The following is a 230,686-nucleotide window of genomic DNA, read 5'->3' as shown; positions in this document are numbered from 1 at the left end:
CCTCAGCTCTATGCGTATATCAAGCAGGACTACCCGGAGATCTATCAGGAGATTAAGGAGCGTGTGGAAGAGGGCCGCTGGGAAGCCGGAGGGGCAATGTGGCTGGAAGCGGATTGTAATCTGACGAGCGGCGAGTCGCTGGTGCGGCAGATTTTGTACGGGACCAAGTTTTTCCGAGAAGAGTTCGGGGTGGATTGCAAATACTTATGGTTGCCGGATGTGTTCGGGTATAGCTGGGCGCTGCCGCAGATTCTGCGCAAGTCAGGGATTGATACCTTCATGACCACCAAGATCAGCTGGAGCCAGTACAACCGGATGCCGCATGATACCTTCCAGTGGAGAGGGATTGACGGCAGCGAGGTGCTGACCCACTTCATCACGACGCCGGAGGGTCCGAATTCGGGTGCTTGGTATTACACTTATAACGGTCTGATCGAGCCGTTCTCTGTGCAGGGAATTTGGGAACAGTACCGGGACAAGAACCTGAACCGTGAGCTGCTGTTGTCCTATGGTTACGGAGACGGGGGCGGCGGTGTCAACCGCGAGATGCTGGAGATGCGGCGGCGGCTGGATACGATGCCAGGTCTTCCGCAGGTGAAGACGGGCCGGGCAGCGGAATACTTCGAGCGGCTTCATGAGACGATAGATGCTACGGAGAAGTATGTGCATACCTGGGATGGGGAGCTATACCTGGAGTACCACCGGGGAACCTATACAAGCCAAGCTTATAATAAAAAAATGAACCGCAAACTAGAGCTTCTATACCGTGAAGCGGAATGGCTGCAGATGCTCTGGGCGGCGGAGAGCGGCGGATTCAGCCAGTATCCGGCGGGCTCGCTCCTCGAAGGCTGGCAGATCATTCTGCGTAATCAGTTCCACGATATTATTCCCGGCTCCTCGATTCATGAGGTGTATCAGGATTCCCGGGTGGAATATGCCGAAGCAGAGCAGCTTGGCCTGGCGGCGCGGGCGGCGGCTGTGGAGGGACTCGTCGGCTTAACTCCTGCGCCTGCTGAGGATTCATCTGCGGCGCAATCCGGTCTCGCATCTGTCCCTGCCGAGGATTCTTCTGCCGTGCATGTCGGCCTTCCTCCGGCGTCTGCCGAGGGTTCGCTTGCGGCACATGACGCTCTCCCGCCTGTGGCGCAAGCTGACCTCCCACCGGCGAAAACTCCGGTGCAGACAGAATATACGCTCTTTAACAGCGCATTCTTCACCGCTCCCCGGCTGGCAACCGTGCCACATGATGCCGAGAATGCTGTCTGGACAGATGCCGAAGGTAACCGGCTGACTGCCCAGCGCTCCGGCGGGCAGTGGCTGGTGGAGACGGCGGCGGTTCCGGCGATGGGCAGTGCAGTGATTGTTGCCGCTGAGCCTGGCGGTTCCGAAGCCGCTCAGCCAGAACCCACCGTTCCTTTCCGCTGGCAGGATTCCACACTAACCACTCCTTATTATATTCTGGAGTGGAATGCATCTGGACAGCTCAGCCGGATCTTCGACCGCAGCGCAGAACGTGAGGTGCTGGCAACGGGCGAATGCGGCAATGTGCTGCAGGTCTTCGAGGATAAGCCCAAGATGTTCGATGCCTGGGATATCGACCTGTTCTACCAGGAGAAGATGCGGATCATCAGCGATCTGCGCTCTGTCAAGCTGACCGAGTGTGGGCCACTTCAGGCGGTGCTGGAATTCGTCTGGAGCTACATGGATTCCACCATTGTCCAGAAGGTTAAGGTCTATGCCGGAAGCGCGCGGATTGATTTCGAGACCTATGTAGACTGGCATGAGCAGCAGCAGCTGCTGAAGGCGGCCTTCCCTGTGGCTGTGCGGGCTACGGAAGCGACCTATGATATCCAGTTCGGCAATGTGAAGCGGCCGACTCATTGGAATACAAGCTGGGATTATGCGCGATTCGAGAGCGTGGGTCATCAGTGGGCCGATCTGTCGGAGCGGGGCTACGGGGTCAGTCTGCTGAACGACTGCAAATACGGCTATGACATCAAGGATCATACGATGCGGCTGTCGCTGATCAAATCGGCAACCAGCCCGGACCGGCTGGCGGATCAGGGCGAGCACAGCTTTACGTATGCCCTGCTTCCGCATGAAGGGGATTGGGTGGCTGCGGGCACGGTACAGGAAGCGTGGGCGCTGAACCAGCCGCTTCTGGCCGTGGAAGGCGCCTACACCGCCGGAGCCGGCAAATCCCTGATCACCTGCGATGCTCCGAACATTGCGATCGATGCCGTGAAGCTGGCAGAAGACGGCAGCGGCTGTATTGTCCGGCTGCATGAGTTCACCGGAACACGCTGCACGGCGAATGTCAGCAGCGATTATGCGGTCTCCTCCTGGCAGCTGCGCGATCTGATGGAGCGGCCTCTGGAGGCTGAGACGGTGGATGGACCCGCTATAAGGCTTGATTTCAAGCCTTATGAGATCCATACGGTTCATGTAGCTTTTCCTAATGCTTAAGCCGGATCTGCCCGTCCAGGCAGGTTAATGCACATCTAAAAGACCGTCATTCCGGCAGGGGGAGTTTTCACACACCCTGCCGGAATTGGCGGCCTTTTTATTAATACTGTTCCTGTACACTTACATCAGCTTAATCAGTTCTTCCAGCTCAGCAACCAGACTTTTGGCAAGCTCAAAATTGTTATCCTTCAGCGCCAGTTCTACCCGGGTCTCGGCCGCTTTCTTCTTCTGCTCCAGCTCCAGATAATCTTTATCGAAGTGCCGGGCATAGATCATCTTCTTGAATTTCTTGATCGTCATCTTGCGGATTGTCTTATCGTCAATAATCAGGACATAATCCATCCCGTTGACCACGGAATAGAAGTCATGCGAGATCATAAGAATCGCGCCCTTGTACTCCTGGATGGCTTGGTCCAGAGCGATTTGCGTGTAGGTATCCAGATGGCTGGTCGGCTCATCGAGCAGCAGGACATTGGCGTTCAGGGCAGATACCTTGGCCAGCTGCAGCAGATTTTTTTCGCCGCCGGACAAGGCTGCTATTCGCTGGTTCACAATCTCGCCTTCAAAGCCATAGGATGTCAGGTGGGTGCGGATCTCATCATATGTGGCCATTCCGGCCTCGATGAATTCTTCGAGCAGGGTGTTCGAATCTGTCAGCACTTCGCCTTGAAGCTGAGACAGATAAGCTACCGTAGCCTCCGGGCTCAGGGTTATTGAGTCGTGCTGGCCCCGCGCGATATCGCGCAGCAGGGTTGTTTTGCCGGTACCGTTCGGACCGATCAGGGCGACTTTATCACCAACATTCATCTCGAAGCTAACCTTGTCCAGCAGCAGCTCATCGAAGGCCGCCCGGTACTCTTGAACTGTCACAACAGGAGCATCGGCGTCCTGCAGCTCATGCACCATCCCCAAATGAATCTGCGGCTGCTTAATGTCCACGAACGGCGCTTTGATTCTGCGGGCTTCCAGTCTTTCCTGGAACCTTACTCTCGCTTTCAGTGCTCTCCCTCTGGAGGCTTCTGAATTATACGTGGCGATCGCCCGGAGGTTGTCGATGATGTTCTCGTTGCGCTCAATCTCTTCCTGTTCGGCAAGGGCCAGCTCCTGCAGCTCTATTTTGGTCTGAAGCAGGGAGAGGTTGTATTCCAGATACCGGCCGTCAAACTCTTGAAGCTCCTTATTTTCCAGATGAATAATCTTATTAAAACAATGGTTAAGCAGATAACGGTTGTGCGTAACCACCAGCAGAATTCCCTTATGGGAGTTAATCAGCTGCCGGAGCGCATTGAGGTTCTCGAAGTCCAGGAATACATCCGGTTCATCCATAATCAGGAAGTCAGGACGGTTCAGCATTTCCTTCATGACCTGAACGAGCTTGAATTCCCCGCCGCTCAGCTCGGATACCTTAAGATCCCTGCGCTTCATGAGGTCTGCCAGATTCAGCTTTTTGTGAATGAGGCTCTCGTAATCATCTCCGCCCAAGGCCTCAAAAGCGTCCAGAGCCAGTTGATACTTCTCCAGCAGCGGCTCAATATCCGCCGAGGTCTCCATCTCTGTGCAGATGAGCTGTATTTCCTCCTGTAGCTTAAGGAAGGGTCCGGCTATATATTCAAACACGGTGGTGTCGGCAGACAGGTCCGGCTTGGCGAACTGGCTGACATACCCGATGCTGCAATCAGGCTCCATCTCAATGCTGCCGTCGAACAAATATCTGTCCCGGTCCATCAGGATGTCGATCAGGGTGCTTTTTCCGCTGCCGCTGGTTCCGATAAAAGCGCAATGCTGCGCCTCTTCGAGCGTAAACGAAATGTCAGTGTAGAGCTCTTTTTGCGGGAAGGAGAAGGACAGGTGTTGAACTTTAATCATAGGACTACCTTTCTGTGTAGCTGGAATGGAGTTTACCGTTGATAGCCTAACACTATTTCCTAATAACATCAATCATTCCGCGTTAAAGTTGTTCCTCCGGGTTCACCGCTTTCATCTGTTTCCTTCCCGGTGTTTGTCGGTAGATCCCCGGTGTTGTGCCGATGATCCGCTTGAAAACCAGATTGAACGTTGACGGATCGCGGTAGCCTACCTGCTCTGCAATGAGGTGAACGGGCGACTTGGGCTGCTGGACCAGCAGCAGACAGCTTTTCTGAATCCGGACGTTCTGCAGGTACCGGTAGAAGGTCTGCCCTGTATGCGCCTTGAACAGCCGCTGAAGATGCCGTTCACTCCAGTCGAAGCTGCGTGACAGATGCGTCAGGGTAATCTCCTGCACATAGTTCAGGTGGACGTAATTCAGAATCTGCAAAAATTGCGTCTGCTTGCCCAGCGGAAACTGAATCTCGTCATGCTCCAGCCTGTAGATACTGATCAGAAGTTGAATGAACAGGGTCAGCAAATAGCTGTCGGAGCCGCTCTGCGGCAGGTGAAACTCACGGTGAAGCGCCAGAAACAGGTTCTCTATGGAACCATTCAGATCCGTCAGGGAGAAGGAATGCAGACGGTGTTCTCTGATCTGCTCCAGGTAGGAGGCGATCGGCGGGTCTTGAATCACGGAGGCAAGCCGGTCCAGTAGCTCCGGTTTAAACAAACAATTGTACACGACGAGCGGCTCACGCAGAGAGCTGGGTGATGACGGACGGAAGACATGAGACACGCCGACAGGAATGAAGTGTAGCTGGCCCTTGCCGGTCGGGTGAGCCTTCTGGCCGATATAATGAAATCCTTTGCCCTCGGCTACGAAGGTCAGCTCTATGAAGTCATGGGAGTGAAGTGGAAGATCATAGGTCTCGTTAGCGCGGTTCACATATAACAGGAGATTGCCCCGGAAGAAATACTCCCCTTTTAGCGTATGGTTGGCCGAATCCATCAGTTCCCTCCTCCAGATGGCAGAAAGTCCTTTTTACCCCGGTGAAATGTCCATATTGCAGGTCATGCAAACCACGCGGAATCCTATAATTGTAATAGAAAGCGCATCATATATACAGGATTAATCCTATAAAGGTGAGGTGTATTCAATGATAGCTATCCAAAAACCGCGAGTGGAGTACCAGGAGAATCCGCTGGGGCTGGATATTCGTAATCCAAGAATCAGCTGGCAGGTGAGTGCGGATGAGCGGGATGTGAGGCAGCAGGCGTATCAATTACAGGTGGCAGGCGCGGCGGATTTCGGGAGCGTATGGTGGGATTCGGGCAGAGTGGAGTCCGGGGACTCCCTTCACATTGAGCTGAAGGAGCTGGAGCTGCAGTCCAGGACGCGTTATTATTACCGGGTGAAAATATGGGATCAGCACCATCGTCCCACGGAGTGGTCCGGGGCGGCCTGGTGGGAGATGGGGCTGCTCTCGCCGGAGGAGTGGACTGCAGAATGGATTACGGCTCCGCTGGCCTGCCTTGCGGAAGAAGCAGAGCAAAGCCCGCTGCTGCGCGGAAGCTTCCATGTGGACCGGCCGGTCGCCCGCGCCAGAATCTATGTGACCAGTCTCGGGTTGTATGAGCTGGAGCTGAACGGCGTGCGGGTAGGCGATACTTATCTCAATCCCGGGTGGACCAGTTACAGCCAGCGTCTGCAATACCAGACTTATGATGTGACCCCGCTGCTTAACCTTGGGGACAATGCGGCTGGTGCCTGGCTCGGGAACGGCTGGTACAAAGGAATTCTAGGCTGGGAGCACAGGAAGTATATCTATGGCAGCCGTACAGCGCTGCTGATGCAGCTTCATCTCACCTTTGAGGACGGCACGGAGCAGATCATAGGAACCGGCCCGCAGTGGAAGGTGTTGCCCGGCCCGCTGCAGATGTCGGAGCTGTATCACGGGGAGACCTATGACGCCCGGCTGGTGCAGCACGGCTTCAGCACGCCGGGGTATGACGACACGCTGTGGACACCGGCGGAGATTCTTCCGTATACCAAGATAATTCTGCTTGCGCAGGAGAATGATCCGGTCCGGGCAGTCCAGGAATTGGCTCCTGTGGCCCTCATCCGCACTCCGGCGGGGGAGATGGTGCTCGATATGGGCCAGAATATGGTCGGCTGGCTGCGGTTCACCGTAGAAGGCGCGGCGGGACAGGAATATCAGCTGCGGCATTTCGAGGTGCTGGACCAGGGGGGCAATGTGTATACAGAGAACCTGCGGGCAGCCCGGCAGACTGTTACTTATATCGCCGGCGGCGGGGGCCGGGAGAGCTTCCAGCCGCGTTTTACCTTCCAGGGCTTCCGGTATGTGCAACTGATCGGGTTCCCGGACCCGCTGGATCTGCAGGACTTCACAGGCGTGGTGCTGCATTCGGATATGGAGCCGACGGGCACCTTTACCTGTTCCAATGCACTGCTGAATCAGCTCCAGCACAACATCCTGTGGGGGCAAAAGGGCAATTTCGTCGATGTGCCGACCGACTGCCCCCAGCGCGATGAACGGCTCGGGTGGACCGGAGACGCGCAGATGTTCATCCGCACCTCGGCGTATCTGATGAATGTGGCACCTTTTTTCAGCAAATGGCTAAGGGATCTGTCTGCCGATCAGCGGGAGGATGGAGGAGTTCCTTACGTGATTCCGCATGTATTGGGGGAGGAGGCACATTCCTCTGCGGCGTGGGGAGATGCGGCGGTCATCTGTCCGTGGACGATCTACCAGTGTTATGGCGATAAGCGGATTCTGGAGCAGCAGTACAGCAGTATGCAGGGCTGGGTGGAGTATATCCGCCGCCAGGGGACTAATGAGTTCCTGTGGAATACCGGCGACCATTTCGGAGATTGGCTGGGTCTGGATGCCAAGGCAGACAGTCTTGTGGGTGCTACGGACCGGAATTATATCGCAACGGCCTTCTATGCCTATTCGGTTCAGCTGATGGAGAAGACGGCGAAGGTGCTGGGCCGGACCGAAGATGTGGAGAAATACTCGCAGCTTCATCACCGGGTCAAGGATGCGTTCAACCAAGCGTATATCCTACCAGCGGGGCAGGAAGCTACGGCTACCCAAACAGCCTGTGTGCTGGCGTTAATGTTCGGACTAGTGGAGGGGAATGCAAGGGACCGCACGCTAGCGAGACTTATCGGGCTGCTGGAAGCGAGCGGGTATCACCTTACGACAGGCTTCGTCGGAACGCCTTATCTGAATTTGGTGCTGGCGGATGGGGGCCGTTATGACGCTGCCTACAAGCTCTTACTACAGACGGATTACCCATCCTGGCTGTACCAGATTACCCGCGGGGCCACTACGATCTGGGAGCATTGGGACGGGATTAAGGAGGACGGCAGCTTTTGGAGCAAGGATATGAATTCCTTCAACCACTATGCTTACGGGGCGGTAGGGGACTTCCTGTACCGCTATGTGGCCGGGATCGGGCAGACAGAGGAAGGGCCGGGCTATAAGCAGTTTCTGATCCAGCCGCATCCGGGAGGCGGACTGACCTCGGCTGCTGCCGGACTGGAGTCGATGTACGGAATGATCCGCTCTGAATGGAAGATAGATTCCGGGAAAATGGGGCTGACCGCCGTGGTTCCGCCGAATACTTCGGCTACGGTGCTGTTGCCGGACGCCTTGCTGGCGGAAGTGTCGGAGACAGGCATGGCGGCTGGACAGCCGCTTGAGCAAGCCTCCGGTATTCATTCCGCTGAGCAGCTGGCACGGGCGGTGAAGGTTACGCTCGGCTCCGGGGAATACAGATTCCAGTACCCTTTGCGGAAGTAAGCGGATTGTAGCCGGGGCTATTTCAGCCACTGATAATACTGCGATGCAGGGCCCTCGGGAGTATAGGGCTCTGTTTTTTGTTGCAATCTCCCCACATAAGGGCTATCATAGATAAATAAAGTCTGTAATTTCAGACATAGTCCTTATGTAAGGTGGAATAAGACATGAAATACTCCAAAGCAACGAACTACGCCCTGCACACAATGCTGTTTCTGGTGGCGCACACTCCCGATAAGCCAATGGGCGTGCAGCAGCTTGCCGAGCGGCAGAATGTATCGCCAACGTATTTGTCCAAGATTCTAACCAAGCTGGTGAAGGCCGGGCTTATCGAATCCGCATCTGGGGCCAATGGCGGGTATCGTCTGCGGCGCAAGGGGGACGAAATCTCGTTCCTGGATATCATCCATGCCATTGAAGGCACGGCATCGCTGTTCGACTGCACCCTGGACCATCCCAGTGAGTGTCTGATTCAGCAGGAGATGGTTAAGGCTGAAGGGCAGATGGAGGATTATCTGCGTAACAAAATGATGTCCGAGCTTGCCGAGAAGATGCTGGCCAGCCATTAAGCTGTGGCATCATGCTGTCGCATACTGTGTGCTGCTATTTCCCGCTGCAACGGATACCGTCCCTTCAGGGGCGGTATAGCCGTTGCAACTTAGCGGGTATTATAGATATTCAAAATCTTTTAAGTCTTCGTAATTGTCGTGTGATGAATACATTCAGAGAGGATGAATTAGTAATGAATAACGGATTATTCGATGCAAGCGTATGGGAGAAGGCTTGGAAGGAAGATCCCAAGGCGATGGCTAACAAGTTCAAAGCGATGGGTATGAACCCGCACACGAGCTTCGATCATAAAGCGGATGTGTTCAATGAAGAGGTATTCAGCAGTGCCGGGCGGGACCGGAGCGAGCGGATTATCGGCTGGATGGAAGGCCAGGGCGTGGACTTTAAAGGGTTGACTGTTCTCGATGTAGGCGCGGCTTCGGGCGGGTTCACAGTTCCTTTTATCGAGCGGGGGGCCAAGGTTACAGCAGTAGAGCCTAATGTTCCGTTAGCGGAGCTGTTTCTGAAGAACACTGCCGGAGCGGCTCCGGGTCAGGTGGAGCTGGTGCATGAAGCGTTCGAGAATATCGATATTGCGTCACGCGGCTGGCTGGGTGCCTTCGATCTGGTCTTCGTGTCCATGTGTCCGGCGGTGTTCGACTGGGAGAGCACGGAGAAGGTGATCAGCTGTGCCCGGCAATACTGCTATATCAGCACCTCGGCAGGTGTGCAGGAGCATAGTCTGATGAATGAAGTGCTGCCGCTGCTGACGGGCCGGGAGGTTCATGCGGAGTCTTCGGATATGGCTTATCTGACTCAATTATTATATTTGAAGGGCTATTCCTATGAGACGATTATTACCCGCGAAGCGAAAAGCAAGGAGCTGACCTTGGAAGCAGCAGCCGCTGAGGTGATGGAAATGCTGCCGCTGCATCATCTGGACGGGGGAGAGGCTACCCGCAAGGTAGTTACAGACTATCTGCACACGGCCTACCCGCAGCAGCAAGTCGTTGTCCGCCAAGGCGGGCGGTTCGGCAAAGTGCTGATTAAGCTGCAAGACCTGAATATGTACAGCCGGGCCGCTGCCGGAACGTCCGGGAAATCTGCCGATTCTGTGAAGCGTTGAACCGGAGCGCGCCATCCCCTGCACATGAGATTGTCTTTCCCGGGAAAGATGCTATCATAGAGAATAGGTCCCTGCGCGGGATCTATTTTCTTATATAGGAGGACTGAGGGCTATGAGCAGGAACAAGCGTATTTTCGAGCATGACCTGATGAAGAAGGTAGGTGAAATCTACTATGAGCCATAGTCTCAGAACAGTTTCCTTGCGCGAGGAGCTGGTGCAGCAACTGGTCTATCTTGATGAGCATAAATTCTCCATTCTGGACAGGGGAACATGGGAGTCACCGGCTGAGCGGTCAGAGGTACAGGCGATGATCAAAAGCTATCAGGAGACGGTGGAGCGGATTCTGTCCGGTGACAACGATGCGCTAGAACGTTCTATGGTGCTGGTCGGTTCCCGGGTGTCGTTGCGTATCGGGCAGGAGACGCTGAAGGATATGTACCGGATTGTAATTCCTGGTGAAGCTGAGCTGGATGAATTCTGCATTTCCCTCTGGTCGCCTATGGGCAGAGGGCTGATTCTGGCGTGTCCGGGCGAGACGGTAACGATTCAGACCCCATTCGGCAGCGACGAAGTCCTGATTCTTGATAACAGGTACGAGTGAAGCCGATTGCTGACAAAAAAGAGGCGTCCCTGATCATCCTGCGATGATGGGGGACGCCTCTTTGTCTTCGGCCTTATTGCTGCGGCCGGGAGTTACAGTTCTTCGATTTCCTGCAGCCAGAGCGCGGCAGAAGCATCGCTTGGCATACGCCAGTCGCCGCGCGGCGAGAGGCTGACCGTACCGACCTTCGGTCCGTCCGGCAGGCAGGAGCGCTTGAACTGCTGGGTGAAGAAGCGGGTGACGAACACCTTCAGCCAGGCGGTCAGCTGCTCCTTGGGATAAGCACCGCCGAAGGCGTGCTGGGCGAGATAGAGCATTTTGCCGGGAGAAGCGCCAGTACGCAGCATGTAATAGAGGAAGAAGTCATGCACAATGTAAGGCCCCAGGATATTCTCGGTCAGCTGGACAATCTCTCCGGTTGCAGAAGGCGGAAGGAGTTCCGGGCTGATTCCGGTCTCGATTATGCTATAGAGGTACTTGTTCACCGTCTCGTCTGCTTCATGGTCCGCATACCAGGCGACAACATATTGGATCAGCGTCTTCGGAATGCCCGAATTCACGCTGTACATCGACATATGGTCGCCGTTATAGGTACACCAGCCCAGCGCAAGCTCGGACAGGTCGCCTGTACCGATGACAATCCCGCCGTTCTTGTTGGCGAGGTCCATCAGAATCTGGGTGCGCTCGCGGGCTTGTACGTTCTCGTAAGTCAGGTCATGCACCTCGGGGTCGTGGCCGATGTCAGCGAAGTGCTGGAGGCAGGCCGCCTTGATGTCAACGACCTTCATCGTGGCGCCGAGCGCTTTGATCAAGCCTACAGCATTGTCGTAGGTGCGGCTGGTCGTGCCGAAGCCCGGCATCGTGACCGCCAGCACATCGCTGGCCGGACGCCCGAGCAGCTCCATGGCCCGCACGGCAACCAGCAGCGCAAGCGTAGAGTCGAGGCCGCCGGAGATGCCGATCACAGCCTGCTTGGTGCCGATGTGACGGATACGCTTCATCAGGCCGGAGGTCTGGATCGAGAGAATCTCCTGGCACCGTTCGTCCCGCTGGAGCGGATTGCCCGGCACGAACGGGTTGACGCCTACGTTCCGTTTCAGCTCCCGCCGGGTGCCGCTGCTGAGCGGCGCGGCGTAGAGAATCTCGCGGTAATTGCGTCCGCCCTTGCCTGCACGGAACGTTCCCATCACGGTGCGGGAATACAGCAGCCGCGGCAAGTCAATGTCGGCGGTAATCATCCGGCTCTCATGAGTGAAGCGTTCCGATTCGGCCAGCAGCTGGCCGTTCTCCGCGATCAGGGAATGTCCGCCGAAGACAACGTCTGTTGTCGATTCGCCGGTATTGCAGCCGGCATAGACATAACCGGCCACACACGAGGCAGACTGGCCCCCGACCAGCTGGCGGCGGTAATCGGCCTTGCCGACCAGCTCGTTGCTGGCCGACGGGTTGAACAGCAGCGTCGCCCCGGCTTGGGCCAGCAGGCTGCTTGGCGGCACCGGCACCCAGAGATCCTCGCAGATCTCCACACCGAACGACAGATTTCCGTCACTCTCACAGGCAAAAATCAAATCATTGCCCACCGGCACCACCGATCCGCCGATCCGCAGCTCGGACACCTCCAGCTCCTCGGCTCCCGCGAACCAGCGCGGCTCGTAGAATTCACTGTATCCGGGAATGCAGGTCTTGACCACAATCCCGAGAATCCGGCCCTGCTGTAGGACAGCGGCACAGTTAAACAGCCTGCTCTTGATGGAGACCGGCAGACTGGCAATAATAATCATCCGGTGCTCTGCCGTCGCGGCCGTAATCCGCAGCAGCGCCTGCATCGCGGATTCCAGCAGCCTGGGCTGGAGGAACAGATCCGCACAGCTGTAGCCGGTGATGCACAGCTCCGGGAGTACCAGGTACTCCACCTCCTGGGTGCTGGCTGTATTGATGGCTTCAATAATCTGGTCTGCATTGAATACGCAGTCAGCCACCCGGAGTTCCGGGGAAGCGGCGGCGACTCTTGCGAATCCGTAATTCTGCATTCATTTCACCTGTCCTTTACTGTCCTGTAGTTGAAGTACCTACCCTAATAATTGTACCCATCAATCGGCACCGGTAACAAGGCCTGGCGGGGTCTCTTTCTCAAAGCCATAATCCCGTTCAACCTTGCACACCCTCGTTTTATAAGTCAGGTACCATTCCCCGATTCCTTTGCTTTGGGCGACCAGATGCCGCTCATTCTTTTTCCATTGCCGTATGGCTTCAGGAGAATCCCAATAGGATACAGTGATCCCGAGGCCCTCCCTGGCGCTCTCCATTCCGAGGAATCCAGGCTGGGCGGCGGCGAGCTGGGCCATTTCCTCTGCCATTTCCGCATAGTGGTGATCACCGTCCGTTCGTTCCGATGTAAAAATGACTGCATAATAAGGCGGTGCGGGGGTGTTCACAATCCTGCTCATCAGGGTTCCTCCAGTGTCTAGATATAAATTTCCTATCCATACTACCTCTATTATGAATCTGTTGTATAGGGGTATGGGGGCTGAATACAGCACCGCAGCGAATCCTCTTGGGCAGAGCGCTGTGATATAGGAGGCGCGCTGAAAGACTTCATTTGCGGACAAGACGGTAATACGTTAGAGTTTGGTAGAGAAGAGAGGAAGGGAGCAACCCATCATGCCATTAGCAGGCCAAGAACTGATCGAAGAAATCCGCAGCACTGAGGTGCCTTACGGCTGCCTGGCGGTCTGGTTCCTCGGACAAGCCAGCATTATTGTCAAGGGGGCGGGGGTGACCGTCTATATTGATCCATATGTATCCCCGAACCCGGACCGCACTTTCCCGCCGCCGGTAGGGCCTGGAGAGATTACGAATATGGAGGTCTGCCTGATTACCCACGACCATTCAGATCATCTGGATGAGGAGGCCCTCCCAGTGCTTGCCGGACTGAATCCGCAGGCGCAGTTCATGGCTCCGGCGGTCTGCCTGGAGCGTCTGCAGGAACTGGGCATCCGCAAGGAGCAGCTCACCGCTGCCTTGCCTGCCAGTGAAGCGGAGCCTGCAAGCGGGCTGAAGGTCATACCCGTTGCAGCGGCGCACGAACAGCTCGAACGCGATGAACAGGGACATCCTAAGTACGTGGGCTACATCCTGGAGCTGAACGGGGTGAGACTCTATCATGCAGGGGATACCGTGCTGTTCCCTGAGCTGATTGAGGAGGTTGGCAGCCGCAAGATCGATCTGGCGCTGCTGCCGATTAACGGGCGCGATTATTACCGGGGCAGCCGCAATATCGTGGGCAATATGAATTACCGGGAAGCGGCGGAGTTCGCGGCGACCTCAGGCTTTGAGACCGTGGTACCGCTGCATTATGACCTGTTCGCCGGCAACGCCGAGAATCCGGGCTATTTCGTAGATCACCTGTACCGCCACTTCCCGGAGCAGAAGTTCCATATGATGGCCAGAGCGGAACGGTTCGTGTACGTGTCGGCGCAGGCTTTTAAGCGTGAACGTTAAGACTTATTGTGAATCAGCAGGGTAGAGCAGGGAGACCTGATATTTGGCAAGGAACTCGATCCATTCCTCGGACGGCCGCTGATCGGTGACGATATAATCGACCTTGTCGAAGCTGAACAGCCGGATGAAGGCGATCCGGTCGAACTTGGAATGGTCAGCCAGCAGGACCACCTTGCTCGCTTGCTGCTGCATCAGCACCTTAAGTTCGGTCTCCGCTTCGTTGGAATCAGAGAGTCCGCCGGTCATGGAGAGTGCCTTGCAGCTGAAAATCGCCACATCCACATTATATTTCAGAATGGTCTGCGAGGCCGTAGGCCCTACGAAAGAGCTGGTCTCCGGTCCGAGCAGGCCCCCCGTGGAGATGAGTTTTTGCCCGGAATGCTGGAATTCTGACAATACCGCCAGGGAATTGGTGATGATTGTCAGATTTTTTTTGTCCTCCACGATTCTCCGTAATCCTTCAAAAGCTGTAGTGCTGGTGTCCGTCATCACACTGTCCCCGTCATTAATCAGCTCCAGCAGCCTTACCGCAATTATCCGCTTCGCTTCAATGTTGACCTGATGCCTGTGCGAGTAGGAAGGGTCCTCGTTGGTGTGAGCGTTCAGAATCGCCCCGCCGTAATTCTTCTTGGCAATACCCTCCTTGTCCAGCCGGTCAAGATCGCGCCGGATCGTCTCCTCCGATACACCAAATTTCTGTGCCAGATCCGCAACATGAACCTTCTTATGCCTGTAGAGCTCATTAATGACCAGATCCCGCCGTTCAAAAGCTTTCATATCATGCCCACCCTTACGTTATGTAGTTAAGTACAGTTTACTATAACCTGCTGCATAACATAAATCCCACAATCACAAACGATTCCACAGGTTATCGCAATTATATCACACAAAACCACACAATAACCAAATTTAAAGTGTGGAATAGTGTTGACTTTGAAGGTGGGTGATTCTATGATGTAGAAGAAATGGAAAGCCTGCGGCGAAAGACAAAAGTGTGCAGACTGCAGAGGCTGTATTTGGTAGCGCTTACTAATCGGAGCTAGCGCTCCAGTGTAATGTTCTCATACTATCAACTTACGATTCCGGGGAGGAACAGCAGTGACAGCAAATTATCCGAAGATTGGAATCCGGCCGACGATTGACGGCAGAAGACGCGGGGTGCGCGAATCGCTGGAGGTACAGACGATGGGCATGGCGCAGCGCGTGGCGGCATTTTTGCAGGAGAATGTAAGGTATCCGGATGGTTCACAGGTGGAGTGTATCATTGCCGATTCTACGATTGGCGGCGTGAAGGAGGCTGCTGCGGCGGCGCAGAAGTTCGCGGGTGCAGGTGTAGGCGTATCCATTACAGTCACCCCGTGCTGGTGCTATGGATCGGAAACGATGGATATGGATGCGACCATCCCGCATGCGGTATGGGGATTCAATGGAACGGAGCGCCCCGGCGCAGTGTATCTGGCGGCAGTTCTGTCTGCTTATGCGCAAAAAGGCATTCCGGCCTTCGGTATCTACGGAGAGGATGTCCAGGAATCCAGCAGCGAGGAAATCCCGGCGGATGTTCAGGTGAAGCTGCTGCAGTTCGCGAGGTCCGCGCTGGCGGCCGCTCTGATGAAGGGGAAGTCCTATCTGTCGATGGGTTCTGTGTCGATGGGAATCGCCGGCTCCATTGTGAACGAGCAGTTCTTCCAGGAATATCTCGGCATGCGCAATGAATATATCGATATGTCTGAATTTGTACGCAGATTGGAGGAAGGGATCTATGATCCCGAGGAGTTCGCGCGGGCGCTGGCCTGGGTGAAGGACAACTGCCGTGTGGGGGCGGATAATAATCCGCAGCATCTGCAGCTCAGTGAAGAGGTTAAGGAAGAGCAGTGGGAGACGGTTGTCTTAATGACGCTGATTGCCCGTGATCTCATGACCGGCAATCCGCAGCTTGCAAAGCTTGGCTTCGAAGAAGAAGCGAGTGGTCACAATGCCCTGCTGGGCGGCTTCCAGGGCCAGCGGCAATGGACCGACCATTTCCCGAACGGCGACTTCATGGAGACGATTCTGAACTCCTCGTTCGACTGGAACGGCAGACGGGCGCCTTACATCGTCGCCACTGAGAATGACAGCCTGAACGGGGTGACGATGCTGTTCAATTATCTGCTGACGAATACGGCGCAGATTTTTGCCGATGTGCGCACCTTCTGGAGTCCGGCGGCCGTGAAGCGCGTGACCGGGTATGAGCTGGAGGGAGCAGCGGCAGGCGGCCTGCTGCATCTGATCAATTCCGGCTCGGCAGCGCTGGACGGCACCGGCGAGCAGAGTATTGACGGCAAGCCGGCAATCAAACCGTTCTGGGACATCACGGATGAAGAGGCGGCTGCCTGTATCGCGCAGACTCAGTTCCGCCCGGCTTCCCAGGAATATTTCCGGGGGGGCGGCTTCTCCACGGACTATCTGACCCGGGGCGGCATGCCGGTCACCATGGCCCGGCTTAATCTGGTCAAGGGGCTGGGGCCTGTCCTCCAGCTGGTAGAGGGCTACACTGTAGAGCTTCCGGCAGAGGTCCATGACACGCTCGACCAGCGCACAGACCCTACCTGGCCGACAACTTGGTTTGCTCCGAACCTGACCGGTCATGGCTCCTTCCAGTCTGTGTACGATGTGATGAACAATTGGGGCGCCAATCACGGGGCGATCAGCTACGGGCATATCGGTGCGGATCTCATTACGCTGGCCTCGATCCTGCGGATACCGGTCAGTATGCATAACGTGGAGGAAGCGCGTATTTTCCGTCCGCGCGTCTGGTCGCTGTTCGGCACGGAGAATCTGGAGAGTGCCGATTACAGAGCCTGCCGCAATTTCGGTCCGCTCTACTAATCCTCCAGGTGAAGAGGTGGGAAGATGACAGAGGCGAAGACGCAAGCTATGGACATAACCGGTGACCCGGAAATCCGGCTGCTGGCTATCGATCTGGGAGCCAGCTCCGGCAGAGTGATGCTGGGAAGCTACAGGGACGGGAAGGTGACGGTGGAGGAGATTCACCGCTTCCCTAACGGGCCGGTAGAGGTGAACGGACATTTGCACTGGGATGTGCAGCGGCTGCTTCAGGAGATCAAGCAAGGGATTGCGGCGGCTGCGGCAAGCTATGGACCGCTGCACTCGCTGAGCGTCGATACCTGGGGAGTCGACTACGGCCTGCTGGATGAGCAGGGTGAACTGCTGGACGTTCCGCATCATTACAGGGATCAGCGGATGACGGACATCGCTTCAGTACTGGAGGCTGCGTTGCCTCCAGCAGAGCAATTCAAGCTGACGGGCAACCAGTCCAGCCCGATTAATACGGTGTATCAATTGTTTGCCGATCTTATGGCGAAGCTGGAGCTGCGGACAACCGCCAAACAGCTGCTGATGATGCCGGATCTGTTCAATTATATGCTCAGCGGCGTGGCCGTGGCCGAGCAGACCATCTGGAGCACCAGCGGCCTGCTGAATCCGCAGTCCACAGCGCCTTCAGCCGAAGTGCTGCGCAGGCTGGAGCTGCCGGCTGCGCTGCTGCCCCGGCTGGTTCCGGCAGGCACGGTGCTGGGGGAGCTCCGGACCACACTCCAGGAAGAGCTGGGCAGCGGCCCGCTCCAGATCATTGCCGGAGCTTCGCATGATACGGCTTCGGCCGTGGCCTCCATTCCTTATGGCGGCTTCAGCTCTAGCTACGCTGAGTCCAGCAATGCCGATTCTGGTTGCGTTGATCCTGGCTGTGGCGATCAAGACCGGATCGACGGATTCAGCGATCCGCTGCCATCCGCTGCATTCATCAGCTGCGGAACCTGGTCGCTGGTCGGCCTGGAGACGGCCGAGCCTGTATTAAGCGATGCCGCCCGGGCCAGCGGCTTCACTAACGAGAGCTGCTTCGGCGGCACCAACCGGCTGCTGAAGAATATCACTGGCCTCTGGCTGCTCCAGGAGACCCAGCGGAGCTGGGCTGAAGCGGGGGAACCGCTCAGCCATCAGGAAGCTGCCGAGCTTGCCGGGCAGCTGGACCGGCAGGGTGCGTGCATAGCGGAGCTGGACCCAAACGATCCGCTCTTCAGCACACCGGGCGATATGCCGCTGCGGATTGAATCCTACTGCATCCGCACCGGACAGCCGGTGCCGCAGACCCGGGCAGAGATCATCCGTTCAATACTGGAGAGCCTGGCCCGGTCTTACGCGGATACGATCCGCGAGCTGGAGGCGCTCACCGGCCGTCCGGTGCGCTGCATTCACATGGTCGGCGGCGGCATTCAGAACAAGCTGCTGTGCCAGCTGACGGCAGATGCTACCGGCAAATACGTTATTGCCGGACCGGTAGAAGCGAGCGCGATCGGCAACATTTTGGTGCAATTGACGGCGCTTGGAACTATAGATCCCGCAGAGGTCCGCAGGGTGGCAGCCCGGTCTTGCTCAACGCTCCGGTACCAGCCGTCTTTATCACATCAGAACTGACAAACTTCAAGCAGCAATCAAGCAGCAATCAAGGAGGCAATTATGAATAATCATGAAGAAGAATTACGGCGCCAGATCTGCGATATCGGCCGTAATCTGTTCAACAAGGACTTCATCGCGGCCAACGACGGTAATATCTCAGCCCGCTTGTCGGCCACCGAGGTCATTACTTCGCCCACAGGAGTCAGCAAAGGGTATCTGCAGCCGCATATGCTGGTCAAGGTCAATCTGCAGGGAGAGATCCTGGATGCAGCGGAGGGCTACCGCCCGTCCACGGAGGTGAAAATGCACCTGAAGATTTACAATGAGCTGCCGGAGATGGGCGGGGTGGTTCATGCGCATCCGCCGTATGCTACCGCTTTTGCCATCAAGGGGGAAGCTCTGGACAAAATGATGATGCCGGAATCTGTCATTGCCATGGGCGACATTCCACTGGCGGTATACGGGACGCCTTCGACCGAAGAGATCCCGGATTCGCTGACTCCCTTCCTGGGCAAGAAGACGGCTGTGCTGCTGGAGAGCCACGGAGCCCTGACCTGGGGCAAGGATGTAATGGCTGCTTATATGAATATGGAGCGGCTTGAATATACGGCGAAGCTGACCTTCCTGACCCGCATGATCGGGGGAGAGCGCGAGCTGCCGCCACACCGGATTGAGGAACTTGTGGCTCTGAGATCATTCTACGGAATGTAATGAAGCCGGAGAGGAGACGAAGGCTATGCTCAAAAAAATACCCAAACTGCTCTCCCCCGAGCTTGTCCGCACCCTGATGGAGATGGGCCACGGTGATGAGCTGGTGCTGGCGGATGCCAATTATCCGGGACATGCGCTGCATTCCCGGGTGCTGCGGGCTGACGGGATCGGTATCCCCCGGCTGCTTGACGCGATCCTGGAGCTGCTCCCGCTGGATCATTATGCTCCGGCTCAGGCGGCCTTCATGGCCGTAGTGGAGGGGGACCCCACCGTTCCGGTGATATGGGACACGTACAAGGAGATTCTCACCCGGCATGATCCTGCGGTGCAGGTGGAGTATGAAGAGCGTTTTGACTTCTATGACCGCTCCAAGCACAGCTACGCCATCCTAATTACAGGGGAAGAAGCGCTCTACGGGAATATTATTCTCAAAAAAGGTGTGATTTCCCCCGAGGCCGGGGAATAGCGGCACCAAGCAACGGACCGCCCGGTTAGGCTATGGGCGGTCTTATTGCCTTGCATATAGCGCCAGCTTAGTCGACCGCTCGTTTAGAGGACGCTCATTTAGAGCGAATACCCTCAGATGTTGCAAGTTATGCAACCTGGCTACCCCAAAACCGGAGCCAGCCTGAGGATTGTTGCAGGAAATGCAGGAATGTACAGGCTTGTCTGCTTTGGTAGAGGAGGAATCCTGCTTTTTGTACAACAATACTAGCAATGAGTGTATATGTTGGGGGAGAAGCTGCAGTTTGTGCAAGATTATTGGTGCTAGTTTGTAAGTTATGATGCTAAGGCTATATAGCTATAAGTCTATTACTCTATTACTCTGTTACTCATACGTATATTGTATCTGTCCCTCTGTACGTTGCTGCACGGAAATACAGCACAAGGATGCAGCACAAGTACCCCATGCATCGATACGGCGGGGTACTTTTTGTACTGTACAGTAATCGTAATATCTGTCTGTCGTAGATAAAGGGAGTGTGTCGCTGGGAAGTATGTGTTGGCGCGAAGGTGAGTGGAGCAAATGTGTGTGGAAAACCGAATACGTTGGGCAGCAGTGAGGCATGTAGAGCAAATGTGTGTGGAAAACCGAATACACTGGGCAGGCTCGAGGATGCGTAAATCAGATACACCCAAAGTGAGCAACTCAGGAGCACAAGTGCCCCTGAATTCAGCAAACGCAGGCCAATTGAGCAAATGAAGAGCACAAGTGCCCCTGAATGCCCCCGATGCCCCAAAAGTGGGCGGATGGGTAAGACATAGTTAGTGACACAAGCTGTATGGACCGCACAAGTCCGTACCGCATCCCTCATTAATTACATCTCATTCATCACAAATCATCTCTAATCCAACATCCATTATTGAGCATCTCTTACCCAGCCACCTAACCTCCATCCGCAGGGCACTTTTGTTAAACCTCGTTATACATGTTCCGCAGGAATTGCGCACTGGCCTGGAGATGTTCCTCAGGAGTGCTCTCCAGCAGGCCCTGGATATGCGGGCGTTTATATTTCATGTAGCGGAGCAGCGGGGCGAAGTTCAGCATGCCTTGTCCGGCAGGAACGATGTCGATGGCGCCGTTCTTAACTGTGAAATCCTTCAGATGCAGGACCGCGATCCGGTTGCCGAGCAACTCCAGCGCTTCTGCCACAATCTGCTCCTGCTGAAGATAATTGTCCGGGGTCATCAGATTCGCGGCATCCAGTATAATTTGCAGGTTATTAGACGGCACAGTATCCAGCAGACGCCGGGCTAACGGGGCCGTGTAGAGCGGGTGGTTGACGCCTGCCTCGATGCCTACAGTTACTCCGAAGCGTTCGGCCTCAGTAACCATGGCACTAACGGAGTCAACCACTTGTCCAAAAGCCTCCTCCGTGAAATTATCCGGCGTATATCCCTGACCTACGCTGCCGGTCTCCGTACCAACCAGACTCGCGCCGAAGTCACGGGCCAGCCGCAGATGAGTGTTGAAGTCGCTCAGCGCCTGAGTACGCTTGCCAGGGTCGGCATCAATAATGTTCACATAACAGCCGAGGACAGCAATCTTGATACCCGCTTGTCTGAAGGAATCGCCATAGTACGCAGCAACACCCGGACTAAGTGCGCCAAGCTCAGTCACACTCTCCGGAAAAGACTTATGCAGCGCCAACTGAATTGCCGGGAAGCCATGCTCCTTCAGCTTATCTATTAATTGCGGCAGCGGACACCGCTTGAAGTCATGGGCACGGACGCCCAGGTGAAATGGAACGGTCATAGGGTTAGACTCCTTTATATTCAGAGGTAAGAGTTCGTATGGAACGCCGCAGGGCTGGTTCCCGCAAATCAGGCCGCCTATGTCCAAAAGTGGTCACAGGCGGCCTGGTCATGCTGACTGAGGATTGAAGCAACATCTAAGCATGGCGAATAATGTGCGGTATGTTTGCGATGCCCTACAGGCGGATGCACAACCTAATCCGCACGACACACTCGTCTGCATCCCTCGCCTACACCCGCAGATCGGCTGCAGCAGCTTCAGCTCCATAGACTATGCGAGCGCTTCTGCTACCTTGTCTGCAACCCCCGCCTACACCCGCAGATACGGGTGCAGCAGCTTCAGCTCCGCACACTGTGCGAGCGCTTCGGCTACCAGCGATGCGATTTGCTGCGCCCCGGATCTGGAGAAATGCGTGTCATCCGTAATGCCGTCCGGATAGTTGGGGCGGGCACCCGGCGGCAGGTGCATGAACAGCCCGGCTGATGCTTCGGCTCCCAGTCTGCGGTAGAGCTGCTGGGAGGCGGCAAAAACATCAAGCAGAGGCGTTCCGGTCTCCCCGGCAACCTCTCGCATGACCTGCGGATAGAGTCCGACCGCCAGCGGATCAGGTTCACCATCCGGGGTGAACCTGCGGCGGCTGACCGAGGTCAGCAGCAGAGGCGTACAGTCCCGGTTGCGGGCGGAATCGATGAATACCTTCAGATTCTCGCGGTAATCGGTATGCGGCTCCGTGTAACGGAGAGGGTCCTCCAGCTTCTGGTCATTATGGCCGAACTGGATCAGCAGGAAGTCTTCGGGGAGGAAGTCCCGCTCCATGTCTGCCAGTCTGCCCTCAGCCAGGAAGGAGCGTGTGCTCCGTCCGTTGATGGCCCGGTTCTCAATCCGCACCTTCCTGCTGACATACTGCTGCAGGTATTCACCCCATCCGGCCATCGGCCATTCCCCGCCGCCCTTCTGGGCGGCGGTAGAGTCTCCGGCGATATAGATTGTCGGCATCTTCAGCATTCCTCCATCTAGACGGAGATCCCGGCTGCACTGCCTGCAGTCTGGAACCCGAAATATCCGGCTGCGTTATTGTAGGAAATATCCTCGACCATAGCCCCTAGGATGGCGAGGTCATCCGGCGCTTCACCGCGTTCGGAGAGTTCACCGAGCAGCCCGCACAGGACGCGGCGGAAATATTCATGCCGGGTATAGGAGAGGAAGCTGCGCGAATCGGTCAGCATGCCGACGAAGTTGCCGAGCAGGCTGCCTTCGGCCAGCAGGGTCAGCTGCTGGCGCATGCCGCTGCGCGTATCGTTGTACCACCAGCCGGAGCCAAGCTGGAGCTTGCCGGGGGTGTCCTTCTGGTAACAGCCCAGCAGAGCCAGCAGGGCAGGGTAGTCGCCGGGATTCAGCGAGTAGAGGATCGTCTTCGGCAGGCCGCTGCCGCTCTCGGCCCGGTCAAGCAGCTGCGACAGTGCTGTGGTCAGCGGCAGATCGTTGATGCCGTCATAGCCGGTATCCGGTCCAAGCCGCTGGAACATCGGCGTATTGTTGTTGCGGTAAGCATGCAGGTGAAGCTGCATAGTCCAGTCCTTGTCATGATAGAAGCCGATCAGCGCGGTCAGCAGCTCAGTGCGGTAGCGGGTGATTTCCTCCGGCGACAGCGCAGCTCCCTGCATTCTTTTGGCAAAAATAGCTTCAACCGCTTCAGGTTCACCCGCTTCATAACGCAGAACATCCAGCGCATGGTCCGACAGGCGGCAGCCCTGCTCGTGGAAGAAGGCAACACGGTTACGCAGGGCATCCAGCAGCCCGGCATAGCTCTTGACCGGCAGGCCGGAGGCCGACTCCAGCTTCCCGATCCAGGCGGCGAAGCCTTCGGCATCGATGTTCAGCGCCTTGTCAGGACGGAAGGTCGGGAACACCTGGAAGGCAGTCTCACTCTCACTCAGCAGCTTGTGATACTCCAGGGAATCTGCCGGATCATCGGTGGTGCAGATCACCTTGACACCGCTGCTGCGGATCAGTCCGCGCCGGGTGAAGCCCGGCTCAGCCAGCTTACGGTTGACCTTCTCCCAGATGGCCGGCGCCGTAGCTTCATTCAGCATCTCCTCTACACCGAAGAAACGGCGGAGCTCCAGATGTGTCCAGCTGTACAGAGGGTTGCCTACTGCCTTAGGCAGTGTACGGGCCCAGGCCAGAAATTTATCATAATCAGAGGCGTCACCGGTAATATGCGATTCAGGCACGCCGTTCGCGCGCATCAGCCGCCACTTGTAATGATCGCCGTACAGCCAGGCTGCGGTCAGATTCTCAAATGGCTGGTCCTCATAGATTTCACGCGGGTCCAGATGGCAGTGGTAATCGATAATGGGCATGGTTTTGGCGTAATTATGAAAGAGTAGCCGTGCTGTTTCGCCGGACAACATGAAGTCCTCGTTTAGGAACATGAATAGGATCTCCCTTTGAATGGATTGGAATAAGTTCTACTACAAAGTAACGCCTGTTTTGAAAATAGCCAGCTCACGCACTTCATTCTGCTCGTTCCGTGTTTTTTGGCCGCTGGCGACATCAATGATATACGTGATGAATTCCTCCAGTACATCGGCCATCGGTGTTTCCAGCAGGGGACCGGCGTTGAAGTCCATCCAGTGGCCTTTTTTGGCAAAAAGGTCGTTGTTCGTTGCTATCTTAACCGTAGGCACAAAGCTGCCGAAAGGCGTGCCGCGGCCCGTTGTGAACAGCACGAGCTGGCAATCCGAAGCGGCAAGCGCGGAGGCAGCGACCAGATCGTTGCCGGGAGCCTGCAAGAGGCTCAGTCCTTTTTTGCGCAGCTTCACGCCATACTGCAATACATCCACCACTGGTGACGATCCGGCCTTCTGGGTGCAGCCGAGCGATTTGTCCTCCAGCGTGCTGATGCCGCCGGCCTTGTTGCCCGGAGACGGATTCTCATAGACAGGCTCACCGTAAGAGAGGAAATACTGCTTGAAGTTATTGATCAGCGAGACGATATCATCATAGACCTCCTTACTCTCCGCGCGGGCCATCAGCACCTTCTCCGCACCGAACATTTCCGGTACCTCCGTCAGCACCGAGGTCCCGCCCTGGGAGATAATGAAGTCGGAGAATGCGCCTAGCAGCGGGTTGGCTGTAATACCGGAGAACCCGTCAGAGCCGCCGCATTTCAGCCCGATGTTCAGCTCACTGAGCGGAACCGGCTCACGAACGTCGTTCGCAGCGGCTTCATACAGCTCCTCCAGCAGCACAAGACCGGCCTCAAGCTCATTGCCTACCTCCTGAGCCACCAGGAATTTAACCCGGGATTCGTCATGATCGCCCAGCATGCTGCGGAACTCGGAGACGATATTATTCTCGCAGCCCAGGCCGAAGACGAGTACACCGCCTGCATTGGGATGATTGACGGCATCGAGCAGAATGCTGCGGGTCATGCGGTGGTCATCGCCCAGCTGGGAGCAGCCGTAAGGATGCTTCAGCACGGTCAGGTTATCGAATCCGCCAAGATCGGGATGCTCGGCCTTGAACTCCTGAAGCATCTGCTCGGCCACGCCGTTCACACAGCCCACAGTCGGAATAATGAACAGATCATTACGGATGCCCACCTTGCCGTTACTCCGCCGGTACCCCTGGAAGGTCAGATCACGGCGCGGATAGATTACCGGATGGACATCAGGCACATACTCGTATTCTTCCTCGCCGGACAGATTGGTTTTGATGTTATGCGTATGAATCCAGTCGCCTGCGGCAATTGGAACTGTGGCATGACCGATCGGAGCTCCGTATTTGGTAATCGTATCTCCGCTGCTGAAGCCGGTCAGGGCAATCTTATGACCCTGCGGAATCTCCTGGGCGGCCTGAACCGTCAGTCCGTCTATTGTCAGTTCTTCACCGGCAGCAATCGGCCTCAAGGCTACAGCTACCGTATCTCGCGGGTTCATTTTCATTAAGTTTTTCATGTTGACCCTCCTAAAAAGTTTGTAAGCTGCGCTTCCCTGAAATTCTTCGTACAAACTCGCTTCGGAAGCATATGCCAAGTTTGTAAGCTGCGCTTCCCTGAACTTCTTCATACAAACGAGCGGGTTCAGCCGACGAGTTCCTGTAATGCTGCACGGGAATCTTCACGCTCCAGCTGCTGTAAGTGGGCGGCAACCGCAGCAGCCAGTCCAGGCAGCTGGGTCAGATCCTGTCCCCACAGGCTGGTGTCGGCAAGAATAGTGTTCACGAAGCTGGCCGGCTGGCTCCAGGCCTGATCGAACACTGCCAGTACCTCTGCGCCGTCCTGCCGGGGAATGCGGTCTCCACGGTAGCTGAGCAGCAGGGCGGCGAAGGCGAGAGTCATCCGCTCCGGAAGCTTACCGCGTTCCTGTTGGTAGCGAAGCAGGACCGGGAGCAGGCGGGCCTTGAATTTGGAAATGCTGTTGAGCGAGATGGAGGTCAGCTCATGGCGGATGAACGGATTGCGGAAGCGCTCCTGTACGGCATCGGCGTAGGACAATAGCTGATCAGCAGGCAGATCCAGCATAGGAATCAGTTCCTCTTCGATCAACTGCTTCACGAACCGGGAGAAGGTACCGTCATTCATGACGTCTTCAACCGTCTCAAGCCCGGCGAGCAGGCCCAGAGGAACCATAGCAGTATGCGGTCCGTTCAGCAGATGAACCTTGCGTTCGCGGTAAGGCGTCATATCCGGTGTCACCACCACATTCAGTCCGGCCTTGGCCAGCGGCAGGCGCTCTGCCAGAGACTCCGGTCCTTCAATAACCCAAAAGAGGAAAGGTTCTGCGGTTACCATCACGTTATCGAGATAGCCCAGCTCAGCTTCCAGGGCAGCAGCCTGGTCACGCGGATAACCAGGAACAATCCGGTCGACCAGACTGCAGCAGAAGGTGTTCTCGGACTTCAGCCATTGCAGGAATTCTGCGCCAAGGTTCCAGTCAGCCGCATAACGTTCTACGATCTCCTGCAATTTCTCGCCGTTACGGTCAATCAGCTCGCAGGGGATAATGACGAAGCCTTTCTTGCCAAGCTCGAAGCGGCGGTGGAGCAGCGCAGTCAGCTTGCCCGGGAAGCTCTTAGGGGGAGCATCATCTGCGTGGTCGCCTGGAAGATAGGCAATACCAGCTTCGGTAGTATTGGAGGTAATGAACTCCAGATCATCATTCTCGGCGAGCGCGAGATAAGCTTCATAATCGGTATATGGGTTAATCACCCGGCTGACCGAGCTGATAATTTCGCGGGAATTGACGGTCTCGTTGTCCATGATGCCATTCAGCAGTACGGTGTAGAGGTTGTCTTGAGCGGCCATCAGTTCAGCTACTCCGCCTGGTCCCTGCGCAATAGGCTGAATGAGGACGGCGCTGCCGTTGAACAGACCCTGATTGTTCATTTGCTGCAGCTGCCAGTCCACGAACGCACGCATGAAGTTGCCTTCGCCGAACTGAATCATCCGTTCAGGATGGAGGGTTAGCTCCGGGTGAGTGCTTCTGGATAAACGGTTTGTCATAGTGGTCATGATCTCCTTTAGAATACAGTGATAAATTGCACACGTTAACATTTTATTTTAAGCAAGATACGGAATTCCTTCACTTCTCCAGGAAGGCTCCGTATCTGCAGAAAATAGCGTCTGGGGTTCTGGTAGAGTTATTCTGCGGCCACCGTATCCCGCACAACCAGCGAAGTCTTGACGAACAGCTGCTGCGGCGGGGTCTCCGGCTGCTGAAGCAGCTGGATCAGCATGGTGATGCCCAGTTCACTGATCTCAGCAATCGGCTTGCGGACGGTGGTCAGGGCAGGATTCGTATAGCGGGCGAACATCATATCGTCGAAGCCGATCAGTGAGATCTGCTCCGGTACCCGGACCTTGTGGGCATAGCAGGCATTCATAGCGCCAATCGCCATATCATCATTGGAGCAGAACACAGCCGTAGGCCGGTCCTCCAGGCTAAGCAGCTTGCTCATCGCGGCATATCCGCTCTCAATGCTATAATCTCCTGCGGCAAAATAATCGGGATTCAGCGGAAGCCGGCCTGCAATCAGACTGTCCAGGAAGCCCTGCTTACGTTCGCTTGAGGACTTGAAGCCGGGCTTTCCTTCAATAATAGCCAGCTTGCAGTGACCCTGCTGCACAGCATAATCAATCGCTTCCTTCACGCCTTCGCGGTCATTGGCCACCACGTTCATGATGCCCGGGTCCTCGAGCTGGCGGTTCAGCACCACTAGCGGAATGCCCATCTTCTTCACATGATAGATGAAGGCATTGTCTTCATCGCTCTGGCTCATGACCAGAATACCATCGAAGCGCTGCGGCTGAATATTGCTGAAATGCTGTACACCGTCGATCCCGTTTACCGTCAGATTATAGTTCTCATCGAGGCTATGCGTAATGCCTTTGATCGCATCCACCAGGAAGCTTGCGGAAGTCCCCTGCTCAATACTGGAGAAGAACAGGCCAATGATGAACGATCTCTTGGTGACCAGGCTCTTGGCGCTGTAATTGGGCACATAATTCATTTCGGAGGCGATCCGTTCAATCTTATCCCGGGTGGCTTTCTTGATCAGCGGGTTGCCGTTCAAAGCCCTCGATACGGTAGTATGGGACACACCGGCAACACGGGCAATATCTTTGATGGTAATCATAGGTTCTCCCCGGGTACATGGAATTGTTAACGATTTCAGTTTAATTCTCCAGCAGCGTCAAGTCAATAGTTTATTGGAATGCACACGTTAATATTTTGTGAAAAGTGAACGCAAAAACGGACCCGGATCAGGGTCCAGGGTCTGCGTTTGAAGAGGGGAGGGAGGATCAAGGGCGAGCGCTGTTTCTCCTCTGTTTCTCCTTTGATGAAGAGACCCCGAAGCCTTCTCAGGCATGGTTGTGCTGGAATTTCGTAATGTCGCGGGCGTAATGTGAGGTGGTGCCGTCGAATCTTTTCAGCCGGACGTACTCATCAGAGAATTTCTCAACGACTCCGCTGCCTACCTGGGAATACATTCCGTCAGGGTCAAGCTGGAGGGCAGATACGAAGGTCTGTGACAGTGCGGCTACGAAAAAATCAATATTTTTAACAAGTGTCTGTGGCAAAAAGTCCCAGTCCTTTCATCGGATAAATTCAACATCAGCGGGAAAAAACTTAAATCTTATTGTACGACAGGCTGCCGGTTTTGAACATAGGCTATACTTTGTGTATATATATCCAGCCGGAAGTTGACACAGGGATGTCCGGTTCGTATGTTATGCTCTCATTATAAGAGAATCCAATCACAGCAGGAGGAATTCAAGAATGGCCGAACCCCTGAAAGCAATGTACAACCAAGAATTCCTGCACAGTCTGGGAATGAAAATTAAAGCTGTCTACGGTTCGTTTGAGCTAGGCCGCTTCATTGCTGAGGCGATGAAGGAGCCGTGGGAGGAGCTGGAGCTGAAGGCAAGGATGCGGCGGATTACAGAGACGCTGGGCAGCTGCCTGCCCCCGGCCTATGAGGAAGCGCTGAAGATATTGTATGCGATAGATAAGGACTGTGTCGGCTTCCCGTATCTGATCTTCCCGGATTTCGTGGAGGTGTATGGCGGAAGCGGGGAGCACTGGGAGCTATCGATGGAGGCGCTGGAGCGGTTCACCCCGGGGTCCTCGGCGGAATTTGCCGTCAGGCCGTTCCTGCTGCGTGATCCGCAGCGGATGATGGACCAGATGCTGGTCTGGGCGGAGCATCCGGGGGAGCATGTACGGCGGCTCGCCAGCGAGGGCAGCCGTCCCCGACTGCCTTGGGGCCAGGCATTGCCGGTGTTCAAGCGCGACCCGTCTCCGCTATTGCCGCTATTGGAGAAGCTGAAGGCTGACCCGTCACTCTATGTGCGCAAAAGTGTAGCCAACAACCTGAACGATATCGCGAAGGATCACCCCGATATCGTCATAGCCACTGCCCGCAACTGGCTGGGCAGTGATGTGAATACAAACTGGATTGTGCGGCATGGCTGCCGCTCGCTGATCCGCAAAGCCGACCCTGAGATCATGGAGCTGTTCGGATATGCCCAGGAGGAGAGCGGCACCCCGCTGGTCAGCTCGGCTGCCTTGGCGGCTGACTCGGCCGTGCTGCGGATCGGAGAGCACTGTGAGCTGCAATACGCTCTGACGATCCGGGAGGGCGGTCCGGTGCGCATCCGTATTGAATACGGGATCAACTTCGTCAAGGCCGGCGGCAAGACCTCACGCAAGCTGTTTCTTTTATCCGACAAAACCGTGCCCGGCGGCACCAGACTCTCCGGTACGCGGACCCACCGCTGGGCCAACCTGACCACACGCAAGCACTATCCCGGTGAGCATACGATTGTGCTGCTTGTGAATGGACAGGATGTTGCCGATACCTCACTGCTGCTTGAGCCTGAGTGATAAGGCGGAGATCTTTGAAGCATCCATACCCAAACAAAGCGGATGTTCCGGCAGCCAGTTCATGGCTTTCAGGACATCCGCTTCTCTATGGGTGCTATTATTCGCTAGGCTTGGCTCTGGCTGCTAGTCATGAATATTCCCGGCCATTTTCAGCCGTTTGGCAATCTCCTTGAATTCCTCGGCGGAGATGCCCGGTGCGAATTCTTCCTTCAATTCCGGGGCTTCGGGGATAGGGAAGCCTTTCGGTACACCCTGAATGACCTCCAGTGGAAGCCCGTCTTCAGGATGGGTACCCTTCCAGATCTGGTCAATGGAGCTGAAATCCTTATCGCTCCACGTGTAGAGCTTCGTATGGACGCCTTTTTCTTCATACTTCCTGGCTTCATTGAACGCCTTGTTGTCCAGGGAAGGAATCGGCACGAGCTTGGTGACATTGACGCCTGTGGCAATCTCCAGCGCCTTGGCGTAAGCGACTACGTGAACGCCCCCACGGACAAGCAGGAAGCCGACTACCGCCCGGGCTGCAGGGTGGTCGGTCATTTCGTAGACCTTCATTTTATGGGTTCTGGCCCCGCACTCCAGGAAGAAGTTATGCAGCAGATCCTCTACCAGGTTGCCGCTGTTGAACACATTGGCTCCGGTCCATGGATTGCCCATAGAGTCGAATGGCATGGCTCCCTGTGCGCCCGCCAGGAAGTGATAAGACAGCCGTGCGTCTTTGACATCCCCCAGCGGCGTGGAATCCGGCTTCTTATAGGCTGTGGAACCTCTTAGACATTTATTCACGGCGTGGGAGACCAGCTCAACATGGCCCAGTTCCTCGGCGGTAATACTCATCACCAGGTCGTAGAAGGGCTTCAGCTTGTCCTTGGAGCGGAAGTTGAAGGACTGGTACAAATAGTTATTGAGTGTTGACATTTCACCGAATTTGCCACCGAGCAGCTCTTGAACGGCTGCTGCAGCATTAGGATCTGGTTTCTCGACGTCCGGGATTTCAATCATAATCTCATCCATACGTGTGAACATGGTGATCATCATCTCCTCAGCAATAGGTGTAAGCATACGTGTCTATCTTGCACCTATTTCCAGTTCTTCAAACATCACCGCTGAGGAAGCTGGACATGCAGTTCATGATTGCTTTTCGGCTGCTGCGAGGCCATCTTCAGAACATAGCTTCTCGTTCCGCCCGCTGGGGCGTCCTGCCAGAGCCGGTAGCCTGCTGTGGCGGTCAAGGCTGCATTGTCCGTACTTGCAGAGCCTGCAAAGTAATTCTCGTTCAGCCTTCCGACAACGTCAGCCATTTGCTTCAGCTCAGCCTCCGTATAGCTGGCGTAAGCGGGATCTTCAGCCAGATGGGAATAACTCCGGGTGGCAGACCGCTTGCGGAAGTTGGCTTCACTGTAGGCCCTGAAGCCCAGCAGATTCGGATCTGTATTGCCGGTGGCTGTTGCCCATTGCTCCATCCCTAATCTTGCAGTGCTGTAATCCAGAGTCTGACGGGCGGAGGAATAGGTTAAGAGTCCGTATTGATGGGGATAAACGGATAAAGCACTGCTGGCAATGTCATAGATGCGCTCCCCGTCATGACTGTATTCACTGATATCCTGAATGTGTATATGCCCGCTGAGAACCGTCTGCACGCCGCTCTTCATCAAGGCATCTGTAACCTTGGCATGGTCCTCTACAGTGAAGCCCTCCTGAATGAATTCACTGTGGTTCAGCAGGCTGTGATGCATGACCGTCACAAGCTGCGCGCCTGCGGCAGCGGCCTTCGCACCGCAGGCGGCGATCCATTCCAGGGTCCGGTCACTGACCCGGCCCTCCAGCTGGGGATGGCCCAGCGCTTTATTGTCTCCGTACTGTGCAGTATCCAGCATGAGCAGCCATAGCTCCTCCGACGGGGCAGCCAGGTAGCTGAGCGAATCTTCGTCTCTCAGCAGGGCCTCATCATAACCGAAGCTGCCATAGATTTTGCGGAACGCTGTGGCGCTCACGGAATCTGTGGCGTATTGGCGCTTATCGCGGAAGCTCCGGGCCCAGGGATTCCGGATATCATGATTGCCCGGGATCACATAGATCCGGGTTCCGGTGTCTTGCTCAATGCGCTTCAGATGTCCGGCCAGCTCCTTATGGCTGGCTTCTTCCCCGTTGTTGCTGAGATCCCCGCTGATAATCACCACATCCGGCTTGCGGATTCCGATATCATAGCCCAGAGCCTCCATCATCTCCTTGCTGTAGCCGAGCTGCTTGCCGTCACCGGCAGCCAGAAACTGCTGGAAGGCAGGCCCGAGATCTCTAAGCTCCTGCGCTAAATAATGGGTATCGCTCGTTGTCAGGATACTCAGATCATGACCGGACTGAATCCGGTATTGCGGCTCCGTCTCGGCCGCATCCTGTCCGTTACAGGAGGAGAGCATCAGGAGCAGAAGAGGAAGGATAGCATACTTACGGATGAATTTCATTAGGCCAGCACCTCTTTTCCAGGGTAACAATGCAAAAAAAGGGTGTTCTCCCCGGCTGATTGCCCGAAGAGAAACACCCCGCACCCTGCCGCATTATTTTTTCACTTCAGTGACGCCGGTTACCTTCCCTTGATCTGCTGCGGAATAGGTAGCCTGGTATTTGTCATCGGAGAAATAGACATTGCCTTCAATGGTGGCATTCACGACAGCGAAGCCGTCAGCCTCCACATAGACATCACCCACAAACGTCCCTCCCTGAATCCGGGCATTCTCACTGCGGATCGTCAATTTCGGAGCGGTGAGCTTGAAGGAGTTCGTGATGTTGTGATCAGCATCCTGGGTATAGAGCGCGATTTTGCGGGCAGGCTCTTCCTTATGGATGAACTGTCCGTCGAGCACAAGCTCCTCGGAGAAGCTCAGGTCCTTCAGTGTAGCTGCAATCCAGGTGCCGTCTTTGCTGATCGCCTTCTTGAAGGCTTCTCCGTTATCGACTACCGAAGCCGAAGTGACCGCATCCGGTGCAGCGGTAGCCGCCGTATTGCCCGCGTTCTCTGCTGTGCCGGTGTTCCCTGCATTTTTGTTTGCGTTGCCGCAGCCAATGAGCAGGGTCAGGGTGAATGCCGCAAGTATTACTGCGAACTTTCTCATGTGATAACCTCCTTGGGGTGTGAAATGCTGATGGTATTTTCCTTAAAATTAATATAGAATGATTGGTACGGAATCGATGTGATCTAGTTAACAAGGCTACAATAATATTTACCGATCGTTCTATAAATGGTAAAATAGACCGCGAAAGGAGCATGATCATGGCGCGTAGCAAAGAGTTTGACATTGATGATGTATTGCTCAAGGCAATGACGATTTTCTGGCAGCAGGGCTATGAGAAGACCTCCATGCAGGATCTTGTAACCGGTATGGGAATTCATAAGCGAAGCATGTATGACACCTTTGGAGACAAGCATACCTTATATATAAAAGCGCTGGAGCGCTTTGCATCCCTTCAAAGCTCCCGGATGGAGAGCCGGATCGAGGGTATCACCTCCGCCAAGGCAGCCATCCGTCTATTATTCGAAGCCATAATTCACAGAAGTGAAGAGGAGCCGAAGGGCTGCATGCTGGTGAATACGGCAGTGGAGCTGTCGGGTCATGATCCGGAAGCTGCTGGCCGGGCGAATGAGGCTTTTCTGAATACAGAGAGATTAATTGAGCGGCTGATCCTGCATGGTCAGGAGACCGGAGAGCTATCCTCCCGGCATGCGGCCCCGGCGCTTGCTGCTTATCTGCATAATGCCCTGGTAGGTCTGCGGGTTATGGTCAAGGCAACACAGGATACAAGCAAGCTCCAGACCATTGCTGATACTACGCTTGCTGTGCTGGACTAAGCTGCCGTATTAGTATGAACGCGCCTGCCGGTAATTATCCAACATATATTCGGCCGGCAGCAGGTGTACGAGTGTAATCAGGCTTCAATATGAACGCGGTATGCATTACAATATGAATCTGGATAAGGTTACACCGGCAGGAGGGAGCAATAGGAATGGCGAAACAGAAATACTACGTAGTATGGGAAGGTAAGAAGCCTGGAGTCTACAATACATGGGCGGAATGCCAAGCGCAGACGGATCATTATACTGGAGCGAAATATAAGTCCTATGAGAGCAAGGCGGCGGCTGACACAGCCTTCAAGGCAGGCTGGAAGGGCAACTGGGGAACAGGTGCGGCATCAGGAGCATCCGGCAAAAGCAAGTCAGGCAAGACTTGGAGCCGCAGTGCCAGCGTGGAGACGTCTGAGGAGATCGATTATGATAGCATCTCCGTGGATGTAGGCACCCGGGGCAATCCCGGACCGGTCGAATACAAAGGCGTGGATACCCAGACCGGGGATGTGATTTTCTCCTGCGGTCCGATCCGTAAAGGGACTAATAACCTCGGAGAGTTCCTGGCGATTGTGCATGCGCTGGCTCATCTTAAGCAGGAGGGCAGCAGCAAGACAGTCTATAGTGATTCTGTCAATGCAATGAAATGGGTCAAGCAGAAAAAGGTAGCCACGACCTTGCCCCGCGATGCCTCCACGGAGGAGATCTGGCAACTGATTGACCGGGCGGAGAGCTGGCTGCGGAACCATACCTATGATAACAAGGTGCTGAAATGGCAGACGAAGTCATGGGGCGAAATCAAAGCGGACTATGGCCGCAAATAAGTTCCTGTTATTCTGGTTAATAACAGGTAATGAAACAATACTAATAGCAGGGGAATTGGGAGGAGAACAGGATGTTTGGCAACGATTGGGATGAAGTGCTGCAGGAAGAGACGCAGAAGCCTTACTTTGAGGAATTGCGCTATGCCCTGGCACGCGAGTACAAGCAGTATACAGTCTATCCCCCGAAGGACAAGCTGTTCTCGGCGCTGAAGCTGACGCCTTACAGTAAGACCCGGGTAGTCATTCTTGGACAGGACCCGTATCACGGCGCAGGACAGGCCCATGGCCTTAGCTTCTCGGTCGAGCCGGGTGTAAGGATTCCGCCGTCTTTGCGGAACATCTACGCTGAGCTGCATAGTGATCTCGGTCTAGAGGTGCCGGGTCACGGATCGCTGCTGCACTGGGCGGAAGAGGGCGTGCTGATGCTCAATGCCGTACTGACAGTACGTGAGGGCCAGCCGAATTCGCATAAGGGGCTGGGCTGGGAGACCTTCACGGATGCCATTATGGCGAAGCTGAACGAACGGACTGAACCGATGGTATTCATCCTGTGGGGCAGTCATGCCCAGCTCAAGGGCGCGGTCGTGGACCGCAGCAGACATAAGGTGATCCAGTCTCCGCACCCGAGCCCGTTCTCTGCACACCGCGGATTTCTCGGCAGCCGCCCCTTCTCTCAGGCCAACCAGTATCTGGAGCAGCATGGGCTTAAGGGCATTGACTGGTCCATACCGAAGGTATAAGTAGTTCAGGCACAGGGAAGGGCGTGGAGCCATGAAGCATTGGGTTGGCAGACCGGTCATTATGTACTGCGGTGAGCAGCCATATACGATCATGAAAGGCGTTCTGCGCAGATGGGATCTTGCAGCTTCGGTAGCCGTCATCGGGCATCAGGAGATTGCTGTCCCTTTCCGCGATATTGTGTACATCAAAGCCCTGGCTCCCAAAGAGAGGGCTTTGCCCCCGTTTCTCCATTCGGTCGGCTATATCATGAGAGAACGTCTGCAGTTTGATAATGCCGTCTATTTCAAATCAGCGGTTACCGTCTGGAAAGGGGACCAGCTGGTGGCGTTCAATGCGACGATCATCGCACATACCAAAGGCTCCGTGACGCTGCATGGCGGGCAGAACCTGCCTAAGGGCAACCATACTTTTGTGGTCCGCTCGCTGCGGGGCTGAAGTCTGAATACATCCAGGCGTGTACATTGAAAAGCCCTCCGGCGCGGAGATCATCTGCGCCGGAGGGCTTTTTGTCCAACTATAGCTGATCGTCCTTGACAATCTCGATCTCAATCCCTGGCGGAGCACCGGACTCAGGGACGGGTTGATCCACCCGTTCGGCGACAATGATCTCGTAAATGCGCAGGAAGATGATTTTGATAATCATATAGACCGGAAGCGCAATGAGGACGCCGATCAGGCCGTAGAAGTCGCCCCCCACAAGTACAAGCAGCACCGTGGTCAGCGGATGCACGTCCAGCGACTTGCCGTAGATGACCGGAGACAGCACGTTATCCTGAATCTGCTGCGCGATCAGAATGACGACGGCTGACCAAATCGCGAGTGAAGGCGATTCGATGAACCCCACGATAATCACCGGAACCGCCGCCAGCAGCGAGCCCACATAAGGAATGAAATTTAGCGGGATGGAGATCAAGGCGAGCAGCAGGGAATAGGGCAGACCGATCAGCAAAAATCCGATATACAGCAAGATGCCGAGCACCACATTAAGCAGGACGCGCGTAACGATGAAGCCGCTGAGTGCAGAGTCGATATCCTTGAACATCTCCTGGCCTTCCTTGCGGTACTTTCTCGGGATCAGGCCCTGAAGAATCGGAGACAGCTTGTTGCCGTCCTTCAGCATATAGTAGAGAATGATCGGCAGGGTGGCGATTACCACGACAATACTGGAGATCACTGCGATCAGATTAGACATTGAATTCGTTACCCAGGTAATGACATTGTTCAGATACTCCGTCAGGCGTGTGGTCACATCTGTATCACCCTTGAAGAAGCGGGAGAGCGACGGATCATTCTGGAGCTTGTTGAACTGATTCTGTATACCCTCGACCAGATATGGCGTATTGTCGATGAAGTTCTGGATCTGCTCACGCAGTGTAGGCCAGACCAGTACCCAGAATAGGACGAACAGTCCGGCGAACACAAGATAGATCAGCAGCACGGACAGCCCGCGGTTTACATTTTTGGTACCCAGATAGTTGACGATCGGCCGCAGCAGATAATACATGAAGCCCGACAGCATCATCGGTACGAGTAATAGTTGAATAATAGATACCAGCGGTGTGAACAGAAAAATGACCTTAGAGCCCAGGTACAGGATCGTCAAAAAGGCGATAATGGCCAGGCAGGTCCGGAAATACTTGCTTTGAAGCATAGGCAGTCCCCCCAATCTCTTAAGTTATGTTTATATTTATGTATACGTATCTTTATAACCGAATTAGAAGAGATTGATTCACGGCCGGCAGTAGCCGTTGCTGTTAGCGGAGTTCAAGGCAGGTTCAACCCCCAGGCAGGGTGGTAATATCGCAGTAACAGGAGGGATGCCGCATGCCAACATTGGTATTGGGGATTTTTGGACACCGGAGTGATGCGGTGCTGGCGATCGGGGAATTGAAGGAGAACGGAATCAAGGCGAAGCATATCTCAGCCGTCACGAAGCAGAAGAACACGCTGGAGACCATCAGCCAGGATGCCGGAATCGGGGATGTGGAGACAGGGCAGGGGAATAAAGGCTTGTTCGGCACAGCCCGCGGACTGGGGGTAGGTCTGGATATGGTGTCCGATTCAGCGGTCGCAGCAGGTCCGGCAGCCCGCAAGCTGGCAGGAGCGGATCTGGAGACAGACGGGCTTGAGGTCAGCCTGATCGGGATGGGAATTCCGCAAGAAGATGCGCAGGCGTATGCGAAGCATGCCGATCTGGAGCATATTATTGTCATTATCCTTCTGCCCGAAGAGGAGCTGCAGGAGAAGGTGCAGGCCATATTTGCGAAGCATGAGGTCATATCTTTGAAGTAAATGACGGGTTTGGACAAAATAAACGTTCAACGCAGCCGGCGGGACTTTCGTCTGGCTGCTTTTTTTTTGCGGTTTTGCACGAACAACACCGGGTCGATGTCTGTAGCTACCTTCCCGCCTGTTTCCTTGGTGACCTGCTTGGCTTTTACCAGAGAGAAAAAAGCAAACAGTTCCCCGAGCACACCGAAGCCGGCAGCAATAATCGCATAATCCTCTGCACTAAGCTCCTCTGTTTCAACAGGGCCGTTACTGCCTCCCGCTCCGTGGCCGTTAATGCCGCTGCTACTGCCGTTCCCGCCGTTCCCGCCCGCGCTGCCATATCCGTTGTTATTGTAATAGGCCATCTCCTGTTCACCCGCTTTTCCCCATATGTAATATAAATATGTTGCTCGCTGCCATTGTGAAATGGGCAATCGGGAGGTAATTTGCCGAAACAGATGATATAGTGACAGGCTGAAATGAGCAGAAATGAGCAGGGAATGATCCGATTCTTAAAGCAGCGGTGAATTCGGTTGGAATAACTGGGTTAAACTCATGATTTTATGGCGAAAAATAAGCAGAGAAAGCCTCTTTACAGTTCATGAAAACGCTGTTACAATCATAAATGAGCACAAATGATCAACATCGATCACAAATGATTTAGGTCCAGTCATCTTTTCTTTCAATTCAGTAGTTACTGTATATATAGGAATCCGGCAGCGGGTAGCTGCACATCCTAAAGGAGTGAGCTGCATGTTTGAAGAAGAACGCAAACGGATGATTCTGCTGTTTGTCGAGAAGCATACAAGAGCCTCGGTTCAAGAGCTGGGCCAGGAGCTGTCCGTCTCGGAATCGACCATCCGCCGGGACCTCAAAGAGCTGGAGGAAGCGCGGCTGCTGAAGCGTACGCATGGCGGGGCAGTGTCCCTGCAGAGTGTGAATTTTGAAGCGGCGGTTTCAGACAAGGAAGACCGGTTTCTGGAGGAGAAGCTGCGGATTGCCGGGAAGGCTGTGGAGATGATTGAGGATGGCGATGCCATTCTCCTTGACGGCGGTACCACCACCCTGCAGATTGCCCGGGCGCTGAAATCGTTCCGTAATCTCAAGGTCATTACCAACTCGATCATGGCGCTGAACGAGCTGAAGGACTGCCGTCATATTGAGGTGTCCATTACAGGCGGGATGCTAAGGCCGGACACTATGGCTTTTGTCGGGCCGATGACTGAACGTTCGCTGGACATGGTACGGGTGGATAAGGCTTTCCTTGGCACCAACGGGCTGGATATCCGCGAAGGGATTACGACGCCGAATATGCTGGAAGCGGCCACGAAGCGCAAAATGATCGCAGTAGCGAAGCAGACGATCCTGCTGGCCGACCACAGCAAAATCGGGCAGATATCCTTCTGTAAGGTCGCAGATCTGCAGGAGATGGACCACTGCATTCTGGATACGGGGATACCGGATAGCTTCCGGAGACAGCTTGAGAAGCTGGATGTGGATTATACACTGGTGTGATGGGATGGGAAGACAAACATTATAAATGAGGGATGAATGATGATCTATACGGTGACACTCAATCCTTCCGTCGATTATATCGTGGAGGTAGAAGAGTTAACATTAGGCGGACTCAACCGGATGAAGCGGGATATGAAGCTGCCTGGCGGCAAGGGCATTAACGTATCCCGTGTACTGAAGCAGCTGGGCGTTGAGAATACGGCCACGGGATTTCTTGGCGGCTTCACCGGAGGCTACATTGACACCTGGCTGGGCCAGGAAGGGATATCCCGCGACTTCGTTCCTATTGCGGACGATACCCGGATCAATATCAAGCTTAAGGCAGGCCAGGAGACGGAGATTAACGGTGCTGGTCCTGTCATTACGGAGACCGAGACGGCTTCGCTGCTGCACAAGCTGGAAGCCCTGAAGCCGGGTGACATTGTGATTCTGTCAGGCAGCACGCCACCTTCGCTGGGCGGAGATTTCTACAGCAGGCTGATTGCAGTATGCAAGCAGAAGGGCGCGGAGTTTGTTATTGATACGACCGGGCAGGCCTTGCAGGACGCATTATCCCAGGGACCGCTGCTGGTCAAGCCGAATCACCATGAGCTGGCAGAGCTGTTCGGTGTTCAGATCAGTACCCGGGAGGAGATTATCACTTACGGACGCAAGTTGCTTACGGGCGGCGCCAAGCATGTGCTGGTCTCCATGGCTGGAAAGGGCGCATTGTTCATTACAGGGCAAGAGGTCTACCATGCCAGCGCTCCTAAGGGCCAGGTGAGGAATTCAGTAGGTGCGGGAGATTCGATGATTGCCGGATTCGTTGGCACCTTGTCGCTGACAGGGAATGTGCTGGAAGCCTTCCGTGCCGGTGTGGCATCAGGAAGTGCCACAGCATTCTCCGATGATCTGGCAGACCGGGCATTGATTGAAGAGCTTCGTCCGCTTATTGCCATATCTCAGCTATGAATAACAGAGGTAAGAGGTTCAAGTACATTCGGGGAGTTGAGATTAGATGAAAATTACAGATTTAATGATACAGGAAACGATGATTATGGAGCTGCAGGCTACCACGAAGGAAGGGGCCATTGACGAGCTGATTGCCAGTCTCGCGGCCAGCGGACGCATCACGGATGCGAAGCTGTTCAAAGAGAAGATTCTGGAGCGTGAAGCCCAGTCCAGCACAGGCATCGGCGGAGGCATTGCCATGCCGCATGCCAAGACCAAGGCCGTTAAGGAAGCCACGGTGGTATTTGCGAAGAGCAGCGCCGGAATTGATTTTGCCTCCTTGGATGAAGCCCCGGCCCATATATTCTTCATGATTGCCGCGCCGGACGGAGCTGGAAATATGCACCTGCGAACACTCGCTGCACTGTCCAGGTTGCTCATTGAAAGCGAATTCATCGAACAGCTCATGGGTGCCAAGACACCTGCCGAGGTGTCCGCCTTATTCGATGCCAAGCAAGCGGAGGCTGAGGCCCAGGCAGAAGCGGAAGCCAAGGCAGCGGAAGTGAAGGCTGCTCCGAAGGCAGCCGCACCGCAAGCTGAACCGGCACGGATCATTACCGGGAACCCGGATTCACAGAGCTTCGTAGTTGCTGTAACAGCCTGTCCCACTGGAATCGCCCATACTTACATGGCCGAGGATGCCCTCAAGAAAAAGGCCAAGGAGATGGGCATTAATATCCGCGTTGAAACCAACGGCTCGGAGGGTGCGCAGAATGTGCTGACTGCAGACGAAATCGCCCGGGCCAGCGGGGTCATTATTGCCGCTGATAAAAATGTAGAGATGGAGCGCTTCAGCGGCAAACCAGTGCTTCAGCGTCCGGTTAGCGACGGTATCCGCAAGTCAGAGGAACTGATCCGGATCGCAGTTGCAGGAGATGCGCCTATCTACCGCGGCTCTGGACGCAGTGACGAAGGGGCAGCGCCTGTAAAGTCCGGTTCTATTGGAAGCAAAATTTACAAAGACCTGATGAACGGCATCTCGCATATGCTGCCGTTCGTAGTCGGTGGAGGTATTCTGCTGGCGATCTCCTTCCTGATTGAACAGGTGGCCAGTCCCGACAATCCGCTGGTTAAGCTGCTGCAGAGCATTGGCGGCGGTGACGGAGCCTTCCACTTCCTGATTCCGATCCTGGCCGGATTTATCGCGATGAGCATCGGCGACCGGCCTGCGCTTATGCCAGGTATGGTCGGCGGTCTAATGGCACTCAACTCCAATTCAGGCTTCCTCGGCGGTCTGGCGGCAGGGTTCCTGGCTGGTTACGTTGTGGTTATGCTCCGCAGAGCCTTCTCGGGCCTGCCGCGCACACTGGACGGACTGAAGCCGATTCTGCTCTATCCCGTATTCAGTCTGCTGATTACCGGCGCGATTATGTTCTTCCTGTTCGATCCGTTATTCAGCTGGATCAATGGGGGACTGACCGATGTGCTTAATAATCTGGGCACAGGCAACAAGATTCTGCTGGGCTTGGTGCTTGGCGGAATGATGGCCATTGATATGGGCGGCCCGTTCAACAAAGCAGCTTATACCTTTGCCATCGGCGTGTTTACGTCCAGCGGCAATACGAACGGAATGATGATGGCCGCAGTCATGGCTGGAGGGATGGTACCTCCGCTGGCGATTGCCCTGGCCACCTCATTCTTCAAGAATAAATTCACGGAGACCGAACGTAAATCCGGTGTAACCAACTATGTGCTGGGCTTATCCTTCATCACCGAAGGAGCCATTCCATTCGCTGCGGCTGATCCGCTGCGGGTGCTTACCTCCTGTATCCTGGGCTCTGCCGTAGCCGGCGGACTTACCCAGCTGTGGAACCTCAACGTTCCCGCACCGCATGGCGGTGTGTTCGTAGCCTTCCTGTCCAGCAATGCCGCGCTGTTCCTGTTATCTGTGCTGATCGGCTCCGTGATTTCCGGGCTGATCCTTGGGCTCTGGAAGAAGCCGATTGAAGCGAAATAACCTATTTTACCTTTCCCTGAAACCGCCTGGGAGCAGAGACCATTCTCTGCCCCCGGGCGGTTTCTTTACCATTGAACTCGTGAATAATGGCTGTTTTACGCTTGCCCCTCCATTTTGGTGTCTTATTTCGGTATAATTAACAATAGATATACAGAGAAGGCAAAGGAGAATGCGAAATGATTTTGCACAGAGGTGAGGTCTTATTCCGCCAGGGAGACGGCGGCCAGAACCTGTTCAAGGTGAAGAGCGGACTCTTCAAGGTCACGAGACTGCATGAGAACGGGAACATGGTACTATTCAACCTGTTATATCCGGGAGAGACTGTTCCGCATCATTCCCTCATTTCGCCGAAGGAGGCGCATGGAACCGCAGTGGCAATGATGAAAAGTGAGGTAGAGCTGATTCCGGCTGCAGAATGGTACCGGGAGCTGAAGGAGAAGCCTGAGAAGGTGATGGAGATCGCCCTTTTGCTTCAGGAGAAGGTGCGGTTCATGCAGACGAGGCTTGATCATCTCACTGTTGGGACGCCGGGGGAGCGGATGGCTCTGCTGACCCGCTGGCTGACCGAATATTCTCATGGCGCACAGCTCACAGATCTGCTGACACAGGAAGAGATCGGACAATTGATCGGCGTCCGCCGCGAGACCGTCAACCGTCTGCTGAGAAATCAGGGCTGATTGCTTATTTTTGATGGAAACTGTTTAGAGTGGCCCTTCCGCGTGGTATAATCTATTCAGAACATATCAAACTAAAGAAAGGATCAGGATACCATGTGTCCCCGAAGGACGATTCCCCAAAGGACGATTTGGAAACGTTATGATCTGTCTTATACTTAGCTTCCCTGTAGAATGTGCGCGAACCGTTGTTCATTGACGAAGCCGCTTCTGCGAAGGGAAGGGAGTATTGTATGCGAAGGAGCAACATCTCCTCAGGTATAACCCATCGTAGAGGCTGGCACGAACGTCTAGCCGCCATATACGATAAGGGGAGACCGAGTAATGAGGAAACAAGACAGTGGCATGAGTTTGCCGCTCCGGTTAGCCATTATTTTGACCGGAACACTATTGCTTGCATTTACGTATTATCACATTAATTATCAGAACCACTTGACCGAAGGCGGATTCGTAGGATTGTCGCTGCTCGGCAAGTATGTACTGGGGATTTCACCATCACTAAGCATCCTGATTTTGGACATTCCGGTACTCATCATCGCAATCATTTTCAAAGGAAAATCATTCGTAGTGAACACCTTCATATCCGTAGTGGCTTTCACGGTATTCTACGGGCTGATGGAACGCTATTCCGGCTGGGTTATTGACCTGCAGGATAACTTGCCCGTTGCGGCATTGTTGTCCGGGGTATTGACAGGTCTGGGCGCAGGAATGGTCCTGCTGGGCGGCGGGGCGAGCGGCGGGGACGATATTTTGTCCGTGCTGATCAGTGAATGGAAAGGTATTAAGGTAGGAACCGTATTTATCCTGATGGATGTAATCGTTCTGGCTTTTTCCCTCTTCTATATGCCGTTAAGAGAAACGCTGTATACGGTGATGGCTGTAGTTGTAGCCGGTTATGTAATCACTTTTACAACCTCTCTAGGCAGACGGAAGCTGGTTCAGGCACCTAAGATTCCGTCCGCACTTGCCAAGACTCAGGAAGGCACAGTGAATGTGAATAATGCAATGTGAACTCCGTGAACCACGGGGATGATAAAAGGTCAGCGGACTACCGTCCGGCTGGTCTTTTTTTTGTGATTTTTTTAAAATATAAGAATATATATGTTTCACACGATAATTTATCCTTCTATTTCTCGCTGAAACGGTACCGTCTTTAAAAGGACGGCAAAGCCGTTTCTACTTGTGAAATAAGGTCCGGCTATTCCTGCTTCACCGCTGACAGCAACAGGAACATCGGACGCCGCGTCTCCTCCTGCCAGGCCGGATTCTTCTCCAGCATCTCAGGGGTCGGCTGCAGCTCAGATAGCTGTTTCAAGCCGAAGCCTGATTCGAGCAGTGTACCCAGATAGGTGGCGGTGGTCCGGTGGTATTTTGCAACCTTGTATTCGAGAAAATCAGCCAACCTTAGCCCTTCCAGATGATAGTTGTCTACGGGCCAATGCTGCTTCTCCCCGTCCGGACTGTAATGCCAATCCTGCGCGGCGAGCGCGGTGAAGATCGGATGCTCTACAGAGAAGACGAAGGCTCCCCCGGGCTTCAGGCAATGCCGGACCTGGCGGCAGAGGCTGCCGAAATCTTCAATATAGTGGATCGCCAGCGAGCTGATTACGGTATCAAATTGTTCTGCCCCGAATGCGGCATCCTCAATCGCGAGCTGGAGATACTCAATCTTCGGGTCGTCCGTCATCGCACGGGCACGTTCCAGCATATTGGCGGAGAGATCTATGCCTACGACGGAAGCCGCCCCTTGCTCCCGGGCATACCGGCAATGCCAGCCGAACCCGCAGCCCAGATCAAGCACCCGCTGGCCCGCCAGATCAGGCAGCAGGGTACGGAAGACCTCCCATTCTCCGGCAGCCTCCAGTCCGCCCGTAGAGCGGGGCATCTGGCTGTAATTCGCAAAAAAACCCGCGTCGTCATACTTATTTTGCTTCATTCACTGAACCTCCTACATCCATTTGTTACAGAAAGTATAACGCAGATTGGACAGAGGTGCAGCCTTAAGAGTACTTTGTTACCCTTCTGGACGGTAGCGGATAATCAGCAGGACAACCGTTGTTACAACGGCCAGTGACAAGGTATTGGTGATCAGAAAAGCAAGTCCGACCCCCTGCGCGGCCAGGTTAACCGCATAAGCCTCCATTAGAAGGATGCCCAGCAGCATCAGCAGATAAGCTTTCAGACTGAGATCTGCAACCGAACGGGTCCTGAAGATCTGCACAATCTGCGGAATCCAGCCTACCGCGAGAATGAGACCGCCAACCAGCTGCATAGCTGTGAATAACATACGTTGCACCCCGCTATTCTTATATTCTTAATAGTATGGTGTATGCTCAGGGGGAGAGGGAGGTTCAGACAAAAACCCGCCGCCCTTCGGGAGGGACGGCGGGTTCACCCGGCGGGCGTCTGCCCGGGTCTAGGATTGCTTCAGCTGGATAAGCTGCTCCAGCAGCTGCTGCGTGTCGTCTACAGGAAAGGCTTCCTGCAGCACTTCATTAACGGTCTGCTTCGCCCGGTCAACCTTGTCTTGACCAATAGCAGTCAGGGACGTATAGATGCTTCTGCGGTCTGCCTCGCAAGACTTGCGCTCCAGCGCTCCGCAGCCCTTGGCTTCGAAGCGGCTGACCAGCCGGGACACAGCACTCTGGCTAAGTCCGACCATCGATTCCAGCTGTTGGAGCTTCAGCTTTTGCTCAGGGGCTTCGGACAGAAACAGTAATACGTAGAATTCCTTAAGCGATAACTCATAGTTCTCGGTCAGCTTCGCTTCAAGGACTGCGGCCACCTTCATCTGTATCAGAGAGAGTGATAACCAGCTGTTAATCAGATCATTTGAAGGGGGGTTAGTCATGTCTTCCATCCTCCCGGTGTGTACCTGTAATGAAAAGTAGTTGTTATACAGTATACCATCACCATAGGCAAGCTGCTGACGAATTCTCCTTAACGCGGGAATCCAAAAGCATACTGCTTAGGGATATCTGCGTCTTTGCGCAGCGCCACACTGGCTTCCAGCGTCCAGTAAGGATTACGGAGCATTCCCCGGCCCACTGCCACCAGGTCAGCTTCTTCATTGCCGATGACGGCATTGGCAAGAACCGCTTCATCCAACCGGCCGACAGCAATCACCGGTACGTTCAGCTCCTGGCGGATGGTTCTTGCCAACGGTAACTGATAGGCTGCATGGTTGCCCGGTCCATTCTCTGCGTCAACTGCTCCCTCACCGCCTGAACTGATATGGAAAATATCGGCCCCTGCTTCCATATAAGCTCTGCTGATCTCCAGACCCTCTTGAAGACCGTAGCCGCCTTCCACATATTCTCTGGCGGAAATCCGCATGATTAGCGGCATATCCTCAGGCATCACGCTCTTGGCGGCAGCGATAACCTCCCGGCCGAACAAGGTCAGATCCAGTCCGTACTCATCAGTCCGCTGGTTGGTCAGCGGCGAGTGGAACTGGTGAATCAGATAGCCATGGGCGCCGTGCAGCTCAATAGTGTCGAACCCGGCCTGAACCGCACGCTCTACGCCCCGTTTGAATTTCTGGACCATGTCTTTAACCTCCTCTGTCGTCAAGGCATGGGGAGTCTTGGACTTGCCGTCAAAAGGAATAGCAGAAGAGGAGACGGGAACCTTGGCATCCTCCGCCTTGCGACCGGCATGGGCCACCTGAATTCCAATTTTGGCTCCATGGGCATGACTGGCTTCCACAATCCGCGCCAGCGCAGGAATCTGCTCATCAGACCAGAGACCCAGATCATAATCGGTAATCCGGCCGTCCGGGTCCACATCAGCCATCTCGACAATGATCAGTCCGGTGCCGCCGACAGCGCGGCTTACATAGTGGTTGTAATGCCAGTCGTTAGCGATTCCATCTTTATTGGTAACTGAATATTGGCACATGGGCGGCATAACAACCCTGTTCTTCAATTTTAAGCTTTTATACTCATAGGGGGTGAACAGATCTTTGGTCATCCTTCTCGCTCCTTCGGTTTGCTTGGGATAGTTAATTATAAATGCATGCGCATGCATATAAATATAAAACGTACCTTCCGTCCTGTCAAGTCAGCGTTATGAATTAAAATTTGCAATACTGCAAGGGACTTGTAAGTTTCAGAAATAGCTGTGTGAGTTTACAATTATTATATTGAAAACAATAAAGGGGGATCGCCATGGAGCTGCTGACCATTGTGAAAGCAATCATCCTGGGAATTGTGGAAGGGCTGACCGAATTTGCTCCGGTATCCTCGACAGGCCATATGATCATCGTTGATGATATGTGGCTTACATCGCAGGAGTTCCTGGGGAAGTATACGGCCAACTCCTTCAAGGTAGTGATTCAATTAGGCTCCATTCTTGCGGTCGTCATTATTTTCCGTAACCGGTTCATTGATCTGCTGGGCTTCGGGAAGCTCAGCCGCAAGGACTTGGCCGTAGTGCCGGAAGGGCAGCGGCAGGCTCCGGCGGAAGGACGGTTGAAGCTGACACATATCCTTGTCGGATTGCTACCGGCCGGAATCTTTGGATTTCTGCTGGAGGATTACATCGATGAGCATCTGTTCTCTACCTTTACTGTGCTGATTGGACTTGTGGTTGGAGCATTATTTATGATCTGTGCCGACCGTTTTGCGCCTGCGAATGCCCGGACTGAGAGTGTGGATCAAATTACATATAGGCAGGCGCTATCAGTCGGATTGATCCAATGTATCTCCCTGTGGCCGGGCTTCTCGCGGTCGGGTTCGACGATATCCGGCGGGGTTCTGCTGGGCATGAGCCATCGTGCGGCAGCCGACTTCACCTTCATCATGGCGGTGCCGATTATGGCTGGGGCGAGCCTGATTTCACTGCTGAAGAACTGGCAGTATTTTACGCTGGATGCCTTGCCGTTCTTCATTGCCGGGTTCATCAGTGCCTTCGTATTCGCACTGGTATCGATGCGTTTCTTCCTGAAGTTGATTAACCGGATTAAGCTGCTGCCCTTCGCGATCTACCGGATTGTACTTGCGGGTGTGGTCTATCTGATCTGGTTTTGATTTCGTCGTGACCCAATGTCTAAGCTGCTCCTTGATCATGGGGGGCGGCTTTTTTTGGCGTTCTGCTATAGGGAATCTGTATAGCCGGATTGCTTGGAATCTGTTGCGGGGCGCGGGAGGCGTGCAGTAAGATGGCATCAGATTAAGGCTTGGAGACAAAAGCGACAGACAATTATACAGAGGAGTGGACACCTATGAGTAAAGGAATCAAGACAAGCAGCCTCGGTTATCCGAGAATCGGGAAGAATCGTGAATGGAAGAAATTATTGGAGGCTTATTGGGCCGGGAAACTCGATGAGCAGAGCTTCCGCTCGCAGATGGAGGATATTCAGCTTCAGCATCTTCAGACCCAGCAGCAGGCCGGAATTGATCAGATTCCGGTGGGCGATTTCACCTTCTATGACCATGTGCTGGATACCGCCGCCATGTTCGGAATCGTACCGGCGCGTTATGGATATAAGGGCGGAGAGATTCCGCTGGATCTGTATTTTGCAATGGCGCGCGGCAATGCAGAGGCCCCGGCCTGCGAGATGACCAAATGGTTCAATACGAATTACCATTACATTGTGCCTGAGATCGGCAGCCTGTCCCCGGTATTGACAGCGAATAAACCGCTGGAGGCTTACCGCTTCGCCAAGGAGCGGGCAGGCATTGAGGGCAAGCCGGTTATAGTCGGACTGTATACCTTCCTGAAGCTGTCCAAGGGCTTCCCGGCAGCAGACATCGCCGCCGTTGCCGCACGCTTCCTCCCGCTGTATGTCCAGCTGCTGCAGGAGTTGCAGGCGGAAGGAGTAGCCTGGGTACAGATCGATGAACCGGCGATTGTTACCGGCTTAACGGCTGAGGATACCGCACTGCTCCAGAACATTTACAGTGAGATTGCTGCTGCCGTACCAGGACTGAACCTGATGCTGCAGACGTACTTCGAAGCTGCGGAGCCGCTTGAAGCACTTCTGGCGCTGCCTGTGCAGGGTCTAGGTCTTGACTTCGTGCATGACGGCGGCAAGAATCTGGAGTCGGTTGCACGCCTGGGCTGGCCGCAGGATAAGGTACTCGGCGCCGGTATCCTTGACGGACGCAACATCTGGCGCGCCGATACCGATGCCAAGCTGGAGCTGGTAGCGAAGCTGCTGACCTATGTGCCCCAGGAGCAGCTGATTCTCCAGCCTGCCTCAAGCCTGCTGCATGTGCCTGTAACGGTTGAGGGCGAGGTCAAGCTGAAGGCTGCGGTCAAGAATGCCTTGGCATTCGCCAATGAGAAGCTGGCCGAGCTGGTTCTGATTGCGGCAGCCGTGAACGAAGGAAGAGGGCGTTATGCCGCTGAGCTGGAGCGCAGCCGTGAGGTGCTGGCCGTATTCCGTGCCCTGCCGGAGCGCGGGCGTGAGGATGTAGCAGAGCAGGTGCGTGCCCTTGCCCAGCTGCCGGACCACCGCAGTCTTCCGTTCGCCGAACGTGTGAAGGTACAGCAGGAGAAGTGGCGTCTGCCGCTGCTGCCGACCACGACCATCGGCAGCTTCCCGCAGACGGCTGAAGTCCGCCAGGCCCGTCTGAAATGGCGCAAGGGAGTCTGGAACCAGGAGCGTTATGACTTGTTCATCAAGCGGCAGATCGCTGAGGCGATTACGCTTCAGGAGGAGCTTGGTCTGGATGTGCTGGTACACGGAGAGTTCGAGCGTACGGATATGGTGGAATTCTTCGGCGAGAAGCTGGCCGGCTATCTGTTCACCGCAGGCGGCTGGGTTCAGTCGTATGGCTCACGCTGCGTGAAGCCGCCGGTAATCTATGCCGATGTTGCCTTTATAGAGCCGATGACCGTCAAGGAGAGCGTGTATGCCCAGTCACTGACGAAGCTGCCTGTTAAAGGAATGCTGACCGGACCGGTCACGATCCTGAACTGGTCCTTTGTCCGCGATGATCTCAGCCGGGAAGCGGTGGCCGGACAAATCGCCCTCGCCCTGCGTCATGAGGTATCCGCGCTCGAGGAGGCTGGTATCGAGATGATTCAGGTCGATGAGCCGGCGATCCGCGAAGGTCTGCCGCTGAAGGCAAGAGATCATGAGTATTACCTGAACTGGGCGGTGAAATCCTTCCGTACCGCCACGAATCATGTCAAGGATACCACGCAGGTGCATACGCATATGTGCTACAGTGAATTTAATGATATGATCGGTTCGATCTCGGCGATGGATGCGGATGTCATCTCCATTGAGACCTCGCGCAGCCATGGTGAGCTGATCGTCAGCTTCGAGGAGCAGGAATACGACAAGGGGATTGGACTGGGTGTGTATGATATCCACAGTCCGCGTGTACCGGTGGTAGAGGAGATGACTTCGGCCATCGAACGTGCGCTGCGCGTGCTGGATGTCCAGCAGTTCTGGATTAATCCCGACTGCGGACTGAAGACACGGGGCTGGGAAGAGACCACAGGCGCACTGCGCAATATGGTGAAGGCGGCGGTACTGGTAAGAGAGCAGCACGGCGCAGTGACCCGTTAAATGGCGGAGCTGTTCCGCTTAAGATTCTTAGATTTGCACAGAAAAACCACTGCAAGCGGGAGAGTACAGTCTCCGGCCCGCAGTGGTTTTGTTTTAAAGGAAACACTTGATAATAATTCTCATTCTTGATAGAATGAGAAAAGAAAGAAGGAACCTGTGGAGGGCTCCTTCATATTCTGCAATGATTCATTATTTACTTTCGAAGGTTTTGCAATCTGTTTCCTCAGATTGTGTAGGCTGCTTGGAGCTGTGGTAAGCAACGAAGATGGAATCAGCGTTGCATTTGTTCTCTTCAGCCCAGTAGGTGCAAGAATTAACTGCGCACAATACGTCTTTTGCCATGAGGGTTCACCTCCTCTTGTAGTAGTAGGCAACATAAATCGGCAAGAAATCAATTGCAGCTGCCCGGGCAAGGTGGAGCTTGTCCGAATAGCGCCATAACCTTATTCTATGCGAATAGGGTTTTTGGTGTTTTTTTGCCGTTTTATCATCGTAATTGTAACAAATAAAGAGTTATTACGCAAACAGGACCACACAGGGCAATTCATCGCTGAATGGTCTTTTTTGTTATTTTCCGTAAATGACTGCAACCTTCCAGCTTTTGGAACGTCAAGAGGGATAGGCGCGGAACGGACCGATACAGATAACGGCCTTTCGCTACAGAAGCTGAAACACCGTAAGCAGTATACAATTACACTTTATGGAGGAATGAGCATGCGAAAATGGGGTCTGCATTACTTATTGTATCTAGTGGTTGTAGCCTTAGTTCTGGCGGGATGTGGCGCGTCGAGTAATAATTCAGATTCGGCAGCGAATACAGAAAGCGCGTTCAGAAATGAAGCAGCATCAGACGGATCAGCGGAGAGTGCGCCTGCTGCGGTAGAGGGTAAGAAGGATAGTCTAGCTAACACGGCGATGGCTGTCAATGATCAGGCTGCAGTGAAGGGCGGCGGCGGAAATTCGGCACTCCCTGGGACGGATGCTGGGCAAGGAGCAGATGCTTCTGCCGGATTCACCGGCACCGATGTGGTGGCAGGGCTGAACAAGAAGCTGATCTACAAGGCGAACCTCAATATGGAGGTAAGCGACTACGGGGCAGCCCAGACCGAAGTGCGGAATATGGTTACTCTGGCCGGCGGCTACATTATCGAATTCTCAGAGAATATGTCTGAATATGAACAGGGCGGAACCTTTATCCTGAAAGTGCCTGCGGCGGGCTTCTCACCGTTCCTGAACAATCTGGAGAAGATTAAGCATGAGAAGCTCCAGAGAAGCATACAGGGGCAGGATGTGTCGGAGGAATATGTGGACCTGGAGTCACGCCTTAAGGCGAAGCAGATGATGGAGGCACAGTATATTGATTTTATGAAAAAAGCGACCAAACCGGCTGATCTCGTCCAGTTCGCCAACCAGCTTGGGGAAATCCAGGAGCAAATCGAACAGATCAAGGGCAGAATGCGGTATATCGATCAGAACGTATCGTTCTCTACAGTGGAGCTTCGCCTCTACCAGACTGAGAAGAGTCTTGCCCTTACACAGACTAATTCCGAAGGGCCGCTGGGTGAACGGGCTTCGGAAGCGCTTAAGAGCAGCATGAAGGCGTTGTCTGTGATGTTCCAGTGGCTTGTTGTTGTATTGGCGGCCGCGCTCCCCGTCCTGCTGGTAGCTGGAGTCGTGGTGGCACTGGTGCTCTGGTTACGGAAAAGCTTCAAGCGGCGGCAACCTGCACATCCTGAACAGGCACGCCTGGGCAGCAACCGTCTGCCGGACCGGGAAGCGCAGCCTCATTCTGAAGCGGCACCTCTAGCACCGGCCGCACCGGAAGAGGAGAATACGGATAAGCAGAACAAATAGAATAAAGCCTCCATACCCGTGAATCCGGGCTGGAGGCTTTGTTCTTGGCCGAATGTATGCGGAAAACAACATACATTGTGCTGATGCGCAGGCGTGTGGCCCGAATGTATGCGGAAAACAGCATACATTCGGGCCACAGGTAAGTTATGCAATATATGAAGCTATAGCTTGAGGCAAGCCGGATCTCCAGCCTTAAGCATGCTGGAAGAGCACGCGATACTCGCCGTAGCCTTCCTTTTCCAGATCCTCTTTGGGAACAAAGCGCAGAGCTGCCGAGTTGATACAGTACCGCAGTCCATTCGCACCTGGGCCGTCATTGAACACATGGCCCAAGTGGGAATCTGCTGTCTTGCTGCGTACCTCGGTGCGGATCATGAGGTGGCTGAGATCGCTTTTCTCCTTGACCGCGTAGTCCCGGATCGGACGCGTGAAGCTCGGCCAGCCGCAGCCGGAATCATACTTGTCCTCTGAGCTGAACAGCGGCTCCCCGGAGACAATATCCACATAGATCCCGTCCCCATGGTGATCCCAGAATTCGTTGCGGAACGGAGATTCCGTTGCGCTGTTCTGTGTCACTTCATATTGAAGCGGAGTCAGGCGCTCCTTCAGGCTCTGCGGGTCCTCCTTGTGCGTCCAGTGGGCTTCGATGAACGCTTCCCGGCCCGAGCCCTTGCGGTAACGCTTGTAATGGCCGGGATTCTTGTGATGATAGCCCTGATGATATTCTTCAGCGGGATAGAAGGGCTTAGCCGGAAGAATAGGCGTCACAATGGGAGCGGAGAATCGTCCGCTGGCCTGAAGGGCCGCCTTGGAAGCCTCTGCCTGCTGGCGCTGCTCCTCCGAATGGGTGAAGATGGCCGTTCCGTACGAGGTGCCGCGGTCATGGAATTGCCCTCCGGCATCGGTGGGGTCAATCTGCTGCCAGAACAGCTCAAGCAGCTTGCTATATGGGAAAATATCCGGATTGAACGTAATTTGCACCGCCTCAACATGTCCGGTCGTTTCCGAGCATACTTCCTCGTAGGTCGGATTCACGGTATGTCCGCCTGTATAGCCGGATATAATCTTGACAATGCCGGGAAGCTCTTCAAAAGGGGATACCATACACCAGAAGCATCCACCGGCGAAGGTGGCTTGCTCGGTCTTGAAATTTATAGAATCAGCTTGAAATTCACTCATTGTTATCCCTCCATCTGTAGAATGCAATTAAATAGATCACAATTTAATTATAAATCAAATAGAGGCTTACTGCCAGCATACCAGAAATTCTTGAAGCGTTAGCGGCTCGCAGTAGGACGGCGGCGCATGGACAATCCGGCCACAGCCAGTACGGCAATATACACGATTATAGCTACAGCCGCACTTCGCGGGTGCTGGAACATCTGTCCTCCGAGGAAGGCGTAGAGGGCGATGCCGGGGATTTTGCCAAGTGCGGTGGCTCCAAGATAGCTCCAGAAAGGCAGTCCGGCGGCACCGGCGTAGATATTCACAGCCATCTGCGGGATAAACGGTGCCAGCCGGGCAATCACTACGGATGCAAAAGGACGCTGCTCCACAGCGGACACAAATCTGTCCAGCGCCGAAATTCTGCTTAGATAGGCCATAGATTTGCTCCGGAACATGGATGCAACGACTCCATAGACAAGGGCTGCCGCTATTGTAGTTGCACTCCAGCAGATTAACGCTCCTGCGAAGCTTCCATAAGCATATCCGAACAGACCGATAATCAGCTTATAGGGCAGGACCGGAAACAAGGCCAGCACTGTGGCGGCGAGCATGGACAAATACAAAGGATGATCCTCTCTAAGCCAGGCCAGAAGTTCATACCTGTAGATAAACGCGAGGATTATGCACGAAACATATAGAATAACCGTTAGCCATTTTCTCATTATACTATGCCCCTTCTTCACTCCATCCATTTCATCATACTGAAAAAAAAGCAATTAATGCAATTATTGAAGCAAAGATCATTGTTCCCGCAGCATGACACGGTATAATACATCTATAAGGGAATAGAAATTCCCCCGAGTATGTAAGGAGAGATGCTGTTAATGAAACTACCTGTCCGCAAAAGAGTGGCAATGATCGGCATTGGCGATATTGCCCGTAAAGTCTATTTGCCGCTGCTCTCCCGGCATGATCAGGCCGAGGTGGTGGGTGTGCTCAGCCATTCCTCTGCTACGGTCGAGCGGGCAGTTCAGGCTTATCGCCTTCAGCGGGGCACAACCGAGCTTACGGAGCTGCTGTCCTGGGATCTGGATGCTGTGTTCATACATAGTCCAACAACTACGCACTATGAGCTGGTTACCTCTTGCCTGAAGCATGGGGTGTCCGTGTATGTGGACAAGCCGCTCTCCTATGATCTTGAGGAATCCCGCCGGATGGCAGAGCTTGCTGAGAACAAGGGGCTGCTGCTGGGGGTGGGCTTCAACCGCCGCTATGCCCCAATGTATGTTGCCGCCAAATCCTGGCTGCATAAGGCCGGAGGCATCAGTCAATCCACAGCAGTCAAACACCGTACGAAGCTGCAGCAGGGCAGCAGCCATGAGACGATCCATGATGACCTGATCCATATGCTGGATCTGCTGCTCTGGCTGTCCGGCGGAGATTATGAGCTGCTGCACAGCAGCCTGAGGGCGGATGCGGAGGGACGGCTTCTGCAGGCTTCGGGAATGCTGGGTTGGGAGAACGGCACCACCGGCCATTACAGCATGGTCCGGGATGCCGGGGCTGATCTGGAGAAGCTGGAGCTGCACGGACATGGCAGATCGGTTGAGGTGACGGATATGGAACGGGTTATATTATATGAGCAGGGCTCGTTGCCGCGCACGCAGAACTTCGGCAGCTGGGATACCGTGCTGGAGCGCAGAGGCTTCAGCGGAACGGTCAGCCATTATCTCAGTAATATAGCGACACCGGAGCAGTGCGGGATTTCCGCTTCGGCTGTATTGCCGAGCCATGAATTAGCAGCAAGACTAAGCCGCTGAGCAGTCAGAATCGCAGCAGAGAGGAGAACAACATGGAGGATTACGACAACAAGTCGATGGAAGAGCGGATCATCGAGAGCTATAAGCGGGACGAGGAAATGATGATTCTCGTATTTGCCCAGTGGTGTGTGAATAATAAGCTGGACCCGCATGCCCTGTATCTGCAGGCTTATCCGCAGCAGGAGGGCAATCAGGCGCTGGCCAATGCGCTGGCCCTGACGGTATCCGCAGAGGAGGCGGGGTTCATCTCCGATGATACGGTGCTGGGTGTACTCTCTCTCTATAGCAACGATGATCTTGCCTATGTGGTTACAGAGGCCATCCAGCTTAGACGCAAGGCAGAAGACACCAAAGATTGAGAGTGGAAATATAATAATAGTGGTTAATGAACTTTTTTTTGGCAAACGATGTTCATTCCAGAATAAATGTGGTAAAATTATATATACTAACTAATTGTAAGCTTCATAAGTGAGAGGTGATAACCATGGAAGAACATCAATTGACGATGTGCCCGAGATTTGAGACGGCTTTTTCGTTTCTGGGCAAGCGTTGGAACGGACTCATTATTCAGACCTTGATGAGCGGCCCCAAGCGGTTCAAGGATATTTCCGGACTGATTCCGTCAATGAGCGATAAGATGCTGTCCGAGCGCATGAAGGATCTGGAATGCGAGGGCATTCTGGTACGACATGTGTACCCGGAAACACCGGTGCGCATTGAGTATGAATTAACAGTGAAGGGCCGTGCGCTTGAGCCGGTCATGCAGCAAATCCAGTCCTGGGCCGAGAGCTGGGTGGAGTAGCAGTACCGTAATATATATTTGATGACAGCCTCTTGCCGATTATCGGGTAAGGGGCTTTTCATATGCTGTTTTACTTGTTTATGCAGATTTTGCCCAAATAAACCTTGCACTTAGGCCCTACCTGTGTAATATAATAGAACATACTAAATATTACGGATGTGTGGAAGCGTTAACAAAAGTAGGAAAAGCTCAGGGTTATATGGCAGCGCGGATGCTTACGGGATGTGTTTTGGACGATGCTGATGGAAGGAAGCGGAGGGCTTACACAACTTTTAGGAGGCGAAGACCATGACCATTACCTTGTTTTCCCGGGAAATAACCTATGGAAAAAAGGATGTCGCCGAACTGGAGACTGCTTCGATTAAAGTACAGCTGATCTATGACAAGGTGCTGTTCATGCTTCATAACCATCTCCCGGATTCTCTGTGGGATGCGTGGATCGGCGTGCCGTATGAGATCATTTCTTCTCTATATAAAGGGGATAATGACAGCGGGAGTGTGTTTCAGAAATGGATTCAAGGCCCGTCCGGATGGAAATGCATCGGCTGTGAACGGCATTGTCTGGAGCCGGTAACGGCTAAGGAAGGGAGTGGCTCAAATGTACAGCGCCGTTTTACTTTTCATAATGGAATCAGCCAGAGCATGGTACTTCAAGCTGTGATCTGGTCCATGTATGAGAATACCCGGCTGCTCCAGCCTTACTTGGGGGAGGAGGCTTTTCTGAGCGAGGAGGATATGGAGCTAATCTCTGTATATTTCGTGCCAACCTATCTGACCCCGGTACCACTGAGCGAATTGAACAAACCAGCCAAAGAATATAAGGACAAGAACATCAGAGTGTATCAGGAATGGATCTCTGCCCCCGATCTGGTGCTGCAGTGGAACGGCGGCCTGACCGAAGGCAGATGGATGACGGGTGTATATGTGGATCATTCAAGGTTCGCCGGACTTGGCCCCTATCTGAAGGATGCGCAGGGCAAGCGGACTTATATGCAGGCGACGGTTCAATAAAAAAAGTGGAATTCGAAAAAAGAGTTGAACTTGAAGCCAGGTCGTCGCTGCGGCGAACATTTGGACTTCCGGCCGCTGCCCAGTTTGGATTTCTTGATATTAACCGCTCTACTCCGCCCGGTTATTCCTCCGTCGGATCAAGTACACAGTGCTTAAGATGACCAGTCCAGCTGTAACAGAAATGATTAGAATGACTGTCCCGTTCGCACCGCTGTCAGCTGCTGATTGGGCGGCGGTTGGATTCACGAAGGTAACGATAAGGATACAGGCCGCCACCACAATGGCCAGAATTGCACCCGCAATGCTTCTCCCGCCCACTCCGCTCTGCCTGCTGCCCGGTCCCACATACGCACCGCTCCAGATCAAGCGTACCAGATAGAAACCCACACCCAGCATGAAAATTGTGTAATTGCCCAGCGGATACTCCAGCCACTTCATTCCGTAGTTTTGCAGCCCCATATCTGCCAGCAATAAGAATGCCATCAAAAGAAATGCCTGATTCCCCGCCTTATGCCGCTTCTGCAGTTGTCTCTCATCCAGGTTCGTTCTGCTCATCCTTCGTTCCCTCCCAAAATAGTTGATCCAGTGTCTTCCCCAGTGTTACACAAATGTCAATGCACAACCTCAGGGTGGGGTTGTAATCACCGTTCTCAATCGCGATAATCGTCTGCCTTGTGACCCCCACGGCATCTGCGAGCTGTTTTTGCGACATGTCTTTTGCCGCTCGGGAAGCTTTGAGCCTCAGATTTTTCCCCATTCCCTCACCTCACTCATAGTGTAAAATATATAAAACAAAAAGTCTAGTATATTTTACATTTGGAGTACTGTATTTCTCGTTCAATAAAATTTTATATATTCAGTGCGTACAATCACAAGTTCCGCCTAATGCCAGTGATAAGGTGTAGAAGTGAAAAGAAGCACAAACCTACATCTTAACCTGAGGAGGGGCCAACATGGCGTCCAATCAATTAAACGATACAACAATTCATCCCGGGTTCACCCCGGAAGCAATGGTCAGAGATATTGTTCTGCAGTTCCCCAAAGCAGCAGATTATTTCAAAGCACAGCGGATCGATTTCTGCTGCGGAGGCGCAAAGCCGCTGGCTGAAGCCGCTGCTGAGAAGGGTCTTGACCCGGCAGCAATGGTACAGGAGCTGAACAAGCTGCAGGAACAGCATCCGGTGCTGGAAGAGGATACCGCCTGGAACGAGGCTTCGTCAGAGGAGCTGGTGGATTATATTGTGAACAAGCATCACCGTTATCTGCGTGAAGAGCTTCCGCTTATCAGTCAAAATGTAACCAAGGTGTTCCGCGTTCATGGTGAGGATTCACCGCATCTGGGAGAAATGCACCGTCTGTTCAATATGCTGCGTGAAGAGCTGTTGCAGCATACGGCGAAGGAAGAAGAGAGCGAATTCCCTAAGATGCTAGCCTACACCCAGAACCCGACTGAAGAAGGACTTACTGAGCTGCGCGGATTGCTGCATAATCTGGAAGCTGAGCATGACGGGGCGGGAGAGATTCTGCGTGAGCTGCGTAGAGTTACTAATGACTATACACCGCCCGCGCATGCCTGCACGACTTATCGCCTGACCTATGCCCGTCTTGAAGAACTGGAAGGCATGACCTTCGAGCATGTGCATCTGGAGAACAACATTCTGTTCCTGCGTTATCAATAGGACCGGCTGCAATGGATAAGTCCCTTCGGGGACTTTTTACTTTTTATACCGGCAGAAATGATTTGAGAACCCTTCCTCTATGCGTTATCCTTAAAGAGTCCGGGAAAATACATATGAAGGCGGTGCCGTGGGATGTCCACGAAATGGATGCGCTTAATGCTGTGCCTTCTCTTGCTGGCCGCGGCAAGCGGTTGTGGCTTGGGATCAGGGAATGGCGGCAGCAGTAACGGAGGCCAGGGACTAACCTTTTCAGTCAAGGTGGGTGACAGCGAAATGGCCGGAAGCTCAGCCAGATTGCTTAACGAAGCTTACGTGCCTGGGAATTCAATAATAGAGCTGTTTAGGAAGAGTGGCGTTGTTACATTTTCAGCGGATGGAACTAATATTCTTGAGGTGAATAAGGTTTCCCTGGGTCAGGATATGAGCTGGGAGATTCAGGTGAACGGCAAGAAGGTTCAAGAGCTGAATACGACCCTGGAACCGGGTTCGGCCATTACGATGTCAGCAGGGCCTGCCGGAGCCGGAAAGATGTTTCAGCCTGTCATCATCACTGTGAACGGGGGGAGCGAGCAGCCGGAGCTGACACATTCGAATGTGCTTTCTTTTATGCAGGATATGTCCGTCAAGGGATTGCTCCAGAACAGCGGTATGGTCCAGCTTGCCGAAGATAACCGGACGGTGCTTACTGTGATGGAATATACCCCGCTCAGCAGCGAGGAATGGAGACTGAAGGTCAACGATAAAGGACTGCTCGGCAATGGAGTGGACATGAAGCTCAGTCCGCAGGACAAGCTGGAGATCTCTCTGGTATTGAAATAAGTGAATGAAGTAGATGAGTGAGATTGTGTACCCGATGAACGGATATCTGTGCGAAACTGCATGGGTATCCGTTTTTTTGAATAATAAATCTCTATGCTTCACGCCAGAAATTGTCCTATATAAGAACGGCGAAGTCATTTTCAGTTGTGTGAAAAAATTCACATAAGATGTGACTGTGGTCACACTTGCCATGGAATGGGGGACAGTATAATTTCTCTATCAGGTAAGTTATTGAAGAAATCAGAGTTTCTGAAGGAGGGTCTACCAATGGCAGCGGAAAGAGAAAAGTTAGTGCTGATTGGAAATGGCATGGCGGGAGTAGGCACTATTGAGCAGATTCTGAAGCTGGGCGGCGCTTATGATATTTCGGTCTTCGGCAGTGAGCCGCATCCCAACTATAACCGGATTATGTTGTCCTATGTACTTGAAGGCAGCAAATCGATTGAAGACATCATTCTCAACGATCTCGGGTGGTATGAAGATAATCATATTACACTGCATACCGGTACGACGGTCACCAGGATCGATGATCAGAACAAACTAATAATGACCGATAATGGACTGGCGGTTCCTTACGATAAAGCAATTATTGCAACGGGTTCGAATTCTTTCATTCTCCCCGTACCCGGCAGCACCAAGGATGGAGTAGTCGGCTTCCGCGATATCGCGGATTGTGATGCAATGCTGGCAGCGGCGAAGCAGTACCGCACGGCGGCTGTGATCGGCGGAGGACTGCTGGGTCTGGAAGCTGCGAAGGGCCTGGTCAATCTGGGCATGGATGTTACCGTTGTGCATCTGCTGGAGGATCTGATGGAGCGCCAGCTGGACCGTACCGCTTCTTCAATGCTACAGGCAGAGCTTACGCGTCAAGGTGTGAGATTCGCCATGGGCAAGCAGACGGTTGAATTGACCGGAGAAGAACGGGTGACTGGTCTACGATTCAGTGATGGCAGTGTGCTGCCGGCAGAGTTTGTAGTGATGGCTGTTGGAATCAAGCCGAATGTCCAGCTTGCGAAGGACAGCGGAATCACTGTTAACCGCGGGATTGTAGTTGACGATTATATGCAGACTTCTATGGCAGATGTGTATTCTGTCGGTGAATGTACAGAGCACCGGGGAACCTGCTACGGACTCGTTGCACCGCTATTCGAGCAGGGTATGGTTCTCGCCAAGCATTTGTCAGGTGTACAGACTCCGGGCTATGAAGGATCAGTTGTAGCAACCAAGCTCAAAATTTCCGGGGTAGATGTATTCTCCGCCGGTGAATTCACCGAAACGCCGGAGCATACCGTCATTTCTGCCAAGGATGAATGGAAGCGAACCTACAAGAAGATTTTGCTTAAGAATAATGTGATTGTCGGTGCCGTTCTGTTCGGTGATGTAACGGAATCTGCCAACCTGCAGAAGCTTGTGAAAAACAGCACAGAGATGACCAATGAAATCTATGATGAGGTTATGGGCACAAGCTGCTGTGGCGGAGGCGGAGCCAAGAAAGGCATGTCTGTTGAAGCGATGGCAGATGAAGAAATCGTCTGCGGCTGCAACGGCGTAACCAAAAAAGCGATTGTTGATGCTGTTACGGAGAACGGCTTCACTACGGTAGATGAGATCAAAGCCTGCACGGGTGCAACCCGCTCCTGCGGCGGCTGTAAGCCAGTGGTGGAGCAGATTCTGCAATTCGTTCTCGGAGACAGCTTCCAGCAGAGCACCAAGCAGGGAATCTGCAGCTGCACCTCGCTTAGCCGGGATGAGATCGTTGCCGAGATTACGGCAAAAGGCCTCCGGACTACCAAGGAAGTCATGCATGTCCTGGACTGGAAGCAGGCAGAAGGCTGTTCCAAATGCCGCCCGGCTGTGAACTATTATCTGGGGATGATCTACCCTGACACTCATGAAGACGAGAAGGAATCCCGGTTCGTCAATGAACGGATGAGCGCCAATATTCAGAAGGACGGAACTTATACAGTTATCCCGCGGATGTATGGCGGGGTGACCACTCCTGAGGATTTGAAGCGGATTGCCGATGTGTCCCTGAAGTATGATGTGAAGGTTGTGAAGGTAACGGGCGGCCAACGTCTTGACCTGATCGGTGTCAAAAAAGAAGATGTACCTAAGGTGTGGGAGGAGCTGGATATGCCGTCCGGCTATGGGTATGCGAAGTCGCTGCGTACAGTAAAAACTTGCGTGGGTTCGCAGTTCTGCCGCTTCGGCACACAGGATTCCATGGGCATGGGCGCTATGCTTGAGCGTAAATATGAGCGGCTGGATATGCCGGCCAAGTTCAAGATGGCGGTTAACGGCTGTCCGCGTAACTGCGCAGAATCGTGCACGAAGGATATCGGAATTGTCGGCAACGACGGCGGCTGGGAAGTGTTCATCGGCGGTAACGGCGGGATTAAGCCGCGCATCGCAGATGCCTTCTGCAAGGTGAAGACCGACGAGGAACTGGTTGAGGTCTGCTCCGCTGTCATCCAGTACTACCGTGAGACCGGTAATTACCTGGAGAGAACCTCCGAATGGGTAGAGCGTATGGGTCTTGAGCATATCCAGACTGTGGTTATGGGCAATGACGACAACCGTAAAGAGCTTGCGGCACGTATTGACTTTGCCCTGGCCCAGGTGAGTGATCCTTGGCGGAAAATGCTGGATGACAAAAACACCCGCACCGCGCTGTTCGAAGAGACACAGGTATAGTCTAAAGGGAGAGGGAGAGAGCATAATGGAACGGAGTAATCGGGAATATACGATAGGCGCAGTGGAAGATTTCATGCTGCAGATCGGCCGGGTAGTTCATGCAGGAGAGGTCGAATTAGCGATATTCCGCACATCGGACGGCGCAATCTATGCGGTCCGTAACCACAGTCCCCATCCGAAGGGTGGTCCGCTCGCAGAAGGAATCGTATCGGGCTATTATTTATATGATCCGCTGCATGACTGGAAGATCGACCTTCGCACCGGAGAGGTTCAGGCACCGGACCGGGGGCAGGCAGAAGTCTATCCGGTTACAGTAGAGGGCGGAGTTGTTAAGGTCACTCTGCCTGCGGCAGTAACAACTCTAAATTAAAGGAAGAGCAGGTGCGGATATGTTTACGCAGAGCGTAGAGAATATCGTTGAGACAGCCGTAGGGAAACGCGACAAAATGAATGAGAGCCTGCCCAAATATTTTTTGGCGGCCCTCCTGGCAGGAGCATATGTGGGTATCGGTATTATTCTGATCTTCTCACTGGGGGCACCGCTGGCGGCGATCAAATCACCGTTCCAGCCGTTGATTATGGGAGCATCCTTCGGGATTGCCTTGACCTTGGTTGTCTTCGCAGGCTCAGAGCTGTTTACAGGTAATAATATGTTCTTCACGGTAAGCACGCTTGCCGGGAGAACAACAGTCTGGGATACGGTGAAGAACTGGGTCCTGGTATTCCTCGGCAATGTGGCCGGTGCTGTGGTGCTGGCGCTGCTGATTCAGGGATCGGGCCTCTTCAAGGCAGCGCCTGCCGAGCATCTGATCTTCGCGGCGGCTGCCAAAAAGATGAGCCTGCCGTTCTCAGAGCTGTTCTTCCGCGGTATTCTCTGTAACTGGCTGGTCTGCCTGGCACTGTGGATGTCCTCTCGCGCCAAGAGTGAAGCGGCGAAGCTGGTGCTGATCTGGTGGTGTCTGTTCGCCTTCATCGCGAGCGGCTATGAACACAGTGTAGCGAACATGACACTGCTCAGCGTAGCCGTACTGCTGCCGAATCATCCAGAGACAGTGAGCATCGCCGGCTGGTTCCACAACATGATTCCTGTTACGCTTGGCAACATCATCGGCGGCGGTGTCTTTGTCGGAATGGCCTACTGGCTAATTTCACCTGTGCGTACTCCGCGTAACGTATCTGTCCCTCCTCAGACTAAGAAAGCAAGCTAGATTCAATATCAAGCCCCGCAGCTGCTACATGGCTGCGGGGCTTTTTTGCCGCTCAATCCCTGCTATAATACACTTCAGGAGGTTATTCTCATATGAATATATTGATTCTTGGTGCCACCGGCCGGGTGGGGAGCCATATTGTTACCCATGCTCTTCAGGATGGACATCATGTGACCGTGCTGGCCCGCACGCCGGAGAAGGTTCAGCCTCTCCATGCCAACCTGACGATCATCGAAGGTAATGTTCTTAATCAAGATGATATCGCCCGGGCAGTGCAGGGAAATGATGTAGTGATTAGTGCGTTGAACACCGATGGGACAACCACACTTACAGACAGTATGCCTTTTATCATCGGAGCCATGTACGAGGAAGAGATAGAGCGCATTATTACCGTAGGAACTGCGGGCATTCTTCAAAGTGAGCTTTCTCCGGAACTCCTGCGTTACCAATCCAGCGAATCTAAACGCAGGTCCACCCGTGCTGCAGAAGAACATGAACAAGCCTATCGCTTGTTGGAGCGGTCGACTCTGAAATGGACCATTGTGTGCCCAACCGCTCTGCTGAACGGAGAACGCTTGGGGACCTATCGTGTGAGACAAGATATTCTGCCCGAAGGAGGCAGTGAAATATCTGTAGCAGATACAGCGGAATTCACGTATAGTCAAATTGATGCTAGCGATTTCATAAGAACCCGTGTAGGTATAGCTTACTGATACAGGTGATCTATTTAGAAGACGAACGGAGGAGAGGGCTGCGATGGCAAGCTTTAACCATTTTGGCGTATATGGAATTTGTCAGCGTGACGGCAGGCTGCTGGTGATCCATAAAGGAAGGGGCCCTTATAGCGGAAGATACGATCTGCCGGGGGGGAGACTGGAGACTGGTGAATCCCTGGTTGACGGCTTGATCAGAGAGTTTGTTGAAGAGACTGGTTATACAGTAAAGGTACAACAAAACCTGGGCACCTTCGATTTCTTTATCCCGCATAACGAAGATCACTTTACACAAATGCATCATATGGCAGCCTTGTATCAGGTTGAATTGGCCGGGGAAGAAGAGCCTGTTGCCATTTCAATGTTCGAAGAACAGGATTCCCGTGGGGCGGAATGGGTGGATATCACTAGAATAACACTCGACTCAGCTTCTCCGTTAGCCGTATATGCTGCTAAGTTCCTTAGGGGTGAGGAACTGCCTGTAACACCAGAATATTATGATGATTGGGAAGTAAAAGGTTCATAGGATGTGCCGCCAGTACGGTGAATACATCGCGTGACAAGAAAAAAAGACGCCGGACAGGGCGCCTTGACCACTCTATTAAATTTATCGGGTCAGATATGTTTCAATGAGGTAAATAGAGGGTATTATTGATAGGAAATTAAATTCGGCAAATTTCATTGGGACATAATTCGCAATGGCAGATTTCCTGAAGCATCGCCAGATCCTTGATGACAATCATACCATTCTCATACTCCACTGCATCTTTTTTGCGCAGATCACTCAGCATGCGGTTAACGCTCTCACGGGTAGCGCCGATCATGTTGGACAGATCTGTATGCGTGATTTTTTTGTTAATCAGAATGCTGTCGCCGGTCTTCTCACCATAGGTGTTGCCAAGACGGATCAGTGTGGAGCAGAGTGCGCCCGGTTTGCCGTACATCATCAGATCGCGGAATTTCGTCTGTGTGAGACGGTGATGAATCCCCATCCATTTCATGAAGTCAATAGCGAAATCGCAGTGCTGGCAGATCAGAATCTCCAGATCCTTCTGCTCGATCACGCCAACTTCACTCTCTTCAATCACTTCGGCCGTGAAGCTGTGCTTCGTGCTGAAGAACGGGTCAGCCTGACCCACCATATCACCAGCCTGATACATATACAGAATCAGTTCTTTGCCTTCGTCTGTAGATTTGGTTAATTTCACACGTCCACGCTTGATATAAAACAATTTATCCGAAAAGTCGCCTTCCCAGAAGAGGTGAGAACCCTCAGGGACCATGCGTTCCTTCATTGTGACCAACAGGCGGTTAAAGTTCTGTTCGGAGAAACAGTTTGTATTGCCGCGGGCTTCGATAACATTATAATGTTCCTTTATCATAATCGACATCCCCTTTATTCCCTCAGTTTTTCAGTAAATTTTAAATTAATTATACCTTGAAATTCCTCTTTATGGTTAAATATTTTCGTATAAAAGTGTCGAATTTTTAACATTGTGATAATTTTCACTTCATTTGTGTGAGATTGGTTACGTTTTTGCCCTGAAAAGGGTTCCTTTCCCTGTGTTATAGGATATTATAGCAGCTCCCCCCTGTTCTGGATAGTTCTAGGGAGGGAACGGCTTTTTTTGGTTTTCCCGCATGTTAATGATGTCCGTACAAATGCACATAACTCGCTTACGAGCTGACCTTGGTCCTGTGCGGGCTTAGAGATATTCTGAAACTGAGCGTCCGAACCTCCGCATAGGGCGGCGGGGCAGGCCGAGTATTCTCTTAGCGAAGGAGAGTTCCAAGATGGCAAAGGTAGCAGATCCCTATCTGAAGGTCGATCCATGGGCAATTATTGAGGAGGGCTTTGATCCGGAACGAAACCGGACTTCAGAATCGATTTTTTCACTGGGCAATGAGTACATGGGGGTGCGGGGGTATGCGGACGAGGGCTACAGCGGGGATTCCTTGCCGGGCAGCTATTTCAATGGACTAAATGAGCAAATGGGGGTCGGCAACCACTATAAGGGTATTATCCGGTCGCTGCGATATATGGTGAATGGGGTAGATTGGCTGCATACCCGGATCTCGGTAGATGGTGAACTGCTGGATCTGGCCCATTCCCGTATTGACAAGTACACCCGCAGAATGGATTTCCGAACCGGGACCTATACACGGGAGTTCATCTGGCTGCTGGCGGACGGGAAAAAGCTGAAGCTCTGCTTCACGCGGCTGGTTAGTATGACCACATCTCATCTGGGAATGCAGCAAATCACCTTCACGCCGCTTAATTTCACGGGTACGGTGGATGTTGGCACAGGGCTTGACTTCGGCATGATCCATGAGGAACACGGCCAGAGCATGTGGAGGGAGCTGCGCAGCGGAGAGGAGGGTGCGGTGACTGCCATTATGGCCCGTACGCTAACGACCGGGAATCAGCTGTTCTCAGGCTGTGTCCTGAAGTCTTCGCAGGAGCTGAATACGGAGCTTGTGGATGAGGACCGCTATATCGGGCAACAATTCTCGCTTATGCTGGCTGAAGGCGAGCCTGCTTCCTTCACGAAGCTGGTAGTCAATGTGACAGGCAGTAATACTTCACGAGCAGCAGACCATCTCTGGACAAAAGGCATGGAGCTTGCAGCAGCAGCGGACCGGCTGGTAGAGGAAGAGGTGCTTGCTGACCAGGCCGCCTATTGGAGCGGTATCTGGGCTGTCAGTGATATCCGGATTGAAGGAGACCCGGAGAATCAACAGGGCATCCGTTTTTGTATTTTTCAGCTGTATCAGACGTATCACGGGGACCATCCCGGGTACAACATCGGTGCCAAAGGGTTGACCGGTGAAGCCTACCGGGGCCTTGCCTTTTGGGATACGGAGTCTTATTGCCTGCCGTTCTATCTGTTCAATAATCCGAAGGCGGCCCGCAGCCTGCTGGAATTCCGCTACAAGACGTTGCCGGAGGCGCTGCAGCGCGGGCACGAGGTGGATTGCGAAGGGGCTTTTTACCCGATTGCCACAATAGACGGAACAGAGAGCTGTGACCTGTGGCAGCACTCCAACCTGCAGCTTCATGTCGGGACGGCCGTCTCCTACGGAATCTGGCATTATATGAATAATACAGGCGACCGGGAATTCCTTTACAGCAAAGGGGCCGAGATGCTGATTCAGATCAGCCGGTTCTATGCATCACGCGGCCAATGGGGGCAGCGCACCGGGGAATACGGATATTATGGTGTGATGGGACCTGACGAATTCCAGCTCATGGTAAACAATAACTGCTACATCAATCTGATGGCCCAGAAGTTATTCGAATATACGCTCGAAACGGTAGCCTTAATGAAGGCGGAGACGCCGGAGAAATATGCGGCGGTTATAGCGGCTACTACGCTCCGTGAGGAGGAACTGGCTGACTGGGATTACAAGCGTGCACATATGAAAATCCCGTTCGACCCCGGCAGCGGCCTATATGAGGAGCATGACGGATTCTTCGATATGCCGCATCTCGACATTCACTCCATTCCGGTGTCCGAGTTCCCGCTCTACGCTAACTGGTCTTATGATCGCCTGTACCGTTACGATATGATCAAGCAGCCGGATGTGCTGATGTTCATGTTCCTGTATAACGGGCAATTCTCCCGCGAGGCCAAGCTGGCGAATTACGAATATTATGAACCGAGATGTATTCATGAGTCCTCGCTCTCGCCGTCCATTCACTCGATTCTGGCCAATGAACTCGGCAAGCCGGAGGAAGCGTACCGGTTCTTCGAGTTCGCCACGCGTCTGGATCTGGACAATTATAATCGCAATACCCGGGAAGGGCTGCACACCACATCAATCGCCGCAGCGTGGATGAACATCGTCTATGGCTTCGGCGGGATGCGCTCGGATGGAGATTGCCTGTCCTTCTGGCCGGTGCTGCCGCAGCAGTGGACCGTCTACAGCTTCCAGGTGATCTGCAGGGGCGTACTGCTGGGCATTACGGTAAATGCGGAGGCGGTTTCCTTCAGAGCGGTAAATGGCGGAAGCGCAGAGGTGCTGATCTATGATCAGCGGGTGACCGTAGATGAAGCTGGGATTGAGCTTCCGCTTGCTGAAGGGATGGCTGTGTAATGGACTGGACGGTTAGCGAGCACAGCTTCGAGCCCTGGCGGATTACGGCGAACGGCAACAAATATATGACCGGCAATGGTTATATGGGCTTCCGGGGAGTGCTTGAAGAGTTCGGAAAGGAGCAGCTTGCGGCGGTTACGTTAGCCGGAGTATATGACCGGGCGGGCGAGAAATGGCGCGAGCCGGTGAACGCCCCGAATGGACTGTATACGTTAATCACCAGTGACGGCATAAAGCTAAGCGTATTGGAAATAGAACCCCTGGAGCATACACAACGTCTGGATCTCCGTTCCGCAGTTCATCGTAGGGAGACGGTGTTCGGTGTCCGCGAGGGCGGCAGACTGACCCTGACCGCAGAGCGGTTCGCCAGCATGGACCAGCTCCATCTGCTGGCCGCCAGATGGACTCTGCACTGCACTGCCGATTGCCGGATAGAGATTACGACGGGAATCGATGGCGCGGTGTGGGATATCAACGGCTCCCATCTGCTGGAGCAGCAGAGCCGCTCTGCCGGCGGGGGGCTGCTGTCAACAGCGGTTACCGGGGAGCTGGGGCTGCCGGTGGCGGTGGCGGAGCTTACAGAGTTCAGCTTAGCAGAACAAGGTACAGTGATGGACATAGACATAATCACAGACATGGGGAGGGCGCTCCGTCATATTTCTTTTGATGCCAAGGCCGGAGAGACTTATGAGTGGTACAAATATGCAGCAGTATTCACAGGTCTGGATGCCGAAGACGGTACTGGTGAGGGCTCCCCTGATGATTGGGCGGTGCAGACCGTCCAGGCAGCAGCCGCTACAGGATATGCTGGACTGCTGGAGGCGCACCGGTGCAAGTGGGCGGAGCGATGGTCACGCAGCGATTGTGTCATTGAAGGCGATGAAGAAGCGCAGTTCGCACTGCGCTACAGTATGTATCAGCTGCTGATTATTGCACCGACGAAGTCGGAGAAGGTCTCGATTCCGGCGCGCGGCTTGTCCGGGCAGGTCTATAAGGGTGCGGTATTCTGGGATACAGAAATGTTCATGCTTCCCTTTTTCCTGCACAGCGACCCGGGGATTGCGCGTAATCTGATGATGTACCGTATCCACACGCTGGACGGTGCGCGGCGGAAGGCGGCAGAGTACGGATATTTGGGCGCTTTTTATGCCTGGGAGAGTCAGGATACGGGGGATGATGCCTGCACTCTGTTCAATGTGAACGATGTATTTACCGGGCGGCCCATGCGGACCTATTTCCGCGATAAGCAGATTCATATCAGTGCAGATGTCGTGCATGGAATCTGGCAATACGTGACCTTCACGGGAGATGACAGCATCCTGGCGGACGGCGGGGCGGAGGTCATCTGGGAATGTGCGCGTTTCTTCTATTCCTATGCTCACTATAATCCTGTGAAGCGGCGTTATGAGCTGCTGGATGTTACCGGCCCGGATGAATACCATGAGCGGGTGAATAATAATGCATTTACGAGTGCCATGGTTCAGGAGACACTGAAGATTGCCTTGCGGACAGCAGAACGGTTGCAGGACAAATATCCGGCCGTGTATAACGGTCTTGCTGAACCTTATTCTGACGGGCCGTTCCTGGATGAATTCACTGCAATGCTGGCACAGCTCTACGTCCCGCAGCCGGACCCGGATACGCTGGTGATTGAACAATTCGACCGTTATTTGCAACTGGAGGATGTGTCTCTGGCTGAGCTGAAGGCACGGGTCATTCACCCGAATGAGTACTGGGGCGGAGGCAATGGGCTGGCTGCAACCACAAGAATCCTGAAGCAGGCCGATGTGGTGCTGATGTTACATCTGTTCAAGAGCCGGTTCAGCAGGGAAGTGAAGCAGGCCAATTGGGAATTCTATGAGCCGCGAACCGAGCATGGTTCCAGCCTCAGCGCCTGTATCTACGCGCTGGCTGCAACGGATATCGGCTTGCCGGACTGGGGATATCCGTATTTCATGCGCACTGCCACCGTAGATCTTACCGGTGAGTCGAAGCAGTATGTCGGCGATCTCTATATTGGCGGGACCCATCCCGCTGCAAATGGGGGCGCGTGGATGGCTGCGGTTCTTGGCTTCGCGGGTGTGCGCTTTGATGGACAGATCGTCACCCTTAAGCCGTCTCTGCCGGAGACCTGGAGTTCCATTGAGCTGCCGGTAATCCTGCGCGGAGGCAGCTTCCGGCTGCAGATTGGCCGCGAAGAGATCACGGTTACGGCGGCGCCGGGCAACAGCGAATCGATAAGCTTCGCCGGATTCGGCAGTGAGGCGGTGCCATGCCCGCCCGGTGCAATCCTGGAGTTAGCGTCACAGTCCAATCAGAGAGGAGTATGACAATGATGCTGGAGCATATGAAGGGCGCTATCTTCGATCTGGATGGCGTGATTGTAGACACGGCGAAGTATCACTATCTGGCCTGGCACTCACTCGCCGGGGAGCTGGGCTTCCCGTTCACGGAGACGGACAATGAGCGGCTGAAGGGCGTCAGCCGGATGCGGTCGCTGGATATTCTGCTTGAGATCGGCGGCCTGAGTTTCGGTGAAGCTGAGAAGCTGGCGATGGCGGAGAGGAAGAACCGCCTCTATGTTGAATACATTTCCGGACTGGACGAATCGGAGCTGCTGCCCGGTGTTAGAGTCTATCTAAGTGCGCTCAGAGCACGCGGCGTAGCTATTGCCCTCGGCTCTGCCAGCAAGAATGCAGCCTTCATCCTGGATAAGCTGAATATTGCTGGGCTGTTCGATACGGTGGTAGATGGCAACAAGGTCTCGCAGGCGAAGCCGGACCCTGAGGTGTTCCTGACCGCCTGCCGGGAGCTGGGGCTGGGGCCTCAGGACTGTGTGGTGTTCGAGGATGCAGAGGCCGGAGTAGCCGCCGGGAAGGCGGCCGGCATGAACGTTGTCGGGATTGGCCGGCCGGAGCTGCTGAAGACAGCGGATCTGGTGATATCCGGATTGCATGAACTGTAAGAGCTTGATAGAATGGCCCTTGAGGAACTTTTTTCCTCTATTATCTAATCTAATATAGAAGGAAAGCTTGAGGGATGATAATGGAAACGTTGTTGCTATGGCCTGAAGGTGCGCCTGGAGCGCTGGGAACCAGTGAAGAGGATCAGCCTGCGATTACACCTTATTTAGTTGAAGGCAAGGGGAATGCCGCTGTTCTGGTCTGTCCGGGAGGCGGGTATGCGATGCGTGCCGACCATGAAGGCGGTCCGGTTGCGGAGTGGCTGAATACCCTCGGAATTTCAGCATTCGTGCTGCGTTACCGTGTTGCGCCTTACCAATACCCGAGTGCGCTGCTGGATGCTCAGAGAGCGCTGCGCACGATCCGCTTCCGGGCGGATGAATATGGAATTGACCCGGGCCGTCTCGGCATTCTGGGCTTCTCGGCGGGCGGACATCTTGCTTCTACCGCCGGGGTATCTTATGATCTGGGCAATCCTGATCACCCTGAGCCATTGGAGCGGCTGTCCAGCCGTCCTGACCGCCTCATTCTATGCTACCCGGTCATCTCAATGACCGAAGGGGTGACCCATCAAGGCTCGAAGGAGAATCTGCTGGGAGCCGTTCCCGATGCAGAGCTGTCGCTTAAGCTCAGCAGTGAGTTCCAAGTGACCCCGGACACACCGGCAACGTTCCTCTGGCATACCTCTGATGATGATTATGTCCCGGTAGAGAACAGTCTGTTGTTCGCCGCAGCACTTAGCCGCCATCATGTTCCGTTCGATCTGCATATCTATGCACACGGCGTACACGGTTTGGGTTTAGCTCCTGAAGAACAGCACACTAAGACTTGGGCGGATGCCTGTGCCTCGTGGCTGCAGTTGAACGGGTATACGAGAGCGTGAACTTCTGTATCTAAGCCCGCGTCCAAGGGGACGGTGATAAATCAGCTGAGATGAAGAGCGTCCCACGCTGCCGGTCGGCAGCAGGACGTTCTTTTTTTGCAGGGGTAGAGGCTTTAGGCAGCCGGTTAAGCTGACTATGTTTCTATATTAATATATATTATTCTATAGATAAGGTGATACGAGAGATCCAGGAAGGCAGGTACATATTATGAGTCTTATGTTTTCACGCGTGCATACAGCGGAAGAAACCGCTGAGGTTGCCCAATTGGCGGCAGAGATATGGAGTGAATATTATATCACCATTATTACCGCAGGGCAGATCGAGTATATGCTTGGCAAGTACCAGTCGGTTCCAGCGATTACGCAGCAGATCCATGAGCAGGGTTACGAATATTACTTAATCCATAGCGGGGAAGGCTCCACGGTGGGGTATATGTCAGCCAGACAAGAGGAAGGGAAGCTCTTCCTGAGCAAGTTCTATATAGGCAAGGAGTACAGGGGGCGCAGCTATGCCAGCCAGGCGTTGGTCTTCCTGGAGAAGCTGTGCCAGGAGCGGAACCTGACTCATATTTGGCTAACGGTCAATCGTGATAATGAATCAAGTATTGCGGTCTATACAAGAAAGGGCTTTCGGACCCTTAGGGAACAAGTGGCGGATATCGGGAACGGATTCGTCATGGATGATTACATTATGGAAAAAGAAATCCCGGTCCCCTGAGAGAGGAACAGCTTATTCATGAACAAGGATTCATCCTATAATCAATCAGTGACCTATTGGAAGCAATATCAGAAGTTTTTCCCGGATGACATGCAGATCAATGAAGCCCATTTACCCGCAGAAGAATGGATGACCTGGAACCATGCTCATATTCACCTGGATCGTATGCCAGCTCCTGCCGCACCTTTAAAAATCATTTTCATTCATGGAGCCGGCGGCAATGGCAGGTTGCTCGCTCCATATGCACGAATGCTCCAATCCTACGGTTATGAAGTAGTGTCGCCGGATCTGCCGCCTTATGGTCTAAGCTATGCCGATTCAGCGGAATCAATAGATTATCAGTTCTGGATTGACATCCTTAATGAATTGATCGAACAGGAGCTTAGAAGGGACGGCAAGCCTATTATTCTGCTGGGCTCCAGCATTGGAGGCATGTTGGCTTATCATACTGCTGTACAAAGTAAGCGGGTCAAAGGGTTAATAGCAACGACATTTGTAGATACGAGTGATCCGAAGGTTCGTGATCAGTTAGCTCCTAACAAACTCATCAGCCGGTTAGGGGGATGGTGTATGAATCAATTCCCTGCCCTGCTAGACTCCTTGCAGATCTCTGTGAATAGAGTATCCCGGATGAAATGGATCACGAACAACGCCGAGCTGACCAGACTCATTATGAATGATCCCCATGCGGCAGGTACAAGAATCCCTTTACGCTTATTAAGAACCTTTCTAAATATGAAACCGGTCCTGGAACCTCAGCAGTTTGACTTGTGTCCGGTATTACTCGTTCATCCTCAATTAGACCCTATGACTCCTTACTGCTTCAGTAAACCGTTTTATGACCATCTTAAAAGCAGAAAAGAATCTGTGATTTTAGAGGGTGCAGGTCATTTTCCGATTGAACAACAGGGGCTGGAGCAGATGATTGCTGCTGTGCTTGCTTTTTTGAGAACAGTAGAGGAAGAATTACAGCTAACATAAACCGTCCGGCTCAATGTGCTCAGGATGAAACACTATAAATCACTATAAAACCAGTCCAACACGGGATGTTCGTGTGTGGGCTAGTTTTTGCTTGCTTAGCTGAAAAACTCCATACAAATGGACATAAAGAACTTTGAAATAAACCTGTGTAAGCGCTTGTAGGTTTGTTAAAATATAAGAAATTATAGGTTGCACACGATAACTTATCCTTCTATTTCTCGCTGAAACGGTACCGTCCTTTAAAAGGACGGCAACGCCGTTTCCCCTTGTATTATTGAAACTGGAGGTGAATCCAGGGTGTTGTCCACGCTTGTGAAACCCATTATCAGGCTCAGTGTTAAGCAGCAGTTGATTCTGCTGTTCCTGATCATGATTACGCCTATTCTGATTCTGAACAGCTACGGAAACTACAAGGCAGAGGAGATTCTGAAGCACCATGTGACCAATGCCTATGTGGAGCTGAACAAGCAGAATCTCGCCATTATTAACAGAGACATCGATACGGTGAACAAAATCACGACCACCGTCATCCAGAATCCGGTCCTGCAGCAGCTCAACATGAGCGGGAATGATACAGTGCTGGAGCGCGTGGAACGTTATGAGACCATCGAGAAGCTGCTCGGCAGCTATTCGCAGGGAGCGGAGCGGGGTGACGGCATCTACTACTCGCTATACGTATATGATCCCGATAACTACTACTTTTTCGCTCCCAATTTCCCGCAGGTGAAGAAGGCGGGGGTTTATTTTTTCTCCAAGGAGGAACGGCCATACTGGTTCGAACAGGTGGTACAGCAGAAGGGCCGCGGATACCTGATGTTCGCCGAGAAGCTGAGTCCGCAGGCCGAAAATCTGAAGACGCTCACTTATGTCAGGGCTGTCAATAATATCTACCGGGGGGAAGGGACGCTCGGCGTGCTGGTGGTGACCAAGATGGAATCGAAGATCGGCGAATCGCTAAGGTCCATCTCACTGCCGGACGGGGAAATCTATCTGACGGATATGAACAACCGTGTACTGGCCTCAACCACGAATTCAACCGGAGAGGTGATCGTTCTGCCGGACGGCTCGGAGGCGGGAGATCCGGAGGGAACCGAGGATATTATCACTGATGACTTCATCTACGTGGTGAACAACAATCATGCCTTTGAGCAAAAGCTGGTCTACAAGGTGCCCGTCAAATCCCTGCTCCAGCAGCAGAACGAAATGAAACGCGTCATTCAATACATAACAGTGGCTTACGCGCTGTTCGGACTGATCATCATTACCTACTTCTGGCGTTCGCTGATGACGCCTTTGCAGAAGCTGGCTTTTTTTGTACGCAAGTATGAGCCGGGCAACCGTGTGCCCGAGACTCCCCGCAGAGGAAGCAACGATGAGGTCAGTGTGCTGATTACCGCCACGTATGATATGGCCCGCAGGCTTAACAGCCTGATTATGTACAAATACCAGATGGAGCTGAAGCAGAAGGAATCGCAGCTGCAGCTGCTCTACCAGCAGATCAACCCGCATCTGCTGTACAACACCCTGGAGAGTATTTATTGGAAAAGCTCGCTCGAAGGCAACGTGGAATCCGCGGAAATGATCAAGGAATTATCCAAGCTGATGAAGATCAGCTTAAGCCGGGGCCGGGAGCTGATCTCGCTCGAAGAGGAGCTTGAACATGCCAGTGCCTACATCAAGCTCCAGCAGCACCGGCATGATTATGTGTTCGCCGTTATCTGGAATATCGCTCCCGGGACCACCAGGAATCTGATTCCCAAGATCACCCTGCAGCCCCTGATCGAGAATGCCATTATCCACGGGGTTAAGCATATGGAGGAGGACGGTGAAATCATCATCACCTCTGTGCTGGAGGATGGCCGGATTCGGATTACCATTGAGGATAACGGCTATAGGCAGGTCGATTATAAGGCTATCGAACAGATCCTCAATGATGACAGCCAGAACTCGGTTAACGGATACGGTATCCGCAATATCCATCAGCGTGTGCAGCTGCATTTCGGCGGGGATTACGGGATCAGCTACGGACCGCGTGAGTGCGGAGGCACGATAGTAAGTGTGATCCTTCCGAAGTCAGAGACTATAGAGTAGAGGAGAGAATACGGTGTTCAATATACTGGTTGTTGATGATGAGCCGCTCATTTGCAAAGGACTGAGCAGCCTGCTGGCTGCTTCCGGGTTGGATATTGACCATATCTATACGGCCGGCAGCGGGTATGAGGCACTGGATTGTATCCGTATGGAGGAGATCGATCTGCTTGTGACCGATATCCAGATGGGGGCGATGAGCGGGATTGAACTGATGCAGCATGCCAAAATGACCAAGCCCTGGGTGCAGACGATCGTCATCTCTGCGCATGAGACCTTTCAATACGCCCAGATGGCTGTCCGGCTGGGGGCGAGAGACTATCTGATCAAGCCGCTGAACAGCGAGCAGTTCCTGGATTCGGTGCGCAGTGTTGTCCTGAAGATGAATAGACCGTCGCCGGAGCTGGCTACATATATGGATGGTAATGGAGACCGCTTCCGGCTGGAGGAGCCGCTTCCCGAGTACAGCGAACTGCTGAACAGTCTGCTTACGGAGACTGCGGAGGTGCTGGAGGCAGAGGAGAAGCTGCGCAAGCTGGATGAGCTAAGGCTGCGGGGGCCGTTTTTTGCGGTGATCAAAATCAAGATCCCCCTGCCGCAAGACCGGCCTGAGCAGAGGTACACTACCCGTGATCACAGCCTGCTGCGTTACGCTGCCTTGAATATCGCCAAGGAGTTGCTGGATCAGGAGTGGAATTCCACTGCCTTCTATTCGCCGGACCAGGAAATCACCATAATCATCCAGTGGGATGAGGAGAGCTACGAGGAGCCGTCCACCGGCCAGTTGAGCAGGTTGGAGGTGCTGGGACGCAGCCTGCATTTTAATATTCACCGCTATCTGCAGCTGAGTGCCGTTATCGGCATCAGCCAGATTCTGAAGGGGCTGAGCTTCATGGATGTGCTGAACCGGCAAGCCTCGAAGGCGATCCTCTGGAACAACGAGCATGTAGATCATTATGTGTTCTATTATGGAGATTTCAACTGGAGTAACTATGCCGCTGATCCGTCGCCCGAGGAGCTACATACGCACAGTAATCTGATCGTGCAGAAGGCGAAGGAATACATTGACGGGAATTATGCCCAGAAGGGGCTAACGATCCATGAAGTAGCGAAGAAGAATCATGTCAGCCCTAATTACCTGAGCTATTTGTTCAAGAAGAATACAGGCTATAACCTGTGGGAATATGTGATTAAGCTGCGGATGGAGGACAGCCGGGAGATGATTCTGAACACCGATCTGCGCCGGTATGAGATAGCGGAGCGGGTGGGATACGAGTCGCCGGAGCATTTCAGCAAAATTTTCAAAAAATACTTTGGACTCAGTCCCAGCGAGCTGAAGAAGTAAGAACGCTTACGATTGCCATAGATATAGACATGTTAAGTCTCTCCCTCATTTCCTACAATGAAGACAGGATGCGCTTTCCCATAAAGTGCTGAAAGACGACAGGAATGAGGGAGCCGGAATGAATCAGTCTGCTGCGTTACACGATCACCTTCCAGCGGAGCTGGAGAGCAAGCCGTACAAGCAGAACCGTTGGAAAAAGAATTATTGGGGCGTGATGTTTCTTGTCCCCGCATTGATCATCTTCATTATGTTTATGTGGGTGCCTATCTTCAAAGGGTTCCTGTACAGCTTCTACACCGTTGATTTCGTCAAAGGGAATACCTTCGCCGGCCTGGACAATTATGCCAGGGCACTTACCGACACCGATGTGCTGATTGCTGTCCAAAACACCCTGTACTATATGCTGCTGTGCCTGGTGATCGGCTTCTGGGTTCCGATTGCCTTTGCCATTGCGATCTCCGAGCTGCGGAAATTCGGCGGATTCGTGCGCGTTGCCGCGTATTTGCCATATGTCATGCCTGCTGTAGTCCTATACGGGCTGTGGCGCTGGCTGTATGATCCGGTTGGACCGATTAATGCCTTAATCGGCAGCACCGGAGCGGAGCAGATCGCCTTCCTGACCGATACCCGTTGGTCGATGATCTCGCTGGTCTTCATGGAGACCTGGCAGCAGTTCGGCTCGGGGATGCTGATCTATCTTGCTGCGGTGCTTAGTATTCCCCGGGACTGGTATGAGGCCGCCGAGATTGACGGAGCGGGAGTATGGGCGCGTATCCGCCACATCACCTTGCCTTCGCTGCGCAATCTGATCCTGCTGATGCTGATTCTTCAAGTCATCGCCACCTCTCAGGGCTACCAGTCACAGATGGCCTTGCTGGACGGGGGGCCGAACAATGCTACGCTGACGTATGCTCTGCTTATTGTGAAGTATGCTTTTACCAGACTGGATTATGGTACGGCGACTGCGCTGGGGATGCTGATGTTTGTTGTTCTGGGCGGTTTGGGCATTCTTCAGTTCAAGCTTAACAAGGAGGACAACTAGGATGAAGAGCGCAGACAGAGGGATTCTCTCGGAGCATGATCTTAAGAAAACCAGCAACCGGGTGGTATATGGAATTATGGTTTTGTTCATCGTCCTGATGATCTTCAGCATGCTGTACCCCATCCTCATGACGATGTTCAATGGGTTGAAGTCGAATATCGAGGTCAATTCCTTTCCTCCGCATTTTTTCCCGCAGGAATGGCATTTCGGCAATTTGAAGGATGCACTGGATTATATCGATCTGGCCATGTTTCTGCGGAACACCCTGTATATTTTTGCAGGAAATATGGCCGCTACCTTAATTGTGCTGGGACTCGCGTCCTTTAGTATCTCCCGGATGCATGTGCCTTACCGCAAGGCCTTCTATTTCTTCTTCCTGATGACACTGTTCATTCCAGCCACGAGCTATATGATTCCGAACTTTGTCAATCTGAAGGAGCTGGGCCTGCTCAATCAATATGCGGCATTCTGGCTGCCGGCAGGCGCGAACACGTTCTTCTTCCTGCTGCTTAAGAATTTCTTCGACGGGATTCATCCCGAGATACTGGAAGCGGCGCGGATGGACGGGGCCTCGGAGCCGAGAAGCTTCTTCACCATCGCGGTGCCGCTGTCGATTCCGATTTTTGCAACACTGGCGATCTTCATCTTCTCCACAGCCTGGAATGACTGGTTCTGGCCGTCACTGGTCATGCACAGTGAAGAGAAGTATACGCTCGCTACCGCCATCTATAAGTACGTTATCAATGTAAAAGCGCTGAATACGAACATCAAATTTGCGATTCTGTTCATTGTCTCTCTGCCGCCGATCCTGGTGTTCCTGGTCTTCCAGAAGTTCATTATGCGCGGGGTTTCATTGTCAGCGGTCAAAGGGTGAGCAGAAGAATCCTTACAGAAGATACGGATCGTATACCTGCACATGAAAGCAATATAATCACACCTCGTTTGTAAGCGGTCTCTTCTTTTAAGATGAAAGGGTAAGCTCATTATGAATGGAAAAGGGGAGTTACAATGCGTAAAGTTTCCAGCGTATTCGCCTGTCTCCTGGTAACGGGGACCTTATTGTCCGCTTGCGGGGGCAATAACAACGGCAACAAGCCGGCGGCTGACGGGGGAGAAGCGACACCTGCACCAGCGGCGACCCAGGCGGCAGAAGAGTCGGCAACCCCGTCACAGTCACCGGCAGATGATATCAACCAGAAGAAGGTAACGATCAAAATCCACTATCCTACGCCTGACCTGACCGAGGTGAGAGCGCAGGAGGATGATAAAATCAAGCGGTTCCAGGAAGTCTATCCGAACGTGGAGATCGTCAAGGATGACTGGCAGTATAATGTAAGCGAGATCGGAGTGAAGATGGCTGCGAACGAAGCGCCTACCTTCTTCAACACATATGCTACCGAAGCCAAATTCCTGATTGAGAAGGGCTGGGTAGCCGACATCACCGATCTGTGGAACAACTATGAGTTCAAGGATCAGATCAATCCAGTGCTGCAGAATCAGTTCATTATCGGCGGCAAGGTGTATGGGGTAACGCAGAAGGGTTACGTCACTACAACGATGATCAATAAGAAAATGCTCGATGACAAAGGTGTAGCCGTACCTCCAATGGATTGGACCTGGGACGACATGCTGAACACAGCCAAAGGAGTGGCCGACCCCAAGAAAGGTATCTCCGGGATTGCACCGATGGGCAAAGGCAACGAAGCTGGCTGGAACTGGACCAACTTCCTATTTGAAGCGGGTGGAGAGATCCAGAAGATTGAGGGAGGCAAGGTGGTGGCAACCTTCAATTCTGAAGCCGGGATCAAAGCGCTGGATTTCTATAAGAAGCTGAGATGGGAAGCCAAAGCCGTTCCCCAAGACTGGGCCCTCGGCTGGGGCGATGCGGTAGGAGCGTTCCAGCAGGGCCGTACCGCGATGGTTATGGCCGGCTCAGACGGTGTCATTGAACAGGCCCTTAACCAGGGCGGGTTCAAGCCTGAGGATGTGCTGACCTATCCAATGCCTGCGGCTGAGAAGGGTGGCAAGCATACCGGTGTTCTCGGCGGCGACTATCTGGTCATCAACCCGAATGCCAGCAAGGATGAACAAGAGATGGCCTTCCGTTATATTACCTTCGACTATTTCTCAGATAAAGGCCTGGAAGCGCTCGATGCTATTATCAGCCAGCGTAAAACGGACGGCAAATACTATATCCCGCCGCTTCTAGATTACTATGCTGCCGATTCCGACTTCGGCAAGAAGACCAAGGCCGTCTATGACAAGTACGATATTGTATATCAGTACAGTCCTGAAATCATGGCGCTGCTGGATGGCAAGCCTGAAGCCCAGTACAACACTCAGGACTATTATGCCACGATGTCCAACGTGATCCAGGAGCTGTTCGCCAAGGAAGGCACAGACTCGAAGGTCCAGCTTGATGCGGCGGCCGCAACGGTCCAGCAGAAATTCTTCGATACGATTAAGGGGAGTAGATTTAGATGTCCTCCTAGTGGGGGAAGAGGTGGATAAAAGGAGACAGCAGAGATGCTGTCTCCTTTTTTTAAATATAAGGCGTGCCCAGAAAGCGCGTATCTTCTAACCGGTGAAAGTCCGGTCACGGGAGGGGCCAAGCCCCCGTGTAGCTAGGATGCCTGCGTACGGCGAAATCCGTGCGTAGAAGCGCATCGACAAAAGTCCGGTCAGAGACAGGGCGAGCAACCCGCCAGGCCGTAACATGAAGTGAATCCTGCCGCGTCGTCATAAAGGCCCCGCAAGGGGGAAGAGAGGAAGTCGAACCTCGCTTATATGGGTGAAGACCATGGAAGCTGCAGAGAACTTGGAACGGCAGTGAAGAATCCTCCGGCGTATGGGGATCGGCATGGAAGGAAAGAAGACATAGTGAACTGGGGAGACCCTCCCCCACACGGGAGGATTTTTTTTTTAGAAACCCGTAAAAAGACGCTCTATAAGTCCAAAAGATGAAATGAACCGTCTGTGGGAAGGGAGTCCGAGGGGCTCATAGTACCGAGGAACCTAAGGACAACATAACCTTAGGGAGAGAAGGAGCCCTGCTTTGTTTATGCTTTTGGAGGAGGTACGAGTGAGTGAATGCCAGTAGGCTAACGACACCTAAGGAAAAAGTTCAAGAACTCCAAGAAAAGCTAGGTCATGCGGCCAAGGAGAACAACAAGCGTAAATTCCATGCACTGTACGACAAAGTCTACCGCTGGGATGTGCTGAGTGAAGCCTGGAAACGGGTGAAAGCGAACAAGGGGGCTGCCGGAGTAGATACGGTGACGCTCGCGGATATTGAGAAACAAGGAGAAGTGCAATTTCTCAAAGACTGCGAGCGAGCATTAAAGGATGGTAACTACCACCCACAGCCCGTACGGCGGCACTATATCCCAAAGAAAGACGGGAAACCAAGACCGCTGGGCATACCCAGCGTGCGCGACCGAGTGGTGCAGATGGCAACCAAACTCGTCATTGAACCGATCTTCGAAGCGGATTTCGAAGAAGTATCCTTCGGATTTCGCCCGAAGCGAAGTGCGAAAGGAGCACTGGATCGAATCCGGAAAGCCTGCAACCGCAAAGGAAATTGGGTAGTCGACGTCGACATCCAAGGTTACTTCGACAATATTAACCAGGAGAAACTGATGAAATTGGTACAAATGCGTATCAATGACAGACGAATCCTGAAGTTAATCCGGAAGTGGCTTCAGGCGGGAGTCATGGAAGAAGGAAACGTAAGACGTTCCGATTTAGGCACACCACAAGGTGGAGTGATCTCACCACTTTTGGCGAACATCTATCTGAACTATTTTGACCGACTGTGGGAAAAACACGGGAAAGGAGTAGGTGAACTCACGAGGTATGCAGACGATCTTGTGGTGGTCTGTAAAACTAAAAAGGACGCCGGACATGCGTATGAACTCATACGCAGAATCATGGAACGTCTGGAGCTGACGCTACACCCAACCAAAACCCGTATTGTCGGCTTATGGACAGGAGACGAAGGATTCGACTTCTTAGGAATGCACCACCGGAAAAAGAAGGCAGAAACATCCCAAGGCAAGGTGTATTACACCACGCAGCAGTGGCTAACGAAGAAGGCGGAGGAACGAATTCGAGGCGTGGTTAAAGAAAGATTAGCACCGCCCAGCATGCGTTCGAAATCGTTTGCGGAACACGTGGAATGGCTCAATCCCAAGATTCAAGGATGGAGAAACTACTATTACACAAAGTACAGCCAAAAGAGGTTAGCAAAACTGGATTGGTATATTCTGCAACGATTTACCCGGTGGTATGCGAAGAAGAGACAACGAGGAAGATGGATGAGATCCCGGTCAGAAGTTAGATATTTGACCATCCAATATGGACTAAAAACGCTATTGTAATCTGCATGCCGATGAATGACAAACATCGGAAAGCCGTATGAGGGAAAACCTCACGTACGGTTTGATGAGGAGGGGCTGGGTTGCACCAGCCCTTTACTCTAGAATTTATATTTTGCACATGATAAATTATCCTTCTATTTCTCGCTGAAACGGAACCGTCCTTTAAAAGGACGGCAAAGCCGTTTCCACTTGTAAAGTTGAGATTTATATTTATATTCACACCGTCAGACTTATTCTATAGAAGAGCAGTGGATGAACTGAAGTGACGGCTTGGCATTCATGAGCAAATTACCGAAGCCCAACTGGCATTGCAAGGCAAGATGGGCCATTAACGCTGCAGACTACCGTATTGCGTTCGCAGAATAGACAAATATTAATTAAATAATGCATATAATATGGAAAAAATACCGGTAAATGATCGAATGAAAGCGCTTTGAAAACAACTCAAAAAAAACTTTAAACTTTGTGAAAGATTTCACTATACAAGGTGAAAAGGATGTGCTAAGATAAATGTATAGAAAGAAACAACCTAAAAATTGACAGGAGGACGAGGGAGATGGCAGTTAAAAACGAAGTCGCCGCCCAAGTGAAACAAACCACCGCTGAAGAGTATATTCAGGTTTTGGTGGATAAAGCAAAGAAAGCCCACGAAGCGTTCATGGGCCTGGATCAAGAGCAGACAAACACAATCGTTCATGCAATGGCGCTGGCCGGACTCGACAAGCATATGTACCTGGCAAAACTGGCAGTTGAAGAAACAGGACGCGGAGTATACGAAGACAAAATTACGAAGAACATCTTCTCCACTGAATATATCTGGCACGGAATTAAGTACGACAAGACTGTAGGCGTTATTGAGGATAACGCTTATGACAGCTTCCAGAAAATTGCTGAACCAGTCGGAATCATTATGGGTATCACACCGGTTACCAACCCAACATCCACCACAATGTTTAAAGCTTTGATTTCCGCGAAGACACGTAACCCTATTATATTCGGTTTCCACCCGTCAGCGCAAGAGTGTAGTGCGGCAGCAGCCAAAATTCTGCATGATGCAGGCGTAGCAGCCGGCGCACCAGAGAACTTCATCCAATGGATTGAGCTTCCTACAATGGACAAAACAAACGCATTGATGAACAATCCGGACGTTGCACTGATTCTGGCAACCGGCGGATCGGCAATGGTCAAAGCAGCTTACAGCTGCGGCAAACCGGCACTTGGCGTAGGTCCTGGTAACGTGCCTGCCTTCATTGAGAAGAGTGCTGACATTGATCAGGCTGTAACTGACCTTATCCTGTCGAAGACTTTCGATAATGGTATGATCTGTGCTTCCGAGCAGGCTGTCATCATTGAAGAAGCTATCTTCGATCAAGTGAAGAAGAAAATGATTGCAAACGGCTGTTACTTTGTGAACAAAGAAGAAGCGGCTAAGCTGACCAGCGGCGCAATGAACGTAGAGAAATGTGCGGTTAACCCGGCTATCGTTGGCCAATCCGCTGTGAAGATCGCTGAAATGTGCGGCATTCAGGTTCCTGCCGGAACGAAGATCCTTGTAGCTGAGCTTGAAGGTGTAGGTACTAAATATCCATTGTCCGCTGAGAAGTTGAGCCCGGTTCTGGCTTGCTACAAAGTGAAGAATGCTGACCAGGGTATCGAACGCGCAGCTCAAATCGTTGAATTTGGCGGCATGGGCCACAGCTCGGCTATCCATTCCAACAACGAAGAAGTTATCATGAAGTTCTCCAACCGTCTGCAGACCGGACGTATTCTCGTCAACTCGCCATCCACACACGGCGCAATCGGTGATATTTATAACACTAATATCCCTTCATTGACACTGGGCTGCGGATCTTACGGACGCAACTCGGTATCGCAGAACGTGACTGCCATCAATCTGATCAACGTGAAAAGGGTGAACCGTCGTACCGTGAATATGCAATGGTTTAAAGTACCTGACAAGATTTACTTCGAGAAGGGGTCCACTCAGTACCTGGCCAAAATGCCTGATATTACACGCGTAGCTATTATCACTGACCCTATGATGGTGAAGCTCGGATATGTTGAAAGAGTTGAGCATTATCTGCGTCAACGTCAGACTCCAGTAGCCATCGAAGTGTTCTCTGAAGTTGAACCAGATCCATCGACAACTACTGTAGAAAAAGGTGCGGCAATGATGAACAGATTCCAGCCGGACTGCATCATCGCACTCGGCGGCGGTTCCCCTATGGATGCTGCCAAAGGAATGTGGCTGTTCTATGAACATCCGGATGCAGACTTCAACGGCCTGAAGCAGAAGTTCATGGATATCCGCAAACGGGTATATAAATTCCCTAAGCTCGGCAACAAAGCGAAATTCGTTGCGATTCCTACAACTTCCGGTACAGGTTCCGAAGTAACCTCGTTCGCAGTTATCACAGATAAGACAACGGGTAATAATACTAAGTATCCGCTGGCTGACTATGAGCTGACTCCAGACGTAGCTATTATCGATCCTGAGTTTGTATACAGCTTGCCAAGAACAGCAGTTGCCGATACAGGTATGGACGTATTGACACATGCAATCGAAGCTTATGTATCTGTAATGGCCAGTGACTATTCCGATGGTCTGGCAATCAAAGCTATTCAGCTGGTATTCCAGTGGCTGGAGAAATCCGCACTGCAAGGCGACAAACTGGCCCGTGAGAAAATGCACAACGCATCGACACTTGCCGGTATGGCCTTTGCCAATGCATTCCTGGGGATTAACCACAGCTTGGCGCACAAATGGGGCGGACAGTACCACACCGCGCATGGCCGCACCAATGCAATCCTGATGCCGCATGTTATCCGTTACAATGCCAAGAAGCCTACGAAGTTCGCTTCGTTCCCTAAATATTCGCACTTTGTAGCTGACGAACGGTATGCTGAAATTGCCCGTATTCTGGGATTGCCAGCACGCACTACCGAAGAAGGCGTAACCAGCCTGATCAATGCGATCCGCGACATGAACAAAAAACTTGGCATCGAAGAATCCTTCTCGGCTCTTGGTTTCGATCCTAAGGACTTCGAATCCCGTGTAGACTATCTGGCTGACCGTGCATTTGAAGACCAATGTACAACTGCCAACCCTAAAATGCCGCTGGTATCCGAGCTTGCTGATGTTTACCGCAACGCATTCTACGGCAAATTCGATAATTAATTAACGGTTGCCTGACAAAGAATAAGGTTAAAGGTTAATATGGGACTGGATGGAAGTGACAAATATCACCGAAAGAGTGATATTTGTCACAGTCCTTTTTCAGAAAATAAACTAAAATGTTTATATAAACAACGGTCCCGGTTATGAAGATGCGATTGTGAATTTTATAACAACCATAGCTCATGGGATCACGAGACACGGGATTAACCTTCAAGCCCGCGATCTCTACAAATATACTAAATATAAATGGAGGGATTTAGCATGTCGGTGATTGAAAAAGAAGTACAAGAGGTTAAGTCTGGCTGGAGAAATTTCACAAAAGGCACATGGTCCAAGAAAGTTGACGTTAATAACTTTATTGCCAAGAACATCAAGCCTTATGAAGGAAATGAAGATTTCCTCGTAGGTCCTACCAGCAATACTACTGAACTGTGGAAGATTATCTCCCAGCTGAGTAAGGAAGAAAGAGAAAGAGGCGGCGTATGGGACGTTTCCCTCGATACTGTCTCCACTATCACTTCCCATGCTCCTGGTTACATTGACAAGGACAAGGAACAGATTGTCGGCGTTCAGACTGATGCGCCTTTCAGACGTTCCATCCAACCGTTCGGCGGTATCAAGATGATGATCGATGCTACTAAGGCTTACGGCTTCGAGCTTCCGCAGAATATCGTTGACATGTTCACGAACATCCGCAAAACGCATAACCAAGGCGTATTTGATGCATATACACCAGATATGAGAGCTGTGCGTAAATCCGGCGTAATCACAGGTCTTCCTGATGCTTATGGCCGCGGACGTATCATCGGCGACTATCGCCGTATTGCTCTGTATGGTATTGATTTCCTGATTAAAGACAAGAAGCAGCAACTGGCTGAACTCGAAGTAGACTCCATGACAGAAGATGTTATCCGTCTGCGTGAAGAGCTGTCCGAGCAAATGCGTGCTCTGGGCGAACTGAAACAAATGGCTGCAGCTCATGGTATGGACATCTCCAAACCGGCTGTCAACTTCAAAGAAGCTACACAATGGGTATACTTCGGTTATCTGGCAGCTGTTAAAGAACAGAATGGTGCGGCAATGTCCTTGGGACGCGTATCTTCCTTCCTTGATATCTATGTTCAACGCGACGTTGAAGAAGGTACTCTGACTGAAGAGCAAGCACAAGAAATCGTTGACCATTTCGTAATGAAGCTGCGTATTGTGAAATTCCTGCGTACGCCTGACTATAACGACCTGTTCTCCGGTGACCCTACTTGGGTGACAGAATCCATCGGTGGTATGGCCGAAGACGGTACAACTCGCGTAACCAAGAACAGCTTCCGCTTCCTGCATACCCTGTACAATCTGGGACCAGCACCAGAACCAAACCTGACTGTACTGTGGTCCGAGAAGCTGCCTGAAGGCTTCAAAAAATATTGTGCCAAGGTATCTATTGAAACCAGCGCCATCCAATATGAGAACGATGATGTAATGCGTCCATACTGGGGTGAAGATTATGCAATTGCCTGCTGCGTATCCCCAATGCGTATCGGTAAGCAAATGCAGTTCTTCGGTGCCCGTGCCAACCTGGCTAAGGCTCTGCTGTATGCAATCAATGGTGGTAAAGATGAGAAATCCGGTGCTCAGGTAGGTCCTGAATATCCTGCGATCACTTCTGAATATCTGGATTACAACGAAGTAATGAAACGCTTCAAACCAATGATGGAATGGCTCGCTAAGACTTATGTCAACACGCTGAACATCATTCACTATATGCATGACAAATATTCCTACGAACGTATCGAAATGGCGCTGCATGACCGCGACATTCTGCGTACGATGGCTTGCGGTATCGCCGGACTGTCCGTTGCTGCTGACTCCCTGAGTGCAATCAAATACGCTAAGGTTAAGCCAATCCGTAACGAAGAAGGCATTGCTATCGACTTTGAAACTGAGGGTGAATTCCCTTGCTACGGTAACAACGACGACGCTGTTGACGGCATCGCAGTTGAACTGGTTGAAACCTTCATGTCGATGATCCGCAAAAACAAAACGTATCGTGACGCTGTGCCGACTCAATCGGTACTGACTATCACTTCGAACGTTGTATATGGTAAAAAGACTGGTACTACTCCTGACGGACGTAAAAAAGGCGAACCATTCGCTCCTGGTGCTAACCCAATGCACGGACGCGACAAGAAGGGTGCCCTGGCATCCCTGAACTCTGTTGCCAAACTTCCTTACTCCGATGCACAGGATGGTATCTCGAATACCTTCTCTATCGTTCCTAAGGCACTGGGTAAAGACGAAGATTCCCGTAAGTCCAACCTGGTCTTCATGATGGACGGATACTTCCACAATAACGCTCAGCACTTGAACGTTAACGTATTTAACCGTGAGCAGCTGCTCGACGCTATGGATCACCCAGAGAACTATCCACAGTTGACCATTCGCGTATCCGGCTATGCTGTTAACTTCATCAAGCTGACCCGTGAACAACAGATGGATGTTATCAACCGTACATTCCACGATTCCATGTAAGATGCATTCTTGTTCTACAAGAACTGAAATGAATTAAGAGCTGCCGCCCTTGCAAGAGGGCGGTACACTCTTGTCTGAAAGTGGTTAAAATTTTAAGTTTTTTTGAAAGGATGACATCTCATGCTTAAAGGACATATCCACTCTTTGGAAACGTTTGGTACGGTGGATGGCCCGGGTATCCGCTTCGTGCTTTTTATGCAGGGCTGCCTGCTCAAGTGTCAGTATTGCCACAACCCGGATACATGGGAATTGAATGAAGGCAAGGAAATGACCGTCGAGGAAGTGCTGGCGGAAATTGAGCCTTACCTGAATTATTATAAATCGTCCGGCGGCGGGCTAACCGTATCCGGCGGTGAACCAACCCTCCAGGCGCAATTCGTGAAGCAACTGTTCACCGAGGTGAAGAAACGCTGGAATCTGCATACCACGCTTGATACTAACGGCTATAATGATGGATCGAAAATCAGCGATCTGCTGGATGTTACCGACTTGGTGCTCTTGGATCTGAAGCATATTGATGATGAAGCGCACATCAAACTAACCGGCAAGTCCAACGACCGTACTTTGAAGCTGGCCCGCTGGTTATCTGATAATAACCGTAAAATGTGGATTCGCCATGTTTATGTTCCCGGCATTCATAATAAAGAAGAGGATTTACAGAATCTCGGCCGGTTCATTGGCACCTTAAATGGAGTGGAGAAGTTTGAAATTCTGCCTTATCACGTAATGGGAATCTACAAATGGAAAGAGCTTGGCCGTCCCTATGAGCTTGAAGGGGTGGAGTCACCTTCCGATGAAGAAGTGCAGCGTGCGTACCGGCTGATTGAAGAGGGGCGTAAAGAGTCTGCATTGGTCTAAATAAATATAATAATTATCGAAAGCGGAGCTTCTATTCTGAGGAGTTTCGCTTTTTTGTATGTCAGAAAACCTGACTGAATTCGCTTTCATTAGAGGATTTTATCCCTATTGAAGATAAATCTTAACCTTACGATTACAAATATGTTTTTCTATAATTAGAATTGTAAGGGAAATCATTAAATAGGGAGGGTCACCCGTAATGAGAAAAAGTCTAACACTGCTGTTGTCCCTGATGTTCGTAAGCTCAGCGCTGCTGGCAGGCTGTGGAGGCAACAAGAACAATGCGGCTGCAACGACAGAGCCGGCGGCGACGAAAGAGGCGGCAGCCACCAACGCGGCAGCCACTGAAGAACCTGCCAGTGCGGAGCCTTTCGAGATGACGATTCGTCATACTCAGGTTGGGGCAGACAAGCAGAAACGACTGGCTATTCTGGAGGATGTGGTGGGTAAGGTACAGGCGGATGTGCCTGGACTGACCTTCAAGCTTGATGGTGTAGATTCGGATGTGAACCGTAAGGAGAAGCTGCGCGGTGAAATGGCAGCTGGTAACCCTCCCGAGATCTTTGACCTGTTCGGTAGTCCAGACTCCAAGATCTATGCCAAAGAAGGTAAGCTGCTGGACCTGACCCCGATCCTTGATGAATTAGGCATCAAAGACAAGTTCTCCAATCTGGACCCGTTCACCTATGAAGGCAAAATCTACGGTCTGCCGATCGGCGGCTCGGGAGAAGGCTTCTTCTATAATAAAGAATACTATACAAGTAAGGGCTGGAAGGCTCCGACGACCTTTGCCGAACTGGAGCAGCAGCTGGCCGATATTAAAGCGGATGGTAAAGTGCCAATGGCCGGTGCCTCCAAAGCAGGCTGGGTACCACTGATGCTGGCCAATCATCTCTGGTCCCGTTATGCCGGACCGGATGTGACTGCGAAGTTCGCTACCGGTGAAGCGAAGTGGAATGATCCGAATGTAATCAAGGGCTTGGCGAAATATAAGGAATGGGTGGATAAAGGCTACTTCAAGAAGGGCGAGCTGGGCTTCGAGTATGCTGAATATACTACCCAGTTCACCAGCGGAGAATCAATCCTGATGTATGACGGGACCTGGAAATCTTCCGTATTCAAGGCCGGACAATCCGGCGAAGGCCTAATCGGTAAGGTCGGGTTCTTCAATATTCCGGCAGTAGAAGGCGGAGTGGGGGATCAGACAGCGCTGATGCGCGATGTGAACAACGGTTATGGCTTCTCCGCTTCGGCGGGTGAAGACGAGCGGCAGCTTGCAGCAGTGAAATCCTTCATTAAAAATATGTTCAATGAAGAGATGCAGCTGCGTGGTCTGGTAGAGGACGGAGTCCTGCCTGCCATGAAGATCGATCCGGCTGTGCTGAATAAGAATATTACGGATGATCTGATGAGTGAGATTGTCGCGGTATTGAACAGCTCCCAGTCGTCCTTCCCGGCCTTTGACTCGCTGGTGCAGGCGGATGTCACCACTGAGATCAGTAATATCCAGATTCAAAGCCTGATCGGCGGGCAGACGACTCCTGAGAAGATGGGTGAAGCGCTTCAGAAGATACAGGAAGAGGCCAATGCGACAGTGGAATAAGAAGCGGTGAACTACATGTACCCTGGTGCTTGCTCCAGGGTGCATTTTTCAAAAGAAAAGCAATATGGAGGTAGCTATGAATAAGGCACTGAGAAATCCTCTGGTGTTCATTCTGTTCGTTATTCCGGCACTGGTTCTGTTCATTATGTTCTTCGTCTATCCCATCTTCAGCTCGATCTATTATAGCTTCACCAGCTGGAACGGTGTATCCGATACGGTCAAATATGCCGGAGTGGACAACTTCAAGAAAGCTCTTGGAGATGAACGCTTCTGGATTTCTGTGAAAAATAACGGTTGGTTTATTCTGTTCTCCGTAGGCATACAGGTGCCGCTGATTGTGTTCTTCTCCTTACTGATCGCCAATGTGAAGAAGCTGAAGGGGCTGTACAAGACGGCGGTCTTCATGCCATCCATTATGTCTACCGCAGTAATAGGCATTCTCTGGGGCTTCATCTACGAGCCGAACATTGGATTGTTCAACAAAGTGCTGGGTCTGGTCGGAATTGAACCGGTCTACTGGCTGTCGGACGAACGGTTCGCCATGCTGTCGATTCTGATTACAAATGCCTGGCAGTGGACCGGATTCTACATTGTGATGGTGCTGGCGGCGATTCTCTCCATTCCCGGGGAGCTGGATGAAGCAGCGGCCATTGATGGCGCTACGGGGTTCCAGCGGGCTACACGCATCACTCTGCCGCTGATCGTACCGATCATCTCGGTAGTGATTATGCTCTCGATTGCCGGAGCGATGAAGGCTGCCGATATCGTTATCGTAATGACCAAGGGAGGCCCGGCGGGTTCAACTGAGGTAATGGCCACCTATATGATTAAGTATGCGATTACCAATTTCAAATACGGGTACGGCAATACGATCGCTGTTCTGATTTTCTTGTTCACGCTTGTGGTAACCGCCCTCTACCAGCTGGTGTTTGCCCGCCGTACGGAAAGGATTGAATACTGATGCCGCGCCTGCTGAAGAAAAGTCTGCCGCACATCGCTTTGCTGGGTTATCTGTTAATTGTGCTGTTCCCGTTTCTCTTCGTCCTCTTCTCCTCGGTGAAGAAGGATAACAATGCGATTGCCCTCCATCCCTTCGGTATTCCGAAGAGCTTCGAATGGTCCAACTATGTGGAAGCCTGGGTGAATGCCAAGATCAGTACTTATTTTTTCAATAGCTTATATATTTCGATTCTTGCTTCTGTGGTGTCTATTCTGCTGGCGTCTATGTTCGCCTTCGCGGTCACACGGATGCGCCAGGGGAAGTGGAATAAGATTCTGTTCTCGCTGGTTCTGATCGGGATGCTGATTCCGAACAACGCGCTGATGCTGCCTATCTATACGATTGTCCGTAAGCTGCATATTCTCAATACTCACTGGGCGCTAATTATTCCTTACATTGCCAATGCAATCCCGTTCACGATTATTATTCTGGCGGCATTTATGCGTTCGCTGCCCAGTGAAATTGAAGAAGCTGCAGTCATTGATGGCTTGAAGGCTCAGGGTATCTTTGCTAAAATTATTGTACCTTTGACAGTTCCGGCGATGGTTACGGTATTCATTGTTAATTTCCTGGGAAATTGGAATGAATTCCTGCTAGCTAACTATTTCCTCTCCAATGACGAGCTGCGTACGCTCCCCGTGGGGATGGTTCAGTTCCGCGATCAGTACCAGATGAATTACGCACAGATGTCAGCGGGGATCGTCTTCAGCGTGGTTCCGGTCATAGTGATCTATGCGATTCTGCAGGAGAAGATTATTGAAGGTGTTACCGCAGGCAGTGTAAAAGGATAATATCAATCATGTCAGGAGCAACAGCCGATGAATCTGCGCTACAAATTGTTTACGGCATTCTTAGGCCTGATTATCATTCCGCTGTTCATTCTTGGCATGATTATGTTCTTCGTGACTTATAATTCCATTGAGAAGAAATACAGCCAGCAGTCTGAATATTCGCTCAAAGCGATCAGCTACAGCATTTCTAATGTATTCAAGGATATGGACAATGTGACGGACAACGGAATTGCCACCTCGGTCTTTCATATGGCGCTCAGTGCGGATGATCCCTCCAAGCAGGATTTAACTGATGCCGAGCAGCTCAGCCTGAATGCCAGCCAGCGTAATTTCCGCAGTCTGCTCTATAACCATCCGTCGATCAGCTATGCTTTCCTGTACAATTTCAACGGGAAAGGGAGCTCGGAGATCGTCTCGGTCTTCAACAAGGAGAATTTCCGCACCCTGCCCTATGATAAGTTCAAAGGCAGTGAGCTGTACCAGGAAGTAATGAAGCTGAACGGGGTTCCGAAATGGCTGGCACCGCATGAATATCCTGAGCTGACTGGAACAGAGGCTGTATTCACGCAAATTCGGCTGATTAAGGAGCTTAGCTTCTTTCAGAATATCGGCATTCTGGTGGTGCAGATTAAGAACTGGGAGTTCGAGTCGATTTTCCGCAATCTGAAGATCGGGGGCACCGACCAGAAGGTGTCCTTCATGCTGGTTAACGATGACGGAATGATTCTGCTGGACCCGGACAGGAAGCTGGACGGGCAGGATTTCCGCAGCTTCACCACGAAGAATATTACGTTTAAGCCCGGCTTTCAGAGCTTCAAGACGCAGTTCGGCGGCGAGAAAAGCATTCTGTCGGTCTACCATCTCAAGGAGTATCCCTGGAGTCTGGTCTCCATCACTTCTTGGGATACTTTGTCTCATGAGGTGACGGTGTTCGCCCGCTGGTTCGTTATTGTGATGTTCCTGTGCCTGCTGGGGGCGGTCATCTTCAATCTGTTCTTCATGAATCGGATTACAGGCGGGATTGCTGTAATTGTGCGCTTCATGCGCCGGGTAGAGGACGGAGACCTTACTACCCGTGTCGAGGAGAAGGGCAACGATGAGATGACGCTGCTGGCCAGAGGCTTCAATGATCTTATGGACAAAATCAACTCGTTGTTCAGCCGGGTTCATCTGGAACAGCAGCGCAAGAATCAAGCGGAAATGCGTGTGCTGCAGGCACAGATCAAGCCGCATTTTCTGTTCAATACCCTGGAATCGATCAATGTGCTGGCTGTGCAGAATGAAGGCCGCAAGGTCAGTGAGATGGTCTACCGGCTGGCGAGTATTCTGCGGATCAGCATTCAGGACAGGGATGAGATTACGCTGGAGGAAGAGGTTAAGCATCTGAGCAATTATCTGGATATCCAGAAGTTCCGTTTCGAGGATCTGTTCGATTATGAGCTTGAGATTCCGCCAGAGCTGCTGGGCTGCGGGATTCTGAAGCTTACGCTCCAGCCGCTGGTGGAGAACAGCATTCAGCATGGTTTTGAGGGGATCGGGTATAAGGGTCTGGTGAGTGTCAAAGTATGGGAGTCCCAAGGCAATCTGTTACTGCGGATACAGGATAACGGAATCGGGATGACCCCGTCTCAGCTGTCTATGTTCCAATATATGGTGAATGATGCTGCAGAGCATCAGCCGGAAGCTAAGCCGGGGCAGGGCATTCATTTGGAGCGGCGGGGGCTGGGTGTACGCAGTGTCGCAGACCGGATACGGATCGAATACGGCGACAGATATGGGATTTTCATATGTGCAAGTCCTGGGGAAGGAACGATTATCCAGTGCGTCATTCCGAAATACGGGCAGGGGGAAGGCCATTATGCTAAAAGTATTATTGGTTGACGATGAAGCGCCCATTCTGAGCAATCTCAATACTGTACTGCCCTGGGAGGACATGGGGATGGAGGTTGCGGGGCTGGCACGAAGCGGGATGGAGGCGCTGCGCATCGCCGAGGAAACGCCGCCTGATCTGGTGCTCTGCGATATCCGCATGCCGGTGATGGATGGGCTGACGTTCATAGGCAAGCTGCGGGAGATGGGGCTTACGAGCGAGGTGCTGCTGCTCAGCGGCTACCAGGAATTCGATTATGCGCGTGAAGCGATCCGGCTCGGGGTGAAGGAGTATATCTGCAAGCCGATTCATTACGGGGAGCTTGGCGATAAGGTGCGGGAGATCGGCTCCCGGATTCGCAGCAGGCAGTATAAGGACAAATTGTACAACAGCATCCCGTTGTTTCAGGAAGTGCCTGCGGCTGACGAGCCTGTCAAAAAAACACCGGAGCAGCTGATGAATCAAGCCGCACAATTCATTACGGAGCGCCTGCACACAGATCTCGGTATTGATGAGGTGGCGAATACGATTGGCATTAGCAGCAGTTATTTCTGCCTGCTCTTCAAGAACCGCTTCGCGGTGACCTTCGTGGAGTATGTCACCCAGCAGCGGATTGAAGCTGCCAAATTCATGCTCGCCAGCAGCGATAAGAGCATCACCGCCATCAGCTCGGGTATCGGCTATCAGGAACGCCGTTATTTCACTAAGGTGTTCCTGAAGCAGACGGGAATGACCCCCAAGGAATACCGCAGCAGGTTCAGGACGGCCGATGCCCGTACCTAGCAGGTTGCCGGCCATAGCGATTGCCCAGGTACAGGGGGCGGTCGTTATTTTTTTGTTTTCTTTTTACACAGAATGAAACTTTTCGCTATAACATGCGTCTAATACTATGTTTTGTAAAATGAACGTGGCAAAATATTCTGCCGTCCTGAAGAGGACGGCTCCCGTTTTTACGGGGAATATAAGGTGGAGAGAAAGTAATGAAGATACCTGCCTTATACACTACAATGGGAGCAGAAGGAGTCGTACAATGAATTTGAAAAAAGTATTTTTAGTGGCAGTATTGGCTGTATCGCAAGTCGCTGCAGCCATTCCGGCTTGGGCCGCGCCTGTCAGCACAGAGAGTACAACACCTCAGAGCGTTAACGAAGCGGCAAACCCCGCTGACACACAGCTTCAGCCCGAGTCAACGGATCCGCTGCCGCCGCTGGTAACCGAGCCGCCGGCAGGCACAGTAATACCGACTCCAACACCGGCACCAGTTCCTACAGCATCACCGGTTCAAGGCATTCCGGCAGTGACAGCGACACCGGTTCCGGCCGCTACTGTTGTTCCAGGTGCAACAGCAGCTCCTGTGGACGGTACTGTTCCGACCGATGCGGTTATGCCTACAGCAACTCCGCTTACGGATACTCCTATGAATCCAAGCATGACTACCTCTGCTACAGGAGGAGGCCAGCTTATTCTGATGATGAACAGCAACAAGATGTTCAGAAATGGTACGCCTTACACGGCCAATCAGCCGATGGCAGTCAAGAACGGCGTGTCTTACGTATCCATTCGCGCAATGGTGGAAATGGTTGGCGTTGCCTTCACGTATGATGCCAAAACCAAAGAGGTCATTGTGACTAAGGGAACCAGCATTATGCGCTTCAAAACAGACAGCAAAATCTATACCGTCAATGGTACTAAGTTCACCATGAAGGGACCGGCTTACCAGTTCAAAGGTACCTTCATGATTCCGTTAACCTCGATTACCTATGCACTTAATATTCCTTATACTGTAGATAATGTACAAAAGCGGGTTATTCTTACGCTGAATACGAAGCCGACGGCTTCCTTCACAGTTCAGCCTAAGGAAATCTATGCCGGTGAGACTACCGTGAATTATGTGACCTCCAGCTCTTCGCCGAACGGTACGCCGATTGTTGAAGAACGGTGGAGCGACAATAAGCGGGATATCTATGATCAGGCGGGCTTCTATACGGTTACCTACTCGGTGCGGGATGCCAATAATATGTGGAGTGATCCTTATCCGGTCACAATCCAGGTACTGCAGCCTAATCAGCCGCCAGTGGCCCAATTCACAACAGATAAAGAAGAATACAAAATGGGTGAGCCGGTAACGCTGACCGATACCAGCTATGATCCTGAGAATGAAGAGCTGACTGCCGTCTGGAACAATCGTTCTCTGGCGTACTTTAACCCGGGACCGCTATCCATTCAGCTGACGGTTACGGACAAGCGCGGTCTTAGCAGTACTTTTGAGAAGACGATTACAATCACCAATGAACAACTGTATACACAGGATGAAGTAACGAAGCTGTTCACCATTCCGGGGGATATCATCAGCATGGACGGCGGGATGATTCCGTCGCTTCCGAATCTGCCGTATACGCTGTCGTCCGAAGGTTACAACCTGATCCGCAGCAACAGCCCAGAGACCGTTAATACGGAAGGTGTACTGTACCGTGAAAGCTCTGTGGGCAATACACGCTTCCTTGTGCATCATATGAACAATATGGCTACCAGACAGAAGCTCTATGTGATTGCTACGAACAACAACCTGTATCCAACAACCATTACTACCCAGTATCTGGGGGTTGCCGGTCCCGTGACATTACCGGAATATACGGGCAAAGTATCGATGGAGAAATACTTTAACTCCATGATTACCGGCTCGGCTCAATCGCAAATTACCCTGCAGCCGGGGCAAAGTCTTCCGATTATGACTGACCTGAACAAAAATGCAATGAAGCCTAAAGACGTAATGTCGCTGAGCGCAGACCTGTTCAGTGATCTGCCGGTTCAGTATAACGTAGTCATAGTGGAGGAGAGCAAAGATCCGGTTGCTGAGCTTCCTTATCTGCCTATTCTTGACAGCGACGGTGTGCATACCCGCGGAACATTTCCAGATTCTACGCGGATCATGAACGTCACCGATCTGGTGGGTGCCACGCAAAGCAAGCTGCTTCTGGGGGACAACAAACTTGACAAGAACCTGGACGGTATTGATCCAATGAAGGGAACGGTTGTTTCCAATGCTGGTAACTTCGGGGTACTTTACAAAATCGTACTGGAGCGTGTTGCAGCAAACACGCTGATCACCTTCAACCCGCGCGGGGGTCCTTATCTGGGACCGTTGCTTGTAAACGGCACAATGGTGAACCTGCCCAATAAGGGCACATTAGGCAAATCATCAGACACGAATGCTGTCATCTACCGTACCGGAGAGTATGAAGGGCGTGTAGAGATTGTGTTCTCCGTCGCTTCCGGCAGCAACCTGCCCGTTAACTTTGTCTTCACCCCGCTTCCGGCGAAAAAATAATTTTTCTACAATACAAACGGCAGCGCTCCTGAGGGGGCGGCTGCCGTTTTTGTATTCTGCCGCACGTCTGCTGATGCGGGCAGGTAACGGGCACATTTATTGACGGGGCAGTGCTTTTGGGGCATTATAAAGAGAGTACAACACAAACGACCTATGTTATGGGAGATGAGCGAATGCTGTCGACAGATCAAATCCTGGAAGCCATGTCGGGGCAGGGGCTGCGAATCACCGATCAGCGCAAGACGCTTGCCAAATTATTCGGCGAGAATACGGGATATTTGTCTGCGAAGGATGTATATGAGCATATGGGCCGTAAGTATAGCGGGCTGAGCTTCGATACAGTCTACCGCAACCTGCGCGTTATGGAGGAGCTGGGGGTGCTGGAGCAGATTGTATTTGAAGAAGGCGTCAAATTCAAAGCAAGCTGTAGTCAGGATCACCATCACCACCATATGATTTGTCTGCAGTGTATGAAGACGTACCCGATTCAATTCTGCCCGATGAATCTAACCGATCCGCCGGATCAGTTCCGGGTGGTCAAGCATAAATTCGAGGTCTTCGGCTACTGCAAGGATTGTGAGCAGGGAAGAGAAGAAGAGCGGGCCGGGGCATTCCGCGGCAAAGAGGAACGCTGAGTATGGCTAATTTACGAAGAACGGTACAGGCTCCTATCCGGGTCTACCGCAAGTTCATTTCGCCGCTCAAGCCCGCCACCTGCCGGTTCTACCCGACCTGTTCGGCTTACGCGCTGGAAGCTATTGAGGTTCATGGGCCGCTCAAGGGTTCATGGCTCGCAGCCAGGCGGATCGCCCGCTGTCATCCCTTCCATCCGGGAGGACTTGACCCGGTGCCGCCGCGCAAAGAGCAGCCATCAGGGGACAAGCCGCTGCATACGACTTGACATGGGCTGCCGGGATGGGTATATTTTGAATAATAAGTGATATTCCGAGGAACGGATAAGTAGATGTGGACACCATTACAGAGAGCCGGGGCTGCTGGGAGCCGGTATGGGACGCCAGATTGAATATGGTCCGGGAGGAACTGTGTTCGAGCGGAAGGCCTGAAGCCGGGTCTGCGTAAGCGCACGGCGTGTTCCAGCGTTAATGGACAGTTCCGTTAGGGAACTGACGAAGCCTGTGCTCTGTGAGGAGCCGGGGAATGTTGGGTGGTATCGCGTGAGTTTACTCTCGCCCCATATAGGGGGCGGGAGTTTTTTGTGTGAAATGGACGATTAGGGATAACGAAGGGATGATGAAGTAATGAGTGAGAACAAAACCTTTTATCTAACAACACCGATCTATTATCCGAGCGACAAGCTGCATATCGGGCATGCGTATTCCACGGTAGCCGGTGATGCGATGGCCCGATACAAGCGGCTGCGCGGCTATGAGGTGCGCTATCTGACGGGTACGGACGAGCATGGGCAGAAGATTGAAGAGAAGGCCGGCAAGGCCGGGAAGACCCCGCAGGAGTTCGTGGACGGGATTGTAGTCGGCATTAAGGATCTGTGGAAGAAGCTGGACATCTCAAATGATGATTTCATCCGTACCACGGAGGAGCGCCATAAGAAGGTGGTTGCGGATATTTTTGACCGCCTGCTGAAGCAAGGGGATATCTACAAAGGGGAATACGAAGGCTGGTACTGTATTTCGGATGAGACCTTCTACACCGAAACCCAACTGGTGGATATTGAACGTGATGCTGACGGCAAGATTACCGGAGGGAAAAGTCCGGACAGCGGACACCCGGTGGAACTGGTCAAGGAGGAGAGCTACTTCTTCCGCATGAGCAAGTATGCTGACCGTCTGCTGAAGTTCTACGAGGAGAACCCTGAGTTTATCCTGCCGGAATCCCGCAAGAACGAGATGATTAACAACTTCATCAAGCCGGGTCTGGAGGATCTGGCGGTATCCCGTACGACTTTTGACTGGGGTGTTAAGGTAAAAGGCGACGAGAAGCATGTAGTGTATGTATGGATCGATGCGCTTACTAACTACATTACGGCCCTTGGCTATGGCTCGGAGGACCGCAGCCTGTATGACAAGTACTGGCCTGCGGATGTACATATCGTCGGGAAGGAAATTGTCCGCTTCCATACGATCTACTGGCCGATCATTCTGATGGCACTTGGCGAACCGCTGCCGAAGAAGGTGTTCGCGCACGGCTGGCTGCTGATGAAGGATGGCAAGATGTCCAAATCCAAGGGTAATGTGGTCGATCCGGTAACTCTGATTGACCGTTACGGCCTGGATGCTCTGCGCTATTATCTGCTGCGCGAGGTTCCCTTCGGCTCGGACGGAACCTTCACGCCGGAGAGCTTCGTGGATCGTATTAACTACGATCTGGCCAATGACCTGGGTAACCTGCTGAACCGGACTGGCGCAATGGTGGAGAAATACTTCGGCGGCGAGCTTCCGGCTTATGCCGGCCAGGTGACCGCATTTGACGGTGAGCTTGAGGCGGTAGTACAGAGTACTTACGCCAAGGTGGAAGAAGCGATGGAGAAGATGGAATTCTCCGTAGCCCTGACTGCCATCGGCGCGCTGATCAGCCGGACGAACAAATACATTGACGAGACTCAGCCTTGGGTGCTCGCCAAGGACGAGAGCCGCAGCGCTGAACTGGCTTCGGTAATGAGACACCTGGTCGAAGGACTGCGCACCGCGTCCATCCTGCTCCAGCCGTTCCTGACCGGCGCTCCGGCGAAGATCTGGGAGCAGCTGGGCATTCAGCCGGGCGAGCTGACCACCTGGGAGAGCGGCCGATCCTTCGGCCTGATTCCAGCGGGCACCCGGCTGGTGAAGGGCGACCCGATCTTCCCGCGCCTGGATGTGGCGCAGGAGGTAGCGTACATCGCCGAAGCGATGGGAGCCGGGAAGCCGGCCGCTGCAGAGGCGGCGCCGGCAGCGGCTGCTGTGACTCCGGATGCGGCAGCTGCCGATCCGGAGGAAGAGGAGCATAAGGAAGAAATCGGCATCGACGATTTCGCCAAGGCGGAGCTGCGCGTAGCCCAGGTTATCGCCTGCGAGCCAGTGAAGAAGGCGGATAAGCTGCTGAAGCTGCAGCTGGATCTTGGCTATGAGCAGCGCCAGGTGGTATCCGGCATTGCGAAGTTCTACACACCGGAGGAGCTGGTGGGACGCAAGGTGATCTGCATTGTGAACCTGAAGCCCGTGAAGCTGCGCGGTGAGCTGTCTCAGGGCATGATCCTGGCCGCCTCCAAGGGCGAGCAGCTGACCATTGCTACCGTGCCGGACAGCATGCCGAACGGAGCGATTGTGAAATAAGAATGCCAAGAAGGGCATTCACATAATGACCGTACAGCAATCTCCGCAAGCCACAGGCAGCGGGGATTGCTTCTTTTTGCTCCAAGATAACGGGGTACAGGGCGCCTTGCAGATACTACGAAATGCAGATCGGAGTTGACTTATCGTAACCATTACTATTATAATTCTAATAGTAAATTTTACGATTTAAGGGGTCGATAGAGAAATGGTAACAAAAAGCTTGCAAAAAGGGCTGCTGCTTGCTGCTGTGCTGCTGCTTACGCTGTCGCTGGCGGCATGCGGACCGAAGAGCAGCGGAAGCATTATTGAAGGAAAAGTGAACGTTATAACTACTTTTTATCCTATATATGAATTCACTGCCGAAATCGGTGGCGACGAAGCCAATGTAATCAACCTGCTTCCTGTAGGGGTCGAGCCGCATGATTGGACACCGCGCAGCCAGGATATCATAAGTACTTCTAAGGCGCAGCTGTTCCTCTATAATGGAGCCGGTCTGGAAGGTTGGGTACCCAATTTCCTTAAGAGCCTTGATGGTGACAGTAAGACCAAGGCTGTAGAGGTTAGCCAAGGGGTGAAGCTGATTACAACGGATGAAGACGATGGGCATGATCATGGTCATGAAGGTGAAGAAGCTGAAGCAGACGGGCATGGCGACAGCCTGCACACCGACCCGCATACCTGGGTAAGTCCGAAATCGGCGCTTGTGATGGCTAAGAATATCAAGGAAAGTCTTCAAGCCGTTGATCCTGCGCATACCGCAGGCTATGAAGAGCGTTATCTGAAGCTCGTGGACCGCCTGAACGCACTGGATCTGAAGTTCACTGAAGAGCTGGGCAAGCTGCCTAACAAGGAGATTGTCGTATCTCATCAGGCGTTCTCGTATCTGGCACGTGACTACGGCCTGTCGCAGCATGCCATTATGGGGCTGTCGCCGGACGCTGAACCGCGCGGGCAGGATTTGGTGAAGCTGGCGGCGCTGGTTAAGGCAGAGGGCATCCGTTATATTTTCTTCGAGGAGCTTGTATCCGATAAGCTGGCTAAGACACTGGCAAGTGAGACCGGTGTATCCACGATGGTGCTGAACCCGGTAGAAGGACTGACCGAGGCCCAGCAGAAGAACGGGGACAACTATTTCACGTTAATGGAGAAAAATTTGCAAAATCTCATTCTGGCCTTACAATAATAAGGAAAGTATAAGTGAAAGGCGGTACTTCACATGCAACCGGTATCCCTGGACTGCCATCAGCATATGATCGAAATACAGGATTTGTCCTTCTCCTACGGGGAACAGAAGGTCATTTCGAACTTGAATTATACGGTAAAAGAACGTGATTTCCTCGGTATCCTCGGTTCTAACGGTGCAGGCAAGACGACACTGCTTAAGATGATCGTCGGCCTGCTGCCGGCCACCAGCGGGGAGATCAAATTATTCGGCCAGCCGGTGCGGAGGTTCAAGGACTGGGAGCGGATCGGCTATGTGCCGCAGAAGAATGCGTTCAACCCGCTGTTCCCCGCAACCGTCCGTGAGGTCGTATTGTCCGGTCTGTACAACAACAAGAATCTGATCCGGCGGGTCTCGAAGGCCCAGCACCGGCAGTGTGAGGATGCACTGGAAGTGATGCGGATTCAGGACATCGCCGAGAAAAGAGTCGGCCAGCTGTCCGGCGGCCAGCAGCAGCGTGTCTTCCTGGCCCGCGCGCTGATCAACCACCCGGATCTGCTGATTCTGGATGAGCCTACCGTCGGCATTGACGCCGAGACCCAGGCCGGATTCTTCGAGCTGATCATGCACATGCATGCCCATCACCATATGACCTTCCTGATGGTCTCGCATGATATCGACATGATGAAGAATTACCTGGGCAGTGAGCCGGTACAGAAGAATGGTAAAATCAACTTCTACTGCCGCCACTCGCACGAGGCGCAGAACTGCGAAGTCGATAATCTGCAGCACACATTGTCCTAATTGGTGCTGGTAATTGTATTTTGTACATCAGTTAGCCCGCATTTTAGCCTCAATCCCAGTTCTGTTGCAGTTTGTACATTAGTTTTTTTGAAATCGGCCGTTTTCCAGCCCTTCTGACAATATCCATTGTACGAAATACAACAGAATCAGATTATATGCTCAAAAGTGATGATTCTGTTGTACGTTCTGCAATTAAGGGGTGGGGTGCTTTCCGGATCGTCAATTGTACAACATAGGACGACCTATTCAGTATTCGGATCGTCCATTGTGCAACATAAGACGATCCCTTAATCTTTTGATCTTAGTCTTTTGATCTTAGTCTTTTGATCTTTAGTATTGTAACGTAAGTAGATCCCTCCCCCTGTAAAGCGTATCCCGCAGGGAGGCAAAGCGATCCTTCCGCAAACGTTCCTAAGCGCCGCAAGTCGGTCCCCCCACGCCAATTGCACTTAGCGGGTGTCCAGAGGGCAGAGCCCTTGGGGCCCTCCCTTCGGGAAGGGAGGGTTTGGGAGGGATCGAACAAGGATTTGAAAAAGGGTTCGATAAAGCTTTCCCATTGAAAGGTTTCACATTTGAAAGGTAGGAGAACATCATCTTGGAAATCCTGTTTAGTGATTTTTTCCAGCGGGCGCTGGCCGGAGGACTGATGATTGGCATTACGGCACCGCTGATCGGCGTTTTTCTGGTGCTGCGGCGTCTGTCCATGATCGGAGATACACTGGCGCATGTTACGATTGCCGGGGTCGCGCTGGGCTTTCTGACCGGCTTTTACCCGCTGGGTGCGGGGCTGATCTTTGCAGTCGTGGCCTCATTTGCCATTGAGAAGCTGCGCAAAGCCTACAAAAGCTACGCTGAACTGTCCATTGCGATCATTATGTCGGGCGGTGTAGCGCTGGCCTCGCTTTTTTTCACCTTGGGCAAAGGGTATAATGCAGATGTAATGAGCTATCTGTTCGGCAGCATCTATACGCTGAATACTACCGATCTAATTGTGGTGGGAATCGTAACGATTGCGGTTGTGGTGGTCGTAACCTTATTCTTCAAAGAATTCTTCCTGCTCAGCTTCGAGGAGGATGCGGCCAGTGTCAGCGGACTTCCAGTGAAACTGCTCAATATGCTGATCACGGTGTTAACGGCCCTGGTGATCAGTACGGCGATCAAGATTGTCGGCTCGCTGCTGGTCTCTGCGCTGTTAACCATTCCTGTTGCGATTAGTCTGCTGCTGTCTCGGAGCTTCAAGTCCTCGGTCATTCTGTCCGTGGCGATTGCCGAGATTGCCGTCACTTCCGGATTAGTCATTGCAGGGGTATGGAACCTGGCTCCGGGAGCAACAATTGTCCTGCTGCTGATTGCACTGTTGACCCTAACCCTCATCGGCAAAAAAGGGCTGCCGGCCTAACAAACAAGCGTAACCGGCCGTCCTCAGCACCAACTACATAACTGAATCTGTACTGCTGCTACATGAAGTGACCCGAGTGACCCCGAGTATGGAAGGAGATGCGCCCGTGTCCAACCTGAATGCAGGAATCGCTTTTGCCGCCGGAGTGGCATCATTCATATCGCCTTGTTGCCTGCCGCTGTATCCTTCTTATCTATCTTATATTACCGGTTTATCGGTGCAGGAACTGAAGAGCGGCAGTAACAGCAAAGAGGTCCGTCTCCGGACCCTCTCGCATACACTGGCGTTTATTCTGGGCTTCTCTGCAGTGTTCTACACCCTCGGCTTTGGAGCAGGCTTGTTCGGTGAATTCTTCAACGGCCAGCGGGATTTGATTCGTCAATTATCGGCGATCCTAATCATTGTCATGGGGCTCTTCCTGCTGGGCGTATTCCAGCCGCAGTTCCTGCTCCGGGAACGCAAGCTGGAGCTGAGATGGAAGCCTGCCGGTTACCTTGGCTCCTTCATCTTCGGCATCGGGTTCTCGGCAGGCTGGTCGCCCTGCATAGGCCCTATTCTAACCGCCATAATTGCGCTATCGGCCAGTGATCCGGGAACGTGGTTTACGATGATAACGGCATACAGTATCGGCTTTGCACTTCCGTTCTTCGGACTGGCCTTTTTCCTGGGCGGAGCCCGCAAGATTCTGAAATACTCCAACCTGCTGATGAAGCTGGGCGGCGGGCTGATGGTATTCATGGGCATCCTGCTGTTCACCGACCAGATGTTCCGTATTACGATTTGGCTGCAGGGCATCACGCCGCGCTGGCTGATTTTCTAATTAGGTGACTTAAGTGAAATAATCAATAGCTGCTTCCGGAAAATGTTCAAAAATCCGCTCTGTGATGAATTCGCGCAGGGCGGTTTGCTGTTCGTCCGGGTAGACGTATTTGTTCTGTCCCCATTTGCCCCATTTCTTCTTGCGCTTCTCGATGTCCATCTCCAGCTTCGACTTCGGATAGCGCTTCTCGATGACGGTCTTGGCCGTCTTGGTGAAGCGGTGCTGGATCATTTCAAAGGTTAGCCCCTTGCCAATCCCCGGCGGCAGGGCATGCGCCAGCTTCTCCAGCAGCTCGCTGTAGCCTTCTTCCCAGCCATCGTGCCAGATAATAGGGGCAATGATGAAGCCCAGCGGATATCCGGCACGGGCGATCTGTCCGGCGGCCTCAATCCGCTCTTCGAAGCGTGAGGTGGCCGGCTCGAAGTTCTTAATCACATAGTCGGCGTTCACGCTGAAGCGTACACGGGTATGGCCGTTATGCTTCAGCTTAAGCAGCGGCTCGACATGCTGGTATTTGGTCACGAAGCGCAGCCGCCCGAGCGGCTCCTCCGCCATGAATTCGATCAGTTCCGTCAGCGAACCCGTAATATGCTCAAGGCCAAGCGGGTCTGAGGTACAGGCCGCTTCGAACGTCGTGATTTCCGGGGAACGCTCGGTGATATATTTTTTGGCTGCATCGATGATGTCCCCGGTGTTGACATAGACGCGGATGTAGGGCTTCGCTCCCAGCGTGGTCTGCAGGTAACAATAATGGCAATGGCCCATGCACCCGGTGGCAATCGGAATCGCATAATCGGCAGACGGCTTCGACTGGTCAAAAGTGAGTGTCTTGCGCAAGCCGACCACAAGCGTCCGTTTGGCGATTTTGTATTGTTCGACTTCCGTCTCGCCCGGCAGATTGGTAATCCGGTTATGCGAGGTGGTCATGCGGTAGGGAATATTGCGGGACTTGACCCACTCCATAATCCGCTCCCCTTTGGGATAATTCAGCGCATCAGGTTCAAAGAACACAAGCTCCGGGATGAAGAGTCCGGTGGGCTTGCGCGTTCTTTTGGCAGGAGGGCGTTCGGGTGTGATTAAGCTCATGATTTCACGCTCCTTAGGAATGAGGATAACGTTATTGTGCCAATCTGCGGGCGAATGGAATCATGGTAAACATCACTAAGCGGGGAAGCGGATGACCGGCAGGACTTGCCAAGGAGCGGCAGAAGCATGTATCATTGTTAGAGCAAGGCCCGGTCCCACCGTTACGCTCATTATAGAAAAGAGGTAAGCTAGAATGCCAACACCCAGCATGGAGGATTATTTGGAGCGCATATATAAGCTCATCGACGAGAAGGGTTATGCGCGGGTCTCGGATATTGCCGAGGGGCTGGAAGTCCATCCCTCCTCTGTGACCAAGATGATCCAAAAACTGGATAAGGACGAATATCTCATCTATGAGAAATATCGTGGGCTTGTCCTAACAAGCAAAGGAAAAAAAGTGGGGAAACGTCTTGTGGACCGCCATCAGCTGCTGGAGGAGTTCCTCGGGATTATTGGGGTACAGCAAGAGCATATTTATAAGGATGTTGAAGGCATTGAGCATCACTTGAGCTGGGATTCCATCACCCGGATCGAAACGCTGGTGGAATATTTCCGCCGGGATGAAGCGCGTGTGCAGACCTTGTACGATATTCACCATGAGATAGCCAGCGATTCATAAACGTGGCTTTTTTTGTTTGATTAGCGCAACCTTTCCAGTTTTTTTACGTCAAAACGGGTACCGTTCCTTTTTCACCTACAGGAAGGATTCCGTTTACAAAAGAACGGCCTTCTCCCTGAACCAAGGACGAGAAGGCTATTTTTTTGTCTATATACAACTTCAACACCTGGGAGGAATTATGAATTACCGTAAATGGATCGTAGGACTGCTCGTAATTATGCTATGTCTGCCTGTGTGGACGCCGGGTGCACGTGCAGCTTCTGTGCAGATCACCATTGAACTGGATGGGGAGACGCTTAGCCCGGATGTGCCGCCGTATATTACACGTACTAACGTTACGATGGTGCCGGCTGGAGTGATTAGCCAGGGACTGGGTGCCGGTGTGAAATGGGATCAGGCCAGTAAGACAGCAACCATCAGCAAGGATAATAATGTACTACAGCTAACCAGCGGCAAAACAAGTGCTATCGTTAACGGTGCTGCCGTCCGTCTGGATACTTCTGTTCAGATTACGCAGGGCCGGGTCATGGTTCCGCTGCGGTTTGTAAGCGAGCAGCTTGGACTGCAGGTACTATGGGAGCAGGCAACGAAGCATATCTCCTTATATTCAGGGATTGAGATCGGCGGGCCTTCTACGCCTGTGACGCCGTCAGTTCCGTCAGTGCCTACACCGACTGTACCTACGCCATCTGTGCCAATACCAACGGTACCGTCACCAACCGTACCTTCCATTCCTGGTGCCAAGACCGGGAAGGCGATGAAGGGCGCTTGGGTATCTACCGTGTATAATCTGGATTGGCCCTCAACATCTTCTGCTGGCAATCCCGATAAGCAGAAGAAGGAGTTCGACAGCCTGCTGGACAAGCTGAAAGCGGCCGGATTCAATAGTGTATTCGTTCAGGTCAGACCGTCTGGTGATGCGCTTTATCCTTCACAGATCGTGCCCTGGTCCAAGGTGCTTAGCGGGACTCAGGGTAAGGAGCCCGGCTACGACCCGCTGGCCTATATGGTTAGCAGTGCCCACAGCCGGGGAATGCAGCTGCACGCCTGGTTCAATCCATTCCGGGCTACAACCGATGCTTCTACCAGCAGCCTAGCCCCTAACCATGTAGCCAAGCTTCATCCGGACTGGATCGTCAAGGCGGAGAATAAGCTGTACATCAACCCGGGGATTCCGGAAGCGCGGCAGCATATTATTGACACGGTGATGGAGGTGGTCAGAGGGTATGATATCGACGGGGTGCATTTGGATGATTATTTCTATCCGTCCAATGTAGCTTTTGCCGATGATACGGCCTTCAAGACCTTCAATGCACAAGGAATTGCTGGCAAAGGAGATTGGCGGCGGGATAATATCAACCAGTTCATTCGTCAGCTGGGGCAGGAGATTCATGCAGCGAAGCCGTCCGTCTCATATGGGGTCAGCCCGTTCGGGGTATGGCGTAACAAAAAGGCAGACAGCACCGGCTCGGATACTTCAGCAGGGGTGTCAGCCTATGATGACATGTATGCGGATGTGCGTACCTGGATTCAGAACGGCTGGATCGATTATGTTGCCCCGCAGGTCTATTGGAGCCTCTCCTTCAGCGCTGCCCGTTATGATAAGCTGGTGGACTGGTGGGTGAATGAGGTTAAGGGAACGAAGGTTAAGCTGTATATCGGTCTGGCCTCCTACAAGGTAGGGGATACCAAGCAGACAGCGGAATGGCAGAGCGGAGATCAGATTATCAACCAGCTCAAATATAATGAGAAGTACGATGAGGTGACAGGCAGCATCCTGTTCCGGGCGAATGATATTGTAGTCCGTGACCCGTATGGACTGGCCAGCCTGCTCAGCTTCTATTTCAAGAATTAAGTCATGAATACTCCCCCGTGCTCATAGATAACAATACATTCTATGGAACGGGGGATTGCCATGTATGGAGATTAACGCTGTATTTGAAGGCGGTGGAGTTAAAGGAATTGCTCTTGCAGGTGCGGTGCAGGCAACGGAACGCGCAGGCCGGACCTTCGGGCGGGTAGCAGGTACCTCTTCCGGCTCGATCATTGCCTCGCTGCTGGCAGCGGGGTACAGCGGTGAGACCATGAGCCGGATTATCCGGCGTACGCCGTTCACCTCCTTCCTGACAAGGGCAGCGCTCTACAACACCGCCTTCGTCGGGCCGGCCTTACGTGTGCTGCTCAAGAAGGGGCTGTACTCAGGCCAGGCGCTGGAAGCGTGGATTCGCGGCCTCCTGCTGGAGCAGGGGGTAGTTACGTTCCGGGATCTGCCGCGCGGCAAGCTGCGGGTGATTACATCAGACATCACCAACGGGCGGATTGTGGTGCTGCCCGATGATTTGGTGCAGTACGGGATAGAGCCTGACAGCTTCGAAGTTGCCAAGGCGGTGCGGATGAGCTGCAGTATTCCGTACTTCTTCGATCCGGTGATCCTGCGGCTGGCCGGAGAGGCGGCCCGGGGGAAATCGTTCAGCGGGCAGCTGATCTATATGGTGGACGGCGGGGTGCTCAGTAATTTTCCGCTCTGGCTGTTCGTTGAGAAGAAAGATGGCTTCCAATCACCAGAGCGCAGAACGCCAACCATTGGCTACCAGCTGATCGGAAAGGCATCCCCGCAGCCGCATCATATTACGGGGCCGTTCAGCATGCTGGAGGCGATGGTGGAGACGATGCTCTCCGCACATGATGAACGGTATATTGAGACGGATAAATTCGTTCGTACGGTCAAAATCCCTACGCTGGGCATCTCCACCACCGAGTTTCATATCACGGAGACACAGACCGACGCCTTGTATACGGCGGGGATCGCAGCCGGAGAAGAGTTCTTCGCTAACTATCGTCCAGCACCGCCTTCCTATACCTGGAGGGCACCCCTTCAGACTGCAGGTCCAAGGCGGTAATGACTCAAGTACTTTGCGGGGCCCCCAAAAACAAAAAAAAGGCATCCCGCACGTTATTCCAATAACGTGGGGATGCCTTTTGCAGTTATGCTTGAATGGTTCAGTGATATTTGGGCAACTGATCGTCATTCTTACCCTTACTGCCTTCGATGACCTGGAAGGGATAACTTTTGCGCTTACCGGGTGAGCCTGTGGTCTTGCGGATGCCGGCAACCTTGGACATCGTCTTGACCGAAGGCTTAACCTTGGTGCGCGGACGTCCGGGTCCGCCTCCCATTCTGCCGGGGGCTATCTTGTAGGCGTAATACAACAGTCCCAGCAGAATCAGGGGTAAGATGAAGATGGACAGGGCCATCAGGCCGCGCGCCATAATATCCATCACCAGGCCCCATACGGCAAGAGCTGTCGTAATCCAAAATATCAAAGCATGTCTGATCATTGGCTAATCATCCTTTCGCAGGATCCAAAATGCCGCCTGACACACTTGCCTCCGAATATCCTTTTGCTTCAATTGCAGCGTCCAGCTCCCGCATCCGGTTGAAGGAAGCGATAGACACCTCTACCATATCGTCCTTAGGTTCCTTGGTAGTCAACAGCTGCAGCCACAGGCCAGGGTACCCCAGATACTTAAGGCCGGGAATATCTCTTACCGCATTCGTGCCCTTCAGTACCTCGAACGAGATTCCGATGACCACCGGCAAAAGAACGATACGCTGCAGTACCCGTTCCATCAGGGAATTCCATGGGACGACCGAGTAGATAATCACACCGAGGATAATCGTCAGCATCATGAAGCTGCTTCCGCAGCGGTAATGCAGACGGCTGTATTTCTGTACGTTCGCTACTGTCAGCTCTTCACCAGCTTCAAAGGCGCTGATGACCTTATGCTCAGCTCCATGGTACTGGAAGAGCCGCTTGATCACTGGTGTCTGCGAGATCGCCCAGAGATAGACGAGCAGGAGAATGAGCTTGATGCCGCCTTCCACAAGGTTGTGCAGAATATAGTTGTCAAATACATTCTTGAACAAAAAATCTTCTACGAATACCGGGACCAGCGTGAAAATCAGCTTGCCGAACAGGAAAGAAAGAATACCCATTACAGCTACGCCGAAGATCATCCCGAGACTCCAGCCTTCGTCCTTCTTCTTGTCCTTGCCCTTCGCCTGCTGCTTAGCAAGCTCTTCCGGCTCCGTCTCATCCTCGGCATAGGATTCTGCCGAATAGTTCAGATGCTTCGAGCCTTTGGCGCTGGAATCTATAATACTGACAATGCCGCGAAGCAGCGGAATCTTGCGCAGTTTAAGGACCCAGCTCTTATCGCTCTTCGGCACCTCCAAAAATGTAATCTCCTGATTCTTTCGTCTTACGGCTGTTACGTTGACATGCTTGCCGCCGAACATGACGCCTTCGATGACGGCTTGGCCGCCGTAACTGGGAGTTTCCTGGGACAACCAATTCACCTTCCCGTATATTGATATGATTTATATAATACATTGTAACTAATTTTTAACCACATTACTAGTTGGATTGCCGTTAGCTGTACATACTAGCTATAGAGAGCGGAGTGGAAACCGGATTAACCCCATACCGAAAGAGAGGCAACTCTATGAGTTCTTCAAGCAAGGCCAAGACCGTCCAGACGAATCCTTTTTATTTCTCCATTGAACTGGGTTATTTCGCCGGTTTAATCTGGGGAGGATTGCACTGGCTGATGTACGTTTTGCACTTTACCAAGGTCATTCCGGGATTTTTGGCGGAGCCCTTTTTCAAGCATGGATTTCTGGTGACCCCTGCCGGGCATCTGCTTGGATATTTGTTTTTTATTGTATTCTCAGTATTGGCGTCCCTGATCTACGTATTAATTTTCCGGAAGCTTAACGGGCCTTGGCCCGGGATGATATACGGAGTGCTGTGGTGGTCGGTCCTGTTCCTTGCGTGTTCGCGCCTATTCCTGCTCCAGCCGCCGTTCAAGCTGTCGTGGAACACGGTCATCAGCGAATTCTGCCTTTTCCTGCTCTGGGGATTATTCATCGGATATACGGCGGCAATCGAGTATACGGATGAACGCAAACGCGAACAGCAGACGAAGCTGGCCTAGGCCCTTCGAAAAAACTTCTCAGTTGGCCTGCGGCTATGGTAAAATACAATGTGGCTATTTCGAGAGGAGAATGAAAATGGGCAACAAGCGCGTCTCCAAGCTGCGTAAGGTTCTGCAGGAACTGGGACTGGATGCGATGTTAATTACCAGCGGATATAACCGCCGCTATTTGAGTGGGTTCACCGGCTCCTCCGGGTACGTGCTGGTTACCGGTGATGACAGTTATCTGCTGACGGACTTCCGGTATATGACACAGGCCTCGGAACAGGTGAATGGCCTCAAGGTGGTACAGCATGACTCGAAATTCATTGACACCGTGCGGGAACTGCTGCCGAAGGGCGGACAAGTCCGTGTCGGCTTCGAGCAGGATGATGTGACCTTCAGTGCATACACCGCTTATGCGGAGGCTCTTGCCCCGGCAGCTATGGTACCGGTATCGAAGGCTGTTGAGAACCTGCGCATGTTCAAGGACGAGGAAGAGCTGGCTGTTATGCAGCGGGCTGCCGATCTGGCAGACGCCACGTTCAGTCATATCCTGAATGTGATCAAGCCGGGCATGACGGAACGCGATGTCGATCTGGAAATGGAATTCTACATGCGTACGCATGGTGCAACTTCGTCTTCATTCGATACGATCGTCGCTTCCGGTGAGCGTTCAGCTATGCCGCATGGAGTAGCGAGCAGCAAGGTTATCGGGAACAACGAATTCGTCACTTTCGATTTCGGCGCTCTCCTTGACGGTTACTGCTCCGATGTGACCCGTACAATTGCTCTGGGATCACCGGACCCTAAGTTGAAGGAGATCTATGATATTGTGCTTGAAGCGCAGCTTCATACGCTGGCGCATATCAAGCCCGGCATGACCGGCCGTGAATGTGATGCCCTGGCCCGTGATATCATCACCCGCTACGGGTATGGTGAATACTTCGGCCACAGCACAGGCCATGGTCTCGGGATGGAAGTACATGAATGGCCGCGGTTGTCCAAGCTGGCGGATGAAGTCATCCAGCCGGGGATGGTTGTCACTGTGGAGCCGGGAATCTATCTCTCAGGTCTTGGCGGCGTACGGATTGAAGATGATATTGTCATTACCGAGAGCGGCATCACGCTGCTGACACATTCATCTAAGGATTACATGGTACTGTAAGACACTATTATTCAGTTCATTTATGGATTCCAGGAGGGATTTTTTGTGATTTCAGTTAACGATTTTAAGACAGGCTTGACCGTAGAAGTAGAAGGGGACATCTTCACCGTCCTAGATTTCCAGCACGTGAAGCCGGGTAAAGGCGCAGCCTTCGTCCGCTCCAAGCTAAAGAACCTGCGTAACGGCAATACGGTTGAACGCACGTTCCGTGCCGGTGAAACCATTGGCCGTGCCATCATCGAGAACCGTGGCGTACAATACCTATATGCAAGCGGCTCTGAGCATGTGTTCATGGACAACGAGACTTACGACCAGTTCGAATTGACAGCCAAGCAGCTCGAATGGGAGCTTAACTTCCTTAGAGAGAACATGACAGTGAATATCGTCAGCTACCAGGGTGAAATCCTCGGGATCAACCTGCCGACCAGCGTAGAGCTGAAGGTTACCGAGACCGAACCAGGCGTGAAGGGTAACACGGCTCAAGGTGCAACCAAAGCCGCTATTCTAGAGACCGGTCATACGGTTCAGGTACCGCTGTTCATTAATGAAGGAGATGTTCTCCTGGTCGATACCCGCGAAGGTAAATATATCTCCCGCGCGTAGGAGCCTTTTTGGATTCCAGTTGTAACTTGAGGGCCTCCCCGCTTGATGCGGTGGAGGTCTTTTTGCTGTGGCAGGCTGGGCAAGAGGGAAGAAGTGATGGAAAAGGGGCTGAAAAGGATGAAAGGGATAAATCCCTCAGATTTAGCGGGAAGTTAGCTGAATGGGGGGATTAGGGGTATTAATCCCTTTAATTAAACTAAAAGTGGACAGGCCGGGGAAATCAAAGGGATAAATCCCTCAGATCCGCAGAAAGCGGGAGGCACATTAGGACTCAAAGGGATAAATCCCTCTAACGGACGTCTCCGGTGGGGCTGAATGTGGAGTGAATGAGCGAATGAGGAGCACTAGTGCTCCTGAATGGAGCCGAAGCGGGCTGGATGAGAGTAATGAGGAGCACTAGTGCTCCAGAATTGGGCTAGAGCGGGCTGGATGAGCGAATGAGGAGCACTAGTGCTCCTGAATTGAGCCAAAGCGGGCTGGATGAGCGAATGAGGTGCACTAGTGCTCCTGAATTGGGCTAAAGCGGGCTGGATGAGCGAATGAGGAGCAGTAGTGCACCTGAATGAAGCCTGAGCAGGCCGCGGCGGGTTCGGGGTTAAGGCCGGGTTCATCAAAAATGGGCATTTTATTTTGTGAAACCATTAACGCATGTTATGATTTTCGTATTATACTGTGTTAAAGCGTTAACCAAAATTTAAGCTACTTTAGAGCGAAATAGGGAGTGAATGGAACTTTGTCACTTTATGTCATGAAATTCGGGGGCAGCTCCGTCGGCGACGTTGAACGCATGAAGCGTGTTGCAGGGCGGATCGCAGCCAAGCAGGATGAAGGGCATCGCTGCGTTGTGGTGGTCTCCGCTATGGGAGATACCACAGATGATCTGATCGATCAGGCGAATCAGCTGAACGGTCAGCCCCCCGCACGCGAGATGGATATGCTGATGACTACCGGAGAGCAGATCTCCGTTGCACTTCTGTCGATTGCGCTTCACGGAATCGGCCGGAATGCCGTATCCTATACAGGCTGGCAGGCCGGGTTCCGTACCGATGAGACCCACGGCCGGGCACGGATCAGTGAGATTGTTCCACGCCGGGTGCTGGAGTCGCTGGAGCGTGAGCAGATTGTGATTGTAGCCGGATTCCAGGGCATGACGCTGGATGGCGAGATCACTACACTGGGCCGCGGAGGCTCGGATACGACAGCGGTTGCGCTGGCTGCAGCGATCAAAGCGGATGTCTGCGAGATCTACACCGACGTAGATGGCATCTACTCGACTGACCCGCGTATTGTGAAGACGGCGCGCAAGTTGAAGGAAATCTCCTACGACGAGATGCTGGAACTGGCGAATCTCGGGGCAGCCGTGCTGCATCCGCGTGCTGTGGAATATGCCAAACGATATCAAGTGAAGCTGGTCGTAAGATCAAGCTTTAACCATAATGAAGGTACTGTGGTGAAGGAGGAAGCAAGCATGGAGCAGGGTGTAGCAGTAAGCGGAATTGCCTATGACAAGAATGTGGCCCGGATCAGTATTCTGGGAGTTCCTGATGTGCCGGGGGTACTCGCCCAGGTATTCGGCAAGCTGGCCGATGAGGGCGTGGATGTTGACATTATCGTGCAGAGCGGAGTACAGAACGAGACGGCAGATTTCTCCTTCACTGTAGCGCTTGGCGATCTTGAGAAGGCCAAAGAAGTCATCAAGGGGCTGCACAGCGTATTGCCTTACCGTGAAGTGACTTCCGAGGACAGTCTGGTCAAGGTATCGATTGTCGGCGCCGGGATGGTTAGCCACCCGGGGGTTGCCGCCAAGATGTTCGAGGTCATCTCGAATGAAGGCGTGAGCATCAAGATGGTCAGCACCTCCGAGATCAAGGTATCGTGTGTGATTGAATCCGGCAACCTGCAGCAGATTATTCAGGCGCTGCATACCGCTTATAACTTAGATACAGAAGAGCAAGCCTTCGTTGGAGGTCCACAGGACCGCCGCTAAGCCTGCCGGAAGGTATCGTAATTACAGAAGAGTGCTATTCCCCGCAGATGCGGAGAACAGCACTCTTTTTGTGTGTCATACATTAGTTAAGAATGGCCCGCACCATGCACTCGCTAGCTCAGCCGCCGGAACCTGCCCATAATCTCCACGGTCTCCAGTACGTTAACGAAGGATTTCGGATCGGTCTCCAGAATCGTTTTGCGCAGATCTGCCAGCTCATAGCGGGTGGTTACGGTCATCAGCATCGTGTTGCCCTCGTGACTGTACCCGCCCTCCGCGTTCACAACGGTGATGCCGTGGGGCAGGCTGGTCAGCCGGTTCAGCATTTTCTCGCGCTCCTTGGTGACGATGAAGCAGGTCAGCTTGACATGGCGGATGTGAATCATATCCACCACCCGGCTTTTGACGAAGATACAGAGCATCGCGTAGAGTGCGGAATCCCAGCTTTTGAAGAAGCCGAGACATAAGATAACCAGGCCGTCCATGACGAACAACACGGTGCCCATGGGAATATCCCGCTTACGGGTAATGATAGAACCGAGAATGTCGAAGCCCCCGGAAGAACCGCCCGCCCGCAGCGAGAAGCCCACCCCTCCCGCAATAATTACCCCGCCGAAGATACTGGCCAGAATCGGGTCCTTGGTGAGCTTCACCACAGGGATGACGTTCAGAAACCAGGTAGTGCACAGGACAGACAGCATGCTATAGCAGATGTACTTTTTACCCACGGCGACGAAGCCCCAGATCAGGATCGGGAGATTGATGGCGAAATAGTACAGCGAGATAAATTTTGGATGAGTCAAATACCCGATGATGGAAGCTGTCCCGGCTACACCGCCGCTGAGCAATTGGTGCGGAATCAGGAACAGGCGGAGCCCTGCTGCTACCAGAAAGGCTGAAAATACAATAATGGCTACCTCTTTTACCTGTCTGGCTATCGTTCCTGATACAAGCGGTATTACGAAATTACGAACTTGCATGACTGTGGTCCCCTTCTTTGCTCAGTTATCTTTTGATACGGCAAAATTAATTTTATCATACCGATGATATTTTTTTATAGAGGGCGGGACTATGATTTCTTTCACACCTCCTGAATATTCCGCTAGTATCCCCATTTCTCCTTGTCTAAAGTCGCGCCCTTCCGCATATCCATGGATAACAGCTTGTTTGATGTGCAGGGATTGTGTACGATCCATAGATTTGAACGAAGGAGTTGAGATATTTGGACAAGTATGTAAGCTGGATGTCTGGCCTGCGGCTGCTGTCCGGCAGTGTTGAGATTGCGGCGGCCTTGATTATGCTGAAGCTGAATCAGGTGGATAAGGCGCTGGCTGTTAATTCGGGACTGGCACTTGTCGGCCCTACGATCCTCATTCTGACTACGGCTGTCGGCCTTACAGGGATGGCAGAGCAGCTGTCCTGGGGCAAGCTTGGCTGGATTGGCTGCGGGGTGGCTATTCTCTTATTCGGGATTCTCAAGAAATGATAGATGATAGGCATAAAGCATAAGTACAAGCATAAATATGAAATAAAGCTATTAGTAGAGGACAGCTTGGGGGTACCTGGTATGGCAAATGACTGGCTTCTGTTGTTTCCCGAAAAAGTAAGAGCGCTGCTCGGCGGCCTCCCCGCTGCGCTCCTGGACAAGGTGGAGGAGATTCGCGTCCGTGAGGGACGGCCGCTGGAGATCAACTATTCCGGCAAGTATCATTTCATCGGCGCCGGCGGCACCCTGACCCAGCTACCCGGCGAGGCGTACCGGCCGGACCGGGAGGATACGCACCGGCTGCTGGACCTCATCAGCAATCATTCCCTCTATACGATGGAGGAGGAGCTGCGCAAGGGCTTCATCACCATTCCGGGCGGACACCGGATCGGCCTCTGCGGCCGGACGGTTCTGAGCGGGGGCGGTGTGGAGCATCTGCGTGATATTACCGGCTTCAACGTGCGTCTTGCCCGTGAGGTGCACGGCATCGCCGATGGCGTGCTGCCTTATCTGCTGGACCGGGGGCGGCAGCGGGTCATGCATACGCTGATCCTGTCCCCGCCGCAGCATGGCAAGACCACACTGCTGCGCGATCTGGCCAGGCAGCTGTCGGCAGGTACAAGCGGGGGCCGGGAAGGCAGCCGGCCGGGGCTGAAGGTCGGCATCGTCGACGAACGCTCCGAGATTGCGGGCAGCCGCCGGGGAATTCCGGCTTTCGATGTCGGGCCCCGCACGGATATTCTGGACGGCTGCCCCAAGGCGGAAGGCATGATGATGATGATCCGCTCCCTGTCGCCCGATGTGCTGATCGCCGATGAAATCGGCCGCATGGAGGACGCGGATGCGGTGACCGAGGCGCTGCACGCCGGGATCTCGGTGGTCGCTTCCGCGCACGGCAAGGAAGTGTCCGAGCTGGCCCGGCGGCCGGGCCTCGGCGGGCTGCTGGAGCACCGGATGTTCGAGCGGTATGTGATTCTGCACCGCGGAACCTCCGGCTTGTCCTTCCGCATTCTGGATGCCCAGAAGCGCGGGCTGCTGCTGGTCTCGCCGGAGGAGCAGCCGGTGTCAGGGGGTGACCGCCATGCTTAAACTGCTTGGCGCGGTACTTATCGTGCTGGCCGGAACACTGGCCGGCTTCAAGCGGGCGGCCCAGTATGCCGACCGGCCAAGGCATATCCGGGCCTTGATTGCAGCGCTCCAGCGGCTGGAGACCGAGATCCAGTACGGCTACACGCCGCTGCCGGAGGCGCTGCGCCGGATCGGGCTGCAGACGAAGGAGCCGCTGCGGGCCTTCTTTCTTACGGCGGCGGACGAGATGAATCCGCCGCATAACTACAGTGCGGAAGAGGCCATCCGGCGGGCGGTGGAAGTCCACTGGAGCAGCGCATCGCTGCGGGGCACGGAGAAGGAGATCATCCGGCAGCTCAGCTGCACGCTCGGAACCAGTGACCGGCCGAATCAGAGCACGCATATTGCACTAGCTTTACAGCAATTGAAGCAGGAGGAGACAGCGGCCAGAGAAGATCAGGGCAAGTATGAGAAGGTGAGTAAAAGCCTGGGTCTGCTGCTTGGAGCATTGATCGTCATTTTGATCTTTTAGCGAGGTGCCAGGAATGAATATTGAAGTCAACGCGATCTTTCAGATTGCCGGCATCGGCATCATTATCGCCATGATCCACACGGTGCTTAAGCAGATGGGCAAAGAGGATATCGCCCACTGGGTAACGATTGTCGGCTTTATCATCGTCCTGTTCATGGTCATCCGCATGCTGGATGGGCTGCTGCAGGAAATCAAAACGATTTTTCTTTTTCAGTAGGCTGAAGTTATGGAAATCATTCAGATTGTGGGAATTGGCATCTTGGCGACGGTCCTTATCCTCGTCCTGAAGGAGCAAAAGCCGGTATTCGCCTTCCTGCTGACTACTGCGGCCGGCATTCTGATCTTCCTGTTCCTGATCGGCAAGATCGGAACGATTCTCGGTACGCTGGAGCGGGTCGCGGAATCCTCCGGGATGGAAATGATCCATATCAAAACCGTGTTCAAAATCATCGGCATCTCCTATATCGCGGAATTCGGGGCGCAGATCGTGAGGGATGCCGGGCAGGAATCGATTGCTTCCAAGATTGAGCTGGCCGGCAAGGTGCTGATCATGGTACTGGCTGTTCCGATTATCAGCATTATTATTGAAACGGTCATGAAGCTGCTGCCAGCCTGATACAGCGGACATGCCGGACAAGTTGGAGTAAAGCGGAGGTGAGGGGAATGCAGGAGTATAGTATTTTTCGGCCGCCAAAAGGGGTAAAAGCGCTCCTGCTTCTGCCAGCCCTGCTGCTGGTGCTCCAGTTGCTTCTGCTGTGTGGAAGCACGGCAAGTGCCGCAAGTTCTGCAAGTGTTGCAGATGCTGCAAGTACGGCTCCGGTTCCTTCGTCCCCGGCTACAGGCGGCAGCGGAGGCCCGGCGTCTCCTGTTGACCAGTGGGTGAAAGGGCAGGTGGAGCATCTGCCAAAGGACAAAGTGGAGTCTTACTGGGACCAGCTAATGAAGGATTACGGTGGATTTTTCCCGGAGGGCCGGACACCTTCCTTGATGGATATGCTGCTGCCGGGGGATAAGGGCTTAAGCTTCAAAAGCGTATTGTCCGGCCTGATGAATTTCATGTGGCACGAGGTGCTCTACAACGGCAAGCTGCTGGTCACGATAGTGATGATCAGTGTGCTGAGCATGATTCTGGAGACGCTGCAGACCGCTTTTGAACGGAAATCCGTCAGTAAGATCGCTTATATGCTCTGCTACATGGTGGTGCTTGTCATCGCCGTCAACAGCTTCAACGTTGCTATCGGGTATGCCAAGGATGCCATCGACCGGATGATCGACTTCATGATGGCTATGATTCCGCTGCTGTTCGCGCTGCTGGCCTCGATGGGCAATATCGTCACGGTGTCGGTGACCCACCCGCTGATTGTATTCATGATCCATACCGTAGGCACGCTGATTCATACGCTGGTCTTCCCGCTGCTGTTCTTCTCGGCGGTGCTGCATCTGGTGAGCGCCATGTCGGAGAAATACAAGCTGACCCATCTGGCCAACCTGCTGCGCAATATCGGGGCCGGGCTGCTGGGGGTGCTGCTGACGGTGTTTCTCGGCGTGATCTCCGTCCGGGGGATTACCAGCTCGGTTACAGACGGAGTGACTATACGCGCGGCCAAATATATTACAGGAAATTTCGTACCGGTGATCGGTAAAATGTTCGCGGATGCTACGGACACAGTCATCTCGGCCTCACTGCTGGTGAAGAACGCCATCGGGCTGTCGGGAGTGATTATTATCCTCTTCCTGTGCGCGTTCCCGGCGATCAAAATTCTGATCCTCGCTCTGATCTACAATCTGGCCGCCGCCGTCATGCAGCCGCTGGGAGAGACACCGATCGTGACCTGCCTGCAGACGATTGGCAAAAGTATGATTTATGTCTTCGCGGCGCTGGCCGCGGTCTCGCTGATGTTCTTCCTGGCGGTAACCATTATGCTGACGGCGGGCAATGTGACCGTGATGATGCGATAGAACGAAATGACAAGGAGGTGCGCCATGTCCTGGCTCAGCAGTTGGCTCCATGAGCTGATTCTCGTCGTGCTGATGGCTGCATTCGTGGAGATGCTGCTGCCCAGTAAATCCATGGAACGCTACGCCAGGCTGGTGCTCAGCCTGCTGGTTCTGCTAACGATGCTCAGCCCGATAATCTCTCTGCTGAAGGGGGATGCGAGCAAGGAGTTGACCGTGGCGATGCAGCAGCAGGAACGAAGCGGAGGGCTACTAAGCGGAACGGGCGGCGCACCGGATTCGCTGGACAAGATTCTGGCAGACGGGCGGATGCTTGCTGCCGGAGCACGTGACCAGAGCCTGAAGCTGGCTGCCGAGGAAATCGCCGGCCAGATGCGCGACCAGATTGCCGGGAGCACCGGGCTCGGCGGGGTGAAGGTGACGGTGGCCCTGGCCATGGGCCCGAACCCAAATGCGCCGCTGGGCGAGGAGGTGCCGCTGATCTCCTCGGTCACGGTAGCTCTCCCGCCGGAGCAGAGCGCCTCTGGAGGCGCTGTCCCGGGCGCTGGTACTGCAGCCCACCCGTCAGCCGGGCCGATCCAGATTAACCCTGTGGAACCGGTCCAGGTCAGCCTGGAGGGCAGCGGCGGGGATGGTGAAGCGCAGGAAGCTGCTTCCTCAGGGGGTTCGGCTCCGGCGTCACCCTCTTCCGGGAGTGGAACGGAGGGGACGCAGGAGCCCCTGGCGGAGGAAGCCGGAACAATTATCAAGCTGCTGGAGCAGAACTGGAACCTGGACCCCACCCTGATCAAGGTGCAGAGCAGCGGGGCCGGTACCGTGAAATCATAAGAGGAGGCGGGCAATCAATGGGCAATTGGCTGAAAAAGCTGGAGCAGTGGGCCGGAGGCGGCAGCGGCAGCCCGAAGCGCAGCCACACCTTCCGCTGGCTGATCATTATCGGCCTGCTGGGTGTTGCGATCATGCTGTTCAACTCCTTCGTGAATGTGAAGAAGCTGGACAACGAGAACACGGGGCGTGAACCGCCGGACAGCGGGACCTCGCAGACCGTCCTGCAGCAGGAGGCCGGGAGCGCGAATTCTTTTGACAGCATCGAACTGGCGATGGAGAACCGCACGAAGGGGATTCTGGAGAAAATCGTGGGGGTCGGTACTGTAGATATCATGGTCACCGTAGATTCCACAGAGGAGATTATCGTGCAGCGCAATATGAATGACTCGCAGCAGCAAAGTGAAGAAACAGATGCCAGCGGCGGTAAACGCCATACCACCCAGTACACCAGGGACGGCCAGATCGTCACTTACAGCCAGTCAGGGAACGAGGCCCCGATCATCACCAAGCGGGTGAAGCCTCAGGTACGGGGAGTGCTGGTGGTCGCCAAAGGGGCAGAGAACAAGGTCGTGCGCAGTCTGATTGAGCAGGCGGTTGAAAAAGGGCTTAACGTTCCGGTCTACCGGATTTCTGTTGTCCCGCGCAAGCAGGAATAGGCATGTCTCAGGCAACCCCGGCATATGCTTTAACAGAAGAGGCTTGTACGATACACACGCGACACACACGACAAGAGGGCTGGCAACAAAATTATAGGAGGTATAAACAATGAAGGGCAAAAGACAAACGATTTGGCTGGTTTCTATGCTCAGTTTGATGGTAGTGCTCTCTGCATATTATCTGTTCACGGAAGATACGGGGGCTCCCATCCCCAAAGAAACCGCAGGCAGCATCCAGGTGGACACTATAAAAGACGGGACGGGCGGCGGAACCGCCACTACGCTTGACAGCGGACTAGTCATCAAAGAGGTCAGCACAGACAAAGGTATTGCAGTAGGAACCGTGGATGACAGCAGCAAGACCGTCAAGGATGAAGCAGCATCAACAGTGGCAACTGAAGACAGTACGACTCCGGCCGTGATAGATGACAGCAGTGTGGTTGCTGACAGCAGCAATACCGCTAAGGATACAACTGCTACAACGGATAAGGCAGCCACTACTACGGCTGATAAAGGCAAGGATACGGCTGGCAGCAAGGATACCATTGAAAATAAGGACACTCAGGACACTAAGGATACCAAGGACAGCAAAGACAGCAAAGACAGCAAAGACAGCAAGGATACGTCAGCCGCTGTAGACAAGACTCCGGCGAAGGACGATAAGGAAATCCTGGATGAAGTGGCTTCGCAGAGTGTATCGGCCAGCAGCCTGTTCACGAACTATCTGTACGAACGCGAGCAGAAGAACCTGAAGGACCACAATGATCTTATGGCACTGATTAACAATATGGATAAGACACCAGCCGAGAGTGCGGTTGCCCAGGAACAGCTTAACAAGCTGGAAGAGAAGGAATCCAAAATCACCGGGATTGAAGAAAAGCTTCAACAAAAATACGGTGAGGCCATTGTGAAAGAAGAAGCGGGTGACGCCTATACAATCGTGGTGCTCAGCGATAAGCTGGATGTGAAGCAGGCGGTTGGCATCGTGGATTTTGTAATGAAGGAACTGAGCGTTACCCAAGACAAGATTAAGGTCCAATACGTCTCGGAGCAGTAAGCCTGCTGAATATAATCAGGGAAAATAGAATAAAATGCCGAAAGAGCCCGGGCGCGTCCCAGGCTCTTTCCATTTCTAGCGTTTGTGATATAATACATAAAGTTATCGATGCATAGAAAAAGAAGATTACGCAGGCAGCGGTTACACAAGGTAGCGATTCAAGAGAATTACAGAGCAGACCCGCCTTACAGGTATGCTTGTCAGAACGGATATCGTATCCTGCTCAGCCTGCGTCCCAAAATGGCTTCGAGAGAAAGCTGAAGGAGTGAACTACCCAATGTTCAAGTTAAGTGAGATTAAGGAATTAATTCAATTGCTGGACCAGACTTCCTCCGTGCACGAGCTGGAGATTGAAAGCGAAGGTATGAAGCTGGCTATCCGTAAACCGGATCGCTCTGAAGCTGAAGGAACAGTAATTCAGGCGGTTCCTTATAACTACCCCTTTACGCCAGCCCCGCAGCCGCAAAGTCCGCAGTTCATTGCCCCTCCGGCTGTCAGTGAAGCTCCTGCTGCGGCGCAGCAGCCCGCAACCTCCGCTGAAGGCGCATTACATAAAATCGTCTCGCCGATGGTCGGGACCTTCTACAGTGCCGCTTCACCGGAGACGCCTTCCTTTGTTAATGTCGGAGACCGGGTAAATGAGAAATCCACGGTCTGCATCATTGAAGCGATGAAGCTGATGAATGAGCTGGAAGCCGAAGTGAAGGGCGAGATTGTCTCTGTCCTGGTTGAGAACGGGCAACTGGTGGAATACGGCCAGCCGCTGTTTCTGGTGAGAGCGGAATAATTGCCGCGAGAATGAGGAGGAGCTTGCAAGCTTCGCTAAACTTTGGGAGGAAATGCATGAACATTCAAAAAGTGTTGATTGCCAACCGCGGCGAGATTGCGGTCCGCATTATCCGGGCCTGCCGCGAGCTGGGTATTGCCACCGTGGCTGTCTATTCGGAACCGGACCGTGATTCCCTGCATGTCCGTCTTGCGGATGAGGCGTACTGTATCGGACCGATGCCCGCCAAGGACAGCTATTTGAACTTTACTAATATTATGAGCGTTGCTACGCTGACGGAATGCGATGCCGTTCACCCCGGCTATGGCTTCCTGGCGGAGAACGCAGATTTCGCCGAGATCTGTGAATCCTGCAACATTACCTTCATCGGTCCGTCGCCGGATGCAATTACGCGGATGGGCGACAAGGCCGTAGCCAAGGAGACGATGAAGCAGGCTGGGGTTCCGATTATACCGGGCTCCGAGGGGCTTGTCGGCGACATAGAAGAAGCGGTGATGCTGGGACGGGATATCGGGTATCCGATCATCGTCAAGGCTACCGCAGGCGGCGGAGGCAAGGGCATCCGTATTGCCGAGGATGAAGAGTCACTGGTGAAGCAGATTACCGCAGCCCAGCAGGAGGCTCAGAAGGCCTTCGGCAATGCCGGGGTCTACCTGGAGAAATTCCTGACCGGCATGAAGCATGTGGAGATTCAGATCATCGCCGATAATCACGGCAACGTAGTCCATCTGGGTGAACGTGACTGCTCTGTGCAGCGCCGCCGCCAGAAGCTGTTGGAGGAAGCACCTTGCTCCATCCTGACACCGGAAACCCGTGAGGCGATGGGCCAAGCGGCTGTCCGTGCCGCGCATGCAGTTAATTACTCGGGGGCGGGCACACTTGAATTCCTGCTCGGGCCTGACGGCCAGTTCTATTTCATGGAGATGAATACCCGTATCCAGGTGGAGCATCCAGTGACAGAGATGGTTACCAGAGTAGATCTGATCAAGGAAATGATCTCTGTGGCGGAAGGTAACACTCTCTCCTTCACCCAAGAGGATATTGTCATCAACGGGTGGTCGATCGAGTGCCGGATCAATGCGGAGGACCCTGAACGTAATTTCATGCCGTCTCCCGGCAAAATCGGCTTCTATCTGCCTCCGGGCGGACTCGGTGTACGGGTGGACAGCGCAGCTTACCCCGGCTATACCATTTCACCTTTTTATGACTCCATGATTGCCAAGCTGATCGTCTGGGCACCGACCCGGGAAGAGGCTGTCGCCAAGATGAAGCGTGCACTGGCTGAATTTGCGGTGGAGGGCATACATACCACCATTTCATTCCACCAGAGACTGCTGGAGCATCCGGTGTTTTTGGACGGGAACTTCGATATCAAGTTCCTTGAGGAGTATGAAGTTTAGGACGGCTTCTCATGGTTTGTCATAAAGTTCGTCAAATGATATAGTATGTTTAATAATAGGCGTACTGCCCGCTTGAAGTGCCCCTACAACTTTTTTGCTGGAAAGGTGTGAAGTCCAAATGAGTACATTGCCGACAGAATTTGAACGTACGGAAATCGGTGAAATCCAGATCGCTCCAGAAGTGATCGAGGTTATCGCCGGTTTGGCAACCGTTGAGGTGAAAGGTGTGGCCGGAATGAGCGGCGGTTTCGCCGGCGGAATCGTGGAGCTTCTCGGACGCAAGAACCTGTCCAAAGGGGTTAAGGTTGAGGTTGGACAGCGCGAGGCTGCGGTGGATGTGTCCGTAATTATCGAATACGGCTACCGTCTTCCGGAAGTGGCTGCTGAAATTCAGCGCAATGTTAAGCGCTCCATCGAAACCATGACCGGTCTGACCGTTGTGGAAGTGAATGTGCATATTCATGATGTGCAGTTCAAAAGCAATACAAGCATTGACAAGAGCGAGGACACGGATGCGGTTATCCGCGTGAAGTAAGGGTTCAGTTCTTCCATAAACCCCCGACAGTGCGTCGAGGGTTTACCTTAATTTAAGGAGGTTGTGAGACTCGTGGCCAAAATTCTGGACAGGCTTCTGCTGTTCCTCTACAGCTTAAGCATTGGAATACTATCTGTAACTGCCATCCTCCTCTTAAGCGGTATCATCCCGGACAAGTATGAGATTTCGGACGGACCGGCGGTCTATATCGCTGCAATCTCGGTGGCGGTCATTCTGTTCCTGCTGAGCATCCGCTTCTTCTACATCTCCCTGCGCCGCGACCGCGCATCCCTGCCGTCTGTGGATCAGCGAACAGAATACGGGGATATTCAGATCTCGATGGAGACCATTGAGAACCTGAGTCTGAAGGCTGCGGGCAAAGTGAAGGGCATCCGCGACCTGAAATCACGCATCCGTGTCTCACAGGCGGGTCTTGAGATTATGATCCGGGCGGTCGTCGACGGCGAGCATTCGCTGCCGCTGCTAACTACGGATGTACAGCGCCAGGTACATGATTTCGTGCAGGAGACAACCGGAATTCCGGTTGCAGATGTGTCTGTATACATTGCTAACCTCACACAGGCACCAAGCTTCAAAAGTCGAGTGGAATAGAGGTGAGTTTCCCTTATGTCCTGGAGAGAAGTATGGGAAAGTCACGGGGGTAGAATTACCGGAGTTGCCTTCGGTGTCTTTCTCGGATTGATTTATCTGATTAGCGGTTTTTGGGATATGCTGTTCTTTGCACTGGTAGTGTTCATCGGATATACGTTCGGCAAACGAAAGGATACCGCGCAGGGTCCCCTGTTTCAATGGCAGGAGATCGCAGAGCGGCTGTCCGGACGCTGGCGTCCCTTCAAGTGAACCGCGATAGTCTTTCTCCCGGAAGCCTGGAACCCGTTACTTTGAGTTGCTGACCTGCGGAAGAAAGGCTGCGCGGTTTTTTTGCGGCTTAGGAAGCTGAATTCGTTTGAAATCCGCATTTAGGGAAATGTAAGTACTAGTATGGTCCGATTTCCGATGATTGTAGTTGAATTGCGTAACATCAAAAACAACAAAATAAACGAAAACAAGAATGAAAGTTAGTTCGTAGGAGGAACACATGAAGAGACGTTTAGCGAGAGAAATTATTGTACAAAGCCTGTATCAGATGGAAATGAACGATGTTGAGGTAACTGAAGCGGTTGAGATGCTGATTGAAGAAGCGGCGGATGAGAACGAAACCGAGCGCGTCATTACAGATGAGATTGAACTTAAGGCTTATGTAGTTACCCATGTTAACGGCGTGTGGGAGCACAAAATGGCGATTGACGATATGCTGGAGCATTACCTTAAGGGCTGGCAGATGAGCCGCCTGTCACGCGTAGACCGTCAGATTCTGCGTCTGGCTACCTTCGAGATGATCTTCGCCAGCGATGTGCCAGCCAAGGTGTCTGTCAATGAGGCGATTGATCTGGCCAAGCATTTCGGCACAGAAGATTCCGGTAAATTCGTGAACGGTGTCCTCGGTAAAATGATTCAGGATGTGGACACGCTTAGAGCTGAGCTGTAGTTCAGCTTCAGATTCGATTCAGATTGAGCAGCAAGCGGCAGTAACAGGCTTATAAGCCTTCAATAGACAATAGGGGAGAGACTTACATGACAGCAGCGATTATCAGCGGTAAACAGGTATCGGACGACATTCGGATCGGAATTGCCCGGGAGGTTGCAGACTTAGCAGAGCGCGGCGTGAAGCCGGGTCTGGCTGTCGTTCTGGTCGGTGAAGATCCGGCTTCCCAGGTCTATGTGCGCAACAAGGAGAAGTCCTGTATTGAACTGGGCTTCCATTCCGAAGTGCACCGGCTCGATGCTGCTACCACCCAGCAGGAGCTGCTGGCACTGGTGGCAGACCTGAACGGCCGCAGCGATATTGACGGCATCCTCGTTCAGCTGCCGCTTCCGAAGCATATTGAAGAGAAGGCTGTGATTGACGCCATCTCGGTGGAGAAGGATGTAGACGGCTTCCACCCGGTCAATGTGGGGAACCTCGTCATCGGGGATGACAGTCTGCTTCCCTGTACGCCTGCCGGGGTCATTGAACTGATCAAGCGGACAGGTACGGACATCTCCGGTAAGCATGCTGTTGTAATCGGCCGTAGTAATATTGTCGGCAAGCCTGTATCCCTGCTGTTACAGCGTGAGAATGCCACAGTAACCATGTGCCACTCGCGCACAGCGAATATGGCTGAGCTTAGCCGTCAGGCAGATATCCTGGTGGTAGCGATTGGCCGGGCTAACTTCATCGATGCCTCGTTCGTGAAGCCGGGGGCGATTGTGATTGATGTCGGCATGAACCGTCTGGATACAGGCAAGCTCGCCGGGGATGTGGATTATGAGAGTGCCCGGGAAGTGGCCGGGTTCATTACGCCGGTGCCGGGCGGAGTGGGACCGATGACGATCACTATGCTGATGAGCAACACGCTGATCGCGGCCAAACGCCGCCGCGGCCTGAAGTAGGCCGGACTTATGGCGGCAGAGCGGCAGATCTACTCCATCAAGGAGCTTAACAAATATATCCGCATGAAGCTGGATTCGGATGCGCTGCTGTCCGATGTATGGATTCGCGGTGAAATCTCGAATTTCACCCATCACGGAAGCGGGCATATGTATTTCACGCTGAAGGATGAGAGCAGCCGGATCAAAGCTATCATGTTCGCTTCGCATAACTCGCGGCTGCCGTTCGTGCCGAAGGAAGGCACGAAGGTAATCGCCAGGGGGAATGTGACCGTATATGAACGGGACGGGCAATACCAGTTCTATGCGACACATATGCAGCCTGACGGAATCGGCAGCCTGTATCTGGCTTACGAGCAGCTGAAAAGCAAGCTGGAGAAGGAAGGCCTGTTCGCAGCGGAGCGCAAGCGTCCGCTGCCGCAATTCCCGCGTTGCATCGGGGTTGTGACCTCCCCGACAGGAGCTGCTGTGAGGGACATCATCATCACCCTGCAGCGCCGTTATCCGCAGGTTGCGATTGTGCTCTACCCTGTACTAGTGCAGGGTAAGGGGGCTGGCCCGTCCATTGTACAGGCCATCCAGAACCTGAATGCTATGGGAGAGGCCGATGTGCTGATTGTCGGGCGCGGCGGCGGCTCCCTGGAGGAGCTGTGGGCCTTCAATGAAGAGGCCGTCGCCCGGGCGATAGCGGCCTCCGGGATTCCGGTCATCTCGGCTGTGGGCCACGAGACCGACTTCACGATCGCCGATTTCGCCGCCGATCTCCGGGCGGCCACCCCTACGGCAGCGGCAGAGCTCGCTGTGCCGAGCGCAGCCGAGCTGGCCGGGCAGCTGCGCATGGCCCGGCAGCGGCTGCGCCAAGCGCTGCTGCGCCGCTCGCAGCGCGGCGGCGAACGCCTCGCTGCGCTGCAGCGCTCGCTGGCGCTGGCCGGCCCCCGCCGGCAGCTGGCCCAGCACGCGCAGCGGCTGGATATGCTGCGCGCGGCCCTGCTCCGCGCAGCAGAGACAAGGCACAGCCGCGCGCAGGGGCGCAGTGCGCTGCTGCACCAGAGCCTGCAGCGCTTCCATCCGCTGAGCAGCGTCAGCGCTGCCCGCCGGCGCACGGATGGCCTCACCCGTGAGCTGACGGCGGCCATGCAGGCGCGCCTTGCAGATAAGCGTGCGCGGTTCGGGGCGGAGCTGCGCCATCTGGATGCGCTCAGCCCGCTTAAGGTCATGTCGCGGGGCTACAGCCTCGTGTATGACGAGAAGGAACAGCGTGTAATCAAATCGCTGAAGGAAGTAGAGCTTGGCGATGTGGTCAACATAAAGCTTAATGACGGACAACTAAACTGCCACGTATGGGGAATGAAGGAGGATGGCAAAGCGAATGGCGAAGGAAGCTGAACTGGATTTTGAGGGAGCCATGGAGCGCCTGGAGGGTATCGTGCGTGAGCTTGAACATGGTGACGTTCCCCTGGAGAAGGCGATTGATTTATTCCAGCAGGGAATGAAGCTCTCGCAGCTATGCGGCAGCAAGCTGGAGCAGGTAGAGCGCAAGATTGAGATGATCACCGTGGAGGATGGCGAACTGCGCAAGAAGCCGTTCGGCAGCCGGCTGGAAGGCGATAGCGATGAGTCATTCTGAGCTTGAGCCATCCGGCGGGGCGGCGGGGCCGCAGGGCCGCGAACCGCTGGAGCAGTATATAGCTGACGTTAGCAGCTGGGTTGCTGCTGCTCTAAGCGGGGTCGTACCAGAGCAGTGGGACGTCCCCCAGGTCCTAAGAGAGTCGATGGAATACTCGCTGCAAGCTGGTGGTAAGCGCCTGCGGCCGCTGCTCGTCACCGCCGCGTGCGAAGCGCTGGGCGGCAGCCGTGAAGCTGCGCTGCCTGTAGCAGCTGCGATTGAAATGGTGCATACCTATTCTCTGATTCATGACGATCTTCCGGCGATGGATAATGATGATTACCGGCGCGGCAAGCTGACGAACCATAAGGTCTTCGGGGAAGCGATGGCCATTCTGGCCGGGGATTCGCTGCTGACCCATGCGTTCTACAGTGTGGTACAAGCCTCCCGTAAGCATGGGGTTCCGGCAGAGCGCGTGTTGTCCATCGTGGAGGATCTGGCTGAGATGGCAGGCCCGCGCGGTATGGTCGGCGGTCAGGTAGCCGATATGGAAGGCGAGCAGGGAATGACCGACCTGCAGCAGCTCCAGTATATTCATCTGCACAAGACTGGCGATCTGATGATCTTCTCCTTGCTTGCGGGCGGCAGAATCGCCGGTGCGAATGAGGGGCAGCTGGAGGCCCTGCGCCGGTTCGGCACACAGATCGGTCTGGCCTTCCAGATTCAGGATGATATTCTGGACCTCATCGGTGATGAGAGCAAGCTGGGCAAAAAGACCGGCAGTGATATCAAACAGCAGAAGGTGACCTATCCGTATTTCATCGGCCTTGAAGCTTCGCGCGAAGAGGTGAAGCAACTTACGGCTGCTGCGCATCTGGCGATCCTAAAAGGAGGGTTCCAGGACCCGTCCCGGCTGCTGGAAATTGCAGATTATTTGATGTCACGTGACCACTAAATGAAGATTCGGCAAACGGCTGTGTTTCAGCAGCCGTTTCGTTTGTGTTATAATGGGGTTTATATTTTACAACATCTAGGAAAGCGGGGAATACTCGTGCTGCTTCCACAAATAAATGATCCTCAGGAGCTAAAATCTTTATCAGTCGGGGAACTGGCTGCCCTTGCGGAGGAAATCCGCCAGTTTCTGATCGAGAAGCTGTCAGTAACAGGGGGACATCTCGCATCCAATCTGGGAGTCGTGGAGCTCACGCTGGCCCTGCATTACTGCTATGACAGTCCCCGGGATAAGATGATCTATGATGTAGGGCATCAGGCGTATGTCCACAAGATATTGACCGGCCGTCAGGACCGGTTCGATTCCCTGCGCAAGCAGGGCGGACTCTGCGGCTTCGTCAAACGTTCGGAGAGTGAGCATGATGTCTGGGAAGCCGGACACAGCAGCACTTCTCTGTCTGCGGCAATGGGCATGGCGATGGCCCGTGACCTCAAGGGTGAAGACAATAAGGTAATTGCCGTTATCGGCGATGGCGCCCTCACCGGCGGAATGGCCTTTGAAGCGCTGAACCATATCGGGCATGAGCGCCGCAAGCTCATGGTGATCCTGAACGACAATGAAATGTCCATTGCACCGAATGTAGGAGCGATGCATAACTATCTGAGCAAGATCCGTTCGGACCGTCATTATCTGCGGGCTAAGGACGAGGTCGAAGGCCTGCTGAAGAAAATTCCGGCCATTGGCGGCCGGCTGGCGAAGACTGCGCAGAATGTGAAGGACGGCCTGAAGAACATGCTGGTACCCGGTGTTCTGTTCGAAGAACTCGGATTTACCTATCTTGGACCCGTGGACGGTCATGATCTGGAGAAGATGATCGACACCTTCCATCAGGCGGATAATGTATCCGGGCCTGTCCTGGTGCATGTCCTTACCACCAAAGGCAAGGGCTACAAACCGGCGGAAGTCGATTCCTATAAATGGCACGGAATTTCCCCTTACAAAATCGAATCCGGTCAGGTTCTTAAAGCAGTCGGCAATCCGATGTACACGGAAGTCTTCGGACAGACGTTAATCGAGCTGGGGCATCAGGATAAGCGGCTGGTTGCCGTAACACCGGCGATGCCGGGCGGCTCTGGACTATTCCCGTTCGCCAAGGAATTTCCGGACCGGATGATTGATGTCGGGATTGCGGAGCAGCATGCCGCCACCTTATGTGCGGCCTTGGCTATGGAAGGCATGAAGCCGGTATTTGCCGTCTACTCCACCTTCATGCAGCGCGCTTATGATCAGATCGTTCACGACATTTGCCGCCATAATGCTAATGTTATGTTCGCCATTGACCGTGCGGGCTTTGTCGGCGCAGACGGGGAGACCCATCAGGGCGTGTACGATATCGCGTTTATGCGTCATATCCCGAACATGGTGCTTATGATGCCGAAGGATGAGAATGAGCTGCGCCACATGATGAAGACGGCGCTGGACTATAATGAAGGACCGATTGCTTACCGTTATCCGCGGATTAACGGCACGGGTGTGGCTCTGGATGCTGAGCTGCACAGTCTGCCTATCGGCACCTGGGAACGTCTGCGTCCCGGAGAAGATTATGCCGTGCTTGCCTGCGGCCCGATGGTTCAGGTGGCCGAAGAGGCGGCGGAAGTGCTGAAGCGTGAAGGTATTCAGATCGGTGTAGTCAATGCGCGCTTCCTGAAGCCGCTGGATAATACCATGCTGCTTGATCTGGCACATGCCGGAACGGGTATGGTGGTGCTGGAAGAAGCGAGCCAGGCCGGCGGCCTTGGCAGTGCGGTGCTGGAGTTCTTTGCAGAGCATGAAATATATGATGCACATGTTCACCTGATGGGAGTGCCGGATATTTTCGTCGAGCATGGGTCCATCAAGGAGCAGCGGCAGGAGACCGGGCTTACCGTTGAAGCCGTATGCGCACGTATTAAGTCAATGAAGGGGCTCAGCACTTATACCTATAAGTCAACCTCTACCTCGTAAGGGTAGGGGCGGAGGGCTGACCGAAGTGATCGGGAGATGAACATGGAACACCCTAAGGAACGAATTGATGTGCTGTTGGTGGAGCAAGGCTTCTACGACAGCCGTGAGAAGGCCAAGGCTGCCATCATGGCGGGCCTGGTGCTTGCGAACGAAGAACGGATTGAAAAGCCGGGGATGAAGGTGCTCCGCAGCTCTGTCCTCAGAGTCAAGGGAGCACTACACCCCTATGTCAGCCGCGGCGGCTTGAAGCTGGAGAAGGCCTTACGGCAGTTCGGCATCGGGCTGACCGGCCGCAACATGCTGGATATCGGCTCCTCAACAGGAGGCTTCACCGATTGTGCGCTTCAGAACGGCGTGGCCCATGTGTACGCGATCGATGTGGGACATAACCAGCTCGACTGGAGCCTGCGTAATGATGATCGGGTAACCGTAATGGAGCAGACCAACTTCCGTTACATGACCCCGCCAGATTTGAAGGGACCGGTACCTGACTTTGCAAGTATCGATGTCTCCTTCATTTCACTGAGAATCATCCTGCCGCCGCTTATGGCGCTGCTGAACCGTCCTGCTGATATCGCTGCGCTGATTAAGCCGCAGTTCGAAGCCGGCCGCGAGAAGGTGGGCAAGTCTGGAGTCGTGCGCGAACCGGCTGTTCACCGGGAGGTGCTGGTAAACGTACTGACCATGGCAGCCGAACTGGGCTACACGCTTGCAGGACTGACGTATTCCCCTATTACCGGGGGGGAAGGTAATATCGAATTTCTGGCACACTGGAAGCTGCTGCCTGCTGAGGCTGCGGAGCAGCCTTCAGCGCAGGAGACTTCTGCGGCTGAAGCACAGCCGAATAATTTCGCCGCGCTTGCCGACTCCGTCATTAAGGAAGCGAATGCAACCTTCAGCGCTGCGGGCCATGGAAACTCATCGAAGAGATGAGTTTCTTTTGCTGCAAAGATAACAATTTTATAGGTCTCCCCGAACCGGAATTAGCGGCAGATTGTCGGCCAGAAGCAGGATTTTACCCGCCGGCACGCGAATAGATTCACCGAGGTGATGGGAGTGGCGAGCTCGGACAAGGCTGTAGTGGCACTTATAGGACTGGCGGCGGCAATCTTTATCCTTTATAGAATCTATATCTGGCTGCAGGGGTCTCCGGGGTCCTTCATGAAGGACCGGGTGCCGATCAACAAGGTCATTCAGTCCCATCCATCCATCGCTCTGCTGGAGGATGCAGGGTATGAGGTCATCGGCGGGAAGCTGAAGATTCCGCTGTCTTTTCAGGTGAATGGGGCACCGATGTACAGCAGGCTGTTCATTGATTACGTAGCCACCAGGAATGAGGAGCATTACTATCTGGTCATCCTGTCCCGCCCCCGCAAGGAGCTTGAATTCACCGGCAGCGGACTCCGGGACTACATCCTCCCCTATCTGCTGATCTACCCGGATTGCAGCGGGGTACTCTATGTGGATACGGTGACTTCCAACATTCATGTAATTAATTTCGGCAAGGACGACGGAGAATCCAGTTAAGCACTATATAAATACGGGAGGCAACAATGAAGGGACACAGGCATATCAAGATTAGAGAAATTATCTCGCAAAAGGAAATCGAAACCCAGGATGATCTGGTGGAGGCGCTGCGGGAATCGGGTTTTCAAGTCACCCAGGCTACCGTATCCCGAGATATCAAAGAATTGCTGCTGATTAAGGTACCGATGGATGACGGACGTTACAAGTATTCCCTGCCCACCGACCAGCGTTACAACCCCACCCAGAAGCTGAAGCGGGTGCTGGTGGACAACTTTGTACAAATCGACTATTCCGCGAATCTTGTGGTCATGAAATGTCTGCCGGGAACGGCCAATTCTGTGGCTGCGCTGATTGACAATATCGACTGGCCGCAAATTATGGGTACGATCTCCGGAGACGACACCATCCTGATTATCTGCCGCCAGCCGGAGGACAGCAAGGACGTCATTTCACAAATTATGGGCTATATATCGTAGTTCTGCCTGCGGGCAGACAGGCAATCATCTTGTCGGAGGTGCTGTATTCGTGTTAGAGACATTGTCTATACGCAATCTGGCCGTGGTTGAGGCGGTGGATGTGCATTTTTATCCGGGGTTCCATGTCCTTACAGGGGAGACCGGTGCCGGGAAATCAATTATCATCGATGCGCTCGCACTTATTGCCGGGGGACGCGGTTCTGCTGACTCCATCCGGTACGGGTGTGAGAAGGCCGAAATGGAAGCGCTTTTCAGTCTGCCGGGAAGCCATCCGGTCTGGGATACGCTGGAGCGGCTGGGCATTGGGGCAGAACGTGAGGAGCATCTGGTGATCCGCCGGGAGATTACCTCCCAGGGCAAGAGTACTTCGCGCGTGAACGGTCAGATGGTCAATCTGAGCATGCTGCGCGAAATCGGGGAGCAACTGGTCAATATTCATGGACAGCATGAGCATCAGAACCTGTTGAAGGCTGAACGTCACCTGGGCCTGCTGGATACCTATGGGGAAGCGGTGATCGGACCGCTCAAGGCAGATTATCAGGAGAAATATACAGCCTTCGCCAAAGTGGAAAAAGAACTTCGGGAACTTCAGGAATCCAGCCAAAAGGCGTATCAGATGCTGGATTTGTACCGTTTTCAGCTGGAGGAAATTTCTGCTGCGGGACTAAAACCGGGAGAAGATGAATTACTTGCCGAAGAACGGGTAAAACTATCCCACAGCGAGAAAATGATGGATTCAGTATCCGGCGCATACGAGCTGCTGTATGACAGGCAAGGGCTGGAGTCCATTGGTAATGTAATCTCCAGGCTTGAAGATGCGGTGCGGTATGACGAAAAAGGTCTGCGGGCAGTCTTCGAGCAATTGCAGTCGGCGTATTACCAGCTGGAGGATGCGGCGTTTCAGCTGCGCGACTACCGTGAAGAGATCGAATTCAATCCGGCGCGGCTGGATGATATTGAGAACCGTCTGGACCAGATTACTGGCTTGCGTCGTAAATACGGGGATAGCGTAGAGCAGATTCTGGAGTATTATCAGCAGATTGAGCGGGAGACGGATCTTCTGGAGAATAAAGACGAATATATCCTGAAATTAACGGCCAAACGCGATGGTCTGCTTCATATCTTAATGGAGTCAGCCGAAGCTCTGAGCGGAGCGCGGCGGCAGTGTGCGACGGATCTTGCTTCACAGGTCGAGGGAGAGCTGAAGGATCTGCAGATGGAACGGACCTCACTCCAGGTGAAGATGGAGACGCTCGAAGATCCGCGCGGCATGGAGTATCAGGGACGGCGGTACCGTCTGACCCGGCAGGGGATCGACAGCGCTGAATTCATGATCTCCCCGAATCCCGGCGAGCCGCTGCGTCCGCTAGGCAAGATCGCCTCCGGTGGAGAGCTATCGCGGATTATGCTGGCAATGAAGAGTATTTTTGCGCGGCATGATGCGATTCCAGTCCTTATCTTCGATGAGGTGGATACCGGGGTCAGCGGACGTGCGGCCCAGTCCATCGCGGACAAGCTGTATAAGCTGTCCTCCACCTGCCAGGTGTTCTCCATTACCCACCTGCCGCAGGTGGCCTGTATGGCGGATCATCAATACCTGATTGCCAAAAAAGTCGAAGACGGACGCACGATGACTGAGGTGGACTCCCTCTCGGCCGAAGGCCGCGTAATGGAGCTGGCCCGGATGCTGGGCGGTGTGGAAATTACCGAAAAAACATTGCATCACGCACAGGAGATGCTGGGTCTGGCCGAGGCCAGCAAGGCAGCTGCAAGCTAAGCGGGACAATGATTGACAGTAATAAAAGCCTGGGGGCAAGGTTATCTTATAGGTACGCAATTGGCGACCACCTTTTTCGTCAAGCGAAAGAAGCAAAAGGGAGTGTGACAGCCATTGAAGCCTAACCTCAGGAAGTTAATGCCCGGCCTTTTATTTGCCTTCTTTCTCAGTTTATCAGGCATAACGGGACCCTCACAGATCCACGCAGCACCGCTTGAACATCAGCCGCTTACGGCGGTACAGGGAACCGAGAATGAACTTAAGGTCATCCCCGGAGGTCAGACGATTGGCGTGAAGGTGAAGTCGGCAGGCGTGCTGGTTGTAGGTCATCATCTGATTGAAGTATCGGAGCAGTCCAAGATTTCACCCGGCGAGAATAGCGGCATCCTGCCCGGCGATCTCATGATCTCCATCAACGGGGTGAAGCTGGACGAGGTATCGAAGGTAGCAAGGCTGGTCGAAGAGGCCGGCAAAAGCAATGATTCCTTAAGCATCATCTACAAACGCGGCGGTAAAGAGCACACAGCTCAGCTGAAGCCCACGTATGACCGCACAGACAAGGTATGGCGGCTCGGGCTCTACATCCGTGATTCCGCAGCAGGTGTAGGGACACTCACTTTCTATGCCCCGAAGCAGGGTGTGTACGGGGCCCTTGGGCATGTCATCACTGACATGAACACAGGTACGCCGATTGTGGTCGGCAGCGGGCATATCGTGCAGTCCAGCGTCACTTCGATCTCCAAGAGCCAGGATGGCGATCCGGGGGAGAAACGGGCTCGTTTTCTGAAAGAAAGCCAGGTTCTCGGGAATGTGGAGAGTAACACGGATTTCGGAATATTCGGTAAAATGACCCGTAATCCTGAGCACAGCCTGTATCAGGAGCCGATTCCGGTGGCCATGAGCACTGAAGTGAAGGAAGGTCCCGCACAGATTCTTACTGTCGTCGATGGTCAACAGGTCGAACGCTTCAACGTAGAGATCATCCATGTCGCCCGTCAGCAGACCCCTGCTACGAAGGGCATGGTGCTGCGCATCACCGACCCCCGTCTGCTCGATAAGACCGGAGGGATTGTCCAGGGGATGAGCGGTAGCCCGATTGTCCAGAACGGCCGTCTGATCGGTGCAGTGACCCATGTATTCGTCAATGATCCCAAGTCAGGGTATGGCTGCTTCATTGAGTGGATGCTTAGGGACTCCGGTGTGGTTCAACAGGATCAGGAGCTTCAATACAATCTTAAGGCGGTTTAGCCTTAAGATTTTTTTGTCGAAGGGCAGCGATTATCCTCGAAACCTGAAATAAAATATTCAATTATAAATCAACACCGAAAAAAAATAAAGAAAAATAATTTTCGACAGAAGGATATTCAAATCTGATGTCGAAAGTTATAGGGAGAGAAGATGATCATTATTTTCTGAATAGCAGATATATAAGGAGGAAGCAGCCAGTGCAGAATATTGAAGTGTTGTTGGCCGATGATAACAGGGAGTTCACGAACTTGCTCGCAGAGTACATTACTGAACAAGAAGATATGACCGTGACAGGCATTGCCTATAATGGGGAAGAGGTACTACAGATGCTCAGCGGAGCACGCAAGATCCCTGATGTCCTTATTCTTGATATCATTATGCCGCATCTGGACGGCCTCGGCGTACTTGAACGCCTGCGTGATATGGATCTGAACCCGCAGCCCAAGATCATTATGCTGACCGCTTTCGGCCAGGAGAATATTACGCAGAGAGCCGTTCAGCTTGGAGCCTCTTATTATATTCTGAAACCGTTTGACATGGAGGTTCTGGCGAACCGTGTGCGCCAGCTGGTCGGTACGCAGGGCAGCATGAGCACTTCCGGTAACATGTCCGGCTATTCTTCTTCCAGATCTTCCAGTAATGTGGTTCCGCTGTCCAAGGGCAAGAACCTGGATGCGAATATTACGTCAATCATTCATGAAATCGGCGTCCCTGCACATATCAAAGGCTACCAGTACCTGCGTGAAGCCATCACCATGGTCTATAACAACATTGAGATCCTTGGTGCCATCACCAAGACGCTGTATCCGGCTATAGCCGAGAAGTTCAAGACCACGCCTTCCCGCGTAGAACGCGCCATCCGCCACGCGATTGAAGTCGCCTGGACCCGTGGCAATATCGACAGCATCTCCCACCTGTTCGGCTATACCATTAATATCTCCAAATCCAAGCCAACTAACTCGGAATTTATTGCCATGGTCGCCGACAAGCTGCGGATTGAGCATAAGGTGTCTTGAAAGGGTTAGGGGCAGGAATAGCATAATAATAAATACCACTTGCTAATGGGAAATTATATTCCCCAATAGCAAGTGGTATTTTGTTTCACTGAACCCAGGTCGGATGTATGTGAATAAATGGGAATGTAATCGAAAACAGACAATCTCTAATTGACGACAGATAGGCGGGAGCACCCGTCTTGAAATGAATAAAAACTTCAGAACGTATGCGAAAAACGGCTACAAATATGTGGCTAAAAAGCGGATGATGCTGAGACAGTCCTCATTGAGTAGAAGCATCATGATGATAAATAATATGCAACGTTCAAGCCACTCCTTCATTCGAGTGGCTTTTTTAGTTTATAATAAAGGGATAAGCAAAGGAGGTGGGAGAAATCATAGCGCAGATTTTTTTAGGGATCTGGATGCTCACACAAGCGGCTTGTCATTTTTTCGGACTAGATGTGTTCCTTCGGCAATATGTTAGGGATAGTTTGAGTAAGGAGGAGCGGGCGTCTTTCCAAAGAGGGATGGTCCTGCCTTATCTCATATTAGGGATGACTTTTATTGGAATGGGAATTGTTGAGCGTAAGGGATTCCTGTCCATGCCGGTTTTCCTGGGACTCTATATTATATTGTGTGCGGCATCCTTGGCCGGGGTATTAAGGAATAACAAAAAACACCTGGGTCATTATATGTGGTGAATTCGTAAACAAAGTAAAAACCGTTCCGGTAAGGAACGGTTTTGTACATGTGCAGTCACACCATAATATCCAGCGAAGGTGAAGCTGGGGTGGCGCTGGTTACCGGGTTGGCGGCTCCAGGAGCGTCCTTGTCTGCGGGGCTGTTGGATTGTTTACTTTTGGCAGAAGGGTTGGAGGAATTGATCTCATCGCTGTCATCTGTAATCCGGGAGAGTGAGCTTGGAACATTATTGTTCTGTGCAGCCGCACTGCTGTCTTCCCGCAATTCTGAAGCTAACTCCGAAATCTTGCTGTTGATCCTGTGGATGGTGGACTTCATATCCAGGATCTTCTCCCGCTTGGTCTGTAGCACTACACGTTCGGCATTCTCCAGCATGTAGGGCCGTCCGATATCATGTGTGGGATTGTTGGCCAGACGGTCTCTCTCCAGCTTGATCTCACTCTGTATAGGCTTGGTCTGGTTGTCCAGCTGCTTCCCAAGGTTAACCAGCTTCCCCATACGGTCATATGTGATACTGCTTGAGATAATCGCATGCATCGAATCCGAATTAGGGTTAGTTGAATATGAAGCCGTCTCGGTGGATTGGGTCTTGGTAGTTTTGGCTTTGCTGTTCTCCATCTTTTCCTGCATTTCCTCAGCTTTGATCTGTGTGATCTGCGAATCTACCTCCTGGATAGAGGCTTTCAGTGCTTGTACGCGCTCTTGTTTCAGTTTTTTGTCCAAGTTCTCATTGGAGTTAATGGCCGCAACCTGTTCGTTCAGATTGGCCTTTTGTTTGATCAGGCTTTGAATTTCTTTGTCGCGGGATCTGGCTTGGGACTGATTGCTGGTACCCGTAACGGAGATAGCGCCCGGTGAAGAAGTTGAAGAGATGGGTAACAAGAGAATTCCTCCTCCAAACTAATTAACGGACTGGTTGCCCAGGCTGCTAAGGTAAGCATCGGCTTCTTGATATGTAGGGTAATGCACGGCGAATTTGCCGAACAGTCTTTTCATTTGCATTTTCCAGACCGGGGAGTCTGCGACGTATACCCAGCCGCCTACCCCTGCTTCTATCGCTCGGTCACCGGTCGGGGCGAGCATTGCGGCTACTTCAGGCGCTAGCACAGTTGGGGAACCTGTCACATCGGTTACTCCGGTAAAGCCCGGCTTCAGCTGCTTCAGAGCATTTTCAAAATCTGCTATGTAGGCGGGTACATCACTCTCAGTCAGGCCGTAGGCTTTGACGATTACCTGGTTTTTTGCAATATTGACTTCCATTGTGTAAGACATGAACATTCCTCCAATTGTGGTATTAAGTTTACATTAGTTAATATCGGATAAGATCGGGGTGTATTTGAGAGAATAAGGAAAACGGATCGGAACGGCTCTCATTTATGGGAATTAACTCCAGAAATTAAGGGGATGTGGAGGTTTTTACGATTCTGATCCAAAGAATTTACACAAACAATTGTTATTATGAAACACAAATTGTTGTCTTGTGTTATGATATAGGTAGAGGTGGCTCTTATGAACGATTTCGATAATTACCCCGATGAGCTGGGGAATTTCATCCGGCACTTCAGGAAGGCCCGCGGGTTAACCCTCAGGGGGCTGGAAGAGAAGAGCGGCATCAGCTATTCACAGCTCAGCAAGATTGAACGGGGAGAGAGTATCCCGCTTAAGGATAACCTGGATAAGATCATTGAAGCACTCGGAGGGGATCTCAAGAACCGGATGTATCATTTGGCCGACTATATGCCTGATATTGAGTACATCAAGACCCTGAAACAGGGCTACAAGCTACCTAAGCATAATCAGTCCCAAGACTACATTTACGAGACGGCGTTCAACAAGCTGAAGGAATTCCGGGCGAAGGAAGACAAAGAAACGTCATATGTTTCCTTTGATTCTGAAGAGGTAATCGTTTATGAGACGGAATATGGGGCAGGAATGGTTATAGAGAAGATCGAGAAGTACAACCTGACCGATGTGCTGAACGATATATTCGAGGGAAGTCTGGATAGCCTCCGCAGGCAGCCGCGCCAGGGGCGTCAGGCTTACTTATTCGGAGAATGGCTGCGTGAAGGTATTTATGAGCTGAAGGAAGAGGAACAAGACCAGGTTATTCAGGCCTTGAAGGAATTCACCCAGTTCAAAGTACAACAGATCAAGGGCGTGTACAAGTAAAGAAGGGCCCGGCATAACGTGCTTCCAAAATGAATAATGTTGCCCTTTCTTGCAGCCATCTATTCATCTTGATCCATAAACAAACTACAAATGGTTAGACAGAAAAGGGGATAAGAAACATGAGAATCAATATGAAGTTTACCAGCAAAGGAAAAGCTGCGATCGAGAATTTCAACAACGAAGAGCTGTTGGAGATTTTTGCACGATACATCAAGACACTGACCAAAAAATACGATATCGAAGTAGATGTGCCGCTAGAAGTGAATCAGAATATCGTTGCCGATGGAACCGTCATTGCCATGGCTCAGAACGTTAAATGTGACGCAGAGACCTTCTTCAAAGAGCTGGGACGCGACATCAAGGTTCCCCTGAAAAAGCGCCTCGGCGGTAAGCTGGAGAACGTGTTCAAGACCGAAATTATCGAGTAGACAAAAGTTTGTTACACACCAAAAACCATCCCCGCACTGTCTGTGGAGGATGGTTTTTTGGCGTCTGTGCAAGTATATCTTATGGAAGGAGAGCTTCGCATGCTAATGATGTTGGGTTTTTGAAATATTCCGCGTAGTGAGGACGTTCCTGATTATCTGGATAAAATCTGGCGAAGCCTTGGCTTCCAGCGCCAATTCGTAGATGTTCATTAATTGTTCGTCAGACAATTGCTCAAGTGATGAGGGGCGCGGAGAAGGATGAAAGTAAGTTTCCATTGTATTCCTCCATCATGGTTGAGAGTGTTGGGAAAGATAATTAAGATATTAATGAAATGCTTCTATGTAAATGGTACCATCTGGAATATAATCCGTCTGCTGGTATTCGCCCTGTGAATTTTACTTTACATATGTTGGATAATATGTGATAATGATTGAATTTGTAGCCGTATATGATTATAAAAAAGCAGCGACCCTCTTTTTGGAGGATCGCTGCTAGTCTATGACGGTGATTCGTTTTTCCTTGAAGCTAGAAATCTGCGGATACGTGTTTCATTGGACTCTGATACAGTAGCAAATTGTTCCCCTTGATTGAACAGAACAATCTTCCGTTCCGGATCATAACCGTCAATATTGCCAATGTTGACTACATTGCTGCGGTCAAGACGTTCAAAGCCCATGCCTCCGTAAGCTGCATACAAATCGGAAAGAGTGGTAGGGAGAACAAATTCGCCTTCTTTCGTATGGACGAATATCGTATTCTTGTGGTTAGAGAAATACAATATCTCCTCCTCCCGGATACTGCGGGAAGAGCCGTCGTTTAGTAAGACACGCATGTACTCCCCATCCTTGTGTAATTACTTACGTAATTCTTTTGGTGCTTCCGGACTGTGAATCCAAGATTTTAGTACTGAAGCAAATACATGGGCTGATGATGTCAGGGCTTTGGATGCAATGCGTGCTAGTTTCTGTTTCAATTCAGACCCTCCTTTTAGGTAAAGATATTACTGTTAAGGATTGAGCAAAGAAAGCCAATCCGAGGACAGACGAACAAATGAAGAAATTTGATGTTACCATCATTAAGGAAATCACCTTCAAGAATGGATAAATGCGTAGAGGGATTCTTACATTGGCATCAGGATTAGGTGCAAAAATAAGCATAATAATAAATGAGGATAAATTAATTATCCACAATTGATTCTCGATTAAAAAAGAAAGGTGTGGTAGGGATGAACATAATGTGATAGATATGGCATTACAGGCTGTTGCAGTCTTAAGATGCTTACCGCCAGACATAAATCTTAGAAAGGCAAAGCCAAAAAGAACAATTGCGGTTTCTCCAACACTTCCTGTAAACCATCCAATGAGCAAGGATGATATGATAATGACCAAGCTGTTTAAAATTATATTAAGGGAATATTGCATAATTTCAATAGAGCTAGTCTCCTGAGGATTCGTTTGTTTAATAATTGAAGCAATTTTATTGCTTAATATATTCATGACCGCTTCTGTCCTTCGTATAAGATAAGTAAATATAACAAAACATAAGGGTGAAATATATAACTGGTAGAGCCAGAAAGTAACCAGAATCAAATAGATGCATAATAGAAATTACAACTGCTACAGTTGGTAAATTTAGAATGAAAAGTATTTTTTCGCGTTTGCTAATTATGACAATCCCATTGGGTTTATCTGGAACATAATCAAATCCTTTACGCTTATATCCAACATAATAACCTGTTATTATAGCAGTCAAAGCTGTGAGGAATTGCAAAAAATACGTAGTAATATCTAAGCCGTAGAATGTTTGACTTGATAATAAACCGAATTTATTAAATATTAGTGCGTAAATTAACTGAATAAATGTGTAAGCTTGGTAGGTCATGCCTGTAAGTATTGCTGAATAAAATATATGAATTCTAAAAAGTAGCCATAAGAAACAAAAAATTAAGAGATATTGTACAATTATGTCTAACTCTACCCAAGAATAGTTCACACGAATTACAAATGAAAGGAATGCCATTATAAAACTTGCAAATATCATTTCTATATGGAAAACATCAATCTTAAAAACTTTGAAAGCTAAATAAAACATAGCGTATGCTTCCAAGATAGAAAACACCATATAAAGCACAAAATCCAGCATGCTTACACTCCCGGGAGATAGATTAACAAATCTGTAATCCTGGTGATATTATACATAATAGGCTAGGATACAACAACAGGTTTTGACACATTCCGGCAAATATTTCTTAAAAATTGGATTGGAGAGGGGTTTTTACCATGAATCAGCGTCCTGCGCAAGGGGAGTACACCGAATTTCAGTCCAGATATATTACATTGGTGCCGCCCGAAGGAGAGCTGAGCGTCATTCTAAGAGAGCAGACTCAGCAGGTGCTGACTTTGCTTGGCGGGCTGACAGAAGAGCAAGGAGCCTACCGCTATGCCCCGGGGAAGTGGAGTATCAAGGAGATGCTAGGGCATCTGACGGATAATGACCGCATTATGTCTTACCGGTTGCTTTGTTTTGCGAGGGGGGAGCAGGCGCCGTTGCCCGGCTATGAGGAGAATGATTATGCGGCTGCCGGGGCGTTCGACCGCTTCACGCTGCAAGAGATGATTGCGCACTACCGGATCGTCCGGGAGTCCACCTTGGCGCTGGCAGATAGTCTTGCGGAGGACGTATATGCCCGTACAGGGAATTTTGGCGGGATTGCCATGTCTGTGCGTGCGCAGCTCTGTCTGATCATCGGACATGAGCGGCATCATCTGCGGATTCTTAATGAACGTTATCTGAACTAAAGGGAGGTGACGCATGTGGGCTTACTTAGAGGCTTCTGGCACTTCTTCGTCCCGAGGGAGCGCACATTAGTGTACACTACTTTCGATCAGGGACAATATTTCCGGGTCAAAAGCGGCCTTGCGGCAGAGGGCATCCCGCACCGTTCCCGGATTAACGGCGGGATGAGAGAGACGACACGGCGTGCTAACTTCGGCGGAAAGGCTACGATACAGTATGAACTGTTCGTCCGCAAGGAGGATGAACATAAGGCGCTTCAAGCGGTTCAATAGACGGGAGAACAAACAACGCATTCCGGCCGGATTAGGGCTGGAGTGCGTTTTAATGTTGTATATTAGGGTATTTTACAATGGAGGATTCTTGTGGCATTTACGGCAGACCGGGTAATAGGCTTCATTGCCGCCTATCTGGATCTGTTTGCCGCTGTATACCGGCTTTCCGTTCTCGACGCGCAGCGCCATGGTGGCTTTCCGTGCGCAGAACCAGCAGATGGTCTTCATTTCTTCAATCTTGTCAGCGTAGATCAGCATATATTTGCTGCCTTCGAACAGATTGTTCTGGAAATCGTTTTTGAGGCCGAAGGCCATCACCGGAATGTCCAGCTCATCCACAATACGCACCAGCTGCAGGATGCAGTCCTTGCTCAGGAACTGGCACTCGTCGATCAGCACACAGTGGGGCTTCGGCAGACTATTTTTGACGATGCTGTACATATCTGTATGCTCATCAATCGGAATGGCCTGCTTGCGCAGTCCGATCCGGGAGGAGATGTATCCTACTTCATCCCGGTTATCAATGGAAGGTGTGAAGAGGAGCACCGACTTGCCCTGCTCTTCATAATTATGGGCAACCTTGAGAATCTCAATGGATTTGCCGCTGTTCATAGCTCCATACCTGAAAAATAATTGTGCCACGTCCATCTATCCTTTCACTGTTCAGCTAATCTGCTACACGACCAAAAAATCGACCTTACTAGAGTATCATACTCGGGGCCGGAGTAGCCAGTGCAAACATTGTTTCCGCCCGGGATGTGCTATAATGAACGCAATTGTGTCTTCAGCAGGAGAATATAGTGAACAGAAGGGAAGTTAGTCAGGTGACAGAGAAATTGGAGCAATACAAGGAACGGATCCATGCACTGCGGGAGAAGGGGGAGCTTATCCCGGGTACGGAGAATTTACTGGAAGACATGCTGGCCGAGCTCACTGAGCTGAACCGCAGCAACAAGGCACTGCGCCGGGTCATTTTGAAGTCGGGACAGGGCTCTGCCATGTCTACCCGCCTGCGGGATGCGCTCTACGAATAAGCAAATGGGGTATCTTCGATGAAGCTAATGTTGACTTTTCTTAAAAAATACCGGGTCGCCGCCATTGCCGCGCTGGTCATGATGCTGATTGAGCTGGCCGTGGAGCTGTCGCAGCCGCTGCTGATCTCCAAAATCATTGATGACGGTATCCGGCAACAGGACACGGCTGTCGTCTGGCTGTGGGGCGGTGTGCTGGTCGGGAGTGCCGCTGTGGCATTTGTGGCGGGAATACTCAGCTCCTTTTTTGCATCGCATACCAGTCAGGGGTTCGCGTTCGACCTGCGTGACAAACTGTATGAAAAGGTACAGTCGTTCTCTTACGATATTTTTAGCCGCTTCCCTACCTCATCCCTGATCACCCGCCTTACTGGGGATGTAACACAAATACAGGATACGATATTCATGGGGCTGCGGTTCATGACCCGTATTCCGCTGGTTGTGATCGGAAGCGTGATTATGGCGCTTGTTGTACATATCAAGCTGGGATTGCTGCTGACCGTGACCCTGCCGTTCTTGGTGATATTTATGATCTGGCTGATGCGCAGGGCGTCCGAGCTGTTCCGCAATGTGCAGACGAGGCTTGACGGCGTGAATGGGGTTATTCAGGAGAATCTGACCGGAATCCGGCTGATTCGTGTATTTGTGCGGATGGGCCATGAGATCGGGCGGTTCGCAACGTTCAGCGGAGAGCTGATGAGATCGACTGTTGCTGCGCTGAGGCTCACCGAGACCTCAACACCGTTCATTATGATCATCGTCAATGCCGGGATTCTGGCCGTGCTGTGGTTTGGGCGAATTGAGATCTCTACAGGGGATGCTACGCTGGGGCAGACGGTTGCCGTCATTAACTACTCGCTGCGTACGATGGGAGCGCTGTCAGCACTATCCTGGATCATGGTAAGCTTCTCCCGCGCACGGGCATCATCCGGACGGATCGCTGAAGTGATGGCGGCAAGCGAAGGTCCGGGCGAGCTGGGCATGACTTCAGGAGAAGGTCTAACGTCGGCTGCCCAAGGCAAGGTTGAATTCCAGCAGGTCAGCTTCAGCTATCCCGGCAGTGACATTAAGGTTCTGGAGGACATCTCCTTCTCGCTGCAGCCGGGTGAACGTGTGGCAATTATGGGCGCGACCGGCTCCGGCAAAACCTCTCTGGTAACGCTGATTCCCCGGCTGTATGAATGCGGCAGCGGCAGCATCCTGGTGGACGGACAGAAGCATACGGAGATGGATATGCAGACCTTACGGGGCTCTATTGGCTATGTACCGCAGGAGGTGCTCCTGTTCACCGGCTCAATCCGGGAGAATATAGCCTGGGGAAATGCAGCGGCGAGTCAGGCAGAGATTGAGCAGGCAGCGGCGGCAGCCCAGATTCATGACACAGTTGCAGCGCTGCCGCAGGGCTACGATACTGCCCTCGGGCAACGCGGAGTTAATCTGTCGGGCGGGCAGAAGCAGCGTCTGAGCATTGCGCGGGCGCTGGTGCGCAGACCGGCGATTCTGATTCTGGATGACAGTACCAGTGCGCTTGATGCGGTTACGGAGGGACTTTTGCTGGCAGAATTGAAGAAGTTGTCCTGCACGACCTTCCTGATCACACAGAAAATCAGCTCAACCGCCTCAGCGGATCTGATTCTGCTGCTGGACGAAGGCCGGCTGATTGCGCAGGGGACCCATTCCGAGCTAATGGATGAGTCCGCACTGTACCGCAAAATCTATCAATCGCAGACAGGGGAGGCGCAGCATGTTCAAAGCACTCATTGAGCCGTTCCGCTATCCGAAGCTGGAGGTAGGCCACGGCGAAGCCAAAATCTTCGGGGCGATGGGCAGCCGGAAGCCGAAGGCGAAGGCCAAGAACTGGTCGGGCACACTAGGCCGCATATGGACGTATCTCGCCGAACGCCGGACAAAGCTGATCTTAGTGCTGTTCATGGTTCTGCTAAGCTCAGCCTTGTCACTCCTTGGACCTTACCTGATCAGCCGGGCAGTGGACGATTATCTCGGCGGGGAGGGTGGCAGAACGTGGGCTGTCTTCCTGCTGGTTCTGGCGCTCGTCTACCTGCTGAATTCTTTGGTCTCCTGGCTGCAAAATGTCTGGATGATCGAGGTGGCCCAGGAGACGGTCTACCGGATGCGGACCGATCTGTTCTCGCACCTGCACCGTCTGCCGATCTCCTTCTTCAACCGCAGGCAGCAGGGGGAGATTATGAGCCGTCTGACCAATGATATTGAGAATATCAGCTCGACGCTGAACAGCTCGGCCATTCAGATCTTTTCCAGTATTCTGACGCTGGTGGGAACGGTAGGCGTGATGCTGTGGCTCAGCCCGTTGCTAACGCTGCTGACCTTCATTGTGGTACCGCTGATGATGCTGGGCATGCGCTGGATTACCCGGCGGACCGGACCGCTGTTCAAAGAGCGGCAGCGCAATATGGGTGAGCTGAACGGGTTCATCGAAGAGACCTTGTCCGGGCAACGGATTATCAAAGCCTTCTCGCAGGAGGAGCGGGTGATCACCAGCTTCAGAGAGCGTAATACACGGATTATGCTGTCGGGGTATTGGGCACAATCGATTTCGGGCTTTATTCCTAAGCTGATGAATGGTCTGAACAATCTGAGCTTTGCCATCGTGGCCGGAGTCGGGGGGCTGCTTGCCATCCGCGGGCTCGTGACGGTGGGGATTATTATTGCTTTTGCCGAATATGCGCGTCAGTTCACCCGGCCGCTGAATGATCTGGCGAACCAGTGGAACACTTTGCTGTCGGCTATCGCCGGGGCGGAGCGTGTTTTCGAGGTGCTGGATGAGGAGACGGAGGCCCGGGATGAAGGCGAGGCGGTGAAGCTGGAACATGTGGAGGGAGCCGTAAAGTTCACGGATGTGTCCTTCTCTTATGAAGGTGGAGCCGATACGCTCCAGGTAATTACGTTCGAGGCGAAGCCAGGGGAGATGATTGCGCTGGTCGGACCTACCGGTGCTGGCAAAACGACACTAATCGGCCTGCTGTCCCGCTTCTACGATCCGAGCCGGGGCAGCATTACGCTGGACGGGCGGGAGCTGTCAACGGTCACCCGTGAAAGTCTGCGCAGTCATATGGCCTTCGTCCTGCAGGACTCCTTCCTGTTCAAAGGTACGATCCGCGATAATATCCGCTACGGCAGGCTGGATGCAACCGATGAAGAGGTGGAGGAGGCCGCGAAGCTGGCCAATGCCCATGCCTTCATTATGCGACTCCAGGACGGCTACGACCGGATGCTGTCTGTAGATGGCAGCGGTATCAGCCAGGGGCAGAAGCAACTCTTGGCTATTGCCCGGGCAATTTTGGCGAATCCGTCCATGCTGGTACTGGATGAGGCGACGAGCAGCATCGATACGGTGACTGAGATCAAGATTCAGGAAGGGCTCCAGGCGCTGATGCGCGGCCGGACCAGCTTCGTGATCGCCCACCGGCTGGGCACGATCCGCGCTGCTGACCGCATTCTGGTGCTTGAGGGCGGACGTCTGCTTCAGCAGGGCTCGCATGAGGAGCTGCTGAAGCAGGGCGGTCTTTACAGCGAGCTGGTGCGGGGGAGCAAGGAAGCGGCTGGGGAGTGAGCGGAGCACGGGCTTTTGATAGGACGGGTGTGAGGGTGATTTTGAGGAATAGGATGAACGAAGGCTGTGCTGAGGCTAATGCGTACAGACTAATGAAGTAAAGGCTACTGCGGCTAATTAGCTAAGGTAACTGTATATTGTGCAATAGAAATCCGATTTTTGAGTGGTAAATGGCATTCTGCTGTATTTGGTACATTAGATTTTGCCAGTTTGGGGCTAATAGCGGGTGTGATCAATAACCAACAGGGGATGTCTCAGCAGCCGATTCGTTCATGGCTTGAGACATCCCCTGTTTCAGTTATAGGATTAGGAGCGGGCTTCGGAAGACGGGGGCTGCTGTGCTTGCTGCTTCTCCCGGAAGCGGGGGCCTACGTAGTTCTTTTTGCGGTCACGGGTCAGAATCCAGCCGCCCAGGAAGGTCATGCCCGCCAGGAACAAGAGCAGTCCGCCGCCGAAATGCAGCCACGCAAATTTGGGAATAGCAGTCTCATCGCCATGCATGGCAAAATAATTGAACAGATCATCTTTCATCATCAGGAAGCCCGTCATCGCCAGGAGGCCGGGAATCACCAGAATAAGGATGGCAATGAAGCGTGAAATCAGCAGTTTCATCACAGTCGCTCCTCTTCGCAGCCGTTTGAATTCACCCATATGATAACGCTTTAACCTGCAAAAGTCCATGAATACATGACGTTTGTAAGTTTTGTATTACTCTCGAAAGAGAGTACAATATAAGAGATTGAATTGAATTCAAGAGGAATGACTGGAGGATACATATCATGACAATGACCTGTGATGTAGCGATACTTGGCGGAGGCACCGGCGGTTATGTGGCAGCGATTCGCGCTGCGCAGCTGGGCAAATCTGTTGTCGTTATTGAAATGGACAAGCTGGGCGGAACCTGCCTGCACCGCGGCTGTATTCCCAGCAAATCACTGCTGCGCAGTGCAGAGGTATTGGCTGAAATCAACGAGAGCGAAAGCTACGGTATAGAGACTACGGGCACCAAGCTGGTGTTCCCCAAAGTGCAGCAGCGCAAGGAAGCGGTAGTGGAGCAGCTTCATCAGGGGGTACAGTATCTGATGCGCAAGCACAAGATTCAGGTGCTGAAGGGCAAAGGCCGGATCATCGGCCCTTCGATCTTCTCTCCGCGAAGCGGCGCAGTGGCTGTAGAGCTGGAGAATGGCGAGATGGAGACCGTGGTCTCTACTAATCTAATTATCGCTACCGGCTCGCGTCCGCGCATTCTGCCGGGCCTGGTGCCTGACGGCAAGGTGATTCTGAGCAGTGAAGAAGCGCTGACGCTTGAGGAGCTGCCGGCCTCAATAATAATTGTGGGCGGCGGGGTAATCGGAGTGGAGTGGGCGTCCATGCTGGCTGATTTCGGAGTGCAGGTGACTGTTGTAGAGACAGCCGGACAGCTTTTGCCGCAGGAGGATGAAGAGGTGGCACGGGAGCTGCTGCGCCTGCTGAAGAAACGAGGAGTCCGGGTACTCACTGGAACAACGGTAGATGCAGAGACCTGCACGGTGTCAGAGACAGGGATTACGATTGAAGCCCGCAAGGGAGAGCAGAGCCAGAGTCTGTCGGCTGACAAACTGCTCGTATCTGTGGGGCGCGTCGCGAATATTGAGAATCTCGGACTTGAAAATACAGATATCCGCTTCGATACAGGTGTCATTGCGGTAAATGCCAATATGCAGACGGGTGAACCGCATATCTATGCGATTGGCGATTGTATCGGCGGACTGCAGCTGGCTCATGCTGCCAGCCATGAGGGCATCCGTGCCGTCAATCATCTGGCCGGTGAAGCGCTCCATCCGTATGAAGCCCATCTAGTTCCGCGCTGTGTCTATACACGGCCGGAAGTGGCTAGTGTCGGCTACACGGAGAAGGAAGGGAAGCAGCTCGGCCGCGAGACGGTGACCGGGAAGTTCCCGTTCTCGGCCATCGGCAAAGCCATTGTCTACGGAATGAAGGATGGCTTCGTGAAGGTAGTGGCTGACGCGAAGAACGGGGATATCCTCGGCGTGCAGATGATCGGCCCGCATGTGACCGACCTGATCGGCGAAGCGGCGCTGGCACAGATCTTGGATGCCACACCTTGGGAGGTCGGGGAGGCAGTACATGCCCATCCGACACTATCGGAGGTACTGGGCGAGGCCATGCTGGCGGTGGATGGAAGAGCAATCGGATTCTAGCGTGCGATAGAGAGCTTAACAAGAAGGCCGGAGGGAGCGGAAGGCGCGTACTGCGCTAATATCGCTCCATACCGGCTATATTTGTTCGTTTCCAGAGCTTCTGCATGGCGGAGGGATTTTGGCTTTTCTTTTTGCCGGGAAAACGGATATAATGAATTTAGTACCTGGTGATAGGATCAGGGCACATATAACAATATTAAGGTCAATCTGCCTGGCGGACGCATCCTGAACCGCTTAGAGATAGCGGGGGCTGGAAGCTGGCGCCGGCAATACTTTCAAGGAGGTACCTCTTATATGGAATCCCAAGGTACTGTAGACACGGTTAACAGACATAAGCAGCTTGGACTCACAGACGGCCAGGTTATCGATATGTACAGATTCATGCAGCTCGGACGGAAATATGATGAGCGCAGTCTGCTGTTGCAGCGCGCGGGCAAGATCAATTTCCATGTATCCGGCATCGGGCAGGAGGCGGCACAGGTCGCGGCGGCATTTGCACTGGACCGGGAGAATGACTATTTCCTGCCCTACTACCGGGATTATGCGTTTGTCCTCTCTGTTGGAATGACCACGCGCGAGCTGATGCTGTCCGTCTTCGCCAAGGCGGAAGATCCGAACAGCGGCGGCCGGCAGATGCCGGGCCACTTCGGCAGCAAGCGCCTGCGGATTGTAACGGGCTCTAGCCCGGTCACGACCCAGGTTCCGCATGCAGCAGGCTTCGCGCTGGCGGCGAAGATGCAGAAGAAGAAGTTCGTCTCCTTCGTCACCTTCGGGGAAGGCTCCAGCAATCAGGGGGATTTCCATGAAGCGTGTAACTTTGCCGGTGTAAATAAGCTGCCGATGATTATTTTTTGTCAGAACAATCAGTATGCGATCTCGATTCCGGCCCATAAGCAGCTTGGCGGCAAGGTCAGCGACCGTGCGCTTGGCTACGGCTTCCCAGGCATCCGGGTGGACGGCAATGATCCGCTGGAGGTCTACCGCGTGGTCAAGGAGGCCCGGGACCGTGCGCTTGCCGGTGAAGGCCCGACCTTGATTGAAGCGATGATGTACCGCCTGTCGCCGCATTCCACCTCGGATAACGATCTGGCCTACCGGACCCAGGAGGAAGTCGATGAGAACTGGAAAAAAGACGGCATCGCCGCGTTCCGCACCTATCTGACCGGACTCGGTCTATGGAGTGACGAGCAGGAGCATGATCTGGCTGCCGAATATAATCTTGAACTGAAAGAAGCTATAACCTACGCGGAGAATGCGCCGTTCCCGAAACCGGAAGATACGCTGCTGCATGTCTACGATGAATCCGGCCTGAAGGGGGGCGCTTAAGCCATGGCGATGATGGAATATATCGATGCAATCCGGCTGGCGATGAAGGAAGAGATGGAACGTGACGAGTCGGTGTTCGTGCTGGGTGAGGATGTCGGCGTGAAGGGCGGCGTCTTCACAACAACCAAAGGCTTGCAGGAGCAGTTCGGCGCAGAACGGGTGCTGGACACGCCGCTTGCGGAATCTGCCATTGCAGGGGTGGCTATCGGTGCTGCGATGTACGGCATGAAGCCGATTGCCGAGATGCAGTACTCTGATTTCATGCTGCCCGCAACGAACCAGATTATCAGCGAAGCAGCCAAAATCCGCTACCGTTCCAACAACGACTGGAACTGTCCGGTCGTCATCCGTGCGCCGATCGGCGGCGGCATCTTCGGCGGGTTGTACCACTCGCAGTGTCCGGAGTCGATCTTCTTCGGTACGCCGGGGCTTAAGATTGTGGCGCCTTATTCGGCAGCAGATGCCAAGGGCCTGCTCAAGGCCGCTGTCCGTGATCCTGATCCGGTGCTGTTCTTCGAGAACAAGAAATGCTACAAGCTGATCAAGGGCGATGTGCCGGAAGGCGACTACACGGTGCCGATTGGTGAAGCGAATCTGCTGCGTGAAGGCAGTGATATTACGGTGATCGGGTATAGCTTGCCGCTGCATTTTGCGATGCAGGCAGCGGAGGAGCTGGAGAAGGAGCATGGCGTCACCGCACATATCCTGGATCTGCGTACCCTCCAGCCGCTGGACCGCGAGGCGATTATTGCCGCTGTCCGGCAGACCGGCAAGGTGCTGATTGTCCATGAGGATAACAAGACCGGAGGCATCGGCGCTGAAGTCGCGGCGATCATCGCCGAGCATTGTCTGTTTGACCTCGATGCCCCAATCTTCCGCCTGTGCGGACCCGATGTACCGGCGATGCCGATCTCGCCGCCGATGGAGAAATTCTTCCTGCTTAGCAAGGACAAGGTTAAGGCTGAAATGCTGCGTCTGGCGCAGTATTAATATATAAGAGAAACCGGCGGGATAAGTAAGTGAAGCTGCCTGTGCCGACTTAGGGCGATAATGTTGCAGAAAGTGCAGCTTGTGGGTACTAGGTAAACAGAGGTTAAGGACAGGTTGTTGCAGGAAATGCAGCATTATGTCCGCTCAGCCGCCTGAATGAAGAGAATTGCTGCATTTTGAGCAACATTTTTGATTTTGGGCAGATTTGTCTGGGCGAATATTTTATTAAGTGCAGGATTTCGTGGCTGAATCGCCACCTGAGCGAAGAAAATGGTAAATTTCGTTTAGAACACTTTGAGTCTATGCTTCCGAAGACAGTTGTGTACGAAGCAAATTCAAGAAGTCGACGCTTTCAAAACTAAGCGCATGCTTCCGAAGACAATTGTGTACCAAGTTCTTCAGGATGCCTGTGCTTACCAAACATTAAGGAGTGACATTATGTCTGACAATACAACGCTGACGGATGTAATTATGCCGCAGCTGGCTGAATCGCTGGTATCGGCGACCATCGGGAAATGGCTGAAGCAGCCGGGCGATTCAATAGAGCAATATGAGCCGATCTGCGAGCTGATCACGGATAAAGTGAACGCGGAGCTGCCTGCAACGGTAGACGGCACGCTGGTCGAGCTGCTGGCCGAAGAGGGCCAGACGGTCAGCGTCGGCGAGATCATCGCCCGCATCGCTGTGGCTGGCTCCGCCGCGCCAGCTGCTGCGGCCCCGTCACCGGCAGCTTCCGGTGACGCCCCAGCCCCTGCCGCTGCCCCGGCTGCGGCATCCGGCACCGCCCCGCAGGCGGCTCACGCCGCCGCGCGGCCGCCTGTGCCCGCTGCGGCTTATGACGCCGCAGCGCCAATGCGCTCCCGTTACTCTCCGGCTGTGCAGTCGCTGGCCGCCGAGCACGGCATCAACCTGGCGGCCGTGCCTGGCACCGGCCTGGGCGGACGTATCACACGCAAGGATGTGCTCACTTTCCTTACGAGCGGCGCCGCAGCCGTTCAGCCGCCGGCACCCGCTGTAGCCCCTGCCGCAGCGCCGGTGCCTGACACGGCCCCTGCTGCCGCTGTACCCGCAGCGCAGCAGCCTGTGCTCCAGCCTGTGCCGGACGCACTTCAGCCGGTCCGTAACTCCGGCCTGCACCTTAGCGAATCGCCGAAGATTCCGACGATTGAGATCGAAGGCGGACGGGGCAGCAGCTCGGAATATCTGATCGACGTTACACCGATCCGTAATACGATCGCTACCAGAATGCGCCAGAGTGTCTCGGAGATCCCGCACGCCTGGACAATGATCGAGGTCGATGTGACCAATCTGGTGGTGCTGCGCAACAAGCTGAAGGATGAGTTCAAGCGCAAAGAGGGCATTAACCTGACCTATCTCGCTTTTCTGATGAAGGCTGTGGTCAGTGCGATCAAGGATTACCCGATCATGAACTCCGTCTGGGCCGTTGACAAAATCATCGTCAAACGCGACATCAACATCTCGCTGGCCGTAGGCACAGAGGATTCCGTCATGACGCCGGTCATCAAAAAAGCCGATCAGAAGAATGTCGCCGGGCTGGCCCGCGAGATCGACGAATTGGCATTGAAGACACGGGAACGCAAACTGCGCTTGGACGATACGCAGGGCGGCACGTTCACGGTGAACAACACCGGCTCGTTTGGCTCGATTCTGTCTTATCCGATTATCAACTATCCGCAGGCGGCGATCCTGACTTTTGAATCCATTGTCAAAAGACCTGTCGTCATCAATGATATGATTGCCGTGCGTTCGATGGCGAATATCTGTCTGTCGCTGGATCACCGGATTCTGGACGGAGTCATCAGCGGACGGTTCCTGCAGCGCGTGAAGGATAATGTGGAAGGCTACACCCCGGAAACGAAGCTCTACTAAGTAAGACGGCTGCGGACCCCTGGGACAGGGAGAATGAGAAGCAAAGGGGAACTTACGATCATGGAGAACCTGAACCTAAGGAAACTTACAGTTACCATTCTTCCAGTGATGGAGTACGGGGCGGCCTGGGAGCTGCAAAAGGAAGCGGTGCATGCGATTGATGCGGGCACTGCTTCCGAGCAGCTGATTCTGCTGCAGCATCCGCCCACGTACACCATCGGTTCGCAGAATCATCCGGAGCATCTGCTCCTCAGCGGGGAACAGCTCAGGCAGCAGGGCATTGCGCTGTTTGAGATTGACCGCGGGGGAGATATTACATATCACGGGCCCGGCCAGCTGGTCGGTTACCCGCTTTTGAAGCTGGGCGAGAACGGCAAGGTTGATCTGCACGGCTATCTGCGCAGGCTGGAGTCGGTGATTATTGCGTACCTGGAGGCCTATGGAATTACGGGGACCCGCAAGCAGGGGTATACCGGGGTGTGGGTCGGTGATGAGAAAATCTGTGCTATCGGCGTCAAGTTTAACAAGTGTAAATTCCGCCGGGGTTTTGTCACCAGTCATGGCTTCGCCTTCAACGTATCGGCCGGGATCGGGCAAAGCGGCTTCACGGGCATTATCCCTTGCGGTATTGCGGAATACGGAGTGACCTCGCTTGAGGAATGTACGGGGCGCGCTTTTGACATCGGGACGGTTGCTGAAGAGCTGGTGCCTTATTTCCTGGAGCAGTTTCCGTATAACCAAACAGCGCCCGGGGAACCCGGACGCAGTTACTTAAGTGCTAAGCGTGATTAACCGGCCAAAAACGGCTCGATGACGAACAGCACCGTAGAGGCGATCATAGCGAACAGCATGATGTAGATAATTATGCGAAACCATTTTTGTCGTTGCATGAGTGACTCCTTTGAGATTAGTTTAAGTTATGAGCATGAGCCCACAATTGAACGCAGTACCACCATTGTAACGTATCTGAGAAAGAGAGGGAAGTCCATATGATATCAGAAGACCGATTGATCCATGAGTTCATGGAGCTTGTCCAGATTGACAGTGAGACCCGGAATGAACGGCAGATTGCCGATGTGCTTAAGGAGAAGTTCAGCAGCCTGGGGCTGAGCGCAGTGGAAGACGATTCGCAGGAGAGAACGGGACATGGAGCCGGCAATCTGTTCGTGACCTGGCCTGCGGACAGCGGAGTGAGCGCGCCGAAGCTGCTGTTCACCTGTCATATGGATACTGTAGTGCCCGGCCAGAAGATCAAGCCAACCCTTGGGGAAGACGGCTGGATTCGAAGCGATGGCAGCACGATTCTTGGGGCGGATGACAAAGCAGGACTGGCTGCCCTGTTCGAAGCGATCCGGGTGATTCAGGAGCAGAAGCTGCCGCACGGCCAGATTCAGTTCGTCATTACGGCAGGCGAAGAGTCGGGGCTGATGGGCGCACGTGCCATGGACCCGGCATCTCTGGATGCTGACATGGGCTTCGCGCTGGATTCCAACGGAGAAGTGGGAGCTATTGCTACCGCCGCACCAGGCGTGGCCCGGATCTCGATGCAGATCTTCGGCAAATCCGCCCATGCAGGCGTGAACCCGGAGGACGGCATCAGCGCCATCCAGGTAGCGAGCAAAGCTATTTCGGCCATGAAGCTGGGACGGATCGACAACGAAACGACAGCGAATATCGGCAAGTTCGCCGGCGGCGGGCCGACGAATGTGGTCTGCGACCATGTACAGCTGGATGCGGAGGCCCGCAGTATTGTGCAGGAGAAGGTTGACCTTCAGGTGGCCTCCATGCGGGAGGCACTGGAGACAACAGCCCGCGAACACGGGGCGCAGAGTGAATTCCGCAGCGAGACTATCTATCCGGCGTTCAGCTTTGGTGCGGGTGATCCGGTCGTTCAACTGGCGGCCCGTGCGGTCACTGCGCAGGGCCTGACACCCCGCCTGTTCGCTTCCGGCGGCGGCAGTGATGCCAATGTGTTCAACGGCCTGAACGTTCCGGTTGTGAACCTGGCAGTTGGCTACGAGGATATCCATACCACGAAGGAGCGGATCAAGGCCGCAGACATCGTCAAGGTGGCCAGTCTGGTTGTAGCCATTGTGGCCGAGAGCCAGAAGGGCTAAGCCGATAAGAGGCTGTGCAGGGACCCGGCCAGGGCAAGGATTTTGCTAAAAATATAAGAAGTTATATGTTGCACACGATAACTTATCCTTCTATTTCTCGCTGAAACGGTAGCGTCCTTTAAAAGGACGGCAAAGCCGTTTCCACTTAGGCGGTCTGCTGCCGCTTATGAATAACAATAAAGGAGCTGCTTCCGGGATGATCCGGGAGACAGCTCCTTCTTATACCCTGGAATATCATAGACGCTGACCGGAAGAACGAAGCGGCATTATCCAGCCTTGGAAGCTTTGATCCGCGAATCTGCCTGGAGCAGCAGGATGTAAGAGAGGGGCATATCGCGCCCGTATTGCTTCATCCACCCGGCCATTACGGCCATAATCTGTTCCGGTTTACCTACCATTGTTACTGCGGATGAGCTTGCTTGGACAAGGATGTCATTCATGCCTGCATTCCTTCTTTCTTCATAAGTTTGCTATAATACACCCTATGCATAACGATGCCAAAGGAGACCACAAATCTATGAAAAAAGATGAAATAAACCGCAACCCCGCATTGGATGAAGAAACATTGTCGACGAAGCCGATTTTTGCAGGCCACATTATTTCGCTTCAGGTGGATACTGTGAGACTGCCTGACGGCAACACCGCAACCCGTGAGGTTGTGAAGCACCCTGGAGCTGTAGCTGTGCTCGCTTTGAATCAAGGTAAAATGCTGGTCGTGGAGCAGTACCGTCAGCCGATGCACCGTACCGAGGTGGAGATTCCGGCAGGGAAGCTGGACCCGGGCGAAGATCCGCTGGCGGCTGCGGGCCGTGAGCTTCAGGAGGAGACCGGCTTTCATAGCGGGGGGCTGAAGCTGCTGAAGTCGTTCTATACCTCTCCCGGCTTCGCCGACGAGATCATTCACCTCTATGTGACCGAGGATGCCCAGCCGGGCGAGATGGCGCTGGATGAGGATGAGTTCCTGGAGGTCTCCGAGCTGACGCTGGAGGAAGCCTACCAGTACATTGCGGACGGACGTATTGCCGATGCCAAGACGATGATGGCGGTCTATGCCTGGCATCTGTATACGCTGACAGGCCAATGGCACTAGCGGCGGAGCTCAGCAGTGTCTACTGTGATCTGCATGTGCATATCGGACGGACTTCGGAGGGCCAGGCGGTCAAAATCAGCGGCAGCCGTGATCTGACCTTTGCCGGGATTGCCAGGGAGGCAGCGGAGCGCAAGGGGATTGGCCTGATTGGCATTATCGACAGCCACTCTCCGGGTGTGCTGCGGGATATTCATACTTCGCTGGATTCCGGTGAGATGACGATAGCCGCAGGCGGCGGAATTGCTTACCGGGGGACGACGATCCTGCTGGGAACCGAGATTGAGATACGCGAGCCCGGGCGGCGGGAGTGCCATGTCCTGGCTTTCATGCCGGACCTCGGGACGATGGAGGATTTCAGCACCTGGATGAGCGCCCATATGCGTAATGTGAATCTCAGCTCCCAGCGTCTGTACGCCCCTTCCAGGGTGCTGCAGGACGAGATTACCGGGCGGGGCGGGCTGCTGATCCCGGCCCATATTTTCACGCCCCACAAGGGGCTCTATGGCTGTGCGGCCGAGCGGATGGCTGAGTTATTCGATCTGGACCGCATCGCAGCGGTGGAGCTTGGCCTTAGTGCGGATTCAGAGATGGCAGGGTATATCTCCGAGCTTGACCGTTACAGCTTCCTGACCAATTCCGATGCCCATTCCCTCGGCAAAATCGGCCGCGAGTATAATGTCATCGAGATGCGGGAGCCCTCCTTCCGAGAGCTGAAGCTGGCGCTCCAGCGCTCGGAAGGACGCGGGGTCAACGCCAACTTCGGGCTGAATCCCCGGCTGGGCAAATATCACAGGACCTACTGCGGCGGCTGCGGCAGCATCATCGATGAAGCCTACAGCACCTCGGAGCGCTGCCCGTATTGCGGTAGTCCGAAGCTGGTCCAGGGTGTGCTGGACCGTATTCTGCACATTGCCGACCGTTCGCTGCCGCAGGTTCCGGATTACCGGCCTCCGTACCATTACCAGGTACCGCTGGAGTTCATTCCCGGCCTGGGCAAGCGTAAGCTGAACCTGCTGCTGGAGGCTTTTGGCACAGAGATGAACATTCTGCACCGGGCTGCGGAAGCCGAGCTTGCCGCTGTAGCGGGAGCTGAGCTGGCGGGGCTGATCGTGCTGGCCCGCAGCGGGCAGCTCGTCCTCTCCTCGGGAGGCGGCGGGACCTACGGCAAGGTGGTCAAGAGCTAAGGACAAGTCATAGATTAGGACATTCCCTCATATGGTGTAACATGTGACCGGAAAGGGGAATGTCAGGGTGCGCAGTTTAAAGCTGATGGTGAAGGAACAGACGCCTCTTTATATTTTTGTCGCGGTATTATTTCTGGTCGGAGTGGTATTCGGAGCGCTTATCGTCACTGCGCTTACGCTGGATCAGCAGCAGGAGCTGGGCGATTACTTAAGCAATTTCTTCGTGACAGTCGATCAGCAGGGTTTGCCTGACGCGCAGGATTCATACTGGAGCATCGCCGCTTTTCATCTGAAGTGGGTCGGCCTGATCTGGGTGCTTGGCTTGTCCGTGATCGGCCTCCCGGGCATTCTGATTCTGGATTTCCTCAAAGGTGTGCTGATCGGCTTCACCGTCGGCACGCTGGTCAGCCAATATTCCTGGCACGGCATGCTGTTCGCCCTGGTCTCCGTCGCTCCGCATAATCTGGTGCTGATTCCGGTGCTGCTAGTGTGCAGTGCGGCCGCGCTCGGATTCTCCCTGCTGATGATCCGCAGCCGTGTGCTGGGACAGCAGCGCCGCACGCAGATCACCCATCCGTTCATGATGTATACGCTGCTCTCCCTGGGGATGGCGCTGCTGGTGATGGGAATCTCGGGCTTCGAGGCTTACGTGACTCCGGTGATGATGCGCTGGGTGACGCCGCTGCTGGTGTCAGCCGGGTGAAAGTGAGAAGCAGACAGGGGCAGGGAATCGGCGCCGGTGCTGCGGAGAGAGAATGGAAGATTTCACTAATATGGAGTATTTGTGAACGTGCGGGTCAGCTCCCTCCAGATGCTAAAACCGTTTGACTTCTCAAAGGAAATCCCCCTATAATGGAAGAAGTGGCTTGAAGCCCGGTGTGGTAATTTTCCAAGGGGGAGGCAGACAATGGAAGCCCGAATAGACAAGATTAAGCAACAACTACAATCCCAAGGATACAAGCTTACACCTCAACGGGAAGCGACCTTAAGAGTTCTCCTGGAGAACGAGGATGATCATTTAAGTGCGGAAGATGTATTCATGCTTGTGAAAGAAAAGGCGCCTGAGATCGGTCTTGCCACCGTGTATCGTACCCTGGAACTGCTTAGCGAGCTTCATGTCGTGGAGAAGATCAATTTCGGAGACGGTGTGGCCCGCTATGATCTGCGTACGGATACGGCGAAGCATCATCACCATCATTTGATTTGTGTGCAGTGCGGAACGATGGATGAGATTCGTGAGGATTGGCTGGGACCGCTGGAAGAGCGGCTGGAGCAGGAATACAACTTCACGGTGGTTGATCATAGACTTGATTTTCACGGAATATGCCACCGCTGCAAGGATAAGAATCCTGCAGAGGACAATACTCCCGAATAAGCGTATATAGAATGTGGACTTAAGAATGCTTCATAGCGAATTTCCTAAGTTCATCTTCAGATGAAGAAGGACCGCGCAAGCTCTCCCCCGGCTGAATGGCTGGAGGGGAGCTTTTTGATTGCGTGGAGAGCCGCTGAAGGCGGGCTACGGCGGGGGGATGAAAGGGATAAATCCCTTTGAATCGGCTGAAAGTGGGCTGGGTGAGGAAATGAAGGGGATAAATCCCTTTGAATTGGCTGAAAGTGTGCTGGACGAAGAAAAGAAAGGGATAAATCCCACTAAATTCACTAAAAGTGGGCAGGATGAGGAGATGAAAGGGATAAATCCCACTAAATTCATCAAAAGTGTGCTGGATGAGGAGATGAAAGGGATAAATCCCTTTGAATTGGCTGAAAGTGGGCAGGACGAAAAAAAGAAAGGGATAAATCCCACTAAATTCATCAAAAGTGTGCTGGACGGGCAGTTGAAGGTGAGTAATGAAGAGCACAAGTGCCCCTGAATCCTGCCAAAGTCGGCTAAACGGGCAAATGAAGAGCACAAGTGCCCCTGAATCCTGCCAAAGTCGGCTAAACGGGCAAATGAAGAGCACAAGTGCCCCTGATTCCAGCCAAAGACGGCTAAACGGGCAAATGAAGAGCACAAGTGCCCCTGAATCCTGCCAAAGTCGGCTAAACGGGCAAATGAAGAGCACAAGTACACCTGATTTCGGCAGAGCCGTCTCAGTGAGAGCGGCCAGGGAGCCCAATATTACTTAACATACATAACATGATCCTCCGGCGCATAAAGTGAAGGACGAGTTCTGCTCACGCTCCTTTTGTCCGCTCTCCTTCTGCTGCACTTACCCAAGCGCAGCAGAAGGAGAGCATGTGCAGGATGCTGATGCAGACGCTGATATCATTTTGAGGAGGCTGCCTGGATGATTATTTCTCTGCCCCGCACGGTGCGCCGGCTGTATTTCATGACGATGCTTGTGGCGGTAAGCTGTGTGCTGTATTATGTTTTGAGCTGGGTCAGCGCATGGATCAGTCCGGCCCGTAATGTTGAGATTCCTGAAGGCACCGCCGTCCGGGCGTTTCAAGATGTAGAGTACGGTGAACAGGGGCTAAGTGCGGGAGATCGACTGCGCCTTTTTTACTGGTACGGGGAGTAACGGGACGGATTGCAGGATTAAGGGAGAAGTATGTCGAATCAATCTATAGCATGTCATGGAACAACGCTGTTCCGGCTGCTGGACCCCATCCGCTGCGAAGCCGCATGAAGCAGCCTGAGTCTGACAGGAGCGTGAATTGATGAAGTCATACTTACAGCCGTTTATGCAGTATTTGTCCGGGGACAAAGGATTGTCTCCTAGTACGCTGGAATCCTATGGACGGGATATATCGCAGTTTCTGGAGTTTGCGGAAGAGCGCGGCCTGGACGCGGCAGAAGAGATTAGAAGAACACATATTATGCTTTATCTGGGTGCCCTGCGCGGGGCAGGGAAGGCAGCAGCCACGGTGAACCGGAATACGGTATCGCTGCGTGCCTATTTTCATTTTTTGCTGAAGGAACGGCTGATTGTCCAAGATCCTACGCTGGATATGGAAGCCATCAAGCCGATTCACAAACCGCCGATCATTCTTAGTATTGAGGAGATAGAGCGCCTGCTGGCGGCTCCGGATGAAGCTGCTCCCCAGGGGATGCGCGATAAGGCTATGCTGGAGCTGCTCTATGCGACGGGTATCCGTGTGACGGAGCTGATCTCGCTGAATGTGGAGGATGTGAACACCGGCCTGCGGTTTGCGCGCTGCAGCGGCGCCTCCGGCAAGGAGCGTGTGGTCCCGATCGGCGTGATTGCTGCGGACTGCGTTGCCCGTTATGCCTCTGGGATGCGGGACAAGCTGCTGCGTGCAAGCCGGGAGGAGCCTGCGCTGTTCTTGAACAGTCTGGGGGGACGGCTGACCCGTCAGGGCTTTTGGAAAATCGTCAAAAAATACGCGCGTGAAGCTCAGATTGACCAGGACATCACGCCGCATACCCTGCGCCACTCCTTCGCTGCCCATCTGCTGGAGGGCGGAGCGGACCTGCGCTCTGTGCAGCAGATGCTGGGCCATTCCGATAGTTCGACCACTCAGATTTACAGCGGAATTGCCCGCAAGAATATGAAGGAGGTCTACGAGAATCATCATCCCCGGGCGAAATAGCCGGCTGTACAGGGATGAGGGACCTTAGGAATAACGGGCAGGCGGACTTGGATTGGGCCGAAAAGATGCTTTTTGTGAGTAAGAAAGTTATGATGGAATCATACTGAAGAAATCGCTCCCGGGAGAGGTTCTCCCGGAGTTTCTTCATGCTTAGAGCACAGGGCAGAATTATGCAAACTATAAAAGGAGTGAAGACGGCAATGTCCTCATTTAAACGCATCGGATTTATTGTTCTGGACAGTGTAGGTATCGGTGAAGCGCCGGATGCTGCTAATTTCGGAGATACAGGCTCCCATACGCTCGGACATATTCTGGAACGGGTTCCGGGTCTTAAGCTTCCGAATCTGCAGCAGCTTGGGTTGGCGAATATTGCGCCGCTGCCACCACTTGAACCGGTAACGGCCCCTACAGGCTACTACGGTAAAATGCAGGAGGTATCTGTAGGCAAGGACACGATGACCGGCCACTGGGAGCTGATGGGGCTGAAGATCGAGGTTCCTTTTAACACCTACTTCGACGGCTTCCCGGCGGAGCTGATTGAGAAGTTCGAAGCGGCTACCGGACGCAAGGTCATCGGCAACAAGCCGGCTTCCGGCACCGAGATTCTCGTGGAATACGGCGAGGAACAGATGAAGACGGGGGCATGGATTGTCTATACCTCGGCGGACAGCGTGTTCCAGCTTGCGGCGCATGAAGATATTATCCCTCTGGAGGAGCTATACAGCGCCTGCCGGATCGCCCGTGAGCTGACGATGGCTCCCGAGTTCTCCGTAGGCCGCGTGATTGCCCGCCCTTATGTCGGCGAGCCGGGAAATTTCGTGCGTACACCTAACCGTCATGATTATGCGGTGAAGCCGCCGGAGCCAACGGTGATGAACGCGCTGGAGGATATCGGCAAGGATGTGATTGCTGTCGGCAAGATCAATGATATTTTTACCGGCGAAGGGGTAACCGCAACCTATCCGACCAAAAGCAATGAACATGGCATCCAGATTACCATCGACGAGCTGCGCAAGCCGTTTAACGGCTTCCTGTTCACCAATCTGGTGGACTTCGATTCCCTCTACGGCCACCGCCGTGATCCGGAAGGCTACGGCCGTGCGCTGGAGGTATTCGATCAGGCGCTGCCTGAGCTGCTCAGTACTCTTGGTGAGGATGATCTGCTGATCATCTCCGCAGACCATGGTAATGACCCGGTTCACGCCGGAACGGACCACACGCGCGAGTATGTGCCGCTCTTGGTCTACAGCCCGAGATTCAAGACTCCCGGCAGCCTCGGCATCCGCCAGACCTTCTCGGATGTAGCCGCCACAATCGCCGATAACTTCGGAGCGAAGGCTCCGCAGTATGGGACAAGCTTCCTAGCTCAACTAATCTAATTCTGGAGGAAACCAAACCATGACCACCATAACCTCAAGCAAAATTCAAGAAGCAGCTGTATACATCAAAGATAAATGCACCGTCGCCCCCGAAATCGGGCTGATCCTGGGCTCCGGCCTCGGCGTTCTGGCGGATCTGATCACAGATGAAGTGGTTATTCCTTATCATGAGATTCCTCATTTCCCGGTGTCTACAGTAGAAGGACATGAAGGCGAGCTGCTGATCGGCATGATCGAAGGCCGCCGCGTGGTCATGATGAAGGGCCGCTTCCACATGTATGAAGGCTACGGCCCTGAGGTTACAGCCTTCCCGGTACGGGTGATGAAGGAGCTGGGCGTAACCAGCCTGCTGGTCACCAACGCGGCCGGTGGCGTCAACACCGAATACACACCGGGCGATCTCATGCTGATCACGGACCACCTGAACCTGACCGGACGCAATCCGCTGAGCGGACCGAATGACAATGCGCTGGGCGTACGGTTCCCGGATATGTCTTCGGCATACAGCCCGCGTCTGATTGCAGCTGCCAAGGAAGCTGCCGCAGCCCTGAACTTCGAGTTCAAGGAAGGCGTATACGCGGGTCTGCTCGGACCGAACTATGAGACCCCTGCTGAGATCGTCATGCTGCGCCGCCAAGGAGCAGATGCTGTAGGCATGTCGACTGTATCTGAGACCATCGTTGCCCGTCATGCCGGAATTGAAGTACTGGGCATTTCCTGTATCACCAACATGGCGGCCGGTATTCTGCCGCAGCCGCTGAATCATGCAGAGGTGATGGAGACCGCTGAGCGTGTGCGTGAGCAGTTCCTGAAGCTTGTGCTCGCTTTTATTCCCAAAATGTAGGTACTGCTTCACATACGCGTTATTCTATACACAATTCATATCCGGGAGGATCAACCTATGACAACACCAACAACAGTCCCATACGGCACTCAAGTGAAGGAAGCCGCTGCTTATATTCAGTCCAAATTCGGCGGTTATACACCGGCTATCGGCCTTATTCTGGGTTCAGGTCTTGGCGATCTGGGCGATCAGATCGAAGATGCAGTCTACCTGCCTTATGAAGAAATTCCGCATTTCCCCCATTCAACAGTAGAAGGCCATGCCGGACGGTTCGTGATCGGGAAGCTGGAAGGCAAGGATGTAATGATCATGCAGGGCCGTTTTCACTACTATGAAGGTTATGAGATGCGCAAGGTAGTTCTTCCGGTCTATGTAATGGCTAAGCTGGGCATCGGCACTCTTGTCATTACCAACGCTGGCGGCGGGATGAACAGAGCGTTCAAGGCAGGCGACCTGATGCTGATTACCGACCACCTCAATATGACTGGCGACAACCCGCTGATCGGACCGAATGATCCGGAGCTTGGCGTAAGATTCCCTGATATGTCCAGTGCGTATGACCCTGAATATATCGAACTTGCGAAAAAGCTTGCAGGCGGAGTTACAGGTGTGGATGGTGAAGCGCTTGTCCTGCAGGAAGGCGTATATGCCGGCATCAGCGGCCCGACTTATGAGACACCGGCTGAGCTGAAAATGCTGGCCTATCTCGGCGGCGATGCCGTGGGAATGTCCACCGTGCCGGAGGTTATCGTTGCCAGCCACAGCAAGCTGCGCGTGCTCGGCATTACCTGTATCACCGACATGGCGATCGGCGATGAGCTAGAGCCGCTCACCCATGAGCAGGTGGTAAAAGTGGCGAACCTGACCAAGCCTAAATTCATCGGATTGGTGCGTGCCTTCGTCCGTGAGGTGCAGGTCTAATGCGTGCCGTTGATCTCATTCAGAAGAAAAGAGACGGCGGTGAGCTGAGCCGTGAAGAAATCGCTTTTCTGATTCAAGGCTACAGCAAGGGGGAGATCCCGGATTACCAGATTTCCGCCTGGGCGATGGCTGTGTATTTCCGCGGTATGAATGCGCGGGAGACCGGCGACCTGACCCTGGAGATGGCGATGTCCGGCGACCAGGTGGATCTTAGCCCGATTGCGGGCATCAAGGTGGACAAGCATTCTACCGGAGGCGTGGGCGATAAGACGACGGTTGTGCTTGCACCATTGGTTGCAGCGGCCGGAGTTCCGGTAGCCAAAATGTCCGGGCGCGGCCTAGGCCATACCGGAGGCACGCTGGATAAGCTGGAGTCGATTACTGGCTTCTCGGTGGAGATGGACCGGGAACGGTTCTTCGCCCAGGTGGGCGAGATCGGCGCGGCTGTGATCGGCCAATCCGGCAACATCACGCCGGCAGACAAGAAGCTGTATGCTCTGCGTGATGTGACAGCCACGGTGGAATCCATTCCGCTCATTGCCAGCTCCGTCATGAGTAAAAAGATTGCCGCAGGTGCGGACGCCATCGTGCTGGATGTGAAGACCGGCAGCGGTGCGTTCATGAAGACGCTTGACGATTCCATTGCGCTCGCCCAGGCGATGGTAGATATCGGCACTCACCTTGGCCGCAACACGGTAGCGGTCATCAGCGACATGGACCAGCCGCTGGGCTTCGGCATCGGTAATGCCCTGGAGATCAAGGAGGGCATCGAGACCTTGAACGGCCACGGGCCGAAGGATCTGCAGGAGGTCTGCCTGATCCTGGGCAGCCAGATGCTCGTACTTGGCGGCAAGGCAAAGGACGAAGAAGAAGCACGTTCCATACTGCTGTCCCATATCGGGGACGGCAGTGCGCTGGATAAGTTCAAGCAGATGGTATCGGCCCAAGGCGGCGATGCCTCACAGATTGATTCTCCTGACACCTTGCCCGCTGCCCGCCGATTCATCGAGGTCAAGGCGGAGGCCGCAGGTTATGTGGAGAGCATCCAGGCTGAAGAGATCGGTGTGGCCGCGATGCTGCTCGGTGCGGGACGCGAGACGAAGGAGTCTGTGATCGATCTGGCGGTCGGCATTCAGCTCTCGCTGAAGGTGGGCGACGCCGTGGCCGCAGGCGATACGCTGGCAGTGCTGCATGTGAACGATGCCAGCGAGGGCAAGGTGAAGGAGGCCGAAGCCAAAGTGCTGGAAGCCTACCGCATCTCTGCCCAGCCGGTTCCGCCGCAGCCGCTGGTTTTTGCGCTGGTGACCAAGGATGGGGTAACGCGTTACTAGCCGGAAACAGAGTAAATACGCTGGAATCCAGTTAATACAAACAAGCCGTACGAATCAGCATATTGCTGGCGTACGGCTTGTTTTATTTGAAGCGATCCGGCTGACCTTGGGGCCCCTCTGTCTACCCCACCGGCAGATAGTCCTCCATAGCAGACATCATCACGTAAGCCCCGTTACTTTTGTTACAGAGAGCAGTAACGGTTGTGCCACGTTCGGGATAGAAGGCGGAATGGAAGCTGATCCCGGGATCGTAGCCCATGATATGGTACTTCAGGACCTTTTCGCTGCGGCCGGCCTGTATCCACACGCCATAACCGTAATAGCTATCCTTCTGCTCATGAATATGCGGTGTCAGCAGCAGAGCCGTGTTCTCTGCCCGTAACAGCTTGTGTTCAAGCAAGCCGCTCCACAGCTTATGCATATCCGCCGCCGTAACAAATGCCCCTCCGTCCCCGCCTCCGACTACCGGAATGGAGTAAATGTTGCTGGTCTTGCGCCCGTTGGTGCTGTCAATGTACCCTTGCGCAGTGTGGGCCGGAAGCGCATCAAGCGTGAAATAGCCGGAATCTTTCATCCCGCAAGTCAGAAAAATATGCTGTTCTACATATTCCGTGAACGGCTGTCCGCTGACGGCTTCTACAAGCATTGCAAGCATAATATCCTGCATTGTTATAGTGAAAACGCCCGCCTGGGGCGAATTTCATAGAAAGCCTAGCGAACAGCGGGAGGAAATCAGCAGGCCGCCTAAGCGTGTACATCGGGGTCTCCTTCCACAGTGCCGCGAAATCCTCCATCTCCTCTTCATCGAAGTAATCCGGTATGCCCGAGCTGTGAGTCAATAGCTGATGCACCGTGACCGCTGGGTCGAACAATGGAAATTCCTGCTTCGGCAGGATGTCCAGTATTTTGGCGTCAAAAGAAAACAAACCCTGCTCTGCGAGCTGGCAGACGGCAATGGCGGTAAATAGCTTGCTGCCGGAAGCGATAGCGAAGCGGGTGTGGACCTGATTGAGCCGTAGATCCCCGATATTAGCCAGTCCAAAAGCTGCCGCTGCAAGGACATGCTCCCGTTCCGCCACTTGTACGACCCCTGAGAATCCCGTCCGCCGGGCCTCTTCACTGATGATTTGGGCCAGTTTGCCCGTATTAATCTGATGTGCAGGCTTCATTGGATGAAGCACCTCCTGTCTGAAATAAGCATCAGTCTCCTGTTACATTTCGCTACTTGGGAGAATTAACCTTTATTTATTGATGGTGAACCGCAAGAGTGTACGCTACACGTAAGGTTTATCTGCAAAGCACAAGAAATGCTGTTCCAGTTTGGCAGGGCGGTACATTGTGGACATTTTGCCGGATGAGATAGTATAAATGCAAACATGACAAACATGAGCATGCATCCGGGGAGGAATTAGAATGGCACTTCATCAAACGATTACAGTCTTGAACGCACTGGACAGCGCTTATGTTAACGGTAAGCAGGTCAAGCAGTTATTCGCAGAATATCCTGCGGTTAAGGTTGAGATTCAGAAGGTGGAAGGGGAAAAGGGCAGCACGGAATTCGTCAAAATCACGATTCCGGGCAGCGAAGGCAAGCTTGGCGGCGGCTCTGCCCCAACGTTCGGCATTGTCGGCAGACTGGGTGGTATCGGGGCACGCCCGAGCCGGATTGGCCTGGTCTCTGATGCAGACGGTGCGGTAGCGGCGATTGCTTCTGCGCTGAAGCTGGCAGACATGCAGACCAAAGGGGATGTGCTGCTGGGGGATGTGCTGGTGACCACTCATATTTGCCCGGGTGCTCCGACCCTGCCGCACGAGCCGGTGGATTTCATGGATTCCCCTGTGGATATTCTGCAGATGAATGAACATGAAGTGCTGCCGGAGATGGAAGCGGTTCTATCGATTGATACGACCAAAGGCAACCGTGTGATTAACCACAAAGGAATCGCTATCTCGCCGACTGTCAAAGAAGGGTACATTCTGCGGGTCAGTGAAGATTTGCTGCGGATCAAGGAAATGACGACAGGGCAGTATCCGGTTACCTTTCCAGTAACGACTCAGGATATTACCCCTTACGGCAACGGGCTGTATCATATCAATTCCATTCTTCAGCCTGCGGTAGCTACCTCTGCTCCGGTGGTGGGCCTTGCGATTACTGCCCAGTCTATGGTTCCGGGCTGCGGTACTGGTGCCAGCCATGAGGTGGATATTGCTCAAGCGGTGCGTTTTGCTATCGAGACGGCCAAGGAAGTAACGCAGGGCACATGCGCTTTCTACAACGAAGCAGAGTTTGCCAAAATTACTGAGCTGTACGGCTCCATGAGTGTGCTGCAAACGCTTGGTAAACCGGCAGTCATTTCTCACTAACAAGATAACAGATGTACATGTACAGTCAGGCGCTGAGCTTTCTTCAGCGCCTGCTCTGTTAGCACAGGTTAACACAGCTTGGCTGTAACCCATAGCGTCTGGAGGGATAAGGATGAAGAATATCGGGCTGATTACAATTGGGCAAGCGCCCAGGCAGGATGTCGCGCCTATCATTGAGAAATACCTGGAAGGCAAGGCGGGACTGGTACAATCCGGGGTGCTGGACGGGTTCACGGCTGAACAGGTTAAGGAGTACTACAATCCGGCCCCGGGGGAGTATGTGCTGACCACCCGTATGACAGACGGGTCTGCTGCGGTGATCTCCCGGGAGCGGATACAGTCTGTTCTGCAAGGGAAGATTGATGCTATGGAAGCCGCTGGGATTCGGACGATCCTGCTGGCTTGCACAGGAGTTTTTCCGGGGCTGCATACATCTGTTGCCCATCTGATTGAGCCGGATCGGATCATCCCGCCGGTCGTGCAGGCAATGCTGGACGGGCGCCGTCTGGGATTGATTGGCCCTTTGCCCGAGCAGGAGGACGCAATGATTGAGAAATTCGCAGGAGCCGGAGTGCGGCTTCCGTTCGCAGCGGCTTCACCTTATACGGGTACGGAAGCGGATTTTCGCGCCGCAGCAGAGCGTCTGCAGGATCATGCGGACGTGATCGTACTTGACTGTATGGGATATGTGGAGCAGCATAGACAGTGGGCGGCCTCCGCAGGAGTGCCCGCCGTGCTGTCCAATGCCCTGATGGGCAAGCTGGTAGCAGAAATGGTGTAATTCGGGAGGAAATGAAGATGAGTGAAGCAAGAATCGGAATTAGCATGAATGTTCTTAAGGATTGTCTCGGGCTTGCCAGCGGAGAACTGCTGGCTGTAGTAGCCGACGATGATAAGCGTGATCTGGCCGAGTCGGTCTATGAGGCAGGCAAGCGGCTGGGAGCGGAATCGATGCTGCTGGTCATGCAGCCGCGGAGCAGATCGGGGGAGGAGCCACCGGCTCCGGTTGCCGAAGCTATGGCTAAGGCAGATGTGGCCGTATGTATTACGACCCACTCGATGACACATACGGCGGCGCGCAAGCAGGCAGCCGCAGCAGGAACCCGGGTAGCGACCATGCCGGGAGTCACCGATGATATGTTCAGCAACGGGGCGATTACTGCGGATTATGGGCAGGTGAAGGCACTAACCGAGCAGGTTGCATCGCTGTTGTCTGCGGGCAGTAGGGTGCGTGTGGAGAAGGAAGGGCTAGTTCTTAGTTTCTCTATTGACGGCCGGGATGGTATTCTTAGTACCGGATTATATCTAAATCCGGGAGAGTCAGGCAACCTACCCTCCGGTGAAGCTTATATTGCGCCGCTGGAAGGCACAGCTACCGGCCAGATTAAGGTGGACGGATCGGTTGCAGGGATCGGTGCCTTGGACGGCCCGATGGTGCTGACCGTGGAAGATGGACGGCTGATCCATGCCGGCGGGGAGCATGGCGGCAAGCTGCTGGACATGCTTGGCGATGGCGATGGCAGGCTGCTTGGCGAGTTCGGCATCGGGACCAACAACAAGGCCCGGATCACAGGTGTGGTGCTGGAGGATGAGAAGGTGTACGGGACGATCCATGTGGCTTTTGGCAGCAATAATACGTTCGGCGGAGTTGTGGCGGCTGGCGTACATATTGATGCTGTGGTCATGAAGCCGGATGTGTACATCGACGACAAGCTGATTATGCAGGCTGGGGAATTGCTGTAATTGCTGTTATTGCTACAAGAGGCATTCACGCACTTTACTGGAGTAGGGGGAGACAGGATGCTTGGAATCATACGTGTTATTACATTGCAGGAGAGCTCTGCAATTCAGTTACATGGGGATTTAATTGAGCGGCGGTACGGTCTGCCGGTGATAAGCCGCTGCATCCCGGATCAGCCTCAGGGTGTGTATGATGCGCAGACAGAGGCGGAATCCATTCCGAAGATTATCTCACTTGCGCGGGAACTGGAGCAGCAGGGCTGCACGGCAATCGGCATCAGCTGTGCTGCTGATCCGGCCTTGGCAGAAGCCAGAGAGGCGGTGAATGTTCCTGTGCTGGGAGCAGGCTCCTGCGCGGCCCATATGGCTATGGCGTACAGCAACCGGGTGGGCGTGCTGACGATTCTGGAAGAGGTGCCGCCGCTCATCCGCGGCATTCTCGGCGGGGCTTATATTGGCATGGACCGCCCCGACGGCGTGACGACCACGCTGGATCTGGGCACGCCCGCCGGACGGGCAGACGCGCTGGCCGGTGCCGCCCGGCTCGTGGAGCGCGGCGCCGAAGTTCTGGTGCTGGCGTGCACCGGCTTCGCCACCATCGGGCTGGCGGCGGAGCTGGAAGAACGGCTGGGCATTCGCGCGTTCGATCCGATTCTTTGCCTCGGTGCGGCTGCCTCAGCGTCAGCCTCAGCTTCAGGAACTTCTGCTGCGGGAGATGTGCGCCGCTCGTAGTTAGCCTTGTGTTGGACGGTTTGTAGAAACTCGCTTTTCCTGTAAGTGTGGGCAGACTACGTATGTAGGCGATGTGTGGCAAATAATGCGTGAAAATCAATGTGTGGCAAACTAATAGCTGATCTCTTCAAAGCGTTCCTCCTGGCTCAGGGCAGGGGACGCTTCTTTGTGGTTAGGGGATTAGAGGAGCACAAGTGCCCCTGAATTCGGCGGGATGGACTATGAGGATGATAGCGGCGGGGGGGCAGGTTTGGGGAAGCAGGAGTAGCACGGCGTAGATGAATATCTTTGGAGTAACTAAATGGGTTAGAGCACTTTGCCATAGGTAACATATCTGCATACATCTGCCGTCCGTAACCAAAGGGATAAATCCCTCCGAATCCGGCGAAACGTGCTCCACGCTCGTAATTGGTGGGGGAGGGGGCAGAGACGTAGGGACTATAGGAGCGGCCATTTGGGAGTTGGTGAGAGATAGATCCTTTTGATCCACTCCGCCTCTTGCAATCGCTTCTCATTCTTCCGCCCTCATCCAATTTATTCCTAATGCGTTTTCACACCGAAAATATCGCCAACTGGATATGATTTTCCTGTGGCTCGGCGGGAATCTCTGATAAACTAGCGGGAACGCAAAAAGTGGCTGGCGGCAGAGATGTGGCATATTTCAGGAAAAATCATGAAATACTGAAGACAGCAGAGGGAGGCGGAAGGGTGAATACACGAGGAATTACGCTGCGGGAACTAATGGAGCTCTCGGTGCTAGGGAAAGCGAAGGTCATCAGCGGGGAGCAGGGGCTGGACCGGGTGGTGCGGTTCGTCGATATTATGGAGGTTCCGGATCTGAAGGGCTGGATCAGCGAAGGGGTGATGCTGCTGACGACAGCCTATTCGATCCGGCATGATCCTTCACTGCTGACCGAGGTGATCTACACGCTCGATAATCTGGGCGCAGCGGCGCTGGCGATCAAGCCGGCCCGCTTCCTGAAGGAGATCCCGCAGGGAGCCATCGAGGCCAGCAATGCCTGCGGTCTGCCTATTGTGGAAATTCCGCCCGAGATTCCCTACACGGATATCACCCAGCCGGTGATGGAGCTGCTGCTGGGGCGGCAGGCGATGCTGCTGCGCCGGGCGGAGGAGGTCTACCGCACGCTGACCACCATGGTGCTGGAGAACAGCGGCATTCAGGCGGTCAGCGATAGTGTGGCGGAGTTCCTTAAGGCCCCGGTGGCACTCGTGGATACGGAGCGGAAGATTATTGTATCCTCACCGGCAGATTATGACTGGACTCAGAGCGCCGCACCGCTGAGCTGGAACATCCATGTGGACCGCCGGACGGTTGCCCGGCTGCTCGTCCACAAGGAGCGGCTCGATGATATGGAAGAGGTGGGCATCGAGCAGGCCCGGCTTGTCTTTGCCCTTGAACTGATGCGGCGTAAGGTAGCCGAGGATACGGAATTCCGGCTGCGCGGCAACTTCATAGATGAGCTGCTGACTCCACCGCTGCCGTCGAGACATGAGGTCCAGCGGCGGGCCCGCCAGCTCGGGATGAACCCGGAGCACAAGTGGGAGGTGGCCGTCATTGAAGGGGAGACGGCGCCGAGCGAGGAGACGGTGAACCGGCTGCTGGAGCGGGAGGCGAAGAAGCGCGGGGTCACACCGCACGCAGAGTACCGTTCGAGCCGGGCGGTGCTGTTCCTGCCTACGCAGGAGGGGCGCAGGTTCACGCCGGGCGGTGACGCAGAGGAGCCGTGGGAGAATACGCTGCGCGGCTGGCTGGAGGACAAGACAGAAGGCTTAAGCACCTACCGCTGCGGCATCGGCACCTCGGAATATCTGTGGGACATCCACACCAGCTACAACGAGGCGCGCAAAGCGCTGTCCATCTCCAGAAGGCTGGGGCAAGGTCCCGGCGGGATCACCCGCTATGAAGAGATGGAGGTCTATCATCTGCTGGAGGGGCTTGGCGGTCCCGGATTCGAGCGGCTGTTCGAGCGTAAGCTGGGCAAGCTGCTGCAATACGACCAGGAGCATGACAGCAATATGCTGCTGACCTTCTATCATTATCTGGAATGCCGGGGCAGTCTGATTGAGACAGCGAACAGCCTCTATATCCACCGCAACTCCGTTAAATACCGGCTGGAGCGGATTCGGGATATCACCGGCTTCGATCTGAATGATCCGCGCGAGCAGTTCGTCTGTCATTTGTGCCTGATTTACTACTACCTCCAGGAAAAATAGGCGTCGTTGGAAGAATTCTGGAATGTCATGTGAGTAAATGTAACATTCGTAGTCCTTGATAGTGCACAACCGACAAACGGTTGTGCATTTTTTTAGCTGAACGGGACGTAGAGGGGCTGTGAAATTCTATGTAGAATTAGCTCAACACTTTAATAAGGCAAAGGAAACACGCAGTACCTGACATGAGAGCGGAAGTTGTTCGAAAGCTAAGGCGCAGCATCATTGGCACAGAAGTCGTAAGGGGGTTGATTCATTGTTTGCTTATACATTAAAAAGATTGGTGCAGATGATTCCAGCCTTGCTCGGCATTATCGTCATTACCTTCATCCTGTCGAGAGTCCTGCCGGGCGATCCTGCGATTATGCTGGCCGGAGAGCAGGCTCCAGAGGAGATTGTGAACAAGATCCGCCAGGATATGGGGCTGGACAAGCCGCTGTATATCCAGTTCTTCGCTTACATCGGGCAGCTGCTGCAAGGCGATATCGGCTATGCCTATCACACCGGACATTCGGTCGCAAGTGACCTGGCCTCGCGCTTCCCGGCTACGATTGAGCTGACTCTGGCCAGCATCCTGATTGCGGTTCTAATCGCCATTCCGGTAGGCATTGTGGCTGCTACCCGTAAGGAATCCCTGCTGGATCATATCTCGCGTGTGTTCTCCCTGATAGGTGCTTGTGTGCCGATCTTCTGGCTCGGACTGATGTTCATCTATATCTTCTACTCCATTCTGGGCTGGGCACCGGCGCCGATGGGACGGATCAGCGGGGATCTTAACCCGCCGGTGCATATCACCGGGCTGTATGTACTGGACAGTTTGCTCTCCGCAGATACCGCCGCACTCAAAAGCAGTCTCGCGCATCTGCTGCTTCCGGCGATCTGCCTCAGTACCGGAACGATGGCGATCATCGCCCGGATGACCCGCTCCAGTATGCTGGAGGTGGTCGATCAGGATTTCGTCCGCACCGCCCGGGCCAAGGGGCTGCGGGAATCGGCCGTCATCTACAAGCACGCACTGGTCAATGCGCTGATTCCCACGCTAACAGTGCTCGGACTCCAGTTCGGCTTCCTGATGGGCGGCGCGGTCATCACGGAGACGATCTTCTCCTGGCCGGGAATCGGCGGCTATGTCACCGACTCCATCCTGGCGGCGGATTATGCGCCGATCCAGGCGTTCACCCTGGTCAGTGCCGTGCTCTACTGCGGAATTAACCTGGCGGTCGACCTGATCTACGGGTTCATTGACCCGAGAATCCGTTATGAATAGAACAGCTTGTGTGAGAGGAGGAGATTGCTTGTGAGCACTGCAGCACATTCAGCACAGGGCAGTCCGGCGAAGCCGGCACCGGCCAAGCCCCGGACCCTATTATCCCTGCTGTTGCACAACCGCCTGGCGGCCATCGGGCTGACCTTCATCCTAATCTGGACCGTGGTAGCCATCTTCGCCCCCTGGCTGGCTCCGCATGATCCGTTTGTCACGGATATGGCGAGCAAGCTGCAGCCGCCCTCCGGCAGCCATTGGTTCGGAACCGACAACTTCGGCCGGGATATTCTCAGCCGGGTGCTGTACGGCGCACGGATCAGTATCTGGACCGGCCTGATCGCGGTCTCGATCTCCTTCCTGATCGGGATGCCGCTGGGCGGGATTGCCGCTTACTACGGCGGCCGGACCGGAACCATCATCATGCGGGTCATGGATGTATTGTTGTCCTTCCCGTCACTGGTCTTGTCGATGGCGATTGCGGCCTCGATAGGCGCCGGACTCAGCAGCGCAATGATCGCCGTCGGCATTGTCGGCATTCCCGAATTCGCCCGGCTGATGTTCGGCCAGACGGTCTCGCTGCGGGAGAAGGAGTATATCGAAGCCAGCCGGGCCATTGGAGTGAAGGATAGAGTCATTCTGTACCGCCACATTCTGCCGAATGCCCTGGCTCCGCTAATGGTGCAGGCTACGCTCGGGATGGGCTTCGCCATCCTGACCGCATCCAGTCTTAGCTTCCTAGGGCTGGGGGTCAGACCCCCGATTGCCGAATGGGGCGCGATGATCTCTGAAGGCCGGGAATATATCATTTCCGGGCAATGGTGGCTGGTTACTTTTCCAGGCCTCGGCATTGCTACCTCTATCTTAGGCTTCAACTTACTCGGAGACGGCTTCCGGGATGTGCTTGACCCGCGGTTGCGTTCGGGGAAATGAGGCGGAGCAGGGGAATCCCCCAAGGCTGCCCCATCCCCGATAGAGATAGATAGATTAACGTCAGCTGGAACGTAAGGCGGCAGATAATCATCAGCAGCACAAGTAGTTGTTATGCAAGCAGGATATAGAAAAGGGAGGAATTACCCGATGAAAAAAGTTAAACTGTTGTCCACACTCGTCGCTTTTTCAATCATGCTTGCCGGATGCGCCAGCAGCGCCAATCCGCAGACCCCTGCTGCCACTTCGGCGGGAACAGATACCGCAGCAGCAACAGCTGCCCCGGTCAAAAAGAACCTGACGGTGGCCTATTCCGAGGGCGGCACCACGCTCGACCCGGCGGAAGCCAATGATCTGACCTCCGATACACTTGTGCTGGCCGCTTATGATCAGCTGGTCACCTACGGCATCAAGACCGAGAATGGCGCCAGCATCGCCAATACCGAAGACATCAAGCCCATGCTCGCTGAGAGCTGGGAAGTGAATGCTGACAACACGGTGTACACTTTCAAGCTGAAATCCGGCGTGAGCTTCCAGAGCGGCAATCCGGTGGATGCCGAGGCGGTGGCGTACTCTTTTGAACGTGTGGCGAAGTCCAGCTCCGGCAGCTTCCTCTACGGTATGGCATCCATTAAATCGGTTGCGGTAAAAGACCCTTCGACGGTTGAAGTGACTCTGACCAATGCCAATCATAATTTCCTGCAGATTCTGGCAATGTACACTTTCTCCATCGTGGACCAGAAGACGGTAGAAGCGCAGGGGGCAGACTACCTGAAGACGAATGCGGCCGGCTCCGGCCCGTTCAAGCTTACGAAGTGGGACCCGGCTACCGAAGCTGTTTTCACCGCTAATGATAGCTACTGGCAGGGTGCGCCAAGCCTCGGCAAGGTAACTCTGAAGTTCACCAAGGAAGCCTCGAACCGCGTGCTGCTGCTGGGTAAGGGCGATGTAGACATGGCGATTGAGATTCCTCCGAAGGATGTATCCACGCTCGAGAGCAATTCGGCGCTGACGGTCGCTTCCAATGCGAGTAACCGGATTCTGTTCTTCGCCATGAACAACAAGGTTAAGCCATTCGATAATGTAAAAGTCCGTCAGGCGATCAACTATGCGATTCCTTACGATCAGCTGCTGAGCGGGGTCATGTACGGCCAGGCCAAGCAGATGAAGAGTGCGGTAGCGAGCAACACACCAGGCTTCACTGATGCAGGCTATGTGTATGAGTACAATCTCGACAAGGCCAAAGCGCTGCTGAAGGAAGCAGGCTATGAGAAGGGCTTTGACTTCGACTTCACGCTGGGCTCCGGCTTCGATGACTGGGAAGATGATGCGGTCCTGATCCAGGCCGAGCTGGCCAAAATCGGAGTCAACATGAAGATCAACAAGCTGGCCCGTGCCCAGTTCCTGGAGCAGCAGAAGACCAATAATCTGACCTCTTATATCTCTAAATGGACTTCATTCGTCAATGATCCCGGTTATCACCTCGGCTTCCTGCTGTACGGCAAGGGCTCTTCCAACTATATCAACTACCAGAACGCTGAAGTAGACAAGCTGTGGGAGCAGGCGAACCTGGAGACAGATACGGCGAAGCGCACAGAGCTCTACAAGCAGGCTCAGGAGATCATCACGACAGAAGCACCTTGGGCGTATCTCTACGAATATAACCGCATTGTCGGTATGAGCAACAAGATCAGCGGCTACGCCTTCTACCCGGATGAAGTGATCCGTTTCTATCCGCTGTCGATTACAGAATAAGCAGGTTTGGCTAAAAGAGAGCGGACAAGCCCTGGGCTTCGTCCCTCTTCTTGTCACAAATTCAAACGCTCCCCTGCGAGGGGAACAAAAAGGAGAATTCGTAACCCATGACGGACTGGAAAAGCAAGGTGCTGGAGGCCATAGATGCCGGGCAGGAGGAGCTGCTGGAGTTGTGCTCTAAGCTGATCCAATTCCCTTCGGAGAATCCGCCGGGCGATTCGCGGGAGATCAGCGCTTATATTATTAGTTATCTGAAGGAAGCCGGGATCGACACTTCGATCTATCCGGCGACTGAAACCATGTTCAATCTGGTGTCCACCCTGGGCGCTGGAGCAGAAGAGCGTACCGGCAAAAAGCTGATCTACTGCGGACATACCGATGTCGTTCCGGCGGGAGACCGCTCGCGCTGGGATTTCGATCCGTTCTGCGGCGATATCGTGGACGGCTATCTGCTGGGCAGAGGCGCTTCGGATATGAAGGCGGGTCTGGCCGGGTTAATCTACGTCACTGCACTGCTGTCGAAGCTGGGCGTTCCGCTGCAAGGGGATCTGTCCCTGCTGATCGTGCCTGATGAAGAGACCGGAGGTCATCTTGGAGTTCCCTGGGTGCTGGAGCGCGGCCTGATTACCGGAACCGCTGCGGTGATTGCCGAGCCTTCCGGCCCGCTGAACCCGACCATCGGGCAAAAGGGCAGCTGCTGGTTCGAATTCACCGTCGAAGGCACACCGGGTCACGGCAGCCTGTCGCCAGTGGTTGGAGACAGCGCCATTGTGAAGGCAGCCAAGGGCATTGAAGCCTTACAGCGGCTATGGGATATCAAAGTGGACATTCCCGAAGAAGTCCGGGAGATTATCCGCATCTCGCAGGAGTATGTGAAAGGCAGCGAAGAAAGAGATTCCCTCGCCTATCAGGTATTCGACCATGTGACGGTTAACATCGGAACGATTCAGGGCGGAACCAAGGTGAACGTAGTAGCAGACCGCTGCAGCATTCAGGTCGATTCCCGTGTACCGTTCGGGGTAGACTACCGGGATGTGCTGGACCGTGCCCGCTCCCTGCTGCTTGAAGCCGGCATTGAATCCGAGGTGAAGGGCTTCGGCTTCCAGGGCAATGCCAACTGGACCCCGAGTGAGGAGCCGGTGGTCAAGGATCTGGTTGAGAGTATCTGTGAGGTGAGCGGGGAAGAAGCCTACGGGGTGCTGCAATGGGCCTCCAGCGATGCGCGCCATTTCCGCACGCATAACATTCCTGTGCTGCAATATGGCCCGGCCGAGCTGTCTACGATTCATAATTTTAACGAGAAGGCTCCCGTCTGGCAGATTATCCAGTGTGCGAAGGTGTATGCTTTGACGGCGCTTAAATATCTGGGTGTGGAAGAAGAGGAATAAGAAGAGGAATAATAAATTGGGGTAGGAGGAGGGGCAATCATGACAGAACTGCTGGAGGTATCAGGGCTATGCACCGAATTCCAGACAGCGGCGGGTACGATCCGTGCGGTGGACGGCATCAGTCTGTCAGTGCGCAAGGGAGAGACGCTGGGCATTGTCGGTGAATCCGGCTGCGGCAAAAGCATCACCTCACTCTCGATCATGCAGCTGCTGCCTAAGCGGATCAGCCGGATTGCTTCCGGCCACATCCGCTTTGAGGGCAAGGATATGCTGGAGATGTCGGTAAAAGAGGTACGGAGCATCCGTGGGAACCGGATTGCGATGATTTTTCAGGAGCCGATGACCTCGCTGAATCCGGTGTTCAAAATCGGGCGCCAGATCTCCGAATCCGCCCGTTATCATCTGAAGCTGAGCAAGAAGGAAGCCGACGCTCGGGCGGTGGAGATGCTGCGCAAGGTGGGAATTCCCCGCCCGGAGAAGATTGCCCAGCAGTATGCCCATCAGCTCTCCGGCGGGATGCGGCAGCGGGTAATGATTGCGATGGCGATGGTCTGTAGTCCCCAATTGCTCATTGCCGATGAGCCGACGACAGCGCTGGATGTGACCATTCAGGCCCAGATCCTTGATCTGATGCGGGACCTGCAAAAGAATGAGGGCATGTCGATCCTGATGATCACACATGATCTGGGAGTCGTTGCCGAGATGTGCGACCGGGTCGTTATCATGTACGCGGGTCAGATTGTCGAGGAGACAGATGTGGCTACTTTGTACAGCCAGCCGCTGCACCCGTATACGCAAGGGCTGCTGGCTTCCCTGCCCCAGCTGGCGGGGGATGAGGACCGTCTCAGCTCGATTCCGGGCCAGGTGCCGAATCCGGCCAGCCTGCCGCCCGGCTGCCGGTTCGCGCCGCGTTGTCCTGTAGCGGTGGACCGCTGCCGGGAGCAGCTCCCGGAGCTGCTTGAGGTGCAGCCGGGCCATACATGCCGCTGTATCCTGCAGCAGGAGGGGGTTCTATGACCACATTACTGGAAGTCCGCAATCTGAAAAAGCATTATCCGATCCGCAAAGGCTTCTTCTCTAAGCAGGTCGGAGCAGTCAAAGCCGTTGACGGCATTACCCTATCCGTTGAGCAGGGAGAGACCCTGGCTGTGGTTGGAGAATCCGGCTGCGGGAAATCGACCACCGGACGGGCTATTCTGCGGCTGATTGAGCCGACAGAAGGCGAGATTGTGTTCGCTGTACCGATGTGCGCAGCCTGAATACCGAGCAGCTCCGCAAGTTCCGTACCGATATGCAAATGGTGTTCCAGGACCCTTATGCTTCGCTCGACCCCCGCTGGACTGTCCAGCGCATTCTGGAGGAACCGCTCCGTACCCACGGATCGGCTCCCGCCGGAGAGCTGAAGAGCAGGGTCGAGCAGCTGATGGAGGTGGTGGGCCTGTCCCCCTATCAGGCTCACCGTTTTCCCCATGAATTCTCCGGCGGCCAGCGGCAGCGGATCGGGATTGCCCGTGCGCTTGCGCTGAATCCGAAGTTCATTGTCTGCGATGAGCCGGTATCGGCACTGGATGTCTCCATCCAGGCACAGGTATTGAATCTGATGCAGGATCTGCAGGAGCAATACGGCCTTACTTATATGTTCATTTCGCATGACCTGTCGGTTGTGAAGTTCATCAGCGACCGGGTGGCGGTCATGTACCTGGGGCGGATTGTCGAGCTTGCGCCGACCAAGGCGCTCTTCGCAAAGCCGCTGCATCCTTATACGCAGGCGCTGATGTCTGCCGTTCCGGTACCGAATCCGGGACTGAAAAAGCAGCGCATCGTCCTGACCGGGGATGTTCCGAACCCGGAGACACCGCCCACGGGCTGTGCCTTTCACCCCCGTTGTCCGCATGCGATGGACCGCTGCAAGTCGGAAGCGCCGCTGCTGCGGGAGCTGGATTCAGGCCATCAGGTGGCTTGTCATTTGTATTAAGTAATGTGTGAGGAGGGGCCATCCGGCAGCGGGTGGCCCTTGCGCTGTCTGCCAGGCTACTGATGCCATGTACTGCACGCTACTGATGCCACGCCATTCTAACGCACGAACCACGCAATTCAATTCCGGACTAACCACACTCCACCAGCCTAACGCTTCCTCCGGGACTAAGTGCTCAGCGCGCCCCACCTTCCAATCAACACTCCTGGTACTCATTAATCAGCATCTCCAGTACCAAATCGAAAAACCGATTACATTCGGCGCTTCGGAGGCGCGTGGTCCAAATGTAATCGGGAAACCGACCACATTCGGCCCTGTGGAGGTGCGTGGTCCAAATGTAATCGAAAAACCGATTACATTCGGCACTTCGGAGGCGCGTGGTCCAAATGTAATCGGGAAACCGACCACATTCGGCCCTGCGGAGTTGCGTGGGTCCAATGTAATCGAAAAACCGATTACATTCGGCATCCCGCCTCCTACTTCTTGCACCCTACCAGCCGTTTTTCCTGCCCGCTAAGTCACCGGCAACACCGCCGGACTTTAGCCCTATTTGTGGGCCCGGAGGGGACATCGTCCCCCGCCTAGGCAGAAGGACTTATTTTTACAGAGTCTGCTCCGTTGTTAAGGGAATATCCTTTCAGAAATAACGCTGAAATATTTCACTGAAGTTTGAAAATAAAAACAAACCCTCTTATAATTACTTTAAATTACAACTTATTTGGGAGGAGATGGGAGAAGACAGTGAACAAACCACGCGAATTATGGATTGATGCCGCCAAGGGATTCAGTATTATATTTGTTGTTATGGGCCACTCGGGCGATGCGGCAGCGAACCATTATTTGTCCTGGTTCCGGATGCCTTTGTTCTTCATGCTTAGCGGGCTGCTGTTTAAGCCGGTCGAACCCGGACGTTATCTGCGCTGGGCAGTGAAGCGGACACGGGGGCTGATGACTCCTTATTTTGCCTACGGACTCCTGATTGCGGCAGTGCTGCTGCTGTTCAACCTGAATCTTAAGGGGTTCGCAGAGAATGTAGCGAGGCTGCTCTACGGGGGATTGTCGCTCACGGGGCCTTACGGGGTGTTCTGGTTCATCACCTGCCTGCTGTTCACCCAGTTGCTGTTCGGATATATCGTCCGTTTTTCCCGCAGTATCCAATTTCTAATAATTGCCTCTGCTTACCTCCTCTCTCATGTGATCTCCCTGACCTCGCTCAAGAACTTCAACCTTCCCTGGAACATTGATGTGTCGCTGCTCGCCATCACTTATTATGCCATTGGCTTCTACGGCAAAAAGTTGATCCCTGCGCTGATCCGCCGCTATTCGGCGCTCCTGGTGCTGCTCCCGTTGTGCGGCCTTGTGCTGCTGCTGGAACGGAGGGGAATTATTCAGTACAGCTTGAATATGAAATACAAGGAATATACGTCACTCGTGCTGGATCTCGCAGTACCGCTGCTGGTCTCGTTGACCATTTGCGCCGGGGTGTACCGGCTGGTGCAGCTTGTTCCGCTGGATTGGATGGGCAGCCTGGGGCGCAACTCTATTGCGATCATGTACCTGCATCTGCCACTGAATTACAGCCTGAAATATCTGCTCGGCGCGGATTACGGGTTGATCCCCTTTACGCTGATCGGTGTGGGCGTGCCGCTGCTAGTGGCCATGTGGGCTGTACGCTCTCCGGTACTCTCCAGACTCTATCTCGGGCATAAGGGCGGGAGGCGTCCGGCAGTAAACTCTAGCAACGCACGTTAACGCGCGGACAGGTGCACAAGCTCTTTTTCATATTTTACATATACTTTAGTAGAATATGAAAAGGAGTGATACACTTTGGCCAAAATACTGTTAGATTATAACGCCTCTGTAGTTACACCTATTACTAACGGGGTTTCCATACCCGTCCCTATTTCTCCGGCAGGTATACAGATTGCAGGAACGTCGGTTCATATCGATCCGGCAGTTCCAGGACATTTTCCCAATAAGGTTGAACTGAAAGCCACCATCGGCGTGGATGTTACTCTGGATACTCCTAATGTGCTGGTCCGCATCTGGCGGGCAGGCACCGAAATATTCTATGCTCGGGTAGAGCTTGAAGAGAACTTCAATGACGACGGTATTATTTCGCTGCATATGGTAGATATCAACGTCCCGTCCGGTGTGCAGAACTATCAGCTGATTGTAGAGAACCAGGATGCGGACTCCATTGCTACAGTGGTGGGACCTGTTATATTCAGCGCTCTGGCTATCGGCGGATAGGCCATTCTTAGCACCACTTAAAGAGGCTTTCTCAAGTATCTGTGAAGATACCTGGGAAAGCCTTTTTTTGAAATCTATATATTGAACTAATGTTTTTTATGTTTTGGAATAAAACTTGACTCCAGAGAAGTCTTGGGCTTCCGGCCGCTGTTGTTTACAGATTTCATGATTTTATACCGTTTTGAACGGTTGAAATCCGTAGACAAAGGCGGTCGCTAGCGCTCCTCCAGTTCCAAAATTCCCCTCCGCCACTTTTCCTTAGCTAAAATTATTAGTTCGATCTATATAGTTTGAATTTCAGTATGTATCTGTTTCACTAGATAGCTAATCCTTCTATTTCTCGCTGAACTGGAATAATTTCCTGCCATTCTGACGAAACTGGAACACAGTACCTGTGAAATGAAGGTTAAGTTCAGGAGGGGAACCATTGTGAGGAAAATTCGTTATGTAACGCTTGTGCTGTGCATTGCTGTGTCGGTTCTGGGAGGCGCTACAGGTGCCTGGGCCGAGGAAAAAGCCAAAGGCACCGCAAATTCCGGCAATGCCGGAGGGGCGGCTGCGGAGCTGGCGCCGGGGGCGCGTTCTGCTATTCTTATGGATGCCAGCACGGGCACGGTCATCTATGAGAAGAACAGCCATGATAAACTTCCGCCGGCCAGTATTACCAAGATTATGACCATGCTGCTGACCGTGGAGGCGCTGGACGAGGGCAAACTGCAGCTGACCGACAAGGTGCGGACCAGCGAGTATGCGGCATCGATGGGCGGTTCGCAGATTTTCTTAGAGCCGGGTGAGGAAATGACGGTGGACGATATGCTGAAGGGCATCGCGATGGCCTCCGGCAATGATGCTTCCGTAGCTATGGCGGAGAAAATCGCCGGCTCGGAGAGCGCCTTCGTCGATCTCATGAACCAGAGGGCGCAGAACCTGGGCCTGAAGGATACTCATTTCGCCAACTGCAACGGCCTGCCGGCTGCGAATCATTATTCCTCCGCGCATGATATTGCCGTCATTAGCCGGGAGCTGCTGAAGCATGAGCAGATTATCAAATACACCGGCTCTTATCAGGATTACCTGCGCAAAGATTCCACCAAGCCGTTCTGGCTGGTCAACACCAACAAGCTGGTGCGGTTCTACACAGGGGCTGACGGACTGAAGACGGGATATACGTCCGAAGCGAAGTTCTGTCTGTCGGCGACGGCGGCCAGAGACGGCCTGCGTGCTGTAGCGGTAGTGCTGGGCGAGCCGAACACCAAGACCCGTAACAGCGAGGTCTCAGCGATGTTCGACTACCTCTTTTCCCAATATAAATTGCATACGATTCACAAGGCAGGCGACACCATCGGCACGGTAAGGATTGAGAAGGGCGTGAAGTCGCAGCTGCCGCTGGTGGCGAAGGAAGACTATAGTGTGCTGCTCCGTAAAGGAGTGACTCAGGAGGGCATCCGCCACGAGCTGGTGCTGAATGAGCAGGTGAAGGCTCCGGTGGCTGAAGGCCAGACGGTCGGCAAGCTGGTGGTCTATCAGGGGAACGATGTGTTGAAGGAATATGAGCTGAAGGCAGGCGAAACGATCCCGAGGGCGGGCTGGTGGAAGCTGTTCAAGCGGGCCACGGGCGCTATGTTCACGAAGGATTAGAGGCTGCCGATCCATTTGATCTGCCAACCGCCGCACATGCTCCAGTATTTCACCTGTTCGCGATTTGTTCCTTTTTGTAGATTGAACTAGGGGCTTTGTGTAAGTTCTTAGGAGTTTTCTTCTAGTTTTGTCGTGAGGCAGGAATCCTCAATTGCGGTGTAGAAACCTTGTCCTTGTAGGGGAAAGAAATGGTTACAGGGCGGTTGTCCAAGCAACGAAGAGGAGAGTGGCAAGCATGAATTCTCATGTGGAGATGGAGCATCACCGGGGTGTGCTGATTGTCCGGTTGTCCGGGGAACTGGATCATCACGCAGCCGATTATGTACGTATGGATATGGATGAAGCAATTATGCGGGGCCAGGTGGAGCATCTGATCCTGAGTCTGAAGGAGCTGCAGTTCATGGACAGCTCGGGTCTCGGAGTGATTCTGGGACGGTACAAGCTGATCCGCAGTAAGGGCGGCAAAATGGCAGTCTGCGATGCCACAGCGCCTGTGAAGCGCCTGCTGGAAATGTCGGGCCTGTTCAAAATCATGCCCCTATATGACGACGAGAGCTCTGCACTCTCGGATTTGGAGGTCGCGTTATGACTAGTAGCGAAGCCCGTAACTTCATGAGTGTCCAATTTGCTGCGCTGTCTGAGAATGAATCGTTCGCGCGTGTCGTAGTGGCGGCCTTTGTCTCCCGGCTCGATCCGACGATGGAGGAGCTGAATGACCTGAAGACGGTAGTCTCGGAGGCTGTCACCAATTGTATTATTCACGGTTATGACAGTGATCCCGCTGGCGTTGTCAGTATATCCGCTTCGCTCGACAATGAGACCGTGCACCTGACGATTGAGGATAAGGGCCGGGGCATTGAGGATCTGGAGCTGGCCCAGCAGCCGCTGTATACCTCGAAGCCGGAGCTGGAGCGGTCAGGTATGGGCTTCACCATTATGGAGAATTTCATGGATGAATTCGAGGTTATCAGCGAACCGGGACGCGGAACCTCAATCTCCATGAAGAAAACCATCGTCTCGAAAAAAGCTTTATACAATTAGGGGTTGGAGCCATGGAAGCAGAATCAAAAAAAGCTCCGCCGACCTATTTGGACGATGCGGAGGTCAAACGTCTAATCGCGCTCAGTCAAGCAGGGGACCATACGGCCCGCGACACGCTGGTCAACTGCAATATCCGCCTCGTCTGGTCGGTGGTGCAGCGGTTTATGAACCGTGGATACGAACCGGATGATTTGTTCCAGATCGGCTGTATCGGACTGCTGAAGTCCGTTGATAAATTCGACCTCAGCTATGAGGTCAAGTTCTCCACCTATGCGGTGCCGATGATTATCGGCGAGATCCAGCGGTTCCTCCGCGATGACGGCACGCTTAAGGTCAGCCGCTCGCTGAAGGAGATGGCCAACAAGGTGCGCAAGATGAAGGATGAGATGTCCAAAACGCTCGACCGCCTCCCGACCATCGGTGAAGTGGCCGAAGCGCTGGGCGTCACGCCCGAAGAAATCGTCTTCGCCCAGGAAGCCAACAAGCCGCCGACTTCGATCCACGAGACCGTCTTCGAGAACGACGGTGATCCGATCACGCTGATCGACCAGATCGCCGACGAGTCGCAGGAGCGCTGGTTCGACAAGCTGGCCTTGAACGAGGCCATCGGCGCTCTAAGCGAGCGCGAGCGTCTGATCGTGTATCTGCGCTATTACCGCGATCAGACCCAGTCCGAAGTCGCCAGCCGCCTCGGTATCTCGCAGGTGCAGGTGTCGAGGCTGGAGAAGAAGATCCTCGCGAACATCCGCGAGCAGATTGCGCAGTAAGGGTGGAAGTTACAGCGCGTCTCGGCTGATACGCCCGTTGATAAGCAGCAGCGGGTGGCGTATACCGTAGAGTGGCATCGGTCGCAACGGGTATGTTGAAACATTAGGTAGAGGCAACAGTTCAGTACGTCCGATACAGCAGTCGGGTTAACTGTAGTGCTTAGCAAGAGTTAAGTATGTGATGTACAGTGACGGGTGCAAGGCGGGCCGCCCCTTAGAGGGGCGGCTTTTTGCGTGCGCTCACAGTGAGACTAAGTACCACCACGATCATTGTGCTACCCGGACTCAGATTCCCTTATTCGGCCCAAATGTCTCTTTTTAGAGCTGAAACGGACTCAGTGGAGCTTATCTTGTCTATCCAGCTCCTAATCAAGCGAAATGCAGCCACATAGCGGCATCTGAGTCCGCGCATTTCATATATCCGCCGGATTAGCGGAAATAGCGGAATGTCAGTCCGCTTTCGTAGCCGATGGAGCCCCAGATGGAGCCCCACCCCGATGGAACCCACCGATGGAACCCCGGATGTTCCTGCGCATGGTTATACCGTGAGCTTCACATATGCTAAACTAGGCTGAACTCGTAACAATCGATGATTGCGGCAACTAACTAGAGATCCAAATGAATATGGAGGACTAAAGCCAATGGATTATGCGAAGCTCAGCAAAGAGGTTTCCTACGCCCTGCGTCACGCGCCGTGGGAATATGAACTGGAATTGGATGAACAGGGGTGGGTGGATATTGAACAGCTGCTTCACTCGCTGCATCAGGACAAGAAGTGGGAAGCAGTCGGTGCAGAGGATCTGGACAAAATGATCGCAGCATCGGATAAGCAGCGGCATGAGCTTGCGGAGGGTAGAATAAGGGCGCTGTATGGTCACTCGGTCCCGCGAAAAATAATCAAGCAGGCTGAAACGCCGCCCCCTATTCTGTACCATGGAACAGCCAGGCAATGGGTAGAGACGATTCTGCACGAAGGACTGAAACCAATGAAGAGGCAGTATGTTCATTTCTCGGTGGATACGGATACAGCCAAGCTGTCGCAAGGATTCAAGTCCTGTAATCTTAACCATAGATGCCGGGCGGGCCGCACAGGAAGGAATTAAGTTCTACCACGGAAATCATAATATCTGGCTGGCGGACCATATTCCACCTCAATTTATTGCTGGTTTGTAGCCTGCTCTAAGCAACCAACCCACTACAACAAAAGCGCCCCAGCCAGCCGGTTCACGGCTCGCGGGACGCTTTTATTAATACCATGTGATCACAGATCTCTGCTTAAGGCGCTACAATCGCACCTGTTGAAATCATATAATTACCGGGTGTCAAATAGTTGCCGGCATCTTCGCCGGATAAGGTGTAGACAACAGTGATGAGTTTGCCGCTGCCGACAGCAGCATCGCTGTATGTTGCTGTTGCACTGACTGTGACATCATCGCCAGGAATGACTCCGATCAGGGTGCCGGGGGTGAACTGGACCGATGTATTTCCATCATAGATCTTGGATTCTGTAATCACTGGTGTTGTAATGTTGAGCTGTAAAGCAGTGATAATACCTGTATTAATGGTGTAGCTAACTGGTGGAATATAGTTACCCGCATCTGCTCCTGTTAAGGTGTAGGAGATGGTGATGATTTTGTTCACTCCCACGTTAGGAGTGTCATAGGTACCGGCGGCATGCACGGTCACATCATCCCCTTCAATAATATCGGTTACAGCACCGACAATCACTGCCGCTGTTGTAGTTCCGTCATAGACTCTGGAGCGTGTGATCTGATCCCGGTCAATCTCGCCATTGGTAACGATGTAGCTCACAGGTGCAATATAATTGCCTGCATCTGCTCCGCTAAGCGTATAGACTACAGTTATGGTCTTGCCCGTCCCAATGGCAGATGTATCATAGTTGGCAACGGCGCTCACAGTGACATCTTCCCCGGGAACTACCCCTAGAAGCTGTCCGGGAGTCACCGCTGCTGCTGTTGTTCCGTCCTTGAACTTCGCCAAGGTCAAATTCGTAGCTTCGATGGTTAACGGATGGAGTGCGATGCTGCCCGTATTCACGATATAGGGAGCGGGTGCAAGATAGCTGGCTGCTTGCGCTCCGCTTAATGTGTAGGTAACGGTTATAGTCTTGTTCACCCCAAGCGCTGCGCTGTTGTAGGCAGCAGAGGCCTGCACATTAACATCGTCACCGCTCAGCACACCGGTCAGCGAATTTGCGGTTACTGCTGCTGAGGCAGTGCCGTCATAGGTTTTGGACTCCGTCAAGGAGGCGGGAAGCCCTATGGTCAACTCAATCACTCTAACCTCAATCGTGCTGGAAGGGGCCGAGATATTGCCGGAGCCATCTACAGCATACACAACATAATGACCGGCAGGCAGACCTTGCGTATTCAGCGGGGAATAGACGGAGGCGGTTACCGCCAGCTTTTTACCCAGAGCAGCATGAACAGAATCATCCAGACCGGTTGCAGTTCCGGCCACTGTGGAGGGGACCAGATACAAGTAACCCGCTTCGTTGCTTGTTCCGTATACATTATCTCCTACAGTAACCGCTCCAAGGGTCACACTGGTAAGTAAAGGGGCTGACGTATCGCCTGGATTAGGAGTAGGTGCTGGTGTAGGAATTGGCGTAGGAGCTGGTGTAGGAGCTGGTGTAGGAATTGGTGTAGGAACTGGTGTAGGAACTGGTGTAGGAACTGGTGTAGGTATTACTGTAGGTGTTGGTGTCGCTACTGGTGTAGCTGTAGGCGCAGCCGTTGGATCGGAAGGGACATAGGTGCTCCGAACCGGCGTAGGTGTAGCAGTTGGTGTGGCTGTTGGACTAGCTGCCGGTGAGGTGGTTGCTGAAGGTGTGTCTCCACCATTTCTAGGAGTACTGGCTGGAGCCTCCTCAATAACTTTGGTGCGTGTTAAGGACACTACGGCTTCCGCACGGGTAATATCCCTGCCGGGTCTGAAGCTGTTATCTTCCGAGTAACCCTTCATGACTCCTGACGCAGCCACGGCATTGACAGAATCCAGTGCCCAGGCGGCAATATCCTTGGAATCGCTGAAAAGAGCACCGGTCTTAGCGGCCTCCAGCTTCAACAACCGGTTGATGATCACTGCGGCTTCCTGTCTGCTGATCGTCTTGCCGGTACCGATGGTACCATCTGAATATCCGCTGATATATCCGGCCTTTACTGCTTTGGCAACCTCGGTGTAGGCCCAGTTGCTTGCAGAGAGATCCTTATAGGCCACAGGTGCCGTCTCGGTGAATCCGAAGGCGCGGTTGATGAGCGCCATGAATTCTGATCTTTTCAGACTATTGTCCGGTTTGAAGCTGCCGTCGGCATATCCCTGAATGAAGCCTTTTTCAACCCAATCTGTAACCTCGCCTTGTGCCCAGTGGCCTGTGATGCCTGTTAAAGAAGGTGCCGAAGCACCTAGAGCTGTCTCCAGGGGAGTAAATAGTGTGGTTGCTATCATTAGTGTGGAAAGAAGAAGCATGCCGGGTCTATGGTTCAATGTGACGCCTCCTGAAAGTGTATTATCTTCGCTAACATAGGCCAGGGGGGTATTGCTAGACATCCTCCGGTGCAACAGTTTTGGCCTTCATGATGGGTTAAATGAAATAATAGTAACATATATTATTAAAAATTAATTAAAATAAATATAATCTTTGGAAATTTAATTTTTCAAAATTTAAACCTAACATTGGTCAATTAATTCAGGCTATGAAATAGGTGGATTTGTTCCTTTCTGGAGCCTTATTTGTAACCTTTCTCCCCCTTAATGGCACTTAGTAGTGTAACGTGATCAAGACTTACAGAAATGAGGTTCGGTAGACAGATGCAACAGTGGATTGAACGAGTGCAGCAGGGCGATGCCGAAGCCTTCCGGGAGCTTAGCGGGCATGTGCGGGGGATGGCTTACGTAGTAGCCTACGATATGCTCAGCGATGTACAGCTCGCGGAAGACGCGGTGCAGGAAGCCTTGCTGGAGGCGTATATGAATCTTGGCAGCCTTCAGGAGCCGGCCGCGTTCCCGGGATGGTTCAAAACGATCGTGGTCAGGCAATGCCACCGGCTGCTGCGGCGTAAGACAGAGACAACCCTGCCTCTGGAGGCAGCGGAGCAAGTGCCCGGGTCATCCCCCGGTGCAGCGGAGATTGTTGAATACCGGGAATGGACACAGGTGCTGCACAATTCAGTGTTGGAATTGTCCGCCAAGCTGCGGGTACCGCTGCAATTGTTCTACTTCTACGGGTACTCGCTTCAGGAGATTTCCGTGTATCTGGGTCTTCCCGTCGCTACGCTGAAGAAAAGGCTGTATGACGGCAGACGCAAGCTGAAGGGCGCTTTACCTGTTGCCGATCTGGCTGCTGCATTCCATCTGTTACATGAAGGGGGAGCACGTATGCTGCATATTGTGAATGGTGACACGGTGGGAGATAAGCTGAAACGGGGAATTGTCCAGGGAGAGGTGCTGGTGTGGAGAGAGATCTATTCGGCAGGGCCGATCTTCACCGATCCGGCGGCAGAGCAGAATCGGCTGCTGCGGGCTGAGGTACTACAGGGCACGATGGGTATTCCGGCGGCTGAATATCTGGCGGGCTGTGCGGAGCAGGAGCGCAGAATTAGCGGATTCCGCCAGTATGATGAGGTGGTGCTGTGGTTTGAGCATGATCTCTTCGACCAGAGTATGTTGGCCTACCTATTACACTGGTTCAATGGGCAAAATCTGGGCAATACGAAGCTGAGCCTGCTCTGCATCGGAGAATTCCCCGGGATCGAGCGGTTCCATGGTCTGGGACAGCTGACGGAAGCCCAGCTTAGCACCCTGCCGGGAACCTGGCGGAAAATTGGCCGCAAGGAGCTGCAACTGGGGAGCCTGCTGTGGGAGGCATACGCGGCTGCCGATCCAAGCGAGCTGGCTGATCTGCTTGCAGCGAAGCGGGAGGAGCTGGCGGGGGGCACGCTTGTTTTTGCCTATGATGCCTTCATGGCCCATCTCTCCCGCCTGCCTTCCGTAGAGAATGGACTCGGCATTGTCGAACAGACCACTCTCCAAGCTGTAGCTAGCGGTATGGATACGCCGCTTAAGCTGTTCCGTCAGGTTACGGATCAGCTCCACCGGCTTGGCATGGGCGATACGGAATACTGGAAGATCCTGCGCACACTTACAGCCGGAAAACAGCCGCTGCTTGAAATCGAGGGTGCGTCAGAGCTAACAGATTACAGGGAAGTACCGGAATTCCTGCACCGCAGCGTTACGCTGACTGGATGGGGGGAGCAACTGTTGGCCGGAGCAGCCGACCGCTTACAGCTGCAAAGTATCGATGAATGGTTCGGCGGCCTGCATCTGAAGGGTCATGACGTCTCTTGGCGCTGGGACCGCGCTGCGGGACAGCCTGTAAGCACCCGTCATCCGCACGGACGGAATAGAATGTAATCAGGAGGTTTCCCTGCTAAGCTGAACGCTTGGCGGGTGAACCTCTTTTTGTTTTTTTAGAAAATTATTAATTCAGTTTGTTGTGGAGCAGGAGTGTTAAAACCAATGTATGTCAAAAACCGAATACAATCGGTCAGTGTGAGGCGCGTGGGCCAAATGTTCACCGCAGCGCCGACCATGCTGCAAGTTCAGCTCTGGAGTGCGCCTGATGCTCTATATAGTATAATAGTTTCAACTGAAAAAGGAGGAGAGCGGCATCAGAACATTAGTAATCAGTGACATCCACGGCTGTATAGAGGAATTCAACCTGCTGCTCCGCCGGGCGGAGTATAACCCCTCCAGGGATCAATTGATCCTGCTGGGCGATTATGTGGACAGAGGACCTGACAGTAGGGCGGTCGTGGAACAGGTGAAGCGGCTTGCCGAGGCAGAGGGGGTTATTGTGCTGCGGGGCAACCATGATCAGATGGCCTGCGATGCGTTGGCGGGAGAGGATGATAAGCGGGATACCCACTGGATTACGAATGGGGGATTCCACACCCTGCTAAGCTATTGCGGAGGCCGGGATTCGGTCCTGCTGCACCCGGATTCAGGCTGGAGGGACTATACAGAGATGAAGCGGTTCATGCGTACGGAGTATAAGGAGCACCTGGATTTCTTGGGTTCGCTGCCCTATTACTATGAGACGCAGACCCATCTGTTCGTTCATGCGGGCATTGATCCTTCCCTTGCCGACTGGCGGACCCAGCGGGAGTATGATTTTATCTGGATTCGGGAGCCTTTCTACAATCATCCTGTTACTTCTGCGGAGAAGACGGTCGTATTCGGTCATACCTCTACGGTAGATCTGCAGGACGGGGCAGGAGTCTGGTTCAGTCCGCTGGGTGACAAAATAGGCATCGACGGCGGCTGTGTGTACGGGGAGCAATTGAATTGTCTGGAGATTAGTGAAGAAGGATATAAGACCTATGCGGTCAGGCTTGGCGAGCGCGAGTAATAAGGGCTGCGAAGCAGACGGGGTGAAAACAAACTCGTAAATGGTTATAATTGGAATATCAAATCCGAATGTTTAGGAGGAAGAAATGTCCAATTCACTTTTAACGAAGAACGCGTTAGCCCGGTCCCTGAAGAAGCTTATGCTCACAAGGCCGCTGAATAAAATAACGATCCAGCAGCTCACAGCGGATTGCGGGGTGACCCGCCATACGTTCTATAATCATTTTCAGGATATCTATGAGCTGCTCGGCTGGATCTACAAGTCAGAAGTAATTGAAGGACTGGATCAATACTGCTGCTGGGCGGGCTGGAAGCAAGGGTTCTTAAGCGTCCTGCGCTATACCGTAAATAACAAAACCATCTGTCTGAATACCTTCCATTCGCTGGGACGCGAGCATCTGGAGCAATTCCTGTACGGAGTGATTTACCGCGTCATGATCAGCGTAGTGGAGGAGCTGGACAGGCAGGCGTGGCCTGGACAGGAGCAGATCCCAGAACCTGTAAGAGTACAGGCCAGACTCGATATAGCCGATTTCTACACGCTGGCCATCCTTGAACAGGTGATCCACTGGCTCAGAGCAGGAGCGAATACAGATCCGGCCGGAGTGGTGGACAAGGTATCGCGGATTATGGACGGATGCATTGCCCGGGGGCTTGAGCATTATCAGTCTGCGGTGCACCCGGCGAAGTAATGACACAATGTCCGGCGGATGTGTAATCCCTAGACAGTAGCGTCCGGCTGTCCATAGAATCCCTGATTCACGGCGGGTATAGTGAAGGCAGTTAGCAGGCACTTATCCCCTGATCAAGGAAGGAAGAGGACACATGGGTACATATCAAAGAATTCATCCGCAGGTACAGGAAGGCATCGCTTCACGCAAGGCTTATCTCGTCGGAGGAGGAATCGGCTCCCTGTCGGCGGCGGCATTCCTGATCCGTGACGGGCAGATGCCCGGCCGGAATATTCATATTCTGGAGCAATCATCTATATACGGCGGTTCCATGGACGGGGCGGGCAATGCCAAGGACGGCTACAGCGCCCGGGGCGGACGCGAGATTGAAGAGCACTTCGAATGCTTCATGGAGCTGTTCGGCTTCATCCCTTCCTTGAGCAATCCGGACCGGACGGTGCTGGATGCATTCCGGGAGCTGAACCTGGCAGAACCGATTGAATCGCATTGCCGTCTGGTTGAAAAGCAAGGCACCCCCGCCGACTTCTCCTCGCTTGGACTTTCAACCGCACATGCGCTGCAGTTAGGCAAGCTGACGCTGGCTACCGAAGAGAGACTGGGCGCGGTGACGATTGAGCAGTTTTTTGATCCGAGCTTCCTGGAGACGAATTTCTGGTATTTCTGGCGCTCCATGTTCGCCTTCGAGAACTGGCATAGTGTGGTTGAGGTCAAGCGTTATATGGAACGGTTCATGCACCTGATCTCCGGGATGAACCAGCTGAAGGGGATTCTGCACACCGAATACAACCAGTTCGACTCGCTGATCCTGCCGCTGATGAAGTGGCTGGAGCGTGAGGGCGTTCAGTTTGACAAAGGGCACCAGGTCACGGATCTGGAGCTTGATATCAAGGGGGATGAGAAGGTTGTAACCGCGATTCAGGTGCTGGTGAACGGTTCGCCGAAGACGATTCCGGTGACACGCGGGGATCTGGTCATGGTCACGAACGGCTCAATGACAGAGAATTCTACCGTTGGCGATCTGGACCATCCGGCGGTGCTGAACCGCTCCGTTACAGAACGCGGCTGCTGGAGCCTCTGGGGCAAGCTTGCTGCTAAGTCCCCGGATTTCGGCCGTCCCGAGGTGTTCTGCGGGGATATCGACAAGTCCAAATGGCTGTCATTCACGATGACTTTTACCGATGATGAGATTGTATTCCCTTATCTGCTGGAACTGACGGGAGATGCTCCCGGCATGGGTGGGGTGGTGACGATCAAAGACTCCAGCTGGATGATGTCCTGGACCGCACCCAAGCAGCCGCATTTCATCAACCAGCCGGACAATGTGAAGGTGCTGTGGGCGTATGGCCTGTTCCCGGATGCCGAGGGCGACTATATTAAGAAAAAAATGAGCGACTGCACCGGACGTGAGCTGCTGGAGGAACTGTGCTACCATATGGGGCTTGCGGACCGCATTCCCGAGATTCTGGAGCATACCACGAATGTCATCCCTTGTATGATGCCTTATATCACTGCCCAGTTCATGCCGCGTGTTCTTGGCGACCGTCCGCAGGTCGTGCCGCAGGGGAGTGTGAATCTGGCCTTCCTCGGCCAGTTTGCCGAAGTCCCGGATGACTGTGTGTTCACGGTGGAGTATTCGGTCCGCTCCGCGATGATGGCTGTATATGAGCTTTTGAAGCTGGAAAAAGAAGTGATTCCCGTCCATCCGAGTAAATATGATGTTCGTGTGCTGCTGACCGCGCTCCGCACCTGTCTGGGCAACAAGCCGCTGCCGCTCGATAAGACGCTCGGTGAGCTGCTGGCGGGAACGGTACTCTCGAAATTGATCTAGCTTCCAGGATTCGACAGGATTCGTACGCAGATTATGATACATTTAGATTAAAACTTTCTGCGGAGGAACCCTGATGAAGAGAATTTTGAGCCGGATCGCACTTGTACTGCTGCTTATGACCTTTGCAGCCATTGTATTGTGCTTCTATTTCAACCAGTTTACCTATGCCTATGGTCTGATTGTAGTGCTGTTGTTGATCTTTGGTGCCATGGGCCAGCTCTATAAGCTGAAGAATGATGAATATATGTACTCCAAGCTGAACAAGAGAGACGTATACGAGGATTACACGAGGTAGCTGATTCCGCTGTACAGGCATGCGAGGGGACCGGCAGACATAGGATGGTAATAAGCAAGCGCTTAACCATTCAGTCACTGCAGGAGGAGAATCGAGTGAACGAGAGACTGGCGGCTGTTATTCTGCGGATTGATGGAATTGCTACGGATATTCTTGTACCGCTGCGGTGTAAGACCATTAATGAAGCGGCTCTGCTTCAGCTCTATGAGGCGCTGGATGAGACGTATGCTCTGATGGAGCATGAGCGGCAGATTGACCGGGAACTCGCTGCCATCCTCTTCCAGCTCTATTCACAGCTGGTAACCCAATCTAATTACGTATATGACAAAAGCCTCTTCGTGCCGCATATCGGCAAGCTGCAAGGGTACATCCGCAAAATATTTGGCGGTACGCTTCAGAATGTATAGAAATCAAATAACAGCCAATCTGACAGCCTATGCTCCAGCTACATCTCTAACAGGATGGAACCGGGAGGATAGGCTGTTTTAAAAATATAAGCGTATTTATATGTTTCACATGATAAATTATCCTTCTATTTCTCGCTGAAACGGTACCGTCCTTTAAAAGGACGGTAAAGCGTTTCCACTTGTTTATTTTTTTTGTCCATTGCCAAACCTTGACCTGTTCCTTTACAATATTATAATGATAATGAGAATCAATTTCAAAGAAACAGGTGACATTCATGAATCATCAGGAAGTGTCCGGGAGCGGGCTGGATCAGAAGGCAGAGCGGCTGAAGCTGCGGTCCCGTCCCTGGGCGGCAACACTAATTCTTATTGGCGGCTTGATTGCGTTGGCGCTTGGTATTGCTATATCCGTATCGTTCGGGGCCGCAGATATTAAGCTGTCGGTCGTATGGACCGCAGTCTTTCATTTCAATCCCGATATTACCGACCATCAGATCATCCGCGAGCTTAGGCTGCCGCGTGTGCTGGGCGGTGTAATGGTGGGAGCCGGCCTCGCTGTGGCAGGAGCTATTATGCAAGGGATGACCCGCAATCCGCTGGCGGATTCGGGATTGATGGGCATTAACTCTGGAGCGGGCTTTGCGCTGGCGGTCTGCTTTGCATTTTTTCCGGGATTGCCGTTCATGTATCTCATTCTTTATTCCTTCGTTGGCGCCGGAGCGGGAGCGGGAATTGTCTATGGAGTAGGCTCACTGGCGAAGGGAGGGCTAACCCCGGCCAGGCTCGTATTGGCAGGTGCTGCCCTCAGTGCGCTGCTCTCGGCGCTAAGTGAAGGCATCGCTCTGTATTTCCGGATCGGACAAGATCTGGCTTTCTGGTACGCCGGCGGTCTGGCCGGAACGAAGTGGTTCCAGCTGCAGATCATGTCTCCATGGGTCATAGCGGCTATCCTCGGAGCCATTGTGCTGTCCCGTTCGATTACAATGCTCAGCCTGGGTGAGGATATTGCCAAGGGGCTTGGGCAGCGTACAGGGCTGGTGAAATTGGCAGGAACGCTGATTGTCCTGATTCTGGCCGGAGCCTCTGTAGCTGTAGTAGGAGCTGTAGGGTTCGTCGGCCTGATCATCCCCCATCTGACCCGCTATCTGGTCGGTGTGGATTACCGCTGGATTATTCCCTGCTCTGCGGTGCTGGGTGCGCTGCTGGTGGTCGGGGGCGATCTCACCGCCCGGATGATCAATCCGCCGCATGAAACGCCGGTGGGTGCGATTATAGCGCTGATTGGGGTACCGTTCTTCCTGTATCTGGCCCGAAAAGAAAGAAGGGAGCTGTAAAGATGCAGAGCCATAAGATAATTTCTTCAGAAGATGCAAGGCGTAAGCATGGCCTCAGGGTGATCGGCGTGCTGGCTGTTCTGATTGTGATCATGTTCATTATAAGTGTGAATACAGGATACATAAGACTTACTCCGCTTGAACTGCTGGATACGCTGGTCGGCAAGGGAACGGAGAAGCAGGAGCTGATTCTGTTCCAGTTCCGCCTGCCGCGGATTGTCATTTCTCTGTTAATTGGTACCGCACTTGCCGTATCCGGCGCAGTGATGCAGGGGGTCTTCCGCAATGATCTGGCCGATCCGGGCATTCTCGGCATTAATGCCGGGGCCGGACTGATGGTCATGCTGCTGATTTCCTTCTACCCGACGACCTCGGCGGCACCGGTCTATCTGCTGCCCGTGGTGGCCTTTGCCGGGGCGGCCTGTACTGCCGCTCTGATCTACAGTCTTGCCTACAAGCGGCATCAGGGCATCTCGCCGATCCGGCTGCTGCTTACCGGGGTCGCTGTGGCGGCGGGCATGAGTGCGGCGATGATTGTGCTGACGCTTCGCCTTGACCCGGACAAGTATCAGTTCGTTGCCACCTGGCTGGCGGGCAGCATCTGGGGCACAAGCTGGAAGTTTGTCTTGTCCCTGCTGCCCTGGATTGTGATTCTGCTGCCTTATGTCATCTACAAGGCACGGGTGATGAATGTACTTAATCTGGGCGAGCAGACAGCGACAGGACTCGGTGCTAATGTGACCAGAGAGCAGTTCCGACTGCTGGCAGCAGCGGTCGGACTTGCGGCCTCCAGCGTAGCGGTCAGCGGCGGCATCGGCTTCGTCGGGCTGGTCGGTCCGCATCTGGCACGGCGGCTGGTCGGACCGAAGCATCAGCTGATGCTGCCCGCCTCAGCGCTGATCGGCGCGCTGCTTGTTATTGCGGCGGATACGATCGGGCGGCGAATACTGCAGCCGTCCGAGATTCCTACCGGCATTGTGGTAGCTGTCATCGGCGCTCCATACTTTCTGTATCTTCTGGCCCGTACCAAATCTTAAATACAACCAGACTTTGGAGGGATATCAATGAATGAATCAATGGAATTATACGATGTGACGATTATTGGCGGCGGCCCCGCAGGCATGTATACAGCGTTCTATAGCGGAATGAGGGATTTGAAGACCAAGCTGATTGAAGCGAAGGATGAGCTGGGCGGCAGAATGCTGATCTATCCCGAGAAGATGATCTGGGATGTCGGAGGAGTAACACCTATTCTCTGCCGCCAGTTAATTGACCAGCTGGCAGAGCAGGCACGCACCTTCGATCCTACCATTGTATTTGGACAGCAGATTGTTCACCAGGCCCGCCAGGAGGACGGAACGTATATCCTGACCTCAGCCACAGGCGAGCAGCACTGGACCCGTACCGTTATTCTCACCATCGGATACGGTATTCTGCAGATGGCGAAGCTGGAGATTGAAGGCGCGGACCGCTATGAGGTGACGAACCTGCACTACACGGTACAGGAGCTGGAGCCCTTCCGCGGCAAACGGGTGCTGATCTCGGGCGGCGGGGATTCCGCAGTGGACTGGGCGAATGAGCTGGAAGGGATTGCCGCCAGTGTAATCGTGGTACACCGCCGGGAGCAGTTCGGCGGGCATGAGAAGAATATTGCCCGGATGAAGGCCTCCTCGGTGGATGTGCGTGTGCCTTGTGCGGTAAGCCAGCTGCACAGCAGTGACGGAGAGCAGATCGATCAGGTGACCGTCTGCCATATTCAGACCGGGGAGCATGAGCAGCTTGCGGTCGATGCCGTCATTGTCAACCACGGGCTGAGAAGCGACTTCGGTCCGCTGAAGGACTGGGGGCTGGATATGGGAGAGTGGTGTGCGAACGTCAGCGGGAAGCTGGAGACGAATCTCCCGGGTATCTTCGCTGCCGGAGATTTCGTGGATCATGAGAGCAAGGTAAGGCTCATTGCCGGAACGTTCACCGATGCGGTGCTTGCCCTGAACAGCGCGAAGCTGTACATGGACCCTACCGCTGAGAAGGTAGCCTACGTCTCCTCCCATAATGACCGGTTCAAGGAGAAGAACAAGGCACTTGGCGTAGCAGATAACCACTAGCATTCCTCCATTAGAGATAACAGCCGGTGTATCGGCGTTATATCATAAGCTATATTTGCACAAGCTGTCCCTAATACGGATTATTCCGTACCGGGGACAGCTTGTTCTGCTTTTACATATTCCATATGCTGTATAAAAAAAGGATAGCGGGCGAATAGTAAGAGCCAGGAGGTGCGGATATGGAGAATATAAATTCGCCGGTCTCCCCTAAGCTGGAAGACAACATCAGTACCATTCAAGCAAGGCTCGGGAACAGCCCCGATTTGGTTATACGCATCTATGAATTAATTAATAGAACAGCCCATGTGGCTGCAGTATATATCGCTGGCATAACAGACAGAGTGATGGTCGATGATTATATCTCGCATGTCATGTCCTTTCAAGCTCTGAATGATCGTGCGCGGCTTGCGGTAACTCCAGAAGAAGTCTACAGCTATATTAAAGAGAATGCCCTTAGTATCGGCAAGGAGAAGCTGGTTACAGATATTAACGGGCTGCTGGAGGCGCTGCTCTCGGGTGATACAGTTATTCTGGTGAACGGAGTGGGGGGAGGCATTAGTGGAAGTACCTGCGGCGGGGAATCCCGCGCGGTTACGGAGGCAGGTACCCAGGTCGCTATCCGCGGCTCCAAAGAAAGCTTCACGGAGACCATCAGCACGAATATTGCCCTGGTCCGCAAAATCATCAAGAACCCGGACCTCTGGACTGAAACGATGAAGCTGGGTGATGTCACCCACACTGATATCACGATTATGTATATCCGCGGCATTGCTGATGAAGAGACGATTCAAGCGTTCAAGGACAAGCTTCAGGAGATTAAGGTCGATATGATTCTGGAGTCGGGATATATCGAACAGATCATAGAGGACAATAAATATTCCCCGTTCCCCACCATATTCAATACGGAGCGCCCGGATAGTGTGGCAGCCAATCTGCTGGATGGACGGATAGCTATCTTCGTGGACGGTACCCCGTTTGTCCTGATTGCCCCTACCACCTTCTTCATGTTCTTTCATACGGTGGAGGATTACTACCAGCGGTATGATATCTCCTCGCTGATCCGGATGCTCCGGTTTGTGTGTCTGGTCATTTCGATGTATGGTCCGGCGATCTTCGTCGCTGCGCTGAACTTCCATCAGGAGATGATTCCAACCCCGCTGCTGATCAATCTGGCATCACAGCGGGAGGGGGTGCCGTTCCCTGCCTTTGTTGAAGCGGTTCTCATGGAGGTAACCTTCGAGATTATCCGGGAAGCAGGGATCCGTATGCCTTCGCCGATCGGCCAGACTGTGTCCATCATCGGCGGTCTCGTGCTCGGGACAGCAGCGGTTCAAGCAGGGATCGTCTCGCCGGCGATGGTAATTGTGGTCTCGCTCACAGGAATTTCCAGCTTTGCTACACCTGCCTTCAACATGGCGCTCTCCATCCGCATGCTGCGGTTTTTTATCATGGCAATCGCCGCATTTATGGGGCTGTATGGCATTGCCATATTCACTATTATGCTGATTGCCCATCTGTGCAGTCTGCGCTCGCTCGGGGTTCCTTACATGACTCCTATCGGTCCCTTCGTTCCGGGGAATCTGAAGGATACCTTCATCCGCTCCCCACAGAGCTTCACGAGGCTCAGAAAGCGGCTGGTCAACAATAGCAGCCGTTCTTCAGCCTCTCCCGCAGGGAAAGAGGCCGCCGGGAGGGAATCTGATGAACGGTAAGGGGCTGCTGCGCCTGATCGCCGTAGCGGTGCTGATCCTGCCGCTTGGCGGCTGCTGGAACAGCCGGGAATTGAATGAGCTGGCCATCGTAAGCGGCATAGGGATGGATCTTGTCCCGGAGACAGATGAATACCGGGTCACCTTTCAATTGGTCAATCCGTCTTCAACATCTACAAGTAACTCTCCCGGAAGCGGCAAGCCTGCTGTAGTGGTGGTGTCGGCCACCGACAAAACGATGTTCGGCGCATTGCGGCGGGCGTCGAAGCATGTGACCCGCCAGCTTTTTTTTGCCCACACCCAGCTTATTGTGCTTGGAGAGTCCCTGGCGCGGGATGGGATTAACGATATCTTCGACATCTTCGAGCGGTCCCATGAGCTGCGGCTCAATTCAGAAATACTGGTCGCCCGCGGCAGCGATGCCGCATCCGTCCTGAAGCTGCTGACCCCTGTAGAGAGTCTCCCGGCTCTGGGGCTGGTCAAAAAAGCGCTGAATACCTCCAGAGTCTGGGGGGAGAACCGGCCGATCAGCGTATTCGATGTCATTCACGGCATTACAGGAGAAGGCGATCTGACGATCAATGCGGTGAAGATCAAGGGGGACGCTGAGGAAGGGAAGAAGAAAAGTAATCTGGAAGGGTCTGAGACCCTGACCGAGACGGTGATGAACGGGCTAGGGGTGTTTAGGCAGGGGAAGCTGCTTTATTGGATGAAGGACTCAGAAGCACGGGGAACCGAGTGGCTGCTTAACCAGATAGAAGAAACAGTGATCAATATTGATGCGGATGATAAAAAAGAGTCCGTAGCCGTCAATATCATCTATTCCAGAACGGAAGTAAAGATCACGATGGAGGGGGGGCTTCCGGTCTTTCATGTGACAATTGCGGAGGAGGGGAGCGTCAATGAAACGGACAGCTACGTGGATCTTAGCAAGCGGGAAGAAATCATGAAGCTTGAACGGGGGCTGGAGAAGAAGACGAGGATCGACGTCACGCAGGCTTTTCAGAAGGGGCAGCAGCTTGAGAGTGATATTTTCAATTTCGGCAATGAGCTGAAAAGGATGAATCCGCAGGAATGGGCGGCACTGGACGGGGACTGGGGCTCAATCTTTGCTAAAGGAAGGCTGGACCTTAAGATCATGGCTTACATCCGCAGTACCGGCATGAGTCTGAAACCCTATATTCCCGAAGGTAAATAATTGGCTTAACCGCAGAAACCAGGTGATTTATGTTATGAAAAAAGAATTGATCGGCCCCAATCAGCTGCTTGCATTGATCATTTTGTTTGAGCTGGGGACTGCCGTGCTTGTCCCCATCGGCTTAGAGAGCGGCCATTCAGTCTGGCTCGCTATTCTGTTTGCCCTTCCCGGAGGCATCCTGCTGTATCTGGTGTTCGCACATCTCTATCTTCAGTTCCCGAACCAGATTATAAGCGGTTATATACGCACCATTCTAGGGCCATGGCTGGGCTGGCCGGTAAGTCTGCTGTTCCTGCCGGTGATTCTCTATAACGGATCGAGAAACCTGCGGGAGGCGGGGGATCTGCTGATCTCGGCCTCCTATGACAAAACCCCGATTCTGATTATTAATTCCATCATGATTATTGCTGTGATGTATATTCTGAGAAAAGGGATAGAAGTGTTCGCCAGGACCGCCGAAATTGTCCTGTGGATCGTGATCATAATGGGGTGCATCTGTATTGCCGCTGTAATCTCAGCCGGGCTGGTGGAGTACAGAAATCTGTTTCCGCTTCATATGGGCGATTATAAGCAAGCCTTGAAATCAGCCTATCCCAGCATCCTGATCTTTCCGTTCGGCGAGCTAATGTGCTTCACCACCATTCTGCCCCACTTCAACAAATCCCGGAAAATCAAGAAAACAGGTATCGCAGCGATTATTGTCAGCGCCTGCCTGCTGAGCTTCACCCATGCCATTGAGATGGCAGTGCTGGGAGAGAACCTCTACAGCCGGACCGCCTTTCCCATGTTTACGACCATTACCCTTGTGAATTTGGCCAATTTCATCCAGCGGCTGGATGCCCTTGTCGTCCTTACACTGATTATCGGGGCATTCTTCAAGCTGACCGTCTACTGTTATGCTGCTGTCGCGATAGCAAATGATCTGTTCAAGGTGAACGATACAAGCAGGCTGGTTATTCCGGCAGGCGTGATTATGCTGTTCAGCTCTTTTGTCAGCGCACAGAATTATCCCGAGCATATGAATGACGGGAAGACCTTTCTGATGACGATTCTGCCGGTATTCTGTGCGGTGATTCCCATCCTGCTGCTGCTGATTCATCGAGTCCGGCGTAAGTTCGGCTTGTACCGTCAGCAGAATTAAGACGGTTTGCGGCGGGAGTGACGGTCCTTAGTGGCATGGACGGCGACCTGGATGAACGGGAGGAGCAGGAAGATCGTGATACATATCCCTTCCTGCAGTGTAGTTGTGGCAAAGACGGTCGCGAGCGAATGAATGGAGGCAGGCAGGCTGATACCGGACATCACATCAATGATGACTATTAACGTAAGTGTAAGAACAGCGAACAGGACATAGATGCTGATAATCTTCATGGCGGGTCTCCTTATGCACCGCAAAATGATTTGCCGGTTCCGGCGAGGCGGGCTACAGATATTATCTCCGAGTAATGGATAGGGTAAACGCCAAAAGCTGCCGGAAGCCATTCAAGGCTCCAGGCAGCTTGATCATTACTCTATTATTGTGGTGTCGAGGTCAGCCAATCGGCCAGCTCCTCCGTCTGGGCCAGAACGGCAATCGGATCATAATACCAGGAGCGCTCTTCTTTCCATACATAGATCTTCCCGTTCTTGACCGCCGGCAGACTGCCCCAGATCGGGTCTGCCTGGAAGTCTTGAGCAGTCCAGGTATTGTCGGTGATGACCAGATAATCACCCGCATACTTGCTCAGAGTCTCGGCGGATAATTCAGCCCACTGCTTCTCCATAATTTCAGCAGCCACTCCAGCCGGCGGCTTGCGCCCCAGCGCCTGATAGATGGGCTGGCCTCCGCGTCCGAAGTTGTCCCCATAGACCCAGGTGGATTTGTCTGCATGCTCGAGAATGCTGAAGGTGGCCCCGGCAGGAACGGCTGCATCTACACGGGCCTTGGCGTCAGCAATCCGCTTATCGTAATCAGCCAGCCATGCTGCTGCCTCCTGCTCCTTGCCCAGTAGCTTGCCGAAATAGGTCAGCTCTTCATGTGCATTCTTCAAATCACCGTACGGCACAATAACCGTTGGGGCAATCTGGCTGAGTGCGGCATAGCTGTCTGCATTGCCTGAGATAATTAAGTCGGGATTCAGCGCGAGGATATTCTCCGGTGACATTTTACCGTATGTGCCGGTATCGGCGACTCCTGTCAGGAATTCCTTGAAGTACACATTCTCCAGTGTAAGCCCCGGAGCACCGACCGGAATCGTATCCAGTGCAATCAAGCTGCCCAGATATTCCTCGGCCACAATCCGCTGCGGTGCTGCCGGCACCTCAATATCTCCATTCACAGTTGTCACAGTATGGAGAGCCGGAGCTGTGGTGGCAGCAGCCTTCTCCGGCTGAGGAGTGGAGTCGGGTGCTCCAGTAGCATTAGCTGAAGCAGCACCACTGCTGGTAGTAGAGGTGTTGTTTCCACAAGCCGAGGCCATAAGAGTCAATGCCAGAAGCAGAGTTACTACGATCCAATGCTTCAGGTGGATGTTGCGTGAACGTAAATACGGGATCTTCAAGAGGTTGCCTCCTTAATGTAGAACGATTATCATTCTCAATAACACTTTACAGAGTTTGCCCGGATTAGACTATGGCTGAATGTGATGTCCGGCTATGTAAATTTATGATGTCAGCGCCTGCACCAGGACCTTCAATTGCGCTTCGGAGGAGAGGGGGTCGAAGCCGTAGAACATGCAGGGCTGATTCAGGAAATAGATTCTTCCGCCTGGAGAATCATCGGTATGATGTTGGTGTACAGGGTGAAGTAAGCTCTGCAGCGGCTCCAGCGCTTCAGCAGCCTCCCTGCTTGAGGTAATGAAGATATGGTCAGCGGGGTAGCGGGCAATGTTATGGAAGGCGATCTCCAGGTAGCCCTTCTCCAGCAGTCCCTCGGCAACGAGGCCAAGCGGCGGGCGGAAGCCAAGATCATGATACAGAATCTGTGCTCCGCGGCCGTAACTGCTGCTGAAGCAGTAGGCCGCCTCTGTGCCAAGCTCCAGGACTATGGCGGTCCCCCGGTCACCGATCCGCCGGTCCAGCATCTGGTTAGCCTGGTGACAATGCCAGTCATAGAGGCTTAGCCAGGTCTCTGCCTGCGGCTGGCGTCCGGTCACCTCGGCAATCAGGCGGAATTGCTCCCGCCAGTCCATTTGCATGAAGGGAATCTCAATCACCGGTGCGACGGACAGGAGCTGCTTGCTCTTGTCGGGCAAGGAGTAACTGATAATGACATCCGGCCGGGCGGACGATAGACGTTCATAAAGACCTGAGGAGCTGATTCCTTCATCCAGCAGTTTCTTCCTGGAAGGAACGGGCTGCAGGCTCTCCATCCAGGCCGAATAGACTCCCAGCCTGGGAACGACTTCGAGCGCATGGAGACTGGCCGTATGATTAAAGTTCAGCGAGACTACGGATTTGCTCTTACGGTGATAGGATGATGGCGAAATTCCTACGACCTGCTTGAATTTGCGGCTTAAATAGGTTCCTTCGCTGTACCCTACCTCAAGCGCCAGCGTACTCAGATTCGGGGCTCCTGTAAGGATACGCTGCTGGGCCTTGCGGATGCGCAACAGCGTTATGTATTGGTTGAAGGTCTGTCCGGTGAACTTGCGGAAGCTCCGGGAGAAATGCTCCGGGGTGATTCCGGCAAGCCCGGCAGCCTGTTCTCTCGTCAAATCTTCATTATAATGGGATTCTATATATTGCAGGATACGGTCAATCCACTGAGAGGGCGGCTCTGCGTACTCCGCAGAACTGTCATATAGCTCACTGAGCAGCTCCGTGAACAGAGCTTGCAAGGCAAACGGCTTGCGCTGCTCCGGCTGGTTCCAGTCGCTAAGAAGCTGCACAGCAAGCGTGCTTACGTGGGACGGACAGCTTCGGACCGGCTGACGATGGTTCAGCGGGCTGAACGTCCGGATGTTGCCGGAGATCGCCGCATATTCAATCCATACACCCTGCAGCTTATGGCTGCGGGGCAGCGTGATATCCACCGAACTGTCACTGTACAGAATATGACCGCCGGATAGACGGATGCGTTCGCCATCCAGCTCGATGACTTCGCTTCCTCTGGTGATCACCACCAGGAATGAGGTGAAGGGCTGAGTGGGATTGTCCCCGTTAAAGGAGGCTTGATCCAGTGCCATTACACGTACCGGAATATAAAAGCTGTGAGGATTAGGCAATGAACGGCCGGCATTTCGCGTCTGCATATTTTGAGTCACTCTTTTCATGGGTGATAATCATTCTCAATGATAGTATAACAGCCTTTCCTTCTATTGACGATCCCCGAAAAGGGGGTTAGAGTTTAGGGTTATAGGGCAAGCAGGTTATTGTTGTAATTGAAGGGGGCGGAACTGTCATGACAACCTGGAATCTGCAAGGAACGGTCAGCCATTTGCTGATCTGTAACGGAAGTGACTGCAAGAAGCACAAGGGCGAAGAGGTAGCGGAAGCGATTGAGGATGAGATTACGAAACAAGGGGCAGACGCGCTGATACATACAACAATAACCCGATGTAACGGAAGATGTTCGGATGCCTGTGTGGTGATCTCCTACCCCGAAGGCGTATGGTACAGGGATGTCACCCCTAAGACTGCCAAAAGCCTGGTGCGCAAGGTGTTGAAGGGAGAACAGCTCGAAGAGAATCTGCTCTATACCTATGAAGAAGGCTTCAAGGCCGCGACCCCGAAGGGTGCCAAAGGGAAGAAGAAGAAATAACATAAGAGGCTTAGTACAGCCCGTTGACGGAATAATTCCGGCTGCGGGCTGTTTATTTTTTCCAATGGGGGCATTACAATAGATAGAAAAGTCAAAGAGGGGGAAGCCCAATGTTTGTAAGCTTCGGGCCGGAGGATGATGTGCTGCACAGCAGGCTGTTCATACAGGAAGAGGTAGAATATAACCTGATTCATCAGATCGCGGGGGATCAGGAAGCGATGCGGCTAAAGACGGAGGAGAATGATCTGATCTTCGCCCATAACGGCGGGTACAACTCGTGGTTATGGTTATCGCCGGAGCTGGATGAAGAGAGGCGCTGTTCCCTTGTCCGGCAGCTGGCGGAAATGCTGGAGGACCGCGGATTACCGGGGGTTAACGGAACGCCGGAGACAGGGAAGCTGTTCGCCGATGCGTACGGCGAGCTTTCAGGAAAGACCTACCAGGTACGTATGATGATGGAAGCCTATCACTGCCCGCAGGTGCAGCTGACGCATGGTGTCAGCGGGAAGCTGCATCAGGCGGAGCCAGGCGATATTCCGCTCATCGCCGGGTATTTAGCCGGATTCGTGCAGGATTGCTTCGGTATGGAGAGTGCACCGGAGGATCATCTGGACTATGCCGGGGCGGTCACGGAGTCCGGCAAGCTCCGTCTGTGGATCGACAAGGACCAGCCGGTGTCCATGGTTAATCTGGCTCATCAGTCTGCCAGACATGCACGGATTAATGAGGTGTACACTCCGCATGAATTCCGCAAGCACGGGTATGCCAGTGCGGCCGTAGCTGCCCTGTGTGCTGAGCTGCTCAGCAGGGACATAACGCCCATGCTCTATGCCGATGCGGCGAATCCCGATTCCAATAAGGTCTATCAGTCGGTGGGCTTCAAGAGGACCGGAAGTATTGTTGATTTGCGCTTTCAGTAAGCTGTCCCGGTTCGCTGTAAAAGAAGGCCTCCCTGATTTGACTTGCAGCCACAGGGTTACTATGCTTATACATAGTGCAAATAATCACACTTAACAGGTAAGAGTTGCAGCTAGGGGGCGGCAGGATATGGATAGACGGCAGGTATGGCCGGATAAATTTAAGAAGTTTTTTCTGAACAACAAGTTTGTGGTAGGTCTGCTGATTGCGTTGCTGGTAGGCTTAACAATACTCGTATTCTCAAAGATTCCGTTTGTGTTCAAGCCGCTGTCTGTGCTTCTGCATACGGTGGCAGCGCCGCTGCTGCTCTCAGGGATCGCCTACTATCTACTGAATCCGCTGGTGGACCGTCTGGAGAAGAGAAGCCGGGTGAAGCGTGCATATGGCATTGTCATTCTGTATCTGATTATTATCGGGATCATTACGCTGGTGCTGCTGATGGTCATCCCGATCATCCGCACCCAGCTCATGGGCCTGATTGACAATTTCCCCGTCTATAGTGATCAGATTCAGGAGGAGTTCGTCCAGCTTACCGGCAGTGAATTGTTCAATAAGATTCAGTCGAGTGTAGGTACGGACCTTAGTGATATCACCAGCAAGGTGACGACCTGGGCCACCGCCTTCCTGAATAATGCCGTCAGCGGCGTAGGCAGCTTCGTTGGAACACTGACCGAAATTGTGCTGGCTGTAGTGACTACACCGTTCATTCTCTTCTATCTCCTGCGCGACGGCAAAAGATTGCCCGACTATCTGATGAGACTCATCCCTACCGCGCTGCGGCCGCAGTCCCGGATGGTGATGCAGGAAATGAACAATCAGATCGCATCGTATATCCGCGGCCAGATTATTGTCAGCTGCTGCATCGGAGCACTGCTCTATATCGGATATCTGATTATCGGGCTGGAGTATTCGCTGGTTCTGGCGATCGTTGCCGCTTGTACGGCTGTAGTTCCTTATCTGGGACCAGCCATTGCGATTACCCCTGCGCTGATTGTGGCGATGGTGACCTCACCGTTTATGCTGCTGAAGATGGTCATTGTCTGGACAGCGGTCCAGTTGATCGAAGGGAAGTTCATCTCGCCGCAGATTATGGGGAAATCACTGAAGATTCACCCGATTACGATTATTTTTGTGATTATTTTTGCCGGAAAAATGTTCGGTGTACTCGGTATCATACTTGCGGTGCCGGGCTACGCCGTGCTTAAGGTGGTAATGACCCATATCTTCCAGTGGTTCCGCTTCCGCTCCGGGCTCTACAGAGTCATCGAAGAAAAGACTGAGGAATAATGCGAAAAGGAATGAGTGCAATGACAGGACAACTGGTGAATACAGCTTATGGGCAACTGGAGGGAGAAGCGGGAAACGGCGTGAACGTGTGGCGCGGCATCCCGTTCGCTGCCCCGCCGCTTGGAGAGCTGCGCTTCCGGGCACCGCAGCCGCCGGAGTCCTGGAGCGGCGTACGGGAGGCCGTCCAGTTCGGACCGGTCAGCCTGCAGCCGGTCAGCACCAGCGGGACGCGGTTCGGCGGCACCACCCCTATTTATGATGAAGACTGTCTATATCTGAATGTCTGGTCCCCGGCGGTTGCGGAGGAGACCGAAGCGCTGCCGGTGATGGTGTGGATTCACGGCGGCACCTTCGTTACCGGCGCAGGCAGCCAGCCGATGTTCGAGGGCAGCAAGCTGGCCGTCTCGGGGAAGGTCGTGGTGGTTACCGTGAATTACCGGCTGGGTCCGCTCGGCTTCCTGCATCTGTCTCCGCTGGGCGGAGGACTGGGCAGCAACCTGGGCCTCCTGGATCAGATTGCCGCCCTGGAATGGGTGCAGCAGAATATCGCTGCATTCGGCGGGGATCCGGCGCGTGTCACGGTCTTCGGGGAGTCAGCAGGGAGCATGAGCATTGCTGCACTGCTGGCGATGCCTGCGGCGAAGGGACTGTTCGGCCAGGCCATTATGGAGAGCGGGGCGGCGCAGACACTGAATGAAGAGCTGGGCGGGCAGATTGCCGCCGCTTTCCTGGCAGAGCTGGGCCTTCAGCCCGGCGGCGATACGCAGCCTCTGCATACGCTGTCGGCCGGAGAGATCATGGAAGCCGCAGGCCGGATGGCGTACAAGCTGTCTGGAGATTCGATGAATATGTTTTTCCAGCCGGTTGTTGAGCCGGGCACCTTGCCGGTTGAGCCGGTACAGGCCATCGCAGCGGGAGCGGCCAGCGGCATTCCCGTGCTGATCGGAACGAATCTGCACGAAGGCAATCTGTTCTTCCGGGAGGGGCAGAAGGCGGATAACTTCGAGCAATCGCTCAAAGCGCTGGAGCAGCTGATGGGAGTGGGTGACCTCTCCGAGCTGACCTCCGATTACAGCCAGACCTGGGAAGGACAGGCGGAGGTGCTGACTGACCTCTTCTTCTGGGCCAGCTCGATTTCGTTCGCGGAGAAGCAGCAAGGGCATGCCCCCGTCTGGATGTACCGCTTCGACTGGACGGTGGCCGGGCATCCCCTGCTGGAGAAAGCCATTCACGGCGCGGAGATTCTGTATGTCTTCAACAACCTCCCGCTGCTGAAGCAGTATGGCCTGAGCGTGACGCCGGAGATGGAGGCAGTGGCCGAGGCGATGCAGACCGCCTGGACTGCCTTCGCCCATAGTGGAGATCCGGCAGCGCCGGGACTGGATTGGCCGCAGTACGCGCCGAAGACGCGGGCAACGATGATATTTGACCAATCCTCGCTTGTGGTGAATGACCCGGACGGGGAGAAGCGCAGACGGATTTTCGAACATTATAAGGGATAAGTTCAAAAATGCAGCCCTCGCCGGAGGAAGAACTCCGGGAGGGCTGCTGTCTGTGTGCGGGCGAATGTAGGCAAAAAGCGAATACAATGGCGGGTGCAGCGGTTTGCGGGCGAATGTATGCGAAAAAGCGAATGCATTGAGCAAGTGCGGAGATATGCGGGCGAATGTATGCGAAAAAGCAAATACAATGGGTGCTGCGATAAGGGAAGGGTCCATTGCTCCACAGCCAGTAACATTAATTGAGAAATCCTGCACGAATTGCAGCAATACTGTTCGATAGGAACGGTTTATGTTGAAATCTTGCATGAATTGCAACAAATCCAGCGCTAACTGACTCTAAACACCATAATTCCTGAAAATGATGCAACAATGTACCCCAGCCAGTAACAGTAATAGAGAAGTCCTGCAAAAAGTGCAACAATGCTGCCCTATACAAGCGGTGGGTGAGAGATAAAACTCTTAAATTGGCCAGACTTAGGCGGAGCGCCGGCTGAGAGGGAGAACACTTCAGAACGTATGCGGAAAACCGCACACATTGGGCAATGGCGGTGGTGTGTGGACCGAATGTATGTGGAAAACCGATTACAATGGGCAGGCGCGGGGTGTGTTGGCTGTATGTTATGCCATCAGAAAGCGATGAGGCACCAGCATCCTCTTATCTCTTTAGGATGCTGGTGTTCTGCCTATTTCACTGGAGTGTAGCCGGTCTTCTCAACCAGCTCCTGGCCCTCGGCGGACAGAATCCAGTCCAGGAACGGCTCGATGTTTGGGTTCGTGCTGCCGGCCGTTACGGCGTAGAACTCAGTCGTGAACGGATATTCTCCACTGCGGATGCTCTCCTTGGACGGTGGCACATCATCGATGGCCAGCAGCTTAATCTCATCACTGGCATTCATCTGTGAGGCGTAAAACAGGAAGCTGAAGCCCAGCGCATTCTTGTAATTGCGGTAGCTGGCGGTCAGGCTGATAATGCCGCTCATGACGTCTGCCACATTCTCCTTCGGCGGAGCCATAAGCTGGCGGTCCTCCATGATTTTTTGCAGCTTGGTCTGGCTGCCGCTGTCCTCTGACCGCTGGAATGCCCGGATCGGGTCATCCTTACCGCCGACCTGCTCCCAGTTGGTCAGGGTGCCGGAATAGATATCCTTAATCTGCTCCGTAGTCATGCTGTTGACCGGATTGCGCTTGTTGACGAAGAAGACGAACGCTTCGCGCCCGATCGGGGTAAGCTTCAGCTGGGCGCCTGCAAGCTTCGCCTGCTTTGTCTGGGCCAGCGAAGGCGCCGCAGCGAAGATGATATCGGCCTCTCCCGTAATCAGCCGTTTGTAAGCCTCGGAGGTGCTGGTGCACACCACGAAATCTGTCCCTTCCTTCTGGACGAAGGGGGAATAATTATCCTGCGGGTAGACCGCTTGGGCAAAAGCCGAATACAGCGGGTACAGCGCTGTTGCTCCATCCAGGCGCGGCAGGTTCTCCATGAGCTGGTAGGAAGCCTTATGGTTCAGGGATGCGGCTTTGGTATTTGCTGCAAAAGGGGCATACTGATTCAGATTAACCTCCTGCTCGCTAACCTCGGCTAAGCTGTTGATATAAGCTTGTCTAATCTCATGGCCTGCGGCTGCCAGCACACAGATTCCGGCAAAAGCGGCCAGGATCACCCGGCGTACCTTGCTGCTGAACAGGCCAAAGATGCTGAGCACGGAGAGTACAGCCAGCCCTGAAGCGACGACGAGGGCCAGCGGACCATAGAAGAGCATCCCTCCTGTAAAAGCGGCGATAACATAAGCCATGAAGCCGATGATGGCAAGGCCGGCCAGAGCTAGGATGGAATACAGCAGATTGGTCGGAAAACTTCTTTTCATAATAACCTCCAAATAGATCTCTATATTAGGGATGATAAATGTTCATACTATAGTGTAGCGCACACTGCCGTTTCTGCCAAATGAACCAGAACCTGGATGCGGCACGCAGATTGCGTTAGCAGAATGATGGTTTGAATGAATACTTAATGAAATATAATGATTATTTTCATAAAAAGCTGGACGAAATCAAAAATCAGAGGTATTCTGAGATTGTGAAAATAATAACAGAATACAAGATTCTCGGGGTAAGGTGAAATTCCTGACCGGCGGTGATGTTCGTGAGAACTAAGCCCGCGACTCGTTACTCTATCACAAGAGGAAGCGACTGATCTGGTGACAATCCAGAGCCGACGGTAAAGTCCGGATGGGAGAGGATCATAAGATAAAGGCGGCGGGTCTATTCCGTATGTCTTTATTGATAACAACCCCCGATGTTTGTCCTGTTTACAGGAGACACGGGGGTTTTTGGTCTCTATCGAGGGTTTGTATCGACAAGGAGAATGAAAGATGAGTAATGTATCTGCTTCATCCCAAGGCTTGCGTACCGCACCGGTGCGCAGCGGATTCTGGCTGGTGGTTATGGGGGCGGCCTTATGGGGCGTTGACCCGCTGTTCCGCATTATCCTGCTGAAATCCCTGACTTCGTCCCAGATTGTACTGCTTGAGCATGTTGTGCTCTTCCTGGTTGCCACTCCGGTAATGTGGCGTAACCGCGCAGAGCTGAAGGGTGTACGTCTGCGTCAGGCCGCAGCACTGCTAGTGGTATCGTGGGGCGGCTCAGCCGTAGCGACCATCCTGTTCACCAAAGCCTTATCCAGCGGAGACTTCAATGCCGTGCTGCTGCTCCAGAAGCTTCAGCCCTTGTTCGCCATTGGTCTTGCCGCTGTTATTCTAAAAGAACGCTTGCCGCGCCATTTCGCACCGCTGCTTATCGTTGCCCTGGCCGGGACGTACCTGCTGACCTTCGGCTGGACGATTCCCTTCGGCCATGTGAACAGCTTCATGGGTGTAGGAAGCCTGATGGCGTTGGGCGCTGCAGCTTTGTGGGGCGGATCTACAGTTATGGGCCGCTATCTGCTGGGCTCAATGAAATATGAGACGGTAACCTCACTGCGCTTCATTCTGGCGCTCCCGTTGCTGTTCGTAATTACAAGTATGGAAGGCGCCCCGTGGCAGTTGAGCGGCGGAGTCAGCGGCTCGGCGGCAGTTGCCGTTAACCTGCTGCTGCAGGCGCTGCTGCCCGGACTGCTCAGCATGCTGCTCTACTACAAGGGACTGAATACGACCAAAGCTTCGGTAGCAACCCTGGCCGAACTCAGCTTCCCGATGACCGGTATTCTGATTAACTGGGTGGTCTATCAGCAGCTTGTAACCCTGCCGCAGATTGTCGGCTTCGCGCTGATCTGGACGGCGCTCTTCTTCATCTCCAGTCAGCAGCGGGATCAGCTGCAGCCGGCCAAACAGAATTAACTTCATAGCGCTACAGTCTGAGGGGACATACCCCAGGACCCAGCGCATCATAGTCAAAGAGGATGTTCCTACACGGCCGCGCCGTCCGGGAACATCCTCTTTGTTGTACTGCAGACGCAAGGCAAGAGTGCCGCCGCTGGAGTAATTTTATTTCAGATATGGAGTGACCTTGACACTCTTGTACTCAAGCTCCTTGATCTGTGCTGGTGCGATATACAGCCGGCTTGCCGAATTGAAGCTGTTAACAGGTGTAAGAACCGTGTGATTGCTACCATTTGTGATTTTATAGATATAGGCCGCGGAAGGGTCGCCTGTTGCGCTAATGTTCATGACTTCGATCTTCCAGCCGAGTGCCGCAGCAAGCGGCTTCACCGGTATCCACTCTTGTCCGCCCTTAGTGAATACGGTGGGTACATCGACACTTTTTCCGTCCAGATTCACATTGTATTCGTAGGCTAAGGTGATAGGCATCTCAGCGGCAGACAGGTCTTTCAGCACCATATCCTTAGGGAAATTGACTTCCGGTCTGGAGGATGGAGGAGCAGGGAACAAGGCTTCAAGCTCGCGGTTGTCCTTGACCAGCCGTGATGATCCGTCCTTCAGATTATAGATCCATGGGAGGCGTTTGGGCTCGTTTTTGACATATTGCAGCAATCCCTTCGACAGGTTCAAGTTGTTCAAGGTCCCTTTCAGCAGCTCCTGCCGCTTCCCGGTGGACGGGTCGAACGTACTGATCACATTCTGCTTGGCAGCCTCATTATATCCGCTTTCAAGCAGCGTATGCTGGTTGATCCACCGTGCATTGTAGTACCGCTTAGTAGAATAATAGACGGATACCTTGCCGGTCGCCGAGTTTCTCAGATACTGATCACCAAATTTGGCGATATAGCCCGCCGGCTGACGTTCATAACGGGAACGCTCCAGAACACCCCAGCTGCCGTCAGGGGAGAGGGTGTATTCACTTTTGCGCACAATGGACTGGCTCTGCGTATCGTATACATAGGCTTGCTCCGGATCATCCATCCCCGTCAACTGTAAGTTCCCGCTGTCATACTTCCAGAAATGTTGAAAAGCCTCCGGCCATTTGGCATAAGTCCCGTCCGGCTGCCGGGCAATGACGGCATTGATGAACTGGTTCCCGTCCAATTGGCTCACAGAATATAGCTGTACGTTGCTGCTTTTGCTGGTATAGGAATCGTATACCTCGATCTTCTCGGCTGCATGTGCTGTGAGGGGTGCAGCGAATGCCAGAAGCATTGATGCAGACAGAGCCATCCGTAACGATTGGTGCAATGCTTTTTTCATATGAACTTCCTTCCTTTCTGTGTAAATAACTGTAACTATAGACGGCCCTGAGGCAGGAAAAGTTTCGGTGGTCCTGCGTAAGTCCCGATGAATTGCGGAGGGGAAGAGTAAAAATAAGCCTTTTTTCCCATACTACCCTTATTCTTGCCGTAGGACGGCATCACACCTGAGCTTAAGGAGGCCCCGCAGATGAACACTGATTCCCCGGCTACAGCCGTATATATCCAGCTTAAGAACCGGGTGACGGTGCCCAAGGGCAAGGGGGTGCTGCTGCGCGATGTCGCTTATCTGATCACTGAGCCAACGTGGCGGGAGGCACTGTATACCCTGCTTGTGCTTCAGCCGAAGGAGAGTGACGGCAATCTGATCCTGGTTGATCTGCTGACCGTCATTCCCCGGATTCAGGAAGTGTACCCTGATGCGGAGATTCAGCCGATTGGCGAAGGCCGTACCATTGTACAGATTGAAGGTCCGTCTACGGCTGCTAAACCTTCTATAGCCCTGTTCGTGCTGGTCTGGCTGCTGCTGTTCTTCGGCTCTGCGCTGACGATTATGAATTTCCATGCCGATGTCAGCATGCTGGAGGTACAGATCCGGATTGTGGAGATGCTGACCGGCCGCAGGGACGAGCATCCTTATCTGTTTCAGATTGCCTATTCGCTGGGCATCGGGCTTGGGATGGTCATTTTTTTCAATCATTTGTTCAAAAAGAAATGGAATGAGGAGCCGACTCCCCTTGAGGTGGAAATGTTCCTGTATCAGAAGAATATCGATCAATATGTAATCAACGAGGAGTACCGCAAAATGAAACGCCGCAGTGACGAAGCACCCGGCAGCCGGGAGGGGGGCGCATGACGGCACCACTGTCGCTTGGACTTCATACGCTGCTCGGGATTGCCGGGGGAATCGCGGTAGGCGGCGGGGTGATTGCGCTATTCGTAGTGCTGGACATCATCCCCCGGCTGGCGCAGCTCACCTCTTCCTATGACAAGGTTCACTGGTATGAGGGAGCGATGGTTGGCGGTTCCCTGCTGGGGACGGTGAGCGACTTCTGGAACTGGAAAATGGCGGCGGGCCCGCTGATTGAGCTGGGGGTCGGCCTGTTCAACGGCATATTCATCGGGATGCTGGCGGCGGCTCTGACCGAGGTGCTGAATGTACTGCCGATCCTGGCCAAACGTCTGCATATGACCCATCTGCTGCTTGGTCTCTTAATGGCGATGGTATGCGGCAAGGTGGCAGGCTCGTTGTTCGACTGGTTAGTATATCAACAGTAAAGGGGGCTAGGGCGTGAGGTACATTCACAGCGGTGATCAGGTAGAGACGGATAAAAAGAAAGACCGTTCTGCGCAGCAGAGCAGTGAGCAAAAATCACCGGAGCAAGCAGAGCAACCGGCTGCGTCCCAGAGCGGCAAGGGTCAGGAGCTGGAGGCGTCGGCGGAGCTGGGCACACAGACGGGGGAGAAGCCGCCTGAGCAGGAAGAGCAACCTGCGGCGTCCCAGAGCAGTACAGGGAAGGGGCTGGAGGCTTCAGCGGAGCCGGGCGCGGTGACACGCCCGATTGAGGGTGGGCAGGAGAGCCCATCGGGCTTGGATACTCCGTCAGATACCGGCGGGGAGGATAGCGGCGGGAAGAATGCTGCAGCTGGAGAAGGTGAGGATAGCAGTGTTAAGAACGCTGCGTCTGGACATGGCGAGGCTGTTGGCGGGGAAGAGGCTGCGTCTGGCGAAAGTGAGGCTGGCGGCGGTAAGAACGCTGCGTCTGGAGAAGGAGAAGCTGGCGGCGGGAAGAATGCTGCGCCTGGAGATGGCGAGGCTAGTGGTGGGAAGAGTGCCGCGTCTGGAGAAGGTATGGATGGCGGCGGGAAGAACGCAGCACCTGGAGATGATGAGACCAGCACCGAGGATGATCCCGCATCCGATAACGGAGACGATCAGGAATCGTCCGGCGGAGGGATCAAAGGGTTCTTCAGCAGTCTGTTTGGCGACGATGCCGGGCCGGAGGAGCAGGGCGGGGACGGCTCCGGTAATACGGATGGATCCAATCAGGAGATGGAAGCTGCGGATGAGCTGGGCAAGTCTGGTCAGCCGGAGGAAGCGTCTGCGGAATCCGGGAGCGGAGACCAGACAAAGGACCATTCGCAGCAGGGCGCGCATTTTGCAGGAGATTCTGCCTCCGCCGGTTTTGCTGGCCCGGAATCAGCAGATTCCGAAGGTGCGGGTACACCGGAGCAGACCGGAGCAGCACAGACAGTGACAAATAATTCAGGAACGGATAATTCCACTGCGGAGTCCGGCGTGGGACAAGGAACTCATGAGGACGGCAGAGACAAGTCACAGGACCTGGAAACCTCGGACGAGCTGGGGGCGCAGACGCAGGATAAGAGCCATAAAGGCTTTTTTGCCCGATTATTTGGAGATGATGAAGAGTCTGAGGATCAGGAGAACGGTCAGGAAGCTGATCAGCCACAGCAGCCGAAGCAGTCCGCACCTAAGCAGTCCGCCCCCAAGAAGGCCAAAGCCGGTCAGGGAGCGGATTCTGCAAGCAAGCCCAAGGACCCCCTGCAGCAAAAAAGGGACAATGAACGCTCTGACTCCCTGGAGCAGTCGATTACGTATTGGCAAGGCAATGACAAGATTCCACAATCGCTTGCGGATGCCAAGAATACACTGACCGAAGTGCTTGGGCTGGGCTCATCCTTCGATATCGTGTTCAGGGAAATGTCCTTCGGCGGAAAACGCGCGGCCCTGCTCTGCATTAGCGGCTTCGCCAAGGATACGATTATCGATGAAATTCTGAAGCGCCTGACGTATCTGACCCCGGAAAATGTATCGACCGATGTGGTCGCCAGCTTCATGAGTGAGTATATTCCCCATGTTCAGGTGGAGAAAGGCGAGCTGTTCAGCGAGAGCATCAACAAAGTGTTAGCTGGCATGAGCGCGTTCTTCATTGAAGGGGAATCGCAGGTTATCATCATGGATACCCGTTCGTACCCTTCCCGCAGCCCGGATGAGCCGTCTATTGAGCGGGTGGTCCGCGGATCGAGGGACGGCTTCACAGAGACGCTGCTAAGCAACGTGGCTCTGGTTAGAAGACGTATCCGCGACCCCGGGCTGAAGCTGGAGATGCATCAGATTGGACGGCGGACCCGGACAGATGTCTGCTTAGCTTACATCGATGATATCGTGGATAAGACCCAGGTTCAGGCCGTTACGGACAAGCTGAAAAGCGTCAATCTCGACGGCATTCCCCTGGCGGACAAGCAGCTGGAGGAAGCGATTGTCGGCGGCGGCTGGAACCCTTATCCGCTGGTCCGTTATTCGGAACGGCCGGATATTGTCGCTTCCCATCTGCTGGAGGGCCGGGTGGTTGTGTTTGTCGATACTTCCCCGAGTGTCATGGTGCTGCCGACGACGTTTTTTGATTTGTGCCAGCATGCGGAAGAGAACCGCCAGACGCCTTTTATGGGGACTTATCTCCGCTGGGTCCGCTTCATCGGGATCTTTGCATCGATGTTCCTGCTTCCGCTGTGGATGCTGATGGTGCTCCATCCGGAGCTGAAGCCCGGCATGCTTGATTTCATCGGTCCGCAAAAATCAGCCAATCTCCCGCTCATTGCCCAGTTCCTGATCGTTGAGCTGGGGGTGGACCTGCTGCGGATGGCTGCGGTGCATACACCGACTCCGCTCGGCTCCGCGATGGGGCTGATCGCTGCCATTCTGGTCGGTGATATCGCCGTACAGACCGGGCTTTTTGTCAATGAAGTGGTGCTCTATATGGCGGTGGCCTCCATCGGGATGTTCGCGACGCCGAGCTACGAGCTGGGGCTGGCCAACCGGATTGTCCGGCTTGCGCTTCTGCTGGCCGTGGCTGCTTATGGCATCCCCGGCTTCATGATCGGGACGACGCTGCTGGTGGTGCTGCTGACCACACACCGTTCGTATAACTCTCCATACATGTGGCCGTTTATACCATTTAATGCAAAAGCTATGGCGGAGATCCTTCTGCGTCAGCCGGTGCTCAGCTCCAAAACAAGGCCATCCTTCAACAAAACAAGAGATAACACCCGGATGCCTGAGAATAAGGACGCCCCGCGCAAGTCGTAGGAAAATACAAATCAACTGCAAAAAAGTCCATTCAACGGTGTTCCCTCTGTCTGTTATACTGAGTATACTGAATAGCCCCGCAATAAGCCGGATTTGTATTCTGAGCATCTTTTACAGGAACGCATCGGGGCCCCAAATCATATACTAGACAGGGTGGATCGGATGATTCCACAGAAATTGGAGGACTGCGCAATGTTTTTACACGGGACGAGCCGAATCAATGATGCAGGGCATTTGGAGATCGGCGGATGTGATGTAACTGAATTGAAGGCGGAATATGGAACACCGCTATATATAGTGGACGAGCAATTGGTCCGCCGCCGCTGCCGTGAGTACATGGAGGCATTCACAGCTTCCGGTCTCGGGTTCCAGGTGGCTTATGCCAGCAAGGCGTTCTCGACGATGGCGATGTGCCGGCTTGCGGATGAGGAAGGACTGTCGCTGGATGTGGTCTCCGATGGAGAGCTGTATACTGCGCTGCAAGCCGGTTTCCCGGCGGAACGCATTCATTTCCACGGCAATAATAAGACACCGGATGAGATTGAGATGGCGATTGATGCTGGGATTGGCTGCTTTGTTGCCGATAATTTAGTAGAGCTTCGTCTGCTTCAGGCTATTGCTTCACGCAGAGAAGTGACCGTTAATATTCTGCTGCGCGTTACGCCTGGGGTAGAAGCCCATGCCCATCATGCCTACGCTTCTACAGGACAGACCGACTCCAAATTCGGCTTCGATATCGGCAACGGCTCGGCCCGTGAAGCGGTCAGCCTTGCTGACAGCCTGACGAATCTGAACCTGCTCGGCGTACATTCGCATATCGGGTCGCAGATTTTTGAGACCGAAGGCTTCCAGCTTGCAGTTGAACGGATTGCCGAGTTCACCCGTACTATTAAGGAAGAGCTGGGAATCAGCTTCCCTGTAGTCAACCTGGGCGGAGGCTTCGGAATCCGTTATGTGGACGGCGATACGCCGCTGCAGGTCTCCGAATATGTCGCAGCCATCACAGATGCAGTGAAGACCCACTTCACCGGCATTAACGATTCGCTGCCGCAGATCTGGGTGGAACCGGGCCGCAGCATCGTAGGAGATGCCGGTACGACCCTATACACGGTTGGAACCAGCAAGGAAATTCCGGGTGTGCGCAAATATGTAGCTGTTGATGGCGGCATGACAGACAATCCGCGTCCGGCCCTGTATGAATCCAAGTACGAAGCGCTGCTGGCAAGCCGTGCGACTGAGCCTAACGTGGAGAAGGTATCCATCGCCGGCAAATGCTGCGAGAGCGGCGATATGCTGATCTGGGATGTTGAGCTGCCTAAGGTGGAGAGCGGCGATTTGCTGGCTGTGGCCTGCACAGGTGCCTACAATTACTCCATGGCCAGCAACTACAACCGTATCCGCCGTCCGGCAGTAGTATTCGTGCAGAACGGGCAGAGTGATCTGGTCGTACGCCGTGAGTCCCATCAGGACATTGTTGCCAATGATATCGTGCCTGCAAGGATTGCCAAACAGGCCGTTACGAAATAAGACCATAAGGCTGTACTATAGCAGCAGGCGGGAGGACTTCCCGCTTGCTTTGCTTTGTGCCACGTTTCATAGTAAACTAATAAAAGTGTTCTATATTTGTCATTTCGAAAGGGGTCATTTACATATGACTAAGCAAGCGAAAGTTACACTCGAAAACGGCGGCGTCGTGCTGATCGACTTGTTCGACCAGGATGCGCCTAATACAGTAGCTAACTTTGAGAAGCTGGCAAAAGAAGGCTTCTACAACGGATTGTTGTTCCACCGCGTGATTCCAGGCTTCGTAGCACAAGGCGGCTGCCCGAATGGAACAGGCACCGGCGGTCCTGGATACACCATCAACTGCGAGATCAACCCGAACAAGCACGAGCGCGGCTCCCTGGCTATGGCCCATGCCGGCAAGAACACAGGCGGAAGCCAGTTCTATATCGCTTACGCTCCACAACCGCACCTGGACGGAGTACACACTGTATTCGGTAAAGTGGTTGAAGGCATGGACCTGGTTGACGCTTTCAAAGGCCGCGACAAGATGACGACCGTTGAAATTGTAGAAGCTTAATACAAGCATTCCATAGACGCTATAGGGCGAGGTTCCTCTTTCTATGGCATCGCCGAAGCACCCGGCTGGGTTATCCAGCCGGGTGCTTTTTGCCGTGCGGGGAATTATACAATCGCAGTTGGATTCTCCACTTACTCATGAGCGGAGGCAGCCTTTTCAGGCAACAGGTGGAAAAATAGCACAAGTGCCCCTCATTTTCCTCCCCTGAATTTACCTGCCAAGTTTCCGGCTGGCTGCGGCGCGGCGGGCCATGTACAGCTCCGGCAGCTTGAAGAAGAGCAGGAACATCAGGAGGAAGATGACGAAGGCGAAGGCTTCTTCAACCAGCAGATAGTAGGGATAAGGGCCGAAATAGTCCAGTACCGAGAACGTGCTGGGCTTGCGCATCAGGAACATATAGTTGGAGTCCAGCAGTACATTGGCGGCGTACACGCATGCTGCGACAAGGTTCAGGCAGAGCATGGTGAAGAATAGGGAGCGCCAGGTGGGCTTATATCCTTCGACCCAGGTCATGTAGAGAGACGCGAGTATGATCGATCCGTGGGCGATGAAGAACAGCAGGAAGCGGAAATGCGGAAACGGATAGACCAGATTAGGCGTAAGCAGGGCGATGAATGCACCGCCGATCCCGGCAAAATAAAGAAAGTTGTACAGCAGCCTGCTGCGCGTGAGCAGCATCACGATGGACAGGAGCAGGGAAATTCCGCATAGTTCCAGCGGCAGGGAAGAGCTGCGGCTCCAGCTGTCATGGGACAGATACCAGACATGCAGGCCGCCCTCGGAAGCAGCCAGCAGCAGGATCAGCAGCAGGCGTATGCCTAACCGCATGTCAGAGCGGCTGCGCAGGGCGAAGCGGGCCCCAAAGAGCGCCAGGCAGCATAGGGCGATGACAGACAGAGTAACGAGATGGGAGGCGGAGAGCATGACGAAATCGCTGTCGCGGGCACGGTCCCAGAATAAAGTTCGGTTCACTTGAAATCACTCCTTGAATCCTGAAATATGAGTAACATAATAATTTCTTTAATTTTAACCATTTCTGATTCTAAAGTTCTACTCTTAGGTGATATAAGTATATATCGTCTGTTGTGGGCAGAAAAGTCAGGTTTACAAGTTTATTTACATAAGATGGACTCTTAGCCCGTATACATAACGAAACTTCAGGTGGAGTGTGTCCTTACCGGTGCGTTCAGCAGCCATCTTTTTAGCAGGTATGCTTCAAATCATTCAATCGGAAGAACGGGGGCTTATGGGAAATGGTGAAAAAAAGAACAAGCCTGGCAGTGATCCTCGCCATGTTATTTGTGCAATTGGTCTCAGGGCTGGGCTTCACCCAGCAGGCTACAGCGGCGGCCATTGAGCAGGACCAGGACATTATTACCAGCGTATCCATGGCGGTATATGGTCCGGATGGACAGACGGTGACAGGCAGTGTGTATGATGTGGACTCCACCGTGAAGCTGGACTATACCTGGTCGCTTCCTAACGGCCACGGCTATAGTCAGGGAGACAGCTTTACTTTCCAGCTTCCCGAGCAATTCCAGCTCTTCAATGACATTCAAGGCGGACTGGAATCGGACGATGGAACGGTAGGCACATTCACAGTCAGCCAGGCTACCCATCAGGTAGTGATGACGTTTGGCGATTATATCGAGAGTCATGCCAATGTGCAGGGGACCCTACGTATTAATACCCAATTTGACAAAAAAGTGATCAGCGGCAGCACCGTCCAGCAGATTCTGTTCCCGGTGAACGGCGGAGTCCAGACGATTACGGTATCGTTCAAGCCTACTGTAGGCTCGACGATTACCAAGAAGGGAATCTCTAGCGGCTTCAACGCGGATCATATTGACTGGACCGTTGATGTGAACAAAAAACTGGAGCCGGTAAGCGGCGCTGCTGTGACCGACCCGATTCCTGCCGGGCTCGCACTGGACAGCACGGTTACACTTGCCGTATATCAGCTGAATGTTCAGCTTGACGGCACAGTCACGCAAGGGCAGCTGGTAGACAGCAGCAAATATACAGCCGGCGTCTCCGGCGGGACACTGAAGCTTCAGTTCACGGACCCAGTGATTACAGGGGCATACCGTATCGCGTATACAACGCAGGTAGTAAGCGACAACTTGTCCAGCTTCACCAACACGGCAACCTTCACAGGGGACGGCCGTGACCCGGTAAGCGCTTCGGATACAGTGGTCATTGAACGCGGAGGCAGCCTTAACAAAAAAGCCGTCCGTTATGACTGGGGCACCCAGACCATCAACTGGGCTATCGAATACAACTACAATAACCGGACGATCTCCCCGGAGAACGCGGTGTTGACGGATGTGTTCAACAGCTCCCAGGTGCTCTTGGAGAACTCGGTGAGGATCTATCCGGTTACCCTGAATGCAGCCGGAGAAGCTACGAAGGGCACGGCTCTTAATGCAGGCAGTGATTACACAGTAACACCAGTCAGCAACGAATCCGGCAACGGATTCAGACTGGAGTTCAAGAATACAGTGAAATCGGCTTATCTGATCGAATATACGACCAAAGCCGCAGATCGTGTGTTCAAAGATACGAAGATTACCAACACTGTCTCTGACAGTACCTATAGCAGCAACGCTACTCAACTGATTCGGCCCATTATTATCTATAAGAATCTGTCCGGGGTGGATTACAACAAGCATACGACCGACTGGAAAATCACGTTCAATGGTGACAATTACCCAATGAACGAAGTGGTAGTTACAGACAGCTTCCCGCAGGGAGGACAGAAATACATCTCAGGTTCTCTGGTGGTCCGTACACTATCCGGCACAGTGATCCCTTCATCGGCTTATACCCTGATTGTGAATTCACCGGCTCAGCCGAATGAAGGCTTCAAGGTGAAATTCAACTCACCTGTTACAGGTACTTATACCATTAGTTATCACACGGAATTCAGCAATGACTGGCTTACCGGCAATACGGATGATTTCATCAACGTGGCCCGGATTGACTGGAAGGACAGCCAGAACAAGGCACAGTGGACGGAAGCCAGCGGTAAGTTTATTCCTAATTTTGAGGTGAAGACCAACGGGTTCAAATCCGGGGCATATGATGCTTCGGCCAAAGAACTGACCTGGACCGTAGGCGTCAATTACAACAGCAAATTCATTGCCGATCCTGTAGTGACGGATGTACTGAGTGACGGACAGTCTCTGGTACCCGGCTCACTGAAGGTATACAAGATGAATATTGCCAAGGATGGAAAACATAGCTTTGGCGCTGAGGTTGCCGGCAATGAGTTCAGCTATAGCGTGGGCAGCGGCAATGAGTTGAAGGTTGATTTTGTCACAGCCATTAATTCGCCCTATTATATCGTGTTCAAAACGAGTCTGTCTGGAAAGCTGATTGGAACCAAGGTTCTCAATACAGCCAAGCTGCTGGATGGCATGATGAAGGTCTCCAAGGATTTGAATGCCAGGGTAGATATCCCGCATGGGGACGAATATGTGTTCAAAGACGGTGCGCAGAATGGAGATAAGCTGAACTGGACCATTGCGATCAACCGCACCCAGTCCCATGTAAAAGATGCCGTGATCACCGATGTGCCAAGCACGAATCAGATCCTGCTGCCGGACAGCTTCCAGCTCTACCGTACGGTTACGGCTGTGAACGGCGAAGTCACGAAGAGCGGCACGCCGCTTGTGAAGGATACCGATTACACCTTAACGATCAGCGCCGATGCACAGGGCAGACAGTCCTTCGTTTTAAGCTTCCTTGGTGACATCCATTCCGCCTATGTGCTGGAATATCAGTCGTTGATCGTTGCGAATACTGGCGATAAGCTCGTCAATTCGGTAAGGTTCAGCGGCAATAACGTCAAACTTATCACCAAGGAGACGACTAAGGAGATTATCGTTGGGGTCTCCAGCGGTTCGGGAACAGGCAGCGGCGTCAGAGGGACGCTTAATGTCTTCAAGCTGGAAGCAGGCAATGGTGCCAAACCGCTGGCGGGAGCTACCTATGAGCTATACCGCCTGAACGGAAGTGACCGGGTGCTGGTGAATACCCGCACCACAGATGCAGCAGGCATCGCGGCGTTTAACAATCTGTGGCTGGGCAGCTATGTCCTGATTGAAACGGTTGCACCGCAAGGCTATGTGCTTGATTCCACGGAGCATCCGGTGACAATCGGCTCATCGGCCGTGCTGAATCTTACCCTGTATAATAAGCTGGCGGAGCAGCCAACGCCGACAGTAACACCAACGCCGACTGTAACTCCGGTGCCAACTGAGACACCTGTAGAGACTACAGTTCCGACTACAGTTCCATCGCCGGTGCCTACAGATTCTACGGGACCAGAGGCTACACCTGTTCCGACATCGCCTGGTGGAGGACTGGTATTTACTCCGGCACCAACACCAGCCGGCACATTCGAACCGGGAGTTATTATCGATGATTCGCAGATTCCTGCAGGACCAGGCTTGCCTGGAACCCCGCTGCCATCTGCACCGGTACCAACTGTGACTCCAGGACCGGCAGCACCTGAAGTGGTGACGCCAATCGATGATAATATCCCGCTGGGCAATCCGGAAGTAGATGTTGAAGACGATGCGGTACCGCAGGGAACGGTCTCGGGTACGAATGACGGCAGCGGCAGACTGCCGCAGACCGGAGAGAACAGCCCGCTGCCGATCTATCTGACGGGTGCAGCCCTCATTTTGGGCGGCTTTATCCTCAGCCGGGTATTCCGCAGAACACGCAAGCAGGACTAGGCTGAATTAGCAGCAGGATAGGGTCACAGCAGGAGCTGTGCCAAAAGTAAATATTCCATAGGTGGCAACAAAACCTATATCTTCTTCGAAGCTGAATATGAAAAAAGGAGCGTTTCTCCCTTATTGGAGAAACGCTCCTTTGTGCTTCTGGTTATACACTACATTTGCTCGTTTTGGTAGCTTCTGATGAATTCAGGTGTACTTATGCACTTCATTCGCTCGTTTTGCTCACTTCTGATGAATTCAGGTGTACTTATGCACTTCATTCGCTCGTTTTGCTCATTGCTGATGAATTCAAGTGTACTTTTGCACCTCATTCGCTCGTTTTGCTCAATTCGTGGGAATTCAAGTGTATTAATGCACTACATTCGCTCATTTGGGCTGCATTCCGTAGATTCAGAGTCAATTGGTCCATGCTAAAATTGTGCGTACTAAGCTCACTCTTTTGAGATGAATGGGTTTTGAGCTAGTTAGAATATTAGGTATTTCGTACCCCGCTTAAACAGCGGAGCGGACGGAACGACCCGCGGAAAAGCGGCAGCGTTCGCCTGAAAGCTTTCCGCAGGAAAGCTCGCTTCGGAAGCATCAGCAGTCTCCGGATTTTCACCGCTCAGGGGAATGAAAAAAATTCTTACGACCACAGCGATTGGAATAACGGTCCGTCTGCGGAGCGTTATTCCAAGTGCACACGTTAATCCTACTCCACTTATATATTTTTCTGCTTACAGGTTGCTATACGTGTTGATATAAATGCTATAATAATTTCAAATTCAAAGTTTCGGAGGGATGGTTCGTCATGTGGAAGGAATTCAAAAGCTTCGCCATGAAAGGCAATGTACTTGATCTGGCGGTTGCCGTAATCATTGGAGCGGCATTCGGCAAAATTGTTACCTCGCTGGTGGGAGACATTATTATGCCGCTTATCGGTCTGATCAGCGGAGGTATTGATCTGAAGGAACTAAGCTTCGGAACCGGAGAAGCTGAGGTGAAATACGGTATGTTTCTCCAGACCGTAGTCGACTTCTTCATTATTTCCTTCTCCATCTTCCTGGTGGTGAAGCTGAGCAGCCGGTTCAGACGCAAGGAGACCGTTAAGGTTGAGGTGGTTGAGACACCCGCCCCGGCACCGGATGTGGTCCTGCTGACGGAAATCCGCGATCTGCTGAGAACGGACAAGCATCGCGAGAAGGGTGTATAAGGGAATTAAGTTACATAAATATAGTAAATTTCTGAAGCACACTTGCTTTTCCCGCAGTGAAGTGATAATTTTGTTGTAGGCGTAACTTAGTATTAAACTGAATAGATCAATCCTTCAGGGCAGGGTGTGATTCCCTACCGGCGGTGATGCTGACGGATCTGGCTGAATATAGCTGGTTCCGGCGCTTAGTCCGCTACCCGCTTCGTATGATATTGCTACGGACGGTGGACCCGGTGTAATTCCGGGACCGACAGTATAGTCTGGATGGAAGAAGGAGAGATTCACGTGCCGTGCTTGCAGCAGGCGGCCGAGCAGCAATGTTTTCGGATATTATGTGCGAACTTTCACAATGGTGGAGGTCCGGCGTTTATTTACGCATATATTCTTTGCTGTGATCACCTCTCGTATATCCCGTCTTGAACTCCTCCTGGAGATTGAGACGGGTTTTTCTGTTTAGGGTTGGGTACACATGAAGACTATAGCCTTGGGATAGGAGACAAGACATGGATAAGATGAACGATGAGTTTTACATGTCCCTTGCGCTGGATATGGCGGAGCGGGCACAGGGCCAAACCGGAATTAATCCTGTGGTTGGCTGCGTAGTCGTGAAGGACGGTGCCATGATCGGGATTGGAACTCATCTGCAGCGCGGGACCGGACACGCCGAGGTGCATGCGCTCAATATGGCAGCAGGCAAAGCACAAGGCAGTACGGCCTATGTTACGCTGGAGCCTTGCAGCCATTATGGCATTACGCCTCCATGCAGTCAGCGTCTGATCGACGAAGGGGTGGCCAG

Annotated in this window: 209 protein-coding genes, 3 pseudogenes and 2 riboswitches (2 of these 214 only partly in view); of the genes and pseudogenes, 163 read left to right on the top strand and 49 right to left on the bottom strand. The window is 53.4% G+C overall.

Going from position 1 to position 230,686, the window contains the following annotated elements; genetic code table 11:
• A protein-coding gene (locus MKZ07_RS12875; RefSeq protein WP_341026036.1) for an alpha-mannosidase crosses the window boundary here: on the top strand, positions 1-2,466 show its 3' portion. 858 nt of this gene lie to the left of the window's left edge; only the last 2,466 of its 3,324 coding nucleotides appear in the window; its start codon lies off the left edge, out of view; its stop codon occupies positions 2,464-2,466.
• 120 nt (positions 2,467-2,586) lie between these two features.
• Here MKZ07_RS12875 and MKZ07_RS12870 read toward each other — a convergent pair whose 3' ends face one another.
• Positions 2,587-4,332 (bottom strand): ABC-F family ATP-binding cassette domain-containing protein, encoded by a 1,746-nt coding sequence (locus tag MKZ07_RS12870; protein WP_036698571.1) that lies wholly within the window; start codon positions 4,330-4,332, stop codon positions 2,587-2,589.
• A gap of 82 nt (positions 4,333-4,414) precedes the next feature.
• Positions 4,415-5,323, bottom strand: coding sequence for a helix-turn-helix transcriptional regulator (locus MKZ07_RS12865; RefSeq protein WP_076154466.1), 909 nt, complete (start codon positions 5,321-5,323; stop codon positions 4,415-4,417).
• A gap of 148 nt (positions 5,324-5,471) precedes the next feature.
• Here MKZ07_RS12865 and MKZ07_RS12860 point away from each other — a divergent pair, with 148 nt between their 5' ends.
• The 4 genes from MKZ07_RS12860 (at position 5,472) to MKZ07_RS12845 (ending at position 10,418) form a co-directional block, all read left to right on the top strand.
• Positions 5,472-8,144 carry a glycoside hydrolase family 78 protein gene (locus MKZ07_RS12860; protein ID WP_341026033.1) on the top strand — a complete coding sequence of 891 codons (2,673 nt, stop codon included), beginning with the start codon at positions 5,472-5,474 and terminating at the stop codon, positions 8,142-8,144.
• A gap of 164 nt (positions 8,145-8,308) precedes the next feature.
• The gene (locus MKZ07_RS12855) at positions 8,309-8,710 is read left to right on the top strand and encodes an RrF2 family transcriptional regulator (RefSeq protein ID WP_036698565.1); all 402 of its coding nucleotides are present in this window, start codon (positions 8,309-8,311) and stop codon (positions 8,708-8,710) included.
• Between the two features lie 173 nt (positions 8,711-8,883).
• A complete protein-coding gene (locus MKZ07_RS12850) occupies positions 8,884-9,816 on the top strand; it encodes a class I SAM-dependent methyltransferase (RefSeq protein WP_051493878.1) in 933 nt (310 codons plus the stop codon).
• Between the two features lie 173 nt (positions 9,817-9,989).
• A complete protein-coding gene (locus tag MKZ07_RS12845; protein ID WP_036698563.1) occupies positions 9,990-10,418 on the top strand; it encodes a GreA/GreB family elongation factor in 429 nt (142 codons plus the stop codon).
• A 92-nt stretch (positions 10,419-10,510) separates the two neighbouring features.
• On the opposite strand, the gene MKZ07_RS12840 is transcribed toward MKZ07_RS12845, so the two are convergent.
• The gene (locus MKZ07_RS12840) at positions 10,511-12,448 is read right to left on the bottom strand and encodes an NAD(+) synthase (protein WP_036698560.1); all 1,938 of its coding nucleotides are present in this window, start codon (positions 12,446-12,448) and stop codon (positions 10,511-10,513) included.
• A 60-nt stretch (positions 12,449-12,508) separates the two neighbouring features.
• A complete protein-coding gene (locus MKZ07_RS12835; RefSeq protein ID WP_341026031.1) occupies positions 12,509-12,865 on the bottom strand; it encodes an antibiotic biosynthesis monooxygenase family protein in 357 nt (118 codons plus the stop codon).
• A gap of 214 nt (positions 12,866-13,079) precedes the next feature.
• Between MKZ07_RS12835 and MKZ07_RS12830 the strand changes: the two genes are divergently transcribed.
• Positions 13,080-13,919 carry an MBL fold metallo-hydrolase gene (locus MKZ07_RS12830; RefSeq protein WP_051493877.1) on the top strand — a complete coding sequence of 280 codons (840 nt, stop codon included), beginning with the start codon at positions 13,080-13,082 and terminating at the stop codon, positions 13,917-13,919.
• A gap of 3 nt (positions 13,920-13,922) precedes the next feature.
• Here the strand turns inward: MKZ07_RS12830 and MKZ07_RS12825 are convergent, their stop codons facing one another.
• Positions 13,923-14,696, bottom strand: a complete 774-nt coding sequence (locus MKZ07_RS12825; RefSeq protein WP_036698553.1) for a DeoR/GlpR family DNA-binding transcription regulator — start codon at positions 14,694-14,696, stop codon at positions 13,923-13,925.
• A gap of 321 nt (positions 14,697-15,017) precedes the next feature.
• Here MKZ07_RS12825 and MKZ07_RS12820 point away from each other — a divergent pair, with 321 nt between their 5' ends.
• The 4 genes from MKZ07_RS12820 to fucU are packed head-to-tail and all read left to right on the top strand — an operon-like array spanning position 15,018 to position 19,548.
• A complete protein-coding gene (locus MKZ07_RS12820; protein ID WP_083677733.1) occupies positions 15,018-16,784 on the top strand; it encodes an L-fucose isomerase in 1,767 nt (588 codons plus the stop codon).
• 24 nt (positions 16,785-16,808) lie between these two features.
• A complete protein-coding gene (locus MKZ07_RS12815) occupies positions 16,809-18,389 on the top strand; it encodes a rhamnulokinase (protein WP_235218510.1) in 1,581 nt (526 codons plus the stop codon).
• A 42-nt stretch (positions 18,390-18,431) separates the two neighbouring features.
• The gene (locus MKZ07_RS12810; RefSeq protein ID WP_036698548.1) at positions 18,432-19,082 is read left to right on the top strand and encodes a class II aldolase/adducin family protein; all 651 of its coding nucleotides are present in this window, start codon (positions 18,432-18,434) and stop codon (positions 19,080-19,082) included.
• Positions 19,083-19,107: 25 nt separating this feature from the next.
• Entirely contained in the window at positions 19,108-19,548 is a 441-nt protein-coding gene (fucU, locus tag MKZ07_RS12805; protein ID WP_036698546.1) for an L-fucose mutarotase, read from the top strand.
• 948 nt (positions 19,549-20,496) lie between these two features.
• Here the strand turns inward: fucU and MKZ07_RS12800 are convergent.
• From MKZ07_RS12800 to MKZ07_RS12770, 7 genes are all read right to left on the bottom strand, one after another.
• Complete coding sequence (locus MKZ07_RS12800; protein WP_036698545.1) at positions 20,497-21,339, bottom strand: sugar phosphate isomerase/epimerase family protein; 843 nt, start codon at positions 21,337-21,339, stop codon at positions 20,497-20,499.
• Between the two features lie 309 nt (positions 21,340-21,648).
• Positions 21,649-22,335, bottom strand: a complete 687-nt coding sequence (locus tag MKZ07_RS12795; RefSeq protein ID WP_036698817.1) for a rhamnogalacturonan acetylesterase — start codon at positions 22,333-22,335, stop codon at positions 21,649-21,651.
• A gap of 17 nt (positions 22,336-22,352) precedes the next feature.
• A complete protein-coding gene (gene uxaC, locus MKZ07_RS12790) occupies positions 22,353-23,774 on the bottom strand; it encodes a glucuronate isomerase (RefSeq protein WP_341026027.1) in 1,422 nt (473 codons plus the stop codon).
• A 39-nt stretch (positions 23,775-23,813) separates the two neighbouring features.
• Positions 23,814-25,301, bottom strand: a complete 1,488-nt coding sequence (locus MKZ07_RS12785; protein ID WP_341026026.1) for a UxaA family hydrolase — start codon at positions 25,299-25,301, stop codon at positions 23,814-23,816.
• A 125-nt stretch (positions 25,302-25,426) separates the two neighbouring features.
• Entirely contained in the window at positions 25,427-26,848 is a 1,422-nt protein-coding gene (locus MKZ07_RS12780; RefSeq protein ID WP_084649027.1) for a tagaturonate reductase, read from the bottom strand.
• Positions 26,849-26,985: 137 nt separating this feature from the next.
• Positions 26,986-27,981 (bottom strand): LacI family DNA-binding transcriptional regulator, encoded by a 996-nt coding sequence (locus tag MKZ07_RS12775; RefSeq protein ID WP_036698537.1) that lies wholly within the window; start codon positions 27,979-27,981, stop codon positions 26,986-26,988.
• A 226-nt stretch (positions 27,982-28,207) separates the two neighbouring features.
• On the bottom strand, positions 28,208-28,426 hold the full coding sequence (locus MKZ07_RS12770; RefSeq protein ID WP_036698535.1) for a hypothetical protein: 219 nt from the start codon (positions 28,424-28,426) through the stop codon (positions 28,208-28,210).
• Positions 28,427-28,625: 199 nt separating this feature from the next.
• On the opposite strand from MKZ07_RS12770, the gene MKZ07_RS12765 reads away from it, so the two are divergent.
• Entirely contained in the window at positions 28,626-29,732 is a 1,107-nt protein-coding gene (locus MKZ07_RS12765) for a hypothetical protein (RefSeq protein WP_341026024.1), read from the top strand.
• 123 nt (positions 29,733-29,855) lie between these two features.
• Here the strand turns inward: MKZ07_RS12765 and MKZ07_RS12760 are convergent, their stop codons facing one another.
• From MKZ07_RS12760 to MKZ07_RS12750, 3 genes are all read right to left on the bottom strand, one after another.
• The gene (locus MKZ07_RS12760; RefSeq protein WP_036698814.1) at positions 29,856-30,758 is read right to left on the bottom strand and encodes a manganese catalase family protein; all 903 of its coding nucleotides are present in this window, start codon (positions 30,756-30,758) and stop codon (positions 29,856-29,858) included.
• A gap of 74 nt (positions 30,759-30,832) precedes the next feature.
• A complete protein-coding gene (locus MKZ07_RS12755) occupies positions 30,833-32,194 on the bottom strand; it encodes a metallophosphoesterase (protein WP_036698530.1) in 1,362 nt (453 codons plus the stop codon).
• A 93-nt stretch (positions 32,195-32,287) separates the two neighbouring features.
• Complete coding sequence (locus tag MKZ07_RS12750; RefSeq protein ID WP_036698528.1) at positions 32,288-32,842, bottom strand: hypothetical protein; 555 nt, start codon at positions 32,840-32,842, stop codon at positions 32,288-32,290.
• 158 nt (positions 32,843-33,000) lie between these two features.
• On the opposite strand from MKZ07_RS12750, the gene MKZ07_RS12745 reads away from it, so the two are divergent.
• The 4 genes from MKZ07_RS12745 to MKZ07_RS12730 all read left to right on the top strand — a co-directional run bounded on the left by MKZ07_RS12745 (position 33,001) and on the right by MKZ07_RS12730 (position 35,570).
• Positions 33,001-33,576, top strand: a complete 576-nt coding sequence (locus MKZ07_RS12745; protein WP_036698526.1) for a TetR/AcrR family transcriptional regulator — start codon at positions 33,001-33,003, stop codon at positions 33,574-33,576.
• A gap of 155 nt (positions 33,577-33,731) precedes the next feature.
• Positions 33,732-34,394 carry a ribonuclease H gene (gene rnhA / locus MKZ07_RS12740; protein ID WP_036698524.1) on the top strand — a complete coding sequence of 221 codons (663 nt, stop codon included), beginning with the start codon at positions 33,732-33,734 and terminating at the stop codon, positions 34,392-34,394.
• A 71-nt stretch (positions 34,395-34,465) separates the two neighbouring features.
• Entirely contained in the window at positions 34,466-35,134 is a 669-nt protein-coding gene (ung, locus tag MKZ07_RS12735) for a uracil-DNA glycosylase (RefSeq protein WP_036698523.1), read from the top strand.
• Between the two features lie 31 nt (positions 35,135-35,165).
• On the top strand, positions 35,166-35,570 hold the full coding sequence (locus MKZ07_RS12730) for a hypothetical protein (protein WP_036698521.1): 405 nt from the start codon (positions 35,166-35,168) through the stop codon (positions 35,568-35,570).
• A gap of 79 nt (positions 35,571-35,649) precedes the next feature.
• Here MKZ07_RS12730 and MKZ07_RS12725 read toward each other — a convergent pair whose 3' ends face one another.
• Complete coding sequence (locus MKZ07_RS12725; protein ID WP_051493876.1) at positions 35,650-36,786, bottom strand: AI-2E family transporter; 1,137 nt, start codon at positions 36,784-36,786, stop codon at positions 35,650-35,652.
• 173 nt (positions 36,787-36,959) lie between these two features.
• On the opposite strand from MKZ07_RS12725, the gene MKZ07_RS12720 reads away from it, so the two are divergent.
• Positions 36,960-37,427, top strand: a complete 468-nt coding sequence (locus tag MKZ07_RS12720) for a general stress protein (protein WP_036698520.1) — start codon at positions 36,960-36,962, stop codon at positions 37,425-37,427.
• A 26-nt stretch (positions 37,428-37,453) separates the two neighbouring features.
• Here the strand turns inward: MKZ07_RS12720 and MKZ07_RS12715 are convergent, their stop codons facing one another.
• Entirely contained in the window at positions 37,454-37,771 is a 318-nt protein-coding gene (locus MKZ07_RS12715; RefSeq protein ID WP_036698517.1) for a hypothetical protein, read from the bottom strand.
• 388 nt (positions 37,772-38,159) lie between these two features.
• Here MKZ07_RS12715 and MKZ07_RS12710 point away from each other — a divergent pair, with 388 nt between their 5' ends.
• The 5 genes from MKZ07_RS12710 (at position 38,160) to MKZ07_RS12690 (ending at position 43,553) form a co-directional block, all read left to right on the top strand.
• Positions 38,160-38,921, top strand: coding sequence for a DeoR/GlpR family DNA-binding transcription regulator (locus MKZ07_RS12710; protein WP_036698516.1), 762 nt, complete (start codon positions 38,160-38,162; stop codon positions 38,919-38,921).
• 39 nt (positions 38,922-38,960) lie between these two features.
• Complete coding sequence (gene pfkB, locus MKZ07_RS12705) at positions 38,961-39,872, top strand: 1-phosphofructokinase (protein ID WP_036698514.1); 912 nt, start codon at positions 38,961-38,963, stop codon at positions 39,870-39,872.
• Positions 39,873-39,918: 46 nt separating this feature from the next.
• Positions 39,919-41,868 carry a PTS fructose transporter subunit IIABC gene (locus MKZ07_RS12700; RefSeq protein ID WP_036698512.1) on the top strand — a complete coding sequence of 650 codons (1,950 nt, stop codon included), beginning with the start codon at positions 39,919-39,921 and terminating at the stop codon, positions 41,866-41,868.
• Positions 41,869-42,044: 176 nt separating this feature from the next.
• Entirely contained in the window at positions 42,045-42,545 is a 501-nt protein-coding gene (locus MKZ07_RS12695) for a Crp/Fnr family transcriptional regulator (protein ID WP_036698511.1), read from the top strand.
• Positions 42,546-42,866: 321 nt separating this feature from the next.
• Positions 42,867-43,553 (top strand): YitT family protein, encoded by a 687-nt coding sequence (locus MKZ07_RS12690; RefSeq protein ID WP_036698508.1) that lies wholly within the window; start codon positions 42,867-42,869, stop codon positions 43,551-43,553.
• A 187-nt stretch (positions 43,554-43,740) separates the two neighbouring features.
• Here MKZ07_RS12690 and MKZ07_RS12685 read toward each other — a convergent pair whose 3' ends face one another.
• The 4 genes from MKZ07_RS12685 to MKZ07_RS12670 all read right to left on the bottom strand — a co-directional run bounded on the left by MKZ07_RS12685 (position 43,741) and on the right by MKZ07_RS12670 (position 46,514).
• Positions 43,741-44,478 (bottom strand): class I SAM-dependent methyltransferase, encoded by a 738-nt coding sequence (locus MKZ07_RS12685; RefSeq protein WP_036698506.1) that lies wholly within the window; start codon positions 44,476-44,478, stop codon positions 43,741-43,743.
• 78 nt (positions 44,479-44,556) lie between these two features.
• Complete coding sequence (locus MKZ07_RS12680) at positions 44,557-44,829, bottom strand: PQ-loop domain-containing transporter (RefSeq protein ID WP_036698505.1); 273 nt, start codon at positions 44,827-44,829, stop codon at positions 44,557-44,559.
• Positions 44,830-44,958: 129 nt separating this feature from the next.
• Entirely contained in the window at positions 44,959-45,393 is a 435-nt protein-coding gene (locus tag MKZ07_RS12675; RefSeq protein ID WP_036698504.1) for a MarR family winged helix-turn-helix transcriptional regulator, read from the bottom strand.
• Positions 45,394-45,482: 89 nt separating this feature from the next.
• On the bottom strand, positions 45,483-46,514 hold the full coding sequence (locus MKZ07_RS12670) for an NADH:flavin oxidoreductase/NADH oxidase (RefSeq protein ID WP_036698503.1): 1,032 nt from the start codon (positions 46,512-46,514) through the stop codon (positions 45,483-45,485).
• Between the two features lie 197 nt (positions 46,515-46,711).
• On the opposite strand from MKZ07_RS12670, the gene MKZ07_RS12665 reads away from it, so the two are divergent.
• Entirely contained in the window at positions 46,712-47,572 is an 861-nt protein-coding gene (locus MKZ07_RS12665; protein ID WP_036698502.1) for an undecaprenyl-diphosphate phosphatase, read from the top strand.
• A 194-nt stretch (positions 47,573-47,766) separates the two neighbouring features.
• Positions 47,767-50,067, top strand: a complete 2,301-nt coding sequence (metE, locus tag MKZ07_RS12660; RefSeq protein ID WP_341026017.1) for a 5-methyltetrahydropteroyltriglutamate--homocysteine S-methyltransferase — start codon at positions 47,767-47,769, stop codon at positions 50,065-50,067.
• Between the two features lie 189 nt (positions 50,068-50,256).
• Here the strand turns inward: metE and MKZ07_RS12655 are convergent, their stop codons facing one another.
• The gene (locus MKZ07_RS12655) at positions 50,257-50,409 is read right to left on the bottom strand and encodes a DUF1540 domain-containing protein (RefSeq protein ID WP_076154452.1); all 153 of its coding nucleotides are present in this window, start codon (positions 50,407-50,409) and stop codon (positions 50,257-50,259) included.
• A gap of 372 nt (positions 50,410-50,781) precedes the next feature.
• Between MKZ07_RS12655 and MKZ07_RS12650 the strand changes: the two genes are divergently transcribed.
• Positions 50,782-51,921 (top strand): DUF4349 domain-containing protein, encoded by a 1,140-nt coding sequence (locus MKZ07_RS12650; protein ID WP_051493875.1) that lies wholly within the window; start codon positions 50,782-50,784, stop codon positions 51,919-51,921.
• Between the two features lie 192 nt (positions 51,922-52,113).
• On the opposite strand, the gene msrA is transcribed toward MKZ07_RS12650, so the two are convergent.
• Together msrA and MKZ07_RS12640 are read right to left on the bottom strand one after the other, a co-directional pair.
• Entirely contained in the window at positions 52,114-53,100 is a 987-nt protein-coding gene (gene msrA / locus MKZ07_RS12645) for a peptide-methionine (S)-S-oxide reductase MsrA (protein ID WP_051493874.1), read from the bottom strand.
• Positions 53,101-53,198: 98 nt separating this feature from the next.
• Positions 53,199-53,810, bottom strand: a complete 612-nt coding sequence (locus tag MKZ07_RS12640) for a TVP38/TMEM64 family protein (RefSeq protein ID WP_036698500.1) — start codon at positions 53,808-53,810, stop codon at positions 53,199-53,201.
• A 162-nt stretch (positions 53,811-53,972) separates the two neighbouring features.
• Between MKZ07_RS12640 and MKZ07_RS12635 the strand changes: the two genes are divergently transcribed.
• The 4 genes from MKZ07_RS12635 to MKZ07_RS12620 all read left to right on the top strand — a co-directional run bounded on the left by MKZ07_RS12635 (position 53,973) and on the right by MKZ07_RS12620 (position 56,721).
• On the top strand, positions 53,973-54,908 hold the full coding sequence (locus MKZ07_RS12635) for a Gfo/Idh/MocA family protein (RefSeq protein WP_036698499.1): 936 nt from the start codon (positions 53,973-53,975) through the stop codon (positions 54,906-54,908).
• Positions 54,909-54,940: 32 nt separating this feature from the next.
• Positions 54,941-55,267, top strand: coding sequence for a hypothetical protein (locus tag MKZ07_RS12630; protein WP_036698498.1), 327 nt, complete (start codon positions 54,941-54,943; stop codon positions 55,265-55,267).
• A gap of 125 nt (positions 55,268-55,392) precedes the next feature.
• A complete protein-coding gene (locus MKZ07_RS12625; protein ID WP_036698497.1) occupies positions 55,393-55,710 on the top strand; it encodes a winged helix-turn-helix transcriptional regulator in 318 nt (105 codons plus the stop codon).
• 288 nt (positions 55,711-55,998) lie between these two features.
• Positions 55,999-56,721, top strand: coding sequence for a hypothetical protein (locus tag MKZ07_RS12620; protein WP_036698496.1), 723 nt, complete (start codon positions 55,999-56,001; stop codon positions 56,719-56,721).
• 108 nt (positions 56,722-56,829) lie between these two features.
• Here the strand turns inward: MKZ07_RS12620 and MKZ07_RS12615 are convergent, their stop codons facing one another.
• Together MKZ07_RS12615 and MKZ07_RS12610 are read right to left on the bottom strand one after the other, a co-directional pair.
• A complete protein-coding gene (locus tag MKZ07_RS12615) occupies positions 56,830-57,276 on the bottom strand; it encodes a DUF6773 family protein (protein ID WP_036698495.1) in 447 nt (148 codons plus the stop codon).
• On the bottom strand, positions 57,254-57,478 hold the full coding sequence (locus MKZ07_RS12610) for a helix-turn-helix transcriptional regulator (protein WP_036698494.1): 225 nt from the start codon (positions 57,476-57,478) through the stop codon (positions 57,254-57,256). The genes MKZ07_RS12615 and MKZ07_RS12610 overlap by 23 nt, the downstream gene beginning before the upstream one ends.
• A gap of 196 nt (positions 57,479-57,674) precedes the next feature.
• On the opposite strand from MKZ07_RS12610, the gene ric reads away from it, so the two are divergent.
• From ric to MKZ07_RS12575, 7 genes are all read left to right on the top strand, one after another.
• The gene (gene ric, locus MKZ07_RS12605) at positions 57,675-58,400 is read left to right on the top strand and encodes an iron-sulfur cluster repair di-iron protein (RefSeq protein ID WP_051493872.1); all 726 of its coding nucleotides are present in this window, start codon (positions 57,675-57,677) and stop codon (positions 58,398-58,400) included.
• Positions 58,401-58,532: 132 nt separating this feature from the next.
• Positions 58,533-59,219 (top strand): hypothetical protein, encoded by a 687-nt coding sequence (locus MKZ07_RS12600; RefSeq protein ID WP_036698493.1) that lies wholly within the window; start codon positions 58,533-58,535, stop codon positions 59,217-59,219.
• Positions 59,220-59,486: 267 nt separating this feature from the next.
• Positions 59,487-61,913, top strand: coding sequence for a nitrite reductase large subunit NirB (gene nirB, locus MKZ07_RS12595; RefSeq protein WP_341026014.1), 2,427 nt, complete (start codon positions 59,487-59,489; stop codon positions 61,911-61,913).
• 25 nt (positions 61,914-61,938) lie between these two features.
• Entirely contained in the window at positions 61,939-62,283 is a 345-nt protein-coding gene (gene nirD, locus MKZ07_RS12590) for a nitrite reductase small subunit NirD (RefSeq protein WP_036698490.1), read from the top strand.
• Between the two features lie 19 nt (positions 62,284-62,302).
• The gene (locus MKZ07_RS12585) at positions 62,303-63,121 is read left to right on the top strand and encodes a formate/nitrite transporter family protein (RefSeq protein ID WP_036698487.1); all 819 of its coding nucleotides are present in this window, start codon (positions 62,303-62,305) and stop codon (positions 63,119-63,121) included.
• A gap of 92 nt (positions 63,122-63,213) precedes the next feature.
• The gene (locus MKZ07_RS12580) at positions 63,214-63,834 is read left to right on the top strand and encodes an NAD(P)-dependent oxidoreductase (protein WP_036698485.1); all 621 of its coding nucleotides are present in this window, start codon (positions 63,214-63,216) and stop codon (positions 63,832-63,834) included.
• 43 nt (positions 63,835-63,877) lie between these two features.
• On the top strand, positions 63,878-64,360 hold the full coding sequence (locus tag MKZ07_RS12575; RefSeq protein ID WP_036698483.1) for an NUDIX hydrolase: 483 nt from the start codon (positions 63,878-63,880) through the stop codon (positions 64,358-64,360).
• Positions 64,361-64,496: 136 nt separating this feature from the next.
• Here MKZ07_RS12575 and MKZ07_RS12570 read toward each other — a convergent pair whose 3' ends face one another.
• The gene (locus MKZ07_RS12570; RefSeq protein WP_216857174.1) at positions 64,497-65,216 is read right to left on the bottom strand and encodes a Crp/Fnr family transcriptional regulator; all 720 of its coding nucleotides are present in this window, start codon (positions 65,214-65,216) and stop codon (positions 64,497-64,499) included.
• 412 nt (positions 65,217-65,628) lie between these two features.
• On the opposite strand from MKZ07_RS12570, the gene MKZ07_RS12565 reads away from it, so the two are divergent.
• The 28 genes from MKZ07_RS12565 to MKZ07_RS12430 all read left to right on the top strand — a co-directional run bounded on the left by MKZ07_RS12565 (position 65,629) and on the right by MKZ07_RS12430 (position 104,954).
• Complete coding sequence (locus MKZ07_RS12565; RefSeq protein WP_341026011.1) at positions 65,629-67,932, top strand: glycoside hydrolase family 65 protein; 2,304 nt, start codon at positions 65,629-65,631, stop codon at positions 67,930-67,932.
• Entirely contained in the window at positions 67,932-70,262 is a 2,331-nt protein-coding gene (locus MKZ07_RS12560) for a glycosyl hydrolase family 65 protein (protein WP_341026009.1), read from the top strand. The genes MKZ07_RS12565 and MKZ07_RS12560 overlap by 1 nt, the downstream gene beginning before the upstream one ends.
• Before the next feature lie 5 nt (positions 70,263-70,267).
• The gene (gene pgmB / locus MKZ07_RS12555; RefSeq protein WP_076154504.1) at positions 70,268-70,897 is read left to right on the top strand and encodes a beta-phosphoglucomutase; all 630 of its coding nucleotides are present in this window, start codon (positions 70,268-70,270) and stop codon (positions 70,895-70,897) included.
• An 80-nt stretch (positions 70,898-70,977) separates the two neighbouring features.
• On the top strand, positions 70,978-71,778 hold the full coding sequence (locus MKZ07_RS12550) for an alpha/beta hydrolase (RefSeq protein ID WP_036698801.1): 801 nt from the start codon (positions 70,978-70,980) through the stop codon (positions 71,776-71,778).
• A gap of 208 nt (positions 71,779-71,986) precedes the next feature.
• Complete coding sequence (locus tag MKZ07_RS12545; RefSeq protein WP_076154438.1) at positions 71,987-72,496, top strand: GNAT family N-acetyltransferase; 510 nt, start codon at positions 71,987-71,989, stop codon at positions 72,494-72,496.
• Positions 72,497-72,514: 18 nt separating this feature from the next.
• Complete coding sequence (locus MKZ07_RS12540) at positions 72,515-73,477, top strand: alpha/beta hydrolase (protein WP_341026006.1); 963 nt, start codon at positions 72,515-72,517, stop codon at positions 73,475-73,477.
• Between the two features lie 297 nt (positions 73,478-73,774).
• The gene (locus MKZ07_RS12535; protein ID WP_445670279.1) at positions 73,775-75,568 is read left to right on the top strand and encodes a cache domain-containing sensor histidine kinase; all 1,794 of its coding nucleotides are present in this window, start codon (positions 73,775-73,777) and stop codon (positions 75,566-75,568) included.
• Between the two features lie 13 nt (positions 75,569-75,581).
• Positions 75,582-76,910, top strand: a complete 1,329-nt coding sequence (locus MKZ07_RS12530) for a response regulator (protein WP_341026004.1) — start codon at positions 75,582-75,584, stop codon at positions 76,908-76,910.
• Between the two features lie 118 nt (positions 76,911-77,028).
• Positions 77,029-77,952, top strand: a complete 924-nt coding sequence (locus MKZ07_RS12525) for a carbohydrate ABC transporter permease (protein WP_341026002.1) — start codon at positions 77,029-77,031, stop codon at positions 77,950-77,952.
• A 1-nt stretch (position 77,953) separates the two neighbouring features.
• Positions 77,954-78,826, top strand: a complete 873-nt coding sequence (locus MKZ07_RS12520; RefSeq protein ID WP_341026000.1) for a carbohydrate ABC transporter permease — start codon at positions 77,954-77,956, stop codon at positions 78,824-78,826.
• Between the two features lie 134 nt (positions 78,827-78,960).
• Positions 78,961-80,463: an ABC transporter substrate-binding protein gene (locus MKZ07_RS12515; protein ID WP_341025999.1), complete on the top strand. Its 1,503-nt coding sequence runs from the start codon at positions 78,961-78,963 to the stop codon at positions 80,461-80,463.
• Positions 80,464-81,038: 575 nt separating this feature from the next.
• Entirely contained in the window at positions 81,039-82,331 is a 1,293-nt protein-coding gene (gene ltrA, locus MKZ07_RS12510; protein WP_036694821.1) for a group II intron reverse transcriptase/maturase, read from the top strand.
• Positions 82,332-82,887: 556 nt separating this feature from the next.
• A complete protein-coding gene (gene adhE, locus MKZ07_RS12505; protein WP_036698470.1) occupies positions 82,888-85,509 on the top strand; it encodes a bifunctional acetaldehyde-CoA/alcohol dehydrogenase in 2,622 nt (873 codons plus the stop codon).
• A gap of 261 nt (positions 85,510-85,770) precedes the next feature.
• Positions 85,771-88,032, top strand: a complete 2,262-nt coding sequence (gene pflB / locus MKZ07_RS12500; RefSeq protein ID WP_036698469.1) for a formate C-acetyltransferase — start codon at positions 85,771-85,773, stop codon at positions 88,030-88,032.
• Between the two features lie 120 nt (positions 88,033-88,152).
• Complete coding sequence (pflA, locus tag MKZ07_RS12495; protein WP_036698467.1) at positions 88,153-88,890, top strand: pyruvate formate-lyase-activating protein; 738 nt, start codon at positions 88,153-88,155, stop codon at positions 88,888-88,890.
• Positions 88,891-89,089: 199 nt separating this feature from the next.
• Positions 89,090-90,493: an extracellular solute-binding protein gene (locus tag MKZ07_RS12490; RefSeq protein WP_341025996.1), complete on the top strand. Its 1,404-nt coding sequence runs from the start codon at positions 89,090-89,092 to the stop codon at positions 90,491-90,493.
• Between the two features lie 76 nt (positions 90,494-90,569).
• Positions 90,570-91,454 (top strand): carbohydrate ABC transporter permease, encoded by an 885-nt coding sequence (locus MKZ07_RS12485; protein ID WP_036698463.1) that lies wholly within the window; start codon positions 90,570-90,572, stop codon positions 91,452-91,454.
• The gene (locus MKZ07_RS12480) at positions 91,454-92,284 is read left to right on the top strand and encodes a carbohydrate ABC transporter permease (protein ID WP_036698462.1); all 831 of its coding nucleotides are present in this window, start codon (positions 91,454-91,456) and stop codon (positions 92,282-92,284) included. The genes MKZ07_RS12485 and MKZ07_RS12480 overlap by 1 nt, the downstream gene beginning before the upstream one ends.
• 27 nt (positions 92,285-92,311) lie before the next feature.
• Entirely contained in the window at positions 92,312-94,165 is a 1,854-nt protein-coding gene (locus tag MKZ07_RS12475; RefSeq protein ID WP_036698460.1) for a cache domain-containing sensor histidine kinase, read from the top strand.
• On the top strand, positions 94,143-94,937 hold the full coding sequence (locus tag MKZ07_RS12470) for a response regulator transcription factor (RefSeq protein WP_036698457.1): 795 nt from the start codon (positions 94,143-94,145) through the stop codon (positions 94,935-94,937). Before MKZ07_RS12475 ends, MKZ07_RS12470 begins: the two co-directional genes overlap by 23 nt.
• A gap of 247 nt (positions 94,938-95,184) precedes the next feature.
• Positions 95,185-97,482, top strand: a complete 2,298-nt coding sequence (locus tag MKZ07_RS12465; RefSeq protein WP_036698454.1) for a copper amine oxidase N-terminal domain-containing protein — start codon at positions 95,185-95,187, stop codon at positions 97,480-97,482.
• A 173-nt stretch (positions 97,483-97,655) separates the two neighbouring features.
• On the top strand, positions 97,656-98,117 hold the full coding sequence (locus MKZ07_RS12460) for a Fur family transcriptional regulator (RefSeq protein ID WP_036698451.1): 462 nt from the start codon (positions 97,656-97,658) through the stop codon (positions 98,115-98,117).
• Positions 98,118-98,119: 2 nt separating this feature from the next.
• Complete coding sequence (yidD, locus tag MKZ07_RS12455) at positions 98,120-98,383, top strand: membrane protein insertion efficiency factor YidD (RefSeq protein WP_036698448.1); 264 nt, start codon at positions 98,120-98,122, stop codon at positions 98,381-98,383.
• Positions 98,384-98,741: 358 nt separating this feature from the next.
• Entirely contained in the window at positions 98,742-100,769 is a 2,028-nt protein-coding gene (gene metG / locus MKZ07_RS12450; RefSeq protein WP_076154427.1) for a methionine--tRNA ligase, read from the top strand.
• 205 nt (positions 100,770-100,974) lie between these two features.
• Positions 100,975-101,952 (top strand): metal ABC transporter solute-binding protein, Zn/Mn family, encoded by a 978-nt coding sequence (locus tag MKZ07_RS12445; RefSeq protein WP_036698443.1) that lies wholly within the window; start codon positions 100,975-100,977, stop codon positions 101,950-101,952.
• Positions 101,953-101,985: 33 nt separating this feature from the next.
• Entirely contained in the window at positions 101,986-102,735 is a 750-nt protein-coding gene (locus MKZ07_RS12440) for a metal ABC transporter ATP-binding protein (protein WP_341025992.1), read from the top strand.
• Positions 102,736-103,330: 595 nt separating this feature from the next.
• A complete protein-coding gene (locus MKZ07_RS12435) occupies positions 103,331-104,134 on the top strand; it encodes a metal ABC transporter permease (RefSeq protein ID WP_036698438.1) in 804 nt (267 codons plus the stop codon).
• A 106-nt stretch (positions 104,135-104,240) separates the two neighbouring features.
• Positions 104,241-104,954 (top strand): cytochrome c biogenesis CcdA family protein, encoded by a 714-nt coding sequence (locus MKZ07_RS12430; RefSeq protein WP_036698435.1) that lies wholly within the window; start codon positions 104,241-104,243, stop codon positions 104,952-104,954.
• 9 nt (positions 104,955-104,963) lie between these two features.
• On the opposite strand, the gene splB is transcribed toward MKZ07_RS12430, so the two are convergent.
• Positions 104,964-106,040 (bottom strand): spore photoproduct lyase, encoded by a 1,077-nt coding sequence (gene splB / locus MKZ07_RS12425; protein ID WP_036698433.1) that lies wholly within the window; start codon positions 106,038-106,040, stop codon positions 104,964-104,966.
• 193 nt (positions 106,041-106,233) lie between these two features.
• On the opposite strand from splB, the gene mntR reads away from it, so the two are divergent.
• From mntR to MKZ07_RS12410, 3 genes are all read left to right on the top strand, one after another.
• A complete protein-coding gene (mntR, locus tag MKZ07_RS12420; protein ID WP_036698430.1) occupies positions 106,234-106,659 on the top strand; it encodes a transcriptional regulator MntR in 426 nt (141 codons plus the stop codon).
• A 178-nt stretch (positions 106,660-106,837) separates the two neighbouring features.
• Positions 106,838-108,514 (top strand): family 10 glycosylhydrolase, encoded by a 1,677-nt coding sequence (locus tag MKZ07_RS12415; protein WP_036698428.1) that lies wholly within the window; start codon positions 106,838-106,840, stop codon positions 108,512-108,514.
• A 64-nt stretch (positions 108,515-108,578) separates the two neighbouring features.
• Positions 108,579-109,559: a patatin-like phospholipase family protein gene (locus MKZ07_RS12410; protein ID WP_341025990.1), complete on the top strand. Its 981-nt coding sequence runs from the start codon at positions 108,579-108,581 to the stop codon at positions 109,557-109,559.
• A 100-nt stretch (positions 109,560-109,659) separates the two neighbouring features.
• Here MKZ07_RS12410 and MKZ07_RS12405 read toward each other — a convergent pair whose 3' ends face one another.
• Together MKZ07_RS12405 and MKZ07_RS12400 are read right to left on the bottom strand one after the other, a co-directional pair.
• Positions 109,660-109,998 (bottom strand): hypothetical protein, encoded by a 339-nt coding sequence (locus MKZ07_RS12405; protein WP_036698426.1) that lies wholly within the window; start codon positions 109,996-109,998, stop codon positions 109,660-109,662.
• Positions 109,999-110,005: 7 nt separating this feature from the next.
• Entirely contained in the window at positions 110,006-110,959 is a 954-nt protein-coding gene (locus tag MKZ07_RS12400) for a DUF1385 domain-containing protein (RefSeq protein ID WP_143804218.1), read from the bottom strand.
• A gap of 206 nt (positions 110,960-111,165) precedes the next feature.
• On the opposite strand from MKZ07_RS12400, the gene MKZ07_RS12395 reads away from it, so the two are divergent.
• The 4 genes from MKZ07_RS12395 (at position 111,166) to MKZ07_RS12380 (ending at position 115,394) form a co-directional block, all read left to right on the top strand.
• Entirely contained in the window at positions 111,166-111,657 is a 492-nt protein-coding gene (locus MKZ07_RS12395; RefSeq protein ID WP_036698422.1) for a YqhR family membrane protein, read from the top strand.
• Positions 111,658-111,733: 76 nt separating this feature from the next.
• Positions 111,734-112,804, top strand: a complete 1,071-nt coding sequence (locus tag MKZ07_RS12390; protein WP_036698420.1) for a M24 family metallopeptidase — start codon at positions 111,734-111,736, stop codon at positions 112,802-112,804.
• Positions 112,805-112,849: 45 nt separating this feature from the next.
• The gene (efp, locus tag MKZ07_RS12385) at positions 112,850-113,407 is read left to right on the top strand and encodes an elongation factor P (protein WP_036698418.1); all 558 of its coding nucleotides are present in this window, start codon (positions 112,850-112,852) and stop codon (positions 113,405-113,407) included.
• A gap of 733 nt (positions 113,408-114,140) precedes the next feature.
• On the top strand, positions 114,141-115,394 hold the full coding sequence (locus MKZ07_RS12380; protein WP_036698417.1) for an aspartate kinase: 1,254 nt from the start codon (positions 114,141-114,143) through the stop codon (positions 115,392-115,394).
• 113 nt (positions 115,395-115,507) lie between these two features.
• Here the strand turns inward: MKZ07_RS12380 and MKZ07_RS12375 are convergent, their stop codons facing one another.
• Positions 115,508-116,374, bottom strand: a complete 867-nt coding sequence (locus MKZ07_RS12375) for a YitT family protein (protein WP_179090387.1) — start codon at positions 116,372-116,374, stop codon at positions 115,508-115,510.
• A 242-nt stretch (positions 116,375-116,616) separates the two neighbouring features.
• Here MKZ07_RS12375 and MKZ07_RS12370 point away from each other — a divergent pair, with 242 nt between their 5' ends.
• The 26 genes from MKZ07_RS12370 to spo0A all read left to right on the top strand — a co-directional run bounded on the left by MKZ07_RS12370 (position 116,617) and on the right by spo0A (position 138,795).
• Entirely contained in the window at positions 116,617-116,880 is a 264-nt protein-coding gene (locus MKZ07_RS12370) for a YqhV family protein (RefSeq protein WP_372238054.1), read from the top strand.
• 81 nt (positions 116,881-116,961) lie between these two features.
• Positions 116,962-117,969, top strand: coding sequence for a stage III sporulation protein AA (gene spoIIIAA / locus MKZ07_RS12365; protein ID WP_341025986.1), 1,008 nt, complete (start codon positions 116,962-116,964; stop codon positions 117,967-117,969).
• Positions 117,962-118,480: a stage III sporulation protein SpoIIIAB gene (spoIIIAB, locus tag MKZ07_RS12360; protein ID WP_341025985.1), complete on the top strand. Its 519-nt coding sequence runs from the start codon at positions 117,962-117,964 to the stop codon at positions 118,478-118,480. The genes spoIIIAA and spoIIIAB overlap by 8 nt, the downstream gene beginning before the upstream one ends.
• 13 nt (positions 118,481-118,493) lie before the next feature.
• Positions 118,494-118,697 carry a stage III sporulation protein AC gene (gene spoIIIAC / locus MKZ07_RS12355; protein ID WP_020426549.1) on the top strand — a complete coding sequence of 68 codons (204 nt, stop codon included), beginning with the start codon at positions 118,494-118,496 and terminating at the stop codon, positions 118,695-118,697.
• A 9-nt stretch (positions 118,698-118,706) separates the two neighbouring features.
• A complete protein-coding gene (spoIIIAD, locus tag MKZ07_RS12350; RefSeq protein ID WP_036698407.1) occupies positions 118,707-119,096 on the top strand; it encodes a stage III sporulation protein AD in 390 nt (129 codons plus the stop codon).
• A 47-nt stretch (positions 119,097-119,143) separates the two neighbouring features.
• Entirely contained in the window at positions 119,144-120,439 is a 1,296-nt protein-coding gene (gene spoIIIAE / locus MKZ07_RS12345; RefSeq protein ID WP_341025984.1) for a stage III sporulation protein AE, read from the top strand.
• 24 nt (positions 120,440-120,463) lie between these two features.
• A complete protein-coding gene (gene spoIIIAF / locus MKZ07_RS12340) occupies positions 120,464-121,264 on the top strand; it encodes a stage III sporulation protein AF (protein ID WP_341025982.1) in 801 nt (266 codons plus the stop codon).
• Between the two features lie 17 nt (positions 121,265-121,281).
• Positions 121,282-121,920 (top strand): stage III sporulation protein AG, encoded by a 639-nt coding sequence (gene spoIIIAG, locus MKZ07_RS12335; protein WP_076154418.1) that lies wholly within the window; start codon positions 121,282-121,284, stop codon positions 121,918-121,920.
• Between the two features lie 109 nt (positions 121,921-122,029).
• Positions 122,030-122,977 carry a SpoIIIAH-like family protein gene (locus MKZ07_RS12330; protein WP_341025979.1) on the top strand — a complete coding sequence of 316 codons (948 nt, stop codon included), beginning with the start codon at positions 122,030-122,032 and terminating at the stop codon, positions 122,975-122,977.
• Positions 122,978-123,254: 277 nt separating this feature from the next.
• A complete protein-coding gene (accB, locus tag MKZ07_RS12325; protein WP_076154416.1) occupies positions 123,255-123,764 on the top strand; it encodes an acetyl-CoA carboxylase biotin carboxyl carrier protein in 510 nt (169 codons plus the stop codon).
• 56 nt (positions 123,765-123,820) lie between these two features.
• Positions 123,821-125,164 (top strand): acetyl-CoA carboxylase biotin carboxylase subunit, encoded by a 1,344-nt coding sequence (accC, locus tag MKZ07_RS12320; RefSeq protein ID WP_341025977.1) that lies wholly within the window; start codon positions 123,821-123,823, stop codon positions 125,162-125,164.
• A 118-nt stretch (positions 125,165-125,282) separates the two neighbouring features.
• A complete protein-coding gene (locus tag MKZ07_RS12315) occupies positions 125,283-125,699 on the top strand; it encodes an Asp23/Gls24 family envelope stress response protein (RefSeq protein ID WP_036698392.1) in 417 nt (138 codons plus the stop codon).
• 72 nt (positions 125,700-125,771) lie between these two features.
• Entirely contained in the window at positions 125,772-126,311 is a 540-nt protein-coding gene (gene amaP / locus MKZ07_RS12310; RefSeq protein WP_076154414.1) for an alkaline shock response membrane anchor protein AmaP, read from the top strand.
• 15 nt (positions 126,312-126,326) lie between these two features.
• A complete protein-coding gene (locus tag MKZ07_RS12305; protein WP_036698387.1) occupies positions 126,327-126,560 on the top strand; it encodes a DUF2273 domain-containing protein in 234 nt (77 codons plus the stop codon).
• 238 nt (positions 126,561-126,798) lie between these two features.
• Entirely contained in the window at positions 126,799-127,248 is a 450-nt protein-coding gene (gene nusB / locus MKZ07_RS12300; protein WP_076154413.1) for a transcription antitermination factor NusB, read from the top strand.
• An 86-nt stretch (positions 127,249-127,334) separates the two neighbouring features.
• Positions 127,335-128,192, top strand: a complete 858-nt coding sequence (gene folD, locus MKZ07_RS12295) for a bifunctional methylenetetrahydrofolate dehydrogenase/methenyltetrahydrofolate cyclohydrolase FolD (protein ID WP_036698383.1) — start codon at positions 127,335-127,337, stop codon at positions 128,190-128,192.
• Between the two features lie 9 nt (positions 128,193-128,201).
• A complete protein-coding gene (gene xseA / locus MKZ07_RS12290; RefSeq protein ID WP_036698381.1) occupies positions 128,202-129,575 on the top strand; it encodes an exodeoxyribonuclease VII large subunit in 1,374 nt (457 codons plus the stop codon).
• Positions 129,559-129,816 carry an exodeoxyribonuclease VII small subunit gene (gene xseB, locus MKZ07_RS12285; protein WP_036698378.1) on the top strand — a complete coding sequence of 86 codons (258 nt, stop codon included), beginning with the start codon at positions 129,559-129,561 and terminating at the stop codon, positions 129,814-129,816. Before xseA ends, xseB begins: the two co-directional genes overlap by 17 nt.
• Positions 129,803-130,750 (top strand): polyprenyl synthetase family protein, encoded by a 948-nt coding sequence (locus MKZ07_RS12280; RefSeq protein ID WP_051493869.1) that lies wholly within the window; start codon positions 129,803-129,805, stop codon positions 130,748-130,750. The genes xseB and MKZ07_RS12280 overlap by 14 nt, the downstream gene beginning before the upstream one ends.
• A gap of 96 nt (positions 130,751-130,846) precedes the next feature.
• Positions 130,847-132,751, top strand: a complete 1,905-nt coding sequence (gene dxs / locus MKZ07_RS12275) for a 1-deoxy-D-xylulose-5-phosphate synthase (RefSeq protein WP_036698377.1) — start codon at positions 130,847-130,849, stop codon at positions 132,749-132,751.
• Positions 132,752-132,793: 42 nt separating this feature from the next.
• Entirely contained in the window at positions 132,794-133,684 is an 891-nt protein-coding gene (locus tag MKZ07_RS12270) for a TlyA family RNA methyltransferase (RefSeq protein WP_036698375.1), read from the top strand.
• 123 nt (positions 133,685-133,807) lie between these two features.
• Positions 133,808-134,278 (top strand): hypothetical protein, encoded by a 471-nt coding sequence (locus MKZ07_RS12265; protein WP_235218507.1) that lies wholly within the window; start codon positions 133,808-133,810, stop codon positions 134,276-134,278.
• Positions 134,279-134,304: 26 nt separating this feature from the next.
• Complete coding sequence (gene ahrC, locus MKZ07_RS12260; RefSeq protein WP_036698370.1) at positions 134,305-134,754, top strand: transcriptional regulator AhrC/ArgR; 450 nt, start codon at positions 134,305-134,307, stop codon at positions 134,752-134,754.
• 49 nt (positions 134,755-134,803) lie between these two features.
• Positions 134,804-136,531, top strand: coding sequence for a DNA repair protein RecN (recN, locus tag MKZ07_RS12255; protein ID WP_036698368.1), 1,728 nt, complete (start codon positions 134,804-134,806; stop codon positions 136,529-136,531).
• 114 nt (positions 136,532-136,645) lie between these two features.
• A complete protein-coding gene (gene spoIVB / locus MKZ07_RS12250) occupies positions 136,646-137,779 on the top strand; it encodes a SpoIVB peptidase (protein ID WP_341025973.1) in 1,134 nt (377 codons plus the stop codon).
• Between the two features lie 197 nt (positions 137,780-137,976).
• The gene (gene spo0A, locus MKZ07_RS12245) at positions 137,977-138,795 is read left to right on the top strand and encodes a sporulation transcription factor Spo0A (protein ID WP_036698363.1); all 819 of its coding nucleotides are present in this window, start codon (positions 137,977-137,979) and stop codon (positions 138,793-138,795) included.
• Positions 138,796-139,533: 738 nt separating this feature from the next.
• Here spo0A and MKZ07_RS12240 read toward each other — a convergent pair.
• Positions 139,534-140,361, bottom strand: a complete 828-nt coding sequence (locus MKZ07_RS12240; RefSeq protein ID WP_036698359.1) for a FlxA-like family protein — start codon at positions 140,359-140,361, stop codon at positions 139,534-139,536.
• Positions 140,362-140,379: 18 nt separating this feature from the next.
• Positions 140,380-140,751 (bottom strand): hypothetical protein, encoded by a 372-nt coding sequence (locus MKZ07_RS12235; RefSeq protein WP_036698357.1) that lies wholly within the window; start codon positions 140,749-140,751, stop codon positions 140,380-140,382.
• Between the two features lie 237 nt (positions 140,752-140,988).
• Here MKZ07_RS12235 and MKZ07_RS12230 point away from each other — a divergent pair, with 237 nt between their 5' ends.
• Both MKZ07_RS12230 and MKZ07_RS12225 read left to right on the top strand, forming a co-directional pair.
• Entirely contained in the window at positions 140,989-141,648 is a 660-nt protein-coding gene (locus tag MKZ07_RS12230; RefSeq protein WP_036698355.1) for a helix-turn-helix domain-containing protein, read from the top strand.
• 119 nt (positions 141,649-141,767) lie between these two features.
• Entirely contained in the window at positions 141,768-142,076 is a 309-nt protein-coding gene (locus tag MKZ07_RS12225) for a hypothetical protein (RefSeq protein WP_036698353.1), read from the top strand.
• Positions 142,077-142,178: 102 nt separating this feature from the next.
• Here MKZ07_RS12225 and MKZ07_RS12220 read toward each other — a convergent pair whose 3' ends face one another.
• The 4 genes from MKZ07_RS12220 to MKZ07_RS12205 all read right to left on the bottom strand — a co-directional run bounded on the left by MKZ07_RS12220 (position 142,179) and on the right by MKZ07_RS12205 (position 144,219).
• A complete protein-coding gene (locus MKZ07_RS12220; protein ID WP_083677725.1) occupies positions 142,179-142,352 on the bottom strand; it encodes a sporulation histidine kinase inhibitor Sda in 174 nt (57 codons plus the stop codon).
• 221 nt (positions 142,353-142,573) lie between these two features.
• Positions 142,574-142,909: a LytTR family DNA-binding domain-containing protein gene (locus MKZ07_RS12215; RefSeq protein WP_036698352.1), complete on the bottom strand. Its 336-nt coding sequence runs from the start codon at positions 142,907-142,909 to the stop codon at positions 142,574-142,576.
• A gap of 142 nt (positions 142,910-143,051) precedes the next feature.
• Positions 143,052-143,573 carry an accessory gene regulator ArgB-like protein gene (locus MKZ07_RS12210; protein ID WP_084649023.1) on the bottom strand — a complete coding sequence of 174 codons (522 nt, stop codon included), beginning with the start codon at positions 143,571-143,573 and terminating at the stop codon, positions 143,052-143,054.
• Entirely contained in the window at positions 143,554-144,219 is a 666-nt protein-coding gene (locus MKZ07_RS12205) for a hypothetical protein (protein ID WP_341025967.1), read from the bottom strand. The genes MKZ07_RS12210 and MKZ07_RS12205 overlap by 20 nt, the downstream gene beginning before the upstream one ends.
• Positions 144,220-144,356: 137 nt before the next feature.
• Here MKZ07_RS12205 and MKZ07_RS12200 point away from each other — a divergent pair, with 137 nt between their 5' ends.
• Positions 144,357-144,875 (top strand): DinB family protein, encoded by a 519-nt coding sequence (locus MKZ07_RS12200; protein WP_341025965.1) that lies wholly within the window; start codon positions 144,357-144,359, stop codon positions 144,873-144,875.
• A 15-nt stretch (positions 144,876-144,890) separates the two neighbouring features.
• Complete coding sequence (locus MKZ07_RS12195) at positions 144,891-145,145, top strand: hypothetical protein (protein ID WP_143804210.1); 255 nt, start codon at positions 144,891-144,893, stop codon at positions 145,143-145,145.
• Between the two features lie 72 nt (positions 145,146-145,217).
• On the opposite strand, the gene MKZ07_RS12190 is transcribed toward MKZ07_RS12195, so the two are convergent.
• Positions 145,218-145,787, bottom strand: a complete 570-nt coding sequence (locus tag MKZ07_RS12190; RefSeq protein ID WP_036698342.1) for a thymidine kinase — start codon at positions 145,785-145,787, stop codon at positions 145,218-145,220.
• A gap of 182 nt (positions 145,788-145,969) precedes the next feature.
• Here MKZ07_RS12190 and MKZ07_RS12185 point away from each other — a divergent pair, with 182 nt between their 5' ends.
• Genes MKZ07_RS12185 through MKZ07_RS12175 form a run of 3 tightly spaced genes read left to right on the top strand, consistent with a single transcriptional unit; the run spans position 145,970 to position 149,768 of the window.
• On the top strand, positions 145,970-146,179 hold the full coding sequence (locus MKZ07_RS12185; RefSeq protein ID WP_076154406.1) for a hypothetical protein: 210 nt from the start codon (positions 145,970-145,972) through the stop codon (positions 146,177-146,179).
• Between the two features lie 18 nt (positions 146,180-146,197).
• Positions 146,198-147,940, top strand: coding sequence for an ABC transporter ATP-binding protein (locus MKZ07_RS12180; protein WP_341025961.1), 1,743 nt, complete (start codon positions 146,198-146,200; stop codon positions 147,938-147,940).
• The gene (locus tag MKZ07_RS12175; protein WP_341025960.1) at positions 147,921-149,768 is read left to right on the top strand and encodes an ABC transporter ATP-binding protein; all 1,848 of its coding nucleotides are present in this window, start codon (positions 147,921-147,923) and stop codon (positions 149,766-149,768) included. The genes MKZ07_RS12180 and MKZ07_RS12175 overlap by 20 nt, the downstream gene beginning before the upstream one ends.
• Before the next feature lie 306 nt (positions 149,769-150,074).
• On the opposite strand, the gene MKZ07_RS12170 is transcribed toward MKZ07_RS12175, so the two are convergent.
• Positions 150,075-150,380, bottom strand: coding sequence for a DUF2627 domain-containing protein (locus tag MKZ07_RS12170; protein ID WP_036698330.1), 306 nt, complete (start codon positions 150,378-150,380; stop codon positions 150,075-150,077).
• A 167-nt stretch (positions 150,381-150,547) separates the two neighbouring features.
• Here MKZ07_RS12170 and lpdA point away from each other — a divergent pair, with 167 nt between their 5' ends.
• The 5 genes from lpdA (at position 150,548) to lipB (ending at position 156,967) form a co-directional block, all read left to right on the top strand.
• Positions 150,548-151,969, top strand: a complete 1,422-nt coding sequence (gene lpdA, locus MKZ07_RS12165) for a dihydrolipoyl dehydrogenase (RefSeq protein ID WP_341025958.1) — start codon at positions 150,548-150,550, stop codon at positions 151,967-151,969.
• 294 nt (positions 151,970-152,263) lie between these two features.
• Entirely contained in the window at positions 152,264-153,295 is a 1,032-nt protein-coding gene (locus MKZ07_RS12160; protein ID WP_036698323.1) for a thiamine pyrophosphate-dependent dehydrogenase E1 component subunit alpha, read from the top strand.
• Between the two features lie 3 nt (positions 153,296-153,298).
• Positions 153,299-154,285 carry an alpha-ketoacid dehydrogenase subunit beta gene (locus MKZ07_RS12155; RefSeq protein ID WP_036698320.1) on the top strand — a complete coding sequence of 329 codons (987 nt, stop codon included), beginning with the start codon at positions 153,299-153,301 and terminating at the stop codon, positions 154,283-154,285.
• Positions 154,286-154,723: 438 nt separating this feature from the next.
• On the top strand, positions 154,724-156,175 hold the full coding sequence (locus MKZ07_RS12150; RefSeq protein WP_036698317.1) for a dihydrolipoamide acetyltransferase family protein: 1,452 nt from the start codon (positions 154,724-154,726) through the stop codon (positions 156,173-156,175).
• A 60-nt stretch (positions 156,176-156,235) separates the two neighbouring features.
• On the top strand, positions 156,236-156,967 hold the full coding sequence (gene lipB / locus MKZ07_RS12145) for a lipoyl(octanoyl) transferase LipB (RefSeq protein WP_156949695.1): 732 nt from the start codon (positions 156,236-156,238) through the stop codon (positions 156,965-156,967).
• On the opposite strand, the gene prli42 is transcribed toward lipB, so the two are convergent.
• Positions 156,964-157,065 carry a stressosome-associated protein Prli42 gene (prli42, locus tag MKZ07_RS12140; protein ID WP_143803916.1) on the bottom strand — a complete coding sequence of 34 codons (102 nt, stop codon included), beginning with the start codon at positions 157,063-157,065 and terminating at the stop codon, positions 156,964-156,966. The genes lipB and prli42 overlap by 4 nt on opposite strands.
• A gap of 99 nt (positions 157,066-157,164) precedes the next feature.
• On the opposite strand from prli42, the gene MKZ07_RS12135 reads away from it, so the two are divergent.
• Positions 157,165-158,292, top strand: a complete 1,128-nt coding sequence (locus MKZ07_RS12135; protein ID WP_036698315.1) for a M20/M25/M40 family metallo-hydrolase — start codon at positions 157,165-157,167, stop codon at positions 158,290-158,292.
• 266 nt (positions 158,293-158,558) lie between these two features.
• Here MKZ07_RS12135 and MKZ07_RS12130 read toward each other — a convergent pair whose 3' ends face one another.
• The gene (locus MKZ07_RS12130) at positions 158,559-158,732 is read right to left on the bottom strand and encodes a hypothetical protein (protein ID WP_156949694.1); all 174 of its coding nucleotides are present in this window, start codon (positions 158,730-158,732) and stop codon (positions 158,559-158,561) included.
• Positions 158,733-158,809: 77 nt separating this feature from the next.
• Here MKZ07_RS12130 and MKZ07_RS12125 point away from each other — a divergent pair, with 77 nt between their 5' ends.
• The 11 genes from MKZ07_RS12125 to MKZ07_RS12075 all read left to right on the top strand — a co-directional run bounded on the left by MKZ07_RS12125 (position 158,810) and on the right by MKZ07_RS12075 (position 168,599).
• Positions 158,810-159,382 carry an NUDIX domain-containing protein gene (locus MKZ07_RS12125; protein WP_051493868.1) on the top strand — a complete coding sequence of 191 codons (573 nt, stop codon included), beginning with the start codon at positions 158,810-158,812 and terminating at the stop codon, positions 159,380-159,382.
• A complete protein-coding gene (locus tag MKZ07_RS12120; RefSeq protein ID WP_341025954.1) occupies positions 159,373-160,566 on the top strand; it encodes an endonuclease Q family protein in 1,194 nt (397 codons plus the stop codon). Before MKZ07_RS12125 ends, MKZ07_RS12120 begins: the two co-directional genes overlap by 10 nt.
• Positions 160,567-160,633: 67 nt before the next feature.
• A complete protein-coding gene (gene spoIIM / locus MKZ07_RS12115; RefSeq protein WP_036698310.1) occupies positions 160,634-161,269 on the top strand; it encodes a stage II sporulation protein M in 636 nt (211 codons plus the stop codon).
• A gap of 204 nt (positions 161,270-161,473) precedes the next feature.
• The gene (gene fur / locus MKZ07_RS12110) at positions 161,474-161,941 is read left to right on the top strand and encodes a ferric iron uptake transcriptional regulator (RefSeq protein WP_036698309.1); all 468 of its coding nucleotides are present in this window, start codon (positions 161,474-161,476) and stop codon (positions 161,939-161,941) included.
• A gap of 118 nt (positions 161,942-162,059) precedes the next feature.
• The gene (locus MKZ07_RS12105; protein ID WP_341025951.1) at positions 162,060-162,440 is read left to right on the top strand and encodes a hypothetical protein; all 381 of its coding nucleotides are present in this window, start codon (positions 162,060-162,062) and stop codon (positions 162,438-162,440) included.
• 417 nt (positions 162,441-162,857) lie between these two features.
• Complete coding sequence (locus MKZ07_RS12100) at positions 162,858-163,091, top strand: DUF4227 family protein (RefSeq protein WP_341025950.1); 234 nt, start codon at positions 162,858-162,860, stop codon at positions 163,089-163,091.
• 139 nt (positions 163,092-163,230) lie between these two features.
• Entirely contained in the window at positions 163,231-164,124 is an 894-nt protein-coding gene (gene xerD / locus MKZ07_RS12095) for a site-specific tyrosine recombinase XerD (protein WP_036698301.1), read from the top strand.
• Positions 164,125-164,324: 200 nt separating this feature from the next.
• Positions 164,325-165,503 (top strand): phosphopentomutase, encoded by a 1,179-nt coding sequence (gene deoB / locus MKZ07_RS12090; protein ID WP_036698293.1) that lies wholly within the window; start codon positions 164,325-164,327, stop codon positions 165,501-165,503.
• 19 nt (positions 165,504-165,522) lie between these two features.
• Positions 165,523-166,347: a purine-nucleoside phosphorylase gene (locus MKZ07_RS12085; RefSeq protein WP_036698291.1), complete on the top strand. Its 825-nt coding sequence runs from the start codon at positions 165,523-165,525 to the stop codon at positions 166,345-166,347.
• A 57-nt stretch (positions 166,348-166,404) separates the two neighbouring features.
• Positions 166,405-167,268, top strand: a complete 864-nt coding sequence (locus tag MKZ07_RS12080) for a purine-nucleoside phosphorylase (protein ID WP_051493867.1) — start codon at positions 166,405-166,407, stop codon at positions 167,266-167,268.
• Positions 167,268-168,599: a pyrimidine-nucleoside phosphorylase gene (locus MKZ07_RS12075; protein WP_341025947.1), complete on the top strand. Its 1,332-nt coding sequence runs from the start codon at positions 167,268-167,270 to the stop codon at positions 168,597-168,599. Before MKZ07_RS12080 ends, MKZ07_RS12075 begins: the two co-directional genes overlap by 1 nt.
• A 121-nt stretch (positions 168,600-168,720) precedes the next feature.
• Here MKZ07_RS12075 and MKZ07_RS33575 read toward each other — a convergent pair.
• Positions 168,721-169,768 (bottom strand): annotated as a pseudogene (locus MKZ07_RS33575) (serine hydrolase domain-containing protein).
• 244 nt (positions 169,769-170,012) lie between these two features.
• Here MKZ07_RS33575 and MKZ07_RS12060 point away from each other — a divergent pair.
• The 18 genes and pseudogenes from MKZ07_RS12060 (at position 170,013) to MKZ07_RS11975 (ending at position 189,848) form a co-directional block, all read left to right on the top strand.
• Positions 170,013-170,963, top strand: coding sequence for a DUF1177 domain-containing protein (locus tag MKZ07_RS12060; protein WP_036698286.1), 951 nt, complete (start codon positions 170,013-170,015; stop codon positions 170,961-170,963).
• Between the two features lie 112 nt (positions 170,964-171,075).
• A complete protein-coding gene (locus tag MKZ07_RS12055; protein WP_036698285.1) occupies positions 171,076-171,744 on the top strand; it encodes an AroM family protein in 669 nt (222 codons plus the stop codon).
• A gap of 17 nt (positions 171,745-171,761) precedes the next feature.
• The gene (locus tag MKZ07_RS12050) at positions 171,762-172,706 is read left to right on the top strand and encodes an aminopeptidase (protein ID WP_036698283.1); all 945 of its coding nucleotides are present in this window, start codon (positions 171,762-171,764) and stop codon (positions 172,704-172,706) included.
• 57 nt (positions 172,707-172,763) lie between these two features.
• On the top strand, positions 172,764-173,435 hold the full coding sequence (locus MKZ07_RS12045) for an aspartate/glutamate racemase family protein (RefSeq protein ID WP_036698282.1): 672 nt from the start codon (positions 172,764-172,766) through the stop codon (positions 173,433-173,435).
• 708 nt (positions 173,436-174,143) lie between these two features.
• Complete coding sequence (locus tag MKZ07_RS12040) at positions 174,144-175,670, top strand: PucR family transcriptional regulator (RefSeq protein WP_036698780.1); 1,527 nt, start codon at positions 174,144-174,146, stop codon at positions 175,668-175,670.
• 253 nt (positions 175,671-175,923) lie between these two features.
• Positions 175,924-176,934 carry an ABC transporter permease gene (locus tag MKZ07_RS12035; protein ID WP_200869233.1) on the top strand — a complete coding sequence of 337 codons (1,011 nt, stop codon included), beginning with the start codon at positions 175,924-175,926 and terminating at the stop codon, positions 176,932-176,934.
• Between the two features lie 30 nt (positions 176,935-176,964).
• Positions 176,965-177,861 (top strand): ABC transporter permease, encoded by an 897-nt coding sequence (locus MKZ07_RS12030; protein WP_036698280.1) that lies wholly within the window; start codon positions 176,965-176,967, stop codon positions 177,859-177,861.
• Between the two features lie 147 nt (positions 177,862-178,008).
• Entirely contained in the window at positions 178,009-179,613 is a 1,605-nt protein-coding gene (locus MKZ07_RS12025; RefSeq protein ID WP_036698278.1) for an ABC transporter substrate-binding protein, read from the top strand.
• A gap of 107 nt (positions 179,614-179,720) precedes the next feature.
• A complete protein-coding gene (locus MKZ07_RS12020) occupies positions 179,721-181,001 on the top strand; it encodes a M20 family metallopeptidase (protein ID WP_341025936.1) in 1,281 nt (426 codons plus the stop codon).
• Between the two features lie 39 nt (positions 181,002-181,040).
• Positions 181,041-182,018, top strand: coding sequence for an ABC transporter ATP-binding protein (locus MKZ07_RS12015; protein ID WP_036698274.1), 978 nt, complete (start codon positions 181,041-181,043; stop codon positions 182,016-182,018).
• Positions 182,015-182,976: pseudogene (locus MKZ07_RS12010) on the top strand (ABC transporter ATP-binding protein). The gene MKZ07_RS12015 and the pseudogene MKZ07_RS12010 overlap by 4 nt, the downstream one beginning before the upstream one ends.
• Positions 182,977-183,717: 741 nt before the next feature.
• Entirely contained in the window at positions 183,718-184,728 is a 1,011-nt protein-coding gene (locus tag MKZ07_RS12005; protein WP_036698270.1) for an acyltransferase family protein, read from the top strand.
• Positions 184,729-184,803: 75 nt separating this feature from the next.
• Positions 184,804-185,229 carry a hypothetical protein gene (locus tag MKZ07_RS12000; protein ID WP_051493866.1) on the top strand — a complete coding sequence of 142 codons (426 nt, stop codon included), beginning with the start codon at positions 184,804-184,806 and terminating at the stop codon, positions 185,227-185,229.
• Positions 185,230-185,628: 399 nt separating this feature from the next.
• Complete coding sequence (locus tag MKZ07_RS11995) at positions 185,629-186,867, top strand: D-alanyl-D-alanine carboxypeptidase family protein (protein WP_445670278.1); 1,239 nt, start codon at positions 185,629-185,631, stop codon at positions 186,865-186,867.
• Between the two features lie 235 nt (positions 186,868-187,102).
• Positions 187,103-187,456, top strand: coding sequence for an anti-sigma F factor antagonist (gene spoIIAA / locus MKZ07_RS11990; RefSeq protein WP_036698267.1), 354 nt, complete (start codon positions 187,103-187,105; stop codon positions 187,454-187,456).
• Positions 187,453-187,908, top strand: coding sequence for an anti-sigma F factor (gene spoIIAB / locus MKZ07_RS11985; RefSeq protein WP_036698265.1), 456 nt, complete (start codon positions 187,453-187,455; stop codon positions 187,906-187,908). Before spoIIAA ends, spoIIAB begins: the two co-directional genes overlap by 4 nt.
• Before the next feature lie 11 nt (positions 187,909-187,919).
• Positions 187,920-188,675 (top strand): RNA polymerase sporulation sigma factor SigF, encoded by a 756-nt coding sequence (gene sigF, locus MKZ07_RS11980; protein ID WP_036698262.1) that lies wholly within the window; start codon positions 187,920-187,922, stop codon positions 188,673-188,675.
• Between the two features lie 641 nt (positions 188,676-189,316).
• A pseudogene (locus MKZ07_RS11975) lies at positions 189,317-189,848 on the top strand (RNA 2'-phosphotransferase).
• A gap of 102 nt (positions 189,849-189,950) precedes the next feature.
• Here the strand turns inward: MKZ07_RS11975 and MKZ07_RS11970 are convergent.
• On the bottom strand, positions 189,951-192,182 hold the full coding sequence (locus MKZ07_RS11970; RefSeq protein WP_341025931.1) for a YDG domain-containing protein: 2,232 nt from the start codon (positions 192,180-192,182) through the stop codon (positions 189,951-189,953).
• Between the two features lie 324 nt (positions 192,183-192,506).
• Between MKZ07_RS11970 and MKZ07_RS11965 the strand changes: the two genes are divergently transcribed.
• The 12 genes from MKZ07_RS11965 (at position 192,507) to MKZ07_RS11910 (ending at position 205,813) form a co-directional block, all read left to right on the top strand.
• Positions 192,507-194,108 carry a sigma-70 family RNA polymerase sigma factor gene (locus tag MKZ07_RS11965; protein ID WP_036698258.1) on the top strand — a complete coding sequence of 534 codons (1,602 nt, stop codon included), beginning with the start codon at positions 192,507-192,509 and terminating at the stop codon, positions 194,106-194,108.
• A 235-nt stretch (positions 194,109-194,343) separates the two neighbouring features.
• Positions 194,344-195,105 (top strand): metallophosphoesterase family protein, encoded by a 762-nt coding sequence (locus MKZ07_RS11960; RefSeq protein ID WP_341027972.1) that lies wholly within the window; start codon positions 194,344-194,346, stop codon positions 195,103-195,105.
• A gap of 85 nt (positions 195,106-195,190) precedes the next feature.
• Complete coding sequence (locus tag MKZ07_RS11955) at positions 195,191-195,796, top strand: TetR/AcrR family transcriptional regulator C-terminal domain-containing protein (protein WP_036698255.1); 606 nt, start codon at positions 195,191-195,193, stop codon at positions 195,794-195,796.
• A 133-nt stretch (positions 195,797-195,929) separates the two neighbouring features.
• A complete protein-coding gene (locus MKZ07_RS11950; protein WP_076154384.1) occupies positions 195,930-197,624 on the top strand; it encodes an oleate hydratase in 1,695 nt (564 codons plus the stop codon).
• A 73-nt stretch (positions 197,625-197,697) separates the two neighbouring features.
• A complete protein-coding gene (locus MKZ07_RS11945; protein WP_036698252.1) occupies positions 197,698-197,919 on the top strand; it encodes a hypothetical protein in 222 nt (73 codons plus the stop codon).
• Between the two features lie 95 nt (positions 197,920-198,014).
• Positions 198,015-198,326 carry a hypothetical protein gene (locus MKZ07_RS11940; RefSeq protein WP_341025928.1) on the top strand — a complete coding sequence of 104 codons (312 nt, stop codon included), beginning with the start codon at positions 198,015-198,017 and terminating at the stop codon, positions 198,324-198,326.
• Positions 198,327-198,601: 275 nt separating this feature from the next.
• Positions 198,602-199,660: a FecCD family ABC transporter permease gene (locus MKZ07_RS11935; RefSeq protein WP_036698249.1), complete on the top strand. Its 1,059-nt coding sequence runs from the start codon at positions 198,602-198,604 to the stop codon at positions 199,658-199,660.
• A gap of 2 nt (positions 199,661-199,662) precedes the next feature.
• Positions 199,663-200,697, top strand: coding sequence for a FecCD family ABC transporter permease (locus MKZ07_RS11930; RefSeq protein ID WP_036698247.1), 1,035 nt, complete (start codon positions 199,663-199,665; stop codon positions 200,695-200,697).
• A 27-nt stretch (positions 200,698-200,724) separates the two neighbouring features.
• A complete protein-coding gene (locus MKZ07_RS11925; protein ID WP_341025927.1) occupies positions 200,725-201,765 on the top strand; it encodes an NAD(P)/FAD-dependent oxidoreductase in 1,041 nt (346 codons plus the stop codon).
• A 179-nt stretch (positions 201,766-201,944) separates the two neighbouring features.
• The gene (locus MKZ07_RS11920; protein ID WP_341025926.1) at positions 201,945-203,477 is read left to right on the top strand and encodes a spore germination protein; all 1,533 of its coding nucleotides are present in this window, start codon (positions 201,945-201,947) and stop codon (positions 203,475-203,477) included.
• On the top strand, positions 203,467-204,672 hold the full coding sequence (locus MKZ07_RS11915; RefSeq protein WP_341025925.1) for a Ger(x)C family spore germination protein: 1,206 nt from the start codon (positions 203,467-203,469) through the stop codon (positions 204,670-204,672). Before MKZ07_RS11920 ends, MKZ07_RS11915 begins: the two co-directional genes overlap by 11 nt.
• A 34-nt stretch (positions 204,673-204,706) precedes the next feature.
• Positions 204,707-205,813 carry a GerAB/ArcD/ProY family transporter gene (locus MKZ07_RS11910; protein WP_076154379.1) on the top strand — a complete coding sequence of 369 codons (1,107 nt, stop codon included), beginning with the start codon at positions 204,707-204,709 and terminating at the stop codon, positions 205,811-205,813.
• Here MKZ07_RS11910 and MKZ07_RS11905 read toward each other — a convergent pair.
• From MKZ07_RS11905 to MKZ07_RS11895, 3 genes are all read right to left on the bottom strand, one after another.
• Entirely contained in the window at positions 205,810-206,043 is a 234-nt protein-coding gene (locus MKZ07_RS11905) for a hypothetical protein (protein WP_341025924.1), read from the bottom strand. The genes MKZ07_RS11910 and MKZ07_RS11905 overlap by 4 nt on opposite strands.
• 143 nt (positions 206,044-206,186) lie before the next feature.
• A complete protein-coding gene (locus MKZ07_RS11900; protein WP_341025922.1) occupies positions 206,187-207,212 on the bottom strand; it encodes an ABC transporter substrate-binding protein in 1,026 nt (341 codons plus the stop codon).
• 102 nt (positions 207,213-207,314) lie between these two features.
• Positions 207,315-208,904, bottom strand: coding sequence for an AraC family transcriptional regulator (locus MKZ07_RS11895; RefSeq protein ID WP_341025921.1), 1,590 nt, complete (start codon positions 208,902-208,904; stop codon positions 207,315-207,317).
• Between the two features lie 149 nt (positions 208,905-209,053).
• On the opposite strand from MKZ07_RS11895, the gene MKZ07_RS11890 reads away from it, so the two are divergent.
• From MKZ07_RS11890 to MKZ07_RS11875, 4 genes are all read left to right on the top strand, one after another.
• Positions 209,054-209,413 (top strand): (2Fe-2S) ferredoxin domain-containing protein, encoded by a 360-nt coding sequence (locus tag MKZ07_RS11890; RefSeq protein WP_036698240.1) that lies wholly within the window; start codon positions 209,054-209,056, stop codon positions 209,411-209,413.
• A gap of 110 nt (positions 209,414-209,523) precedes the next feature.
• Positions 209,524-210,333 (top strand): GNAT family N-acetyltransferase, encoded by an 810-nt coding sequence (locus tag MKZ07_RS11885; protein WP_341025920.1) that lies wholly within the window; start codon positions 209,524-209,526, stop codon positions 210,331-210,333.
• Positions 210,334-210,460: 127 nt separating this feature from the next.
• Entirely contained in the window at positions 210,461-211,618 is a 1,158-nt protein-coding gene (locus tag MKZ07_RS11880) for an AI-2E family transporter (protein ID WP_036698238.1), read from the top strand.
• 20 nt (positions 211,619-211,638) lie between these two features.
• Positions 211,639-213,120: a carboxylesterase/lipase family protein gene (locus tag MKZ07_RS11875; protein WP_341025918.1), complete on the top strand. Its 1,482-nt coding sequence runs from the start codon at positions 211,639-211,641 to the stop codon at positions 213,118-213,120.
• A gap of 683 nt (positions 213,121-213,803) precedes the next feature.
• Here the strand turns inward: MKZ07_RS11875 and MKZ07_RS11870 are convergent.
• Entirely contained in the window at positions 213,804-214,982 is a 1,179-nt protein-coding gene (locus tag MKZ07_RS11870; protein ID WP_076162276.1) for a PstS family phosphate ABC transporter substrate-binding protein, read from the bottom strand.
• A 232-nt stretch (positions 214,983-215,214) separates the two neighbouring features.
• Positions 215,215-215,362: riboswitch (FMN riboswitch) on the top strand.
• A 127-nt stretch (positions 215,363-215,489) separates the two neighbouring features.
• Here MKZ07_RS11870 and MKZ07_RS11865 point away from each other — a divergent pair.
• Positions 215,490-216,452 carry a DMT family transporter gene (locus MKZ07_RS11865; RefSeq protein ID WP_036698232.1) on the top strand — a complete coding sequence of 321 codons (963 nt, stop codon included), beginning with the start codon at positions 215,490-215,492 and terminating at the stop codon, positions 216,450-216,452.
• Between the two features lie 147 nt (positions 216,453-216,599).
• On the opposite strand, the gene MKZ07_RS11860 is transcribed toward MKZ07_RS11865, so the two are convergent.
• On the bottom strand, positions 216,600-217,757 hold the full coding sequence (locus MKZ07_RS11860) for a hypothetical protein (RefSeq protein WP_341025917.1): 1,158 nt from the start codon (positions 217,755-217,757) through the stop codon (positions 216,600-216,602).
• Positions 217,758-217,946: 189 nt separating this feature from the next.
• On the opposite strand from MKZ07_RS11860, the gene MKZ07_RS11855 reads away from it, so the two are divergent.
• From MKZ07_RS11855 to MKZ07_RS11835, 5 genes are all read left to right on the top strand, one after another.
• Entirely contained in the window at positions 217,947-218,612 is a 666-nt protein-coding gene (locus tag MKZ07_RS11855) for a stage V sporulation protein AA (RefSeq protein ID WP_341025915.1), read from the top strand.
• The gene (locus MKZ07_RS11850) at positions 218,609-219,034 is read left to right on the top strand and encodes a stage V sporulation protein AB (protein WP_341025913.1); all 426 of its coding nucleotides are present in this window, start codon (positions 218,609-218,611) and stop codon (positions 219,032-219,034) included. Before MKZ07_RS11855 ends, MKZ07_RS11850 begins: the two co-directional genes overlap by 4 nt.
• Positions 219,035-220,118: 1,084 nt before the next feature.
• Positions 220,119-221,864 (top strand): spore germination protein, encoded by a 1,746-nt coding sequence (locus MKZ07_RS11845; protein ID WP_372238111.1) that lies wholly within the window; start codon positions 220,119-220,121, stop codon positions 221,862-221,864.
• 192 nt (positions 221,865-222,056) lie between these two features.
• Positions 222,057-223,391, top strand: coding sequence for a diaminopimelate decarboxylase (gene lysA, locus MKZ07_RS11840; protein ID WP_036698223.1), 1,335 nt, complete (start codon positions 222,057-222,059; stop codon positions 223,389-223,391).
• Between the two features lie 124 nt (positions 223,392-223,515).
• A complete protein-coding gene (locus MKZ07_RS11835) occupies positions 223,516-223,947 on the top strand; it encodes a peptidylprolyl isomerase (RefSeq protein WP_341025911.1) in 432 nt (143 codons plus the stop codon).
• Between the two features lie 210 nt (positions 223,948-224,157).
• On the opposite strand, the gene MKZ07_RS11830 is transcribed toward MKZ07_RS11835, so the two are convergent.
• A complete protein-coding gene (locus MKZ07_RS11830) occupies positions 224,158-224,919 on the bottom strand; it encodes a YwaF family protein (protein ID WP_341025909.1) in 762 nt (253 codons plus the stop codon).
• Between the two features lie 281 nt (positions 224,920-225,200).
• Here MKZ07_RS11830 and MKZ07_RS11825 point away from each other — a divergent pair, with 281 nt between their 5' ends.
• From MKZ07_RS11825 to ribD, 3 genes are all read left to right on the top strand, one after another.
• Positions 225,201-228,692: a collagen binding domain-containing protein gene (locus MKZ07_RS11825; protein ID WP_341025907.1), complete on the top strand. Its 3,492-nt coding sequence runs from the start codon at positions 225,201-225,203 to the stop codon at positions 228,690-228,692.
• Positions 228,693-229,488: 796 nt separating this feature from the next.
• Positions 229,489-229,890, top strand: a complete 402-nt coding sequence (mscL, locus tag MKZ07_RS11820) for a large conductance mechanosensitive channel protein MscL (RefSeq protein WP_036698217.1) — start codon at positions 229,489-229,491, stop codon at positions 229,888-229,890.
• 106 nt (positions 229,891-229,996) lie between these two features.
• Positions 229,997-230,170, top strand: a riboswitch (FMN riboswitch).
• 223 nt (positions 230,171-230,393) lie between these two features.
• A protein-coding gene (gene ribD, locus MKZ07_RS11815) for a bifunctional diaminohydroxyphosphoribosylaminopyrimidine deaminase/5-amino-6-(5-phosphoribosylamino)uracil reductase RibD (protein WP_036698216.1) crosses the window boundary here: on the top strand, positions 230,394-230,686 show its start. Its footprint extends 814 nt past the window's final position; 293 of the gene's 1,107 nt are visible here — the first part of the coding sequence; the start codon lies at positions 230,394-230,396; the stop codon falls past the right edge of the window.

This window comes from Paenibacillus sp. FSL P4-0338, assembly GCF_038002365.1.
Taxonomy (GTDB): domain Bacteria; phylum Bacillota; class Bacilli; order Paenibacillales; family Paenibacillaceae; genus Paenibacillus_AQ.
Note: the sequence above shows the minus strand (reverse complement) of the source record. Positions and strands in the feature narration are given on the sequence as shown.

Excerpts from the sequence above, each read along its gene's own strand:
- MKZ07_RS12870 (WP_036698571.1), bottom strand. The coding sequence starts at position 4,332 with ATGATTAAAGTTCAACACCTGTCCTTCTCCTTCCCGCAAAAAGAGCTC.
- MKZ07_RS12865 (WP_076154466.1), bottom strand. The coding sequence starts at position 5,323 with ATGGATTCGGCCAACCATACGCTAAAAGGGGAGTATTTCTTCCGGGGC.
- MKZ07_RS12860 (WP_341026033.1), top strand. The coding sequence starts at position 5,472 with ATGATAGCTATCCAAAAACCGCGAGTGGAGTACCAGGAGAATCCGCTG.
- MKZ07_RS12855 (WP_036698565.1), top strand. The coding sequence starts at position 8,309 with ATGAAATACTCCAAAGCAACGAACTACGCCCTGCACACAATGCTGTTT.
- MKZ07_RS12850 (WP_051493878.1), top strand. The coding sequence starts at position 8,884 with ATGAATAACGGATTATTCGATGCAAGCGTATGGGAGAAGGCTTGGAAG.
- MKZ07_RS12845 (WP_036698563.1), top strand. The coding sequence starts at position 9,990 with ATGAGCCATAGTCTCAGAACAGTTTCCTTGCGCGAGGAGCTGGTGCAG.
- MKZ07_RS12840 (WP_036698560.1), bottom strand. The coding sequence starts at position 12,448 with ATGCAGAATTACGGATTCGCAAGAGTCGCCGCCGCTTCCCCGGAACTC.
- MKZ07_RS12835 (WP_341026031.1), bottom strand. The coding sequence starts at position 12,865 with ATGAGCAGGATTGTGAACACCCCCGCACCGCCTTATTATGCAGTCATT.
- MKZ07_RS12830 (WP_051493877.1), top strand. The coding sequence starts at position 13,080 with ATGCCATTAGCAGGCCAAGAACTGATCGAAGAAATCCGCAGCACTGAG.
- MKZ07_RS12825 (WP_036698553.1), bottom strand. The coding sequence starts at position 14,696 with ATGAAAGCTTTTGAACGGCGGGATCTGGTCATTAATGAGCTCTACAGG.
- MKZ07_RS12815 (WP_235218510.1), top strand. The coding sequence starts at position 16,809 with ATGACAGAGGCGAAGACGCAAGCTATGGACATAACCGGTGACCCGGAA.
- MKZ07_RS12810 (WP_036698548.1), top strand. The coding sequence starts at position 18,432 with ATGAATAATCATGAAGAAGAATTACGGCGCCAGATCTGCGATATCGGC.
- fucU (WP_036698546.1), top strand. The coding sequence starts at position 19,108 with ATGCTCAAAAAAATACCCAAACTGCTCTCCCCCGAGCTTGTCCGCACC.
- MKZ07_RS12800 (WP_036698545.1), bottom strand. The coding sequence starts at position 21,339 with ATGACCGTTCCATTTCACCTGGGCGTCCGTGCCCATGACTTCAAGCGG.
- MKZ07_RS12795 (WP_036698817.1), bottom strand. The coding sequence starts at position 22,335 with ATGCCGACAATCTATATCGCCGGAGACTCTACCGCCGCCCAGAAGGGC.
- uxaC (WP_341026027.1), bottom strand. The coding sequence starts at position 23,774 with ATGTTCCTAAACGAGGACTTCATGTTGTCCGGCGAAACAGCACGGCTA.
- MKZ07_RS12785 (WP_341026026.1), bottom strand. The coding sequence starts at position 25,301 with ATGAAAAACTTAATGAAAATGAACCCGCGAGATACGGTAGCTGTAGCC.
- MKZ07_RS12780 (WP_084649027.1), bottom strand. The coding sequence starts at position 26,848 with ATGACAAACCGTTTATCCAGAAGCACTCACCCGGAGCTAACCCTCCAT.
- MKZ07_RS12775 (WP_036698537.1), bottom strand. The coding sequence starts at position 27,981 with ATGATTACCATCAAAGATATTGCCCGTGTTGCCGGTGTGTCCCATACT.
- MKZ07_RS12765 (WP_341026024.1), top strand. The coding sequence starts at position 28,626 with ATGGCCGAACCCCTGAAAGCAATGTACAACCAAGAATTCCTGCACAGT.
- MKZ07_RS12760 (WP_036698814.1), bottom strand. The coding sequence starts at position 30,758 with ATGTTCACACGTATGGATGAGATTATGATTGAAATCCCGGACGTCGAG.
- MKZ07_RS12755 (WP_036698530.1), bottom strand. The coding sequence starts at position 32,194 with ATGAAATTCATCCGTAAGTATGCTATCCTTCCTCTTCTGCTCCTGATG.
- MKZ07_RS12750 (WP_036698528.1), bottom strand. The coding sequence starts at position 32,842 with ATGAGAAAGTTCGCAGTAATACTTGCGGCATTCACCCTGACCCTGCTC.
- MKZ07_RS12745 (WP_036698526.1), top strand. The coding sequence starts at position 33,001 with ATGGCGCGTAGCAAAGAGTTTGACATTGATGATGTATTGCTCAAGGCA.
- rnhA (WP_036698524.1), top strand. The coding sequence starts at position 33,732 with ATGGCGAAACAGAAATACTACGTAGTATGGGAAGGTAAGAAGCCTGGA.
- ung (WP_036698523.1), top strand. The coding sequence starts at position 34,466 with ATGTTTGGCAACGATTGGGATGAAGTGCTGCAGGAAGAGACGCAGAAG.
- MKZ07_RS12730 (WP_036698521.1), top strand. The coding sequence starts at position 35,166 with ATGAAGCATTGGGTTGGCAGACCGGTCATTATGTACTGCGGTGAGCAG.
- MKZ07_RS12725 (WP_051493876.1), bottom strand. The coding sequence starts at position 36,786 with ATGCTTCAAAGCAAGTATTTCCGGACCTGCCTGGCCATTATCGCCTTT.
- MKZ07_RS12720 (WP_036698520.1), top strand. The coding sequence starts at position 36,960 with ATGCCAACATTGGTATTGGGGATTTTTGGACACCGGAGTGATGCGGTG.
- MKZ07_RS12715 (WP_036698517.1), bottom strand. The coding sequence starts at position 37,771 with ATGGCCTATTACAATAACAACGGATATGGCAGCGCGGGCGGGAACGGC.
- MKZ07_RS12710 (WP_036698516.1), top strand. The coding sequence starts at position 38,160 with ATGTTTGAAGAAGAACGCAAACGGATGATTCTGCTGTTTGTCGAGAAG.
- pfkB (WP_036698514.1), top strand. The coding sequence starts at position 38,961 with ATGATCTATACGGTGACACTCAATCCTTCCGTCGATTATATCGTGGAG.
- MKZ07_RS12700 (WP_036698512.1), top strand. The coding sequence starts at position 39,919 with ATGAAAATTACAGATTTAATGATACAGGAAACGATGATTATGGAGCTG.
- MKZ07_RS12695 (WP_036698511.1), top strand. The coding sequence starts at position 42,045 with ATGATTTTGCACAGAGGTGAGGTCTTATTCCGCCAGGGAGACGGCGGC.
- MKZ07_RS12690 (WP_036698508.1), top strand. The coding sequence starts at position 42,867 with ATGAGGAAACAAGACAGTGGCATGAGTTTGCCGCTCCGGTTAGCCATT.
- MKZ07_RS12685 (WP_036698506.1), bottom strand. The coding sequence starts at position 44,478 with ATGAAGCAAAATAAGTATGACGACGCGGGTTTTTTTGCGAATTACAGC.
- MKZ07_RS12680 (WP_036698505.1), bottom strand. The coding sequence starts at position 44,829 with ATGTTATTCACAGCTATGCAGCTGGTTGGCGGTCTCATTCTCGCGGTA.
- MKZ07_RS12675 (WP_036698504.1), bottom strand. The coding sequence starts at position 45,393 with ATGACTAACCCCCCTTCAAATGATCTGATTAACAGCTGGTTATCACTC.
- MKZ07_RS12670 (WP_036698503.1), bottom strand. The coding sequence starts at position 46,514 with ATGACCAAAGATCTGTTCACCCCCTATGAGTATAAAAGCTTAAAATTG.
- MKZ07_RS12665 (WP_036698502.1), top strand. The coding sequence starts at position 46,712 with ATGGAGCTGCTGACCATTGTGAAAGCAATCATCCTGGGAATTGTGGAA.
- metE (WP_341026017.1), top strand. The coding sequence starts at position 47,767 with ATGAGTAAAGGAATCAAGACAAGCAGCCTCGGTTATCCGAGAATCGGG.
- MKZ07_RS12655 (WP_076154452.1), bottom strand. The coding sequence starts at position 50,409 with ATGGCAAAAGACGTATTGTGCGCAGTTAATTCTTGCACCTACTGGGCT.
- MKZ07_RS12650 (WP_051493875.1), top strand. The coding sequence starts at position 50,782 with ATGCGAAAATGGGGTCTGCATTACTTATTGTATCTAGTGGTTGTAGCC.
- msrA (WP_051493874.1), bottom strand. The coding sequence starts at position 53,100 with ATGAGTGAATTTCAAGCTGATTCTATAAATTTCAAGACCGAGCAAGCC.
- MKZ07_RS12640 (WP_036698500.1), bottom strand. The coding sequence starts at position 53,810 with ATGAGAAAATGGCTAACGGTTATTCTATATGTTTCGTGCATAATCCTC.
- MKZ07_RS12635 (WP_036698499.1), top strand. The coding sequence starts at position 53,973 with ATGAAACTACCTGTCCGCAAAAGAGTGGCAATGATCGGCATTGGCGAT.
- MKZ07_RS12630 (WP_036698498.1), top strand. The coding sequence starts at position 54,941 with ATGGAGGATTACGACAACAAGTCGATGGAAGAGCGGATCATCGAGAGC.
- MKZ07_RS12625 (WP_036698497.1), top strand. The coding sequence starts at position 55,393 with ATGGAAGAACATCAATTGACGATGTGCCCGAGATTTGAGACGGCTTTT.
- MKZ07_RS12620 (WP_036698496.1), top strand. The coding sequence starts at position 55,999 with ATGACCATTACCTTGTTTTCCCGGGAAATAACCTATGGAAAAAAGGAT.
- MKZ07_RS12615 (WP_036698495.1), bottom strand. The coding sequence starts at position 57,276 with ATGAGCAGAACGAACCTGGATGAGAGACAACTGCAGAAGCGGCATAAG.
- MKZ07_RS12610 (WP_036698494.1), bottom strand. The coding sequence starts at position 57,478 with ATGGGGAAAAATCTGAGGCTCAAAGCTTCCCGAGCGGCAAAAGACATG.
- ric (WP_051493872.1), top strand. The coding sequence starts at position 57,675 with ATGGCGTCCAATCAATTAAACGATACAACAATTCATCCCGGGTTCACC.
- MKZ07_RS12600 (WP_036698493.1), top strand. The coding sequence starts at position 58,533 with ATGTCCACGAAATGGATGCGCTTAATGCTGTGCCTTCTCTTGCTGGCC.
- nirB (WP_341026014.1), top strand. The coding sequence starts at position 59,487 with ATGGCAGCGGAAAGAGAAAAGTTAGTGCTGATTGGAAATGGCATGGCG.
- nirD (WP_036698490.1), top strand. The coding sequence starts at position 61,939 with ATGGAACGGAGTAATCGGGAATATACGATAGGCGCAGTGGAAGATTTC.
- MKZ07_RS12585 (WP_036698487.1), top strand. The coding sequence starts at position 62,303 with ATGTTTACGCAGAGCGTAGAGAATATCGTTGAGACAGCCGTAGGGAAA.
- MKZ07_RS12580 (WP_036698485.1), top strand. The coding sequence starts at position 63,214 with ATGAATATATTGATTCTTGGTGCCACCGGCCGGGTGGGGAGCCATATT.
- MKZ07_RS12575 (WP_036698483.1), top strand. The coding sequence starts at position 63,878 with ATGGCAAGCTTTAACCATTTTGGCGTATATGGAATTTGTCAGCGTGAC.
- MKZ07_RS12570 (WP_216857174.1), bottom strand. The coding sequence starts at position 65,216 with ATGATAAAGGAACATTATAATGTTATCGAAGCCCGCGGCAATACAAAC.
- MKZ07_RS12565 (WP_341026011.1), top strand. The coding sequence starts at position 65,629 with ATGGCAAAGGTAGCAGATCCCTATCTGAAGGTCGATCCATGGGCAATT.
- MKZ07_RS12560 (WP_341026009.1), top strand. The coding sequence starts at position 67,932 with ATGGACTGGACGGTTAGCGAGCACAGCTTCGAGCCCTGGCGGATTACG.
- pgmB (WP_076154504.1), top strand. The coding sequence starts at position 70,268 with ATGCTGGAGCATATGAAGGGCGCTATCTTCGATCTGGATGGCGTGATT.
- MKZ07_RS12550 (WP_036698801.1), top strand. The coding sequence starts at position 70,978 with ATGGAAACGTTGTTGCTATGGCCTGAAGGTGCGCCTGGAGCGCTGGGA.
- MKZ07_RS12545 (WP_076154438.1), top strand. The coding sequence starts at position 71,987 with ATGAGTCTTATGTTTTCACGCGTGCATACAGCGGAAGAAACCGCTGAG.
- MKZ07_RS12540 (WP_341026006.1), top strand. The coding sequence starts at position 72,515 with ATGAACAAGGATTCATCCTATAATCAATCAGTGACCTATTGGAAGCAA.
- MKZ07_RS12525 (WP_341026002.1), top strand. The coding sequence starts at position 77,029 with ATGAATCAGTCTGCTGCGTTACACGATCACCTTCCAGCGGAGCTGGAG.
- MKZ07_RS12520 (WP_341026000.1), top strand. The coding sequence starts at position 77,954 with ATGAAGAGCGCAGACAGAGGGATTCTCTCGGAGCATGATCTTAAGAAA.
- MKZ07_RS12515 (WP_341025999.1), top strand. The coding sequence starts at position 78,961 with ATGCGTAAAGTTTCCAGCGTATTCGCCTGTCTCCTGGTAACGGGGACC.
- adhE (WP_036698470.1), top strand. The coding sequence starts at position 82,888 with ATGGCAGTTAAAAACGAAGTCGCCGCCCAAGTGAAACAAACCACCGCT.
- pflB (WP_036698469.1), top strand. The coding sequence starts at position 85,771 with ATGTCGGTGATTGAAAAAGAAGTACAAGAGGTTAAGTCTGGCTGGAGA.
- pflA (WP_036698467.1), top strand. The coding sequence starts at position 88,153 with ATGCTTAAAGGACATATCCACTCTTTGGAAACGTTTGGTACGGTGGAT.
- MKZ07_RS12490 (WP_341025996.1), top strand. The coding sequence starts at position 89,090 with ATGAGAAAAAGTCTAACACTGCTGTTGTCCCTGATGTTCGTAAGCTCA.
- MKZ07_RS12485 (WP_036698463.1), top strand. The coding sequence starts at position 90,570 with ATGAATAAGGCACTGAGAAATCCTCTGGTGTTCATTCTGTTCGTTATT.
- MKZ07_RS12480 (WP_036698462.1), top strand. The coding sequence starts at position 91,454 with ATGCCGCGCCTGCTGAAGAAAAGTCTGCCGCACATCGCTTTGCTGGGT.
- MKZ07_RS12475 (WP_036698460.1), top strand. The coding sequence starts at position 92,312 with ATGAATCTGCGCTACAAATTGTTTACGGCATTCTTAGGCCTGATTATC.
- MKZ07_RS12470 (WP_036698457.1), top strand. The coding sequence starts at position 94,143 with ATGCTAAAAGTATTATTGGTTGACGATGAAGCGCCCATTCTGAGCAAT.
- MKZ07_RS12465 (WP_036698454.1), top strand. The coding sequence starts at position 95,185 with ATGAATTTGAAAAAAGTATTTTTAGTGGCAGTATTGGCTGTATCGCAA.
- MKZ07_RS12460 (WP_036698451.1), top strand. The coding sequence starts at position 97,656 with ATGCTGTCGACAGATCAAATCCTGGAAGCCATGTCGGGGCAGGGGCTG.
- yidD (WP_036698448.1), top strand. The coding sequence starts at position 98,120 with ATGGCTAATTTACGAAGAACGGTACAGGCTCCTATCCGGGTCTACCGC.
- metG (WP_076154427.1), top strand. The coding sequence starts at position 98,742 with ATGAGTGAGAACAAAACCTTTTATCTAACAACACCGATCTATTATCCG.
- MKZ07_RS12445 (WP_036698443.1), top strand. The coding sequence starts at position 100,975 with ATGGTAACAAAAAGCTTGCAAAAAGGGCTGCTGCTTGCTGCTGTGCTG.
- MKZ07_RS12440 (WP_341025992.1), top strand. The coding sequence starts at position 101,986 with ATGCAACCGGTATCCCTGGACTGCCATCAGCATATGATCGAAATACAG.
- splB (WP_036698433.1), bottom strand. The coding sequence starts at position 106,040 with ATGAGCTTAATCACACCCGAACGCCCTCCTGCCAAAAGAACGCGCAAG.
- mntR (WP_036698430.1), top strand. The coding sequence starts at position 106,234 with ATGCCAACACCCAGCATGGAGGATTATTTGGAGCGCATATATAAGCTC.
- MKZ07_RS12415 (WP_036698428.1), top strand. The coding sequence starts at position 106,838 with ATGAATTACCGTAAATGGATCGTAGGACTGCTCGTAATTATGCTATGT.
- MKZ07_RS12410 (WP_341025990.1), top strand. The coding sequence starts at position 108,579 with ATGGAGATTAACGCTGTATTTGAAGGCGGTGGAGTTAAAGGAATTGCT.
- MKZ07_RS12405 (WP_036698426.1), bottom strand. The coding sequence starts at position 109,998 with ATGATCAGACATGCTTTGATATTTTGGATTACGACAGCTCTTGCCGTA.
- MKZ07_RS12400 (WP_143804218.1), bottom strand. The coding sequence starts at position 110,959 with ATGTTCGGCGGCAAGCATGTCAACGTAACAGCCGTAAGACGAAAGAAT.
- MKZ07_RS12395 (WP_036698422.1), top strand. The coding sequence starts at position 111,166 with ATGAGTTCTTCAAGCAAGGCCAAGACCGTCCAGACGAATCCTTTTTAT.
- MKZ07_RS12390 (WP_036698420.1), top strand. The coding sequence starts at position 111,734 with ATGGGCAACAAGCGCGTCTCCAAGCTGCGTAAGGTTCTGCAGGAACTG.
- MKZ07_RS12375 (WP_179090387.1), bottom strand. The coding sequence starts at position 116,374 with ATGCAAGTTCGTAATTTCGTAATACCGCTTGTATCAGGAACGATAGCC.
- spoIIIAA (WP_341025986.1), top strand. The coding sequence starts at position 116,962 with ATGGCAAATGACTGGCTTCTGTTGTTTCCCGAAAAAGTAAGAGCGCTG.
- spoIIIAB (WP_341025985.1), top strand. The coding sequence starts at position 117,962 with ATGCTTAAACTGCTTGGCGCGGTACTTATCGTGCTGGCCGGAACACTG.
- spoIIIAC (WP_020426549.1), top strand. The coding sequence starts at position 118,494 with ATGAATATTGAAGTCAACGCGATCTTTCAGATTGCCGGCATCGGCATC.
- spoIIIAD (WP_036698407.1), top strand. The coding sequence starts at position 118,707 with ATGGAAATCATTCAGATTGTGGGAATTGGCATCTTGGCGACGGTCCTT.
- spoIIIAE (WP_341025984.1), top strand. The coding sequence starts at position 119,144 with ATGCAGGAGTATAGTATTTTTCGGCCGCCAAAAGGGGTAAAAGCGCTC.
- spoIIIAF (WP_341025982.1), top strand. The coding sequence starts at position 120,464 with ATGTCCTGGCTCAGCAGTTGGCTCCATGAGCTGATTCTCGTCGTGCTG.
- spoIIIAG (WP_076154418.1), top strand. The coding sequence starts at position 121,282 with ATGGGCAATTGGCTGAAAAAGCTGGAGCAGTGGGCCGGAGGCGGCAGC.
- MKZ07_RS12330 (WP_341025979.1), top strand. The coding sequence starts at position 122,030 with ATGAAGGGCAAAAGACAAACGATTTGGCTGGTTTCTATGCTCAGTTTG.
- accB (WP_076154416.1), top strand. The coding sequence starts at position 123,255 with ATGTTCAAGTTAAGTGAGATTAAGGAATTAATTCAATTGCTGGACCAG.
- accC (WP_341025977.1), top strand. The coding sequence starts at position 123,821 with ATGAACATTCAAAAAGTGTTGATTGCCAACCGCGGCGAGATTGCGGTC.
- MKZ07_RS12315 (WP_036698392.1), top strand. The coding sequence starts at position 125,283 with ATGAGTACATTGCCGACAGAATTTGAACGTACGGAAATCGGTGAAATC.
- MKZ07_RS12305 (WP_036698387.1), top strand. The coding sequence starts at position 126,327 with ATGTCCTGGAGAGAAGTATGGGAAAGTCACGGGGGTAGAATTACCGGA.
- nusB (WP_076154413.1), top strand. The coding sequence starts at position 126,799 with ATGAAGAGACGTTTAGCGAGAGAAATTATTGTACAAAGCCTGTATCAG.
- folD (WP_036698383.1), top strand. The coding sequence starts at position 127,335 with ATGACAGCAGCGATTATCAGCGGTAAACAGGTATCGGACGACATTCGG.
- xseA (WP_036698381.1), top strand. The coding sequence starts at position 128,202 with ATGGCGGCAGAGCGGCAGATCTACTCCATCAAGGAGCTTAACAAATAT.
- xseB (WP_036698378.1), top strand. The coding sequence starts at position 129,559 with ATGGCGAAGGAAGCTGAACTGGATTTTGAGGGAGCCATGGAGCGCCTG.
- MKZ07_RS12280 (WP_051493869.1), top strand. The coding sequence starts at position 129,803 with ATGAGTCATTCTGAGCTTGAGCCATCCGGCGGGGCGGCGGGGCCGCAG.
- MKZ07_RS12270 (WP_036698375.1), top strand. The coding sequence starts at position 132,794 with ATGGAACACCCTAAGGAACGAATTGATGTGCTGTTGGTGGAGCAAGGC.
- ahrC (WP_036698370.1), top strand. The coding sequence starts at position 134,305 with ATGAAGGGACACAGGCATATCAAGATTAGAGAAATTATCTCGCAAAAG.
- MKZ07_RS12235 (WP_036698357.1), bottom strand. The coding sequence starts at position 140,751 with ATGTCTTACACAATGGAAGTCAATATTGCAAAAAACCAGGTAATCGTC.
- MKZ07_RS12230 (WP_036698355.1), top strand. The coding sequence starts at position 140,989 with ATGAACGATTTCGATAATTACCCCGATGAGCTGGGGAATTTCATCCGG.
- MKZ07_RS12225 (WP_036698353.1), top strand. The coding sequence starts at position 141,768 with ATGAGAATCAATATGAAGTTTACCAGCAAAGGAAAAGCTGCGATCGAG.
- MKZ07_RS12220 (WP_083677725.1), bottom strand. The coding sequence starts at position 142,352 with ATGGAAACTTACTTTCATCCTTCTCCGCGCCCCTCATCACTTGAGCAA.
- MKZ07_RS12215 (WP_036698352.1), bottom strand. The coding sequence starts at position 142,909 with ATGCGTGTCTTACTAAACGACGGCTCTTCCCGCAGTATCCGGGAGGAG.
- MKZ07_RS12210 (WP_084649023.1), bottom strand. The coding sequence starts at position 143,573 with ATGAATATATTAAGCAATAAAATTGCTTCAATTATTAAACAAACGAAT.
- MKZ07_RS12205 (WP_341025967.1), bottom strand. The coding sequence starts at position 144,219 with ATGCTGGATTTTGTGCTTTATATGGTGTTTTCTATCTTGGAAGCATAC.
- MKZ07_RS12200 (WP_341025965.1), top strand. The coding sequence starts at position 144,357 with ATGAATCAGCGTCCTGCGCAAGGGGAGTACACCGAATTTCAGTCCAGA.
- MKZ07_RS12180 (WP_341025961.1), top strand. The coding sequence starts at position 146,198 with ATGAAGCTAATGTTGACTTTTCTTAAAAAATACCGGGTCGCCGCCATT.
- MKZ07_RS12175 (WP_341025960.1), top strand. The coding sequence starts at position 147,921 with ATGTTCAAAGCACTCATTGAGCCGTTCCGCTATCCGAAGCTGGAGGTA.
- MKZ07_RS12170 (WP_036698330.1), bottom strand. The coding sequence starts at position 150,380 with ATGAAACTGCTGATTTCACGCTTCATTGCCATCCTTATTCTGGTGATT.
- lpdA (WP_341025958.1), top strand. The coding sequence starts at position 150,548 with ATGACAATGACCTGTGATGTAGCGATACTTGGCGGAGGCACCGGCGGT.
- MKZ07_RS12160 (WP_036698323.1), top strand. The coding sequence starts at position 152,264 with ATGGAATCCCAAGGTACTGTAGACACGGTTAACAGACATAAGCAGCTT.
- MKZ07_RS12155 (WP_036698320.1), top strand. The coding sequence starts at position 153,299 with ATGGCGATGATGGAATATATCGATGCAATCCGGCTGGCGATGAAGGAA.
- MKZ07_RS12150 (WP_036698317.1), top strand. The coding sequence starts at position 154,724 with ATGTCTGACAATACAACGCTGACGGATGTAATTATGCCGCAGCTGGCT.
- lipB (WP_156949695.1), top strand. The coding sequence starts at position 156,236 with ATGGAGAACCTGAACCTAAGGAAACTTACAGTTACCATTCTTCCAGTG.
- prli42 (WP_143803916.1), bottom strand. The coding sequence starts at position 157,065 with ATGCAACGACAAAAATGGTTTCGCATAATTATCTACATCATGCTGTTC.
- MKZ07_RS12135 (WP_036698315.1), top strand. The coding sequence starts at position 157,165 with ATGATATCAGAAGACCGATTGATCCATGAGTTCATGGAGCTTGTCCAG.
- MKZ07_RS12130 (WP_156949694.1), bottom strand. The coding sequence starts at position 158,732 with ATGAATGACATCCTTGTCCAAGCAAGCTCATCCGCAGTAACAATGGTA.
- MKZ07_RS12125 (WP_051493868.1), top strand. The coding sequence starts at position 158,810 with ATGAAAAAAGATGAAATAAACCGCAACCCCGCATTGGATGAAGAAACA.
- MKZ07_RS12120 (WP_341025954.1), top strand. The coding sequence starts at position 159,373 with ATGGCACTAGCGGCGGAGCTCAGCAGTGTCTACTGTGATCTGCATGTG.
- fur (WP_036698309.1), top strand. The coding sequence starts at position 161,474 with ATGGAAGCCCGAATAGACAAGATTAAGCAACAACTACAATCCCAAGGA.
- MKZ07_RS12100 (WP_341025950.1), top strand. The coding sequence starts at position 162,858 with ATGATTATTTCTCTGCCCCGCACGGTGCGCCGGCTGTATTTCATGACG.
- xerD (WP_036698301.1), top strand. The coding sequence starts at position 163,231 with ATGAAGTCATACTTACAGCCGTTTATGCAGTATTTGTCCGGGGACAAA.
- deoB (WP_036698293.1), top strand. The coding sequence starts at position 164,325 with ATGTCCTCATTTAAACGCATCGGATTTATTGTTCTGGACAGTGTAGGT.
- MKZ07_RS12085 (WP_036698291.1), top strand. The coding sequence starts at position 165,523 with ATGACCACCATAACCTCAAGCAAAATTCAAGAAGCAGCTGTATACATC.
- MKZ07_RS12080 (WP_051493867.1), top strand. The coding sequence starts at position 166,405 with ATGACAACACCAACAACAGTCCCATACGGCACTCAAGTGAAGGAAGCC.
- MKZ07_RS12075 (WP_341025947.1), top strand. The coding sequence starts at position 167,268 with ATGCGTGCCGTTGATCTCATTCAGAAGAAAAGAGACGGCGGTGAGCTG.
- MKZ07_RS12060 (WP_036698286.1), top strand. The coding sequence starts at position 170,013 with ATGGCACTTCATCAAACGATTACAGTCTTGAACGCACTGGACAGCGCT.
- MKZ07_RS12055 (WP_036698285.1), top strand. The coding sequence starts at position 171,076 with ATGAAGAATATCGGGCTGATTACAATTGGGCAAGCGCCCAGGCAGGAT.
- MKZ07_RS12050 (WP_036698283.1), top strand. The coding sequence starts at position 171,762 with ATGAGTGAAGCAAGAATCGGAATTAGCATGAATGTTCTTAAGGATTGT.
- MKZ07_RS12045 (WP_036698282.1), top strand. The coding sequence starts at position 172,764 with ATGCTTGGAATCATACGTGTTATTACATTGCAGGAGAGCTCTGCAATT.
- MKZ07_RS12025 (WP_036698278.1), top strand. The coding sequence starts at position 178,009 with ATGAAAAAAGTTAAACTGTTGTCCACACTCGTCGCTTTTTCAATCATG.
- MKZ07_RS12020 (WP_341025936.1), top strand. The coding sequence starts at position 179,721 with ATGACGGACTGGAAAAGCAAGGTGCTGGAGGCCATAGATGCCGGGCAG.
- MKZ07_RS12015 (WP_036698274.1), top strand. The coding sequence starts at position 181,041 with ATGACAGAACTGCTGGAGGTATCAGGGCTATGCACCGAATTCCAGACA.
- MKZ07_RS11995 (WP_445670278.1), top strand. The coding sequence starts at position 185,629 with ATGAAGGTTAAGTTCAGGAGGGGAACCATTGTGAGGAAAATTCGTTAT.
- spoIIAA (WP_036698267.1), top strand. The coding sequence starts at position 187,103 with ATGAATTCTCATGTGGAGATGGAGCATCACCGGGGTGTGCTGATTGTC.
- spoIIAB (WP_036698265.1), top strand. The coding sequence starts at position 187,453 with ATGACTAGTAGCGAAGCCCGTAACTTCATGAGTGTCCAATTTGCTGCG.
- sigF (WP_036698262.1), top strand. The coding sequence starts at position 187,920 with ATGGAAGCAGAATCAAAAAAAGCTCCGCCGACCTATTTGGACGATGCG.
- MKZ07_RS11965 (WP_036698258.1), top strand. The coding sequence starts at position 192,507 with ATGCAACAGTGGATTGAACGAGTGCAGCAGGGCGATGCCGAAGCCTTC.
- MKZ07_RS11955 (WP_036698255.1), top strand. The coding sequence starts at position 195,191 with ATGTCCAATTCACTTTTAACGAAGAACGCGTTAGCCCGGTCCCTGAAG.
- MKZ07_RS11950 (WP_076154384.1), top strand. The coding sequence starts at position 195,930 with ATGGGTACATATCAAAGAATTCATCCGCAGGTACAGGAAGGCATCGCT.
- MKZ07_RS11945 (WP_036698252.1), top strand. The coding sequence starts at position 197,698 with ATGAAGAGAATTTTGAGCCGGATCGCACTTGTACTGCTGCTTATGACC.
- MKZ07_RS11935 (WP_036698249.1), top strand. The coding sequence starts at position 198,602 with ATGAATCATCAGGAAGTGTCCGGGAGCGGGCTGGATCAGAAGGCAGAG.
- MKZ07_RS11930 (WP_036698247.1), top strand. The coding sequence starts at position 199,663 with ATGCAGAGCCATAAGATAATTTCTTCAGAAGATGCAAGGCGTAAGCAT.
- MKZ07_RS11925 (WP_341025927.1), top strand. The coding sequence starts at position 200,725 with ATGAATGAATCAATGGAATTATACGATGTGACGATTATTGGCGGCGGC.
- MKZ07_RS11920 (WP_341025926.1), top strand. The coding sequence starts at position 201,945 with ATGGAGAATATAAATTCGCCGGTCTCCCCTAAGCTGGAAGACAACATC.
- MKZ07_RS11915 (WP_341025925.1), top strand. The coding sequence starts at position 203,467 with ATGAACGGTAAGGGGCTGCTGCGCCTGATCGCCGTAGCGGTGCTGATC.
- MKZ07_RS11910 (WP_076154379.1), top strand. The coding sequence starts at position 204,707 with ATGAAAAAAGAATTGATCGGCCCCAATCAGCTGCTTGCATTGATCATT.
- MKZ07_RS11905 (WP_341025924.1), bottom strand. The coding sequence starts at position 206,043 with ATGAAGATTATCAGCATCTATGTCCTGTTCGCTGTTCTTACACTTACG.
- MKZ07_RS11895 (WP_341025921.1), bottom strand. The coding sequence starts at position 208,904 with ATGCAGACGCGAAATGCCGGCCGTTCATTGCCTAATCCTCACAGCTTT.
- MKZ07_RS11890 (WP_036698240.1), top strand. The coding sequence starts at position 209,054 with ATGACAACCTGGAATCTGCAAGGAACGGTCAGCCATTTGCTGATCTGT.
- MKZ07_RS11885 (WP_341025920.1), top strand. The coding sequence starts at position 209,524 with ATGTTTGTAAGCTTCGGGCCGGAGGATGATGTGCTGCACAGCAGGCTG.
- MKZ07_RS11880 (WP_036698238.1), top strand. The coding sequence starts at position 210,461 with ATGGATAGACGGCAGGTATGGCCGGATAAATTTAAGAAGTTTTTTCTG.
- MKZ07_RS11875 (WP_341025918.1), top strand. The coding sequence starts at position 211,639 with ATGACAGGACAACTGGTGAATACAGCTTATGGGCAACTGGAGGGAGAA.
- MKZ07_RS11870 (WP_076162276.1), bottom strand. The coding sequence starts at position 214,982 with ATGAAAAGAAGTTTTCCGACCAATCTGCTGTATTCCATCCTAGCTCTG.
- MKZ07_RS11865 (WP_036698232.1), top strand. The coding sequence starts at position 215,490 with ATGAGTAATGTATCTGCTTCATCCCAAGGCTTGCGTACCGCACCGGTG.
- MKZ07_RS11860 (WP_341025917.1), bottom strand. The coding sequence starts at position 217,757 with ATGAAAAAAGCATTGCACCAATCGTTACGGATGGCTCTGTCTGCATCA.
- MKZ07_RS11855 (WP_341025915.1), top strand. The coding sequence starts at position 217,947 with ATGAACACTGATTCCCCGGCTACAGCCGTATATATCCAGCTTAAGAAC.
- MKZ07_RS11850 (WP_341025913.1), top strand. The coding sequence starts at position 218,609 with ATGACGGCACCACTGTCGCTTGGACTTCATACGCTGCTCGGGATTGCC.
- lysA (WP_036698223.1), top strand. The coding sequence starts at position 222,057 with ATGTTTTTACACGGGACGAGCCGAATCAATGATGCAGGGCATTTGGAG.
- MKZ07_RS11835 (WP_341025911.1), top strand. The coding sequence starts at position 223,516 with ATGACTAAGCAAGCGAAAGTTACACTCGAAAACGGCGGCGTCGTGCTG.
- MKZ07_RS11825 (WP_341025907.1), top strand. The coding sequence starts at position 225,201 with ATGGTGAAAAAAAGAACAAGCCTGGCAGTGATCCTCGCCATGTTATTT.
- mscL (WP_036698217.1), top strand. The coding sequence starts at position 229,489 with ATGTGGAAGGAATTCAAAAGCTTCGCCATGAAAGGCAATGTACTTGAT.